The organism is Nonomuraea fuscirosea (assembly GCF_003001935.1).
Taxonomy (GTDB): domain Bacteria; phylum Actinomycetota; class Actinomycetes; order Streptosporangiales; family Streptosporangiaceae; genus Nonomuraea; species Nonomuraea fuscirosea.
The window spans coordinates 1-230686 of sequence record NZ_PVNG01000002.1 but is presented as its reverse complement, the minus strand read 5'-3'; the positions used below and the strand labels follow the sequence as shown (position 1 = coordinate 230686).

Sequence of the window (230686 nt, the reverse complement as noted above, 5' to 3'; positions counted from 1 at the left end):
AGCATGGAGCCCCAGCTGGTCAAGTCCGCCGAGCGGACCGTCCGCATCCTGGAAACTCTCGCAGATTCACACGACCACCTGACGCTGTCGGAGCTCCAGCAGCGGACCGGATTCCCGCGCAGCAGCCTGCACGCCCTCATGCGCACCCTGGTCGAGCTCAACTGGGTCGAGACCGACGCGGCCAGGTCGGCGTTCGGGATCGGGCCCCACGCGCTGCTGACCGGCACCGCCTACCTCGACAAGGACCCCGCGCTCCCGTTCGCCCAGGAGAGCCTGGAGGACCTGCGCGACGAGATCGGGCATACCGTGCACTTCGCCCGCCGCGACGGAGCCCACGTGCTCTACCTCGCCACCCGCGACTCCCGCGAGGCCGACCACATCATCCCCCGCGTCGGCCGGCGGCTGCCCGCCCACGTCACCGCGCTCGGCCAGGTGCTGCTCGCCCAGCTCACCGATGACGAGGTCGAGGCGCTGCTGCCCGAGCCGCTGACCGGGCTGACCGACCACACGATCACCGATCTGACCAAGCTCACCGGCGAACTCGACCAGGTCCGCACCCGCGGCTGGTCCTACGAACGCGAGCAGGGCACGCCCGGCGTGGCCTGCGTGGCCGTGGCCGTCGACTACCGCATCCCGGCCACGGACGCGATCAGCTGCTCGATGCCCGCCGGGCTCCCGCCCACCGACGTCGAGCAGATCATCGAAGCGGTGATCAAACACACCCGGAAGCTGGCTGCCACTCTCCGCAGGGAGGGCATCCGCTAGACAGGAGATGTTCTATGCGGCTCGACGGCGTTCTGTTCTTCCCGGTCACCCCGTTCGGCCCCGACGGCCGCCTCGCCGAACCCGTCCTCGCCCGGCACGTGTCCGACGGGGTCGCGGCCGGGGCCGGCGGCGTGTTCACGGCGTGCGGCACCGGCGAGTTCAACGCCCTCGACCTCGACGAGTACACCCGCGTCGTGGCCACCGCGGTCACCGCCACCGCCGGCCGCGCACCCGTGTTCGCCGGCGCCGGCGGCCCCCTCCCCTCCGCCCGCGCCCTCGCCCGCGCGGCCGCCGCCCAGGGCGCCGACGGCCTGCTGCTCATGCCCCCGTACCTGGTCACCGGCCCTGCCGCCGGCCTGACCCGTTACGTCCGCGACGTGGCCGAGGCCGGCGGCCTGCCGTGCGTCATCTACCAGCGCGGCAACGCCCGCTTCACCCCCGCCGCCGTGGCCGAACTGGCCCGCCACCCGCACGTGATCGGCTTCAAGGACGGCCTGGGCGACTTCGACCTGCTGCAACGCATCATCCTGACCGTCCGCGCCAGCGGCGGCGAGGACTTCACCTTCTTCAACGGCCTGCCGACGGCCGAGCTGACCGTGCCCGCCTACCGGGGGATCGGCGTCAACCTCTACTCCAGCGCCGTCTTCGCTTTCGCCCCCGAGATCGCCGTCGCCTTCCACAAGGCCGTGACCGTGGGCGACGAGGTCATGGCGCGGCGGCTGCTCACCGACTTCTACCTGCCGCTGGTGGAGTTGCGCGATCTCGTCCCCGGGTACGCGGTGTCGCTGGTCAAGGCGGGGGTGCGGATGCGGGGGCTGGAGGTGGGCGGGGTACGGGCGCCGTTGACGGACCCGGCTCCCGAGCATCTGCGTGTCCTGGAACGGCTCATCGACGCTGGAATGGGGCTCGTGGGCGGCTGAGCCGGGGTCGTACTGCGCTGGTCACCCCTCGTTCCGCCCAATCAGACGACGGCACCGACCGTGGGGGACGGGGGTTCATGACCACGGGGGGGCAGGGTCGCAGGCCCGTCACCACGGCCTACCGGTCACGGGACCCGTCACCATGGGGCCCTCGGCCTACCGGTTACGCGACTCATCACCGCTGGGCACTCGGCCTGCCGTCACCGGATCTCGGGCCCCGCCACCACGGATCGCGGGACCCGTCACCACAGCCCACTCGACCTACCACCACGGATCACAGGCCCCCGCCATCACGAATCACGGGACCCATCACCACAGGCCACTCGACCTACCACCACGGACCACGGGCCCCCGCCACCAAGCCACGAGGCGCAGGCCCCGTGGCCCATCGTCACCAGTCGCAGCCCCCGTCACCACGGATCACGGACCGCTCGCCACAGACCCGTCGCCACAAATCACGGGCCCTGTCGCCAGAGGTCGCGAGGCCTGCCGCCACCCGCCGCGCAGGGACGACTCAGCCTGGACTCGCTCCAGACGAGGGGTACTCCTAACCCTGCATGCGTCCATCCACCCTGCGCGGGATGGACAGCGGGTTGGCCTCCTTGAGCTCGTCCGGCAGCAGCGCCTCCGGCCAGTCCTGGTAGGCGGTGGGCGCGAGCCACCGCTCGATCGCCGTGGCCCCCACGGACGTGGACGTGGTCGTCGCGGCCGGCCAGGGCCCACCGTGATGCATGGCCCAGCACACGGCGACCCCGGTCGGCCAGCCGTTCCAGATGAGCCGCCCGGCCTTGCGGCCCAGCACGCCGGCGACCTCCGCGGCCTCCTCGGCCTCGGTGCCGTGCACGGTCGCGGTCAGCGACCCTTCGAGCCGCTCCAGCACCGCCGGGAGGTCGGAGACGTCCCGGTACGTCACCACGATCGACGCCGGCCCGAAGCACTCCTCGCCGATGTTCGGCAGCTTGCCGGCGAACGTGTCGAGATCGGCCGTGAAGACCTTGGGCGTGACGGCCAGGCTGCCCTCCCCCGGCTTGCCCTCAGCCAGCAGCCGCAGCTCACCCAGGCGTTCGACGCCGCCGAGGTAGCCGTCCCTGATCCGCTCGGCCAGCATCGGCCCGCCGCTGGTCCCCTCGACGGCCTCGACGATCGCCTGGCGCAGCTCGTCGTTCTCGGGCACGAACAGCAGCCCGGGATTCGTGCAGAACTGCCCCACCCCCAGCGTCAGCGACCCGGCGAACCCCGTGGCCACCTCCTTGACGGGCGCGGAAGGAAGCACGACCACCGGGTTGACGCTGCCGAGCTCGCCGAAGAACGGGATCGGCGTCTCGCGCTCGTCGATCAGCTTCTGGATGGCCTTGCCCCCGGCCACCGACCCGGTGAACCCGGCCGCGACCACACTGGGATGCTGGACGAGGTCGGCGCCGGCCTGCATGCCCTGGACCAGCCCCAGCAGGTCCGGGTTCGGCAGCGCCGCACCGACGATCTTGGCCACCCGCTCGGAGGTGTTGGGGTGCCCGGGATGCGCCTTGACGACGACGGGGCAGCCGGCGGCCAGCGCGGAGGCGGTGTCGCCGCCCGCCACCGAGAACGCGAACGGGAAGTTGCTGGCCGCGAACACGGCCACGACGCCCTGCAGCGCGTTCTTCATCCGCCGCACGTCCGGCCTGGGCGGCGCGAGCGATGAGTCGGCGTGATCGATGATGGCCTCCAGGTAGCCGCCATCCCTGATCACCTCGGCGAAGAGCCTGAACTGCCCCGCCGTCCGCGCCACCTCGCCGCGCAGCCGTACCTCGCCGAGCGCGGTCTCCTGGTCGGCGAGCTGCCACAGTTCGTCCACGTGGGCGGTGAGCGCGTCGGCGACGGCCTCCAGCGCGACGGCCCGCTCGGCCGCCGGAGTCGCGCGCCAGGCCGCGCCGGCCGCCGCCGCGGCAGAGACGATCAAGTCGACCCCGGCGCTGTCGGTCTCGGGCAGCGCGGCGCCCACGGTCTCGCCGGTCCTGGGGTCGTGTCCGTAGATCATCGAATGGCCCTTCGGAGTCTTGACACTTCTTCAGCCTAATTCTTACAGTTGCGGCAACTTGTCCACAAATCTGGCTATTGTTCACATATATGGACGGCGTACGAAATGATCATTAGGCAGATCCATGTCACCCCCGTCGCTTTCCGGGATCCGCCTCTTCTCAACGCCGCCGGAGTCCACGAGCCGTGGGCCCTCCGTACCATTGTCGAGGTCGTCACCGATCAAGGTCTGACCGGGTTGGGCGAGACCTACGGAGACCTCGACCATCTCCGCAAAGTACGCGAATGCGCGCAGGCCCTGATCGGCCTCGACGTCCACGCCACGAACACCATGTACGCCCGCATCTCCGCACTCCTCGGCGCACCAGGCACCGGCCCCAGCGCGACCAGAACTGCCACCAACCCAACCGGTACCCGCACCGAGGCAACCGGGACCGGCACCACTCCGACCGGGACCCGCACCACCACAACCGAGACCGCCACCACCCCGACCGGAACCCGCCTCGAATCAACCGAGACCAGCACCACTCCAACCGGGACCCGCACCAAGACAACCGAGACCGGCGCCCCCACACCCGGACCTGTCACCGAGGCAACCGCGACCGGCGCTCCCGCACCCAGACCTGTCACTAAGGTAACCGCGACCGGTGCCACCACACCCGGGCCTCTCACCACCAACCCCAAGGAGAGGACCGTCGACCGAGTCTTCTCCCCCTTCGACGTCGCCTGCCTGGACATTCGCGGCAAAGCCGCCGGCGTACCGGTCTCGGACCTGCTCGGGGGCAGGGTCAGGGACGCCGTGCCGTACAGCGCGTATCTCTTCTACAAGTGGGCCGGCCACCCGGACGACGAGCCCGACAGGTTCGGCGCCGCACTGGACCCGGCCGGCATCGTCGAGCAGGCGGGGCTGCTCATCGACGAGTACGGCTTCGAGTCCATCAAGCTCAAGGGCGGCGTCTACCCTCCCGACGAGGAGATCGCCGCGATCCGCGCCCTGCATGAGGCGTTCCCCGGCCTACCGCTCCGCCTCGACCCGAACGCCGCCTGGACGGTGGAGACCTCGATCCGCGTCGGCCGCGAACTCGACGGCGTCCTCCAATACCTGGAGGACCCCACGCCCGGCATCCCCGGCATGTCCGAAGTAGCCGCCAAAGTCCCGATGCCCCTGGCTACCAACATGTGCGTGGTCACCCCCGAACACTTCCCACCCGCGATGGCCGCCCGCGCCATCGGCGTCCTCCTCCTGGACCACCACTATTGGGGCGGACTCGTCCGCTCCTCGCACATCGCCGCCATGTGCGACGCCTTCGGCCTGGCCATGTCCATGCACTCCAACTCCCACCTCGGCATCAGCCTGGCCGCCATGACCCATCTGGCCGCCGCCACGCCGAACCTCACCTTCGCCAGCGACACCCACACCCCCTGGCAGAACGGCCAGGACGTGATCCAGCCCGGCGCACTCGAGTTCACGAACGGCGCCGTCCCCGTCCCCACCGCCCCAGGCCTGGGCGTAGACCTCGACCGAGACGCGCTGGCGGTGATGAACGAGCAGTACGAGAAGTGCGGCATCGTCGCCCGCAACGACACCTCATACATGCAACGCTTCACCCCCACCTTCACCGCAGGAAGACCCCGCTGGTAACCACCACCACCTGTGGACCAGCCACATTCACCACATCCAGCCCAGGCTGCCGACCACCCCGACGGCTTGCAGCAAGACTGAGCTGACGGCCATCCACACCCAAGACCACCGCCAAAGAAGACCCGCCGATCAACGGCGGCAAGGAGATGCCTGATGAACCTCGCCTACCTCTACCCATGGGACGTGGTCGGGGACCCGTCGGCTCCAGGCCGCCTGGCGGACCTCGGCGTACAAGCGGTCGCCCTGGCAGCCAGCTATCACTCGACGAGGGCAGCCACGCCGTACCACCCCGCCCACCGGGTGCTCGACGTACCGCGCCCCGCCTTCTACCTCCCGATCCGCCGCTCGTCCTGGGCCCGCCTCGTCCCCGCCGTCCCGACGTGGACCCCCGCCGACGCCTACCTCCAGGCAAGAGACGCCTTGAAGGCCGCCGGTCTCCAAGTTCACGCCTGGACCGTCCTCACCCACAACTCACACCTCGGCACGGCCAACCCCGACCTGGTCGTACGCAACGCCTTCGGCGACCCGTACCCCTATGCCCTGTGCCCGGCCCACGAGGACGTCATCGAGTACTGCGAACGGATGGTCCGGGAAATCCTCGAGGTAGGCGAGCCCGACGGCCTGATCCTGGAGGCCTGCGGCCCGATGGGTTTCGGCCACCAGAGCGTCCACGAGAAGACGTCCGGCGCAGACTGGACCCCAGCAGACGTAGACCTCCTGTCACTCTGCTTCTGCACCAATTGCGCCCCCCGCTACCCCGAAGCAACCGCAGCAGCCGTACGCGCCGCCATAGACCGCACCACCCCAGAGAACCCCGCCACAGAAACCACCGCCACAAACACCACAGCTGGAGAGAGCACCACCACCACTTCATCCACCCCGAACACCATCGAGTCGGCCCTCGGCAGCCTGACCGACGAAGTACGCGCCATCCGCGTCGGCCTCTCCACCACTCTCCGCCAACGCCTGGTGGCCCTCACCCGCACCGTCGCCCCGAACACCCCCATAACCCTGCACGCCAATCCAGACCCCTGGGCCACCGGCGCCTTCGCCCCCCTCCCCGCAGGCGAACCGAACGCCGACGTCCTGGTGGCCAATTGCTGGGGCGACCCGGCCACAGACGCCATCCGCCTGGCCCGCCTGAAGGAACTCACCACACCAGGCCAGCGAGTGGGCGCCTACGTCCTGGCCCTCCCACCCCGCCCCGCCGACCCGAACGTCCTGCTCGACCACCTCAGAACGTACGCCAAAGCAGGAGCCTCAGAGTTCCACCTCTACCACGCAGGTCTGGCCTCCCCCCAACGCCTGACCACCCTCACCCAAGCCCTGCACCTCCACACCTAACAGGTCCGGCAGTGAACACCCCAACCGCTGCCACCAGCACCGCACCGTCGCTCACGGCAACCGGCCCACCCCCAGCGACATCCGCCCCCTCATTCGCCTTGGCTCAAACATCAGCCGAAGCCGGGCACGAAGACGAAGCCCAAGCCAGACACGAAGCCGGGCACGAAGACGAAGCCCAAGCCAGACACGAAGCCGAAACCGGAAACCAAGCCGGAGACGGAGACAAAGTCGAAGCCGGAGACGAGGCTGGGGACGCGAGTACCCCTTCAAGCCCAGGCCAGAATGAAGTCCATGAGCTTCACGACACCCCGGACCGGGCAGGTCCTCCTCCTCAACGGGACGTCCAGCTCAGGCAAATCGAGCATCGCCGAGCAACTCCTGCTCGTCCTGGATCGCCCCTTCTTCCACATGCCCGTCGATGCCATCAACGCGATGCGCGCCCGCCGGCGCACTCTGGAGCTGGCCCCTGACGAACTGGCCGCCACACTGGCCCGGACCCGCGCCGGCTTCCACCGCGCAGTCGCGGGCATGGCCCAGGCAGGCAACGACCTCGTGGTCGATTACGTCCTCAGCGAGCAGTGGCGCCTGCTGGACTGCCTCACCGTCCTCAACGGCCTGGACGTCGTCTTCATCGGCGTCCACTGCTCGGAACAGGAACTGACCCGCCGGGAAAGGGCACGCGGCGACCGGCAACCCGGACAAGCAGCCACTCAACTCCGGCAGGTCCACTCCTACGGCACCTACGACATCGAATGCGACACCACCACGAACAGCCCCCGCGACTGCGCCTGGACCATCAAACAGTCCCTCGCCCAACTCCCCACCCCCCGAGCCTTCGACCGCCTAAGAACCGAATTCCTGTCCCAACCACCACAAACCCCGAATCCCTGAACCCACCGGCCCCCACGACGCGGTGTTTCCCGCGAACGAACATCACGGTCTAGCCCGCCAACTGCGACCAAACTCACGAGTAACTGCACCAACTCTTACGAACAAGCCACCACCCCACCACGCGCCGGATCATCCCTCCCCACCCCCACCCGGAACATCTGGGTGTCTGCGCCGACCAACCTCTCGCGACGAGTTGTCGCGCCCGCAACCGTGACACCTATGACAGGACACACTCGCTGGGGACGAGGGCCAGTTCCAGCCACCACGAGCCACGCCCGCGCAGCCATCAGAAGACCCCGGCCGGCTGCCAGGGCCCACGCCCGTAGTCGGTCACCAGGCGGACGGCCGCAGGAGATCCCGCTGACGGCATCCGTCGCTCAAGTGGCCGGCACCGCCATCGTTCATCTTCCACTCGGCGGAACAGCACCTGCCAGGGGGCAGCCCGTGCAGGGAGCGACCGGCACACGGAGCGGCACACGGAGCGGCCCACGCAAGGAACGGCCGGCACAAGGAGCGCCACTTGTAGGAAGCGGCCGACGCAAGGAACGGCCGACTCAGGGAGCGCAGCTTGTAGGGAGCACACCTTCTGACGTGGAGATCGGCGATCGTGACATGCAGCTCGGAGAGGGCTCCTCAAGCGCGGCACCCAACCTGATCTCGCAGAGAGCGCCTCGTGTGAGCCTTATGCAGCCCGGATAAAACACTCCCTATGACTATTGTGCGAATCGTCTATCGAAAGTACGGCGGCGCATTGCACTGGAACCACCCCGGTCGTGTGCTCGGCGAGGATGAGTACGGCATCTGGGCGACAGTCCCAGGCGGAACGGTCGCTCGCAAGGGCGACGGACCACCTGTCACCTGGGAGACAACCGCGATCATGCTGTTCCCCCGAGACGCCTGGTGGACGGCCTCCTTCAACACCCCGCCCCACAGGTCCGAGGTCTACGTCGACGTCACCACCGTCCCCGAGTGGAGGGACGACGAAGTCACCATGCTCGACCTGGACCTGGACGTGATCCGTCTGCGAGACGGCCGGCTGATCCTCGACGACGAAGACGAATTCGCCGAACATCAGCTCTTGCTGAACTACCCAACCGATCTGATCACACAGGCTGAACGAACTGCACGCTGGCTGCTCGACGCCGTAGGTGAGCGAAAAGGCCCGTTCGGCGGCGCCCATCTGGACTGGCTGTCAAAAGCTGAATGAACCCAAGAAATCACAAATGCTCAGGGCCATCCCCATAGACGTGATATTCGGCGGAAGAGCGTCCTTGTTCTCGATCACCCTGCGGTCGAGACCAAACCGCTTTCGTAGGCTGCGATGACGAGTTGTGCCCGATCTCGGGCCTCCACCTTGGCCAGCAGCCGAGTGATGTGCGTCTTCACCGTAGCCAGGCTCACCTGCAGATGCGCAGCGATCTCATTGTTCGACAGCCCCCGCGCGATCAGGGTCAGCACTTCACGCTCTCGCTCGGTGACCCCGTCCAGGCCCTTGACCCGAGGCACCGCGGGAGTACGCGTGAACTCCTCGATCAGCCGCCTTGTCACCTTCGGAGCCAGCAACGCCTCTCCACTCGCCACCACCCGGATAGCAGCAAGCAGATCCACCGGCGGCGTATCCTTCAACAAAAATCCGCTCGCGCCCGCCCGCAGTGCATCATAAACATAAGAGTCCAGGTCGAACATCGTCACTACCAGCACCCGGCAGACATCTCTAATTCGACGGGTGGCCTCGATCCCATCCATCTCCGGCATGCGTACGTCCATGAGGACCACGTCCGGACGCGCGTTCATCGCGAGGGCGACGGCCTCGCTTCCCGTCGCCGCCTCTCCCACGACCTCCAGATCAGGCTCAGAGTCGACCAGCACCCTGAAACTGCCTCTGAGCAGTGCCTGATCATCAGCCACGACTACGCGAATCATGCGACCTCCCGGTAGGGCAGTCTCGCGAACACCCGAAATCCCCGTCCGGCTACGTTTCCGGCCTCGAACGCGCCACCGTACAGCGTGACCCGCTCCCGCATCCCGATCAGACCGTGGCCAGCACCGTCAGACGGCAAGTCACGCCTCCCCGGGCCGTCATCCACAACCTCGATCCGGACATCCTCGCCATCCGCGACCACCGACACACGGCAACGCGTGGGCGCGGCGTGCTTGACGACGTTGGTGAGGGCCTCCTGCACGATGCGGTAGACCGACAGCCCCACACCGTCGGGCAACCGCTCCCACTCCGCTGCTCGCTCATGCACGTCATCGCCCTCCGACGGGCCGAGCTCGAGATCAACCTCGACTCCGGCCAGCCGAGCCTGCCCCACCAACCCCCGAATGCCTGCCGGACCAGGCGCGGGCACCCGCTCGGGCACCTCCGTCGATCTCAGCACGCCGAGCAGGTGACGCATCTCGACCAGCGCGCTCCTGCTGGCCGTCTCGATCACACGCAGCGCGTCGTGCGCCTCCTCCGGTTTGGTCGCCATGACATGGTTGGCGACCCCCGCCTTGACCGCGATCAGCCCCACGCTGTGCGTGACCACGTCGTGCAGCTCACGCGCGATCCTTAACCGTTCCTCTGTCACCGCCTGCGCCGCCAGCCGCTCCGCATCGCGGGTGGCGAAGGACCTGCGCTCCTGCACGGCCCGGCCGACGGTCCACGCCGCCCCGAGGGCGCCGATACCGAGAAGCGGCTGGTCGAGGTGCAACAGCCAGTCGGGTGCCTGGTCGCGCGGCGCGCCGGCCATCACCAAGCCCAGCACCGTGACCAGGCTGATCACCCCGATGGCCGTCGTCGGAACCACCGTCCCACGTCTGTCGGACAGGGCGACGACGTAGAGAGCATACGCCGGCGCCAGGTACGCGAAACTCATGGCGTCGGCGAGCGCGGCGAAGACCGCGAGAGCGAGCGTGAGGCAGAAGACCGTCAGCGGCCACAGTCTGCGCAGGGCCAGTGGCAGCCCCAGGCCGAGAGGAAGGGCGATCCGCATCCACGGGGGTATCGCCGTGGCATGAACCGTCACCGTCAGAGCAACGAACGCGAAGCACAGCGCCGCCACCGCGTCGAGCACGATCAGCTCGCGACGGCTCCTGCGTCGGGCGAAGAAGGGGTGCGTGTCGTCCACGCGTTGAAACGTAGCCGGTGAAGCGGTGCGCGCACGTCAACCCAGGGGTTGACCTTGAAGTTCGAACCGTGGTCCGACGCGCCGGCGGCCCGCCGTCCCGCATCCTTTACGGCGTGATCGAACTCCAACACCTCACCAAGCGCTACGGCGGCACCCTCGCCGTGGACGATCTGTCCTTCACCGTCGAGCCCGGCCATGTGACCGGGTTCCTCGGTCCCAACGGCGCGGGAAAATCGACCACGATGCGTCTGATCCTCGGGCTGGACGCACCGACCTCCGGCCAGGCCCTGGTCAACGGACGCGGCTACACCTCTCTCCGCAAGCCGATGCGCGAGGTCGGCGCCCTCCTCGACGCCGGCGCCGTCCATGGCGGGCGCAGCGCCTACAACCATCTGCTGTGCCTGGCGCGCACCAACGACATCGGCCCGAAGCGGGTGGTGGAGGTGCTGGAGCAGGTCGGGCTCGCGGGCGTGGCCCGCAAACGGGTCGGCGGGTTCTCCCTGGGAATGAAGCAGCGCCTCGGCATCGCGGTCGCGTTACTCGGAGACCCAGGGATATTGATGTTCGACGAACCGGTCAACGGCCTCGATCCCGACGGGGTGCGCTGGATCCGCGACCTGATGCGCTCGCTGGCCGCCGAGGGCAGGACGATCCTGCTCTCCAGCCATCTCATGAGCGAAATGGCGCTCACCGCGGAGCGCATCGTCATCGTCGGCCGCGGCAAGCTCATCATCGAGGCCACGGTCGCCGAGCTGACGGCGCGCTACCCTTCGCTCGAAGACGCCTACATGGCCTTGACCTCCGACAGCGTTCAATTCGGAGCGGCCCGATGAAGGCGGTCCTCTCCTCCGAATGGGTCAAGCTCCGCTCGGTGGCCTCGACCTTCCACACGATCGGCGCCGCCGCCGCGATGGTGGTCCTCGGCATCGCCTGGACCGTCTACGTGGGCGCCCTCGCCGACGAAAGGGGCATGCTCCGTGCTGCGGCTCCGGAGGAGGGCTTTCTGCCGCTCGTCCAGATGAGCCTCGCGGTGCTCGGCGTGCTCACGATCACCTCCGAGCACGCCACCGGCATGATCCGCACCAGTCTCGTCACCGTCCCCCGACGCAGCACCTTGTTCCTGGCCAAGGCCGGCATCGTCGCGCTGGCCACGTTGGCGACCGCCATGTCGGTTCTCCTGCTGACCTACGTGACGAGCCGCCTCATCGCCGGCGAACGCCACCTCGGCTTCAACGAGTCCGCCTTCACCAACGACCTGCCCATGCTCCTCGCCTCTGGTCTGTCGGTGACCGCACTGGCGCTCGTAGGGCTCGGCCTGGGCGCCGCCATGCGATCGACAGCGGGAGCGCTCGTGTCGGTCGTCTCCTTGCTGTTCGTGCTGCCCGGCGTGATCAACTACCTACCACCTCCGTGGAACACGCGTATCGCCGCACTCCTCCTACCGAATCTCGTTCCGCAGATAGCAAGCGAGCGCATGTCGTCCCGTCTCGGCGACGGTTACCTACCGCCTTGGGCCGCACTGGCCGTGCTCTTCGCCTATCCGCTCATCACCCTCACCATCGGCTATTACGCACTCAAGCGGAAAGACGCATGACCACCCGCACTTCTGTCACCGAACACGGCCGCGACCGCTATTGGCCGTCGTTCCCCCGCCTCGTCAGTCCCTCCGCACCGACCATCACCTCTCACCTGACCAGAACAATCGTCCTCGCTGCCTGTACGCAACTCGGACGCGCGCTTCTCAGCCGCTCAACGGATATGCATAGCGCCAGCTCGACCAACGACACGGCCTCGAGTACGAAAGCCGCCGCACGCCCTTTCACACCCCGAACGAGCGCCGACGCCCAACCGCTCTCGCCAGAGGGCCTGGACGCCATCGGCAGCAGCACAAACACCCACAACAACGGCACCGACGACAGCACCAACGATAGTTCCGGAACCCGAACCGGCAGCGGCAGCGGCAGCGGCAGCGGCAGCGGCAGCGGCAGCGGCAGCGGCAGCGGCAGCGGCAGCGGCAGCGGCAGCGGCAGATCTAACTCCAACAGGCCCAAGAACACCAACGACAACGCGAAGAACTGGCACGACCGCCGACGGAGGAGCGCATGAGTGTCCTCACTTCCGAGTGGCTGAAGGTCCGCTCGCTGCGCTCGACTTATCTAGTGTTGGGGCTCGCACTCAGCGCCATTCTCATGGGCCTCGCACTCGCCGTGATGGCCGCCGGCATGTACGACACGGCGTCTCTCGCCCAACGGTCGCGCGCCAGGATCGCCGACCTGGAGGAGGTGCTCGTCATGGTTCCCCAGCTCTGCATGGGGATTCTGGGCGCACTCACCATCACCTCCGAGTACACGACCGGCTTGATCAGAACCAGCCTGACCCTCGTTCCGGGGCGATGGCCGGTCCTCGCCGCCAAGTCCCTCATCGTCGGCGCGCTGGGCCTGATCGTCGGAGCGCTGACGGTCTTCGGCACCTACTTTCTGTCCCGGGAGGTGCTGGGCGACCGTTTCGCGGGCGCGTACACCACTCCCTTCCAGGACCGTCTGCCGCTTCTGCTCGCGCTCAGTCTCACGGTGCCGGTTTTCGCACTACTCGGGACGGCATTCGGAGCCCTGATCCGCTCCGCCGCGGGCGCGATAGCCGTCATCGTGGGGCTCGTCTACGTGATCCCTATGATCATCGGCAAGATCCCTGAGCCGTGGAGTGAACGCCTCGGATCACTGATGATCGGCGCGTTGCCCCGAGAGATCACCGGAGACACCATCACCACCTCGGTGTACGGCTCTCTCCTGTCCCCTGCCGCTGCCGCCATGGTCATGGTCGCGTACGCGACCCTTCCCTTGATCGCCGCCACATGGCTGGTCCGCCGAAGGGACGCCTGACCATGAACCTTCCCGGGATCTGGCCCCGTTCCGATTTCCTCGACATCGCCACCGGCCTGAGACCTGACCTCTCCGCTGGGATGGCGCATCAGCGCTCCTACATGGGATCCGCCTTCAACCATTTGCCGCCCATCAGCCGATGTTCGAGCAAGGGCATGCGGTTACGAAGAAGGTGACCGACGTCCCGCAGAGCGGCCGATGACGTCCCGGAAGAGCAGAGCATGACATCTCGGGAAAGTGGCCGATGACGTCCCGGAAGAGCGGAGGGTGACATCTCGGAGAGTGGAGGATGGCGTCCCGCACAAGGTCCGGTCCTCCTCACTCGGCCATATCCGCCCAGGCCGGTGATGCGCAGCAAATCGTTGATCCGCCGCTCGAAGGAACAGCGCCCTCGGCGAAGAAGTCGTTGCTCTCGCGGAAGACGACCATGTCCATCGGCCCCGACAGGATCGCTTCCGTTGTAGACAGCCGCACCGCTCCGGCAGCGTCGCCCCCTCAGTGTCAACGACGGCCGAATCCTGACCCTCTGACGACGCTCGCCTGGGGGTCAGTATTCACGCGTCGTCGACACTCAGCAGACAATCCACGCCACACCCGACAACGTCGCTCCCAGCAGACAACCCACACAGCAACTCGCCAACGTCGCACCCAACAGGCAACCTACGCGTCTACGCGGCAGAAAGACCTCCGCAGGAGACGGCCACACCCACCAACACCGGACAGGGCCCCGCCCACAGCATTACTCCTGCAAAGGACGACCCCGCCGTCTCCTAAGTGATCGCACGTCGGAAACGAATCCGCCGTCTCCAAGCGACTGCACGTCGGAGACGACCTCTGGCCTCTACCTAATCAACCGCCCCCTGGGGACCGAAAACCCCACCGATCCAAGAAGGCCACGTTGTCGGGGAACGACCATCTTCACCGAGCCGCGCAGATGGCAGGGCGAGCCCTACACGCAAGAAGCCAAGCATGCTGGCTTTCATCCAGAAGTGGTGCCTGCCAAGTGGTGGGGCAACCATCTGGTCGAACATCGCCAACCTGGGCGAACCAGGCTGAGCAGGCGGGGAAAGTACGCCAGGCCGAGGGACGTCACCGTGCGGATCATGCCGCATCTCTAGCTCCGGTGGGCTCAGCGTGCGGCGCGCTGCCACAGTGCGAGCCAGCCGCCGCAGCGCAGCTGCTCACGACTGCGAGTGGTACGCCGCAGCCGGAGGACGACCTCGTACGCGTACGTCCGCGGGTACGGCAGGCAGTGACACCTGCCGTACCCTCACCAAACTCAGACTTCGAGCACCACGGGGATGATCATGGGCCTGCGGCGATAGGTGTCGCTGACCCAGCGTCCCACCGTTCGACGTACGACCCGGCGGATCTCCTGCATGTCGACCACGCCATCCGCGGCCTTCTCCTCGAGGGCCCTTTGTATCTGCGGAATGAACTCGTCGAACTGCAGCGGATCGATGCCCGATCCTCGCGCGTGGATCTCCGGGCCGGCGGTGAGCTTGCCCGTGTTGGAGTCCACGACCACGACGACGGAGATGAACCCCTCGTCACCGAGGATCCGGCGGTCCTTCAGCGATGTGTCGGTGATCTCACCCACCGACGAGCCGTCCACGTAGACGTATCCGGCGTGAACCGCGCCAACGATCTTGGCGCGGCCGTCGACCAGGTCGACCACGACGCCGTCCTCGGCGATGACGATGTGGTCGTCGGGCACGCCGGTGAGAGCGGCCAGCTTGGCGTGGGCGCGCAGGTGGCGCCACTCACCGTGCACCGGCATGAAGTTCGAAGGACGCGTCAGGTTGAGCACGTACAGGAGCTCGCCCGCGGCCGCGTGGCCGGAGACGTGCACCTTGGCGTTGCCCTTGTGCACCACCCGGGCGCCCCATCGGGTCAGCCCGTTGATGACCTTGTTGACGGCCGTCTCGTTCCCCGGCACCAGCGAGGACGCCAGCAGCACGGTGTCGCCTTCGGCGATCCGGATCGGATGGTCGCGGTTGGCCATCCGAGACAGCGCTGCCATCGGCTCGCCCTGGGATCCGGTGCAGATGAGCACCACGTCCTTGGGCGGCCACTCCTCGATGTCGCGCGAGTCGACGATCAGCTCCGGCGGCACCTTGAGGTACCCGAGGTCGCGGGCCACGCCCATGTTGCGCACCATCGACCGGCCGACCAGGGCCACCTTGCGGCGGTGCTTGGCGGCCGCGTCCATCACCTGCTGGATGCGGTGAACGTGCGAGGCGAAGCTGGCCACGATGACCCGCTGCTCGGATGTCCGGATCACCTCGTCGATGACCGGCCCGATCTCCCGTTCGCTGGTGACGAATCCCGGCACCTCGGCGTTGGTGGAGTCGGACATCAGCAGGTCGACGCCCTCGGTACCGAGCCTGGCGAAACCGCCGAGGTCGGTGAGGCGGCCGTCGCTGGGCAACTGGTCCATGCGGAAGTCGCCGGTGTGCAGGACGATGCCTGCGGGGGTCCTGATGGCGACGGCCAGCGCGTCGGGGATCGAATGGTTGACCGCGAGGAACTCGCAGTCGAACGGCCCGAACGTGTGCCGCTCGCCCTCGACGACCTCGACCTTGGTCGGCTGGATCCTGTGTTCGGTCAGCTTGGCCTCGATCAGGGCAAGCGTGAGTCTGGAGCCGATGAGCGGGATATTGCGTCGCTCGCGCAGGAGGTACGGCACCGCCCCGATATGGTCCTCGTGGGCGTGCGTCAGCACCACGGCTTCGACGTCGTCGAGCCGGTCCCTGATGTACTCGAAGTCGGGCAGGATCAGATCGACACCCGGCTGGTCGGGCTCGGGGAACAGCACCCCGCAGTCAACGACCAGCAGGCGACCGTCATATTCAAAGACGGCCATGTTTCTGCCGATTTCCCCCAACCCACCGAGCGCAACGATGCGCAAGCCGCCTTCGGGCAGCATCGGCGGGGGGCCAAGCTCAGGATGCGGATGGCTCATGCCTGGCCCCCACGGTCAGATCTTGTTCTCAAAACTCCCGGTTCCTCCCCGTTCCTATGCGTCTGTCAACTTCACCCCGCCGGCTACCAGGCAAGCACGCAGCTCGGCGATTTGCTTCTCTGTCGCGTCCACGAGCGGCAGTCGTACCGGACCGGCCGGCACCCCCACCATGCCCAGTGCCGCCTTTGCCATGATCGCGCCGCCGGCGCGCAGCATGATCCCGTCCACCACGGGCGCCACCTGGCCGTGTATGGCCATCGCCTGCTCGACGTCACCGTTCTTGTGCAGGTGGATCATGCGCGCCAGTTCCGCGCCCACCACATGCCCGACAACGCTAACGAACCCGGCCGCGCCGAGGGACAGCCAGGCCAGGTTGAGCAGGTCGTCGCCGGAGTAGAAGGCGAGATCGGTCGAGGTCATCACCTGGCTCGCGGCGAAGAGGTCACCCTTGGCGTCCTTCACTGCCACGATACGGTCGTGCTGCGCCAACCGGATCAAAGTCTCGGTTTTGATCGGTACGCCACTCCGACCGGGAATGTCGTACAGCATCACCGGCAGGTCGGTCGCGTCGGCGACGGCGGTGAAATGCCGGTACAGCCCCTCTTGCGGAGGCTTGTTGTAGTAAGGCGTCACCACCAGCAGACCGTGCGCACCTGCGCGGGCTGCCTGCTTCGCGAGTTCGACGCTGTGGCGCGTGTCGTTGGTGCCGGCCCCCGCCACCACGGTCGCACGATCACCTACCGCCTCGCGGACGGCGCTGACGATGCGCTGCTTTTCCTCATCCGAGGTGGTGGGCGACTCACCGGTCGTCCCGTTGACGATCAAACCGTCGTTGCGCTGCTCATCCACCAGATAAGCGGCAAGACGTCGCACAGCCACATAATCGACCTCGCCGTCGGAGGTGAACGGCGTGACCATCGCGGTCAGCATACGGCCGAAGGGCGCGTCGGTGGTTCCAGTTGGCGATGCCATAGTGCGAACGCTACCTGGATTCAGAAAACCATTGGACGTCGCCACCCCGCTTTGCCTGCCTGGAGCCGCCTTTTGCCCCCTTTCGCCGGACGTCTCCGCCCAGCACCTCAACGGTAAGCGATGGAACCGACTCCCCCGACCATCGCCGTTGAGGCAGGCGATGTGGATCGGCGGCGTATTCGAGGCGAGGGCGCGTCAGGAGAGGTACGCGTTCAAGCACCAGGTCCTCTGGATCATTCGCCCGCGTCAGCCATCCCAGCCGGAGACGCAATCTCCGCTGCTCATGGGCAGGGCGCCCTGACGAGGCAACACGTGAGAGTCGTCGAGCCGGCAGCGGACCGAGTCGCGTCGGCGATGCAGCTCACGACCTGTTCGCCACCAGCCGAAGTGCCCTATCCCCCGGAGTCTCGGCGGCACGAACCGGCGCGCCGACCGGAGCCGACTACGCGACTGGAACACCGACACCACAACCCGATACGCCATGGCGTTGCACCCCACGAGACATCAGGCGTCGCAGCCCTTGAGCTCACTGCCACCGAACCTCAAGCAGTCCAGGACCGATCGCACCCTAGAACCGGACACCATGACCCACCTCACCTGCGCAGCCCGAAAGATCCGGGGCGCCCCGGCCGAAGGATGCTCCGATCTCCAGTCAGGAGCAGTTCGCCAGGTCGCGGCCGCCGATGTGGCATACGGCGGTGCCTGCCTCGAATCTCCCAACCGACGCGACGCTCAGCTACGAAAGTGTCACCGAGTGAACGCACTGGAGCTACAACCTGAAGGGCCACGACAGCTTCGGCTATTCGGGACCTGAGCGACATCCTCCGACAGCGACCCTTTCGTCACCTACGACGACAGTTCGATCTGGTAGCGGATGAAACCCCGGTTCTCGGCGACCTTGTCGTACAAGTGCCGTGCCGCACTGTTCGACTCATGCGTGTTCCAGTACACCCGCGAGCAGCCGCGGCTCCGAGCCCAATCCGCCACGGCTTCGATCAGTGCGCGGCCCACCCCCTTACCACGGACATCTGGAGCCGTGAACAGGTCTTGCAGGTAGCAGACGTCCGTACCGGGCGCCGAGGTGTTTCCATGGGTGAGGAAGTGTGTGATGCCGACCAACCGCCCGTCGATCCTCGCCCCGAGCGCGTGCAGCGTGGCATCGGCTTGGAACGCACTCCAGGCACGGTCGTACACCTCATCTGGCTCGACCCGCTCGTAGAAGTCGATGTACGAACGGAACAAGCCTTCCCACACATCCCGGTCAGACGGGAGCAGCCTGCCGATATCGATCATGATGCACCTTCCGGGCGCGTTGGGGCGCACGTAACCCCGTCAAACCCTGTGCGACGGGGCGAGCCTCGCACGGAGGCTGGGAACGCCTTCGAGGTCGCAACTTAGGAGAAAGGCCGCCTTTCACGTACGGCCACTCAACGGCGGTACCTGAGGACCACTTGTACTCCCTCGCTCGGCGTTCCGTCCAAGAAGGCAGGGGACGTACCGCCAGACGGAGCTCAAGAGGCGCGGACAAGAGCGCCCTGCGTTCACGAAGCGTGAGGGCCACGGCTGAAGAGAGCAGCGCGTCCCAGCAAACCGACTTCGCGGACGAGGAGCGAAGCAGCCGGCGGAGCTCTGGGCCGGCGGAAGCGGAGAGGCCGCCGAACCGGCGTTCGAGCACGTCTTGCCAAGCCCCAAAACCAGGGTCGACCAGGAGTTTTGCGCTCGCCGGGTGACACGGGCCCGGAGACGTACATGGAAGAGGTCGCCGATATGTGCTCGGGGGTACACACATCGACGACCTCTATCGGAGAATCGGCACCCCTTACATCGGCGTTACAGGGTTTCTCGGATAATTTTCCGGCATCGCAAAGTTGGGGCTCCAGCGGTCATCGATGACGGTCGGTTACCTGCCGAATACGGCAACATGGGGCAACGCCTCACACGAACCCCCAGGGATGCACTAGTGGCCACCTCAGATCCGGTCTACCTGCGCGTCGTCGAAGACATCCGGCGACAGATCACCGACGGCACCCTTCCCCCCGGCGCGCCCATTCCTTCGCGGGCGCAGCTGACCCGCAAATACCAGGTCGGCGAGACCGCCGCCCGTCACGCGCTACGTGTGCTCGCGGGCGAAGGCCTCATCATCGGCCGAGTGGGCTCGGGGCATTACGTCAGGGAACGCCCCGATCTAACCCCGCTCTACCGATGGCGCTTTCTCGATCATCCTGCCCCGTTCGCCGCCGACCTGCAGTCCCAGGGCCGGCGCGTGACCTGGGACTGGCACAGCGAGCCGGCCGAAGCAGGCCCCGACATCGCCAGGCGGCTCCGCCTGCCCGAGTCGGCCACGCTGACCAAAACGCACTACGTCTTCCGCGGGGACGGCAAACCGCTCCAACTGGCCACGTCCTACGAGCTGCGGGAGTTCGCCGCTCATTCGGACGAGGAGCGGCGGAGCCTGGTCGCGCGGATGTACGGGCATGGGATAAAGATCACCGAGATCGTCGAAAGCGTGCATACCCGCATTCCTCGCCCCGTGGAGAGCGACGCGCTCGATCTGGCGGCGGGGGTGCACGTCTTGCATGTCGAACGTACGCACTGGGCGGGCGACCGTCCGGTGGAGACGAGCGACATCGTCATCCCGGGAGATCGGTTCCGGGTGATGTACAGCATGCCCGTTTAGGGCGGGATGCTCCGGGCGGGTGGCCCCTTCTCGCCCGGAGCATCCGTTTTGACGAGGTGTTTGAGCCGCCGACGGCCCGTACGCTGGACGTTGGGCCGATTCGGCGGGACTCGCACCGCCTCTCGACATCGCCATACAGGTACGCGTGCGGAGCTGTGTGGCCCGACCGCGACCGAGGAGCAGAGGCTACGACCTCCCGGAACACGATCGCGACAGGGCGTTGGGTCAGGCCGGGACGTGTCACCCGAAACGTGCTGTACGCGCTCACCACGAAGATCGGCGCGGCTGCTTCGTCCTTGAGCCGGGCCCGTGCCGGGTGTCTTCTCGACGATTCGGCTGACCTGATCTCCGGAGCGGCGCCGGCATGAGTGTCGACCGATGGCCAGCACGTCACACAGAACGGCCTTCCCTCTGAGGACGCTTTGCCTCTGCGTCTTCTCCGTCGGCCGCCGGACGCGGAAGTCGGCAGGCGAATTCTCGCGAATGGGATAGTTTCTCACCCCCGTTCGATTCTGTTCGGCCAGGAACACACGCCGAGATCCTTGGTCCGTCACTCGGTGGTACGTCATCACGTCGGGATTTCCCGTACATTGCGCTGATCAGCGGGAAATGCGACCGCAGTCCCGTTCACGGAGTAGACGGAGAAGCGAAAAGCAGTACCCCGCTGCTAGTTACGGATTACGCTTCTGTCGGGCAGGGGCGCCATGCAGAGATCCACCCCCTTCAATTGGCCGCTCCTGCCTCCATGTGTTCGCGCATCCCGAATTCGCCGCGGTCTCTGGCTGTCCGGAACGGCTATCCGAACACGAAACGTATCGACGCTTTTGTGAGCAGCGGCTCAGCCCCTCCCCCGTGAGCCTGTCCGGATATTTCCGGAATTCACGAATCGAGTGCCGTCCTCCTGGAGCGTGACGTACCTCGAAGCCGTGCAGCATCCCGGCTGAGCCTCGTCCCCCAGGTAGACGACGCAGAACGAGATCATTGGCGCCACTCGGCGAGGCCATGCAGTGTCCCGGCTCAGCCTCGTTCCCCCAGGGGGACGACGTGCGGCGAGACACAGCCGCCACGGGCCGCCCCTTCACCAGAGGGAGGGTCGGCCGCCGCTCGCGGCGGCCATGGCTCGCCGCAAGCCGGGCCGCGTCAGCGACGGACGACATCACCACGCCGTCCGCCGAACGCGCCACGTGCCTGCCTGATTCCGCACGTGCATGAGGGCGACAACCCACGCGCCCGCTCCCTCCTAACGGTGGGACGTTGCACGCATATCGTGCGATCGATCCCGGCGAATGCGCAGGTCAGAGATTGTCGGTGCGGGTTGATACAACGGTTGCGGAGGTTGCCGATGCGAGTCAAAGACCTGTCCGAGCGCGACCGACCGCGCGAACGGCTGATGGCTTCTGGTCCCGCCGCACTGGCGGACCGAGAGCTGCTGGCCGTCCTGCTCGGCTCGGGGTTCCGCGGGGCGAGCGCCCTCGACCTGGCCAGCCAAGTGATCGAGCACTGTGGAGATCTCGATGGGCTCGGCCGTTCCGACCCGCACCGGTTACTGGCCCTGCACGGCATCGGGCCGGCCAAAGCCGCGCGGGTGACGGCGGCCTTCCAGCTGGCGCGCCGGGCCGAAGCATGTCCTGAGCGTACGCGGATCACCAGCACGTCCGATCTGGCGTACGCGTGTGAGCCGCTGGTGCGTGACTGCACCCAGGAGAGGCTGGTCCTGGTCGTGTGCGACACCGGCGGACGGGTGTTGAAGCGGGCGGTGATGACGGAGGGCTCGAGCGATCACACCGTGATGCCCGTACGTGAGGTCATCACAGAAGTGCTCACGACCGGCGGGGCGATGTTCGGGCTTGCCCACAATCATCCCGGCGGGTCGCTGGAGCCGAGCTTGGATGACCTGGAGGCGACGGCCAGGCTCATCGAAGCCGCACAGACCGTCGGGCTGCGGTTTCTCGACCACCTCATCATCACGGATGGAGCCTGGAGGCGGATTCCCACCTAAATCAATGGCAGCGCACATCAGGAGGTCGGCGCGCTGCAAAGGGAATGATCCTGGATATAGCGTCGAACCGTGGTTTTCCAAGGGGTGCCCATGAGAATCTAATGGCGCGGGAAGGCCGTTATGGACGTCAGCCGGCCACAACTCGCCATGGCGTGGCACCATGCTCCTGGTAAGCACGGGGTCACGTCCATGGTCTTGCACGATCCGTTGAAACCCATTCTCGCCATATTGGAGGATATGGAGGGTACGGGTGGACACATTTGGCTGGATCAGGCAAGACGCACGGTACGTCAGCGATGACGTCCCGAAACGGGTCATTGCCAACGGTGTCCGGTTCGCTTTATGCGATGGCAATGGCGCGAATGGGGCGCTCGCCCGTACCTGCGCCACCGGCCGGGGACGTGTTTCCCGTCCGGTGGCGCGTGGGGGCGGCAGGTTGTGTTCGTCAGGTTGCACCCGTGGCCTTCACCAAGGGTCGCAACAGAAAGTCGGAGTCACCGGTTAGGGGCCCCTTCACTAAACGGTGCCTCAGGCGGCACACTGTTGTCTGCGGCCATCGCGATGATGTCCCTTGAACTGCGTCTTCAAGGGACCGCGATGGCCGTCACCATTTCCACCCCCTGCTCCAGCGCGGCGTCTCGGCGGGGGATGGGTGATCGGATCGCTCGCGGGCCGCGGGCCACGGGCCAGTGTCCGGTGGTCTATGGGCTGGCGTCCTGCTGTTCATGGACTGGCGCCCGGTGGTCCACGGGCCGAGGCCCCAGCGGTTCGTGAGCCGGCGTCCGGCGGTCAACAGGCTAGGGTCCTGGCTATTCGTGAGCTGCCCTCCGGCCGTTCATGAACCGACGCCCCGTGGTCCCCGGGCCAAGGCCCCAGCGGTTCGTGAGCCGGCGTCCGGCGGTCAACAGGCTGGAGTACTGGCTGTTCGTGAGCTGGCGTCCAGCGGTCTATGGGCTGGGGTCCCGACGCTGCTGGGCTGATGTCGATGGTTCATGAGCTGGCGTCCGGCCGTTCATGGGCTGGCGTCCGGCGGTTGATGGGGCGGCGTCCGCGCGTGCATGCCACATGCCGTGCTACGTCGCACCGGCACCCACCAGGATCAGCCGCCGCAGCTGATGTAGATGCCCGGGCGGTGCGAAATGCTCCGGGTGCTGCCGGCACTGCCGTGGGTGCTGCAGGTGAGTGCTGCCAGGTGTTCTGCGGATGCTCGGTGTTGTTGGCGCTTTCACAACAGGCGCGGGCCCTTCCGCCAGGGTGGCTAACCACGCCTTCCTGCTGGGCGAGGATCTGGTCGTCCGCATCCCGCGGGCCGAGCGCTTCCTCGCGGACCTTGTCCAGGAGGCCGAGGTCATCCCGGTGGCCGTGAGCGCGAGTGCGGACGCCGCGGTTCGTCGCCTTCGACAACACATGCTCGGTGGTGGACGTGCCGTACGGGGACCTGCCGTACGGGGACGTGCCGTACGGGGACCTGCCGTACGGAGACCTGCCGTACGTGGTGCTGGACCAGGAGCACGACGACGATCTCGCACGCCTCGACCTGTCCGTCGACCGCGCCGTCGGAGTCCTGCACCAGATGCGACGAGAACTGGTCCGGCTGCACCGCGCACGCGGGACCGCCGAGCCGGAGCTGACGGCCGTCCCCGTGCAGGACAGCGCCGTAGACGGGCGGGCCCTCACCGAGGACCTTGACGCGGCCGACCGGCCCGACACCGAGGCCGCCTGCTGGCTGACCCGCTGGACCGGCCGCCTGGCGAAGCAGCTCCTCGCTGGCCCGCCCCTCGTCCTGGTGCACGGCACCCACGCGCCGCAGAACCTACCCATCTCCACCCGGAAACGTCCTGTCTCAGCAGGATGTGCTGCAGGCGGTGAGGTGTCTGGGAGGACATCCTCTAATGATCTTCCGTAGAGGGGTGTGGCTTCTTTCCGCTCGGCCTCTCTTGCTCAGATCGGCTATGTGCGCCGATCCGTCGTTCGGCGAGACCCATGAGGACCTTTGGGCGCGTGTGGATCGCTGGCTAGGGCTGTTCTGGGGTGGACGCACGGGACGGCCCCAGGCAGCCTCGCCCTCGGCTTGGGTCTCGGTCGTGTTGGCTGTGGCCGGCATCGGGCTTGATCTCATTCCTTCTTGCCGATGTAGCTCGGCTGGTGTGGCTGGGCCGGGGGCGGCGGTGGGGCGGTGAAATGGACAGTTGAAATGTTTATAATCCGGGCGTGCTCGATCGTATGGATCCCGTGCCGCTCTATCAGCAGGTCGCCGGCCTGATCCGTGGTCAGATCGAACGTGGGGTGCTTCGACCGGGCGATGCCCTTCCGAGTGAGGCCGCGCTCGAGGAGCACTATGGCATCGCTCGGACAACCGCCCGTCGGGTCGCCAGGGAGTTGCGGGAGCGAGGGCTGGCGTACACGGTTCCGGGGGAGGGTACGTACGTCGGTCGGCCGGGCATTCCTCGCATACCAAGGAAGGTGCCTATATATCGGCGTATCGCTGGAGAAGTTGTCGAACGGATCCGGCGAGGTGAGATCCCGCCCAACTGCGCTATTCCCGGCGAGAAAGTGATGATACGGCAATATGGCGTCGCGAAGGTGACGGTGCGGCAGGCCGTCGCGCATCTGCGGGAGCAGGGGTGGGTCTTCACCGTGCCGTATAGAGGTACATTTGTGGCCGAACCGGAAAAGTGGCCCGGGAATCAGGGCTCTTGATTGCCCTGTCTTTGACGGGGGCGTTGGATAACCTTGTAGCGTGCCGAATCGCGAGGGCGAAACGTACCTATATCTCCAGATCAGCGAGGTCATCAAGGCACGCATCGTTGCCGATCTTGCGCCTGGAGATCTTGTGATCAGCGAGGCGGGGATCCAGCAGGAGTTCAAGGTCGCTCGTACGACCGCGCGCAGGGCGATTCGTGTTCTGCGCAACCAAGGGCTGGTGCACACGCGGCAAGGAGAGGGGACATTTGTCAACGCTCCCGGCCAGACCGGACCATCAGGCAGGCAGACGCCGTTCTATCGGTACATCGCCGATGAGCTGAGAAAGCGGATCAGAAGCGGCGACCTGGTGCCGAGTAAGCCGCTTCCGAGCGAGGTCGATCTGGTGCGCGAATTCCGTGCGGCACGTGAGACCGTACGGCGGGCTCTTACGTTGCTCCGGGAGGAGGGGTGGGTGTACAGGATTCCGCATCGTGGCAGTTTCGTCGCCCCAGTGGAGCAGTGGCCGGTATCGGAGTGACGCGGTAACGGCGTCATGAGTGAGGCGCTCTTCTGCCTGCCCGTCCCTTTTATGTGGTTGGCCCGACCCGTTCGTTCTCCTGCGAGCCAGCCCGTCCGTCGGCCTGTTGGTGCTTATGCGTGGGTACGTCTCTCCGCCTGCGCGTCGGTCCGTCGGTCCGCCTGCGCATGCGTCCGTCGGTCCGCCTGCCTGTTCGTCCGGCGGCCACGCTCGGCGGGTTCGACAGCCCCCTCGGGGCGGTCGCCGGCGGGCTCATCATCGGCGTCGCGGACTCCGCTTGCCCGTTGTCCGACCGGACGGTTGATCGCTCGGGTGGTGGAGCGGGCGGACGGCGGAGGGGGCGGACGGCGGGGTATATGTCCGAGTGGGCGCACCTGCCGCCAGGCGGGAGGGCTCACCATCGGCACGGCGGATGGACAAGCGGACAAGCAGGCGTTTCGGGCGGGTAGGCGAACATTCGGGCGCGCGAGCGGGTGACCGAAGAGCGCGTGAGCGGCTGCCTAAGAGCCCGCGAACGGCTGCCTAAGAGCGCGCGAACGGGTGATCAAAGGGCGGGCGAGCGGGTCACCGAAGGGCGGCGAATGGAGGCGGAGGAGGGCAACGGGTGCACGCCGAGGAGGAAGCACTCAGGGCGGCTGTGGCGTCGACGCGGCAGGTGACAGGGGTATCGGTCGGGCACCGTGTGCCTGGCTGATCCACGGTGGGACGTCTCTCTCGAATCGCGAGACGGCGTCGCAGCGGCCCTGAGGCTGGGGCCGCAGACAGTAGAGGGAACGGCCTCAGGCTTGTTCCATGGCGGGGCGTCTCTCAGGAACGGTGGCCCAAGGCTGGGTTCACACTGCCATCCCGGCGGAGCGGTGTCTCGGGCCCGTGAGCGGGGCGGCGTCATGTTTGCTCGGTGGTCGACCTCTCCGACGAGCGTGCGGCGTCGCGGGTCGGGGAGCGAGCGAGAGCGGGGTTATGTAGGTGGGGCTGGATCACTGTTCGGCGATTCGTCCGCGCGCGACACGACCCGGTACCAGAGGCACACAACCGTAGTGTCGTGGCTTACTTCGTACCCCTGCTCCGCCCAGTAGCGGCGATGCGTTTCTCGCCAGTCCTCTGTTGAGCTGTACCCCTCGCCCTCCGCCTGGGCGAACTCCCAGGTCACTTCGGCGAACGGCGTCGGCTCCACTCGTGTGATCTCGATCTCCCCGGCGCGTTTTCCGGAGGAGTCCACCAGGACGAGTCTTTCCCCGACCTGCTCCAGGTCCTCGCCCTCGGCCTCGTAGTCGAGTGGCAGCAGGCCGGCTGTGGCCGTCTTGGCGCCTGACAGGGTCAGGTCGGTGAGCCAGGTGCGGAGTTTGCCTGGAGTGCCCAGTTCGAGGACCCTGAGCCCGTCTATGCGCGGCCACATGAGGTCATCCTAGAAGTCGCCACATGATGGCATGTCATCGTGCGAGCGCCATCCGACAGTCCGTGGAACGCCGCTCGATGTCGTCCCGACTCCCGCCGCCGAAGCCAGCACAGATCTCTGCCGCGAGTGGACTTCCGCGGGCCGGCTGAGCTCATGGAGGTGGTCACTTCTGGACGCCGTGAAGGGCTGCTCTCTTGGGTTCGATCGGCTCTCGCTGCGCATCGGTCAGGTCGGAGGGTTCCGGTGGCGATCAGGTCAGGGGTTCCGGTGGGATTTCAAAAGCATTTGGCCGCTCTGATCGCATTCGCGCCAGTCGTCACGTCGCCGTGCCGGACCTGGATGTGCTCGGACACGTGATGACGGTGGGCTCGCTTGAGCTGATTCCCGTGGGCGTCGGGCGACAGGGTCGCTAGAAGACGGGGATGATGTCCTCCGGGTCGATGAAGTCCACGGGGACTCCTTCCAGGTCCAGCTCGGGAATGGCAGGAAAGGCGATTCCCCACCGTTCGACGATGGCTCGGACGCGGGCCATCGCCACTCGCCAGTTCTCCGCCTGCTCCTCGTACGACAGCACCCCCAGCCCCGCCTGCCGCGCATGATTCATGAGGACGCGATGGTTGGGCAGGAAGTAAGGGGGAAGCTCCCAGAAGCCCTCCGGCGGCTCCCAAAGGATCATGCTGAGAAAGACGAAACCGGCCCGCAGTTGCCGGGTGATCAACGTACGGGTCGCGTCGGTGAGGCCGGGCCATTCGGTTTCGAGAATGGTCATGCAGATCTGCAGATGGCGTGACTCGTCGCGGCCGATCCGCTGGAACATCTCGCCGAACACGGGGTGCCCGGTGCCCGACGCCATGCCTCTGAACAGGGTGGAGGCGGCCATCTCTCCCATCATGAAGCTGGTGAAGAGAACGGGCAGCGAATACCTGCCCACGGCCGAGGTGTAGCCGGTCCAGTAGCGGCCGCCGTTGTGGTAGAGCCAGCCGATGTTGTTGTGCGCGGCCGCTTCGAGGTCGTCCGCCGGTGTCCAGTCGAGCGGGCCGCCCGGCCAGAGTTTGGCGATCGTACGCTGGCAGCATTCCTCGTGGTTCATCTCGTCGCGGGTGATCGAGAAGAAGCACTTCCTGACCGGATCCTCTTCGTGTTTCTCGAAGGCCTGGATGGTGGCGCGGGCGAACACCGCGGGCCCCGAGGCGTCGAAGTTCGCCAGGACCGCGAACCAGTACATGATGCCCAGGCGCTGCTCCCGCGTGAAGTCGTCGGGATTGAGGCCGTCCCAGGGCAGGTCGGCCGGGTTCCAGACCACGCGCTTGGATTTCTCGTATATGGCGGCGAGCTTCTCGGTCTCCACGCGCCATTCCATGGGATAGATATTCGGCTGCGGGATTTCCGGCGCCGGCCAGAATCCGCCTTCCGGGATCGTGAGGTCAGCCATGAGTGTGACACCTCCTCTCCCATCCTGCGGCGCGGCGTCACGGCTTTCAAGTACGGGCGCGCTGGGTGACGGCCACGCAGACCAGCACGGCCACGGCCGCGATCACGGTCGCCGGGCCGAAGCGCTCGCCCATCAGGAACCAGGCCCACAGGAGGGTCAGGAGCGGCTGGGTGAGCTGGGTCTGGCCGGCTCTGGCGATGCCGCCTCTGGCCAGGCCGGCGTACCAGGGGATGAAGCCGAGGAACATCGAGATCGCCGCCACGTACGCGAGCCCGGCGACGGCCTCGGGGGTGATCATGATCGGGGTGGTGAGAGCCAGGACCGCCGTCACGGGAGCCGTCACCGGAAGAGAGAACACGAGGACGTGGGAGATGACCTGCCAGCCAGGGGTCTGCCTGGTCAGGCGCGCGCCTTCGGTGTAGCCGACGGCCGCTGACAGCAGGGCCGCGACCAGGAGCAGGTCGGGCCAGGACGCGCTGCCCTGACCCTGGATGAGGGTGAAGGCCGTGATGGCGACCGCGCCGGCCGCGCAGGCGGCCCAGAACAGCGGGCGGGGACGTTCCGAGGCTCTCAGTACGGCGCAGGCGGCCGTGGCGGCCGGGAGCAGGCCGATGACGACGGCGGAGTGGGCGGTGCCGGCGCCGAGAGCCAGGGCCAGGCCGCTGAAGACGGGGAAGCCGAAGACGACGCCGCCGGAGATCAGCGCGTACGAGGGCCAGTCGGCTCTGCGTGGCAGGAGTGGACGGCCGCCGGCCCGCAGGCAGACCAGGGCCAGCACGCCTGCCAGAGCGGCCCGGCCCACCGCGACGAGCCAGGGGTCGAAGCCTCGCATCGCGTAGACGGTGGCGGGGAAGGAGCCGGAGAACGCCAGCACGCCCAGGAAGGCCAGGGCCGTCCCCCGGCGACGATCACGCCCACGGTCATGGCCCCGGTGGTCCCGCCCATGGTTCGGGTCCAGGTTTCGCCCATGGTCCCGGTCCCGCCCCTGGTCCTGGTCCTGGTCCTGGTCCCGCTCATGGTCACGATCCCGGTCACGGGAGTGGCGCTGGGAACGAGGCTTCCGCTGGGGCATGCGTTGAGGCTGGGGCTGGGAACGGGGTCCCGGCTGGGGACGGGGTTCCGGCCGGAGCTCGCGTTGGGACTGGGAACGGGGGCCCGGCTGGGGTCCGGGCTGCGCCTGCGGCTGAGGACGGGGCTCCGTCTGCGGTTCGCGCTGGGGCTGCGGCCGGGTGTGCGGCTTGAGCTGGGGCTCGGATTCGCTGTCGCGATGGGAGGCGGGCGGGGAGTCGGGCTGGTGGTGGGAGTCGGGTCCGGGGAGCGCTACTGCGCCGGTGTCGATAGCGCTATCATCCGATCTCATGAACAACGATAGCAGTATCGCCCAGATCGCCGCGATACTGCGCGAAGAGGCCGAGCGTCTCGGGCCGGGCGCGCGGTTGCCGTCCAGCCGGGAGATCATGCGCCGGCACAACGTCAGCCCCGTCACCGTCTCCAGGGCGATCGGGCAGCTCGCCGCCGAAGGGCGGGTGGTGACGCGGCCGGGCAGCGGCGCCTTCGTGGCTCAGCCTGTGCATCCGACACGGGACGCGGCCGACCTGTCCTGGCAGACCGTCGCGCTGGGCGATCGGGTGGTGGACGACGGGCCGATCACGGCCCTGCTGGGGACGGCCCCCGAGGGGGTGGTGCCGCTGACGGGCGGCTATCTGCGCCCTGGGCTGAGGCCGGACGAGCAACTGGCGGCCGCGGCGGCGCGGGCCGTACGCAGGCCGGGCGCCTGGGCCAGACCGCCGCTGACGGGGCTGCCGGAGCTGCGGCGCTGGTTCGCCACGCAGGCGGGCGGCGACGTGACGGCGGCCGACGCCTTGATCGTGAGCGGCGGGCAGGCGGCGCTCACGAACGCGTTCAGGGCGCTGGCGGCTCCCGGTACGCCCATCCTCGTCGAGACGCCCACCTATCCGGGGGCGCTGGCCGCGGCCAAGGCGGCGGGGCTGCGGGCCATGGCGGTGCCGATGGACCGGGACGGCGTGCGGCCCGAGCTGCTGGCCGAGGCGTTCGCCATGACAGGGGCACGGGTGTTCTTCTGCCAGCCCACCCTGCACAACCCGACCGGCGCCACCCTGCCCGTCGAACGCCGCGAGCAGGTGCTGCAGGTGGCGCGGGCGGCGGGCGCGTTCGTGGTGGAGGACGACTACGCCCGCTATCTGACTGGGCAGGCGCCCCCGTCGCTGGCGTCGATGGACCGCGACGGCACCGTGGTGCACATCGGCTCGCTGACCAAGATCCTCGCGCCGAGCCTGCGGGTGGCGGCCGTGATCGCCCGGGGGCCCGCCGCGCACCGGCTGCGCGCCGCTCAGCTCGTGGAGTCGTTCTTCGTGGCGCGGCCGTTGCAGGAGACGGCGCTGGAGTTCGTGGGGTCGCCGGCCTGGCGGCGGCACCTCGCGGCCGTGCACGCCGAGATCATGATCCGCCGGGACGCGCTCGCGGCGGCGCTCGCCGAGCACATGCCCACCGCCGAGCCGCATCTGCTGCCGATCGGCGGCATGCATCTGTGGGTACGGCTGCCCGCCGACGTCGACGAGGGCGCCCTGGTGGAGACGGCCAGGCAGAACGGCGTGCTGGTGAGCCCCGGCAGGATGTACTACCCGTCGGAGCCGCCGGGGCCGCGCATCCGGGTCACGCACATGGCCGCCGCCCACCTCGCGGAGCTGCGCGAAGGGGTCAGGCGGCTGGCCGAGGCCCTGATGATCACCGGCGAGCGAGCCGCCCCATAGGTCCAGGTCAGGTCCAGGTGCGGATGGGGATCCGGAGGTCCGGGATCCAGGATCCGGGTGCGGGGTTCGAGTGCGGGCGCAGGCCAAGGTACGGGTTCAGGAACGGGTCCGGGCTCAGTGGATCAGCCCAGTAGAGTGACGGCATGCCGTTGCCCACGGAGCTCGTACGAGACTTCGTGAACACCTTCGACGTCGAAGCCCAGGCGGACGAGCTGTCCTCCCCCGCCGACCTGGCCCTGTGGCTGCGCGAGCGCGGCCTGACGGGCCCGCGTGACCGCGCCTCCGACGACGACCTGCACACCGCCCACGCCCTGCGTGAGGCCCTCAGAGCGGCGCTCGGACGAGGCCCGGCCCAGCACGAGCGCCCGACCGAGCAAGAGCGCCCGGCCGAGCAAGAGCGCCCGGCCGAGCAAAGGCGAGCGACCGAGCAAAGGCGGACAGCCGAGCAAAGGCGGGCAGCCGAACGACAGCGACTGGCCGAACTGCCCCCGCTGCCCCTCCTCGTCACCCTCGGACCCGACGGAGGAGCGCGGCTGATCCCAGCGGACGGCGGCGTGGCAGGCGGGCTGGCACGCATCGCCGCGGCGGTCGTGGCCGCGTCGTGGGACCGGCTCAAGGTGTGCGCGGAGGAGACCTGTCAGTGGGCGTTCATCGACTCGTCGAAGAACCGTTCCCGCTCGTGGTGTTCGATGCGGGTATGCGGCAACCGCACCAAGACGCGGGCTTACCGGGCGAGGAAGCGGGGTTCGCGTCGTCTCCAAGGCTCAAACACCGATACGGTGTAACTCGTGCCTTGTGGCATGGACGGCAGGCGAAGGAGCGGGCCGAGATGGCAGACGTAGGCGTCCGGGCGGCCCGGCGCGAGGATGTTCTCCAGGTTGCGAACACTCAGATCCGCGCCTGGCGCTACGGCTATCGGGACTTCCTCCCGGAGGGCCCACTCGAGCAGATGACCGGCGCGGCGGCGGAGAAGATGTGGCTGCGCCAGTGGGACGAGGCGATCGCCGCCCCGCCCTCCCCCATGCATCGGGTGCTGGTGGCGGTGGAGACGATCCTCGACACCGAGGGCTTTCCCGCGCTGGGCGCGGGCGGCGCGGGAGCCGCCCTCGTGACCCCGCGCGGCGGTGAGCGCGTGGTGGGCCTGGCCTCCCACGCCCCCGCGGAGGACCCCGACCTCGACCCCGGGGTGGCGGCCGAGATGCTGACGTTGCTGGTCGACCCGGACTTCGTCCGCAGGGGCCATGGCAGCCGGCTGCTCAACGCCACGGTCGACTATCTTCGTGACGACGGGTTCCGGCAGATCGTCACCTGGGTGTTCGCCGACAACTACGCGGTGCTCGGCTTCCTGGAGTCGGCCGGCTGGGGTGAGGACATGGCCGAGCGCGTCCTCGACATGGGCCGTCCGATCCGGATGGTCAGGCTCACCACCGACATCAGCTAGAGGTAGAAGCAGCACATGGCAACGCCCTCCCAATGGATCGCCGGCGCCCGCCCACGCACCCTTCCCAACGCCGTCGTGCCCGTCATGGTCGGCACCGGCGTCGCGATCGGCGAAGGCGGCTTCGTGTGGTGGCGGGCGGTGCTGGCCCTGTTCGTGGCGCTGTCGCTGCAGATCGGCGTCAACTACGCCAACGACTACAGCGACGGCGTGCGCGGCACCGACGACCAGCGGGTAGGGCCGATGCGGCTGGTGGGCTCGCGGGCGGCCACCCCGCGCGAGGTGCTGACGGCAGCGCTGGGCTGTTTCGCGCTCGCGGCGGTGCTGGGGCTCGTCCTGGTCGTCGTCACGCAGGCTTGGTGGGTGCTGCTGGTGGGCGCCGCGGCGATCGCCGCCGCCTGGTTCTACACCGGCGGCAAGCACCCGTACGGCTACCGCGGCCTCGGCGAGGTGGCCGTGTTCGTCTTCTTCGGCATCGTCCCCGTGATGGGCACGGCCTACGTGCAGACGGAGCACCTGAGCTGGGCGGCGCTGATCGCCTCGATCCCGGTGGGGCTGCTGTCGTGCTCGATGCTCGTGGTCAACAACCTGCGCGACGTCGGCACCGACGGGCAGGCGGGCAAGCGCACGCTGGCGGTGCTGCTGGGCGCCGAACGCACCCGTACGCTCTACGTGGCCTGCCAGGTCGTGCCGTTCGTCGTGGCGCTGGCGATGATCCCCATCACACCCTGGGCGGCCCTGGTGCTGCTCGCGGCGCCACTGGCGGTCTCCCCCATCAGAGCGGTGCTGAGCAAGGCGGTGGGTCCCGCCCTGATCGCGGTGCTGCAGCAGACGGGCAAACTGCAGATGGCGTACGGGCTCCTCTTCGCCGTGGGCCTGGCGATCATCTTCTAGCCGTCTTCTACAGTGGGACGGTGAAGGATTTCATCGCCGGTCTGCCCAAGTGCGAGCTGCACCTGCACATCGAGGGCACGCTGGAGCCCGAGCTCAAGTTCGAACTGGCCGCCCGCAACGGGCTGGAGCTGCCGTACGCGACCGTCGAGGAGATGCGGGCCGCCTACACCTTCGACAGCCTGTCCTCCTTCCTGACGATCTACTACGAGGGCATGCGGGTGCTGCGCACCGAGCCCGACTTCTACGACCTGGCGATGGCCTACCTGCGTAGGGCCGCCGAGCAGAACGTCCGCTATGCGGAGATCTTCTTCGACCCTCAGGCGCACACCTCGCGCGGCGTGCCGTTCGACGTGGTGATCAGAGGGCTGCGGCGGGCGCTGCTGGACGCGCACGCCCAGCTCGGCGTGCGAGCCCAGCTCATCATGTGCTTCCTGCGGGACTTCCAGGCCGAGTACGCGATGGCGACGCTGCTGGAGTCGCTGCCGTACAAGGAGTGGATCGTCGGCGTCGGGCTCGACTCCGACGAGAAGGGCAACCCGCCGGCCAAGTTCGCGGCGGTCTACGAGCGGGCCAGGCAGGAGGGTTACCTGCTGACCATGCACTGCGACGTGGACCAGGACGACGCGATCGAGCACATCCGCCAGGCCGTCGAGGAGATCGGCGTCGACCGGATCGACCACGGCGTCAACATCCTCGAAGATCAGCGGCTGGTGGAGGTGGTGCTGGCCCGCGGCACAGGGCTGACCTGCTGCCCGGTGTCCAACGGCTACGTCACCGACTCGATGAAGGCCGAGGGCATCCGCAAGCTGATGGACCTGGGCGTGCGGGTGACGGTCAACTCCGACGATCCGGCCTACTTCGCCGCGTACGTACAGGAGAACATCGAGGCCCTGCACGACGCCCTCCAGCTCAGCCGCGAGGAGCTGGCGCGACTGCAGCGCAACGCCTTCGAGATCACCTGGCTGCCGCGCCACGTCAAGGACGCCTACCTGACAGAGATCGACGCCTACCTCTCGTGAGCGTCCCGCCGAACCGCTAGCCTGGAGGTCTCGAAGGCAAGGCCCCAGTGACTTCCGACGCAGCGATCGCGAGGGATCGTGGCAGATCGGCCCAGGGTGTCCACGGACATCGAGGAGTTCGAGCGGGCACTCGCTGAGTGCGTCGCCATCGCCGGACGGGCGATGCCCGGCCCCACCGCGCCCGCCTCCACCACGCCCGGCCCAGCGAGCGCCGGCTCGACGATGCCCGGGGCACCGATGCTGAGCATCGTGCTGTGCTCCGGTGACGGGCCGCGGACCGCGGCCACCTCCCACGCGCGGGCCAGGCTGTTCGACGACCTGCAGACGGCCGTCGGGCAGGGGCCCGTCCTCGACACGATCGACAGTGGGCGGTCCGTGACGACCCGCGACCTGGCCGCCGACTCGCGCTGGCCGAAGTTCGCGCAGCAGGCGCCGGAGATCCGCACGGTGCACTGTGAGCCGCTGGAGTCGGAGGGGGCGCTGCTCGGCGCGTTCACGCTCTACTCAGGAGACGACGGCCCGCCCGATGCCGTCACCCAGCTGAACGCCCGAGGACCCGCCGCCGAACCGGACGTCGCCGGGTTCGCCGCCACGAGGCTCGCCATGCGGGTCAGCGCCGCCCACGTCGGCGTCCTATACCGTACGGCGCTGGAAGCGGCCAGGATGCGCGAGGTGGCCGACCAGCTCAAGGAGGCGCTCACCACCCGCGCGATCATCGACCAGGCCCTCGGCATCGTCATGGCGCAGCGCCGGTGCACCGCGCAGCACGCGTTCGAGCTGCTGCGTCACGTCTCGCAGGACAGGAACGTCAAGCTGCACCAGCTCGCCGCCTCCATCGTGGAGCAGGTGAGCGGCGAGCCGGCCCGGCGTTCCCGCTTCGAGGAGCCGCCCCAGCACGTCACCGGCCGCCCCGTCCGCGGCCGCTGAGGCCGGCGCCGGGCACCGGCATCACGCGAGCGCCCATGCGCCGTGCAAACCGCCCGAGCGGCTAAGGCCGACGGCGCATCACCACGCGCGGCGCGATCTCGATGCCGAGCTCCCGTTCGTGCTCGACCAGCGCCCGCAGTTGCGGCCCCCACTCGGCCTCGGGCACCGGGGTGAAGCCGTGGCGCGCGTACCAGGGCGCGTTCCACGGCACGTCCCGGTACGTCGTCAGCGTCACGCCGGGCGCGCCGGCCGCCCGCGCGTGGTCGACGACGGCCGTCACCAGCCGCCCGCCGATGCCCTGACGCATGCGCTCGGGACGCACGGCGAGCTGATCGAGATGGAGACTCCCGTCGACCCATCCGACCAGCGCGAACCCATCGGGCGGCTCCCCCTCGACCAGGACGGCGCCGGGGCCGGCGGCCTCCTCGATCATGGTGGTGCCGGGCGGGAAGACGATGCCCACCTGCTCGAACAGCCGGTCGGCGGCCAGCTCTATGGAGACCAGCCCGGGAAGTTCGTCCGCTCGCGCCCATCGCACCATGGCGACACGATCTCATTGTTCTGGCCGAGCTCGCCGCTCATATTAGGGTTGAAGATCGTAGGCCTGGCTGTGCGGAGCCGGGACCCTCTCCTCACGACGTGCCCACGGCCGAGTACGGTCGTGGGCACGTCGTGTGTACGTCCATGGAACCCGTCAGAGGTCGAGCAGCGGCTCAAGGCCGATGGTCAGGCCGGGCAGCTCGCGCACCCTGCGCACGCCGAGCAGCACCCCCGGCGTGAACGCCGACCGGCTCATCGTGTCGTGCCTGATGGTGAGGATCTCGCCGTCGCCGCCGAGCAGCACCTCCTGGTGCGCGATCAGCCCCGACAGCCGCACCGCGTGCACGTGCACGCCGCCGACGTCGGCCCCGCGCGCACCGTCGAGGGCGGTGCTGGTCGCGTCGGGCATCGCGCCGGTCCCGGCCTTGGCCCGGGCCTCGGAGATCAGCTCGGCCGTACGCCGGGCCGTGCCGGAGGGCGCGTCGGCCTTGTTGGGATGGTGCAGCTCGACGATCTCGGCCGACTCGAAGTAGCGGGCCGCCTGCGCGGCGAAGTGCATCATGAGCACGGCGGCGATGCCGAAGTTGGGGGCGATGAGGCAGTTGGTGCCGGAGCTCGCGGCCAGCCAGCCGCGCACGGTCTCCAGCCGGCCCTCGTCGAACCCGGTCGTGCCCACCACGGGGTGGACGCCGTGGCCGATCGCCCATTCGAGGTTGCCCATGACCACGTCGGGATGGGTGAAGTCGACCACCACCTCGGCGCCCTGGAGCCCCTCGATGGAGTCGTCCTTGTCGAGCGCGGCCACCAACTCCATGTCGGTGGCCGCCTCGACCGCCTTGCACACCTCGACGCCCACACGCCCCTGGGCGCCGAGCACACCTACCCTGATCACAGGGCGAGCCTATCCCAATCGGCGCGAACGCCCGATCAGGCGATGGCGTCGGAGAAGTCCTTGTCGCCGTACGGGCCGATCACGGCCAGCGTGAGCGGCCGGTTGAGCACGTCGCGGGCGACCTCGGAGATCTCCTCCGGGGTGACGGACTCGATGCGGGCCAGCACTTCGTCGACCGACATCAGCTCGTCGTAGACCAGCTCGTTCTTGCCGATGCGCGACATGCGCGAGCCGGTGTCCTCGAGGCCGAGCACGAGCCCGCCGCGCATCTGGCCCTTGCCGCGCATGATCTCGTCGGCGGTGATGCCCTCGGTGACCACCCTGGACACCTCGTCCCGGCAGATCTTGAGCACGTCGTCGATCTTCGACGGCAGGCAGCCCACGTAGATGCCGAACTGGCCGGTGTCGGCGTAGGCCGAGGTGTAGCTGTAGGCCGAGTAGGCCAGGCCGCGCTTCTCCCGGATCTCCTGGAAGAGCCGGGACGACATGCCGCCGCCGAGCGCCGCGTTGAGCACGCCCAGCGCGAAACGGCGGTCGTCGGTGCGGGACAGGCCGGTCGTGCCGAGCACCAGGTTGGCCTGCTCGGTGGGCCGGTCGAGCACCGCGAGGCCGGAGCCCGACGCGGCGCCGGGCCCGCTGGTGCGCGGCGGCGCGAACTCGGCGGGGCCGGTCAGCGCCCCCGCCCGCTCGTAGGCCCTGGCCACCAGCTCGACGACCTCTTCGTGCCGGATGTTGCCCGCGACGGACACCACGGTGCAACGGGGCCGGTAGTAGCGGTGGTAGTACTCGGAGATCCGCTCGCGGCCGAGGGCGTTGATCGAGTCGACCGTGCCCAGGATGGGCCGGCCGATCGGCGAGTCGCCGTAGAGCGCGGCGGCGAACTGCTCGTGCACCACGTCGGAGGGATCGTCGTCGTGCATGGCGATCTCTTCGAGGATCACGCCCCGCTCGGACTCGACGTCCTCGGCGGTCACCAGCGAGCTGGTCACCACGTCGGCGAGCACGTCGACCGCGACCGGCAGGTCCTCGTCGAGGACCCGCGCGTAGTAGCAGGTGTACTCCTTCGCGGTGAAGGCGTTGATCTCACCGCCGATGCCCTCGATGCTGGCCGAGATCTCCATCGCGTCACGCGTCGGCGTGCCCTTGAACAGCAGGTGTTCGAGGAAGTGCGTGGCCCCCATGTGCTCGGGGGCCTCGTCACGCGAGCCGATGCCGACCCACATGCCGACCGCGACGCTGCGCACGGTCGGCATGGTCTCGGTCACCACGCGCAGCCCACCCGGGAGGACGGTGCGCCTCACCACCCCGGCTCCGTCCTTGCCGGGGTGGAGCGTGGTCGTCGTCACGAGTTCCGGTCGTCTCCATCGGAGCGGGTGTTGCGCACGCGGGTGCGGGTGCGCCGGGGCCGCTCGGACCGCTCCTCGGCGGCCGGGGCCGCGTCGGACGGGGCCGGAGCGTCGGAGGCGTCGCCGTCGGCGCCCCTGGCCTCCTTCTCGGCGGCCTCCTTCTCGATGACCTCGACCGGCACCAGGGAGAGCTTGCCCCGGCCGTCGATCTCGGCGATCTCGACCTGGATCTTCTCGCCGACGCCCATGACGTCCTCGACGTTCTCGATCCGCTTGCCGCCGTGCAGCTTGCGGATCTGCGAGACGTGCAGCAGGCCGTCCTTGCCGGGCATGAGCGAGATGAACGCGCCGAACGCGGCGATCTTCACGACCGTGCCCAGGTAGCGCTCGCCGACCTCCGGCATGTGCGGGTTGGCGATCGCGTTGATCGCCGAACGGGCGGCCTCGGCGGCGGGCCCGTCGGTGGCGCCGATGTAGATCGTGCCGTCGTCCTCGATGGTGATCTCGGCGCCCGTGTCGTCCTGGATCTGGTTGATCATCTTGCCCTTCGGGCCGATGACCTCGCCGATCTTGTCGACCGGGACCTTGATGGTGATGATGCGCGGCGCGGTCGGGTTCATCTCCGCCGGGGAGTCGATCGCCTCCTGCATCACGTCGAGGATCGCCAGGCGGGCGCCCTTGGCCTGCTTGAGCGCGCCGGCCAGCACGCTGGCGGGGATGCCGTCGAGCTTGGTGTCGAGCTGCAGGGCGGTGATGACGTCCTTGGTGCCGGCGACCTTGAAGTCCATGTCGCCCATGGCGTCCTCGGCGCCGAGGATGTCGGTCAGCGTGACGTACTCGTCACCCTCGCCGATCAGGCCCATCGCGATGCCCGCGACCATCTCCTTGAGCGGCACACCGGCGTCGAGCAGCGCCATGGTGGAGGCGCAGACCGAGCCCATCGAGGTGGAGCCGTTGGAGCCGAGCGCCTCGGAGACCTGCCGGATGGCGTAGGGGAACTCCTCGCGCGTGGGCAGCACCGGGATCAGCGCCCGCTCGGCCAGCGCGCCGTGACCGATCTCGCGGCGCTTGGGCGAGCCCACCCGGCCGGTCTCGCCGGTGGAGTAGGGCGGGAAGTTGTAGTTGTGCATGTAGCGCTTGGTCCGCTCGGGGTTGAGCGTGTCGATGACCTGCTCCATGCGCAGCATGTTGAGGGTGGTGATGCCCATGATCTGGGTCTCACCGCGCTCGAACAGGGCCGAGCCGTGCACCCGGGGCACCACGTGGACCTCGGCCGACAGGGCGCGGATGTCCTTGGTGCCGCGGCCGTCGATGCGGATGCCCTCCTTGACGACCCGCTCGCGCATGAGCTTCTTCATCACCGAGCGGAAGGCGCCGGAGATCTCCTTCTCGCGGCCCTCGAACTCGGGCAGGAGCTTCTCGGCGGCCAGCGCCTTGACCTTGTCGAGCTCGTTCTCGCGCTCCTGCTTGCCGGCGATGGTCAGCGCGGCGGCCAGCTCGGTCTTGATCGCGGCTTCGACGGCGTTGAGCACGTCGTCCTGGTATTCCAGGAAGACCGGGTATTCGGCCGTCTCCTTGGCCGCGACCTGCGCGATGCGCGACTGCGCCTCGCAGAGCACCTTGATGAAGGGCTTGGCGGCGTCGAGGCCCTGCGCGACGGTCTCCTCGGTGGGCGCGACCGCGCCCTCGGCGACCAGCTTGAGCGTGTCCTTGGTGGACTCGGCCTCGACCATCATGATCGCGACGTCGCCGTCGTCGAGCACGCGGCCCGCCACGACCATGTCGAACGTGGCCCGCTCCAGCTCGTGGTGCGTCGGGAAGGCCACCCACTGGCCGTCGATCAGCGCGACGCGCACGCCGCCGATCGGGCCGGAGAAGGGCAGGCCGGCCAGCTGCGTCGACAGGGACGCGGCGTTGATCGCGACCACGTCGTAGAGGTGGTCGGGGTTGAGCGCCATGACCGTGGCGACGACCTGGATCTCGTTGCGCAGGCCCTTGACGAACGACGGGCGCAGCGGCCGGTCGATCAGCCGGCAGGTGAGGATGGCGTCCTCGGAGGGACGGCCCTCACGGCGGAAGAACGAGCCGGGGATGCGGCCCGCGGCGTACATGCGCTCTTCGACGTCGACCGTGAGCGGGAAGAAGTCGAACTGTTCCTTCGGTGACTTCGACGCGGTGGTGGCGGACAGCACCATCGTGTCGCTGTCGAGATAGGCGACGGCGGAGCCGGCCGCCTGGCGCGCGAGGCGACCGGTCTCGAACCGGATCGTGCGCGTGCCGAATGAGCCGTTGTCTATGACGGCTTCAGCGGTGTGGACACCCTCCACGGGGGACCTCCTTGTGGTCGGTCTCCCGCGCCCTTTTCTCACCGGCACCCTCGTTAGGTGCAGCGCCGGTCTTCGATCGAAGCGCCCGGTCAAGTGTGTTTGTTACCGGAAGCCACTACCGAGGACCGGCCCGCAGGCGTCGCGGGTCGCATGGTGCTGAGCGGACGCGGGGGCTGTGTGTCTCGGATCTTCAGTTGTACGTCAAGCGCGGGGCGGTTTTCATCTCGCCACGCGTCCTGACCGTATGGGGTCTTACCCCATATGAGAAGGGAGCGGCGCGAACGCCGCTCCCTTTCAGACTATCGGCGCAGGCCGAGCCGCTCGATGAGCGTACGGTAGCGCTGGATGTCGACCTTCTGCAGGTACTTCAGCAGGCGGCGCCGGCGCCCGACGAGCAGCAGCAGACCACGACGGCTGTGGTGGTCGTGCTTGTGCGTCTTCAGGTGCTCGGTCAGCTCGCTGATGCGCTTGCTGAGCAGCGCGATCTGCACCTCGGGCGACCCGGTGTCGCCGTCGGCCGTCGCGTACTCCTCGATGATGGTCTTCTTGGCAGCGGTGTCGAGGGACACGGCTCTCCTTCGATCTACGGACACGCGCGAATGTGATGGAAGCGCGAACGACCGTGCGTGCCTACAGTCGCCGCGTGAAGGCCGTCATGGGCAGCGCGCAGCACCGCCGCTACAGAGCCGACATGCAAGGCTACCACCAAGTGTCCGGTGCTCGGGGCAGCTCGTGGCGCGGCCCCGCGTACGGAGGGCCGGCGCAGGTCAGGGCCTCGGCTCGGATGGGGGCGCGGGTCAGCTCGTCAGGCGGCGGGTGGCCTCCACGTCGGCGTGGATCTGGTCGATCAGCGCCTCGATCGAGTCGAAGCGGGTGTTGCCGCGCAGCCGCGCGGCGAACTCGACGGCCACGTGCACGCCGTAGAGCTCCAGGTCGTCGCGGTCGAGCGCGTACGCCTCCACCGTGCGCGGCACGCCCTCGAACGTCGGGTTGGTGCCGACCGAGATCGCCGCCGGCCAGCGCTCCCCCTCGTAGAGGGCGGGCAGGTTGGCCACCGGGACGCACTCCAGCCAGCCCGCGTAGACCCCGTCGGCCGGGATCGCGGTGTGCTGCGGGGTCTCGACGTTGGCGGTGGGGAAGCCGAGCTGACGCCCGCGCTGGTAGCCGCGGACGACGACGCCCTCCACCCGGTGCGGCCGGCCGAGCTGCCGCGCGGCGGCCTCGACGTCTCCGGTGACGAGCCGCTCGCGGATCGAGGTGGCGGAGACGTCGTCGAGGTGGGGCACGGTCTCAACCTCAAAGTCGTATTTGTCGCCCAGCGTCCTCAATATCTCGACATCGCCGCTCGCGTCCTGGCCGCCGAACGTGAACCGCTCCCCCACCACGACCACCGCCGCCCGCAGCCGCTCGGCCAGAACGCTCTGCGCGAACTCGCCAGGACCCGCGCCCGGCGGACCGGCCCCGAACGGCACCACGTCGACCTCGTCGAAACCCAGCCCGGTGAGCAGCTCCGCCCTGCGCCGCGGGCCGGTCAGCACCTGCGGTCGCGCCCCGGGCCGTACGGCCTCGTCGGGACGCTCGAAGACGACGGCCACGGCGCGCAGCCCGCGCTCACGGGCGACGGCGACGGCCCGCTCGGCCACCCGACGGTGCCCGCGGTGAACCCCGTCGAACACGCCGATGGTGACGACAGACCTCTCCGAACCCTGCACGCCCCGGCCCCATTCGCTCGTTCCCGCATCAACGCGTACAAGCCTGCCATGCGCGTCGGCATTCCCTCCAACCGAGGGGACTATCATCGGGCATCATGCCTCGTTACGCGCTACTGATCCTGCCTGCCTTCAACCGGGTCTACGGAGAGAGCTCCGTCCGGCTGACCCGTAACGAGCTGGCCGTCTTCAGCGCGCGGGCCCTCGCCGCCGAGGTGCTGAGCAGCGAGGAGACGCGGATCGGCGGCGTCCCCTATGTGACGTTCGAGACGGAGAGCCCGCTGAACGAGGCGGACGTGGCGCTGCTGTCCGACCTGTCCTCCGTCTACGCCGTCTTCGGGCTGGAGGGCGAGCTGCTCAGGCCGCTGGCGATGCGTCCGCGCGACCGGCTCAGCAGCGACCTGATCACGATCCAGAAATACGCCGGCAAGACCAACGAGCACTTCACCAAGCTGCTGCTCAACGTCACGGCGCTGGCCCGCGACGAGGGGATGGGCGGGAGGTTGTCGGTGTTCGACCCGATGTGCGGGCGCGGCACCACCCTCAACCAGGCTCTCACGTACGGCTACGACGCCTACGGCATCGACGTGGACGGCAAGGACTTCGAGGCCTACACCGGCTTCGTCAAGACCTGGCTGCGCAACAAGCGGCTCAAGCACACCGCGGAGACCGTGCCGGTGCGGCGCGAGCGCGCCCTGGTCGGCCGCCGGTTCAACGTCACCTTCGGGCTGTCGAAGGAGGCGGTCAAGGCCGGCGACACGCAGCGCCTGACCGTGGTCAACGCCGACACCCTGAAGAGCCGCGACTTCTTCCGGCCGCGCTCGTTCGACATCGTGGCGACCGACGCGCCGTACGGCGTCCAGCACGGCAGCAAGGGCGGGGGCGGGCTGTCACGCAGCCCGCTGGAGCTGCTCGGCCGGGCCGTGCCGGTCTGGGCCGAGCTGCTGCGCCCCGGCGGCGCGATGGGCATCGCCTGGAACACCTACGGCGGCAAGAGCTCCGAGCTGGCCAGGATCCTCACCGACGCGGGCCTCGACGTCATGGACTACCCCGACTTCGAGCACTGGGTGGACCAGGCGATCGTCCGCGACATCATCGTGGCCCGCAAGTCCCGCTGACCGCCGGGCGGCGGAACGTCCGTCAGCGGGCGTCAGCCGACGAAGACGGCGAGCGGCCTGGCCGTCCTGCCCTGCTCCTCCACCAGCGCCAGCAGCTCGCCCTCGGGCCCGAACACCCCGATCGGCCCCGCGCCCAGCCCGGCGGCGGGCAGCCGGCCGCCGTGCCCGATGACGCGGGCCTCCTCGGCCGTGACGTCCCTGCGCGGGAACGCCGCCGTCACCGCCTCGCCGATCGGCAGGATCACGCACTCCTCGGTCAGCTGGTCGATGCTCCTGGCCAGGGACAGGTCGTACGGTCCGACGCGGGTGCGGCGCAGCCGCGTCAGGTGACCGCCGACCCCGAGCCCGGCGCCCAGGTCGCGGGCCAGGGCGCGGATGTAGGTGCCGCTGGAGCAGGTCACGACCGCGTCCACGTCCACCACGTCGCCCTCGGCCCTGATGTCGAGCACGCCGAACTCGCGCACGGTGACGGGCCTGGCGGCCAGCTCGACCTCCTCACCCGCCCGCGCCTTCTTGTAGGCCCGCTGGCCGTTCACCTTGATCGCGCTGACCTGCGGCGGGATCTGCATGATCTCCCCGGTCAGCGCGGCCACGCCCTTGTGGATCTCGCCGGGGGTGACCGCCGCCGCCGAGGCCGTGGCGGTGACCTCGCCCTCGGCGTCGTCGGTGTTGGTGCCGACGCCGAGCCTGATGGTGGCCTCGTAGACCTTCTCGGTCAGCGTCAGGTGCCCGAGCAGCCTGGTCGCCTTCTCCACGCCGACGACCAGCACGCCGGTCGCCATGGGGTCGAGCGTGCCGGCGTGCCCCACCTTGCGGGTGCCGGCCAGGCGCCGCATCTTGGCGACCACGTCGTGGGAGGTCCACTCGCCGGGCTTGTCGACGATGATCAGACCGCTCTCGGCCATCAGGAGACCTTCCTCAGCTCGTGCCGGAACTTGGCCATGGTCTCCTCCACGGTGTCGTGGGAGGTGTAGCCGGCGGCCTTGTGGTGGCCGCCGCCGCCGAGCGCCGCGCACACGGCCGCCACGTCGACGGTGCCCTTGGATCGGGTGGACACCTGCCAGTCGCCCTGGTCGTCCTCTTTGAGCACGACCGCGACCTCGGCCTCGTCGGTGCGGCGGACGATGTCGATGAGCCCCTCCAGTTCGGAGTACGGCAGCCCGTGCGCGGCCCGGTCGACCCGGGTCACGTACGTCCACACCAGGCCACCCGCCGGCCCGTGCTCCAGCGTGACCCGCTCCAGCGCCCCGGCCAGCACCTTGAGATAGCCGAACGGCGAGCGGTCCCACAGCTCGCGGGCGATCTCGTCGGTACGCAGCCCGGTCGCCACGAGCCTGGCCGCCATCTGGTGCACGGCGGGCGTGGTCGAGGAGTAGCGGAAGGAACCGGTGTCGGTCACCAGGCCCGCGTACAGGCAGGTGGCGATGTCACGGTCGAGGCGGCCGCCGAGCCGGTAGACGAGCTGCTCGGCCAGCATGGCCGTGGCCGCCGCCTGGGCGTCGATGAGGCTGAGCGTGCCGAAGCCGGCGTTGGACGGATGGTGGTCAACCACGACGAGCTCGCGCGCCATGGCGGCGTTGGTGCCGAGCAGCCCGAGCCGCTCGAACGTCGAGGAGTCGAAGACGATCATCAGTTCGGGCGCGGCGGGGTAGGCCTCCGGCGGCACCAGCATGTCCTGGCCCGGCAGGAAGCGCAGCAGCCGCGGCACCGCGAACTGCCGGTCGCCGAAGGAGGCCACCACGCGCTTGCCCATCGAGCGCAGCACGAACGCGACGGCCAGCATCGAGCCGAGCGCGTCGCCGTCGGGGGTGACGTGGCAGGCCAGCGCGACCTCGTCGGCCTGCCCGATCAGGTGCAGCGCCCGGTCCCACGACGTGGCGGGGATGGGGCAGTCGTCGCCCTGCCCCGCCTCCACCCGGGCCGGTCGGCCGGCCCGGTCGCGAACGTCGGGCGTCACGCCTGCTCTTCCCTGGCGACGTCGGCGCGCTCCTCCGCTTCCTCTTCCTCGTCCGGCTTCCGGTAGGGGTCGGGCTCGCCGGCGTAGGAAGCGGTCTCGGCCCGCCGCGCCACCTCGGCGTCACGCGCCCTGGCCGCGTTGATCAGGTCGTCCAGGTGCCGCGCGCTGTCGGGCAGCGGGTCGTGCTTGAACGTCAGCGTCGGGGCGAAGCGCACCCCGGTCTGGCGGCCCACCTCGGAACGGATGATCCCCTTGGCGCTTTCGAGGGCGGCGGCGCTGTCGGCCCGCTCGGCGTCGGAGCCGAACACCGTGTAGAACACCGTCGCGTCGCGCAGGTCGGCGGTGACGCGCGTGTCGGTCACGGTCACGAAACCCAGGCGCGGATCCTTGATCCGGCGCTCCAGCATCTCGGCGACGATCTGCTGGATGCGGTCCGCGAGCTTGCGCGCTCGTGCGGCATCCACCATGTTCGCTCCCCCTCACGCACGACCTGGCCGTGCAGTCGTTCAATCTTCGTCGTTGTAGAGCCGGTGCCGGGCCGACAGCAGCTCGATCTCGGGGCGGAATGCCACCATCCGCTCGCAGGCGTCCAGCACCTCTTTGCAGTTACCCGCGGAAGCGGAGACCACCGCGACGCCGACCTCCGCTCTGCGGTGGAGGTCGAGATGGCCGGTTTCAGCCACCGCGATGCTGGGATAACGGCGCTGCAGCTCGGCGATCAGAGGCCGGATGACAGAGCGCTTCTGCTTCAGCGATCTGACGTCGCCGAGCAGGATGTCCAGGGTGAGAGAACCCACATACATCGTTGCTGACCACCGCTTGACCTGGTGAGGTGGACGCACGCCCGGCCTGCTGCGGTGGGGACCAGGCCAGGGCGTGCGAGAGGCGCCCGGCGGATGTCCCGCCGGGCGCCCGGCCGCGTGTCACACGCGCGGCTTCTCCCGCATTTCGAACGTCTCGATCGTGTCGTCGATCCTGATGTCGTTGTAGCCGACACCGATACCGCACTCGAAGCCCTCGCGGACCTCGGTGGCGTCATCCTTGAAGCGACGCAGGGACGAGACGGTCAGGTTGTCCGCGATGACGACGCCGTCGCGGATCACCCTGGCCTTGCTGTTGCGGACGATCACGCCGGAGCGGACCAGCGAACCGGCGACGTTGCCGATCTTCGGCACCTTGAAGACCTCGCGGACTTCGGCGGTGCCCATCTGGACCTCTTCGAACTCGGGCTTGAGCATGCCCTTGAGCGCCGCTTCGATCTCCTCGATCGCCTGGTAGATGACCGAGTAGTAGCGGATGTCGACGCCCTCGCGCTCGGCCAGGTCGCGCGCCCGGGGCTCGGGGCGGACGTTGAAGCCGATGATGACCGCGTTGTCGTCGGCGACGGCCAGGTTGACGTCGTACTCGGTGATCGCGCCGACCGCGCGGTGCAGGACTCGGAGCCTGACCTCGTCGCCGACGTCGATCTTGAGCAGGGCGTCTTCCAGGGCCTCCACCGAACCGGACACGTCACCCTTGATGATGAGCTTGAGCTCGTCGACGCGGCCCTTCTCAAGGTCGCTGAACAGCTCTTCGAGGGTGCGGCGACGGCTCGACTTCGCCATGTCGGCGCTGCGCTTGCGCGCCGCGCGCTGCTGGGCGATCTGCCGGGCCATCCGGTCGTCGGTGACCACGATGAAGTTGTCACCGGCGCTCGGCACGGCCGTCAGACCCATCACCAGGACCGGACGCGACGGCGTGGCCTCCTCGACCGCGTCGCCGTTGTCGTCGAGCATCGCCCGGACGCGGCCGAAGGCCTCGCCACAGACGATCGAGTCGCCGACGCGCAGCGTGCCGCGCTGGACCAGGACGGTCGCGACGGGGCCGCGGCCCTTGTCGAGGTGTGCCTCGATCGCGATGCCCTGGGCGTCCATCGTCGGGTTGGCGCGCAGGTCGAGCTCGGCGTCCGCGGTCAGCAGGATGGCCTCGAGGAGCTGGTCGATGCCCGTGCCGTTCTTCGCCGAGATGTCGACGAACAGCGTCGAGCCGCCGTATTCCTCCGCCACCAGGCCGTACTCGGTGAGCTGGGCCCTGACCTTGTTGGGGTCGGCGCCCTCCTTGTCGACCTTGTTGACCGCGACCACGACCGGCACCTCCGCCGCCTGGGCGTGGTTGAGCGCCTCGATGGTCTGCGGCTTCACACCGTCGTCGGCCGCGACCACCAGCACCGCGATGTCGGTGGACTTGGCGCCTCGGGCACGCATGGCGGTGAACGCCTCGTGACCCGGGGTGTCGATGAAGGTGATCCTGCGGTCTTCGCCCTCGTGCTCGGCCGAGACCTGGTAAGCGCCGATGTGCTGGGTGATGCCACCCGCCTCGCGCGCCACCACGTTGGTCTTGCGGATGGCGTCGAGCAGCTTGGTCTTACCGTGGTCGACGTGACCCATGACGGTCACGACCGGCGGACGCGCGGCCAGGTCGGCCTCGTCGCCCTCGTCCTCGCCGAACTCGATGTCGAAGGCCTCGAGAAGCTCGCGGTCCTCCTCCTCCGGGCTGACGACCTGGATGTTGTAGTCGAGCTCCTGGCCGAGGAGCTGCAGCGTCTCCTCGTTGACCGACTGCGTGGCGGTCACCATCTCGCCCAGGTGCAGCATGATCTGCACCAGCGAGGCGGGATTGGCGCCGATGCGGTCGGCGAAGTCGGACAGCGACGCCCCGCGCGGCAGCCGGATCGTCGCGCCGTTGCCGCGAGCGACCTGGACGCCGCCGATCGCCGGCGCCGACATGTTGTCGAACTCCTGGCGCCTCTGCCGCTTGGACTTACGGCCACGCGCGGGACGGCCGCCGGGACGCCCGAAGGCTCCCGCGGTGCCGCCGCCACGACCGCGGCCACCGCCGCCGGGACGACCGCCGAAGCCGCCGCCACCACCGGGACCACCGGTGCCGGTGCGCTGGCCGGTGCCGCCGCCACCCGGGCGACCGGCGAAACCGCCGCCGCCACCGGGACGACCGCCGCCGCCCCCACCGGGACGACCGCCGCCACCACCGCCGGGACGGCCACCGCCGCCACCGCCGCCGGGACGACCGCCACCGCCGCCGCCACCTCCGGGACCGGAGGGACGACCCTGCGGCATCATCATCGGGTTGGGCCGCGGGCCACCAGGACGGGGACCACCGGCACCAGGACCGGGACGCGGGCCGCCGGGGGGCGGTCCAGGACGCGGACCGGCGCCGCCGGGCCTGCCCTCGCCGCCGCCACGACCCTGCGGCGGACGCGGCATCGCGCCGTCGCGCGGCGGACCGTCACGACGCTCACGCTGGCCGGGGCCGCCACCGCCCTCGCGGTTGCCGCCAGGACGCGGCGGCCGGGACTGGCCCATGCCGCTGGCGTTGGACGAGAACGGGTTGTTGCCGGGACGCGGACCACGCGGGCCGGGCTTGGGACCCGGTCCCGGACGCGGGCCACCGCCGCCGCCGGGACGCGGAGCCTGCTGCTGGCCACCGCCGCCGCCCTGGGCCCCGGAACGGGGCGCGGGGCCGGGCCTGGGGCCCGGACGAGGAGCGGGACCGGGCCGCGGGCCCGGAGCGGGACGAGCGGACTGGCCGCCCTCCTGACGAGCGGGCGCGCCGCTCTCGAAACGCGCCTGCGGAGCCCCCGACGTCTCGCCGCGGGCGGCCTCAGGCTCCTGCTGGGGCTGGTGCGGCATCGCCACCGGCGGGCGCTGCTGCGCGCCGCCACCGGCGGGGCCCCCTGCGGGGGCGGGACGCGGACCGGGCTTCGGGCCCGGACGCGGGGGGGCGGGAACCGGCGCCTGACCGGCGCCGTTGGCGGCCTGGCCATCGGCCGGCCGCGGCGCAGCCCTTGGCGGCTGCGGCTTGTTGGACGGCTGACCGCCGCCTCTGGAGGGGCCGCCCTTGGACGCCCCCAACGCTTCGGTGAGCCTGCGGACCACCGGCGCCTCGATGGTGGAGGACGCCGAACGGACGAACTCCCCCATCTCCTGGAGCTTGGCCATGACGACCTTGCTCTCTACGCCGAACTCCTTAGCGAGCTCGTATACCCGGACCTTCGCCACTGCACTCCCTTACTCGGCCCGGGAGGCTGGCTATGCCGTCCGGACCGTCGCTACCTTGACGTCTTCATCGCCGCGTGCTCATCAGGCGCTCATAGCAATCTGACTCCGCCCATCAACTCGGCGTCCTACATGACATTTCGTGGTTCTCCTTCTAGTTGCGCCCGTACGGGCGACACGTCAAGCGGCCCCGGCACGCGGAACGCGCGCGGAAACGCTCGACGCCGCTCGGCGAGCTCCAGACAACTCAAGGACGGATGCAGCGATGCACCGCGGCCTGGAAGCCGTCCTCGCAGGTCGGGGACCACTTGATCCTCGACCCGCACCAGTCGGAGCAGCTCGGACTTAGCCGTGCGAACCCTGCAGCCCACACAGGTGCGCTGTGGGACCGCGTGGCCACCATATTCCAGCTTACCGTGTTGACGCATCTACGGAACCGGCGGCGTCCTCGGCTTGGGTGTCGGGCCGGATGTCGATCCGCCATCCCGTCAGTCGCGCGGCGAGCCGGGCGTTCTGCCCCTCTTTGCCGATGGCCAGCGAGAGCTGGTAGTCGGGCACGGTCACCCGCGCGACGCGTCCGTCGAGATCGAGAACCTCGACATGCGAAACACGTGCGGGCGACAGGGCATTCCCCACGAACTCGCCGGGATCCTCCGACCAGTCGATGATGTCGATCTTCTCGCCGTGCAGCTCGGTCATCACGTTGCGGACCCGCGAGCCCATCGGCCCGATGCAGGCGCCCTTGGCGTTGACGCCGGGCTTGCGCGACCTGACCGCGATCTTCGTCCGGTGGCCGGCCTCGCGGGCGACCGCGGCGATCTCCACGGTGCCGTCGGCGATCTCCGGCACCTCCAGCGCGAACAGCTTCTTCACCAGCCCGGGGTGGGTGCGCGACAGAGTGACCGACGGGCCCTTGTGGCCCTTCTTCACCTGCACCACGTAGGCGCGGATGCGCTCGCCGTGCGCGTATTCCTCACCCGGGACCTGCTCGGCGTGCGGCAGCACGGCCTCGATCTTGCCGAGGTCGACCAGCACCACCCGCGGATCCTTGCCCTGCTGGATCACGCCGGAGACCAGCTCGCCCTCGCGGCTGGCGAACTCGCCGAAGTTGATCTCGTCCTCGGCGTCGCGCAGCTGCTGCAGGATGACCTGCTTGGCGGTGGTCGCGGCGATCCGGCTGAAGTTGCCCGGTGTGTCGTCGAACTCCCTGACGACCTCGCCCTCGTCGTCCAGCTCCGCCGCCCAGATCGTGACGTGACCGCTGCTGCGGTCGAGCTCGGCCCGCGCCTTGGGGGCCGCGCCCTCGGTCCGGAAGTACGCGATCAGCAGCGCGTCCTCGATCGCCTTGACGACCAGGTCGAAGGAGATGTCCTTCTCCCGCTCCAGGCTGCGCAGGACGCTCATGTCGATGTCCACGACGGCTCCCCCTTAGCCTTCGTCGCCGTCGACGTCGTCGAAGCGGCGGAACTCCACCTGCACCCGTCCGCGGGTCAGGTCCTCGTAGTCAATCCTGCGCGCCGCGCCCTCGACGTCGAGGTCGACGCCGGCGTCGTCGGCGGTCATGATGCGGCCCTCCACCACGGTGCCGTCTCGCAGCTCGGCCTTCACCAGCCGTTTCGCCGCGCGGCGCCAGTGGCGCGGCTCGGTGAGCGGGCGGTCGACGCCGGGCGAGGAGACCTCGAGTGTGTAGGCGGCCTGGCCCATCGCGTCGGTGTCGTCGAGGGCCGTGGAGACGGCCTGGCTGACGTCGGCCACGTCGTCGAGGCTGACACCGCCGTCGCGATCGACGATCACCCGCAGCAGCCGTCTCTTGCCTGCCTGGGTGACCGTGATGTCCTCCAGATCGAGGCCCTCCGCGCTGACCACGGGCTCCAGGAGCTTCATCAGGTGGTCGCGGGGTGATGCGCTGCCCATATCGACCTCCCCTATTGTCATGTCTCAGCCGGGCGGACCTCGCCACTGGCTCTCCGCCGTCTGGCCGCTCAGCCAGCGACGACAGTTGACACCCTATCCGTATGAGGGCACAGAAAGAGCGCCACTCGTCACGGTCGAATGGCGGAGCGTCGCCGGACGGCGATCCCGGGCACTGGCCGTACGATGCTAGCGAGGTCCGCGACAGGGGTCAGAGACAAGTGGAGGTTCGAGTCCGTGCGCCCGGTTCAGCTCTCCAGGCGAGCCTTGCTGGCGGGCGGGGCGGCCGCCCTCACCGCATGCAGCGCCTCCGGCCCCGATCGGCCGGCCGCGCCGGCTCCCGACTCGCCCGAGACGGTCATGCTGAAGGGCCTCATCGCGGAGAAGGAGCGCACGATCGCGCTCTACTCGTCCCTGATCTCGGGCGGGGCCGACAAGCTGGTGCCGTTCCGTGACCGGCACCAGGCGCATCTCGACGAGCTGCGCAGACACGTGACCGTCCCGTCTCCGCCGGTCGCCGCGCCGGGGTCGGCCGCGCCGTCCCCCACCGCCACCCCCGCTGCCACCGCCACCGCGAAGGCCCGTAAGCCGTCGCTGGCGCGGCTGCGCGAACTGGAGCGCAAGGCCGCGGCCGGGCGGGCGCGGGCGCTCGGCGGGCTGTCGCCCGGGGTGGCCCAGCTCGTCGCCAGCATCGGGGCCTGCGAGGCCGCCCATGTCGTCGCCCTGCCGAGGTCGCTGTGAGCGGCGCGCGGGCCACGGTGAGAGCCCCGGGGCCGCCGTGCCCGGCACGGAGGTCGCTGTGAGCGGCGACCCGGCCGACATCGACAAGTTGCGCAAGGCGCTGGCGGCGGAGCACGCGGTGCTGTTCGCCTACGGGCTGCTCGGGGCGCGCACCTCGGGCTCGCTGCGGTCCAGGATGAGCGCGGCCTACGAGGCCCACCGGTCCAGGCGCGACCAGTTGCGCGCGCTGATCACGGCGCGGGGCGGCCGGCCGGTCGAGCCCGACGCGTCGTACGCGCTGCCGTTCTTCCCCTCCAACGCCACGCTGGCCGCGAACCTCGCGGTGCACCTGGAGGGCGGGATCACGGCCGCCTACCTGGAGCTGGCCGCGGCCTCCGAGGAGCCGCTGCGCCGCCACGCCGCGCTGGCCATGCAGGAGGCGGTGGCCCGCTCCTACGCCTTCCGCCCGGCCCAGCCCGCGGCCTTTCCCGGCATGCCCGCGAAAGCGGCGCCGGCCGCCACCCCCACGACCTCGGCCGGGGAGTAGCACCGTCCGTCAGCGGTACAGGACGGACAGCAGGTCGGGGCCGAGGCGTTCGACGGCGTCGGCGTCGAGCTGGTAGTAGACGACCGAGCCGCGCCGGTGCGTGTGGACGAGCTGGGCCTCCCTGAGCCGGCGCAGATGCCTGGAGACCTGGGGCGCGGTCATGCCGAGCTGGGTGGCCAGCTCGGCGGTGGCGACCGGGTTGCGCAGGATCGCGTAGCACAGGCGCAGCCGGGTGGGGTCCTGGAGGGCGGCGAGCCGGCGCCTGGCGGTCTCCAGCGTGGGCGTGCCGGCCCCGTCGGCGCTGTACTGGATGACGACCGGATAGCCCGGATAGTGCTTGATCACGAAGTGGGGGCGGCCGTGCACGGTCGGGACGAGCAGGCAGGGGCGGTCGTCGTCCACCCGGGCGGTGGCGTTGTAGAGCTTGTCGAACACGACGCTCAGCCGCCGGCCCGACGGCTGGGCGGCTGACGCGGTCGGGAAGTCGGCCAGCGACAGTGCGCCCTTCTTGCGCAGGTCGCGCTCACGCAGCGCGCCGTCGCGGTCGAGGACGCGGCGCAGGGCGGGCCATTCGGCGTCGAACGCGGCCGCTGCGAAGGCGGCCAGGAAGCCGAGCAGCTCGGCGCGCACCCCCTCGGGGTCGGCCAGCAACCGGGCGCCGATCTCCATGCGGCTGGAGGAGATCAGCCGCAGCCGGTGCAGCACCTCCTCGCTGAGCTCGGGCGCCAGCCCGGTGTCGTTCTTGCCGATCAGCGCCTGCACGGTCATGGCCGTGAAGTCGCCGATGGGCAGCCCCGCCACCTCCTCCAGCTCGTCGTCCAGCGTGCGCCGCGCGTCGGCCGACAGCGGCAGCAGGTAGCGGGCGCGGAAGGCGCCCCAGAGCGGCGCCCAGACGGCTGCCGTGGCGAGCAGCGCGGTGTCGAGCTCGGCGTGGGCCCTGGCCACCCAGCCGGCGCTCGCGGGGTGGTGACCGGGCTCGTCGAAGGCGTGGAGACAGGCGCACAGCTCGGCCAGGGGCGACTGGCGCACGACGACGGATCCGGCGGCGGGCGGGTCGAGGAGGAGCGTGACGGCCACCCTGCAGATTACCGCGTTGGAGGCAATCTCCTTGTGATCGCGTCCGCGTTTGCGCAGGCTGTCGCCTCATGGCTGAGGCACTGCATGTGGTCAAACATCCGACGGGCTTCTATTCGGCGGGCGCGACGACCGTCTTCGCGTCCAGATACGACCAGAGATTCTCCTACTGCCTGTACGTGCCGTCCGCCCACGACCCGGACGGCGCTCCCCTGCCGATGGCCGTCCTGCAGCACGGGACGGGGCGGCGCGGACCGCAGTACCGCGACAACTTCGCCGAGTGGGCCGAGGAGCACGACTGCCTGGTGCTGGCGCCGCTCTTCCCCGCCGGCATCGGCGAGGACCCCCAGGACCTGCACAACTTCAAGTTCCTCCGGTACGACGGCATCCGCTTCGACCTGGCGCTGCTCGCCATGGTCGAGGAGGTGGGCGAGCGCTTCAACGTACGGACCGGGCGGTTCCTGCTGCACGGCTTCTCCGGTGGCGGGCAGTTCGTGCACCGGTTCGCCTACCTGCACCCCGACCGCCTGGCCGGATTGTCCATCGGGGCGCCGGGGCGGATAACGTACATCGATCCCAGCAGTCCGTGGTGGATCGGGCTGAAGGGGTTCGAGGAGGAGTTCGGCCGCGCCCCGAGGATCGGGGAGCTGCGTGACGTGCCGGTCCAGATGGTCGTGGGCAGCGCCGACGTGGAGACCTGGGAGATCAACAACCAGGGCGACTCCAACTGGATGGACGGCGCCGACGCCCACGGCGTGACACGTCTCGAACGGCTGACGGCGTTGCGCGACAACTTCGAGGCCCACGGCATCGGCGTGCGGTTCGACGTCGTGCCGGGCGTGGGGCACGAGCCGATGCAGGTGCTCGGCCCCGTCAAGGACTTCTTCGCATCGATCCTCACCCCCCGGGAGTCATCATGAAGATCAGACTGGCCGCCGCCGTCGCGGCGGCCGTGACGCTCACCGGCGGCTGCGCCGTGGGCGAGAGCACCGACGCGGGCGGCGCCTACCCGAGCAAGGCCCTGTCGATCATGGCGCCGGGCAGTCCCGGCGGCGGCTGGGACACCCGGGCGCGCGGCATCGCCGGCGCGCTCGGCGAGTGCAAGGTGGCCGACGTGGACGCGACCGTCACGAACGTGCCGGGCGCGGGCGGGACCATCGGGCTGGCCCAGTTCGCCAAGCGGACCGGCGACCCCTACCAGCTCATGGTCATGGACAGCGTCACCATGCTGGGCGGCATCGTGAACAACAAGTCGCCGGTCGACCTGTCCACGCTGACGCCGGTGGCCGGGCTGAGCCGGGGGCCGAGCGCCGTCGTGGTGGCCGAGAAGTCCCCGTACGAGGACCTGAAGGCGCTGCTGGACGCGATGGAGGCCAAGCCGCACAGCGTCAAGTGGACCGGCGGCTCGCTCGGCGGGCCGGGCCAGATGACCGTGGCCGGGCTGGCCAAGGGCCGCGACATCGCCGCCAAGGAGATCAACTTCGTGCCCACCGCCGGTGGCGGCGAGTCGATGAACCTGCTGCTCAGCGGAGCCGCCACGGTCGGCATCGACACCGTGGCCGAGCTGCGGCCGCAGATCGAGGCGGGCGAGCTGCGGGTGCTCTCGGTCGACTCCGAGCAGCGGGTCCCCGGCATCGACGCGCCCACCATGAAGGAGCTGGGCCTGGGCGGCGAGGCGGTCTCCACGCTGGCCGGCGTGCTGGCTCCGGCCGGGCTGTCGAAGGAGCAGCAGCAGGACGTGATCGGGCTGATCGACAAGGTCCGCCGGTCGTCGTGCTGGAAGCAGGTGCTCGAGCGCAACAACTGGACCGAGGACTGGAAGCCGGGCGACGAGTTCGGCAAGGTGCTGGCCGAGCAGCGTACGCAGGTCACCGCCATCCTGGGCGAGCTGGGGCTCGGCAAGTGACGCAGCGGATCGTCTCACTCGGCTTCCTGGCGGCGGCCGTGGTCGTGCTGGCCCAGGCCTTCTCCATCCCGCAGGGCAACGGTTACCAGGCGGTCGGGCCGCGGGCGTTCCCGCTGCTGGTGGGGGTGGGGCTGGCCGTGGTGTCGGTGATCGGGGTGGTCCAGGCGTTCCGGCCCGGCGCCGCCCCGGGCGCGGCGCCGGCGGTCGTGTCCGGTGCGGACGCGCCGGGCGAGGACACGTCGGGAGAGGGCGCGTCCGGCGGGGGCGCGCCGGGCGAGGACGGGGAGACGCACTGGCCGTCGGTGCTGATGTTGCTGGGGGCGCTGGCCGCGTACGCGCTGCTGCTCGTCCCGGCGGGCTACTGGCAGGCCACGACCGTGTTCTTCGTGGCCGTGGCCAGGGTCCTCGGCAGCCGGCGGCTGGTGCGCGACGTGCTCGCCGGGCTGGTGCTGGCGCTGGCCACGTACTTCCTGTTCGACCGGCTCCTCGGCATCACACTGCCGCCGGGCCTGATCAGATTGGCGTTCTGAGATGGACGTGCTGGGCAACCTGCTCGACGGGTTCGGCCACGCGCTGAGCCTGCAGAACCTGCTGCTGGCCATGCTCGGCGTCACCGTCGGCACGCTCGTGGGCGTGCTGCCGGGGCTCGGGCCGGCCACCACGATCGCGTTGCTGCTGCCGCTGACGTTCGTGTTCGACCCCGTCGGGGCGTTCGTGATGTTCGCCGGGATCTACTACGGCGGAATGTACGGCGGCTCGACCACCGCGATCCTGCTCAACATCCCGGGCGAGACGGCCTCGATCCCGACCACGCTGGAGGGCTATCCGATGGCCCGGCGCGGCCGGGCGGGGGCGGCGCTGGCGACGGCGGCCATCGGCTCGTTCGTGGCCGGCACGATCTCCACGGTCGTCATCACGTTCCTCGCCCCCGGCATGTCGAACATCGCCAAGCTGATCCAGCCGGCCGAGTACTTCTCGATCATGGTACTCGCGTTCGTGACGGTCACCTCGCTGATGGGGGACTCGATCGTCCGGGGGTTGTCGAGCCTGTTCATCGGGCTGACGATCGGCATGGTCGGCATCGACCGGATGACCGGCCAGCCGCGCTTCGCCTTCGGGGTGCCCGAGCTGTACGAGGGCCTGTCGGTGGTGGCGGTCGCGGTGGGGCTGTTCGCGGTGGCCGAGGCCGTCTCCACGGCCGCCGCGCGGCACCGGCCCGCGCAACCGCCCGTCACCGTGGCCGGGAGGGTCGGCATGACGCGGGAGGACTGGCGGCGGTCGTGGCGGCCGTGGCTGCGCGGGACGCTGTTCGGACTGCCCATCGGCTCGCTGCCGGCGGGCGGGGCCGAGCTGCCCACGTTCCTGAGCTACAACGTGGAGAAGCGGCTGTCGAAGCACAAGGAGGAGTTCGGGCAGGGGGCCATCGAGGGCGTGGCCGGGCCCGAGGCGGCCAACAACGCGGCGTTCTCCGGGGTGCTGGTGCCGCTGCTCACGCTGGGCATCCCGACCTCGGCGACGGCCAGCATGCTGCTGATCGCGTTCCAGATCTACAACGTGCAGCCGGGGCCGCAGCTCTTCGACCAGCAGCCGGTGCTGGTGTGGACGCTGATCGCCAGCCTCTACATCGGCAACGTGATGCTGCTGGTGCTGAACCTGCCGCTGATCCGGGTCTGGGTGAAGCTGCTGAGCGTCCCGCCGGCGCTGCTGACGGCGGCGATCCTGACGTTCGCCACGCTGGGCGTCTACTCGATCTCGCAGAGCGTGTTCGAGGTGCTGATCGCGTACGGGTTCGGGCTGCTCGGGTGGGTGTTGCACCGGGCCGGGTATCCGGTGGCGCCGCTGATCCTGGGGGCGGTGCTGGGGCCGTTGATGGAGGTGCAGTTCCGGCGGGCGCTGGCCTTCAGCGAAGGGGACCCGACGGTGTTCGTGACCCGGCCGGTGTCGCTGGTGATCCTGCTCATCGCGGTGGCGTGCCTGGTCGGGCCGGTGGTCGTACGGCGGCGGACGAAGCCCGCCCTGCCCGCCGGCTGACCCGCCCCGGCCCGCCCTGGCGAGCCCCACGCGGTGAACCTTGTTCGGCGGGCAGGCGCGCCGAAGGCCGGGGCCGGCGTGACTGCCGGCCCCGGCCGAGGCGGTGGTGGCTCAGGCGGTGGCGGCGGCCATGACGCGGTCGGCGGCCTCGGCGAGCGGGATCTCCGACTTCTCGCCGGTCACCCGGTCGCGCAGCTCCACCACGCCCTGCGAGAGCCCGCGCCCGACGACCACGATCGTGGGCAGGCCGAGCAGCTCTGCGTCCTTGAACTTCACGCCGGGCGAGACCTGCGCCCGGTCGTCGACCAGGACCCGCAGGCCGCGCGACTCCAGCTCGGCCCCCAGCTCCAGGGCGGCCTCCACCTGGTTCTCCTTGCCGGTGCCGACGATGTGCACGTCGGCGGGCGCGACCTCGCGCGGCCACACCAGCCCGAGCCGGTCGTGGGCCTGCTCGGCGATGACCGCCACCGCGCGGGAGACGCCGATGCCGTAGGAGCCCATGGTGACGCGGATGGGCTTGCCGTCGGGGCCGAGCGCGTCGAGGCCGGCCGCGTCGGCGTATTTGCGGCCGAGCTGGAAGATGTGGCCGATCTCGATGCCCCGGTCGATGGACAGCTCGGCGCCGCAGCGGGGGCACGGGTCGCCGGCGCGCACCTCGGCGGCCTCGATGGTGCCGTCAGGAGTGAAGTCACGGCCGGCGACCACGTCGACGGCGTGCTTGCCGGGCTCGTTGGCGCCGGTCACCCAGGCCGTGCCGGTGACGACGCGGGGGTCGACGAGGTAACGGATGCCGAGCTCACGCAGGACCTGCGGGCCGATGTAGCCGCGGACGAGGCCGGGGTGCCTGGCGAAGTCGGCGGCCTCGAAGATGGCCGGCTCGCCGGGCGCCAGCGCCGCCTCAAGGCGCTTGAAGTCCACCTCGCGGTCGCCGGGCACGCCGACGACCAGCGTCTCGAACTTGTCGGAGCCGGGCGTGACGACCTTGACGACGACGTTCTTGAGCGTGTCGGCGGCGGTGACGGACAGGCCGTGGTGCTCGTTGACGTAGTCGACCAGCGTCTCGATGGTCGGGGTGCCGGGGGTGTCGAGGACCCGCAGCGGCGCGGCGTCCTCGACGGGACGGGCGGCGGGCGCGGTGGTGACGACGGCCTCGGCGTTGGCCGCGTAGCCGCAGGAGTGGCAGGCCACGAACGTGTCCTCGCCGGTGGGCGTGGGCGCCAGGAACTCCTCGGAGGCCGAGCCGCCCATGGCGCCCGACGTGGCGAAGACGATCTTGTAGGTGATGCCGAGGCGGTCGAACGTGCGGATGTAGGTCTCGCGGTGCTGCTCGTAGGAGCGCTTGAGCCCGTCGTCGTCGAGGTCGAAGGAGTAGGAGTCCTTCATCAGGAACTCGCGGCCGCGCAGGATGCCCGCCCTGGGCCGCGCTTCGTCCCGATATTTGGTCTGAATCTGGTAAAGGGTGACCGGATAGTCCTTGTAGGAGGAGTATTCGCTCTTGACCATGTCGGCGAAGAGCTCCTCGTGCGTGGGACCGAGAAGATAGTCGGCGCCCTTACGGTCCTTGAGGCGGAAGAGCGTGTCGCCGTATTCGGTCCAGCGGCCGGTCGCCTCGTAGTATTCGCGGGGCAGCAGCGCGGGGAAGAGCACTTCCTGGCCGCCCATGCGGTTCATTTCCTCGCGGACGATCCTCGCGACGTTCTCCAGCACCATCTTGCCGAGAGGGAGCCAGGAGTAGATGCCGGGGGCCACGCGGCGGACATAGCCGGCGCGGACCAGGAGCTTGTGGCTCGGGACTTCCGCGTCTGCCGGGTCGTCCCGCAGGGTGCGAAGAAACAACGACGACATGCGCAGCAACACGGCTACTCCTTGCTCGAACCTGGATGTGAAGGACTACAGGCTATCGAGTCGGAGGAGCGCCGCGCTCGGGCTTATCGAGTGCGGCGTCAGACCACGCGGCAGGCCGCGACGCCGGGAGATCAGGCGGCCAGGGGGAACCAGCCCGCCACGAAGGCGGCCAGGCAGAACGTGAACAGGGCCGCGAACACCGCCGACATCGCCAGCGCGCGTACCCGTCCGCCCGCGTTCCTGCGCAGGAAGAGCACCAGGCCCACGGCGAGCACCCCGGCGGCCACCGCGGGGCCGGGCCAGAACGACTGGTCGCTGTCGATGAAGCCGGGGGTGGCCCGGTCCACCACGTCGGTGATCAGCGCGGCGCCGACCGCGCCCGCGGCCACGTCGCCCCAGCCGTCGTCCCTGCGGGTGACGTACGCCAGCAGGCCCAGCAGCACGAGCAGGCCGAGCGTCCAGTTGAGCCCGACGGCGCTGCCGCCGATGACGTCGAAGGCCTCGCCGCCGCGCAGGGCGGTCGCGCCGATCGCCGCGACCAGCGTGGAGACCGCCGCGAGGAACGTGGTCACCAGCGCCCAGCCGAATCCGGAGGCGCTCACGCCCACGGCGAGGGAGAGGGCAAGGTAGGCGTAAGGGTCGTAGAGCTGCCCGAACCAGCGGGGACCGATCCCGGAAAGCAGCATGCCCAGCAGTCCGACGGCCAGTCCGCCGAGGAAGGCCGCCAGCAGATGACGTTCGATGGCACGTTGACGCCGGTCGTACTCGGCGAAGTCGGCGTAGTCGATGGTCGTGTCGTTCATCTCCGATTCCCTGGTCAACCCCTCACCTGGTAAATCTGGGGACAACCGCATTCAGACTATGTATCCATCCAGAAAAGGCAAATTTCGGTCATCCGCAATCCAAAACAAGCAATCGCTTGGTTATGGTGGATCGCGTGACGCTCGCCGACGATCTCCGCGCCGTGGTCCGCGACTATCTCGACGCCCGTCCCGCCGCCTCGTGGCGGACGTTCGCGAACGCCGTGGGGATCGCCGGGCTGCTCGTCCCCGAGCGGTACGGCGGCGCGGGCTGCGGCCCGGCGGAGACGGCCGCGGTGGCCGAGGAGCTGGGACGCGCGCTGTCCCCGCATCCCTTCCTGCAGTCGGCGGTCATGGCCGTCGAGGCGGCCAGGGCGTGCGGGGACGAGCGGGTGCTGACGGCGCTGGCCGGCGGGGAGACGACGGCGACCGTGGTGCTGCCGGGCGACGGCGAGCTGCGGCTGGAGGGCGACCTGCTCACCGGGGTGGTGCCGTACGCGCTGGAGGGCGAACTGGTGCTCCTGTACGCCGCGGGGTCGCTGGTCGAGGCCGTGCCCGCGGAGCGGGAGACGTACCGGACGATGGACGAGAGCCGGCCGCTGCAGCGGCTGTCCTTCCGCGACACCCCGGTACGCCGGCTGGGCGACGACACCGCCTGGGCGCGCGTACGCGACCTCGGGATCGCCGCCCTGGCGGCCGAGCAGGTGGGCGGGGCGCAGCGGTGCCTGGACATGGCGGTCGAGCACGCCCTGCGCCGGCACCAGTTCGGGCGGCCGATCGGGTCGTTCCAGGCGATCAAGCACAAGCTGGCCGACCTGCTGCTCCTGGTGGAGTCGGCCAGGTCGGCGGCGGGGGCGGCGGCCGAGGACGAGGTGTCGGCGGCGGTGGCGGGGTCGTACTGCACGGAGGCGTATCTGACGGCGGCGGGAGAGAACATCCAGGTGCACGGCGGGATCGGGATCACCTGGGAGCATCCCGCGCATCGCTACTTCAAGCGGGCCACGTCGGACGCGCAGCTGTTCGGCCCGCCGCAGGCGCATCGCGCCCGGCTCGCCGCGCACGTCTTCGACGGCGGCGCCTGAGCCGGAAGCCCCGATAGCGGCTCGGGGCCGGGTCAGCCGCCGAGGAGCTCTTCCCAGGGGTGGCGGGTGTTGGTGCGGCGGGTGGTGTCGAGAGCCTCGGTCAGGCGCCAGAAGCCGGGACGGGCGCGGACGCCGGCCCGCCCCATCGGGTCGATCGCGCGCAGCTCGAACCGCACGCCCATCACGTCGAGCACGGCCGAGCCGGCGCCGGCCGGACCCGCCCCCGCGACCAGCGAGCCGTCGTGGGCTGGGTCGCGGATCTGCTCGGCGAGCAGATCGGCCACCTCGGACGCGAAGGGGCCGTCGCGCCACTCGATGTGCCAGCTGTGGTCGGCGCCGCGCCACCAGGTCAGATCGCGGCACGACTCGATGAACTCGGCCTCGGCCGCCAGCGCGGCCATCACCCTGCCGAAGGCCTCGTAGTACCGGCGGGCGCCGGTGAGCGAGAGCCCGTCGCCGTGCTCGGAAGGCGTGCCGCTCTTCGGCCGCCGCAACGCGTGCTTTCGCTTCACGAGCATCACTCTGATCGCCGCCGCGCCCTTCCCGCAAGTCTTTGCCGCTGATACGCTCTACCAAGCGAGCGCTTGGTTTCCTATAACGCCGGAGGCGCGATGACGTCCCTACGGATCAGCCTGGGGTACGAACTGGAGGTCCGCGGCCGCACCCGCGAGGTCGAGCAGCGGGCGTTCCAGAACGTGATCGACCAGGTCGTCCTGGGCGACAGGCTGGGCTTCGAGGCTGCCTGGTTCGTGGAGCATCACTTCACCAGGGGCTTCTCCCACTCCTCCGCCCCCGACCTGGTCCTGGCCGCCATCTCCCAGCGCACCGAGCGGATCAGGCTCGGGCTCGGGGTGGTGCTGCTGCCGTTCCAGTCCCCGATCCGCACGGCCGAGCGTGTCGCCACGCTGGACGTGCTGAGCGGCGGGCGGGTGGACTTCGGCACCGGCCGCGGGGCCTCCCCGCTGGAGTACCAGGCGTTCCAGCGGCCGTTCGAGAAGTCGCGGCAGATCTGGGAGGACTCCCTGGAGGCCACGCTCGCCATCTGGGAGGCCGACGGCGAGCCGGTCAGCCGGTCGAACGAGTTCTTCGAGATCCCGGACGTGGCCGTCTATCCCCGCCCGGCCCAGCAGCCTCATCCGCCGGTCTGGGTGGCCTCGACCTCCCTGGAGGGCTACCTGGCCGCCGCCCGGCGCGGGTACAACCTGCTCGGCATGACGATGCTCAAGGGCATCGACGACGTCGCCGCCGACATCGCGAGATATCGGGAGTGTCTGGCGGAGCACGGCTTCGACCCCTCCGAGCGCCGGGTCGCGCTCATGATCCCCTGGTTCGTGGCCCCCACCAGGGACGAGGCCACCGCCACGGCCGCCGACGCCGTCCTGTGGTACATCCGGCGCCAGGTCAACCTCGTCACCCCGCCCGACTACTACGACGCCCGCCACGCCACGCACCGCGTGCTCGGGCAACTGGCGGCCGGGATGCCGCCGGAGGAGTCCATGGCCACGCTGCGCGAGCACCTGATGGTGGTGGTGGACGACGTGGCCGGCTCGCGCAAGGCGCTGGCCAGGATCGCCGAGGCGGGCGCGACCGATCTGATCATCCAGGCGCAGGTGGGCGGGCTGGCGCACGAGCGGGTGTGCGACTCGATCACCCTGTTCATGAAGGACGTGATGCGCTGATGGCGCGCTGGCTGACCCGCGACGACCTCGGGGCCGCCGCGGGATCCGCCACCGGCCTGCTGCTGGTCTCCCCCGACGTGTCGAGCGTGCTCCCCCTCGGTCCCGGCGACCGGGCGGCCGCGGCCGAGCTGACCGGGGCGGCGCTGCGGGAGGCGGGGGTGGGTGCCCGCGACCGGGTGGTGGTGGCGCTGGCCGAGCCGGCCGGGGCGCTGTGGACGGCCGCGGCGGCGGACGTGGCCGCGGCGGCCGCGTCCGTGGGCCCGCGCGGGCGGATGCGGCTGCACCACGCCCTGTCGGCGCTGAAGGCGACCACGCTCGTCGCCACCCCGACGGGCGCGATGGACCTGCTGGCCCGCCTGCATCTGGAGTTCCTGCTGGATCCGCTGGACCTCGGCCTCGGCACCATCGTCCTGACCGGGGAGATCGCCTCCAAGCGCACGCTGGGGCACCTGGCGGGCGAGTTCGGGGCCACGGTCACGGAGGTGCTGGCCAGCCCGTTCGGCGGCGGCGCGCTGGCGTGGCGGACGGCCGAGGAGGATCCGCTCAAACCGCTCGTGGACGGCCTGCTCGGGACCGCGGCCCTCGATCGGGACGACGCGGCCGACCCCGCCGCCGGGCTGGCGGAGCTGGTCGTCACCCCGCACGCGCACTCCACGCTCGGCGACGCCGTGCTGCGGACCGGTCTGGTGGCCGGGACGTCCGGCTCGGCCATCCCCGCGCCGGCGCACACCGTGGGCGAGCACGTGCTGGTCAGAGGCGTGTGGCTGGCGCTGCCGCGCATCGACGGGGCGCTGTCGAAGATCGACGGGGTGACCGGGTGGGAGCTGGCCGTCAACCGGCGGGGAACGCTGGACACGGCCGTGCTGACGGTGACGTTCGGCCGGGAGAGCCTGGTCGGCAACCCCATGTGGAAGGCGCGGATCGAGCAGTCCGTCCGCGCGCTCACGCCCGTCTCGATCGCCGTGGAGATCGCCCCCGAGATCTCCGAGGCCGCCACGCCCGGCACCGTCGCCGACGCACGCGGCCACCACCTCGGAAGGGACCGGACCGCGCTCGCCTGAGAAGGGGCAGCCGATGGGATCGATGCCGGACTGGGGGACGCTCCCCCGCATGCTCCGTGACCAGGCCGAACGGCATCCCGGCGACGTCGTGGTCGCCGAGCGGGACGGCCCCCGGCTGACGCTGGCCGAGCTGAGGGAGCGGGCGTCCGGCGTGGCCCGCCGCCTGATGGCGCTCGGCGTGGCCCCCGGTGACCGGGTGGCGATGTGGGGGGTGAACTCGGCGGCCTGGGTGACGCACGCGTTCGGGATCTGGGACGCGGGCGCGGTGATCGTGCCGCTGTCGGCGCGTTACAAGGGGATCGAGGCCGCCCAGCTGATCGCGAAGACGGGCGCGGAGGTGCTGATCGCGGGAGCGGGGCCGGCGGATCCGCGGCCGGCGGAGCTGCTGCCGCCGTTGCCGGGCCTGCGGCACGTCATCACCTCCGGCGACCCGCTCGCGGAGCGGGTTCCCGCCGGAACGGAGCCGGTTTCCTCCGGAGCGGAGCCGGTTTCCTTCGCGGCGGCCGAGGAGCGGGCGCTGGCCGTCCGGCCCGGCGACCTGTGCGAGATCATGTCCACCTCCGGCACCACCGGCACCCCCAAGGGCGTCATGATCGACCACTCCCAGGTCCTGCGCGGCTACTGGGACTGGTCGGAGATCGTCACGCTGGACGAGAACGACCGCTATCCGGTGATCGCCCCGTTCAGCCACGGATTCGGGCTCAACGCCGGGCTCGTGGCCTGTGTGCTGCGCCGGGCCACGATGGTCCCGATCCCGGTGTTCGCCCCGGAGTCGCTGATGTCGCTCGTCTCCTCCCAGCGGGTCACGGTGCTGGCCGGGCCGCCCACGCTGTTCCACCGGGTGCTGGACGAGCTGGACCGGGGCTCCTGGGACGTGTCGTCGCTGCGGGTGGCCATCTGCGGGGCCGCCGCCGTGCCGGCCAGCCTGATCACGCGGCTGGTCGAGCGGGTCGGGCTGGAACGCATGATCAACGCGTACGGGCTGATGGAGGGCACGGTCGTCTCCATGACCAGGGCCGGCGACCCCATCGAGGTGGTCGCCGCGACGACCGGCAGGCCCGTGCCGGGCATCGAGGTGAAGATCGTGGACGACGACGGCAAGGAGGTCGCGGCCGGCGAACGCGGCGAGATCCTCCAGCGCGGTTACGGCGTGATGCGCGGCTACTGGGACGAACCGGAAAGGACGGCCGAGGTCGTCGACGCCGGCGGCTGGCTGCACACCGGTGACGTCGGCGTCCTGGACGAGGCGGGCAACCTCGCGATCGTGGACCGCAAGAAGGAGCTCTACATCGTCAACGGGTTCAACGTCTCCCCCGCCGAGGTCGAGTCGCTGCTGCTGCGCGAGGGCTCGCTCGCGCAGGCCGCGGTCGTCGGCGTGCCCGACCCGGTCTCGGGCGAGGCCGGGCTGGCCTACGTCGTCCCCCGGCCCGGCGCGGACCCCGATCCCGACGCGCTGCTCGCGTGGGCGGAGGCCAACATGGCCGGCTACAAGGTGCCCAAGACGATCACCGTGCTGGACGCCCTGCCCACGAACCCGAACGGAAAGGTGGACAAGCTGGCGTTACGCCGCCGATAAACCCCTATGAGACCCGCCTGTGGACACGCTCCGGCTGCGAGGTGAGGTGCTTCTCCCTTCCGGCGCGGTGATGAGCGGCTACGTTGGCAGAAGCCCCGATCATGCGGTAATCGCCGGGGACGGGTTCATCCGCACCGGCGACCGGGGATACATCGATCACACTGGCCGGTTGTATCTGGTGGGACGCACGTCCCGTGGTGCACGATCACCGGCATAGGGAGGCGACGTGGCGTTGCGCGTGGCGGTCATCGGATCGGGCCCAGCCGGCATCTACACGGCCGAGGCGCTGGTCAAGCAGTCGGCGGAACCGGTCGAGGTGGATGTCCTGGAGCGGCTGCCGACCCCGTACGGGCTGGTCAGATACGGCGTGGCGCCCGACCACACCTCGATCAAGTCGATCGCCAACTACCTGCGCAGGGTGCTGGAGCTGCCCCAGGTGCGCTTCCTCGGCGGCGTCACGCTCGGCGCGCACCTGTCGGTGGAGGACCTGCTCGGCGCCTACGACGCGGTGGTCTACTGCACGGGCGCGATGGTCGACCGGAGGCTCGGCATCCCCGGCGAGGACCTGCCGGGCAGCGTGGCGGCGACCGACTTCGTCAACTGGTACTGCGGGCACCCCGACGTCGATCCCGACCGGTTCACGCTCGACACCTCCGAGGTCGCGGTGATCGGGGTCGGCAACGTGGCGGTCGACGTCGTCCGCGTGCTGGCCAAGACGTCAGAGGAGCTGCGCGCCACGGACGTGCCGCACGAGGTGCTCGAACGTCTGGAGGCGAGCCAGGTCAAGGCCATCCACATGATCGGCCGCCGCGGCCCCGAGCACGCCAAGTTCACCCTGAAGGAGCTGCGCGAGCTGGGCGAGCTGGCCAACGCCGACGTCTGCGTGCGCCCCGAGGAGGCCGTCGTCCTGGGCGCCGACTTCCCGCGCCAGGTGCAGGGCAACATCAAGATTTTGCAGGAGTGGGCCGGCCGCGAGCCCGTGGGCCGGCCGCGCCGGCTCGACGTGCGTTTCTGGATGCGCCCGGTCGAGATCCTCGGCGCCGAACGGGTCGAGGGCATCAAGCTGGAGCGCACCCGGCTGTCGGAGGAGGGACGCGTGGTCGGGACCGGCGTGTACGAGACGCTGCCGGTCGGCATGGTGCTGCGCTCGGTCGGCTACCAGAGTGTGCCGCTGCCCGGGGTGCCGTTCTCCGAGGCGACCATGACCGTCCCGAACGAGGCCGGGCGTGTGCGCGAGCGCGAATACGTGGCGGGCTGGCTGAAACGCGGGCCCACCGGGGTGATCGGCACCAACAAGTCGGACGCGGCCGAGACGGTCCGCACGCTCCTGGCCGACTCTGCGGGCGGGGTGCGGGCCGGCGGGCCCGGCATCGACGCGGTGCTGGCCGAGCGGGGGGTGCGGCCGGTGACGTACGAGGAATGGCAGGCGATCGAGGCCGCCGAGGCCGCGCTCGCCCTGTCGCTCAACCGGGGCGAGCGCGTCAAGCTCGTCGGCCTGGAGGCCATGCTCCGTGCGTGCCGTCCCTGAGGGCTTCGCCGGGACCTACCGGCTGCAGCAGGCCCGATATCCCATGGCCGCGCCCGGCTGGCAGCCGGTGCACACCGTCTACGTGCCCGCCGACCGGTTCTCCGCGGGCACGGTCCAGGAGTGGGGCGATCACGCGCTCGGCCTGGTCAAGGCGCATCTGTCCGGTCCCGACGAGCTGACCGAGGTCTTCGGGGTGCCGGGCGCGCTGGGGGCCGCCGTACACGAGCGGGTGGTGCGCAAGCTGTCCACCGAGCCGGTGGAGGACCTGCGCGTCGACTTCGAGGACGGCTACGGCGTGCGTCCCGGACCCGTCGAGGACGAGCACGCGGAGCGGGCCGCCGAGGCCGTCGCCTCGATGTACGCGGCCGGGACGCTGCCGCGGCGCTGGGGTCCCCGGGTGAAGTCGTTCGCCGACGGCGATCCGGAACGGTCGGTGCGCACGTTGCGCACGCTGCTGGCCGGGGTGATCACGCGGGCGGGAGAGCTTCCGGGCGGCTTCACCGTGACCTTTCCCAAGGTCCTGATGGAGGCATATCTCGGACAATTTGTGGCAGTGCTGGCTGAACTGGAGGCCGAGTTCGGGGTGCGGCTGCGGTTCGAGATGCAGGTGGAGGCGCCGCAGACGCTGCCGTTCCTGCGCGGCGACCTGAACGAGTCGCTGGGCGGGCGGCTGGCGGCGGCGCACTTCGGCGTCTTCGACTACACCGCCGCGATCGGGCTGCCGCCGCACGAGCAGCGGCTCGACCATCCGGCCTGCGACCACGCGCGCCACGTGATGCAGACGGCGTTCGCGGGGACGGGGGTGGAGCTGTCGGACGGGTCGCTGGCGGCCTCACCCGCCTCGGAGCTGACCCGCGACGTGCACGCCCTGTGGCGGCGGCACGCCGAGCTGGTCAGGCATTCCCTGCGGTACGGGTTCTACCAGGGCTGGGACATGCACCCGTCGCATCTGGTGAGCCGCTTCGCCACCGTCTACGCCTTCCATCTGGCCCGGTACGACGCCTACCAGGAGCGGGTGCGGGCCTGGGAGGAGCGGCGCTCGGCCGGGGGCGGCGTGATGGACGAGCCCGCCACGATCCGCACGCTGACCGCGGCCCTGCGCCGCGCGGACGCGGCACTCCCCTGAGCGCCCCGAGCCACCGCCGTGCCCTGAGCCGCGCGGCCCCGGCACGCCCCTGAGCCCCGTTACTTTTGGCGGGTCGGCCCTGGTTCAGTACTTCTGGCGGGCCGGCCCTGGTTCAGTCGCGTTCGACCAGGGCCCGCCACTGGCGTACCAGGCGCCATTCGACGGGGTCCGACCAGCTCGCCCGTACCGCCGATCCGACGTGGAAGGCGCGGATGCCGTAGTCGAGCAGGGCCGGCACGTGGACCGGCTTCAGGCCGCCGCCGGCCAGCACGATGGAGGCGTCACCGGCGTCGGCGCGCGTCTTCAGGATCCTCAGCCCGTCCCCCACGCCGCTGGGCGAGCCCGAGGTGAGCACGGTGGCCAGGTTCGGCAGCAGCCGCACGGCCCGCCAGGCGGCCTGGACGTCGGCGGCGTGGTCCACGGCGCGGTGGAACGTCCACGGCAGCGGGGAGACCGCGTGGATGAGCGCCTCGGTGGCCGCCAGGTCGACCACGCCCCCGCCGTCGAGGAACCCGAACACGAATCCCGCCGCACCGGCCTGCGCCAGAGCCTTGGCGTCGCGGCTGAGCCTGGCCAGCACGTCGGGGTCGGCGGCGAAGCCGGCGTCGCAGCGGAGCATCACCATCTGGGGCAGGGGGCATTCCGCGGCGATCGCGGCGACCGTCTCAGGGGAGGGGGTCAACCCGTCGGCCGCCATGTCGGCGACGACCTCCAGCCGGTCGGCTCCGCCCTGTTCGGCGGCCACGGCGTCGCGCACGTTGAGCGCGATCACCTCGAGCAGGGATCCGGTCATGGAGGAGAGGTTATAGGGTGCTTTGCGCACTTGTGCCACTGATTGCCGTCTGACCTCGGATGGAGCGCGTACGGGGTCCGCCGGAAAGAGAATCGGAACGCGTACCGAAGCCGTTACGGAACGCACGGGGAACCGCTGACGCGGAGGGGCGAGCGACCACCGGCTCAGGGACCGCTGACGCGGAGGGCACGGGCCTGACTCGGAGGGCACAGGCCGCTGAGGCGGAGAGCGTGCGGGAGCCCTCGGTGGCGACGTTCCGGCGGGCCCGCGGCTGCGTCCTCGCCTCGCTTTTGTCGGTGGCGTACGGCAACGTGCTGTCCCATGACCGCGTCCCTCACGCTCTCCCCCGAGGCCCAGCGGGTGCTGCCCCACCTGACCGGGCGAGACCTCGCCTACCCCGCCCCGTGGCCCGACGGCTCCCGCCTGACCGCTCGCGATCTGGGCCACCTGCTGCCCCTCGCCTACCGGACGCCGGGCAGGGGGAGCGCGGCGTTCTCGATGCGCTGCCTCGTGGAGGACGAGGTGCGGCAGCGGCAGCCGGAGTTCACCCCCGCCTCCTGCCTGGCGCTGTACGAAGCGCTGGTGGACGGCCTGGAGAAGCGCAAGTGGGCCGATCTGAGTCTCGCGGCGGGCGCGTTGCTGCGGTGTCCCGACGGTGTGCCCGCGGCCGAGCTGGCCGGGCCCGCGCGGGTCCTGATCGAGTTCATGATCGCCAAAGGGCGGCTGGAGTCACCGTGGGCCCTGCTGTCCGTGGCGGCGGTGGCCGGGATGGAAGAGGTGACGATCATGCCGGAGGAGCCGACGACGTCGCTGGCGGCGGCCGAGCGCGACCTGGTGCTGAGCTTCGGCCCGGCGGGCCGGGCGCTGCTGGCCGAGACCGGCCCCGGCTCGTACGGCGCGCCGCCCGAGTCGCCCGAAACCTGGGAACGGCTGGCGGAGCTGCCCGCCTACATGGCCTTCGCCCGGTCCGCCCTGGACAGCGCCGGGGAGAGACTGACCGCGATCCACGCCGGCGAGCTGCCCTTCCATGCCGACAAGGCGTTCACCCGGGCCGAGGTGGCGACGCTCGGCCGGGCCGCGCGGCTGGCCCTGTTCCGCGACGAGCCATGGCTGCCCGACTCGCTCGGCACGCTGCTGTCCTTGGTCGCGGTCGCGCCCACGCAGGCGAAGACGCCGCCGTCGCAGGCGCTGCTCTTCGAGATCGCCAGGGCCGCCGAGCGGTTCCCGACCCCCGAGGTGATCGCGGCGCTGCGCGCGGCCCGGACGGCGACACGGCACGCGGGAGTGGTCAAGCAGCTCGACCGCATGATCAAGCGGGCCGAGCCGGGGCTGGCCGACCGCGTCGAGGTCGCCCTCCGCATGCCGTCCCTGGGGTTCGGCCCCGGCGGGCGGATGGAGGTGACGCTGGGCACGCACCAGGCCGTGATCGCGCCGGGTTCAAGCGGCGAGTTCGCGCTGACCTGGCGTCAGGGCGAGCGGCCGGTCAAGAGCGTTCCCGCGGCGGTGCGCAAGGAGCATCCCGAGGAGGTCAAGCGGCTGCGCGAGCTGGTCAAGCAGGTCAACCGGCAGGTGAGCACGATGACCAGGGCGCTGGAGGCCGGGTTCGCGGCGGACAGCACGCTGCCGTACGCGACGTGGCTCGCGCAGGTTGCCCGGCATCCCGTCGCCGCCTCGGTCGCGGCCCGGCTGATCTGGGAGATCGAGCACGCCCCCGGCGAGTGGCGGGCCACACTGGGCGCGCCGGAGGAGCCCGGCCTGCCGGAGGACGCGCCGGTCCGGTTGTGGCACCCGGCCCGCGCGAGGACGGACGAGGTGTTCCGCTGGCGCGAGCGGATCACCGAAGAACGGATCAGGCAGCCGTTCAAGCAGGCCTTCCGCGAGGTCTACCTGCTGACTCCGGCCGAGGAGGGCACGACCCGCTCCGAGCGCTTCGCCGGCCACATCGTCGACTACCGCCGCCTCTACGCCCTGTTCAGGACCCGCGCCTGGCAGACCCCGATGCTCGGCCCCTGGGACGGCGGCGGCGACGGCGAGGCCACCCGCACGATCAGCACCCGAGGCAGCCGCGACGCCCGCGAACCCACGCGGCCACTCTCCACCCGGAACGTGGGCGACGCCCGCGAGACCACCGGGACGCCCAGCTCAGGAGACGGTGGTGAGGGCACGCGGGCGGCGGCTGATCGGTGGCGGGTGGCGTTGCACCATGACTACCTGCACGACGAGCCGGGCGAATACGCACTCACCGGCCGGATCCGCTTCGACCGGCGCGACGGCGGCGGCTGGCGGGAGGTGCCGCCGGCGGAGGTGCCGCCGCTGGTGTTCAGCGAGGCGATGCGGGACGTGGACCTGTTCGTGGCGGTGACCTCGATCGCCACCGACCCCGAGTGGGCCGAGCGGGGGCAGGGCCGTCATCTCGACTACTGGCGCGAGACCTCTTTCGGCACGCTCGCGGCCTCGGGCGAGGTGCGCCGCGACGCGCTGGCCCGCATCCTGCCGCGCCTGGCCGACGCCGATCGCTGCACCCTCGACGGGCGGTTCCTGGTCGTCCGCGGCGACCTGCGCACGTACAAGATCCATCTGGGCAGCGGCAACGTCCTGATGGATCCGGGAGACGTCTACCTGTGCGTCGTGCCCGGGCGGAAGACCGACGCACGGTTGTTCCTGCCGTTCGAGGACGACAGCCGGTTGGCGCTCATCCTCAGCAAGGCGCTGCTGCTGGCCAGGGACACCGAGATCACCGACGAGAGCATCCTGAGACAGATCAAGGGCTGACCCGCCCGATCCACGGCCGGGCCATGTCCGGCCGGGATCATACCGGCCGGACACCGACCAGGTGCTCCACGAGCACGGCGGGAACACCCGGGGTGGAGGGAGGGCCGGCCCCTGGACGGGATGCCGGCCCTCGGCGGGCGAGGTGCACTCACATGGTCGCTCCCACGGGCACCCGCTCCAGCCACGCCTCCTTCCAGGTGTTCTCGTCGATCTCGCCGGTCACCGGCAGGCCCTTGAACTCCTGCAGTTCCTTGCAGATCTTCTCCGTCTGGGGCCCGAAGTCGCCGTCGACCTTGAGCTCCGGCCAGCCGCGGTTGTTGACCTGCCGCTGCCACTTGCGAACGTGCTGGTTGTTCATGTCACCCTTGCGCAGGGTGTGGCCGGGCGACGGCGGCGCCTTCGTGCTCGGTGCCTCCCACGTGGCGGTCCACGTGTTCGGGCCGACGATGCCATCGACCTTCAGTCCGTGTTCCATCTGGAAGTTGGCGCACAGACGCTTGCTCTCCTCGCGGTAGTCGCCGTCGACGACGATGTGCCAGCCGCGGTCCCTCAGCTGCTGCTGCCACTGCCTGACCTTGTCGGTGTCCTCGGGTGGCGGTGGGAAGGACAGCGGCGGTGGGCGGAATTGTGGTGCCGTCATGGCTACCTCCTCGGTGCCGGATGATGGCGGCCCCGCGGACTGCCTCGCGACGCCCGCGAACGGTGGGCCTCCATTTCCGCGAGCTCCGAAGCGGGGCTCACAGCTCCAGCAAATCACAGAAAAGCCGGAAAGACCCCGATCATCAGCGGTTTTGAGTATTCGTTAACACTCAGAGCGGATCCGGAGGAAGAATCACCTAAGTCACGATTGATACCGCTTTCCGGCACAACCAATCTTTAATGATTTCTCCACTCCGGGCCCGCCAGTTCTCACGCTGGGCGAACCGACGTTCGCCCAGCGTCCCTACATGAAGTAGTAGACGTCCACGGAGCCGTCGCTCCGGCTGGAGAAGGCGGCCTCACCTGCGCCTTGTGCCGGTTCCAGGTTGACCCAGCCGGCGGCCTCATCCGAATTGGATACGTTGATGGTGTTCCATACCTTGGTGGATTCATCCAGCCCTTGCGCTCTTTTTGCGCTGGACGCGTGCTGGCGCTTGTCGATGCCAACGGTTTGACTCATGCGTGTAACACCTCCGGAAAAGACCTCTACGGTCTTCGTTGAGAGAATGAACTCCGGCTTTTCGTCGGCCGGAGTGGTGCGGCCGAGACTGTGCCGACCGCACCGTTCCACCGCTTCTCCGTCACGGCCGCCCGCGAAGGGTCGCGCCTGACGTGGCGCGACCACTGCCGCGTGGCGCCGGCGGAGAGCAGGTCTACGGGGAGCGGACCAGGCCGACGCCTCGGTCGGCGATGTCGACGCCGGAGGCCAGGGGGCTGACTGCGGCGTTGGAGAGGAGGCGGGCGAGGACCGTGGACGACGTGGCCGGCAGCGGCGACTTCATCACTTCCTCCCACCACAGCGCCGCCACGCCGGCGACGTGCGGCGTGGCCATGCTGGTGCCGCTCAGTGAGCGCAGGCCGCCGCCGACCCGGGCGGAGACCACCCCGACCCCGGGCGCGCTGATCTGCGGGAACGTGTTGGAGAAGGGCGCGACGACCAGGCCGTTGCCGGTCGGCGACTGCGCCAGCGCGCCCACCGCGATGACGCCCTCGGCGGCGGCGGGCAGCGACACGGCGATCTCGAAGTCAGGCCCGGTCTGGCGCTCGCTCTCGTTCCCCGCCGCGGCCACGACCAGCGCGCCGGGGCTCACGGCCTCCCGGGCGGCGACCATCCGCATGAGCGCGTCGAAGAGCCGCAGGTTGGCCCGGTACGCCTCCAGCGCCATCGACGTGGCGAACTTGGGCTGCCGGCCGCGGTCGACCAGGCGCTGCACCATGCCGGGGAAGTCGAACCCCAGGGACATGGAGATCACCTGCGCGCCCTGGCGCAGCGCCCACTCCATCCCCCGCAGCAGCCCTTCGGTGTCGCCGCTCCCGTCGTCGGCGAGCACCTTGCCGATCACGGCCCGGGTGACGCCGGGCGCGACCCCGATCCTGGTGCCGTCCACGGCCCGGCCGAAGATCGTGCCGGCGCAGTGGGTGCCGTGCCCCTGCTTGTCACCCACGCCGGAGCCGCTGAAGTCCTCCTGGATGAGGGTGACGCCGGTGAACGCGGGGTGGTTGCCGTCGATGCCGGTGTCGAGGACGGCCACGATCACGTCCGCGCCCGTCCGCGTCGAGACGTCGGCGCCCACCGCCTTGACGCCCCAGGTGGCCGCGGCGGCCGCCGCCTCGGCCGTGGCCCGCTCGTCGGAACCGTCCTCGAACGGCTGGATGAGCGTGGTCGGCATGACCGGCGCCACCGCCCGTACCTCCGGGTCGCGGGAGATCTCGCGCAGCTCGTGCTTGGCCAGTTCGAGCACCTCGACGTGCGGCTCGCCGCCGGCGAGGACGCGGGCGGACTCCGGCCCCGGCGGCCGGGCCGACTCGAAAGGACTCGCCGTGCTGACGCCGCTCATGTCGCGCAGCACGCTGTATCTCTCACCCACGGAACTTCTCCCCCTCGCACCCGTCTTCCAGGACGGGGGCCGGAACTGCCCGGCTCCACCCGGATCAGTTCCCAGCACCGGTTCGGCTCGCGCTCAAGGCACGTCCGGAATACCGCCAAAGGCGAGCACAGGATTCACCAGGGTGGTACCGGCTCGAACGCCTTGTCCGCGCCCTTCTCCTGGAGTTCACGGGTGAGGTGCTGCTGCAGCTCGATGTGCCGGAACTGGTAGTACGGCCCTTCGGTACGCAGCAGGCCCAGCCGGTGGGCGTCGTCCAGGAAGTCCATCGCCCGCATGGGCAGGCTGCCCTTGGCGGCCAGGCGGGGCACCGTCAGGTTGTAGGCCAGCCAGGCGTGGTGCCGGCCGACGACGAGGCCGAACAGCAGGCCGAGCAGCAGCCCGCCGACGATCGCCACGGTCGTGGGGAGCTTGGCCTCCTTGGCGATGAACCCGGCCATGAGGCCGACCAGGAGCCCGCTGATCATCCGGATGACGGTCAGGGTGCGGTCCGCCCGCCAGGTCGAGCGCGGTGATCGCGCGGTCGCCGTGACGGTTGGATGCTCGACCCAGTAGATCAGGTTGAGGGCGATGACGAAGCCGACGCCCGCCAGCCCGGTGTTCCGCGCGGAACTCCAGGCGGCATCGATCGACTGCTTCCCGAACAACCAGCCCATCAAGAAGCCGAGGCTCGCCACGACAAGGATGATGATCAATGCGGTCATGACCACGCGGGCCAGTTCGGCGAGCCGGCCGCGCAACTGGAGCTCGGCGTGACCGGGGGTCTCGGTGAACCAGGAATCGGTCATGAGGATGACCACGGAAGCCGTCAGCAGCCCGGCCACCACGCCTACCTGCTCCATCCCCTTGGTCAGCATGAAGAACACCAGCCCGGTCACGACGCCCATGCCGACGCCGCACCAGATGCGTACCCTGCGATTGGGCATCCGGCCCGCCAGGTGCCACCAGGCCATGTCGCGGGTGTCGTCCTCGCTCACGGTGAGCTGCCGGCACACGTACGTGAGCCAGCGGCCGACCTGCTCCGGAGTCCACGCGTGCCGGGGCCTGAAGGGTTGCGGCGGGCCGTCGGCTGGCGTTCTAGCGCTCACCAGGGCGGGGATGAGCTGGTCGCAGAGGTGGTCCTGCAGTTCGGTCGCGCTGCCATGCGCGTACCGCAGCAGCGGTGACGGATCCACGCGCGGGGCGATGTAGGTGGCACGGACCAGCCACAGGCCCAGCGAGGTCGAAGTGACTTCCGCCAGGGCAGGTGCCGCGCCTGTGCGCAAAGCCTCGATGACCGTAGGCCAGGCCGGATGCGGCACCGGCGGAAGGCATGCCTGCAGGTAGTCCGCGGCCACCTCGGGTCCCATGGGCTGCGGCTCAATGACCGCGGCCGCCGTCAGGACGTCGCCGATCTCCTCGACCGACTCGGCGAACTGCTCCGTCCGGCAGGTGAGAATGAGCTGGTCGTTCCCGCACATCGACCGGTTGAGTGCGGCCAGCAGGTCCGCGCGGGCATGGTCGGGCAGCTCGTCCAGGCCATCGACGACAGGCAGGATCTCTCCCCTCGCCACCAGCGTCTCGGGAATGTCGGTGCCCAGTTCCGCCGCATGCAGCGCGGGATAGTCCATGGCCAGGCTCGCGGCCAGCCAGTCCTGCAACCGGGGATGCGCGCGATCGTCCCAGCGAGCGGCCGACAGCAGCACCGGCACCGGCTCGTCCGGCTCGCGCGTGCGCAGGAGTTCGAGCACGAGTTGCACGGCGAGCGTCGTCTTGCCGGTGCCTGGGCCGCCGAGGATGACCAGCCGCCTGCAGCGCAGGGCGCGGAAGTTTCGCACCATGGCCTCGATGTGCACGTCCAGGCCGGAGAAGGCGACGGTCCCATCGGCGATGATCTCGGAGCGATCGGCGAGTTCACGGCGCTCGGTCGAGCGCCAGGCCAGCGGCATCGGCGCGGGGTCGCACAACGAGCGCAGGGCGGTCTCGTCCCGCCATTGCTGGGTCACCAGGCCCGCAAGTACATCCTTCGCGGTGGTGATCTCTGTGGAGGTCGGGGCGGGCAGAGGTGCGCGGCTGCGCCGCCACGAGGACACGAACTGCAACACTTGATGGCACACGCCGACCAAGGCACCCGCGCCGGCGATTACCTGGGTGGCCGCAACCACTAGCCCCAGTTGCCCCAGCTGGTTCTTGTACTGCCAGACGATCAAGAACGTAACCACGGCTACGACTGTGGCCCCGGCCGACATCATTCCCAGGCGATTATGTTGCCGCCAATATCGAGCAGTCATAAACTCAGTATGCGCAGCTTCACGCGAAAACAGTGCTCGAAATCATCCGCACCAGGTTGATTATCGGAAAATCGGACGGCGACTTCCAAAAATCCGTCAAAGACGTGGCAGCGATACGTTCTCGGAGGCAGAAAGCGCGGCCGCCCTGCCGCGGCGGCCGGGAATCACGAGGTTCCCGTCGGTCACCAGCATGAAACGCTCCAGCCCAGGAACGAACACGTGCACGGCGGTGACGCCGGAAGGAAGGGTGTGCACCGTTCGGCCATAAGCGGTGAAGCCTCGCGCCGCCAGCGCCGCGACGACCGTCCGCACCTGATCACCAGGCGTCCCGGCAGGTGCGTCGGATGAGAGGGGCACCACGCGGGCCTCGCGCAGGGCTCGGCCGAGGTCGAACCGCGAGCACGCGCGCAGCCCGGGATGCGCCGCCGGCGCGGCGGGGCCCCGGTGAGTGCCGCCCGGCAGCCGTTCGCCGAGCGTGGTCTGGACGAGCTCGGTGAGGGCGCGCCAGGCGGCGTGGGACGGGCTCAGCGAGGTGCCGGTGCCGCGCCGGTGCGGGTGGCGGGAGGTGGGCAGCGTGTACGCCAGCATGGTCGGCACCCCGAGGTCGCTGGTGATGTCCAGCAGGTGCACCGGTGATCCGGTCAGCTTCCCGGCCACCGCGTACGCCCGCGCGGGACCGTCCGGCAGCGTCCCAGGATCGATCAGCCGGGGCCGGAACCCGGGCCCGCCCAGGAAGGCCCGTACTAGGAGCAGGGACAGCGCGTCCCGCTCGATCGCCTCGTTGAGTGCGTGCAGCAGCGCCTCGGCCACCGTGACGCCGACCGCGGAGCCGCTGTTGCAGCTGTAGCGCATGAGGTCGGCGTAGTCGCAGCGGTCGTCCAGCAGCTCGCGCAGCGGCGCGGAGCCCGCCTCGAGGTACCAGGGGGCCGACAGGAAGAGAGGCACCAGCACCCCGCCTTCCCCGACGGCGCCGCTCTCCGCGTCGAGCACGCCCCCGCCCAGGCTGTCGTCGGCGAGGTCGCCACCGCTGAAACCGTCCCGGTTGAGGCCGTCCCCACCGACACCGTCCGAGTTGAGGCCGTCCCCACCGAAGCCGTCTCCACTGAGACCGTCCCCGCTGAGACGGCCTTCGGCGAGGGGGCGCCCGCTGAGGCCGTCCCTGGGATGCTTTCCGCCGCCGATGGCTCGGTAGCGTGCGCAGGCCATCCCGCGGCCGCTCATACGGGTCAGCAGGGCCGCACAGACGTCTTCGCACAGCGGCCCGGCGGCGAGCTCGGCCGGGGCGGCCAGTGCGACGGTGCCGGGGTCGAAACCCGCCGGGCCGGTCAGGTAGTGCTCGACGGCCTCGAAGAGGGCGCCCGTGCGGGCCTCCTCCCGGCTCCCCTTGCCCATTCCGCAGGCCACCGACTCCGCATCCCCCTCGCCCAGCAGGTCGCACCACCAGGCACAAGGGTCGTGGCCAGGGCCCGCGTCCACGAGCCGAGCGCGCAGGCCGAGCGCGGACAGCGTGGCGCGCACCCGCCGGGTGGCGACGGGCAGCGCCACTTCGCGCTCAGCCGGGCAGCGCGGCGGCGGGTGATGACCTCGGCTACTGCTCGTCATCCTGGGACGGCAGCTCCTCCAGCAGGTCGAGCTCCGGCTGGGTGAGCTGCTGGGCCCGCCGGTCCAGCGATTCCACTTTCACGAAGTCGACGACGTTTCCCATGGGACCGCCCCCTTTCTCACCTCGCTTCATCATAGTCGCGTCGTCACCCCGAGAACTGAAAGGCATTTTGATGACAAGTTTAATGAGTTGACTTGACTCACGATGACAAGAGCGGGCGGGCAGCTTACGCAGAAATGTCGGTCAACGTGCGGCCAATTACCGTACCGCTCTCTGGACGCCGCGCCGCCACGACCCGCACGTTCGAAGGGAGACGCCTTTTGAGTGAAGTGGCGGGCTGCCATGGATATCGCGACCGAAGTCCGTGAAAACCGGGTTGGACACAGCAAGGCCGCCGCGAAGCGGTATCGCTGGAGCGGCACCGACCGCGACGCCACCGCCCACCGGCAGCGGCGGGGAGAGGCGTTTCCCGACACGCCGGAGATGCTCGCCGCCCGCACCGCCCGCCTCGTCCAGCGCAACGGGCTTCCGGTCGAGGCGGCGCTGGAGGCCACCAGGACCGAGGCGCTCGACCGGCCCAAGATGTACGAGCGCATCCTGGGCGTGGCGAAAGACCTCCAGGCCTGGAGTTTCCTGCCCCGTGGCGTACGGGCCGCGCGTACGGTCGCCCGGATCTCGGTCCGCGAGAACGGCCGCGAGATTCCCATCGGCACCGGCTTCCTGGTCTCTCCCAGGCTGCTGCTCACCAACCATCACGTGTTCCCCGACGCCGGCGTGGCCCGCTCGGCGGTCGTGGAGTTCGACGCGCAGGTCACCGTGGACAACACCCCTGAGGTGTCGCAGCGGTTCGTGCTGGCTCCCGACGCCTTCTTCGTCGCCGACGAGGCTCTCGACTTCGCCCTCGTCCCGGTCGTCCCCGACGCCACCGGCCTGCCGGTCGGGGAGACGTTCGGCTGGAACAGGCTCAGCGTCCAGACCGGCAAACTCGTCATCGGGGAGCCGGTGAACATCATCGGGCATCCCAGCGGCAGGCTGAAGGAGATCTCGATCCGCGAGAACCGGCTGGAGGCACGGCTGGACGACTTCCTGCAGTACCAGACCGACACCGAACCCGGCAGTTCCGGCTCTCCCGTCTTCAACGACCAGTGGGAGGTGACGGCGCTCCATCACAGCGGCGTGCCCAGGACGGACGACCGCGGCCGGATCCTGCGGCGCGACGGGCAGGTGTGGCGGGAGGGCGACGGCGACGACGCCGTCGACTGGATCTCCAACGAGGGCGTGCGTGTCAGCGTCATCCTCAAGCACCTGGCCGGGCTGCCGCTCGACGATGCCCGGCTGGCGTTCCTGACCGAAATGGGCCTGGAGTCCGGCCTCCAGGACCTCACCACCGTACGAAGCGCCGCCGCCCCCTCGCCCTCGGCAGACGGGCGACCCTTCTCGCTTCCGGCGGACGAGGGAACGACCCCGCCCATGGGGGACGGACGAGCGATCCCGCCGTCGGAGGATGCGCAATCCGGCCCGCCGCCGGAATCATGGCGATCGGTCGTGCCGGCCCAGGCCGGGCCGCCCGTCGAGGCGGGCGTACGTGCCGCGCCCCTGCGGACCGGCGCGGGGCTGCCCGCCGCGCCGGGCGCGTTCGGTGGGGCTAAGCACCTGGTCTTCCTGCACGGCCGCGGCCACGAGGAGTGCGATCCCGAGGAGGTGCGCCGCAACTGGGCCGCCGGGCTGAACTGCGGGCTCACCCGGGCGGGCCTGCCCACCATCGTGCCCGCCGACGCCTGCTTCCCGTTCTACGGGCGGCGGCTCGTCGACGCCATGCGACCGCTGGAGGCGCTGCACCGTTCGCCGCGGGTGGCCGTCGGGGATCCCGTCGAGGCGGCGGCGCCGGCGACCGGGTCGACACGGCGGCTGTACGAGCAGCTGATCGTCGAGGCGGCGGCCAAGGCCGGGCTGCCCCCGGCGCGGGCTGCGAGTCTGGAAGGGATCGGTGACGCCGTCCACCACGGGCTGAGCTGGCTCGCCGACACCACCGACCTGGACCGCCTGACCATCGCCGCCGTCTTCGGGGACGTGGCCGCCTATCTCGACGACCGGCGGGTGCGGGAGGCGGTGCTGGACTGCGTGCTTCAGGAGATGCCGCGCTCCGGCCGCCTGGTGCTGGTCAGCCACAGTCTGGGCACGGTGGTCGCGATGGATCTGCTCACCCGGCTCGACCCGGCGGTGGAGGTGGACCTGCTGGTGACCGCGGGCAGCCCGCTCGGCCTGGACAGCGTGTTCGAGCGGCTGATCAGCGGCGGGCCGTACCGTCCCGACCGCGTCGCCCGCTGGTTCAACGCCTGGTGCCCGATCGACCCGGTCGCCATCGGCTGCCCGCTGGGCGACCGCTGGCAGGACGGGCCGGACGAGGCTCCCGTGGTCAACGCGACGGGCCGGGCTCATGACATCGACGAGTACCTCGCCCACGCCGAGGTGGCCCAGGAGATCGGCGTCTCCCTGTGCTCCCCGGCACAGACGGCACCGCACGCCTGAGCAAGCCGCCCCAGGGGGCCCGGTCCCGGGAGGTCGGGGCCGGGCCGCGTGGGGAGGCCGGGTCAGGCGCTGATCAGTTCGGCGATGGTCAGGTCACGGAAGACCGTGATCGGCACGTCCTCCGACGAGCGCTGGAAGAGCGCCCCCGAGGAGCGGTGCGGCAGGTCCACGGTGCGGACGTGACGGAAGCCGCGCCTGCGGTAGTAGCTCTGCAGCCCGGGGTTGTTCTTGGCGCAGTCGAGGCGCAGCCACGGCAGGCCGGCCCCGTAGGCCGTGGCGCCCGCCCAGTCGAGCAGGGCGTCCCCGAGGCCGGAGCCAGACCAGGGACGGGCGACGGCCAGTTTGTGGACGTAGAGCGCGGCCCCCGGGTCGTCCCCCGGCCGCCAGAACTCCGGGTCGGCGTGCTCGTCGAGGGCGATGGTGGCGACCGGCGGGGCGGATTCGTCGGGGTCGAGGTATCTGAGCTCGTCGTCCAGCAGGAACAGCACCCGCTCCTCGATGAGCGGCTCGATCCTTTCCGGACCGAACCCCCCTCGGGGCCATTGCCGCAGTCCTCGCCGCCACAGCCACTCGGAGGTGTCGGCGAGGAGGGTGAGGATGCCGGAAAGGTCCGCAGGTTCCGCTCTACGGAGGGAGAGAGGGTGAAGCAGGGTGTGCGTGTGCATAGTGAATCCTTCACTGCGTTGGGTGTCCGCCCCAGCGCACAGCGTGATGACGCAACGGTGCGTTAGGGCGAAATAGGGCCTTATCCCGATATATATGGATAAATGGCGATTTAGGGGAGTATGCACGACTCCCCTAGGCCAGCGAGGCGGCTATTTCTCGCTGCGCCCGGCCGGCGGGATCACCCCTTCACCCACGAGCTCGTCAGCGGCGATCGAGCTCGTATCTGATCAGATGTTTGTCGGCTGGCAACACCGACACGGCGACACGCACAGGCATGTCCGCCCCGTCGTAACCCACTCGGACATAGACCATCACTGGCGTGCCGAGCTCAAGCTGGAGGCGTTCGGCCTCCTCTTGGTTGGGCATGCGGGCCCAGATGTCGTCGACGACGCGCACCTGCGCATGACCCAACTCTTCCAGCACCCGGTTCGCCCCTCGCGCGATGTCCCCGGGCCTGGCGATCTCGGAATCGGCGACCATGTCACGGGGGAAGTAGGAATCGTTGGTGTTGTACGGCTGCCCGTCCACGAACCGCAGACGGCGTCTCACCACGGCCAACTCCCCGTCGGCCAGCTCCAGCCTGCTGGCGATCTCCTCTACTGGAGACACCGTCAGGACCTCTATGTACTGGCTTGGCGCGCGGCCTTCCTGCGCGACGGCATAGGCGAAGGCCTCCCGCAGTTCCCCACTGGGCTGTGGCTCCAGCTCCCGCTGCGGATAGATCAGCAGCGGTCTGCGGTCTCTGACCACTGTTCCACGCCGTGGCGTGCGAGTGACGAGTCCCTCATTGACCAGCTCCCCAAGGGCCAGCCTCACAGTGTTCCTGCTCACGCCATGGTCTTCCATGAGCTGAGCCTCGGTCGGCAGCTGCGACCCGGGGCCGAGGACACCCGAGTAGATGGCTCGTCGCAGTTCCGAAGCCACCTGCTGATACAGCACCGACCTTGCCACTTTCACCCCTTTTGTTCCAACAATTTAGACGATCTGGTTCTAGCAGGCCACAACCCCTTGACCAAACCCGGTCCACCGGCCCATCATCCATTCGTTGGTACAAATCCATCTAAAGGCCGGTGAGGGGGTGAAGGCCAGTGTCGCCGGTCCGCACGGGTACGCCATACCTGCCCTGGCATGACCCTCGCGAAGCAACTCGTTTACTGCGTTACGCGTTGCCCCGCCAGGTGATCACCCACACCTGCCAGTGCAGTGGCACATCCGTGCCATCGCCATCGGTGCTGACTGAGCTGACCGCGTGGTGCGAAGACGGATCCTTTGTCGGAGACAAGGAGGGTGGCGCCCCCGTCACGTACCACATCGATGACCCGGTCGGTCCAGCTCGAAGCATCGCCGCACGTTGCCGACGACAGGGACCTTCACGTTCCCCCATCGACTCCGTGTGCGGCTCAACGGTCTAGGACTCCATCCCTCGCCGGAGTCCTGGGCCGTCGCACACGGGGAAGGAAGCGCGTCCTGGCGGGTCCCCCACGCCCGCCAGGACGCGTTCTCCTCCAGGGAACCGCACGACAGCCGCCTCCATCTCCCGATGGGGGCCTTTTCGGTTCCGGGGGCGCACGGGCCGCCCCGCTCCGGAACCCGGGGCGGCTGGCCCGGGTTCCGGAGCGGGAGGGCCGGGTGTCGCGGCGGCAGGCGGGCAGGATCGCCTCACGTGACCTCGTGGCCACGCTCGTCACCCAGCACGCACGAATCACATCTGCCGCCAAGTCCCGGGCCGTCCGCATCGACGACGCCTACAGCCACATCATCAACCCTGGAGGCCGAACGTGGGGGCACCTTTCGTGATGGTGGGACTGGTGGGATTCAGCGGTACCAATGCAATTTCCGAGGCAAGGTCATCTACTGCAAGGACGTGCGCCCGGATGGATGACCATGCACGCCTCCGGCGGCGGCCGGCGCCCAGTCGAGCACCGTCAGATCCTCTGTGACCTCGGTGAACGTCCCCACGACCCGCTCCCCGTGCTCCGGCGGACGCTCCGATCGCCAATTTCCGTACACCAGACAGCCGGAAACCGCCTCCAGCCGGACCATTACCACTAGGTATGGATCGAGCCGTCCCGGCACGAACGGCTGGTGGTTGACGATCCAGCTCTCCACCGTCCCCACGGGGGCGACCTCACGCCAGCGACACCCTTCCGTACGGCAGAGCGGGCAGAAGGCCCGCGGCGGGAAGCGCGGCGTGCCGCAGGAGGCACATTCCTGTACCGCGAACTCTCTCCTGGCGATCCGCTCCCACCACGGACGGGAGTCCCGGTCGGGTTCCGGACGGTAGGCCATCACGCCCTCCTCAGGATCAGGGCGGACGTGGCGGGCAGGATGTAGCCGGGCTGGGACGTCGAGAGCGCCACCTCCGCACCCGGCACCTGCCGGTCCCCGGCGTCCCCTCTGAGCTGGGAGACCGCCTCGGCGACGTGGTTGAGGCCGTGGACGTACCCCTCGGACAGGAAGCCGCCGTGCGTGTTGACCGGAAGCGGGCCGTCCAGGGCGGTCGCGCCCGACTCCACGTAAGGGCCGCCCTCGCCCTTGGCGCAGAACCCGTAGTCCTCCAGTTGGACGATCACCGAGTAGGTGAAGCAGTCGTACAGCTCGGCCACGTCCACCTCCCCTGGGCCGAGCCCGGCCTGCGCGTACAGGCGGGGGGCCAGCGCGGCGGCCGCGGTGACCGTGGGGTCGGCGCCGGCTCCCGACAGGTGCGAGGTGCCGCCGCCCCAGGCCGCGCCGGAGATGAGGACGGGCGGGCGGCGCAGCGAGCGGGCGCGCTCGGCCGTGGTGACGACCACGGCGCAGGCCCCGTCGGTCTCCAGGCAGCAGTCCAGCAGCCGGAACGGCTCGGCGATCCACCGGCTGGACAGGTAGTCGTCGAGGGTGATGGGCGTGCGCATGAGAGCGCGCGGGTTCTTGACGGCCTTGGCGCGCTGGGTGACGGCCAGGCGGCCGAAGTGCTCGGCCCTGGTTCCGTAGCGGAGCATGTGGGCGCGGGCGTACATGGCGAACTGCTGCGGCGGGGCCACGTACCCGTACGGGGCCTGGTACTGCACCTCCGGGCTCACCGGGACACCCCGGCCGGTGCCGCCCATGCGGAACTCCGAGCGGGCGTTGATGGCCCGGTAGCAGACGACGGTCTCGGCCAGGCCCGCGGCCACCGCCAGCGCGGCCTGGCCGACGACGGCGTGGGAGACGCTGCCCCCGCCGAACTGGTCCAGGTGCCAGGCCAGGTCGCTCAGCCCCAAGGCGGGGCCGACCAGGGTGGGCGGCGCGGAGTCGCCCACGCGGTGCGTGGCCAGGCCGTCCACCTCGTCCGCGGTCAGGCCGGCGTCCTCCAGGGCGGCCAGCACGGCGCGGCAGGCCAGGGTCAGCGTGCTGACGCCGGAGTCCTTGGTGAAGGGCGTGTAGCCGACCCCCGCGATGGCGGTCACGTTCCTGAATTCAAGCAAGCGCTTGGGCACGTACGTCACGTTATGCATCCGTTTTCGCCCGTGTCAACGCAGGTGAGCCGGTACGACTTGACACCTTTCTCCGCTTCCCCCTAGCGTCCAAGCAAGCGCTTGGTAAGATGAGCGCAGTCGGCGTACGAGGAGGCGGACCATGAGCACACACGCTGCCCGGCTCATCGCGCCGGACGGCTGTCGCGGCCTTCCGACGCCCCACCAGCGCAGGACTCGCAACGGAGCCGCCATGCCGACGGGCCCATCCCAGCACAGCCCGAACGGCCACCTCGACAGCCGCCGTTTCCGGCAGGTGCTGGGCAGGTTCGCGACCGGCGTGGTGGCGATCACGGCCGTCGACCCGCTGAGCGGCCGTCCGTGCGGCCTGGCCGCCAACTCCTTCACCTCGGTCTCGCTGGACCCGCCCCTGGTGGCCTTCTGCGTCGCGCACACCAGCACGAGCTGGCCCAAGGTGCGCGCCGCCAAGACCGTCACGGTCAACGTGCTGGCCGAGACCCAGCAGGACGTGTGCAAGCAGATGGCGAGCAAGGGCGGCGACAAGTTCGCCGGCCTCGACTGGACCGGCTCCCCCGGCGGCAACCCGGTGCTCGACGGCGCGCTCGCCTGGCTCGACTGCGTGGTCGAGGCCGAGCACGTGGCCGGCGACCACATGATCGTGGTGGCCCGGGTGCTCCAGCTCGACACGCTCGCGGAGTGCGGCCCGCTGCTGTTCTTCCGCGGCGGGTACGGCTCGTTCAACGGCGGGTTCCTTGAGCCGTCCTGAGCGGACGGCGGGCTCCACGTTCGTCCTGAGCGGCCGGCAGCGGCCGTGAGCCTTCGCGAGCAGGCCAGGGCCTGGCTGGAGGAGAACCTGCGCGGCGAGTTCGCCGGCGCCAGAGGGCTCGGCGGCCCCGGGCGCGAGCACGAGGGCCACGAACTGCGCCAGGCCTGGGAACGTCACCTCGGCCGGCACGGCTGGACCTGCCTCGGCTGGCCCGAGCGGTACGGCGGCCGCGCCGCCTCCCTCGCCGACCAGGTCGCCTTCCACGAGGAGTACGCCAGAGCCGGCGCCCCCGCCCGGGTGGGCCTCATCGGCGAGGGGCTGGTCGGCCCGACCATCCTGGAGTTCGGCACCGACGAGCAGAAGGACCGTTTCCTGCCCCCGATCCGGCGCGGCGAGGAGCTGTGGTGCCAGGGCTACTCCGAGCCGGAGGCCGGCTCCGACCTGGCCAACGTCCAGACGCGGGCCCGGCTCGAAGGGGGCGAGTGGGTGATCACCGGACAGAAGGTGTGGACGTCGCTGGCGCACGTGGCCGACTGGTGCTTCGTCCTCTGCCGTACGGAGGAGGGCTCCCGGCGTCATCGCGGGCTGTCGTACCTGCTGGTGCCGATGAACCGCCCCGGCGTCGAGGTCCGCCCGATCGTGCAGCTCACCGGCACCTCCGAGTTCAACGAGGTGTTCTTCGACGGCGCGCGGACGGCGGCGGGCAACATCCTCGGCGCGCCGGGCGACGGCTGGCGGGTGGCCATGGCCACGCTCGGCCACGAGCGCGGGGCGTCCACGCTCGGCCAGCAGCTCGGGTTCGCGCGGGAGCTGGACGCGGTGATCGCCACGGCCCGGCGCACGGGCGCCGCCACGGACCCCGTGCTGCGCGACCGGCTCGTCCGCGCCTGGCTGGAGCTGCGGATCATGCGGCTGAACGCGCTCAGGACGATGCGCCCCGACCCGGGACCCGAGGTGTCGATCGCCAAGCTGTACTGGTCGGAGTGGCACCGCAGGCTGGGCGAGCTGGCCCAGGCCGTCCAGGGCCGGGCGGGGCTCGCCTGCGACCCCGATGGGCTGAACGAGCTGCAGCGGCTCTACCTGTTCAGCCGGGCCGACACCATCTATGCCGGTTCCAGCGAGATCCAGCGCAACATCATCGCCGAGCGCACCCTGGGACTTCCCCGCTGATCGACCTGCTGATCGACCCGCTGATCGGAGCCGCCGATGTCATCGTCCCCGCCGAAACCACCGGCCCAGCCGAAGCCACCGCCCCAGCCGAAGGCGCACGGCCTGCTGGACGGCAAGGTCACGCTCGTCACGGCCGCCGCGGGCGCCGGCATCGGCTACGCCACCGCCCGGCGCTGCGCCGAGGAGGGCGCCACGATCGTCGTCTCCGACCGGCACGAGCGCCGCCTGTCGGCCGCCGCCGACGCGCTGACCGAGCTGACCGGGGTCAAGCCGCTGGCCGTCCCGTGCGACGTGACCTCGGAGGCGCAGGTGCTGGCGCTGTTCGACGCGGTCGTGGAGGCGCACGGGCGGCTCGACGTGGTGGTCAACAACGCCGGGCTCGGCGGGACCGCGCCGCTGGCCGAGATGACCGACGAGCAGTGGCACGCGGTCATCGACGTCACGCTGCACGGCACCATGCGCTGCACCAGGGCGGCCCTGCGGCAGATGATCGCTCAGGGCTCCGGGGTCATCGTGAACAACGCCTCCGTGGTCGGCTGGCGGGCCCAGCGGGGGCAGGCGCACTACGCTGCGGCCAAGGCAGGTGTGATGGCGCTGACCAGGTGCGTCGCGATGGAGGCGGCCGAGCACGGCGTGCGGGTCAACGCCGTGGCGCCGTCGCTGGCGGTGCATCCGTTCCTGGCGAAGGTGACCAGCGAGGAGCTGCTGGCGGAGCTGGCGGCCAAGGAGGCGTTCGGGCGGTCGGCGGAGCCGTGGGAGGTGGCGAACGTGATCGTCTTCCTGGCCAGCGACTACTCCTCGTACATGACGGGCGAGGTCGTCTCGGTCTCCTCCCAGCACCCCTGACCGGCCCGGATCGTCCCTGTCAGGGAAAGACCAGGGTGGCCGGACGGGCGATCCGGATCTAGTGTCCGGACCATGGGCACACGCTCTTCGTTCCTGCTCGATGTCCTCATGACGGAGTTCGGCGAGTCGATCAAGCGAGACCCCGCCGCTTTCAGGCGGAAGTTCAGGAAGATGGCGGCCTCCCCCTTCGCGTTCTACCGGGGCAGCGCCTGCCTGTTCTACGCGGACATGACCGGATCCTTCGCCGACGAGTCCTACCTCGACGGGCCGACCAGCCGGGTGTGGATCCACGGCGACCTGCACGCGGAGAACTTCGGCACGTACATGAACGCCTCCGGCGTCCTCGTCTTCAACGTCAACGACTTCGACGAGGCGTACGTGGGCCCCTACGTCTGGGACCTCAAGCGGTTCGCGGCCAGCGTGGCCCTGCTCGGGTACGCCAAGGCGCTGTCCGACGACTCGATCAGCGTGCTGGTGACCGACTTCGCCGGGGCGTACCTGGTCGAACTGGGCGCCATCGCGGCCGGTGGCGACGACGCGATCGGCTCGCTCACGCTCGACAGCACCACCGGCGTGCTGCACCGGGTCCTGCAGCGGGCCCGGCTGAGCACCAGGGTGGCGCTGCTCGACGTCGAGACCGTGATCGACGACTACGACCGGCGCTTCGCGCTCATGGAGGGGCGCGAGCCGGTGGACGCGGCGACCCGGCTGACGGTGGTGGCGGCCTTCGAGGAATACCTGGCCACGCTGCCGGCGCCCCTCGCGCCGCACGAGCAGGCGGTCAAGGACGTGGCGCTGCGCAAGGGCGTGGGCATCGGGTCGGCGGGGCTGCCGTCGTACAACCTGCTGCTCGAAGGGCGCTCGCAGGCGCTGGAGAACGACGTCATCCTCTACATGAAGCAGGCGGCGGCCCCCGCCGTGGCGCGGTACATCTCCGACGAGAAGGTCAGCTCCTACTTCCTGCACCAGGGCCACCGCACGGCCGAGTCGCAGCGCGCGCTGCAGGCCTACGCCGATCCGTGGCTGGGGTACACCGCGCTCAGCGGGGTGGGGCAGCTGGTGGCCGAGGTGTCCCCGTACTCGGCCGACCTCGACTGGGACGACGTCAACGAGCCGGCGGAGCTGCGCTCGATCGTGCAGGACCTGGGGCGGGCGGTGGCGCGCATGCACTCGGTGGCCGACGACGAGTCCAGTCACGACCTGGTGGACTTCTCGACGGAGGAGGCGATCGTGGCGGTGATCGGCGACGACAGGTCCGGGTTCGTCGCGGCGCTGGTGGACTTCGCCCACCGGTACGGGGCGCGGGCCAGGGACGATCACCAGCGGTTCGTCGACCTGTTCCGCAACGGCCGCCTGCCCGGGGTGTGAGCGTCCCAGCCCTGACAGCCGACCGGTCGGTATGGCATGCTCCCAGAACATGACTCTGTTCTCAGTGGAAGGCAAGAACGTCGTCGTCACCGGCGGTTCGCGCGGCATCGGGCGCATGATCGCCGCCGGGTTCGTCGAGGCGGGCGCGACCGTGTACATCTCCGCCCGTAAGACGGCCGAGGTGGAGAAGACGGCCGCCGAGCTCGGCTGCTCCGCCGTGCCGGCCGACCTGTCCACGCCCGAGGGGCTGGAACGGCTGGTGTCGGCGGTGGACGGGCCGCTGCACGTGCTGGTGAACAACGCGGGGGCGACCTGGGGCGCGCCGCTGGAGGAGTATCCCGAGAGCGCCTTCGACAAGCTCTGGAACATCAACGTCAAGGGGGTGTTCCAGCTGACCCAGCGGTTCCTGCCGCAGTTGCGCCAGACGGCCGGCGCCGACGACCCGGCCCGGGTGATCAACGTCGGCTCGATCGACGGGCTCAGGGTGCCGGCCCTGGAGAGTTACGCCTACTCCTCGACGAAGTCGGCCGTCCACATGCTCACCCGCCACCTGGCCAAGCGCCTGGCCGGCGAGCACATCACGGTCAACGCCATCGCGCCGGGGCCGTTCGACTCGAAGATGATGGCGTTCGCGCTCGACGACCCCGCCACCCGCGCGAGCATCGCCGCGAGCGTCCCGCTGGGGCGCATCGGGCGGCCGGAGGACATGGCGGGCGCGGCCATCTTCCTGGCCTCGCGGGCGGGGGCGTACCTCACCGGCGCGGTCATCCCGGTGGACGGCGGAATCTCCTGCTGATCAGAGCAGCTCGCGCAGCGCCCTGGCGAAGCTCGCCGCCGCCGACGGCTCGTGGTGCAGGTAGAGGGAGGGCTCGGTCAGCTCGAGCTCGATGACGGCGGGCGCGCCGCCGGGTAGCCGGACCAGATCGACCCTGGCATAGAGAAGGACATGGGGTACGGCGGTGAGCACCTTCTCGGCGAGGTCGACCTGGTCCGGAGCTGGGGTGCGGAGCCCGGCCCCGGAGATGTCGCCGGAACCCGCTCCGCGGGCGAGCATCGGCTTCCTGCGGACGGCGTGACTGAGGCGGCGGTTGAAGAACAGCAGCGAGGTCTCGCCCTCCGACTCCACCATGTCGAGGTACGGCTGCACCATCGGCGCGCGCCCCGCGGCCTCCAGCGCCGCGGCCAGCGCCTCGGCCTCGGCGCGGTCTGCGGTCCTGACGGTGTCGCGGGCCCCGCCGGAGACGGTCGGCTTGACCACGTATTCCGGCCAGTCGGGCAGCCCCCGCGACGACCAGTGCGTGGGCACGATCGGCACACCCAGGTCGCGCAGGTAGGTCTTGTCGGTGTTGGACTCCAGCACCGCGTACGGGTTCAGCAGCCGCGTGACGGACTCCACGCCGCGCGCCCACGCCAGGAACTCCTCCCGCCGCAGGATGTAGTCCCAGACGGAACGGACGACGACCGCGTCGTAGACGCTCCAGTCGACGGCCGGATCGTCCCAGCGCTCGGCGCGCCCGTCGATCCCGGCCTCCTTCCAGGCGGTCAGGACCAAGTCGAGCTCGTCGTCCTCAGAGAAGTTCTCAAACGTGGCATAGGCGCAGAGAGTCACGCAAAGATGCTAATACGGCGCGAGCCGGGCCTTTTCCGACCCGGCCCGCCCCTCCCGCACGGACGCGCCACGTTCCGTCAGGTCCGCGGCGCGGGGGGCCGGACTAGTCGACCACGTCGTCGACGACCACGTCACTGCCGTTGGTCCCCGTCACGGCGTTGCCGTTGACGTTGTTGATCGCGGTGGCGCCGAGGCCGTTCACGTTGGAGTTGACGACGTTGCCGAAGTTGTTGCCCGACTGCGAGGAGCCGCGGTTGGAGCTGGTGTTGCCGGCGTTCGTGTCGGCCTGGGCGGGGGCCGACAGCAGGGTCACGCCGGCCGCGGCGGCGATGAGACCGGTCACGCAGAGCTTCTTCATCATGGTGCTTGCCCTTTCGTAGTGCTGTTCTGGGACGTCAGCGGGATCAGTAGAAGATGTACGTCACCGTGATGCCGCCGTTGCTGGCGGTCGGCGCGATGCCGTTGACGTTGTTGACGTTGGTCGAGCGTCCCGAGCCGTGGTTGCCGGCCAGGACGTCCCCGAAGTTGTTGCCCGACTGGGACGAATCGCTGTTGCCGCTCCGGTTCGCGGACCAGTTGGCACCGGTCCACGGGCCGATCCAGTCGTCGTCAGCGTGAGCGGGGACTGCCAGTAGTGTGCCGCCGGCGACCGCTGCCAGCACGGCCGCGGCGGCGCACACCCTTCTGATCACTTCTGCTCCTTCGCCAGTTGGAGAAGAGCTCGGAGACGGCGCTCGCCAGGGCCCTGGGACGCACACCATCTCCTTGACCTTCCTTGGACCTCAGGGGATCAAGGTCAGTGCGAGCATATAGCGTTACGTGGTCGATTAGTAGCTGTGAGTGATCAGAATATTGTTCGAACCATACGCTGACACGGGATGTCAGTGACCCGGCCTTACCGTCCGGCGCATGATCTACGAACTACGGCGCTACCAGATGCGCCCGGGGCGGCGCGACGACCTCATCGACTTGTTCGAACGGAAGTTCATCGAGACGCAGGAGGCCGCCGGCATGCGCGTGGCCGCGTCCTTCCGCGAGGACGGCGAGCCGGACACCTTCCCCTGGTTGCGCGCCTTTCCCGACATGGAGACGCGGCGGGCGGCGCTGACCGACTTCTACAGCGGCCCCGTCTGGCAGGCCAACCGCGACGCGGCCAACGCCACGCTGATCGACTCCGACGACGTGCTGCTGCTGCGTCCGGCCGGACCCGAACTGCCGTTCGGGGAACGGCCCCCGGTCGGGGCGACGGACCTGCCGTCGTCACTCTACGTAGTCACCATCCATCACGTGGTCGGGGACGGCTTCGCCGGCGTCTTCGCCCGGGAGGCGGTGCCGGTGCTGGCCGGGGCGGGGGTGCGGCCGGTGGCCTGCCTGGAGAGCAAGCACGCGGAGAACACCTATCCGCGACTGCCCGTCCGGACGGGGGTGAACGTGTTCGTGTGGTTCGCCCGGTTCGAGACGGCGGAGGAGGAGCGGGTGGTGGACCTGCCGATGCTGAAGCCGTACCTGACCGCGCCCACGGAACGGCTGCGCCTGCGCCCCACCGCCCGGTCGTCCCTGCGCTGATCCCGCGCCGCCCCCGGTCGTCCCTGCCCTGACCCCGTGCCTCAGCCGGCCGTCCCCGAGCCGCCTCCGGCCGCCTCCGCGCCGGTCGGCGGGCCGGCTTTCCACGCGAGGGCCCGCGTCGGCTCCCGGGCCGGTCGCCGGTCAGTCCGAGACGAGGTGGCGCCAGGCGGGGATCTCGCCGCCGCCGTCCACCCGTACCTCCGCGCCGGTCACGTAGCCGGGGGCGGCCAGCCAGAGGCAGACCTGGGCCACGTCGGCGGGCGTGGCCATCCGACCGGCCGGAATGGCCCGGCCGTCGAGGTCCGTTCGGCCGCCGTAGTGGTCCGCCGCGCCGTGGGCGCCGGCGTCCCGGGTGGGGGTGTCCTGGGAGTTGGGGTCCTGGGAGTTGGGGTCCTGGGAGTTGGGGTCCTGGGAGTTGGGGTCCTGGGAGTTGGGGTCCTGGGTGGCGGGGTCCTGGGTGGCGGGGTCCTGGACGGTGGGATCCCGGGAGCCGGGGTTCTCGGTGGCGGGATCCTGGGCGGCGGGATCCCGGGAGCCGGGGTTCTGGGTGTTGGCCAGGCCCACGACGACCGTGTTGACGCGGACCCGGGGGGCCCACTCGGCGGCCAGGCAGCGGGCCAGGTGGTGCAGGCCGGCCTTGGCGGCGCCGTACGCGGAGGTGCCGGGTGAAGGGCGGGCGCCGCTCGCGCTGCCGATCATCACCACGGCACCGCCCACGGCGGCGAGCAGCGGGTACGCGCGCTGCGAGACCAGCAGCGGGGCCGTCAGGTTGAGCTCGATGACGCGGGCGTGCAGGCGGGGCGACGTGCCCTCCAGGGGCGCGGGAGGCGAGCCGCCCGCGTTGTTGACCACGACGTCGAGCCGGTCGAACCCCGAGATCAGCCGCTCGACGTCCGCGGGATCGCGCACATCGGCCTGGACGAAACGGATCCCCCCGGCCGTGACGAAACCCGACCCGCCCGCGCCGGATGCGGTCTCGCCGGAGTGGCGGTCGTGGGTGGTGGGTGGGGTTCTGGCGCAGACGGTTACCTCGGCGCCGGCCGCGGCGAAGGCGGCGGCGATGCCGGCGCCGATGCCCTTCGTACCGCCGGTCACCAGGACGTGCTTGCCCGCGTAGTCGTAAGTCACGGTCACGAGTGCTACCGTACCAAGCAAGCGTTAGGTAAGGGGGGAGATGGGCATCACGTTGCTGGGCGGAGCGGTCGCCGAGGTGGTCGTGGACCTGCCGCCGGTGAACGCGCTGGCCGTGCGGGACTGGGAGAAGCTGGCCCGCCTCGTGCGGGCGGCCGGCGAGGACCCCGCGACCCGGGTGGTCGTGCTGCGGGCCGAGGGACGCGGGTTCAACGCCGGAGTGGACATCAAGGAGATGCGCGACAGCGAGGGGCACGCGGCGCTGGTCGGGGCCAACCGGGCGTGCTACGAGGCGTTCGCCGCCGTGTACGAGTGCGCGGTGCCGGTGATCGCGGCCGTGCACGGGCACTGCCTGGGCGGCGGCGTCGGGCTGGCCGGGAACGCGGACGTGGTGGTGGCCGGGGATGACGCCTACTTCGGCCTGCCCGAGGTGGACCGGGGCGCGCTGGGCGCCGCCACGCACCTGTCCAGGCTGGTGCCGCAGCATCTCGTCCGGGCCATGGTCTACACGTGCAGAAACGTCACCGCCGCCGAGCTGCACGCCTTCGGGTCGGTCCTGGAGGTGGTGCCGCGCGACAAGCTGCGTGAGACGGCGATGGAGGTGGCGGGGCAGATCGCGGCCAAGGACCCGTACGTGATCCGGCGCGCGAAGGAGTCGCTCAACGGCATCGACCCGATGGACGTCAACCGCAGCTACCGCTTCGAGCAGGGCTTCACCTTCGAGCTCAACCTGCTGGGCATCGGCGAGCGGCACAGGGAGCGGTTCGAGTGAGCGCGTCGGCGAGCGACCCGGCGGCCAGCCCGGCGGCCAGCCCGGCGGCCAGTCCGGCGGCCAGTCCGGGGGCACGTAAGGGGAGCAAGGTGATGACGGCCGAGCAGGTGGCCGCGTCCGTGGAGAGCGGCATGGCGGTCGGGATCGGCGGCTGGGGCTCGCGCCGCAAGCCCATGACCCTGGTCCGCGCCCTGCTCCGCTCCCCCGTCCGCGACCTCACGCTCATCTCGTACGGCGGCCCCGACGTCGGCATGTTGTGCGCGGCCGGAAAAGTGCGCAGGGTCGTGGCCCCGTTCGTGACGCTCGACTCCATCGCCCTCGAACCGCACTTCAGGAGGGCCCGCCAGACGGGGGCGATCGAGTTCACCGAGTACGACGAGGGCATGTTCATGTTCGGCCTGCTGGCCGGGGCGCACCGGCTGCCGTTCCTGCCGACGCGGGCGGGGCTGGGCTCGGACGTGATGCGGGTCAATCCGGAGCTGCGTACCGTGCGCTCGCCGTACGGGGACGGGGAGGAGCTGGTCGCGGTGCCGGCGCTGACGCCCGACGTGGCGCTCGTGCACGTGAACCGGGCCGACGCGCGGGGCAACGCCCAGTACCTGGGTCCAGACCCGTACTTCGACGACCTCTACGCCAAGGCCGCCGGGCGCTGCTACGTCTCGTGCGAGCGGCTGGTGGACCCGGCGGACCTGCTGAAGGAGGGGCCGGTGCAGTCGTTGCTGATCAGCCGCTCGATGGTGGCGGGCGTGGTGGAGGCGCCGGGCGGCGCCGGGTTCACCTCGTGCGAGCCCGACTACGGCCGCGACGAGGCCGAGCAGCGACGGTACGTGGAGACCCCGTGGGAGGACTTCCGTGAGCAGGGCTGACGTGTGCGTGGTGGCCTGCGCGGAGGCGTTCAGAGGTGACGGGGAGATCCTCGCGGCCGGGATCGGCGGGGCGGTCACAGTGCTGGCCGCGCGGCTGGCCCGGCTGACGTTCGAGCCGGACCTGCTCACCCACGACGGCGTCTGCCTGCTCACCGGCGACGTGCCCGCGCTCGGCGAGGCGCCGCAGGTGGTGGAGGGGTGGCTGCCCTTCCGTGAGCACCTGTGGCTGGTGCTGAACGGGCGGCGGCACGTCATGCTCGGGGCCAGCCAGATCGACCGGCACGGCAACACGAACATCTCCTGCGTCGGCGACTGGGCCAGGCCGAAGGCGCAGTTGCTCGGCGTGCGCGGCGCCCCGGGGAACACGCGCTGCGACCCGACGAGTTACTGGATCCCCAAGCACTCGGCCAGGGTGTTCGTGCCCGAGGTGGACATGGTCAGCGGGCTCGGCACCGACAGGGGCGCGTACGAGCTGCGCCGGGTGGTGACGAACCTGGCCGTGCTCGACTTCGGCGGGCCCGGCGGGGCGATGCGGCTGGTGTCGGTGCATCCGGGGGTCAGCGTGGCCGACGTGGTGGCCGCGACCGGGTTCGAGCTGGCCGGCGCCGGCGACGACGTCCCCCGTACGCGGGAGCCGACCGAGGAGGAGCTGCGCGTGCTCGACCGCCTCGACCCCGGCCGCCTGCGCGAGCGGGAGGTGGCCGGTTGAGGACCGCGCTGACGTCGCTGGTCGGCTGCCGGCATCCGATCGTGCAGACCGGCATGGGGTACGTCGCCGGGGCCCGGCTGGCCGCGGCCACGTCGGCGGCGGGCGGCCTGGGCATCATCGGGTCGGCCACCATGTCGGTGCCGGAGATGACCACGGCGATCAGGCGGGTCAAGGAGCGGACGGACGCCCCCTTCGGGGTGAACCTGCGCGCCGACGCCGACGACGCGGCCGCCAGGATCGAGGTGCTGATCAGGGAGGGCGTGCAGGTGGCGTCGTTCGCCCTGGCGCCGCGCCGTGAGCTGATCGCCCGGCTCAAGGACGCGGGCGTGCTGACGATCCCGTCGGTGGGGGCGCGCCGGCACGCGGAGAAGGTGGCGGAGTGGGGCGCCGACGCGGTGATCGTGCAGGGCGGGGAGGGCGGAGGGCACACCGGGCCGGTGGCGACCACCCTGCTGCTGCCGCAGGTCGTGGACGCGGTGGACATCCCGGTGATCGCGGCGGGCGGCTTCTTCGACGGGCGGGGGCTGGTGGCGGCGCTGGCCTACGGGGCCTGCGGGATCGCCATGGGCACCCGGTTCCTGCTGACCGCCGACTCGCCCGTGCCCGACGAGGTGAAGCGGTTCTACCTGGCGGCGCGGGAGACCGTGGTGACCCGCGACGTGGACGGGGTGCCGCACCGGGTGCTCAACACGCCGTTCGTGGCCTCGCTCGAACGCTCCCGCCTGGTCAGGGCGGTGGTGAACGGGGCCAGGTTCAAGCGGCTGTCGGGGCTGTCCTGGCGGTCGATGCTGCGCGAGGGACGGCGGATGCGGCGGGGCCGCGAGCTGACGTGGGCGCAGGTGCTGCAGGCGGCGAACACGCCGGTGCTGCTGCGGGCGGCCATGGTGGAGGGCCGGGTGGACCTGGGGGTGATGGCCTCGGGGCAGGTGGTCACGGTGATCGACGACCTGCCGTCCTGCCGCGAGCTGATCGAACGCGTCATGACGGAGGCGGAGGCGACCCTGTCCCGCCTGCCCGCGCACGCGCCCCGGCAGGACGAGACGCCGCACCGTGCGGCACGGCCGGACGAGGCGGCTGCAGGACGGTGATGCCGTACGACGCGGCGGCTACAGGACGGTGATGCCGCGGGCGGCGAGGATGGCGTTGGCCTGCGTCTGGTTGATGACGGCTCCGGCGAACGCGCGCAGCCTGTCGTCGTCCGGCTGCCCCAGGTCGGCCCCGCGCAGGTCGGCCTGCTTGAACTTGGTCAGCAGCAGCCGCGCGCCGATGAGCCGGCAGTCGCTCAGCGTGGCCTGGGTGAAGTCGCAGCCGGACAGGTCGGCGTCGTCGAAGCGCACGCCCTCGATCACCTCGCCGCGCAGCGAGCAGCCGCCGAGGTTGGCCAGGGTCAGGTTGGAGCGCGCGACCTTGAAGCCCGTGCCCCTGGAGCCGGTCAGCGAGGCGCCGATCATGCGGCAGCCGGTGAAGGAGACGTCGGTCAGCAGCGCGCCGCCGAACTGGGCCGAGGACAGGTCCACGTCGGTGAAGGCCGCGTCGATGAGGTCGGCGTCGCTGAACCTGATCCGCATCCCGCCGCCGCCCTTGAACACCGCCCCGTCGAGGTCGGCCTTGCGGAAGTCGGTCTGCTCCAGCACGCACGACTCGAACCGCGCCCCGGCCAGCGAGGCGCCCCACAGGTCGGTCTCCGTCAGGTCGCACTCGCGGAAGACGTGCGTCTCCCCCTGGGGCAGCCGGTCGCCCAGCGCCTTGTGCGAGAGGTCCTCGCCGTCGAAGTTCACGATCTCAGAGACTACCGGTCAGCGCCTCCGCCGCGGCCTGGCCGCAGACCCGCGCCGAACCGTACGTGGCGATGTGCACGGCGCCCAGGTCGGACCTGGCGGGCAGCCCCATCTCCACGACCACGGTATCGGGGCGGGCGCTGAGCAGGTGTCTCAGGGCCTCGGACTGCCAGCGGTGACGGTGCACGTCCCTGACCACCACGACCAGCGGGCGGCCGGCCGCCTGGCCGAGCACCCGTTCCAGCTCGGGGCCGGTGCTCCGGCCCGCCGTCAGGCGGACGGTGGAGGTGCCGGGACGCAGGCGGCTCAGCGGCTCGCCGACGCCCCACGGGGTCTTCCTGTCGATGGCCAGGTTCATCTCCGGCGCCAGCTCCACCACGCAGGGCTCGGGGCCGAGCGGGAGCACGGCCGCGGTGGAACGGCGGGTGACGCGGATCGCCCGGCGGGCCGCGGCCAGGCCGACCTGGCCGTCGGCGGGGTCCTGACTGCCCGAGGAGGCGGCCCACGTGGCCAGCTCGCGGACCCTGCGAGCGGCCTGCGCCAGTCGCTCCTCGGGCAGCAGCCCGGTGGTCACCGCCGCCGCGATCGCGTCGCGGATCCCGGCCGCGGTGGCCTCGTCGGCGTGCTCGCCGCCGACGCAGATGGCATCGGCGCCGGCGGCCAGGGCGCGGGCGGAGGCGCCCCCGATCCCGTACGTGCCCGCCACGGCGGCCATCTCGATGCCGTCAGTGATGATCATCCCGTCGAAGCCGAGCTCCTCCCGCAGCAGCCCGGTGAGCACCTTGGGGCTGAGCGTGGCGGGCAGTTCGGCGTCGTACGACGGCACCAGGAGGTGGCCGGTCATGACCGCCTTGACCCCTTCGGCGATGGCCTCGCGAAAAGGGAACAGCGCGTCCTCGATCCCGCTCTCGGCGACGACCGGCATCCCGTGGTGCGAGTCCACGGAGGTGTCCCCGTGCCCGGGGAAGTGCTTGGCGCAGGCGGCCACCCCGGCCGACTGCAGCCCGCGGACGAACGCCCTGGTGTGCCGGGCGACCAGCGCCGGGTCCGCGCCGAAGGCCCTGAGCCCGATGACCGGGTTGTCCGGGTTGGAGTTGACGTCGGCGGAGGGGGCGAAGTCGAGCGAGATGCCCGCCCTGGACAGGTCCGCGCCGAGGCCGGCGGCCAGCGACTCGGTGAGGTCCACGTCGTCCACGACGCCGAGCGCGTATCCGCCGGGGCGGCTGCTGCCGGTGTCCGCCTCCAGCCTGGTGACCTCGCCGGACTCCTCGTCGGTGCCGACGAGCACCTCGGGGTTCTCCGCGCGCAGGGCGGCGGTGAGCCGGGCCACCTGGGCGGGATCGGCGATGTTGCGCGAGAACAGAACCACTCCGGCCAGCCCCGCGCCGAGCCGGCGGCGGATCCAGTCGGGAGGGGCGTGTCCGGTGAAACCGGGGAAGAGGACGGCGTCGGCGAGGCGAAGCAGGTCACCGCTCAGGGGCATGGTCTGCAATCTAATAGGAAAGTTTCCTATTTGCTAGAGGCATTTTCTGACGTCAGCCCGTTTCCTATGATGACAGACCCGGCTCATGACGAGCCCGGCTCATGACCCGCCCGGCTAGTGATTCGCCCGGCTCAGGCCGGACTCGGCGATCCCCCGCTTCCGCGCCCCGGCCCGTCAGGGCACTTCGGGACCGGGGATGGAGAGGCGCTCGATCACCGTGACGTTCGCCTGGCCGCCGCCCTCGCACATGGTGAGCAGGCCGTACCTGCCGCCGGTCCGCTCCAGCTCGTGCAGCAGCTTGACCGCCAGCACGGCGCCGGTCGCGCCGAGCGGGTGGCCGAGCGCGATGGAGCCGCCGTTCGGGTTGACCTTGGCGGGGTCGGCGCCGGTCTCCTGGATCCAGGCCAGCACGACGGAGGCGAACGCCTCGTTGATCTCGATCGCGTCGAAGTCCCCGATGGACAGGCCGGTCATCCCGAGCGCGTGCACGGTGGCGGGGATGGGGGCGGAGAGCATCATGATCGGGTCATCGCCGCGCGCCGACAGGTGGTGCACGCGGGCGCGCGGCGTCAGGCCGTGCTCGCGCACCGCGCGCGGCGAGGCGACGAGCAGGGCGGCGGCGCCGTCGGAGATCTGGGAGGCGAGGGCGGCGGTCAGGCGGCCGCCGTCCGTCAGGGGCTTGAGCGCGGCCATCCGCTCGCGGGTGGTGTCCCTGCGCGGGCCCTCGTCCACGGCGACGCCCTCGAAGGGGGCGATCTCGCGGCCGAAGTGCCCCGCGTCGATGGCGTGCAGGGCCCTGCGGTGCGACTCGTGCGCGTACCGTTCCATCTCCTCGCGTGAGATGCCCCAGCGCGCGGCGATCATCTCGGCGCCGGTGAACTGGGAGACCTCCTGGGTGCCGTACCGCTCCGTCCAGCCCTTGGAGCCGGAGAACGGCGTCTCGTGCCCGAGCGGCCGGCCGGCGAGCATCGCGGAGGAGATGGGGATCATGCTCATGTTCTGCACGCCGCCGGCCACCACCAGGTCGTTCGTGCCGGACAGCACGGCCTGGGCGGCGAAGTGCAGCGCCTGCTGGGAGGAGCCGCACTGGCGGTCGATGGTGACGCCCGGCACCTCCTCCGGCAGGCCCGCCGCGAGCCAGCAGGTGCGGGCGACGTCGCCGGCCTGGGGGCCGATCGTGTCCACGCAGCCGAAGATCACGTCTTCCACGGCGGACGGGTCGGCGTCGGCGCGGTACATCAGCTCCCTGAGCACGTGCGCGCCGAGGTCGGCGGGGTGGGCTCCGGCCAGCCCGCCGTTCCTGCGCCCGACGGGCGTGCGGACGGCGCCGACGATGTACGCCTCACTCATCCCGATATCGTAGCAAGCGCTTGGTATGTCCGGGAATGCCGCATGAGCTGGGCCGGTAAGGTGAACAAGCGATTGTCCGATGGCTCATAATGGTGTCGTGACCACGCGAAAGAACTCCGGCACCACCGCCGCCCCGGCCAAGCGCCAGCGCGCGACCTCATCGGGGCCCGCGTCCGAGCGTCGCGACCACCTCGTCAAGCTCGCTGCGGAGCTCTTCGCGCGCAAGGGCTTCCAGGCCACGACCGTACGCGAGATCGCCGACGAGGCGGGCATCCTGTCGGGAAGTCTCTACCACCACTTCGACTCCAAGGAGACGATCGTCGACGAGGTGCTCTCCACCTTCCTCGACGACCTGATCGCCCGCTACCGCGCCGCCCTCGACACCAAGGCCGACCCCCGCACCGTGCTGTCGGAGATGGTCCGCATCGGCTTCGGCACGCTGGAGCCCCACCGCGCCGCCATCACGGTGATGCAGAACGACTGGAACTACCTGCGTCAGTTCGAGCGCTTCAACTACCTGGTCAAGGCCGAGGACGAGGTCGAGCAGATCTGGGTGTCGCAGATCAAGGCGGGGCAGGCGGCCGGGCTGTTCCGGGCCGACGTCGACCCCAAGCTGACCTACCGGATGATCAGGGACACGATCTGGGTGGCGGTGCGCTGGTTCCGACCCGGCGGCCGGCTCAACACGACCGGCCTGGCGGAGCACTACATCACCGTGCTCTTCGACGGGCTCGCCACGGGCGAGCGCACCACCCAAAAGGGATGAGCCTCGGCAAGGCGGTGCGCCTGGCGCTGGAGGAGGCGGCCGAGCCCGCCAAGGCCGAGACCATGCGCGCCTACATGAAGTCCACCATGCCCTTCCTCGGCGTCCAGGCGGTCCCCCGGCGGGCGGTGCTGCGGAGGGTGTTCGCCGAGCACCGGCTGGACAGCGCGCCCGAGTGGCGGCGCGCGGTGCTGTCGCTGTGGCGCGAGGCCGAATACCGCGAGGAGCGCTACGCCGCCGTCGAGCTGTCCGGCTACCACCTCTACCGGGAGTACCAGACCCTCTACACCGTGCCGATGTACGAGGAGATGATCGTCTCCGGGGCGTGGTGGGACCTGGTCGACGAGCTGGCCACCCACCGCGTCGGCGCGCTGCTGACGGTCTACCCCGACTCGATGCGGCCGCTCATGCTGGAGTGGGCGCACGACGACGACCTGTGGAAGCGGCGCACGGCCATCCTGTGCCAGAACCGGTTCAAGTCCCGTACGGACACGGCCCTGCTGTACGCGTGCATCGAGCCCAGCCTTTCGGACAACGACTTCTTCGCCCGCAAGGCGATCGGCTGGGCCTTACGCGAGTTCGCCAAGACCAACCCCGGCGAGGTGATCCGCTACGTGAGGGCCAAGGGCATCTCGGGGCTCAGCCGCCGCGAGGCGCTCAAGAACCTGCCGGCCCACTAGCTCAGGCCCCGGTGGGCTGTGTCCGCAGGGAGAGCACCGCTTCGGCGACGCGCTCGGGCTGCTCGGCGACCATGTTGTGACTGGCGTCCAGTTCGAGCACACGCAGGTGCGGCCGGTCGGCGGTGAGCGCCGCCAGGTCGCGGCGGATGCCCGCGCGCAATGCCGGCATGAGGTCGCCGACCCGGCCGGGCAGCCCCGGCAGGTTCCTGGTGGCCAGCACGAACAGGGCCGGGCAGCGCAGGTCCGCCACCGCGGGGACGCTGTCCTGGAAGTGCGGGTCGTACCTGATCCGCGCGGCCAGCTCGGCGTCGGGGCGGGCGTAGACGCCGTCTGCCGTGTGACGCAGTGCCCGCTCGGGGAACATCGCGACGTGCGCCTCGGGCAGCGGCTGGGCCATCGCCGCCGCCTGGGCGTCGAAGACGGCCTTCATCTCCCCCAGCAGCGCGGTCAGCTCCTCCTCCGCCAGGCCGGCGTAGTGGCGCGGCGCGGTCTCGGCCGAGCGCAGGCCGTCGAGGTTGACGATCCCCGGGCCGTCCGGATGGCGCAGGCCCCAGCGGATCGCGATCATGCCGCCGAGTGAGTGTCCGGCCACCAGGGGCGTGTCCAGGCCGAGGTGGTCGACGACCGCCTGTACGTCGTCGAGGGCGGCCTCCCAGTCCCACGGGCCGTCGCCCGAGCGGCCGTGGCCGCGCAGATCCGTCGCGACGACGCGGCAGGAGCCGGTGAGCAGCGGCGCGACGGCGTCCCAGTGCAGCAGGGTGCCGCCGAGGCCGTGCAGCAGCAGCACGGGAGGCCCGTCGCCGCCGTGGTCGCGGACGGCCAGGTGGACGGGGCGGTCGTCGATGATCAGGTCGTGCGGTGCCACGGGATGCTCTCCTGAGGTCGGTTGAGCCGGTCGCGGATGGAGGAGGTGGTGACGCCGCCGTCGGGGTGCCGGTCGAGCTTGCCCCGTTTGACCAGGTCGTGGACGCCCTGCCGGGTGATGCCGAGCATCGCGCCCGCCGTGGCGTACGGCACCGCCGCCGCCGTGGGGTGCCCGGCCGTGCGGGCCACGACCCGGCCCAGCGCGCTGCGCCACCACGACTCGGGCGGGTCGAAGGGCCCGTCGCCGGGGAAGAGCACGCCGATGAGCCTGGCCGCGGTCGCGGTGGCCCGCCCCTGGTCGGGGCCCAGCAGCTGCGCGGCCCACACCTCGGCCTCCACGCGCAGCCGCGCCCTGATCGGGCTCAGCAGCTCGTCGGAGGTCAGCAGGATCTCCAGCGGGTCGAGAATGCGCGTCTCCAGCAGCCGCACCAGCTCGGCCACCAGCTCGACGTGGTCTTCCGTGGTCGTCACTTGACACAAGATAGCAAGTACTTGCGCTGTGGCGTCAAGTAGCGCTCATCTCGTCCAGAGGGCGTCCTGGACGGCCTGGACCAGGGCCATCAGTTCTGGGGTGACCCGTTCCTTCGACCAGGCCAGTGCGTACGTGATCCGCAGGTCGCCCGCCTCCAGCGGGACGAAGCGGACGTCGTCCCGTCTGATCGTTCTGACCATGAGCTGCGGGATGGGCAGCAGGCCCGCCCCGGCGGCCACCAGGTCGAGGGCGGCGGCGAAGTCGTCGGGCACCAGGCGGGAACGACCGGGCAGCCCCTGCCACGGGCGGCTGCCGGGAGTCATGAGCACCTGGCCGGCCAGTTCGGCCGGGCCCACCTTCAGCGCGGAGGCCAGGCGGTGGCCGGCGGGGACGGCCAGATGGTCGACGGTGACGTGGAATCGGGCCGCCGTGACGAACCGGGCGGGCGCCGGGGTGGCCAGGATGGCCGCCGAGACCTCGCCGTCCGCCAGCGCCCGCGCCGCCTCGTCACGCCCGGCGGCGCGCAGCTCGACCCCGACCGCCGGGGTGCGCGTCGCCAGCCGCCTGACGATCCGGGCGGCCAGCGTTCCGACGAGAGGTGGATAAGCCAGGTGAATGGTCGGCCGGGCCAGCCGGGCCGCCTCCGCGCCGAACGCCTGGACCAAGTCGATCACCTGCTCCGCGTACGCCAGCAGTGCCTTGCCTTCGGCGGTGAGCCGCACCTCGCGGGCGCTCCGCTCGAAGAGCCTGACCCCGGTGGCCCGTTCGAGCCGGGTGATGGCCTGGCTCATGGCGGGCTGGGACATCCCCACGTCGGCGGCGGCGGCCGAGAAGCTGAGCCGCTCCGCGACACGCGCGAAGCACTGGATCTCCCTGAGCATAAGCAGCACCTATTCATGGTGCACGACGTTCCGGCAGTCGGCAGCATTCCAGCGACCTGAACGATCTCGAAGGAGCAAGCGAACATGTCCGCATTTATCCAGCAATTTCCCGCGTCCACGGTGCTCGGCTACCCGCGGATCGGCCCGCGACGGGAGCTGAAGCGGGCGCTGGAGGCGTACTGGGACGGGCGGGCGACCCGGGCGGAGCTCGACCAGGCAGGCGCCGAGATCAGGGAGCACACGTGGCGCCGGCTGGCCGAGCTCGGCCTGGAAGGACTCCCGTCGAACACGTTCTCGCTGTACGACCAGGTGCTGGACACGGCGGTGCTGCTCGGCGCGGTGCCGGCCCGCTACCGCGACGCGGCCGACCCCTACTTCGCGATGGCCAGGGGCACCGACGGGCTGGCGCCGCTGCGGATGACGAAGTGGTTCGACACGAACTACCACTACATCGTGCCGGAGATCGGTCCGGAGACCGTGTTCAAGCTGGACGCCGCCAAGCCGCTGGCCGAGGTGCGGCAGGCTCGGGCGCTCGGGTACGAGACCCGGCCAGTGGTGGTGGGCCCGGTGACGTTCCTGCTGCTCGGCTCGGCCCTGGACCGGCTGGACGAGGCGCTGGCCTGCTACGAGGAGCTGCTGTCCGCGCTGGCGACCGAGGGGGTCGCGTGGGTGCAGCTCGACGAGCCCGCGCTGGTGGGCGACAGGACGCCGGAGGAGCTGGCCGCCGTCAGGACCGCCTACGAACGGCTGGGCGCCCTGGGTCCGCGGCCCGCCCTGTTCGTGGCGTCGTACTTCGGCGACCTCGGGGAGTCGCTGCCGGCGCTGGCCGCCACGCCCGTCGAGGCCGTCGGGATCGACCTGGTCAGGGGCGGGGTGCCCGGGGTCGATCTGAGCGGCAAGACCGTGGTCGCGGGCGTGGTGTCCGGGCGGGACGTGTGGCGCACCTCGCCGGAGCGCGCGCTGGCCGCCCTGGGCGCCGTACGCGCCGGGCAGGTCGTGGTGTCCACCTCGTGCTCGCTCCAGCACGTGCCCTACTCGGTCGCGGACGAGCCGGACCTGGCGCCTGAGCTGAGGGAGCGGCTGGCGTTCGCGGAGGAGAAGGTGGCCGAGGTCGTCGCGCTGGCGCGGGCCGACTTCCGCGGCTCGGTGCCGGCCGGGCCGTCCGTGGCGCTGCCGGCGCCCGTGGTGGCCGAGGAGCGCGCCCCGTACGCGGTGCGTGCCGCCGCCCAGGCCGCGCACCTGCGGCTGCCCACGCTGCCGACCACCACGATCGGCTCGTTCCCGCAGACCGGCGAGCTGCGCGCGGCCCGCGCGGCGGTGACGGCGGGCACGCTGACCCGGGAGGAGTACGAGCACCGGGTCGAGGCGGAGATCGAGCGGGCGATCCGGCTCCAGGAGCGGCTCGGCCTCGACGTCCTCGTGCACGGGGAGCCCGAGCGCAACGACATGGTCCAGTACTTCGCCGAGCACCTCGACGGGTTCGCGGTCACCAGGAACGGCTGGGTGCAGTCGTACGGCTCGCGCTGCACCCGCCCGCCGATCCTGCACGGCGACGTGAGCCGCCCCGGGCCGATCACCGTGCGCTGGTCCACCTACGCCCAGTCGCTCACGGACCGGCCGGTCAAGGGCATGCTCACCGGGCCGGTCACGATCGTGGCCTGGTCCTTCGTCCGGGACGACCTGCCGCTGCGCGACGTGGTGTTCCAGGTGGCCGACGCCGTCAGGGAGGAGGTCCGCGACCTGGAGGCGGCCGGGCTGTCGATCGTCCAGGTGGACGAGCCGGCGCTGCGCGAGCTGCTGCCGCTGCGGCGGGCGGCGCAGGACGACTACCTGGAGTGGGCGGTGGCGGCCTACCGGCGGGCCACGTCGGGGGCGAGCGACCGCACGCAGATCCATACGCACCTGTGCTATTCGGACGCCGATCAGATCCTGGCCGCCATCGACGGCCTGGACGCCGACGTCACCACGATCGAGTCCGCCCGGTCGGGGGCGCGGATCCTGGGGACGGTGCAGGCGTTCGGGCGCGGGCTCGGCCCTGGGGTCTACGACATCCACTCGCCCCGGGTGCCCGGCGTCGAGGAGGTCGAGGAGTTGCTGCGCGGGGCCGTGGCGGCGCTGCCGGCGGAGCGGGTCTGGGTCAACCCGGACTGCGGGCTGAAGACCCGTACGTACGAGCAGGTCGAGGCCGCGCTGGCCAACGTGGTGAGCGCCACCCGGCGGATCAGGGCCGAGCTGGACGCCTGAGCCCCGGGCGGCGGGCGGCGGGAGCCCATGCTCAGGCGTAACGCTCGGTGTACTCCTCGATCGTCATGCCGAACAGGACCTCGTCGTGATAGCGGCCGTCGGCGTAGTGACTCCTGCGCCGGCGGCCCTCCTCGACGAAGCCCAGCCGGCGGTGGAGGGCGAGCGAGGCGTCGTTGTAGCCGTAGACCCAGGCCTCCGCCTTCTGGAAGCGGCGCTCGAAGAACATGTAGCGCAGGGTCAGCACGATGGCCTCGCTCGCGTAACCCTTGCGGTGGTGCGGGGTGCCGACGGCGATGCCGTAGGAGAAGGTGCCGTGGACGCGGTCGATCGCGTGGGTGTTGATCGACCCGACCGGCGCGTTGTCCGTTCTGGTGGCGATGACCAGGGAGAACTCGTCGAGGTCGAGCTCCTCCTCGGCGTGCTCGATCGCCGTCTTCTTCGCCCGTGCGACGGAGGCGGGCGGGGTGAGCCGCCAGCCGCTGCGTACGGCGTCGGAGTCCTCGTCGAAGGCGTGGAAGGCCTCCCAGTCCTCGGGCTCCTTGGCACGCAGCCGGACCCGCTCGCCCACCCAGGCCGACGATGTCATGCCAGAAAGCCAAGCAGATCAGGTCACGGTCCGGCGAACGGTTTTTCGAGCAGCGGTTCAGGGCGACGCGAACGTCCTGGGCAGGTGGGCCAGGGCGGCCTCGGCGTAGTGGCGAGGGCCGATGCTCAGCCCGTACGCCAGGTCCTCGATCAGCGCGCACCTGGCGTGGAACAGGATCCGCGCCCGGTCCTCCTCCGTCACCTCGAACTCGTAATGCGCCACCGTCAGCTCGAAGACCTCCGGCCCCAGGTCCCGGTAGATGAGCGCGAAGTCGTGGGCCGGGTCGGTGATCGCGGCGTCCGTCCAGTCGATGACGCCCGTGATCGTGACGCCGTCCGCGTCCACCAGCAGGTGCTCCGCGCCCAGGTCGTTGTGGCAGAAGCGCGGCGGGCCCGGCTCGACTGGCGGATGCTGCCGCAGGAAACGCTCGACCAGCGGGCGCTGGTGTTCGGGGACGTGCCGCTCCACGTCCCGGTAGTCGAGCTCGGCGTCCTGGAGCAGTGTCGGGAGCGGATAGGCGTCCGGCGGCGCCAGCTCCTCCATCCGGGCGGGCTCGGCTCCGTGGATCGCGCTGAGGAAGCCGCCCAGCGGCCCGGCCAGCTCCCGGGGCCGCAGGCCGGGGTCGCCCTCCAGGAGGTTGAGCGGGGTGCCGGCGAGCTTGCGGTAGGCGATCGTGCCGGACTCCTCGTCGGAGAAGACGACCTCGGGCACGGGCAGCGGGGACAGCTCCCTGACGGCCGCCAGGCGGGCGACCTCCTGCCGGGTCTTGCGCGGCTCGCTCACCGCGCTCCGCCGTACCAGCAGCTCGCCGTTGACCTCGGACACGTAGTTGTCGAGGCCGGTGCCGAGCCGCCGGACGGAACGCACCCGGTAGCCGGGCAGGTGCCGAGCCAGCAGCGCGTGAATGTCGCCGGTCACACCCGCACCCTAAGCCGGATATATCCGGCGTGCGCGTTATTTCAGGGCACCCGAGGTCAGGCCGGACTGGATCTGCCGCTGGAACACCGTGTACACGATCAGCATCGGCAGGATGGCCAGGGTGAGCGCGGCGAACATGGCCGACCAGTCCTGGTCGTAGCCGGCGGCCGTGGAGATGTCGGCGATGCCCATGGTGAGCACCCACTTCTCCCGGTCCTGGAGCAGGATCAGCGGCAGCTGGTACTGGTTCCACTGGCCCAGGATGTTGAAGATCGTGATGCTGATGATGCCCGGCCTGGCCATCGGCAGCATGATCTGGAAGAAGACCCTCGTGTGCGAGGCGCCGTCCACCATCGCGGCCTCCCCCACCGCCGTCGGCAGCGTGCGGAAGAAGGCCGACAGGAAGAAGACGGTGAACGGCATCGAGTACGCGATGTAGACCAGCACCAGCCCCGCGTGCGTGTTCAGGCCGATGAACGGCCCGATCAGCGGCAGGTTGCCCATGTTCTGCACGACGAAGAACAGCGGCGTCAGCGCCAGGTAGACGGGGAAGGCCAGGCCGGAGACGAACAGGAAGTAGATCGCCCGGTTGCCCTTGAAGGGATAGCGGGCCAGCACGTACGCCGCCATCGACCCGACGAGCATCGTCCCGAACGTGCTGAAGGCCACCACGACGATGCTGTTGAGCATGTACTGGCCGATGTGCACCTGGTCCCAGGCCCTGGCGAAGTTGTCCCAGCGCAGCGCGGCCGGCAGCGACCAGGCGTCGCTGAAGATCTCGTCCTCGCTCTTGACCGAGGCCAGGAACGTCCACAGGATCGGGATCATCACGAGCAGGGTCCAGATCAGCAGCGCCAGGTGGGTCAAGATGCCCAGGGGGCCGAGCCGGCGCTTGCGCTCGGAACGGGCGAGCTTGCGCGAGTTCGCCACCGTCCACGAGATCATCGTTGTCATCAGTACTCGATTCGTTCGCGCCGGGACAGGCGAAGCGAGAGGATCGCGAAGCCGACGGTGAAGAAGAACATCACCACGCCCATCGCCGAGGCGTAGCCGAAGCGGAAGTGGCCGAAGGCGCTGCGGTAGATCTCGGCGGCCATGACCGTGGTCGCGCTGTCGGGGCCGCCCTGCTGCAGGGTCATCACCCAGACGATCGCGAACACGTCGAGGGCCAGGATGCCCAGGTAGACCCAGGCCACCTGGACGGTGTCCCAGAGCAGCGGCAGCGTGATGCGGAAGAACAGGCTCAGCCGGCCCGCTCCGTCGATCTGCGCGGCCTCGAACATGTCCTTCGGGATGCTGGCCAGGCCGGCCGAGAACAGCACGACGTAGAAGCCGACCGCCTGCCAGACCATGACCGCCAGCACCGACCAGAACGCCACGCCCCGGTCGGACAGGAACCCGATGGGGTCCGCCCCGAGCGCCATCAGCGGGCCGTTCAGCATGCCGCTGCCGTCCGGCCGGAACACCTGCTGGAACAGCACCGCGACCACGGCCACGGCCAGCACCTGCGGGAAGAAGAACACCACCCGGTAGAACTTCGAGCCGCGGATGCCGCTCACGCCCGAGGGGCCGCCCACGTTCAGCAGGAACGCGAAGAACAGCGCGATCACGATCGTGATCAGCGGCAGCAGCACCAGCAGGGCGCCGTTGTGCGTGACGGCCTGCCAGAACTTGCTGTCGCCGAAGAGCCGCTGGAAGTTCTCCAGGCCGATGAACCTCGGCGTGGCCGTGACCCCGCGCCAGTCCGTCAGCGCGATGTAGAACGCCTGGAGGTACGGCGCGATCACGTAGATCAGATAGAGGATCACCGGGGCTGCCAGGAACGAGGTGATGAACAGCCCGCGGCGATACCTGTTGAACAACATCAGCGCTTGTACTTCTTGATCGAGGAGTCGTTCTTGATCTCGTCGGCCTTCTTCTGGATGCGCTCCAGGTACTTGTCCGGGGTCAGGCCGCCGGACATCAGCTCGCCGGTGGCGGCGATGGCCTCGTCCTTGAGCGGGCCGTACCAGTTGAACCAGCGGTAGTAGACGGTGTTCTCGCCCGCGGCGGCGACCGCGGCGGAGGCGCTGGTGACGCCGGGCGAGATGTCGCGGCCCTCGGTGGCGCCCTTGACCACGGTCATCGTCCGGACGAGCGCGCTGAAGTCACCGGCCGCCTTCTTCGACAGCATGGCCCGCAGGTACTCCATGCCGGCCTGCGGGTGCGGGCTCCTGGCCGAGACGATGAAGTTCTCGCCGGGCTGGGTGTGCAGGGTGCCGTAGGGCATCTTGTCGGAGCCGGTCACGTCGGGGATGGGGAACATCCCGTACGCGAAGTCCTCCGGCGTGGTCGTCTTCTGCTCGTTCTCCAGCCAGGAGCCGGAGGGCAGCATGGCCACCTTGTACTTGTTCTGGGCGGTCTGCGTCTGCACGTGGTCGAGGCCGGTGGTGCCCTGCATGAGGTATTTGGCGCCCACCTCCGCCCACGCCGTGGCCGCGGTCTTCATCGCCTCGGTGGTCCAGGCGCCGTCCTCCAGGTTGTCGATGTTGACCAGCACCTCGTTGCCGCCGACCTTGGCGGCCATGGTGAGCAGCGGCTCGTAGAGGTACTGCGGGAACTTGCCCGCGTAGGTGAACGGCGCCATCTTGCCGGACTTCTTGATGGTCTCGCAGAGCGCCAGGAACGCGTCCCAGGTCTTCGGGATCTCCCAGCCGTTGTCCTTGAACGCCTTCTGCGAGTACCAGATGCCGTGGATGTAGTTGACGTAGCCGAGGACGCTGAACTTGCCGTCGTAGGTGCCGATGTCGATCACGGACTGGTCGATGGTGTCCCTGACCTTGACGTTCGGGTCGTCCCACGAGGGCGCGTCGAGCAGGGCGGTGAGGTCCTGCAGCTGGGAGTCCTGGGAGAGCGCGCCGAAGTCGATGAAGTTGGCGCCCGAGTTGTCGATCACCTCGGGCGGGTTGCCGCCGGCGAAGCGCGGCTGCAGCACCTTGGTGATCTCCTTGGTCGAGTTGTGCTTGATCTCGACCTTGGGGTATTTGGAGGCGAACAGCGGCTGGTGGATGTTCTTGGCGTAGTCCTGGCCGAAGCCGCCGTCGAAGATCCAGACCTCCAGCGGCTTGCCGTCGGCCACGCCGAACGGGTTGGCCGCGCTCGTCGCCGCCGGAGCCGCCGAGCTGGAGGCCGCGGGAGGCGCCGCGGGCGTGGCACACGCGGCCAGCGCCCCCGCCACGGGGACGAGCGCGGCGCCGCGCAGCAGCTCACGCCTGGAGATATGGGGGGTGTTAGGCATTTCTGTACTCCTGATCTTCATGATCCGCGTCTGATGCGCCCTGCGTAGCGGCTCTCCAGGGCCTGGTTGTGCTCGTCGCCGCCGGTCACGTTGGCCGACAGGTAGATGGGAGGCGTCTCGCCCAGCGCGACGAGCCTGTCCACCGCCTCGGTGACCACCATCTGCGCGAGCAACGCCGAGGTGATCGTGGAAACCGCGCCGTAGCTGCCGCCGCCGGGCAGGTCGAGAACGGCGTCCCCGTACGGCGCGCCGTTGTCGAGCACGACGTCGGCCAGGTCGAGCAGCTTGCGGCCCGACGGGTGGCGCGAGGTCATGCGGGTGCTGTGCTGGACCGAGGTGATCGCGATCAGCGGATGACCCCGGTCCTTGACGATCGTGGCCAGCTCCACGACCGTGCCGTTGACGCCCGAGCTGGACACCAGCACGAACACGTCCGCGGGCTCGACCGGCGCCAGGTCGAAGATCCGCTGGGCGACGGCCGGGTCGCGCTCCAGCTCGGGAGTGAGCACGCTGGGCGGCTCCCCGCCGTAGAGCACCAGGTCGCGCGGGGTGAGGCGGTTGCTCGGCACCAGGCCGCCGGCCCGCCCGGCGATCTCCATGGCGATGGCCTCGGAATGGCCCGAGCCGAAGGCGTTGACCACACCGCCGGCCATGATCGAGGTCACGAACAGCGCCGCCGCGCGGCTCACCGGCTCGGACTGGCTCTCGGCGACCCGCTGGGCCAGGCCGAGGACCTCGGATGCGTACGTCATTGGCCTCTTTCCACGCGGTGGCTCTCCACGGCGCTGATCGTGCGTTCGAACGCCTCGTTCGTACGTTCGTAGGTGAGCTGGGCGACCGCCACGTACACGGCGTCCAGGACGAAGAGCTGCGAATGGACGGCGGCCAGCCCGCCGAGCCGCCATGTGGTCTCCCTGCTGGCCGTGGTCAGCACCAGGTCGGCCAGCTCCGCCAGCGGGGAGCGGGCGAACGAGGTGACGGCGACGGTGGTGGCGCCGTGGCTGCCCGCCTCCGCCAGCGCCTCCATGACCTCCCGCGTACGGCCCCGATGGCTGATGCCGATGGCCACGTCGCCGGTCTTCATCAACGCCGCCTCCGACAGGGCCACGTGGGCGTCGCCCGCGCTCCAGCCGGGGATGCCGATGCGGCGCAGTCGTCCTTCGAGCATGCTGGCGACGTTCCCGCTGGTGGAGACGCCGACGAGAAGCACTCTCGGCGCGGCCACGATGGCCTCGGCCACGCGGGCGACGATGTCGAGGCCGAGCTGGGCGGCGGTGTCCTGGATGAGCCTGGTGTCGGCGGCGGCCATCACCTCGATGGCGGCGTCGAGCGGGTCGTCGGGGCCGATCTCGTGGCCCACGCCCGCACCCCAGCCCGCCTGGGCGGCCCGGCCGGTCTCGGTCGCCAGCGCCACGCGCAGCTCCGCGTAGCCGGAGAAGCCGAAGGCCCGGCAGAATCTGGTCACGGTGGCGGGCGAGCTGCCCGCCCGTTCGGCCAGCGCGATGATGGTCGACCGCGCGGCCTCGGCGGGGTCGCCGAGAATCACCTCACCGACCCTGCGCAACGCCTCCGGCAAACCGGGTAGTTCTGTTTCGACGCGCCCGAGCGCTCCTGAAGTCACGAATATTCCTTCCGAATACCCGGTCTTCTGGCGAAAATTATTCTTGCTTACCGGTCACGTCAACCCCCAGACTCGGACCGTGACTGAATCGCTAGTGGTCGGCGTCGATGCCGGGGCCACCTCCAGCCGGGTCGCCGTCCACACGCTCGACGGCACGCGGGTCGGTTACGCGCGGGCCGGGGCGGGCAATCCGAGCGCCCACGGCCTGGACAAGGCGGTGGCGGCGATCGGGAACGCACTGGAATCCGCCCTGAAGTCGGTGCTGCCGACCGGCGGCGGGGCGCGCGTGGTCGCCTCCCTGGCCGGGGTGGCCGGGCTGGTCCAGGAGATGGAGCCCGAGCTGGCCAAGCTCTGGAGCCGCCATGGCATCGCCGAGGGCCCGCGGTGCATGGGCGACCTGGCCATCGCCTACGCCGCCGGCTCCGCCGAGCCCGACGGCTCGCTGCTGCTGTCCGGCACGGGCGCGGCGGCGGCCCGGCTGTCCGGGTTCGAGCTGGACGCGGTCGCCGACGCGATGGGCTGGCTGCTGGGCGACGAGGGCTCCGGCTTCTGGATCGGCCGCCAGGCGGCCAAGGCGGTGATCGAGGCCCTCGACCGGGGCCTGCCCGTGGCGTCCCTGCTGCCGGGCTCGGGCCACGAGCTGGTGCGCCTCGTGGGCGAGCGGTTCCTGGGCGAGGAGCGGCCGGACACGCCGCGCGCCGCCGCCTCCCGCATCGTCCGGCTGGCCCAGGCCGACCACATGCGGCTGGCCGCCCTGGCGCCGCTGGTCAGCCAGGCCGCCGAGGCAGGCGACCCGGTGGCGGCGGGCATCGTGCGGGAGGCCGCCGATCATCTGGTGGCGACCCTGCGCCGGGTGCACGTGTCGGGGCCGGTGGTGTTCGCGGGCAGCGTACTGACGAACGACGGGCCGGTGCGGCGGGCGGTGGTGGAGCTGCTCGCGGGCGAGCGGGTGGCGACGGCGGGTGACGCGGCGGGGGCGGCGGCCTGGCTAGCGGCCCGCGACCTGCTGCGGAACGCCGACGCCAGTCCCCTGCACGCCGCCTTCACCGCCGCTTCCTGAAGCTTACACGTACGGTCGTCTCTTCTCGTCTGTATGAGCAATGTGCTTTGTCTGCAGAGACCGAACGATATGAGAGCACTCGCCCGGCTTGGCCTATGTTGCTCACGTGCTCGACTACGAAGGGGACACCCACGTCTACATACAGATCGCCGACATCCTGCGGGAGCGGCTCTCCTCGCTCGCGGCGGGCAGCCCGGCGCCGAGCGAGGCCGAGATCCAGCAGGAGTTCGGCGTCGCCAGGACCACCGCGAGGCGGGCGGTCCACCTGTTGCGGGAGGAGGGGGTCCTCTACACCGTGCAAGGGGAGGGCGCCTTCGTCGGCCCGCCGACGGGAGGACCGCGGCAGAAGCGAAAAACGCCGCTCTACCAGCAGATCGCGACAAGGATCAGCGATCAGATCAAGGCCGGAAAAATCTCGCCGCGACGTCCCATACCCGGCGAATCCGCTCTGGTGAAGGAGCACGGGGTGGCGCGCGAGACGGTCCGCCGGGCCATGGCGCTGCTGCGGGAGCAGGGCTGGATCTACACCGTCGCGCAGCGCGGCAGTTACGTCTCGCCGAAAGAGTCCTGGCCGGAAGACTGACTTCGCCTACCTGCCTGTATCGACACGTCTAGGCTATGAGCATGCTCGACCGTGATGGCCCGACGCCTCTGTACGTCCAGGTCGCCGAGATGCTCTGCGAGCGGATCAGCCACGGCCTGCTGCGCACCGGTGAGCCCGTCCCGAGCGAGGCGGCCCTGGAGGCGGAGTTCGGCATCGGGCGCACCACCGCGCGCAACGTGGCCAGGGAGCTGCGCCGGCGCAGGCTCGTGCACACCGTGCCCGGCGAGGGCACGTTCGTCGGGCCGCCCGGCGTGCCGCGGGTCAAGCCCGCGCGCGGCCTGCACGCGCTCATCGCCGCCGACCTGGCCGGCCGGATCAGGCGCGGCGAGCTGCGGCCGAACCGGGTGATCCCCAGCCAGCAGATCCTCATGCTGCAGTACGGGGTCGCCAGGGTCACGGCGCGACGGGCCGTCTCCCGGCTGCGGGAGCAGCGCTGGGTCTTCACCGTGCCCCGGCGCGGCACGTACGTGTCGGACCCGGCCGAATGGCCGAAGGACGCGCCCGGCGTCAGGGTCGGCCCGTGACCGCTCCCGCTGTCAGGGACGGCCCTTGACCGCCCACGCCGTCGGGGTCAGCCCTTGACCGCTCCCGCCGTCATCCCGGTGCCTACCCGGCGTTGCAGGAAGAGGAAGAGCAGCAGCGCGGGCAGCGCGAACAGGCTGGCCGCGGCCATCGTGGCGCCCCAGTCCGTGCCGAACACGTCCCTGAACGACGACAGCCACACCGGCAGCGTGCGCCTGTCCTGATCCTTGATGATCAGCACGTTGACGAACGCGAACTCGTTCCAGGCCGTGATGAACCCGAACAGGGAGGTCGCCATCAGCCCGGGAGCGAGCAGCGGGAAGACCACCCGGCGGAACGCGGTCAGCCGGCTGCAGCCGTCCACCTGCGCCGCCTCCTCCAGCTCCACCGGGATGGCGGCCAGGAACCCGCGCAGCGTCACGATCGTGAACGGCAGCGTGATCATGAAGTACACGCCGGTCAGCATGGCCAGCGAGTCCAGCAGTTGAGTGTCGCGGGCGATGATGAACACCGGCACCAGCAGCGCCTCCCACGGCGCCATCTGCGCCGCGAACACCGCCACCACGAACGCGCCCTTGCCCCGCCACGACATCCTGGTCACCGCGAACGCCGCCAGCATCGCCACCACCAGCGCGATCAGCACCGCCCCGACCGTGACGAGCAGGCTGTTGCGCCAGTAGGTCCAGAAGCCCGGCGCGTTGATCGCGGTGACGAAGTGGTCGAGGGTGGGATGGGCGGGCCAGAACGTCGGGGTGTCCGACTGGATGTCCCTGGTCGGCTTGAACGCGGTCAGGAACATCCAGTAGACCGGGAAGATCGTCGTCACCAGCACGGCGACCGCCGCCGCGTTGAGCATGAACCGCTTCACGAGCGCACCATCCGACGCAGATTGCTGATCAGGGCGACGGCGAGGATGAGCACCGTCAGCATGGCCACCGCCGAGCCGAGGTCGTAGCGGTGCAGGACCCGGGCGACCTTGAACGCGTAGACGGGCAGAGTGGTCGTGGCGCCGTCGGGGCCGCCCTGGCTGAGCACCCAGATCTGCGGGAAGCACTTGGCCACCCAGATCACCTCGAGCGCGGCGATCAGCGCGAAGAGCTGCCGCAGCATGGGGAAGGTGACCTTCCAGAACACCTGCCAGCCGGTGCCGCCGTCGATCCTGGCCGACTCGAACAGCTCCACCGGGATCGTGGTGAGCCCGGCGTACAGGGTGAGCGCGGCGAACGGGACCGACTGCCACACGACCAGGATGACGAGCACGGCGAACGTGGCCGTGCCGTCGGCGAACCAGGTGTAACCCTGGAACTGGTCCAGGCCGAGCGTGACCAGCACCCAGTTGACCACGCCCAGCTCCGACTGGAACAGCCACTGGAAGACCGTGGTGGCCGCGATGATCGGCGTGGCCCAGGCCAGCGCCAGCGCGCTCATCAGGGCCAGCCGCAGGCCGCGGCGCAGGCGCGGGAGCATGAGGGCGATGCCCGTGCCGAGGACCACGATGAGCACCACGTTGATCGCGGTCCACACGACCGTGCGCAGCAGCACCTGCCAGAACTCGGCGCCGGTCAGCAGCTCCGTGTAGTTCTCCAGGCCGGCGAACACCGCCCCGCCTCTGATCAGCTCCCCCATGCGGAAGTGCTGGAACGAGATCACCGCCGCCTTGAGCAGCGGATAGAGCAGGAGGAAGGCCCCGCCCGCCACCGTGGGCGCGATGAGCAGGTAGGGCCAGAGTGAGCGGTTCCTGGCGGGCATTCAGGATCCGCTGTTCAGCGTGGTCGTGATCGACTCCGACACCTTCTTGCCCTCCGCGGCCGGGTCTCCTCCGGTGAGCACGGCGGTCATGTACTGCTTGATCACCGAGGTGGCCTCGACCGCGGCCCAGTTGGGGGTGTTCGGGGTGGCCCGGCCGTTGGCGGCGCCGACGGCCATGGCGGCGGTGCCCTCGTCGCCCGCGAGCACGCCGGCCAGCGAGGTACGGTTCGGCACGAAGCTCATCGCCTTGGCCAGCTCCGTCTGGAACTGCTCGCCGGCCAGCGCCTTGACCACCTCGTACGCCTGCTCCTGCCGCTGCGAGGCGACCGGGATGATCAGGTCGGAGCCGCCGGTGAAGACGGTGCCCGGCTTGTCGGCCGTCTTGCCCGGGATGGGGAAGAAGCCCATCTTGTCCTTGAGCTTGTCGTCCACCTCCAGGACGCGGGCGGCGATGCCCGGCACGGCGATGATCTGGCCGACCTTGCCCTGCGCGAACACCTCGTGTTGCGGCGGGTTGGCCTCGTCGGCGTCCTTGGGGCCCTTGCCGAGGGCCTGGAGGCGCTGGTAGTAGTCCATGCCGGCCAGTGCCTGGGGCGTGTCGAGCGCGCCCTTCCACTTGCCGCCCTCCTGGACCGCCAGGTCGCCGCCCTCGTCCCAGACGAAGCCGGCCAGGGCGTACCAGGTCTGACCGGTCAGATAGATGCCCTGGTTACCACCTTTATTGAGTTTTTCTGTGACTTCTATCCATTCGTCCCGGGTCTTCGGTGGCTCCGTGATGCCGGCCGCCTTGAACAGGTCCTTGTTGTAGACCACGACGCGGTTCGCGGCGTACCACGGGATGCCGTACTGCTTGCCGTCGATCTTGCCCGGCTGGGCCAGTCCCGGCAGCCAGTCCTCGCCCTTCAGGTCCGCCACCTTGGCGCTCAGGTCGCTGACGCCGCCGCTGGCGGAGTACTGGGCGACCTGGGTGTTGCCCACCTCGATCACGTCGGGGGCGTCGGTGCTGGCCAGCGCGGCGGTGACGCGCTCGCCGATGCCGTCCCACGCCTGGATCTGGATGTCCAGGTCGACGCCCTGGTGGGCGGCCTCGTACTCGGTCTCGAACTTCTTCAGCAGTTCCTGCGTGACGCTGCCGTCCATGATCCAGACGGTCAGCTTCACGGGGCCCGCGGCCTGCTGCTGCCCGGGCTCCTCGGCGGCTCCGCAGGCGGCCAGCGCGAACACGGCGGCCAGGGCCAGGATGCGGTTTCTCATGGCGATCCTTCGGTGGGGGTGCCCGACGGGAGGCGCCCGCGCCCGCACGGAAGGCGGGCGCGGGACGGTGCCGGGAGGCGGGTCACGGGTTGGGGACGGTGTCCTTGAAGGCGGTGCCGGCCGCGCGCAGGGCGTTGATCCTGCTGGTCACGACGGAGGGCGCGACGACCTCGTTCTTGCTGTGGTAGAGGTAGTCCACCTGCTGCCGGTACGTACGGGTCCCCGAGGCTCCCTGCAGATCGATGAACCACTGGTTGAACATGATCCACATCGGCGTCTCGGGATAGTAGATGTCACCGTGGTCGGCAAAAAGGCGGCCGTCCACGTAATACTTCATCCGCCCGCCCGACACCTGGATGACCAGGTCGTGCCAGCCGGCGAAGCTCGCGCGCTCCTCGGTGTGGGTGTTCACCGCCTGCCAGGGCTCGGCCTGGTAGGTCTCCCAGCTCGTGGCGTAGAGGATGTTGCCGGGCTCGCCCCAGCCGCCGTTCGGGAGGTACTCGAAGTCGAGCTCGCCGTAGTCGGGGTCCAGGTTGTAGCGCAGCGGGGTGATGGTGAAGAACGTCTGCACCACGTGCTCGCCGTCGGGGCCGCTGGTGGGGGCGTCGCTGAAGCGCACGCGGGCGGCGTACGTACCCTCACGGAACTTGCGGCTCGCGGTGGACAGCTCGGTCTGCACGGTGCCCGCGGCGGTGCCGTTCGTCGAGGAGTCGAGCGTCAGCAGGCCGCCGGGGAACGAGACGCCCGCCGGCGACCAGGTCGCGCCGGGCACGCCCGGCCCTCCTGAGCTGGAGCGGACCGTCCAGCCGCGCTGGGTCAGCCGCGGGTCGCTGGAGCCCGTGTAGGTGAAGTCGTCGAACAGCTCACCCGCGCCGCCGGGAGGATCGGTCGGGTCCGGATCGGGATCGGGGTCGGGGTCGGGCTCGGTGCCCGTCGGCTTGCCCCAGGCGAGCTGACCGTTCACGTAGACGGCGATCTTGTCCCAGTCGGCGTAGGACGTCTGGGAGCCGTAGGAGTAGTCGTCGCTCTGGGTGAACGTCTGCCAGTCCGCGCGGTAGAAGCGCAGCTGCATGTCGCTGGTGTTCTGGCCCGATGCCAGGCTGCCCGAGCTGAAGCCCACCTCCAGGTACTGGTCGTTGCCCTGCTGGCGGACGAACTGACCGTTGATCGTGGCGCATCCGATCACGGCCCAGGAGCAGGCGAACCGGTAGGTCTCGGCGCCGGTGAGGTAGTAGCGGATCTTGACCTGGTTGAGCGGGATCGTGGTGGTGCCGTCGTTGTGCAGCCGCAGCCAGGGCTCGGCCTGGGCGGTGGTGGCGCCGGGCGCGCTGGTGCGGTACTGCAGGCGGACCGCCTGGGCGGCGGCGGCCGGCGTGGCGACCAGGGTGGCGCCGACCAGGACGGAGGAGAGTCCTAAGGACAGCAGAAGTTTTCCGAAATTTCGGGACATGGGCGGGGTTCTCCCTTGCGGTTTGTACGGCCCCCGAATTTCGTGCATGCCGAGCAGAGGTGATGACGTGCTGAGGAGCTGACGCGGAGAGGCCGTGATGAGGGGTGATGGCCGGGGGGTGATGGCGGGTGAGGGGGCGGCCAGGGCTGGGAAGCGTCAGGTGTGAGGTGTCAGGCGCCGCGGCGGATGCGGCCCGCGTAGCGCGCCTCCAGGCCGAGGTTGTGCGCGTCGCCCTCGGGGACGTTGGCCGACAGGTAGACGGGCGGCACCTCGCCGGCTTCGAGCAGGTTCCGCACCGTGCGGGTGACGACCAGCTGGGCCAGCAGGGCGGAGGTGATGGTGGAGACGGCTCCGGTCGCGCCCCCGCCTGGCAGGGGCAGGATCGCGTCGCCGTACGGGGCGTGGTTGTCCAGGACGACGTCCGCCAGGTCGGTGAGCTTGCGCCCCGACGGGTGACGGGACGTGGAGGCGTCGCCGTGGGCCCGCGAGGTGATCGCGATCAGGTCGTGACCGCGTTCCTTGACGAGGGTGGCGAGCTCGACGACGACGCCGTTCACGCCGGAGTTGGAGATGATCACGAACAGGTCGTGCGGCTGGACGGGGGCCAGGTCGAGGATGGTGCGGGCGATCGAGGGGTCACGTTCGAGGTCGTAGCGGTCGAGCTCGGAGCGGGGCGCGTCGCCGTACCGGACGATGTCGCGCAGGGCGAGCCGGTTGGTGGGGACGAGCCCGCCGGCCCGGCCGGCGATCTCCATGGCGACCGCCTCGGAGTGGCCCGAGCCGAACGCCTGGATGATGCCGCCCGCGGTGAGCGACTTGGTGAAGAGGTCGGCGGCACGGGTGATCTCCGGATCTTCCGGGATCGTCCGTACGAGGCGAGCGATGTGCTCGACGAACTCTTGCGGCTCTATCGTCATATATCCCCTTCTGGTAGGCGGTGTCCCGCCACGGCGCGGACGGTGACGTCGAACGCCTGCTTCGTCCGCTCGTACGTCTGCTGAGCCACGGACACGTACACGACGTCGAGCACCAGCAGCTGCGAGTGGATCGCGGCGAACCCCTCGGAGCGGAAGCTCGTCGCCCTGCTGGCGGTGGTCAGCACCAGCTCGGCCACCTCCGCGAGCGGCGATCTCGGCTGCGAGGTGACCGCCACGGTGATCGCGCCGTGGCTGCCCGCCTCCGCGAGCACCTCGATGACCTCGCGGGTCCTGCCGCTGTGGGAGATCCCGATCGCCACGTCGCCCTGGCCGAGCAGCGCCGCGTCGGTGAGCGCGCTGTGTGCGTCGGACCGGCTCCACGTCGGCACCCGCATGCGTTGCAGCCGGTACTCCATCTCGCTGGCCACGGCCGCGCTGCTCGACACCCCGAAAAGCAGCACCCGCCCCGCCCTGGCCACGGCCTGCGCGGCCTTCTCGACCACGGCCAAGTCGAGCTGGTCGCGGGTCTCCTGGATCAGGCGGATGTCGTTGCCGGACACGACGCCCAGCACGCGTTCGAGGCTGTCGTCGGGCAGGATCTCCTGGCCGATGTCGGTCTCCCAGGTCTGCTGCGCCACCCGGCCCGTGTCGGTGGCCAGCGCCACGCGCAGCTCGGCGTAGCCCGTGAAACCCAGGGCGCGGCAGAAACGGGTGATGGTGGCGGTGGACGTCCCGCTCCGCTCGGCCAGGTCGACGATGGTCAGCCGGGCCGCATCGGCGGGCGCGCCGAGGATGGCGTCGGCGACCTTGCGCAGGGCCTCCGGCATGTCGTGCTGTTCGGCCCTGATGCGGTTGAGGAGTTCCACGCGGTGATAATTATGCTCAGCAGGTGGTGCCGTCAAGGCTTATCGGCAATAATTTTTGACATGCGACTGGTGCTGGGCGTCGACGCCGGAGGCACGTCCTCCCGCGCGGCGCTGTTCACGATGGAGGGCGCGCCGGTGCGGCGCGGGCGCGCGGGCGGGGCCAATCCCGGGGCGCTGGGCCTGGACCAGGCGGCCGCCAACCTGACCGCCGCCATCGGCTCGGCCCTGGCGGGAGCCGATCCGTCGCAGGTGGCGGCCGTGGTCGTGGGGCTGGCGGGGCATCCGGAGTCGTGCGCGAAGCTGGTGGAACGCGTCGTCGGCGACCTGCTGCCCGGCACCCCCGCCGCGGCCGTCGGCGACATCGTGACCGCCTTCGCGGCCGGCACGGCGGAGGACTCGGGGACCGTGCTCATTTCGGGAACGGGGGCCATCGCGGCAAAAATTACCGGCCATCGCGCGACCGCGACCGCCGACGGGTACGGCTGGCAGCTGGGCGACGAGGGCTCCGCCTTCTGGCTCGGCCGCGCCGCCGCCCGCACCACGATCCGCGCCCTCGACGCCACCGGTCCCACGGCGAGCGGCCCTCCGAGCACCTGGACGACGGCGAACGGCGCTCCGAACGCCGGGGCAGCGGGCTGCACGGGTGGCGGTGGGCTCGTGGGGATGGTCGTGCGGCACCTGGTGCCCGAGGGGCTGGGCGAGGATCCGGTGGCGCGGTTGGCGGCGGCGGTGTACGCACGCCCGCCACTCGCACTGGCCGAACTGGCCCCGCTGGTGAGCCGGGCGGCCGGCGACGGCGACCCACTGGCCCTCTCCATCGTCACGGCGGCGGCCTCCCGGCTGGCCGGAACCGTGGCCGAGGTCTACGAGCCCGGCCTGCCGATCGTCCTGGCTGGCAGCGTACTCACCACCGGCGGCCCGATCCGCGAGGCGGTACGCCAGGCCATACGGGAAACCCTGCGGGCACTCCCCGAACCCACCGCCGCCACGCCGGCGGCGCATGCGAATGCGGCGGGCGTGACGGTGCGGGATGTGGTGACCCCGGACGTGGCAACGCCGGATGTGGCGGCACCGGTCGGGGCGGTGCCCGGCGTGGCGACGCGGGGCGTGGCAACACCAGACGGGGCGGCCCCGGTCGGGGCAGCGCCTGGCGTGGCGAGGCCGGATGGAGTGGCGCTGGTCGTGGCGGATGATGTGGCGGGGGCGGCGGCGTGGCTGGCCGCGCGGCCGTTCCTCAGCCGGAGGGAGGCGCGGGCGCGCCATCCCCGCTTCGTCCACCCCTCCGGCTGAGGTGTCCATCCGGGCCGAGATGCCTGCCGCTGACACCCCTTCCAGCCCGCGGTCCCCTCCGGCTGAGGTGCGGCGCCGACGTAGGTCAGCTGTCGAAGGTGGATGGCTTCGGGCCGCCGTAGATCGGGTTCTTCGGCAGGCGTTCCTCGGTGACCTGCAGCCGCACCACGCCCGGCTGCTCCGATCGGGCCTCCCACACGATCCAGTCGTCGCCCACCTCGGCCGTCTGCTCGGCCGGGTCGACGCGCCACCCGTCGCCGCCGGGCACGGGCGTGATGACCTCGTAGACCGCCTTCAGCCCGCGCCGGTCGACCTCGGCGCGCACCTCGCCGACGGTCTTCTCGTCGACGCGGAAGCCTTCGAGCATCTCGCCCTCGGCGGTGGCCGGCCGCATGTTCTGGTACTTCTCCCCCGCCCTGGCCGGCCGGCCCAGCTTGACCACGCCGTCGCCCTGGTAGTCGCGGCGTACCAGCACGGTCATCGAGCAGCCGCTGGTCGCGAGGTCGCAGCCGGCCGGGGAGGTGCCGGTGCCGATCCTGCGGTCCTCGTTCGGGTGCGAAACAGCGATGCCGGGGCCGGCGGTCACGCCGGTGACCTCGCCGACCTGGCCGGGCGAGGACGGCACCGGCTGCAACCGTACGTTCAGGCCGACCGCCTTGAAGCCCTCGGTGAACTCGGCGTAGTCGGCCAGCGGATTCTTGATCACGGCCACGTAGTAGTCGCCCTCGAGCCGGATGTCCATGGCCGAGTTGGCATAGGAGGTGGCGATGCCCTCCGTACCCAGGACGGCCGGGCCGACGACGGCCGCGGCGGCGAGCGCACCGGCCGCCAGCGCGCCGGCGAGGACGCGGCGGGTGCGGCGCGTCCTGGCCGCCGGGCGGAGTCCCGGCTCCGGGCGGGACTCCGGCTCCTCGGCGGTGACGGCGGCGAGCAGCGCCCGCGCCCCCGCGCCGGACGCCTGGCCGGCGAGGTCCTCGTCGCGGACCCGGGCGAGGTTCTTCAACTGGTTCATGCTGACTCCATGACGAAACGGGGGACGGCCACTCCGGCCACGGTCAATGCCTTGGTCAGGCGCTTGCGCGCCCGGTAGAGCCTGATGCGGACGGCGTTGCGCGAGCAGCCGAGCACCTTGGCGATCTCCCCGTGATCCAGCCCTTCCCAGGCGACCAGGGAGATCAGCTCCCTGTCGGCCTCGGGCAGGTCGCGGAGCGCGCGGGCGATGGCGCCGAGTTCGACGCTGCCCTCGGGTGAGGAGGAGTACAGGTCGGCGACGTCGGCGTCGAGCTCCACGCTTCTGAGCCGGTGCCTGGCCACGCCGCGCCGGTGGTTGGCCAGCACGTTCCTGGCCACCCCGTACAGCCAGAGCCTGGCCTCGCCGCCGGGCGGCAGCGCGTCGGCGCGGCGCCAGGCGACGGCGAACGTCTCCGCCACCACGTCGGCCGCGTCCTCGGGTGAGTCGCAGCGGCGCAGGGCGTAGCCGAGGATCTGCTCGTACGTCTGTCTGTAGACGGCTTCGAACCGGCTTCTCCGGTCATCCACGGGCGAACCCCATGGTCAATCTCCTTGCTTGCGGGATCGGAACATCCCGTACATGTCTCGCCAAGGGTCAGCATTTCCGATGAAATGTCACCGGGTGAGCAGGGCCGCGCTTCCGTAGCTGCCGCCGAACCCGGTCACCAGCGCCACCTCGCGCCCGGCCCGCAGCTCGCGCACGGCCTGGGCCACGTTGTTCAGCCCGTGCACGTAACCCTCCGAGAGCAGCCCGCCGTGCGGGTTGACCCAGGCGTGCCGGCGCTCCAGCAGGTACGCCCCCAGCTCCGCGCGCCCGGCCAGCCCGAAGTCCTCCAACTGCCGGGGGACCAGCCATGAGTAGGCGTCGTAGAGCAGCGCCACGTCCACGTCGGAGGGCCGCAGCCCGGACGCCTCCCAGAGCATGGGCGCCACGTACGCCGAGAAGACGGCGGTGACGTCCGGCGCGCGGTCCATCGAGGAGCAACCCGGCCCGCCGCCGCGCACCACCGCCCGCACGCGCGGCCCGTCGAGCACGCCGCTGACCAGCAGGGCGCAGGCTCCGTCGGTCTCCTGGCAGCAGTCCGCCGTGCGCAAGGGGGTGCACACGTACGGCCTGGACAGGTAGTCGGCCAGGGTCAGCGGCTCGCGGCGCAGCGCGCGAGGGTTGGTCGCGGCGTTCTCCCTGGACTGGGCGACGACGGCGTGCAGATGTTCGGCCGTGAGCCCGGTGTCGTGCAGGTAGCGGGTGGCGGCCAGGGCGAACATCGGGATGGGCCCGGCGAGCCCGTACGTGAAGCGTTCCTGCGGCCCGGTGGAGACGGCGTTCATGCGCCTGCCGGAGCGCCCGTTGAGCGCCCGGTAGACGAGGACGTTGCGGGCCAGCCCCGCGTGGATGAGCATGGCCGCGTCGCCGAGAATCGAGGCCGTCTGCGTGCCGCCGCCGGCGATGTCGTTGTGCCAGCCGAGCCGCTCGATCCCGAGGGCCCTGGCGACCTGGACGACGGGGGCGGAGTCGTTCATGTGGTAGCTGAGCACGCAGTCGACCTCGCGGGGGGCGATGCCGGCGTCGGCGCACGCCGCCCGGCCCGCCTCGGCCGCCAGCTCCAGCTCGGTGCGCCCGGAGTTCCTGGTCAGGGGCGTCATCCCGATCCCCGCCACGGACGCCCGGCCCGCGAAAGGCTGCATGCCACCTCCTCCGGGCCCGTACGGGCGTCCTGCCGCCACGCTAACCGGCCCGCATCGTCCCGCACAAGCGCTTGCTCAGGACACTGAAGCCCTTCATTCCCCGGGTTACGGACGGCCGCAATCGCGATTTCCCACGCCGTCAACCGTCCGCGGCGCACCTCGGGTCAGGCTGCGGACCCGATCTCACCAGCACGTTTCACCATTTTGCCCGGAAATATCACTATTCGAAGGTAACTGGAACCTTCACGGGAGCTACCGCCTCTTGTAATACGGAGGTGTGATCTACCGATAGCCCATCATCATCAGGCCGAGGTGGGGCGATGGATCTACGCTATGTCCGGTACGCCATGGCGATCGCGCGCGCGGGCAGCCTGCGCCGGGCCGCCGCCGCGCTGCACATCGCGCAGCCGACGCTGTCGGAGCAGCTGAGAGCCCTGGAGAAGGAGATCGGCGTCGAGCTGTTCAGCCGCTCGTCGAGCGGGGTGCAGCTCACCGAGGCGGGCGAGGCGTTCCTGGCCCAGGCCACCGTGGCGGTGGACGCCTTCGAGCGCGCGGTGGCGGCGGCCAGGAGCAAGGGGGAGACCGCCCGCCTGGGCGTGGCCGACGGGCTGGCCGACGTGGTGGCCCGCCTGTTGTCGCAGGTGCACGGCGGCCGCCTGCGCGTGGCGCCCATGGGGACGGCCGAGCAGATCGTCTCGATCGCCGACGGCACCTTGCAGGCGGGACTCGGCTACGCGCCCGGCTCGCTGCCCAGAGGCGTGGCCCGCATGCTCATCCACCGCTTCCCCGTGCACGCGCTGCTGCACCGGGAGCACCACCTGGCCGCGCACGAGACGGTGTCGCTGGCCGACCTGGCCGCCGAGCCGCTGGTCATGCCGGAGTCGGACGCGGTGGCCGGGGCGCGCAGGTTCCTGGAGGGTTTCGTCCGGCACCGCCTCCATCCCCGCCTGGGCCCGTCGGCGGCCACCCACGACCTGGTGATCAGCATGGTGCGGGAGGGCGCCGGCTACGCCCTGTGTGTACGAGAAGGCACGACAATTCCCGACACGCTAGTCTTTACCCCCATAAAAGAGGATGTTCCGCCCCTCGAAGTGGTCTTCCTCTGGAACCGCCAGTCCGAGGTGCAGGAGCTGGTGAGCGCGGCGCGGCACCTGGCACGCTCTGGATAGCGTTAATATCTAACGATGCGCATCTCCGAGCTCAGTGCCAGGTCAGGCGTGGCCATCCCGACGATCAAGTACTACCTGCGCGAGGGCATGCTCCACCAGGGCGAGCAGACCGCCGCGACCAGGGCCGAGTACGACGGGACGCACCTGCGCAGGCTACGCATGATCCGCGCCCTGCTGGAGGTCGGCCGGCTGTCGGTGGCCTCGATCAAGAAGGTCATCGAGTCCGTCGAGGACGAGTCGCTGCCCACGCACGAGATGCTGGGCACCGCCCACTACGCGCTCAGCCCCGCCGTCGAGCCCGAGCCCGACGAGGAGTGGCAGGCCGCCCGCGCCGACGTGGACGCCCTGGTCGAGGAGCTGGGCTGGGACGTCCACTCCGACGCGCCCACCCGAGACGAGCTGGCCCAGACCATCGTCAGGATGCGCCAGCTCGGCGTGTCGATCGACCTGGCCCCGTACGCCGAGGCCGCGCGGAAGCTGGTCGCCGAGGTGGAGATGGGCACCATCCCGTTCGACGGGCCGCGCGACGCCGCCGTCGAGGCCCTGGTGCTCGGCACGGTCCTGTACGGCCGGGCCTTCGACGCGCTGCGCCGGATGGCCCAGGAGTCGGAGTCGGCCCGCCGCATGACCCACTGAAACCCGCCACCCGGCACGCCGAGCCCGACCCGCTGAGCCCGACCCTTTGGGCCCGACCCGCCGCCCGGAACACGCTGGTGAGCGGCTCAGAGGAGGCCGTTCTCGCGCAGGATCCGCACGGCGCCGACCGTGACGGCCCCGCGCCATTCGAGCGACCCGGCCGGCGAGAAGCGCGCGTAGTCCACCGTCCACCCGCCGTCGTCCTGCTGCTCCCCCGCCAGCCGGACCAGGTCGGCCGCGATCACGTCGGGCTCGAACAACTCACGGACGGGCCGGCCGGGAAGCGGGGCGAAGTCCAGGGGCCGCAGGGACTCGTTCTCGGTGCCGCCCTCGACCGGCACCCTGCCGTCCTCGGGGACGTAGGCGCCGAGCCGCTTGAGCAGGTCGGCCGCTCGGGGCTGGGTGTCGTACACGGAGTCGAGGAAGTGCAGGGCGAAGGACAGCACGTACGCGTGCGGCATGCCCTCCAGGTTCTGGATCGTGTCGAGGCAGTAGCGGGTGGCCCGCTCCAGCCACGCATGCCCGGCCACGGCGGGGTCGTGCGCCGCGACGCGGTGCGCGGCCGCCGCCGACACGGCGGTGATCTGCAGGGAGGAGGTTCCGGGGTCACCGCTCGCCCACCAGGTCGCGGTGGCGGCAGGCACCCTGACCGGAAGGGCGAACGGCAGCCCGCCGTCGGGCAGCGTCATCTCCTCCAGCCAGTCGCACAGCGCCGCGGCGTGCGGCGAGGTGACCGGGGCGACCTCGGCGAACGCCTCGAAGGCGTGCAGGGCCGCGCCGGGCTGGCTCTCGGGGGTGCGCAGGTCGGGCTCCAGGCCCCAGCCGTAGCCGCCGTCCGGGTTGCGGTAGCCGTCCAGCGCCGCGAGGACGCCCTGCGCGCTGCCCTCCCCCATGAACAGGTCGTAGCGGCGGCGGTCGAGGACGCGCGCGTGCCCGGCCATGAAGCCGGGGATCGCGGCAAGGTTCACGTTCATGCGGTCATCGTGCCCAGATCGCCGCCGCTCGGTCTTGCAGGTTCCGGACACACCCCAGCGAGAGCGGGGGACACCCCCGCCGGGTGCGGGCCACGTACGCCGGACACGCCCGACTGAAAGCGGCCCCGTACAGTGGGATCATGACCGAGCCGGCGGCCTGGCGGGCCAGGTTCGGCGCGCAGCCGGTGGCCCGCCTGGCCAGGATGGCGCGCGACGGGACGCCGCGTGTGGTGCCCGTGACGTTCGCGCTGATGGGCGAGCAGGTGGTGACGGCCGTCGACCACAAGCCGAAGACGACCATGGATCTCGCGCGGCTGCGCGACATCGCCGCGAACCCCGCCGTCAGCCTGCTCGCCGACCACTACGAGGACGACTGGACGCGCCTGTGGTGGGTGCGCGCCGACGGCCTGGCCTCGGTCATGGCGGACGGCGGGCCCAGGGAACGGGCGCTCGACGCGCTGGCGGCCAGGTACGCCCCCTACCGCGAACGCCGCCCCGAGGGGCCCGTCATCCTCGTCGAGGTGACCAGGTGGAGCGGCTGGTCGGCTAGTCCATGATCGTCACCGGCCGCTTCAGCAGCCACATGGCGGCCCGCTGCAACATCGTCCGGTGGATCTCGTTGTCGTACGACCGCGTGTCGTGCCCTAGAGCGTCGTAGAACACCCGGCCCCTGCGCACGGGCCGGGCCCAGACCAGCGGCTGGCCGTTGGCCGAGGCCAGCGGCTCGACGTCGGGCAGCACGTCGAGGTCGCTGTAGACCTCGTCCACCACGTCGAAGTCGCGCAGCCCCTCCACCACCGGATGCGTGCCGTGCACGCGCACGCCCGTCCAGCCCAGCGGCGGATGGTGCGACTTCGGCCACGTCCAGCAGCCGCCCAGCACGCGCGGCCAGCCCTGCCAGTCGTCGAAGCAGATCGCCGCCGCGTGCATGCACAGCAGCCCGCCGCCCCGGTCGAGGTGGTCGAGGAGGGTGGTGCGCGCCTGCGCGGGTAAGGCGAAGCGCCACTCGTCGCGCAGGTCGGCGAAGCGGTCCTGGTCCATCTGCCAGCGCAGCGCGTTGACCGTGATGAGCTGGACCTCGGACGGCTCGCTCAGCGCACCCGCGATGTCCTCGGTGATCTCCGACTCGACCCCAACCTCGGCCAGCACTTCGGCCAGCGCGGCCGACGTGGCGGCGAAGTCGTGGAACAGGCCTCCTGACAGGATCAGATTTCTCGCCACTCGCCAAGCTCATCACGGTTACCGCGGCATTTCCACCCGTGCGCCGACAAGCGCGCACGCGTGTGCCTGGGCCGGATCCACCGGGCACACGATCTATAGTCGCCCGTATGGATCTCGGCATCTCGGGCAAGGTCGCCCTCGTCACCGGTGGCAGCGCGGGTCTCGGACTCGCCGCGGCCAAGAGCCTCGCACGCGAGGGCTGCGACGTCTGCGTCAGCGCCCGCGACCCGGAGAAGCTCGCCGACGCGGTCGTGGAGCTGCAGGAGTTCGGCAAGGTCGTGCACGCCGTGCTGGCCGACGTGGAGGATCCGGCCGCCGCCAGGCGGGTGGTCGAGGAGACGCGCGAGGTGCTCGGGCCGATCGACATTCTCGTCGCCAACGCGGGCGGGCCGCCCGCCGGGCGCTTCGACGAGGTGGGGCTCGACGGCTGGGACGTGGCCGTCCAGCGCAACCTGCTCGGCACCGTACGCCTGGCGCACGCCGTGCTGCCGGAGATGCGTTCGCGCGGCTGGGGGCGGATCGTCACGATCACCGGCCGGGCGGCCCGCGAGGCGCTCGACGGGCTGGCGCTGTCGAACGCGCTGCGCCCGGCCGTGGCCGGCCTCGTCCGCACGCTGGCCCGCGAGGTGGGCCGCGACGGCGTGCTGGTCAACAACGTGATGCCGGGACCCATCGAGACCGAGCGGCTGCGCGCCCTGGCCGGCGACGCCGACGCGCTGCGTCAGCGCGGCGAGGACATTCCGGTCGGGCGGGTCGGGCAGCCCGAGGAGGTCGGGGACGTGGTGGCGTTCCTGGCCAGTGACAGGGCCTCGTTCGTGAACGGGGTCTCGCTCCTGGTGGACGGCGGCGAGGCCCACGTCATCGCCTGACGGGAGCTGTCTGACGGGAGCTGTCTGACGGGAGCTGTCTGACGGGAGCTGTCTGACGGGGGCTACCTGACGGGGGCTACCTGACGGGGGCTACCTGACGAGCGTGCCGACGATCGCGGCCGCCCAGGTCTCGTCGTCGTCGGGCAGGTCCACGAAGTTCGCCAGGTTGGCCCGGTGGAAGCAGGCGCCCATCAGCATCGCCGCGGCCGCCCCCGCGTCGACGGCCGGGTCGATCCGCCCGGCCCGCTGCTCGGCCCGCAGGATCTCGGCCAGCGCCTCGATCGGCACGTGCGGGCCGGAGCCGGCCTCGGCCAGCATCTTCCTGAACCCGGTCAGCAGCGGCGGATCGGCCAGCACTCCCCCGGCGATGGCCGCCGCCCTGGTGTAGAACTCCAGGGCCATCGCCGTGAACGCGGTCAGGTTGGCGCTCACGTCGCCCTCCCCGACGCTCAGCCGCAGCCGCGACAGGGCGGGGCCGAGCGCGGGCATCCGCTCCAGCAGCACGGCCAGGAAGAGCTCCTCCTTGCTGGCGAAGTGCTTGTAGAGCAGCGCCTCGGAACAACCGGCCTGGCCGGCGACCCGCCGGGTGGTGGCGCCCGCGATGCCGAACTCGTGAATCGCCTGCTCAGCGGCGTCGATGATGCGATCGCGTGTGCCCATCCGCCCATGATATGAGCGTGTGCTCACCCACACCGGCGTACATGACATCCTTCAACTGAGGGAGACCACGGAAAGGGCGTACGGGAGATGGACAAGCCGGTCATCGTGACGGTGGACGACGACCCAGGCGTCTCGCGGGCGGTCGCCCGTGACCTGAGACGCCGCTACGGGCAGGAATACCGCATCGTCCGCGCGGAGACGGCCAGAGACGGCATTGACGCGGTGAAGGAGATGCGGCTGCGGGGTGACGAGGTGGCGGCGATCCTGGCCGACTACCGCATGCCGCAGATGAACGGGGTGCAGTTCCTTGAGGCCGCCATGGATCTGTACCCGTACGCGCGCCGGGTGCTGCTGACTGCCTATGCCGACACCGACGCGGCGATTCAGGCCATCAATGTGGTGGATTTGGACCATTATTTGCTCAAACCTTGGGATCCGCCCGAGGAGAAGTTCTATCCGGTGATCGACGGCCAGCTCGACGCCTGGTTGCGCACGGAGCGGATCGAGCGGACCGAGCTGCGGGTGGTGGGTGACCGATGGTCGGCGCAGTCGTACAAGGTGCGTGACTTCCTGGCCCGCAACCACGTCCCGTACCAGTGGATGCTGGCCGAGGACCCCGAGGGCGCGCAGCTGGTGAAGGCGGCGGGCGAGGGCTGCCATCTGCCGCTGGTGGTGACCTCCGACGGCGAGACGCTGGAGTCGCCCGACCAGGCCACGCTGGCCACGGCGGTGGGCCTGTCCACGACGCCGGCCACCGACTTCTACGACCTGATCGTGGTGGGCGGCGGCCCGGCCGGGCTCGGCGCCGCCGTCTACGGAGCCTCGGAAGGGCTCAAGACCGTGCTGGTGGAGGCCTACTCCTCGGGCGGGCAGGCAGGACAGAGCTCCAGGATCGAGAACTACCTGGGCTTCCCCGACGGCGTGTCCGGTCAGCAGCTGGCCGACCGGGCGCGCAGGCAGGCGCAGAAGTTCGGGGCCGAGCTGCTGACCGCGCGCAAGGTGATCAGCCTGGAGCCGCGCGGGCAGGCGCGCGTGGTCGGGTTCAAGGACGGCGGGGAGATCGCGGCGCACGCGGTGATCCTGGCCACCGGCGTGACCTACCGGCGGCTGGACGCGCCCGGCCTCGACGAGTTCGTCGGCCGGGGCGTCTTCTACGGCGCCGCCCTGACCGAGGCGCCCGCGTGCAAGGACACCGAGGTGTACATCGTGGGGGCGGCCAACTCGGCCGGCCAGGCCGCCGTCTACCTGTCGGGATTCGCGAGCAAGGTTCATTTGTTGGTGAGGAGTGATGGATTGGAGAAGTCCATGTCTCACTACCTCATCGAGCAGATCGCCGCGATCCCCAACATCGAGGTGCACTGTGAGACCCAGGTCGTCGGCGGCGCCGGCGGCGGTCACCTGGAGCGGCTGACGCTGTCCACCCGAGGTGAGCAGCGCACGGTGGACGCGCAGTGGCTGTTCGTCTTCATCGGGGCCGAGCCGTACACGTCCTGGCTGGGCGAGACGGTCGAGCGCGACGCGCGCGGCTTCGTGCTGACGGGTCCTGACCTGGTACAGGGAGGGCGGCGGCCGCGCAACTGGCCGCTGCGGCGTGAGCCGTACTACCTGGAGACCAACGTGCCCGGGGTGCTGGCCGCCGGCGACGTGCGCGCCGAGTCGATCAAGCGGGTGGCCTCCGCCGTCGGGGAAGGCGCGATGGCCGTCGCGCTCGTGCACCGTTACCTGGAGAAGCAATGAGCGACACCGATTACGGCTGCGGCGCCGAGACCGCCGCCGCCCCCACCCAGCCCGGCATCGACATCGACGAGTTGCGCAAGCTCTTCCTGTTCGAGCGGCTCACCGACGAGCAGCTCACCAAGCTCGCGCTGAGCGGCCGGGTGCAGACCTACGGCCAGGACGAGGACGTCCTGCGGCAGGGCGAGCCGGCCGAGTGCTTCGCGGTGCTGCTGGACGGCGAGATCCAGATGATCAGCGAGACGGTCAGCGCCGGGACCGTCGCGATGCCGCGTACCTCCCAGCCCGGCGTCTACGGCGGCGCCACCTCGGCCTACCTGGGCGACCGGGCGCCGCAGACCTACCAGCACACGCTGCGCGCCACCGCGCCGTCGCGCATCTTCATGCTGCCGGCCAGGAAGTTCGCCTACATCGTGGCCGAGTGGTTCCCCATGGCGATGCACCTGCTCGACGGGCTGATGTCCGGCGGGCGGATGCAGCGGGAGATCATCGACCGGCGGCAGCGGCTGACCGCGCTCGGCACGATCACGGCCGGGCTCACGCACGAGCTGAACAACCCGGCCGCGGCCGCCGTGCGCGCGGTGAGCGAGCTGCGTACGCTGATCAAGAACTCGCGCATGCAGCTGGCCAACCTGGCCGAGGCCGGCATCGCGCCCGACAAGCTGCGCGCGCTGATCGAGGCGCAGGAGGCGTGCACGAGCAACCTGGGCAACCAGCCGCAGCGCTCGCCGATGGAGATGTCCGACGCCGAGGACGAGCTGGGCGAGGCGCTGGAGGAGCTGGGCGTCGAGGACGCATGGGAGCTGACCCCGGCGCTGGTCAACGCCGGCTTCAACAACGCCTACCTGCAGAAGATCCGCGCCAAGGTGGGCGAGGAGCACACCCCGTCGGCGCTGCACTGGCTGGCCGAGGCCATCGAGATCTCGCAGATGCTCAACGAGGTGACCGAGGCGACCGAGCGCATCACCACGCTCATCCGCTCGGCCAAGCAGTACTCCCAGATGGACCGGGCGCCGTTCCAGCAGGTGGACGTGCACGAGCTGCTCGACAGCACCATCGCGATCTTCCGCGGCAAGATCCCGCCCGGCATCAGCGTGGTCACCGACTACGACCGCACGCTGCCCGAGATCCCCTGCTACGCGGGCGAGCTCAACCAGGTCTGGACCAACCTGGTCCACAACGCGCTCGACGCGATGGGGGATGAGGGCACGCTCACCATCCGCACCGCACACGACGAGGACGAGGCGATCGTCGAGATCGGCGACACCGGTCACGGCGTGGAGGAGGCGATCAAGGACCGGATCTTCGAGCCGTTCTTCACCACCAAGACCGTGGGCGAGGGCACGGGGCTCGGCCTCGACATCTCCTACCGCATCGTGGCCGGTCGGCACGGCGGTGAGATCAAGGTCCGCTCGGTGCCGGGTGACACCTGGTTCGAGGTACGCCTGCCGCTGCGTGAGCCCGCGAACACTGACTGATTCCCGACCCTGACTTGTCAGAACGCTTACTGACCGCATGTAATGGGTGACCGAAATGCGGGAAGGAGGCGGGCCGGTGAGCACGTCGGAGGCCTTGGCGGGTTCGCGTGGACTGAACACGCTCCTCAGAGTGCTCGGCGGCATCGAACGCCTGGGCAACAGGCTGCCCCACCCGTTCTGGCTGTTCGTCATCCTGAGCGGGCTGCTCGGCCTGGTGAGCTGGGGGCTGGCGGCGGCCGGGGTCTCCGCCGTCAACCCGGCCTCGGGCAAGACCGTCGCGGCCAGGAACCTGCTGTCCGTCGAGGGCGTGCGGATGATGGTCGGCGACGCGATCGAGAACTACACCTCGTTCCCGCCGCTCGGCACCATCCTCGTCGTCATGCTCGGCGTCGCGGTCGCCGAGCGGTCGGGGCTGCTGGCCGCGGTGCTGCGCGGCGGGGTGGCGAAGGTGTCGCCGAAGTGGGTGACGTTCGCGCTGGCGTTCACCGGGATGATCGCCCACGTGGCCACCGACGCCGCGTACGTGGTGCTCATCCCGCTCGGCGCGCTCGCCTTCCGCGCCGTGGGCCGCAGCCCGATCCTGGGCATCGTGGTGGCGTTCGTGTCGATCTCGGCGGGCTACGACGCCAGCCCGCTCGTCACGCCGGTGGACGCGATCCTGTCGGGGCTGACCACGGCCGCCGCCCACACCGTCGACCCGGCCTACCTGGTCACGCCGCTGGCCAACTACTACTTCTCCATCGTCTCGTCGCTGCTGCTGGCGGCGGCCATCACGGTGGTGACCGAGCGGATCCTGGCCCGCCGGGTCGAGTCGCTGCCCGTCGATCCCGACGCCGAGCAGGACGATCTCGGCTCGCTGACGCTCAGCCCTCAGGAACGCCGGGGCCTGCGCAACGCCCTGATCACGCTCGTGGTGTTCCTGGCCGCGACGGTGGCGGCCGTCCTGCCGGCCGGCTCACCGTTGCGCGGCGAGGGCGGCGGCATCGTGCAGTCGCCGCTGCTCACCTCGATCGCCGTCTTCCTGGGTCTCGCGTTCCTGGCCGTCGGCTGGGCGTACGGCAGGGCCGCGGGCACCGTCACCAGCAGCAGGGACATCCCGGGCTTCATGGCCCACGGGCTGCGCGAGATGGCGCCCATCCTGGTGCTGTTCTTCGCGATCTCGCAGTTCCTCGCCTACTTCAAGTGGACCGGCATCGGCGAGATCATCGCCGTCGACGGGGCCGACCTGCTGCGCACCGCCGGGGTGAGCGGGCCCGTCGTCTTCCTCGGCATCCTGCTCGTGGTCACCGTGATCAACCTGGTGGTGACCAGCGGCTCCGCCCAGTGGGCGCTGGTCGGGCCGGTGTTCGTGCCGATGCTGATGCTGCTCGACATCCCGCCCGAATACACCCAGGCCCTCTACCGGATCGCCGACTCGTGCACCAACGCGATCACGCCGATGAGCCCGTACTTCGTGATGGCGCTCGGCTTCCTGCAGCGCTACCGCCGCTCGGCCGGGATCGGCACGCTGGCCTCCATGACGATCCCGCTCGCGTTCACCCTGCTCGTCGTCTGGACGCTGCTGTTCTTCGTGTTCTGGTGGCTCGGCATCCCGCTCGGCCCTGGAGCGCCCGTTCCCTCGTGAAAGGAATCTCGTGCTGATCACCGACTGGACCCGGCAGGCCCTGCCGGCCATGCTCGACGACCTCAGGGCCGTGGTCGAGCTGGAGACCCACAGCTACGACAAGGCGATGCTGGTCAAAGGGCTACGGGAGATCCGTTCCCGGACGGTCGGTCACCTCGGCACGCCGGACGACGAGATCCTGCACGAGGGCGGCCAGCACGGCGACATCCTGGAGCTGACCTACCAGGGCACCGCCCCCGGCACCGTGCTCATGCTCAGCCACTACGACACCGTCTGGCCGATCGGCACGCTGAGCGGCTGGCCGTTCGCGGTCGTGGACGGCAAGGCGACCGGGCCGGGCGTGTTCGACATGAAGACCGGGCTCGTGCAGTCCGTCTGGGCGCTGCGCGGCCTGCGCGAGCTGGGGCTGCCGCATCCGAGCGTGCGGTTCCTGTTCACCGGCGACGAGGAGATCGGCAGCCCGTCCTCGCGCGAGCACATCGAGGCGGCCAGCGAGGACGCCCTGGCCACGCTGGTGTTCGAGGCGTCCATGGACGGGGCGCTCAAGACGGCGCGCAAGGGCGTGGGGCTGTTCAACGTGAGCGTGACCGGGATCGAGGCGCACGCCGGGCTCGACCCGTACGCGGGGGCGAGCGCGATCCACGCCCTGGCCGAGATCGTCACCACGCTGGCCCGGGCCGGCTCCCGCGAGCGCGGCACCACCGTGAACGTCGGCCTGATCAGCGGCGGCACCGGCCGCAACGTCTCGGCCGGGCGGGCGACGTGTGGCGTGGACGTGCGGGTGACCGATCCGGCGGAGATGGGCCGCATCGACGACCTCTTCGCCGACCTGCGGGTCTCCGACCCCCGCGTCACCATCTCGGCCACCGGCGAGTGGAACCGCCCGCCGATGACGCCCAACCCCGCCTCGCAGCGGCTGTTCAAGGAGACCCAGGAGGTGGCGGCCGGGTTCGGCTGGCTGGTGGACGAGGTCGCCGTCGGCGGGGCCAGTGACGGGAACTTCGTCTCCGCGCTCGGCCGCCCGGTCCTCGACGGCATGGGCGCCGTGGGCGACGGCGCGCACGCCCGGCACGAGCACGTGCTGGTGGAGCACATCCCGGAACGTACGGCCCTGACCATCGGCCTGCTCTCGGCCTTGGCGTGAGTCGAACATGTGATCCAATTTCTCTAGGATCATGGCGCCTCCCGGGTTACGATCTTGCCGTCCACCTGGGGCCACTGATCCGCGGCCCCCGATTCGACGGGAGATCCGATTTGAGGCGTGCACTGATCGCGTTAGGCGTCGGTCTGGCCACTCTGAGTAGCGGCGTCGTCACCGCACCGGCCTGGGCGGCCGTGGAGGTGGCCACGGTGAAGCTGGCCGACACCTCCGAGACGGCGCGGCAGGTCGCGCAGTTCTGGCTCGCCGACGACGGCGCCAACCTGCGCGCCGCCACCCCGTACACCGTGCACACCGAGATGGCCGCGGAGCGCTCGACCGCGGAGATCGTCCCCGACGGGAAGCCGGGCTCCTTCCCTCCGGTGGCGGCGGGCGGGCCCGCGGCCCCTGACGGGACGGCGCCCACGCCCTCGGGCAAGGTGTACTTCATCGGCAGCGACAACGAGCCCCACTGGTGCACCGGCACGGCCGTGCAGGGCCAGTACCGCAACCTCGTCGCGACCGCCGGCCACTGCGTGTTCGACGTCGAGGCGCCGATGGGCGCGCTCGGCAAGTGGGTCTTCGTCCCCGGCCACGCCGCCGGCACGGCCCCCTTCGGCCTGTACGTGGGCAAGCTGGGCACCGCCCCCTACCCCTTCGACGACGTCCGCGACTACGACCGCGACTACGCCTTCGCCAACGTGTACCAGGGCGTCGTCTCCTCCTCGCCCGGCGCGTTCACGAACGTCGGCCGGCTGCTCGACGTCGTGGGCGGGCAGGGCTTCGCCTACAACCAGCCGGTCGGGCCGCCGGTCGACGTCCTCGGCTTCCCCGCCGGGGCTCATCCCGACGGCACCCGTCCGTACTCGGGCGCGACCCTCGAACGGTCGGCGGGGGCCACGTTCGCGGCGTCGGTGGGCCTTCCGCGGATGGACCAGCCAGTCGGCGCGGAGTCCCCGTTCACCGGTGGGGGCTCGATCGGGTCGGCGTGGCTGACCGGCTACGCGGCGGACAGCGGCCTCGGTCTGCTGAGCGGCGTCACGATCAGCGTCTCCGACACCGACGGCGACGGCCGGTACGACACCGGGGTGTCGCCGTACTTCGGCACGGAGGCGGCTCAGGTCTGGCGGCGCGCCACCCTGAACTGGACCGGCGTCATCACCCGATAGGGCCTTAACCAGCGGAAAAGGAGTTGCCGGTGGCATGTGCCCGGCTTCTAGGGTGGGGCGGTGACTGTTCAAGTGATCGTGCTCAACGGCGGCTCCAGTTCCGGCAAGTCGGGCATCACCCGCTGTCTCCAGGCGATCCTGCCGGAGCCGTGGCTGGCCGCCGGCGTCGACTCCTTCGTCGAGTCGATGCCGGCGTCCATGGAGGGCTCGGCGGCGGGCATCGAATTCGCCCCTGACGGCGGGGTGAGCGTCGGGCCGGAGTTCATGCGGCTGGAGGCGGCCTGGCGGGCGGGCATCGCCGCGATGGCCCGCGCGGGCGCCCGGATCGTCATCGACGACGTCTTCCTCGGCGGGCCGTCCTCCCAGCAGCGGTGGGAGGACGTCCTCACCGGGCTGGAGGTGCTGTGGGTGGGTGTCCGGTGCGACGTCGCGGTCGCGGCGGGCCGGGAGATCGCGCGTGGTGACCGGGTCCGCGGGATGGCCGCGCAGCAGGCCGAGGTGGTGCACGAGGGCGTGCACTACGACTTGGAGGTGGACACCAGCCGCACCGAGGCTCTGGAGTGCGCGCGGGCCATCGCCGCCAGGACCCGGTAGAGGATCCCCGGCCCAGGCCGTTCGCGCCGCCGCCGCTCCGCCCGTTCCCGCGACGCCGCTCCGCCTGTTCACGCGACACCGCGCCGTCACGGGCCTGACAGCGGGAGCCGTCAGGCGGGAGCCGTCAGGCGGAGACGCCGAAGACGCGGTCGCGGGTCAGGTCGAGGGCCGTCAGCACGGCGCCCTGGAGCACCGGATCGCCCGCGACCGTGCTGGCGCGCACCTCGGTCGGAGCGGGCGCCAGGTCGCGCAGCCGGGCGGCCACCTCCTCGGCCAGTTCCTCGCCCCCGTCACGCCCGCACTCGCCGCCGAGCACGACGAGCCCGGGGTCGAGCAGCGAGACGAAGGCGGCGGCGCCCTTGGCGATGCGGGCCGCGAACTCCGTACGGGCCAGGCCGCGCGCGACGGCCGAGGTCACCAGGTTGCAGAACGCGGTCCCGTCCACCTCCAGGTACCCGATCTCGCCCGCCCCTCCCGACGCCCCCCGGCGCAACCGCCCGCCGAGCACGACCGCCGCCCCGACCCCGTCGCCCAGCCAGAGCAGCACGAAGTCCTCGGCGTTCTGCGCCACCCCGCCCCGCGCTTCGGCCACGGCGGCCAGGTTGACCTCGTTCTCCAGCACCACCGGGACGCCGAGCCGCTCCCGCCAGGACGCCACCAGCCCTGATCGCCACCCCGGCACGTCGTTGGACGACACCAGCTCGCCCTCGCGCGGCGCGACCAGGCCCGGCGCCCCGACCACGACGGTGTCGAGGCTCCGCCGCCCCGCCGCCTCGCCCAGGACGCCTTCGACGAGATCCACGAGATCACCGCCGATCGGCCGGCCGGCCGAGCCGACGGTGCGGCCGGTGAGGTCGGCGACGGTGACGTGGACGGTGTCGCGCCGCAGGTCCACCCCCGCGACGTGGGCCCGGCCGGCCACCAGCCCGTAGATCCGCGCGTTGGGCCCGCGCCTGTCCTCCCCCGACTCCCCCGCGACCTCGACCAGGCCGCTGTCGATGAGCCGCTCGATCAGGTCGGACACGGTGGGCCTGGACAGCCCCGTCAGTGAGCGGAGCTGGGGAGCGCTCAGCGGGCCCCGCTCCAGCAGCAGGTCGAGCGCCAGCCGGTCATTGATGGCCCGGGCCGTGGAAGGGGTCGCGGTCTTCATGCTTCCCATAATAATCAGGAACCCTGCCTGAAAGCTCTTTTCATCAGGAACCCTGCCTGATAGTTTTCAGCGCATGAGCCCTCATCGCGCCATCGCCTCGGTCTTCCTCGTCCACGGAGCCGTGGCCGGCAGCCTGTCCACCCGCATCCCCTGGCTGCAGGAGCACTTCGGCCTCGACCCCCGCGTCCTCGGCCTGGTGCTCCTGTGCACGCCGATCGGCGCCTTCGTCGGCATGCCCATGGCCGGCCGTCTGGCGTACCGGATCGGCTCCCGCACCGCGACCCGCTTACTCATCGCCCTGTGGTGCGCGGCCCTCGCACTGCCCGCCCTCTCCCCCTCGACCCCCGGCCTGTTCGTCGCCTTCCTGCTGTTCGGCGCCGCGGCGGGCATGTCGGACGTCACCATGAACGCCCACGCCGTCGTCCTCGAACGCCGCCTCGGCCGGCCGATCATGTCCGGACTGCACGGCATGTGGGCCGTCGGCAGCCTGGCCGCGGCCGGTCTCGGCGCCTTGGCCGCGCAGGCCGGCGTCGACGCCCGCGCGCACCTCGCGGCGATCGCCGCCGTCCTGGTCCTGATCGGCGCCCGTACCGGCCGCGGCCTGCTCGCCGACGAGCGCGGCCCGGCCACCGGCCCCGCGCCGCGCCGCTTCGCGCTGCCCGCCCGCGCGATCGCCCTCATCGGCGTCGTCGGCTTCTGCGCCACCTTCGCCGAAGGAGCCAGCGCGAACTGGTCGGCCGTCTACATCACCGCCGTCACGGACGCGGGGCCCGGAGTGGGCGCCGCCGGCTACACGGTCTTCATGTTCTGCATGGCCGGCACCCGCCTGCTCGGCGACCGCGTCATCCGCCTGCTCGGCCCGGTGCGGACCGTGCGGGTCAGCGGGGCGGTGGCGGCGCTCGGGGGCCTGATCGTGGTCCTGTCCCGCACGCCCGCCCTCGCCGTCACCGGCTTCGCGCTGCTCGGCCTCGGCGTCGCGGTGATCGTGCCGCTGGCGATCGCGGCGGCGGGCAACAAGAGCGCGACGCCGGGCGAGGGGGTGGCGGGGGTGGCCACGATCACGTACCTCTCGGGGCTCGTCGCCCCCGCGGTGACGGGGTGGGTGGCGGGCGGGCTGTCCTATCCCGCGGCCTTCGCCGTGATCACCGGCGTGGTGGTGCTGCTGACGCTGCTGGCCCCGGCCGTGCGGCCCTCCTCTTCCACCACTGCCCCGGCGCCCGTCCGTGACGAGCAATTCGCGGGCGCGCGGGACTGATCAGAACCGTCGCGTGGTACGCTCCCAAGCGAGCGCTTGGTTTAGCGAGAGGCCGCCGCATGAAGTTCTCGACCTTCCACCTCTTCCACCGCTTCGACGGACAGAGCTTCAAGGACGTCTACGACTACCACCTGGAGCTCATCGAGCTGGCCGAGGAGCTGGGGTTCGACGGGGTACGGCTGGCCGAGCACCACTTTCGCGACTACGGCGTCGTCCCCAACCTGTTCACCATGCTCGCCCACGCCGCCGCCCGCACCACCGACCTGCGGCTCGGCACCGGCATCGTGGTCCTGCCGCTGCACGATCCGGTCCACGTCGCCGAGGAGGCCGCGCTGGTGGACGTGCTGTCCGGCGGGCGGTTGGAGCTGGGGATCGGGCGGGGATACCAGAGCTTCGAGTTCGAGGGGTTCGGCATCGACCTGGCCGAGGCGCGGGACCGGTTCAACGAGGCGCTGGAGGTGATCGTCGGGCTCTGGACGCAGGACTCGTACCAGCACGAGGGGAAGTTCTACAAGACCGGGGCCGAGGTGTCGCTGGTGCCCAGGCCGCTGCAGAGCCCGCATCCGCCGCTGCACGTGGCGGCCGTCTCGCCCGAGACCGTCACCATGTACGCCGAGCGCGGCCTGCCCATCCTGGCCGACCCAGCGGCGCCGTTCAGGAAGGTCGTCAAGGCGGCCGAGACCTGGCGGGAGACGGCCGCGCGGGCGGGACACCAGGAGCGGGCCGACCTCGTGGTGGCCCGCAGCGTGTACGTCGCCCCCACCCTCGAACAGGCCCGCGCCGACCAGGAGCGGTTCGAGGCGTCGTTCGACCGCTCGCGCATCTTCAACGAGCGCAGCGCCCCGATAGACCCGAGGACCGGCCGGGCCGCGCAGGGCTTCGAGTACTACCAGGACCGCTACCTCAAGGGCGGCTCGGTCTCGACCGAGTTCCGCTGGGAGCAGTTGGAGGTGATCGGCGACCCGGCACGGGTGATCGAGCAGATCTCGCTGCTCAGGGACGCCGGGTTCAGCAACCTCCTGTGCGACTTCGGCAGCACCAGGCCGATGCCGCTGGAGGAGATGAAGCGGGTTATGCGCTTCTTCGCGACCGAAGTCATGCCGGCTTTTGGAGACCGACGATGATCCACAGCCTGTCGCTGTCCGACGTCCTCGCCGACCACGCCCGCAGCCGCCCCGGCGTGACCGCCACCGTGGACGGCGAGCTCCGCCACACTTACGCCGAGCTGGACCTGCGGGTGACCCGGCTGGCGGCGGCGCTGGCCGGCGCCGGCGTCTCGACCGGCGACCGGGTGGTGTGGCTGGGACAGAACGCGCACGCCGTGCTGGAGCTGCTGCTGGCCTGCTCGCGGCTGGGCGCCGTGTTCTGCCCGGCCAACTGGCGGCAGTCGCCGGACGAGCTGCGTTTCGTGCTCGACGACCTGACCCCGGCCGTCGTCGTGTTCGAGCCGTCGGAGGCCACCACGTCCCTGCGCGCCGCCGGCGCGGGGACGTGGCTCCAGGCGGGCGATGAGTACGAGCGGGCCGTCGCGGAGGCGCCCGTGCGCGAGTTCGGCCCGGTGGACGACGCCGAGCCCGTCCTCGCCCTCTACACCGCCGCCTTCGCCGGCCGGCCCAGCGCCGCCCTGCTGAGCAGCGCCGCGCTCGTCGCGCACGCCACGTCCCTGCTGGTCGTCCGGCGGATGGAGCCAGGCTTCACCTTCCTCAACGACGGGCCGCTCTTCCACGTCGGCACGATGATGTTCTGCCTGGCCACGTTCCAGATCGGCGGCACGAACGTTTTCACCCCCGCCTTCGACCCCGAGGAGGTCTGCCGGCTGATCGACGCGGAGCGGGTGACGCAGGCGTTCCTGTTCGGGCCGATGATCGACGCGGTGGCGAAGGCGAACGCGGGCGGCAAGTACGACCTGTCCTCGCTGCGCTTCGTCTCCCACTCCGCCGAGTGGGACGACATGATCACCGTGGACGACTCGCCGTGGTGCCGCTCCAAGATGGGCGGGTACGGGCAGACCGAGGTGGGCGGCATGCTCACGTTTTTGGGGCTGGCGGAGGGCGGGGCCGGGTTCGCGGGGCGGCCGTCGCCGCTGGTGCAGGTGCGGCTGCTGGCTCCGGACGGCACGGAGGTGCCGGCGGGGGAGGTCGGGGAGATCTGCGCCCGCGGCAAGACCCTCTTTTCCGGATATTTCGCCCGGCCAGACTTAAATGCAGAAAAGACGGCGTACGGCTGGCATCACACCGGCGACCTCGGCCGCCGCGAACCCGACGGCACCCTCACCTTCATCGGCCCCAAGCTGCGCATGATCAAGTCGGGCGCCGAGAACGTCTACCCGGCCGAGGTGGAACGGGCGCTCAAGACGCACCCGGCCGTCGCCGACGCCGCCGTCATCGGCGTCCCCGACCCCGGCTGGCAGCAGGCGGTCAAGGCCGTCGTCGCCCTGCGCCCGGACGCCGCGGGCGGGGTCACGGGCGGGGTCACCGCCGACGACCTGATCGAGCACGTACGCACGCTGCTGGCGTCGTACAAGAAGCCCAGGCACGTGACCTTTGTGGACAGCATCCCCAAACGCGGCTTCACCCCCGACTACGACGCCCTGGACGCGGCCCACGGCGGCGGTGGCTATCCGGGAAACGCCTGATCAGCCCCTGGGCAGCGGCAGCCCCGCCTCCAGGTGCCGCAGCGCCCGGTCGAGCTGGGCCGGCGCGTCCGTCTCGGGGTCCTTCACCCACTCGAACCAGAGGGCGAGCATCACCCCGATGATCGCCCCGGTCACGTTGCGCAGCTCCGGATCGTCCGGGTCGCGCCCCTCGCGGGCCGCCAGCCGTTCCCGCAGCGTGTTGATCACGCCGGTGACGTTCTCCATGCTCGACGCCCACAGCTCGGGCACCGAGAACATCAGCCGCTCCCGTTCCAGGCTGTCGGCGCGCTCCTGCGGCGTCTGCGCCTCGATCACCGCCGCCATCGCCATCCGCACGGCCGCGACGGGACCGGCGCCGGGCGGCACCGCGTCGAGCGCCTCCATGAGCGGCGGGAACTGGTCGACCATCACCAGATCCTCTTTCGTGGCGAAATAGCGGAAGACGGTGCTGGGCGCCACCTCCGCCGCGTCCGCGATCTGCTCGACCGTCGTGGCGGCGTATCCCTGCTCGCGGAAGAGCCGCAGCGCCTCCTTCTGGATCAACGCCCTGGTCTTGGCCTTCTTACGTTCGCGCAGGCCCGGTCGGTCGCTCATGGTCCCGCATTCTCCGGGGCGGGGCCCCGCACGTCCACTTCCGCCGGCGATCAGAGGATGGCGAGCGGGGTGAGCGGGCTGCCCGTGCCGCCCTCGATCCGCAGCGGCGCCGCCACGAACACGAACGTGGTGCGCCCCGCCGCGGCCAGCTCCTCCAGCCAGAGCATCTCGATCAGATGGATGCCGTGCCGGTGCAGCAGGATCAGGTGCAGGTCGTCCTCGATCGGCTCGTCGGCCAGGCCGCGCGCGTTCAGCCCGCCGATGGCGGCGTTGTCGGAGGCGACCGCCGCGACGTCGTGCGCCGCCAGCCAGCGGCCCGCGTCCGCCGACAGTCCCGGCTGACCCGACCAGTACTCCTCGCGCGAGCGCTGCCACACCACCGGCCATCCGGTACGGACGACCGCCACGTCCCCCGGCGCCGGCGTGGCGATCTCCGCCAGCAGGTCCGCCTCGACCCGGTAGCCCACGGGCAGGTGGTCGAGGCCGAGCCTGCCGGGCAGGTCGTACAGCACTCCCCTGGCCACTACCCCGCCCACGTGCTCGATGCCGCACCGGGTGGCGCCGTAGGAGCGGACCCTGGCCGCCGGATGACCGTTGTAGAGCTCGTCGCCGGACCACATGTGGCACAGCGCGTCCATATGAGTCGTCGTGCCGTGTCCGGTGACGACCAGGGCGTCGTCGGCCACCCGCAGGCCCGCGCCGATCGGCCGGGCGCCGGCCGCGTAGTCGCCGCCGTCCACGGACATGAAGTGCTGCGGCAGGGGGCGGCCCGGCAGGTGCGGGACGCTCTGCGGGGCCGGTGAGGAGGTGGCGCCCCTGATCGGCATGGCCAGGCTCAGCACCTCGCCGGTGGTGGCGCTGCGCAGGGCGTCCAGGACGACGGCCGGAGTGAGGAGGTTGAGGGTCCCCCGCTGATCGTCTGGGCCGAATCGTCCCCAGTTGTTAGGCTCGGCAGCCAAGTAAGCACTTCCTTCCTGGCGGAGGTCTGATGCACTGCGATCCTCGGTTCTCCCGCGTACGCGAGGTCTTCGAGCGGAACTTCGCCGACGGCGAGGAGCTGGGCGCCGCCTTCGCCGTCTATCTGAACGGCGAGCCGGTCGTGGACCTGTGGGACGGCGTGGCCGACCGGCACACCGGCCGGGCCTGGGAGCGGGACACCCCCGCCTTCGCCTACTCCTGCACCAAGGCGCTCACCGCCGCCGTGCTGCTCCGGCTGGTGGAGCAGGGGCTGGTGGACGTACGGGCGCCGGTGGCCGCGTACTGGCCGGAGTTCGCGGCGGGCGGCAAGGAGGCGGTCACCGTCGAGCACCTGCTCAGCCACCAGGCCGGGCTGCCGGTGGTGGCGGAGCCGGTGCCGGTGGAGGAGTTCGAGGACCAGCCGGCCATCGCGGCCCGGCTGGCCGGCCAGGAGCCGCTGTGGGAGCCGGGCTCGGCGCACGGGTACCACGCGCTGACGTACGGGTTCCTGGTGGGCGAGGTGATCAGGCGGGTGACGGGCAAGTCGGTGGGCGAGCTGGTCGCCGCCGAGATCGCCGGCCCCCTGGACCTGGAGCTGTGGGTGGGGGCGCCGGAGGAGGTGATCGCCCGCACGGCGCGGCTCAAGGCCCGCGAACGCCCCGACGTCACGGAGACCCCGGCGGGCGAACGGACCAGCGCTGCGGACAACCCGGCGGGCGAACGGCCCGGCGCTGCCGAGACCCCGGCGGGCGAACGGCCCGGCACCACGGGAGCCCCGTCGGGCGCGGGAACCGGCGCCACGGAAGGCCAGGCCGGCGGGCGGCCGGACGACGTGCTGGCGCGGATGGTGCAGGCGGCGCTGGACCCGCACAGCCTGATGAACCGGGCGCTCGGCAACCCCGGCATGCACCTGCTCAAGGGCGGCGCGAACAACCCGGTGATCCTGCGCGCCGGCTGGCCCGCGGCCGGCGTCGTGACCACCGCCAGAGGGCTGGCCGGGTTCTACCGCGCGCTGATCTCCGGCGACCTGCTGCGCCAGGAGACGCTGACCGAGGCCCTGCGGCCGCGGGTGAACGGCCCCGACCGGGTGCTGCTGCTGGACACCTCGTTCGGGCTCGGCTTCATGCGGCCGTCGCTCACGTTCCCGACGCCGTCGCCGACCGCGTTCGGGCATTCGGGGATGGGCGGCTCCATCGGCTGGGGCGATCCCGGGCGCGGCCTGGCCATCGGGTACGTGATGAACCGGATGGCCGACGCGGTCTCCGGCAACCTGCGCGCCCTGCGCCTGGTGCAGTCGGTCTACGACTCGTTGTGAGCGCATGGACGTTCAGTGCATGGTCACGCCGCCGCTCACCGACAGGGTCTGCCCGGTGATGTACGCGGCGCGTTCCGTACAGAGGTAGGCGACCAGGCCCGCCACGTCGGCGGGAGCGCCGAGGCGGCGCAGCGGGATGCCCCTGGCGATCTTGTCGACCAGTCCCGGCTCGGTCTCTGACACCCGGCGCAGCATGGGGGTGTCGGTCGGGCCGGGGCAGACCACGTTCGCGGTGACGTGGGCTCTGGCGGCCTCGCGGGCCAGCGTCTTGGCCAGGCCGAAGAGGCCGGCCTTGGTCGCCGCGTACGCGCCCTCCCCGCCCGAGCCGGCCCTGGCCCCGTCGGAGGAGATGAACACCAGCCGTCCCCATCCCCGCTCCAGCATGCCGGGCAGCAGCAGCTTGGTCAGCAGCATCGGCCCGCGCAGGTTGACCTGCCACATGAGGTCCCAGCCCGCCGGATCGCTCTCGACGAACGGCTGCACGATCGACACCCCGGCGTTGTGCACCAGGATGTCCGCCCGCCCCACCGCGCCGGCGAACTCCGTCACCGCCGCCGCCGACGCCAGGTCCACCGGCAGCGCCTCGGCGCCGGGGAGGGTGGCCGCGACCTTCGCGGCGCCGGGCAGGTCCACGTCCGCCACGACGACCCGCGCCCCGAGCGCGGCCAGGTCGGTCGCGATGGCCGCGCCGATCGCGCCCGCCGCCCCGGTCACCACCGCCGTACGCCCGTCCAGGCGCAGCCCGTCCATCACCGCCACGCCTCCACCAGGCCGGCGGCGGTGGCGCGGGTGGCGAGCAGGCTGACCGTGTGCTTCAGCACGGCCCGCGCGTAGTCGTCGGGGATGCCCGCGACCGCGTCGGTGACCACCGTCACCCGGTAGCCCAGGTTGACCGCCTCCAGCGCCAGCCCGGGGATGCCCAGGTTGAGCGAGACGCCGAGCGCGACCACGGACGAGACGCCGAGGGAGCGCAGCGTCATGTCGAGCGAGGTGCCAGTGAACGGGGAGAAGCCGTGGTGCCGGCGGTTCTCCAGGTCGCCGGTCTCGCGCAGCTCGGGCAGGACCTCGACGGCGCCCGTACCCTCCAGCATGTGCTCGGGATCCTTGAGCAGGGCGACGATGAACGGGCAGTTGGCGGTGTGGGAGCCGGCCCGGTCGGGCCGGAAGGCGGCGGTGCAGTGGATCACCGGGATCTCGGCCCGCCTGGCCGCCCGGAGGACGAGGGCCGCGTTGGCGATCACGTCGCGGCGCGCGCACGCCTCCACCAGATCCGGAAATTTCGTCAGATCGCCGACGACGCCTCGTTGCATCTCCATCACCAGCACCGCCACGCGCCCCACCGGCGACCTCCACCTGTTCTTAGCCGAGCGCTTGCTTGGGAAGCATAACACCGGCACTCAGCGTCATCTCCCATCCACGTGGGGCGAAATATCTCCGGTCGTGACAACCCGCACCCCGGGTGAGACCGTCGAATCGAAGACGGCTGCCTTGGGGGTAGGACTTGGTTCCTGGTTACCGTGAAGTACGCCAGCTCGGCTCCGGCCGCACCGGCCGCGTGTTCCTCGCCACCTACCAGGCCACGGGCGCGTACGTGGCGATCAAGTACCTGAACGCCACCCTTCGCAGGGACACCGAGTTCATGGACCGCTTCCGGTCGGACACCCACCAGCTCGTCGAGATCGACGACCCCAACGTGGTGCGGCTGTACGAGTACGTCGAGACCGCCACCAGGGCGGCCGTGGTCATGGAACTGGTGGACGGCGTCTCACTGCGTACCCTGCTGGCCGAGCACGGCCGGACCAGCCCCGAGGCGGCGCTGGCCGTGCTCAAGAGCACGCTGCTGGCCCTGGCCGCCGCGCACGAGAGGGGCGTGCCGCACCGGGACGTCAGCCCGGACAACGTCCTGGTCCAGGCCGACGGCACCAGCAAGCTGAGCGACTTCGGCGTCGTGGTGCACGCCGAGGAGCCGGGCGTGCCGGCCGGGACTCCCGCGTACATGGCGCCCGAGCTGTGGACCCAGGAGCGGGCGGGGCCGCCGGCCGACGTGTACGCGGCGGCGTGCGTGCTGTTCGAGGCGGTCAGGGGGCGGCCTCCCTACCGGGCGGAGAAGGACGGGGAAGAAGGGGCGCAGGACGTCCCGGCACTGCGGGACAAGCACCTGGTGGAGCCGGTGCCGCTGGAGGTGGTGCCGGACGCGCTGCGCGACCTGCTCAGGCGGGGGCTGGCCAAGGACCCGGCGGTCAGGTACGCCTCCGCCAGGCAGTTCGCGGCGGAGCTCGAACAGGACGCGGTCGCGAACTACGGCCCCGACTGGGAGAAGCGCGGGCGACGTCACCTGGCGGAGCTGGCCACGCTGCTCGCCTTACGCTTCCCGCTGGCCAGGACCGATCACGCCGCCCCCGCCGCGAGCGGCCTGCGCGACCGGCTGCTGCGCCTGCCCAGGCTACCGCCGCAGCTGTGGGTGGCGGGCGCGGCCGTGGTGACGACGGTGATCGCGATCATGCTGTCCGGCGGCGGGCTGCCCGCGGGGCCGGGGACCATCCTGATGCCGCCGCCCAAGGTCAGGACCGAGGCCGCCCCCGCAACCCCCTCCCGCAGCCGCGCCCCCGCCCCCGCCCCCTCCACGAGCGTTCCCACCCGCGCGCCCACGCGCACGGCCACCACACCGCCGCTCCCCACCGGCGCCACCTCCCCGCCCGCGCCGCCGACCCGCGACCAGGGGACCGGGGCCTCGGGGTCGGCCGCCACGGTGCGCGCCGCGACCATCCTCAGCTGGAGCGGCACGACGGGCTCGATCTCGGTCGCGGCGGCCGGGACGGGGACGGTGCGGCTGCGGATCTCGTACACGCGGCGCGACGGGGACGGCGAGGCGGCCCGGACCGTCCGGCAGGAGACCCGCACCCTGCGCGGCGGCACCGCCTACACCAGCGCGGTCAGGCACGAGCCCGGCGAGGTGGCGTGCGGCGGCCGGGCGTACCTGGGCATCCTGGTCATGACGGAGCCGGCGGCGGGGAACGGGCCGCAGGTGAGCGAGGTGGCGGTGAACGGTCCCGCCTGCCCGGTCCCGAGCACCAGCACGTCCGCGAGCGCTTCTCCGTCCGCGAGCCGCCCGCCCGTCCCCACCCCTGACCCCACCTCCGGCCCCACGTCCGGCCCCACGTCGGGCCGCAGCACACCCGACGCCGGCACGCGCGGCACCGATGCGCCGGGCGTCGGCACCCGCGGCACCGACGTGCCCGACTCGTCCGGCCCGGACGGCTCCTCGGGCGCGTCGAACTCGTCGGGCGCGTCGAACTCGTCGGGCGCGTCGGACTCATCGGGTTCGTCCGGCTCGTCGGGTTCGTCCGGCTCGTCGGGTTCGTCCGGCTCTTCGCTCTCGGAGGCTCCGGGCGCGCTGCCCGCGCCCACCCCACCGGAGACGTCCCCGCGCGACGACGACGAGCCGTCCGAGGGGGAATCGGAGGCGTTCGTCGGGTCCGTGACGGAGGAGCCGTTCCCGGAGGAGTGACCGCTTCGGGCGGGTCTTGTCGGCCAACCAAGCGTGCGCTAGCTTGGCTAGCACGATGAGCGGTGACACCTCTGCCTACTGGGCCGCCTGCGTGCGCGGCGAGCTGGTCATCCAGCGCTGTACGGCCTGCGACCGCCGCATCCACCTCCCCGAGCCCGCCTGCCCCTGGTGCGGCGGTGACAGCCTGGTGTTCGAGCCGGCCTCGGGCGACGGCGTGGTGCACACCTACACCGTCGTGCACCGCTCGTTCGCCCCCGGCTACCAGGGCCGCGAACCGTACGTCATGGCCTGGGTGGACCTGCCGGAAGGGGTGCGGGCGTTCGGCCACGTGGTGGAGTGCCCGCCCGAGCGGGTGCGCGTCGGGCTTCCGGTACGCGTGACGTTCCTCGACGACCTGCCCCATTGGAGGCCAGCGTGAAGCTCGGCAACGTCCTGATCCCCGTGACCGACCTGGACGAGGCGATCGCCTTCTACGGGCTGCCGGTGAAGTTCCGCGACGGCGACCGGTTCGCCGCGCTCGACGGCGGCGGGGTGACCGTGGCACTGGCCGGGCCCCAGGAGCACGTGACCGCTTCGGCGGCGCCGTCGTACAAGGTGGACGACGTCGCCGCGACCGTGAAGGAGATGGCGGCGCGCGGAGCCGAGGTGGTGCGGGCTCCCGAGGCGGGGCCGCACGAGACGCGGGCCGTGCTGCGCGATCCCTCGGGCAACGTCTTCGTGCTTTATTCGCCCCTCTGATGTGGAGGCTCCCCCCATGGCGCGATCACCCTACGGCAACTACGGCCACGCGATCCTGACCGCCGGAGCGATGCGCACGCCCGACCGGGTGGCGCTGACGTACTGCGGCGAGCGGCGCTTCACCTACGACGAGCTCAACCGTGACGTCAACCGCCGCGCCAACGCCCTGCTCGCCGCCGGGATCACGCCGGGCACGCGGGTCGCGGCGCTGCTCAACGAGACGCTGCGGGTGGCCGAGAGCTACCTGGCGCACGCCAAGATCGGCGCCGTCACGGCGGCGCTGAACCCGTTCTGGCCGGAGCAGACGCTGCGTGACGTGGTGGCGGCGTCGGGGTGCACGGCCTTCGTGTACGACGCCACCGTGGAGTCGGTCGTGGCCCGGATCAGGCCGTCGCTGCCGGACGTGACCACCTGGATCGACGTACGGGAGCTGGCCGACGGCTCGGACGAGGAGCCGCCGCTGGCCGGGTTCGGCGACGACCCGCTCGCGCTCTACTACACCTCGGGCACGACCGGGCTGCCCAAGGCGGTCGTGCACACGCACGCGTCGTCGCTGGCCACGGCGCAGATCTGGCTCGACGTGCCGCGCGGCCCCGACTCGGTGTTCGGGACGGGCGCGATCATCTGGGGCATCGGCTTCCCCGCCATCGTGGGGCCCGCGCTGTACGCGGGGATGCGGCTGGTGCTGGAGCAGGACTGGGGGCCGGCGAACTTCCTGCGGGTCGTCCCGCGCGAACGGGTCACGCACGTGTCGCAGATCCCCTCCTTCTACTCGGCGCTGCTGGCCTCGCCCGAGCACGAGGACGTGGACCTGTCCTCGATCCAGGTGATCATGCTGGGCGGCGAGCCGCTGACCGCGACCATGCTGGACCGGATCAAGGACCGGCTGCCCGGGGCCGGGGTGTACTCCTACTACGGGCAGACCGAGGCGCCGTACACGTGCATGGGCCGGGTGGACGACGGCTCGACGCCGCTCGGCTCCTCGGGACGGGCCCGTACGGGCAACGCGGTGCGCGTCACCGACCACCGGGGCAACCGGGTGATCGACGAGGTCGGCGAGATCAACCTGGCCGGGCCGCACCGGATGGCCGGCTACGACGGCCTGCCCGACCGGACGGCGGAGGTGCTGCGCGGCGAGTGGTACGTGGGCGGCGACCTCGGCTCCGTCTCTGCGGACGGCGTCCTGCGCGTGCTCGGCCGCAAGGAGGACGCCATACTCAAGGGCGGCGTCTGGACCCAGCCGGCCGCGATCGAGGAGGCCGCCTCGGCGCTGGACGGGGTGGCCGAGGCCGGGGCGGTCGGGGTGCCCGAGGGGGCGCAGGAGCAGCGGGTGCTGCTGGCCGTCGTACCGCGCGCCGGGCACACCCTGGACCCGTCCAAGCTGGCGCTGGCCCTGGCCGACAGGCTGCCCGAGCACCAGCGGCCCGATCACATCGTGGTCGCCGACGAGCTGCCGCACTCCCAGGACGCCTCGGGCGGGCCGGGCAAGCTGCTGCGCAGGAAGATCCGCGAGCTGCACGGGTGAGCGGGTACGAGCACGAGGTCAAGGCGCTGATCGGCGCGGCGGGGGTGCCGGTGCCGCGCGGCGTCGTGGTCTCCCTCAGCCCCGCCGTCAGGTCCGGCGCCGACGCCGACGTGGGCCCCCCTGCGGGCTCCCCTGCGGGCTCCCCTGTGGGCTTCGCTGCCGACTTCGGTGTCGGCTTCGCGGCGGCGGCCGGGCTGGCCGAGCCGCTGGTGCTGAAGGCGTTCGGGCCTGGGCTGCTGCACAAGTCGGAGGCCGGCGCGGTCCGGCTGGGCCTGCGGTTCGACGAGCTCGGGCCGGCCGCGGCCGAGCTGGCGGCCCGGCTGCGGCCGGCCGGCTTCCTGGTGGAGGAGCAGGCCGAGCCCGGGGTCGAGCTGATCGTCGGGCTGGTACGGGATCCCGCGTTCGGCCCGGTGCTGCTCGCCGGCCTGGGCGGGGTGTGGACGGAGGCGCTACGCGACACGGCGCTACGGCTCTGCCCGATCGCGGAAGAGGACGCGCGGCGCATGCTGGCCTCGCTGCGCGGGGCCGACCTGCTGCGCGGCTGGCGCGGCGGCCCGCCCGTGGACGTGGACGCGGTGGTCAAGCTGCTCATGACGGTCGGCGGGCCGGGCGGGCTGTGGGAACGGCTGGAGCTGGGCGAATTCGAGCTGAACCCGGTCATCGCCGGCCCGTCGGGCGTGATCGCGGTCGACGCCAGGTACGTTCCGGACCCGGAACACCCCATACGCGACTCCCCTGCGTACGCGGCAGGCGACTCCCCCGGCCCGGCGGACGAGCCGGTCATCGACTTCCTGCCGCTGTTCGAGCCCGGCGCGGTCGCCGTGGTCGGCGCGTCCACGTCGCGGCCGAACTTCGGGAACATGTTCCTCGGCTTCTACCGGGCCGCCGGCGTGCCGCTGGTGGCCGTGCATCCCACGGCGGACGAGGTGAGCGGGGTGCCGGCCGTGCCCTCCCTGGCCGCGGCCGAGGTGGACTACGCGCTGGTCGCCGTACCCGCCGAGCGTTGTGCCGAGGTGGTGCGGCAGGCGCGCGGAGTGCCGTTCGTCCAGGTGATGAGCGGCGGCTTCGGCGAGGCGGGAAGGCCGGAGCTGGAGGCCGAGCTGGTCGCGGCGGCACGGGAGGCGGGCACGCGCCTGCTCGGGCCGAACTGCATGGGCGTCTACTGCCCGCGCGGCCGGCAGACGTTCGTCGGCGGCGGCCTGGGACCGGCCGGAACGGTGGCGCTGATCTCGCAGAGCGGCGGGCTGGCCGGCGAGGTGATCAAGGTCGGCGAGCGGCGCGGGCTGGCGTTCAGCCGGGTCGCCACCGTCGGGAACGCGGCCGACGTCACCCCCGCCGAGCTGCTGCGCTGGCTCGCCCGCGACCCCGAGACGCGGGCCGTCGGCCTGTACCTGGAGGACCCGAGGAACGGACGCGAGCTGTACGCGGCCCTGCGCGACGCACCCGTGCCCGTGGTGCTGCTGGTCGGCGGGCGCAGCGGACAGGGGCGGCGGGCGGCGGCCTCGCACACGGGCGGGCTGGTGAGCGACCTGCGGATCTGGGAGGCGGTGGCCGGGCAGTCGGGGGCCGCGCTGGTGACGAGCCAGGACGACCTGATCGGCGTGCTCGCCTACTTCCAGGCCCACGGCACCCGCCCGGCGCACGGGGACGGCGTGCTGGTGGTGGGGCCGAGCGGCGGCGCGAGCGTGCTGGCCGCGGACGCGTTCGACCGGGCCGGGGTCCGGCTCGGCCCGCTGCCGGACGACCGCCTGGACGCGCTGCGCGAGCTCGGCGTGGTGGCGACCGGCAACCCGCTGGAGATCCCCGTGGGGCCGATGGGCCGGGCCGGGCTGGTGGCCGACGTGCTCGACGCGCTCGGGGTCCCGTACGCGGACGTGGTGGCGCACGTGAACGTCCAGGCCTTCTTCGCGTACGCGAGGGCGCACGGAGATCCGGGCGAGCCCCTGTACGCCTACACGCGGGCTCTGGCCGCGGCCCAGGCCGGCCGGCCCGGCACCAGGATCAGCCTGGTCACCAGGAACGGCGACTGCGCGCCCGCGGGCGTCGAGGACGAGGTCGGGCGGATCGCGGCGGCGGCGGGGATCCCCGTCTACCGCACCATGGAGGCGGCCGCCGTGGCCGTCGCGGCAGGAGGATGTCATGGGGTTGCTTGACGGCAAGGTGGCGCTGATCACCGGCGGGGCGCGCGGCATGGGGGCGGCGCACGTGCGGCTGTTCCTGGAGGAGGGGGCGCGCGTGGTGTTCGGGGACGTGCTGGAGGAGGAGGGCAAGGCGCTGGCGGAGGAGACGGGGGCCACGTACGTGCGGCACGACGTGACGAGCGGCGCGGAGTGGGAGCGGGCGGTGGGGACGGCGGTGGAGGTGTACGGCCGTCTCGACGTGCTGGTCAACAACGCCGGGATCCTGAAATTTCGGCGTATCGCCGACATGTCGCCCGAGGACTTCGACCGGGTGATCGGCGTCAACCTCAAGGGCACCTGGCTGGGCGTCAAGTCCGCCATCGAGCCCATGAAGGCGGCCGGGCGCGGCTCCATCGTGAACGTCTCCTCGATCGAGGGGTACGTCGGGGCCGAGGGGCTGTCGGCGTACTCGGCGTCGAAGTTCGGCATCCGCGGCGTGACCAAGTCGGCGGCGCGGGAGCTGGCCAGGTTCAAGATCCGGGTGAACTCGGTGCATCCCGGCGCGATCAACACCCCGATGGCCCTGGACCCGGACATCATGGGCGAGGTTGACGCCGAGGCGTTCCTCAAGTCGATGGTGATCAAGCGCTTCGCCAAGCCCGTGGAGGTGTCGCACGTGGTGGCGTTCCTGGCCTCCGACAAGGCCAGCTACTGCACGGGCACCGAGGTCACGGTGGACGGAGGCCTGCTGACGGGCGCAGGATACTAAGATCTCACCACAAGGTAGATCTTTAACGGTTAAACCACTTAGGCGAGGACAATTCTGGCAGCATCGCTGACCTGCGGTTACCACCATGGGAGAGACATGGGTCTCTCTTGGAACGTGCTTGACCTGGGGTTACCAAGCGATAACCTCACACAGCACGGAAGACGACAGGTCTCCGGTTTCGTCACACCAGTCACTGGGCCCTCCCCCTACCCAGCGCTGCATGGCCGAAGCCGGACTTGCCCGGAAGGTTTCCCCACACTTCCATGACGCCAGAGATCCAGAAGTACATCGAACTGCTCGAAAGTCAGCTCGGATACTCCGAGAAGTCGGGCTCTTACACCAAGTTCGGCCACTGGTACGGCAAGAACGTCGAGTTCGACGCCGACTACACCTCAGCGCCGTGGTGCGACATGTACCTCTCCTGGGCCGCGCACAAGCTCGGCTACGAGGACTGGATGGGACAGTTCGCCTGGACGGTGGCGCACGCGGAGTGGTTCAAGGAGCAGGGCGCGTGGGGCAAGAAGCCCCAGGTCGGGGCGTTCGTCTTCTACGACTGGAGCGGCAGCAGAAGCATCGACCACATCGACCACGTCGGCGTGGTGACGAAGGTCAGGGGCGACCGCATCTCGACCATCGAGGGCAACATCGACGGCGGCGTCGCCAAGCGCAAAGAACGCGACACGAGCAAGGTGGTCGGGTACGGCTACCCGCAGCGCATCAAGGCCCGCCTCGACCGGGCCGAGGCGAAGCGGAAGAAGGCCGAGCAGCAGGCGTCGGAACCGGGCGAGGAGGCCGGCACGCTGCCCCCGGACGAGCTGAGCGCCATGATCCCTCGTTCCGACGCGGCCCACGCCGGACGGATCCCGCTCGACCGCCTCCAGTCCCAGACTCCCACCGGGGACGAGGCGCAGGCCAAGGGCCAGACCGAGGGCCAGACACCGGCGGAGGCCCAGGGCCGCGTTCAGCCCGCCACCCCGAACTCCGACGCGGCCTCGCCCGCGCCCACGCACAAGACGGGCGACTCGCCCTCCGCCGACGCCTCGCCCGGCTCCGCCTCCCCTTCCTCTGCCGATGCCACGTCCGGCGCCGTCTCCGACTCGGCCGCCGCGAAGAAGAGCCCGCAGAGCGGGGCGGCTCCGTCCCCCACGACGGTCAAGAAGGGCAAGCACGCCAAACCCACCACGGCGGACACGGAGGCGGCGACCTCGGACCCGCTCCCCTCGCACACCGACGCCTCGGCCACCGGGCCGCTGCCCGCCATCGACTCCCCGACGCTGATCGGCTCGGCGCTGGTGGCCGCGCTGGCGCTGCTGGCCGTGGCCAAGACCCGCCGCCTGCGCCTCAGCGCCGCCACCGCCACCGCTTCCGGCACCGCCGCCGGCACCGCCGCTGGGACCGCTCCGGCCACCGCGAAGGCCGCCATCGACTCGGACAAGTCGGTGCGCCCGTCCCGCGTGAAGGGCCGCCGTCGTCGGCGCAGGACGACGTTCCTGCCGGTGACCGCGACGCGGCGCGTGGAGACGGCGGAGAGCCTGGCCGCGGCGGAACTCCAGGAGAGCGCCGACCGCCTCGCCACGTCGGCAGCGCTCGCCTCGCTGAAGGCCTCGGACGCCCTCCAGCCCACCGCCTCGGACGTCTTCGCCGCCTTCCAGGACGACACCCTCCAACCCACCGCCTCGGACGTCTTCGCCGCCTTCCAGGACGACACCCTCCAACCCACCGCTTCGGACGTCTTCGCCGCTTACCGGGGCGCCACCTTCCAGCCCGCCGCCTCCGACCTCTTCGCCGCCTTCCAGGACGACACCCTCCAACCCACGGCCTCGGACGTCTTCGCCGCCTACCAGGACGGCACCCGCCGGCCCACCGCCGGCGACATCTTCGCGGCCCACCACGACGGCACCCTCGGCTCCGCCTTCCAGGACGGCACCGGCCGGCCCACCACCCACCGGGCCGGCTCCCGGAACGACGCCTTCCACCGCCACACCGTCGAGTCCGGCATGGCCGACTCCAGTGCCGTCGTCCGAGCCACCGGCCGGGGCGCCGCCGCACGGGGTGCCAGGCACCGGAAGTTCCCCATGGAGACCAGGCCGTTCGACCTGTCCACGGATGCGGCCTCCCACCACCCGTCCGCCTCCCATCACGCCTCCGGCTCCCACCGCCACGCCGCCCACCACCACTCCTCCGGTACGGGCTCCCACCGCCACGGCTCCCAGCACCACGGCACCGGCCCGTCCCCGTACACGCCGGCCTTCGACGCCGACCCGTACGAGCCGGACTTCGATCGCGACCGCTACACCTTCACCGACGACACGGGCCCGCTGGAGGTCGTCCTCGACACGGGCCCGCTGCAGCGCGTGGTCGACACCGGCTCGTTCGAACGCGTCGTCATCCCCGGCGCGACCAGCGCGTTCGACGCCTTCGCCCCGCCGACGGGCAGAGGCGGCGGCGACATGTTCACCCCACCCACCACCAGGCGAGGCCGGACTCCCGACGCCTTCACTCCGCCCGCCACCAGGCACAGGGACGCCTTCTCTCCGCCCGCCGGCAGGCGCGGCAGTGACTCCCCCGACGTGCCCGGCGCGACGTACCGTGGTCGGCGGCGACGCCACGCCGCCGACGAGCCGCTCGCCTTCTCCCCCGACCTCCCGCCCAGAGGCCGCCGCCACCGCCGCTCGGCGGACCACCACCGTCCCGCCGACGCGCCGCCGAGAGGCCGCCGCCGCCCCCTCGACGACGACCGCCAACTGACCAGCGGAGGCCGCCACCGCGCCTGATCAGCCGTGCGATCCCGGGCGGAGCGCACCCTCCGAACACCTGAGCAGCCTCAGCAACCCTCCGAGCGGTCTCGACGACCCCGTCCATCACCCACCCCCGGAGACGAGCGCGGGCCCTGCGAGGCAGCAGAAGCGAAGACCCGCCGCGACAGGCTCGCCCACGACCCGATCAGACGCCTCCGTCTCCCTCCCCCACGCCGTACTCGGCGGCGAAGGCGGACAACCGGGACACCGCGTCCCTGCTGCGCGTCCACGGCCGTACGATCAGCCGCTCCACCCCGAGCGCCGCCCAGCCGTCCACCTCGTCCGGCCCGGCCAGCGCGTACGCGTGCGCCGTCACCGGCACCCCGGCCCCCAGCCGCTCGATCTGCGGCCTGATCGACTCCAGCGTGTGCGGCATGCTGATCCACCCGTCGCACAGCCGCGCGGCCCGGCGCAGCGCGGCGGGCGACTCGCCGCCCGCGAGCACCGGCAGCCGCGCCTGCACCGGCTTCGGCTCGAAGGCGACCTCGCCGAAGGAGTAGAACCGCCCGCTGTGGGCCACGACGGGCTCGCTCCAGAGCCGCCTGACCACCTCGATCGCCTCGTCCAGCCGCGCTCCCCTGGTGCCGAACGGCACTCCGGCCGCGTCCCACTCCCCCCGGTACCAGCCGGCCCCGACCCCGCAGATGGCCCGGCCGGAGGAGAGCACGTCCAGGGTGGCGAACGCGCGGGCCGACACGAACGGATGCCGCAGCGCGAGCAGCTGCACCGCCGTGCCGAGCCGGACACGGGTGGTGTGGGCGGCCAGCCAGCACAGGTACGCGGGCGCGTCGAACAGCGGCGTCTGCGGTTTGATCCCCGGATCGGACGTGCCCGGGTAGACGGCCATGGACAGGTCGGTGGCGAAGACGAGGTGCTCGGGCAGCCACACCGACTCGAACCCCAGCTCGTCGGCCGCCACCGCCACGTCCTTCCAGGCGGCGGGGTGCAGCAGTCCGAGCGGGACGCCGAACTTCACGGATACCTCCGGGGGTGCTCGCCGCCGGTGATCGCGGTACGCAGACGTTCGCGGTGAAAGGCGGTGGTCCCGTACGCGGCCGACAGGGACCAGGCACGAGCGAGCCAGAACCGCAGATCCAGCTCCTCCGTATACCCGATCGCACCATGCACCTGCAGCGCCACCCGCGCCGCCAGCGTGGCCGCCTCGCCCGCAGCGGCCTTGGCCGCACTCGCATCCCGCCCCGAAGCCGGCACACCCCCACCTTTGTCCAGAGACAGGCCCGCCCGCCACACCAACGGCGCCGCGAACTCCACCGCCACGGCCACATCGGCCAGCTGATGCTTCACCGCCTGAAACGACCCGATCGCCGCCCCGAACTGCGTACGCACACGAGCATGCCGGACACTCACATCAAGCAACTGCCTCGCGACCCCGACCAGCTGCGCCGCCGTCGCCACCGCGCCCCGGGCCAAGAGGTGCTCGGCCGAGCCGTCCAGCGCCTCGGACTCCTCCGCCTCCACCCCGAACAACGGCCGGCCCGGATCCACGCCGTCCCTGCGTACCAACCGGGCCGACTTCCCCCGTACCAGCCGCAACCCCTGCGGCCCGGCCAGCACCAGCAGATCGGCCAGGTCGGCATCGGCGACGTAAGCCTGCCCAGGAGCTAGCACCGCCACCCGAACCTCACCCGAGGCCAGCCCGGGAAAGCCGGCCAGCAGCGGCCCGGCCACCACCGCCGTGTCGGCGAACGGCCCCGGCAGGCAGGCCCGCCCGGTCTCTTCCAGCGCGGGCAGCACGTCGGCCAGCCCGAGGCCCAGCCCGTCGGCCTCGGGCGGCAGCATCAATCCGAAGAACCCCAGCTCGGCGAGCTGCTCCCAGGCGGGCCGCCGCTCGGAGCGCAGCGCGGCGGGCGGGCAGTGGGCGCGCAGCACGTCGCGTACGGTCGCGCCCAGGGCGAGCTGTTCATCGGTGAATCCGAAGTTCATCGTGGCAGCCCCAGGACCCGCTCGGCGACGATGTTGCGCTGGATCTCGTTCGTGCCCGCGTAGATGGGCCCGGCCAGCGAGAACAGGAACCCGTCCAGCCACTCCTCGGCCCGGTCCCCCAGCAGGTCGAGGGCCAGCGCGTGCATGCGCAGGTCCAGCTCGGACCAGAAGATCTTGCCCATGCTGGCCGCGGGCCCCAGCTCCTGTCCCGCCATGATCCGCCGCACCGTCCCGAACGTGTGCAGCCGGTACGCCTCCGCCTCCACCCAGCACCTGGCGGCCCGGTCGACCAGCACGGGATCGGCGTCACGCGCCAGCGCGACGAGCCGATCGGCGGTGGCCAGAAACCGGCCAGGGCTGCGCAGGGTCAGACCTCGCTCCGACGAGGTGGTCGCCATCGCGATCCGCCACCCGTCACCCACCTCCCCCAGCACCATCGAGTCGGGAACGCACACACCGTCGAAACGCAACTCGGCGAAGCCCGGCAGGCCGTCGAGCTGCGCGATCGGCCGCACCTCCACCTCGTCCATGGGAAACAGGAAGTACGTCAACCCGCGGTGCCGCGTCCCGGAAGTACGAAACAGCCCGAAGCCGTACCCGGCGAAGGCGGCGCGCGAACTCCACGTCTTGTGCCCGTACAACCGCCAGCCACCACCCGGCACCGGCTCGGCCCGCGAGGTCAGCGCCGCCAGATCACTCCCGGCCTCCGGCTCCGACCACGCCTGCGCCCACACATCGTCCCCCCGGGCCATCCTGGGCAACCACCGCGCGCGCTGCTCAGGCGTCCCGAACCTCATCAGAGAGGGAGCCAGCAGAAAAATCCCATTCTGGGTAACACGCGCGGGAGCACCGGCAGCCCAGTACTCCTCCTCAAAAATCAGCCACTCGACCAGCGAAGCCCCCCGCCCGCCATACTCCTCAGGCCAGGACACAACAGCCAACCGTGCCTCAGCCAGCCGCGCCTCCCACCCCCGATGCGCCTCGAACCCTTCCGGGGTGTCCATGGACGGCAGCGACCCGGGCACGTGCTCCCGCAGCCATCCGCGAACCTCCTCACGAAAGCCCTGCTCAACCAACGAAAAGTCGAGATCCACAAATCCCAACCTAGCGCATGCTTGGTAAGCTGACCAGGCCTCTTGGCTTGCCATAAAAAGGCACACTCATGCCCATTTTGGAACAAAGAGCCAGCTTGTAACCATGGAGCCCCGGGCAAGGGTTCGACACAACCGTGTTTCTATCCGAATGCGGTGACAAGGCGCCCTGGGTAGGGGACTATGCTGTGCGCAGGTGTCGCTGCGCACAGTACCACCCACCCACCTGATCATCAGAGGGTGTTACTCCGTGCGCCAGCCTCTTCACCTAGACTGACACATCCACATCTCCGCGAATAGGTCAAGCCATGGACAACTCTGTCTTTCGGTCGAACGTCATCGACTGCACCACCATGACGCTAGCCCATCTTGCTGAGCCCACCGAGGAGGCAGAGCGCTTCGAGGTCTCATTCAACTCTTCCATATGAGTTGAACCAATTCTAGCATGAGTGCCTCCATTGTTCCGTTCCGACAATTCGTACTGAAGATCGCGAGCAGATGCGATCTGGCGTGCGACCATTGCTATGTCTTTGAAGCCGCAGACCAATCGTGGCGGTCAAAGCCGGTGGTGATGTCTGACGAGACGATCGGCCAGGTCGCGCGCCGCATCGCCGAGCACGCGCGCACGCATGCTATAGAACGTCTGCACGTGATTCTGCACGGCGGTGAGCCTTTGCTCGCCGGTGTGTCCAGAATAGAGCGGATGGCCGCGGAATTGCGTCGGCAACTCGACGAGGTGACCGATCTCGATCTGCGAATCCATACGAATGGCGTTCTCCTCACTGATACATTCTGTCGTATTTTTCGGCGCTATGGCATCAAGGTCGGCGTTTCGCTCGATGGCGACAAAGCAGCGAACGACCGGCATCGGAAATATCTGAATGGGCGCAGCAGCCACGACAAGGTGGTCAGAGCGATCAATCTGCTGCGGCGCTCATATCCGGAAATCTATGCGGGAATCCTCTGCACGATCGACATTCGAAACGATCCGCAGGCGGTGTATCACGCTCTGAAAGAGCTCGATCCGCCCCGCATAGACTTTCTCCTACCGCATGCGACCTGGGACGATCCCCCATTGCGGACCCCCGGGCAGGAAACTGAATATGCCGACTGGCTGCGCGTCGTCCATGATATTTGGCGGACGGACGACCGGCCGTTCTCGATCAGGATGTTCGACTCCCTCGCCCTCATGGCCGCCGGTGGATCGAGCAGGACCGAGTCCCTGGGGCTGACACCGAGCGATCTCGTCACCATCGAGACCGACGGCTCCTACGAGCAGGCCGATTCACTCAAGATCGCCTTTGACGGCGCTCCGGCGACCGGCCTCGACGCCGCCGGCCACTCTCTTGACGACGTCGCGGAGCATCAAGGGGTACAGGCCAGGCAGCAAGGACTGCACTCGCTGAGCGCCACGTGCCGGAGCTGCTCGATCGTCGAAAGTTGCGGCGGCGGCCTCTTCGCCCATCGCTACCGCGCCGGCAACGGCTTCGACAATCCCTCCGTGTTCTGCTCCGATCTACGCGTCCTCATCCCCCACATTCAGCACAGCGCCCGACCGACCCACGAGCTGACGCAGGCGACGTTCAAACGATTCGCCGCTGCGACCGCCGATCCGGCCGACCTGTCCCAACTGTCCGCCGCCCAGCGGAGTCTGACCCGGATGCGGGTGTCCAAGGCCGGCGCGGACCGTACGAGCAGCGCCGAATGGAAACTGCTGAGCCGGCTGGACCAGGAGCACCGCGTCGCCGTCGACCGGATCTTCGACTATCCCTACGTCCGCACCTGGGCGCGCCAGGCGGCCGACGACGAGCGCCACCGGCCCTACCTCGCCTCGGTCGCGATGGCGGTGGCCCTGTTCGCCGGTGTCACGGCCGAAATGGCCGTTCCGGCCCGTGATGGGTTCGTCCATCTTCCCGGCGTGGGCAGGATGAGGGTGAGGACCGACGGCCCGGTCACGGTCGTCACCGCGGGCGAGAAGTCCCTGGCGATACGCCGGGAAGACGGACGCTGGCTCGACACCGAGGCACCCGAGTGGGAACCGGTGCGCTCGATCGCGATGCCGGACACCGAGCTCGTGTTCGACGACGTGGACCCGTACCGTGACTGCTTCGGCGCGACACCCCGGCAACGGTTGCGGCAGGACGAGTTCCGCTCCTGGCGGTGGACGTTCGAGCTGATGGGAGAGCTGCTGCGGGCGCATCCGCGGCAGGCCTCCATGCTCACGGCGGGAGTGCGGGTCATCACGCCGCTGTCGGGCGCGCGGGACACGTCGCATTTCAGCCGTCAGGCCTTCGGCGCGGTGGGAGTCTCCGCGCCCGCCGACCCTGCCACGCTCGCCGCGACGGCGACCCGAAGCTGCTACGGCGCCCAACTCGGCGCGCTCTTCGACATGTTCGACGTCACCATCGATGATCCGGGCGTGGAGAGTCGGCTCTACGAAATCTACGGCGCGCTGGCGACCCTCGGCTGGCACGGCGAGCCCGCCGACCCTGGCGAGCTGATCACGTCACTCGACACCTTGAGCTCCCACAGCCTGCCGGACCTGGCGAAGCTGCTGGTCGAGACGGCGCGCGACAGCCTGGCCACACGGTGACGGGGCCGACCATGACCGGCCAACCGCTGCCGCGCGAGCTCACGCCGCGAACTGAAGACCGCCGGTTCAGGCTCGCCCTTCCTACCGCGGCCCGATCTTTCCTTCGGCCGCGCCCGCCCACCGCCGACTCGAACCGCCGCACGCCATCCCATACCACTGCCTCTCTGATCGCCCAGCTTCGCGGACTGGGGCTGGAGGAGGGGCAGACGATCCTGGTGCACACCTCGCTCAGAGCGATCGGCCGGATGGAATCGGGGCCGGCCACACTGGTGGACGCACTCCTCACCGCCCTCAATCCCCGCAAGGGCACGGTGGTGGTGCCCACGTTCACGTCCAGCAACTCCACCACCTCCCACGCCTACCGGGAGGCGATCCGCGACCTGTCGGGCGAGGAGGTCGATCGTCACCACGACGACATGCCCGCGTTCGAGGCTCGCACTACCCCGTCCGTCGAATGCGGCCGGTTCTCCGAAGAGGTGCGTACGCATCGCGGTTCGGTGCGCAGCGACCATCCGCAGACGTCGTTCGCCGCGCTGGGCGCCCACGCCCGCCGGCTGATGGCGGATCATCCCCGGGATCACCATCTGGGCATGCTCTCCCCCCTCGGGAAGATGGTCGAGAGCAAGGCCATGGTCCTGCTCCTCGGCGTCGGTTACGACCGGTGCTCCGCCTTCCACCTGGCCGAGTACAGCTACACGGAGCAACCGCCGACAATGCTCTACCGATGCAAGGTGAGTGACGCCGGAAAAGCTGCGTGGTTTCAGTACAGCGACGTGCTTCTTGACGATTCGGACTTCGCCAGGTGTGGCTCCGATATGGTGCGTGACGTAAAGGTGGTTTCGGGCCTGGTGGGTGACGCGGACAGCCGGGCCTTCCCCATGGCCGATGCCGTCCAATTTGCGGAGCAATGGTTTCGCGAGAAGCGTCGACGGATAGAGAAGGGTTAGACTCAACCGCCTAGGGAGCAACTCGATTCGTACGGCCCGGCGTGCCGGCGCAATGTGCGTGTGGAGGCGCGGGTGGCCGATATCTCCGGCTCGGACGAGCACCACCAGCCATACTTCTTCCTCAGCTATGCGCGCACGCCGCGGATCTCCGACAAGGACCCCGACCCCAACTTGTGGGTCACCAAGTTCTATCGGGCACTGTGCCAGGAGATCATGCAGATCAGCCGGCTGCCGGCCGGGGTCTCTCCTGGATTCATGGATCAGGAGTTGCGTGTCGGGGCGGCCTGGAACGAGCGGCTGGCCAAGGAACTGGCCAGCTGTCGTGTTTTCGTCCCGCTTTACTCGCCACGTTATTTCGGCAGTGAGCCGTGCGGTAAAGAATGGGCAGCGTTCGACCTGCGCCGTAAACGCTATATGGGCCAGGGCCCGGATCTGCCCGAGGTCATGGTGCCTGCCTTCTGGGTTCCCGTCAAGCCCGCCGAGTTACCCGAGATGGCTCATCCGATGCAGTTTCACGACCCCGCCCTGGGCACGCATTACCAGGAGCGCGGCGTCTACGGTCTGATCAAATTAAATCGATATCGCGACCATTACAAATCCGTCGTCGACGCTTTGGCCCGGCGTATCGTGGATCTGGCGGAGAACGTCGGGCTACCTCCGGGAAAGCCCTGCGACTTCACCTCGCTGAAAAGCGCGTTCGTGCCCGACCGGGGCCGCCGGTTCCAGATAGTGGTGCTGGCACCGACCAGGGACGCGCTTCCTCCGCACCGCAGTCAGCGGCAGTACGGCGCCCACGCGACCGACTGGAATCCGTACTATCCGCAGTGCGACCAGCCGATCGCCTCCCTGGCCGCGGACATCGTCCGGGATCTCGGCTTCGAGCCGGAGCTCTGGTCGTACGCCGATCAGGGCGAGGACCTGCTGAAGGAGGACGGGCCCGCGTCCCCGGGCGTCGTTCTTCTCGATCCCTGGGTGGTGCTCATGCCCGGGTACCAGGCGGCTCTGTCGTACCTGCGCCGCAGCAGCCATCCGTGGGTGGGGCTGGTGATCCCGTGGCACGAGGACGACGAGCAGCTCGCCGCGGCCACGGACCAGATCAGAGCCGGGCTGCATGCCCTGGCTCCCACCTGGATCGAGCGGGGGCGCCTGCTGGCCAGGGAGGCCGCCAAGGGGACGCTGGCGTTCGGTCAGTTCGCGCCGGCTCTGCGGCAGGTGGTCTTCACGGTCTCCCGGCCGTACCTGCGTGACACTCCGGCCTTTCCGCCGCGATCGGAGCCGGGAGACGCTCCGCTCAGACGCCGAGACCGACTCACATGGCAGCCACCAGAGAATCCGGGGGAACGTGATGACGGAAGCGCGTAACGGGCGGATCATCACCTTCTACTCCTACAAGGGCGGCACGGGACGCACGATGGCCCTGTCGAACGTGGCCTGGATCCTCGCCGCGAACGGCCACCGGGTGCTGACCGTGGACTGGGACCTGGAGTCGCCGGGGTTGCACAAGTTCTTCCGCCCGTTCCTCGACAGCGACAAGATCGTCAGCACTCCGGGCGTCATCGAGCTGATCACCGAGTACGCCTGGGCCGCCCGCAGGAACGAGTCGCGCCCGGACGACTGGCACCGCGACTACGCGCGGGTCCGGCAGCACGTGGTGTCGATCGACTGGGACGACTTCCCCGGCGACGGCTCGATCGACTTCCTGTCGGCCGGGCGGCAGAATCGCGACTACTCCTCCCTGGTGGCCCGCTTCGACTGGGACACCTTCTACGACAGCTACGGCGGCGGGCAGTTCCTCGACGCCATGCGCGACGACATGAGCGCCGAGTACGACTACGTCCTCATCGACAGCAGGACCGGCGTCAGCGACATCTCCGACATCACCACGGAGCATTTCCCGCATATCCTCGTCACCTGCTTCACCCTGTCCGACCAGAGCATCGAGGGCGCGTCCGACGTGGCCACCCAGGTCGCCGACCGGTTCCGAGCCAGGGGCATTCGCATCCTGCCGGTGCCGATGCGAGTGGACGACGCGGAGAAGGAGAAACTGGACGCGGGACGGGCGTTCGCCAGGAGCAAGTTCGCGCGCTTCCCCACGGGCATGAGCCGCGACGAGGCGATCACCTACTGGGGCGCGGTGGAGATCCCCTACAAGCCGTTCTACGCGTACGAGGAGACGCTGGCGACCTTCGGCGACGCGCCCGGCTCGCCCGCCTCATTGCTGGCCGCCTACGAGCGCCTCGCCGACGTGATCACCGACGGTGAGGTGCCCAGTCTGCCCGCCATGCCGGAAGAGCTCCGGATGAGCTACCGCGACCTGTTCCGTCGCAGGCGCCCGGCGACCTTCATGGATGTCTACATCAGCTATGTGCCGGAGGACCGGCTTTGGTACGACTGGATCAAAGCGGTCCTCAGCGGCGTCGGCCTGCGGGTTCATCCGCACAACCCGACGGACCAGGACAATGAAGGGGCCCCGGGTTCGGGCCCCATCGATGACTCCGCGCGCATCCTGGCGCTCCTGTCGCCCGCCTACCTCCGTTCGGCGCAGGCCCGTGAGATCTGGCAGTCCATGTCGGGCCTCCAGCTCACCGAGTCGCGCGGTCAGCTCATCCCCGTCCGCATCGCCGACGTCCGGCTGTCCGTGCCGTACGCCGACCCGACGCCGCTCGACCTGGTCCGTCTGGAGGAGGAGCAGGCGATGGCCGCACTGCTGCGCACCCTCGACCGGCCGGGGCAGCCGACGGAGGCCGGCGGCGCCGTGACCGGCCCCCGGTATCCCGGGCGTCAGCCGACGGTGCTCGACCTGCCGACCAGGAACGCGACGTTCACCGGGCGCGGCGAGGTGCTGCAGCGCCTGCGTGAGCAACTCGTCGGCGGCGCCCAGACGGTCGTGACGCAGACGGTCGTGACGCAGGCCGCCCTCTACGGCCTCGGCGGCGTCGGGAAGACGCAGCTCGCGATCGAGTACGCCCACCGCTACATGGCCGACTACGACGTGGTGTGGTGGATCTCCGCGGAGCAGTCCGAGCTGCTGAACGGCGCGATGGCGAACCTGGCGGTCAGGCTGGGCCTGCGCGTCGGCGACAACGTGGCCGAGGCGGCCCAGGCCGCCCGCGACGCACTGCGCCGGGGCGAGCCCTACAAACGCTGGCTGCTGATCTTCGACAACGCCGACAACCCGGAAGAGTTGCAGGACTACCTCCCGGGAGGGACGTCCGGCCACGTGCTGATCACGTCCCGGCACCGGGCCTGGGAGCAGGCCGCGGTGCCGCTCCCGATCGACGTCTTCACTCGCGAGGAGAGCCTGGAGCACCTGCGGCGGCGGGTTCCGAGCATGAACGACGACGAGGCGGGCCGGGTCGCGGAGGCGCTGGGCGATCTGCCGCTGGCCATCGAGCAGGCCGGCGCGTGGCTGCAGGAGACGGGGATGGACGTCGACGAGTACGTCGAGACCCTGAACGACCAGCCCGCGGCGACGCTGGCACTCGGCGAGACGCTCAACTACCCGAGGCCGGTGGTCCTGACCTGGAACGTCTCGTTCGACCGGCTCAGGGAGCGCTCCCCGGCGGCGGTCCGCCTGCTCGAACTGTTGTCTTACTTCGCGCCTGAGCCCGTGTCCCTGTCCATGTTGTACGGCGACGAGACGGTCAAGTGCCTGCTCAAGTACGACGACACCTTACGCGACAAGATCATGATCGGCCGCCTGGTCCGCGAGCTGAGCCGGTTCGCCCTGGCCAAGGTCGACCAGCGGGACAACTCCGTCCAGGTGCACCGGCTGGTCCAGGCCGTGCTCCGTGACCGCATGACGGAATCGGAGCAGGAGGACACCATGCACGACGTGCACCGGATCCTGCTCGGAGCCCGCCCGCGCGAAGGTGACACGGACGACCCCGAGAACTGGAGGCGGTTCGACGAGATCTGGCCGCATCTCACGCCGTCCCAGGCGGACGACTGCGACGAGGAGGAGACGCGCCAACTCCTCATCGACCGGGTCCGCTACTGGTGGAAGCGCGGCGAGTTCGAGCGCGCCCTGGAGATGGGGCGGCGTCTTGAGGAGCGGTGGATCAACAAGCTCGGCAACGTGGACCGGCAGACCCTCTTCCTGCGCTTCCAGATGGCGAACGTGCTGCGTCAGCAGGGCAAGTACCAGGAGGCATGCGACCTGGACCGGGCCATCATGGAGGACCAGCTCAACGTACTGCCGAAGCCGCACCCGCACACGCTGATGACGGCCGCGGGGCTGGCGGCGGACCTGCGGGCGCTCGGGCAGTTGCAGGAGTCGCTGCAGATGGAGCAGGAGTCCTACGACCAGACCAGGGATCTCTTCGTGGACGACCATCCACGGACCCTGACCGCGGCCAACAACCTCGCAGTGGCGTTGCGGCACGTGGGCCAGATCAACGAGGCCAGACGGCTCGACCAGGAGACGCTCGACCGCCGACGGGCCGTCATCGGGATCGATCACCCGTACACGTTGTCGTCCCAGCTGAGCCTCGCCCTGGACATCCGTGAGGCGGGCGAGTACCAGAAGGCGGCGGAGCTGTTACGGGACGTTCTGAGCCGGTACCAGCGCGTCCTCGGCAGCGACTTCGTCGACACGCTGCGCGCCGCACGCAACCTGGCGGTCGCGCTGCGTAAGGCGGGCGCCCTGACGGAGGCCAGACAGCTCACCGAGGCGACGCTCGAACGGTACGTCCAGCACTACGGGCCGGACTATCCCGACACGGTGATCTGCCGCCTCAACCTCGCGGGCGACCTGGGTGACGCCGGCGACTGGGAGGCCGCGCGCCGGCTGGCCGAACAGGTCCTGGACACCTTCGAGACCACGCTCGGGCCGGCGAAGCCGTACACCCTCATCGCGGCGAACAACCTGCTCATCTACCAGCGCGAGACCGGCGACGTCGCGAGCGCCTACTCGCTCGGAACGCAGACCCTGAACCGGTTCACCGAGACGCTGGGCAAGGAGCACCCCTTCCGGCTCGTCTGCACCATTAATGTGGCCAACTGCCTGGCCGACCTCGGCAAGTACGACCAGGCCGAGACCATGGAACGCGAATTGCTGACGGCGCTGCGCGATGCTCCGGGACGAGGCCCCCTCCACCCGGACACCCTCGTGTGCGAGGCGAACCTGGCGGTCACCCTGCGCGACCTGCGCCGCGCCGACGAGGCACGTGAGCTGCGCGAAGCGGTGCTGGTCCACCTGCGCCGAGTGCTCGGGGAAGCCCACCCTCTGATCAACGCCGTCCTCGACTGGCGGCGGGTGAGTCGGGACCTGGACCCGCTGCCTTGGTGACAAACGCTCAGCCGCCGGCGGGGGCCGGGCCCGCCAGCCACGGGAGCAGGTCGGGCAGCACCTGTAAGGCGTGGAAGTGCGCGACGCCGCGCTGAATGGCGACGCTGGCGGTCGGGATGCGTTCGGCCAGCCAGCGTGAATGGCTGGCGGGTGAGAACACGTCCTCCGCGCCGTGCCACAGACGTGTCGGCACGGTGATGTCGGCCGGATCGAAGCCCCAGGGCGAGCAGAACGCGATGGCGTCGTCGATCCAGCCGTAAGGCGACCTGCGCAGCGCCTCGGCGTAGTTCTGCACCAGCATCAGCCGGATGGCCGTGTCGGCCACCACCTCCCGATCGGCCTCCGTCAGGTCGTCGTAGATGGCGTTCACCAGTTCCACGGGGTCGTTCTTGATCTTCTCCGCGGCCACGACGAGCCGCGCCGTGAGCTGCGCCAGTCCCTCCATCGCCGTGAGGTATTCCTCGATGTTGCTCTCGGCCATGCCGTCGAACCAGTCGAGCCCCTCCGCGCCGTGCGGAGCCAGGCCCACCAGCACGGCCGCCCGGGTCACCCGGTCGCCCAGCAGCGCCGCGCAGGCCAGCGCGTGCGGCCCGCCGCCCGAGCGGCCGACGACGGCGAAGCGGTCGAGGCCAAGCCGGTCGGCGATGGTGGCCACGTCGGACGCCACGTCGCCCACCTGACGCCCGACCTGCCGGTCGGAGTCCCCGTATCCCGGGCGGTCGTAGGTGATGAGGCGAATGCCGAGCCGATACAGCAGGCCGTGTTTCGGCAGTGGCCCTATCCTGCTGCCCGGAGTGCCGTGGAGATAGAACACCGGCCTGCCGCGCGGAATGAGGCCCCGTTGCGCGACCGCGAGCCTACGACTGCCGTCGGCAGAATGCATCACGATCAAGATGCGCCCCTCCAGCCGAGGCTCCCCTGCCCCTGCCCCTGCCTTCAGTATGAGGAGTCGCCGACGCGCTGCAAGAGCGAACCGCGCCCGGTGACGCCGGGTGGTCGCCCACCCAGCGTCGACCGGCTCCGATCAGAGGCCGAGCGCCCTCCTGAGGGCCGCCTCGCGGGCCTCACGGGTTCGTACGCTGATCGTCGCGTCCGGCACCATCATCTCCGAGCCGTGGAACGCCCCCGGGTTGAGGTGGAACTCGGTGGAGACCCCCGCTCGCACCAGCCGCAGGGCGTAGTCGAAGCACTCGTCCCTGAACACCTCCAGCTCCCCCACGTCCACGAACGCCGGCGGGAGGCCGGAAAGGTCGGTGGCGCGGGCGGGGGCCGCGTACGGCGGGACGTCGTCGGTGCCCATGCGGTCGCCGAGCAGCGCCGTCCAGCCGAAGAGGTTGGCGCCCCTGTCCCAGATCACGGCGTCGGTGAACTCCTGGCTGGACGGCGTGCTGTTGCGGTCGTCCAGCATGGGGTAGACGAGCAGCTGGAAGAGGATCTCGGGCCCGCCCCTGTCCCTGGCCAGCAGGACGGTGGCGGCCGCGAGCCCGCCGCCGGCGCTGGCGCCGCCGACGATCACCCGTGCCGGGTCGATGCCGAGTTCGGCCGCGTTCTTGGCGGTCCAGGCGAGGCCGGCGTAGCAGTCCTCGACGGGGGCGGGATGGGGATGGTCGGGGGCCAGGCGGTAGTCCACGGAGACGCCGACGACGCCGAGCCGTTCGACGTAGCCGATCATCATGGCGTCGTCCATCTCGGGCGCTCCGATGATCATGCCGCCGCCGTGGATCCAGTAGAGGGCCGGCCTGTCCTCGCCCGGCTCCGGCGGCTGGTAGATCCGCAGCCGCACGTCCGGCTGCCCCTCGGGCCCGGGTACGGTGCGGTCCTCGACCGTCACCCGCGTCTCTGGCAGGGGCGCCGCGGCCATCATCGCGGTGATCTGGGCTCGCTGGTCGGCGAGCTCCTGGTAGGTCATCGCGGACCAGTCAAACGATTCCAGCGGCGCCTGCTCGAGTGCGGCACGGAGCTCAGGGTCGAGGTTGGGGTGGAACGCCATGGGGATTCCTTCCACGTGAGTTACTCCCCCGATGGTAGGTCCGTGGCCTGCGGAACGGCCGCGCCTACCCCAGGTAGGCGGCCCTGACGACCGGATCGGCCCGGATCGCGGCGGGGGCGCCGGTGGCGATGACCTTGCCGAGGTCCAGCACGACGATGCGGTCGCAGGTGCCCATGACGAACCCCATGTCGTGCTCGACCAGCAGCACGGTCGTGTCCAGTCCGCTCACCACCTCGGCCAGGCGCTCGCTCTGGCCGGCGTCCAGCCCCGAGGTGGGCTCGTCGAGCAGCAGCAGCCGGGGCCGGTCGGCCAAGGCCCTGGCCAGCTCGACCAGGCGGCGCCGGCCGACGGGCAGCGCGGCGGCGTACGCGTCGCGCAGCGAGGTGAGCCCGCACAGCTCCAGCACCTCGTCCACCCGCTCCTGGCGCTCGCGTTCGAGCCGCCGCCTGGCGGGCAGGCCGACCAGGTCGGCGGCGAGCCCGCCACCGCCGCCGCGCCAGTCGAGCGCGGTCAGCACGTTCCCGGCCACGGTGAGCCGGCCGAAGACCTGGGTGCGCTGGAACGTCCGGCGCAGCCCCGCCCTGGCCCGCCGGACCGGCGACATCCCGGTCAGGTCGCGCCCGGCGAGCAGCACCCGTCCCTCGTCGGGCCGGCGCAGCCCGGACACCACGTCGAACAGCGTGGTCTTGCCGGCGCCGTTCGGGCCGATCACGCCGCAGACCTGCCCCTCGCCGACCTCGAAGGCGACCTGGTCCAGCGCCCTGATCCCGCCGAAGGACACCGACACGCCCCGTACGTCGAGCACGTTCACCTCACCCCCAGGTAGGCGGCGGTCAGCCGTTCGCCGTCCACCTCGGAGCGCGGCCCCGTCCAGGTGACGCGGCCGAGCCGCATGAACACCACCCGGTCGGCGATGGCCAGCGCCTCCGTGGCCTTCTCCTCGACCAGCAGCAGCGCGACGCCGCGGGCGCGCAGCTCGGCGAAGACGTCGAACACCTGCCGCACCACCATCGGCGCGAGCCCGAGTGACGGCTCGTCGGCGATCAGCACTCTTGGCGGGCGTACGAGGGCGGGAGCGAGGGTGAGCAGTTGCTGCTCGCCGCCCGACAGGGCGCCGGCCGGGACGGTACGGCGCTCGGCGAGCTGGGGCAGGCGCTCGAAGACCGGTTCGGGGTCGGCCAGCCAGGTACGCAGGTTCTCCTCGACGGTGAGGCCGGGGAAGACGCCCCTGCCCTCGGGCGCCAGCAGGATGCCGGCCCGGGCCCTGCGGTGGGCGGGCCAGGCGGTGACGTCCACGCCGTCCAGCAGGATCCGGCCGGAGGTGACCGGCAGGTCCCCGGCGGCGACGGCGCAGGCGGTGGACTTGCCCGCGCCGTTCGCGCCGAGCAGGGCGACGACCTCGCCGGGGTGGACGGTCAGGTCCACCCCGCGCAGGACGGTGGTGTCGTCGTATCCGGCGACGACGCCTTCCATGGTGAAGAAGCCATGAGCTCGTACCGGCTGCTCCCCGACGGCCGGCGCGTCCTCAGGAGGCTTGCGGTGACGCAGTTCGGCGAGCTGGGTGAGCACGCCGTCCGGATGTCTGGCCAGGATCATCCCGCCGGCTCCGAACAGGATGGCCCCGACGTGCGCGGAGACGTCCCACGTGGCGAGCAGTTCGGGCACGGCGACCGCGACGAGCCCGCCCAGCACGGCCCCGCCGACCCGCCGCACGCCCTGCAGCACCACCACGGCCAGCCAGACGAACCCGGCGAAGGCCGGCAGGTCGGTCGCGGTGATCGAGCCCTTGGAGATGGCGAACAGCACCCCGCCCAGGCCGGCGATGGCCGACGCCAGCGCGAACAGCACGATCTTGGTCCGGGGTGCGGACAGCCCGGACGTCGTGGCCGCCGCCGGGGCGGAGCGCACGGCCAGGATCGCGCGGCCCGAGGCCGAGCGTTCCAGGTTGCGGATCAGCAGCGCCACGAGGGCGATCAGGACGAGCAGCACGATCACCCGCACCCGCGGGTCGGAGGTGTCGGCGAAGCCGAACCCGAGCGCGGGCAGCGGCCAGCCGATGGTCCCGTTGCTGAACGCGTCCACCTGGAACAGCACCTGGTCGGCCAGCAGCGCCATGGCCAGCGTGGCCAGCGTCAGCACCCGCCCGCCCAGCCGCAGCGCGGGCAGCGCCACCAGCATCCCCACGGCCGCCGCCGCGAGCACGCCGAGCAGGATAGCCACGACGAACGGCAGCCCGGACGCGAACGCCCACCCGCAGGTCAGCGCGGCCATCGAGGCGAAGGCGGCCTGGGCCAGGTTCACCATGCCGCCGATCCCGGTCACCACGACGAACGAGCAGAAGATCAACGCCAGGACGAGCCCCTGCGCCGCGACCCCCACGTAGTAGTCGGAGCCCGCGAAGGCGAAGGCCACCAGCGCGGCCACACCCACGGCCCACGGCAGCCGCCGGCGCCACGGCGGCAGCCCGGCCAGGTGGTCGGGCGGCGGCGCGTCCTCGGCCGCGCTGCCGGCGACCCGATCGCGCGACCTGTTCAGCAGCACGAGCCCGGCGAACAGCAGGATCACCGGGACGGCCGTGCGCAGCCCGGTCACCTCTTCGAGGAAGTCGGTGTATCCGGCGACCAGGTTCTGCACGACGCCGAGCGCCAGCCCGGCCGCGAACGTCCAGGGGATCGAGCGCAGCCGCCCGAACACCGCCGCCGTGGCCGAGGCGAACAGCAGCACCGTGTACGCGGTCGCGTCCAGCCCCAGCACCGACACGGCCAGCACCCCGGCCAGCCCAGCGAGGCCGGAGCCGAGCATCCAGGCCAGCGCGGAGGTGGCGTCGGCGTCGATGCCGCGCAGCGTGGCCAGCCGGCGGCGGTCGACGGAGGCACGCATGCGCAGCCCGTACGGGGTGTGCCGCATGAACGCCCACAGCCCGGCCGCCGCTACCGCCGAGACGGCGAACGTGATGACCTGGTCGCTGTCCAGCCGCACGCCGAGCAGGTCGAACGGCCGCGCCGGATGCGGCCCGACGCCGCGTGGCAGCGCGGTCGCGTCGGCGGGCGGCAGCCCCGCCACGTCCACGATCAGCAGGCCGAGCGCGGGCAGCGCGATCGTGAGCCCGATGGTGGCCACGATCTGCGCGGTCTCGCCCGCCTGGGAGAGCCCCCTGAACATGACCTTGTGCAGCACGTAGCCGACGGCGGGCGCGAACAGGGCGACGGAGACGAGCGCCGACAGCCAGGCGGGCAGGCCGGCCTCGTTCAGCTGGTGGAACAGCAGGGCGGTGAGGAAGCCGATGGCGCCGTGGGCGAAGTTGAACACCCCGGTGGCCGCGTACGAGAGCGTCAGGCCCGATCCCATGACCGCGAAGACGGCGCCGGTGACCAGGCCGCTGAGCACGTAGTCCAGGATCATTTCAGCGGCACGTTGTCGAAGCACTTCATGCTCTTGGCCACCTGGAAGGCGCCGTCGACCAGCTTGACCAGGGCGCCGCAGCCGTTCGGCTCGGTGTGGTCCTTCGGATACTCGATCCGGCCGAAGCCGGCGTTCTCGTAGACGTAGGAGCCGTTGGCCGTCTGGAGGAACCTCTCCCTGGTCAGGTCCTTGCCGGTGCGGTTCAGCAGGTCGAGGAAGATGTCGGCGGCCCAGTAGCCGATGGCCAGGTGCTGGGTGAGCGCGGTGCCGGGGGCGGCCCGCTCGACGTCCTGTCTGAGCTGGGCGATCTCGGGGGCGGTGGACTCGAACGGCTCGAACATCGGGGCCGCGACCACGCCTTCGAGCGCCTGGGCGCTGGCCCGGTCCTTGAGGATGGCGGCGTCGTAGCTGGTGGCGTCGGTGAGCACGCCCCGGTAGCCGGCCCGCTTGAGCGCCGCGTACAGGCCGACGTTGAACTTCGTGCCGGCGATGACGGAGACGACGACGTCCGGCGGCTGCCCGCCGTCCGAGGTCATGATCTTGCTGACGTACGGGAGCCAGTCGGGTGGCGGCGCGGCGGCGGGCAGCCCGGAGTTCACCCCGGCCAGGGTGAAACCGGCGGCGGTGAACGACTGGGAGATGGTGGTGCCGCCGTACTTGCTGCCGCTGGAGTCGGAGGTCTGGACGTAGACGCTCTTGCCCTCGGCGCCGCCGAGCAGGTCGGCCATCTGCCGGCCCCACCACGTCTGGGAGCCCGCGCCCTGCTTGGGGGCCAGGCAGCCGTTGTAGCCGAAGCCGGTCTTCGTGCCGCACCACTGCGGTCCCGTGGCCCAGCCGAACCAGGGCACGCCCTGCTGTTCGAGGAAGGCGGCGCCGCCGAAGTTGGGGGCGTGCACGGGCAGGAGCGCGAACACACCGTCCTTCTGCACGAGCTTCTTGGCCGCCGCGTCGCCCTTGGCCGCGTCCTGGCCGTCGTCCTCGGCGCCGAGGAACTCGATCTTCCTGCCGTGCACGCCGCCGGCGGCGTTGGCACGCTCGAACCTGGCCCTGGCGCCGATCTCGGCGTCCTTGGTGGAGTAGCCGCTGGCGCTGGTCTTGGTCAGCACGCCGCCGACCTTGATCGTGGTGGCGGTGACGCCGGCCGTGTCCTGGCCGGTCGTCCCCTGTCGCTGGGCCGCGCATCCGGCGGCGGCCAGCGTGACCACCAGTGCCGCGACCGACATACCCCGCACCATGACGGCCTCCCGCACATTTGGCCTAGCGCTCGCTTGGTTTCGTCCGAGCGTAAATTCGCCCGCGAGGGCCGTCAACGGTCATTCGCCCCGCACGCTACAACCGAGCAACCGCTTGCTCGCGATAGGCGGCCCGGCTAGCGTGTGGCACATGCTCATGCGCGCGGCCGTGCTCACCGCCTTCCACGCCCCCCTGGAACTGCGCGAGGTCGAGATCGCGGACCCGGCCGCCGGCGAGGTCCGCGTTCAGATCAAGGCGTCGGGCGTGTGCGGCTCCGACCTCAAGGCCATCGACGGCAAGAGCCCCGTGGTGAGCCGGCCGCCGTTCATCCTCGGCCACGAGAGCGCCGGAGTGATCGAGAGCGTCGGCACGGGAGTCACCTCGGTCAAGCCGGGCGACCACGTCATCATCGCCATGAACGGCCCCTGCGGCCGCTGCCGGTCCTGCGGCGCGGGCCGGTTCCACCTCTGCACGGGCCCGTCCCGGCTGCCCACGATCATGGGCGGCGCCCCCAGGGTCACGCTGGACGGCGCGGAGACGCGCCGCTTCATCGGCATCGGCTCGTTCGCCGAGTACGCCGTCGTCCCCGAGCCCATGTGCGTAAAAATCGGGAAATCCGCCCCCTTTGACGCCATGTGCCTCCTGGCCTGCGGCGTCGTCACCGGCGTGGGCGCGGTGCTCAACGTCGCCCGGGTCCCGCCGGGCGCCTCGGTCCTCGTGGTCGGCTGCGGCGGCGTCGGGCTCAACGTGATCCAGGGCGCCGTGCTCGCGGGCGCGACCACGATCGTCGCCGCCGACGTGGCCGAGCGGAAGCTCAAGCTGGCCGAGCAGTTCGGCGCCACCTGCGCGGTGCTCGCCTCCGACCTCCCGCGCCAGGTGAACGAGCTGGTCAGGGGCGGCGTGGACTACGCCTTCGACGCGACCGGCGTGCCCGGCGTGCTGGCCCAGGCGTTCGCCGCCACCCAGCCGGGCGGCACCACCGTCATGGTCGGCAGCCCGCCCCAGGGTCATCCCCTGGAACTGGACACCGGCCTGCTGTTCGCCTCCCGCCGCCTCATGGGCACCCAGGGCGGCGACGCGGCCCCCCACCGCGATCTGCCGATGCTGGCCGCCCAGTACGCGCGCGGCCACCTCGACCTCAACGCCCTGATCTCGGAACGCCTCCCCCTGGACCAGGTGAACGACGCCGTCGCCCACGTCCGGCAGGGCACGGTCGCCCGTACGGTCATCACGTTCTGACATTCGGGGCCTTCCCGAGCCGCTTCCTCCTCGCTATTCTAAAATTCGTTAGAATGATGGAGGAGACGAGACATGTCCTACCCCGACGCCCGCTACTTCGGTGAGCACGGCGAGCACAGCGGCACCTTCACGATGGCCGGCCGGACGCCCGACCTGTCGATCGGGGAGGGCGGCACCCAGGTGCACTACCTCGCCACGGGCGGCTCCACGAACGGCGCGTTCGGCCTGTACCGCTGGGAGATGGGCCCGCGCCCGTCCGGCCCCGGGCCGCACTTCCACCGCACCATGACGGAGTCGTTCTACGTGCTGTCCGGCACGATCCGGCTCTTCAACGGCGCGAAGTGGGCCGACGGCAAGCCGGGCGACTTCCTGTACCTGCCGGAGGGCGGCGTGCACGCCTTCCGCAACGAGTCGGGCGAGCCGGCCACGATGCTGATCCTGTTCACGCCGGGGGCGCCGCGCGAGGCGTACTTCGAGGAGCTGGCCGAGATCGCCAACACCGGCCGGCAGCTCTCCCCCGAGGAGTGGAGCGACGTGTACCTGCGCCACGACCAGTACATGGTCTGAGGGCGACGATGGCGACGTTCCCCGAGGAGCCGATCTACGCCCAGCTCGCCCGTATCGGCAAGGCCCTCGCCAGCCCGGTGCGGCTGCGCCTGCTGGACGTGCTCGACCAACGCGAGCGCACGGTCGAGGAGCTGGCGCAGGCGGCGGGGATCCCGCTCAAGAACACCTCCGCCCAGCTCCAGCAGCTGCGCGCGGCGCACCTGGTGATCGGCAGGCGCGAGGGCGCGCACGTCCGCTACCGGCTGGCCGGCGAGGAGGTCTCGCGCTTCCTCGGCGGCTTCCAGTCGTTCGCGGACGGGCGGCTGGCGGACCTGCGCGACGCCGTACGGCACCGGCTGGGCTCCCTGGAGGCCGTGAGCGCAGACGAGCTGGCGGCCCGGCTGGAGGATCCGGGCACGGTGGTGATCGACGTGCGATCGGCGGACGAGTACGCCGCCGGGCACGTGCCGGGGGCGGTCTCCGTGCCCATGGCCGAGCTGCCCGGCCGGCTGCGCGACCTGGCCGGGGAGGCGGAGATCGTGGCGTACTGCGGAGGGCCGTACTGCGTGGTCTCCCCCGAGGCGGTACGCCTGCTGCGCGCGCACGGCCAGGACGCCCGCCCCCTGGACGGCGGCTTCCTCGGCTGGCGCCGCGCCGGAAAACCACTGGAACACTGAGCCACCTTGTCCCTACGCTGAGCAACAAGGCTCATGCGGCGGGGAGGCACGGTGCACGTCAGACAGGTCGTCTCGCTCGCCCTGCTCGCGGCCGTCGCGCTGGCCGGCGGCCGGGCCAGGATGTTGTACGACTTCGGCGACGACGACGTGATCATCTGGAGCCTGCCCGAGCCCGGCGCCGGCCAGGCCGGGATCGGCCGGCTGGGGCAGCAGTTCGAGGCCGACCGATCCGAGCAGCACGACCTCTACCGCTGCGACGAGAACTTCGCCAGCACCCTGTGGCACCACGGCCGCAACACGACCACCGGCGACGTCGGCTGGGTCGCCGCCTGCGACGTCACCGACCCGGACTGACCGGGGCGTCACACCCCGGCCGTGACCGGCTCGCGCCGCTCCGCCACGGGCTCGTCGTCCTCCTCGTGCCCCTCCACCGACAGGTTCGGCAGGATCCGGTCCAGCCAGCGCGGGCACCACCAGTTGAGCCGCCCCAGCAGCACCATCGTGGCCGGCACCAGGAACCCTCTGATGATCGTGGCGTCGACCGCGATGGCCACCGCCAGCCCCACCCCGAACGTCTTCACCATGGCGTCCGGATAGGCGATGAACGCCACGAAGACGGCCACCATGATCAGCGCGGCCGAGGTGATGACCCGGCCGGTGGACCCCAGCCCCTCGGCCACCGCCCGCGCGTTGCCGCCGTGCCGCTGGTACGACTGCCGCACCGCGGTCAGCAGGAACACCTCGTAGTCCATGGACAGCCCGAACAGCACCGCGAACAACATCAGCGGCACGTAACTCTCGATCGGCACCGAGAAGAAGATCTGCTGCACGTACGAGGAGTTGACCGGCGGGTCCATGCCCACCAGCCCGCTGCCGAGCCCGATCGAGAACACCATCGCCAGCGCCCCGAACGCCGCCCCCAGCGAGACGAGGTTCATCACCGCCGCCTTGATCGCCACGATCGGCGCGCGGAAGGCCAGCAACAGCAGCAGCGCGCTGAGCAGTACCACGACCCCGATGACCAGCGGGGTGCGCTCGGCCATCCGGTCACCGGCGTCGGTCAGCCCGGCGACCTTGCCGCCCACGTGCATCCGCACGCCGGGCACGGAGATGTCCCTGACGTCCCTGACCACCTGGGCGGAGCGCTCGTCGCTGGGGGCGTACTCGGGAACGGCCTGCAGCAGCACCGACCGGCCCGAGGTGTTGACCTTGGGCTCGCCCACGTGCGCCACGCCGTCGACGTCCTTCACCTCGCGGACGAGGTTGTCCACGACGGGATCGCCGGCGTCCGCCACCTTCGCGGGCAGTTCGGCGACCACGATCAGCGGGCCGTTCGCGCCGGGGCCGAAGCCGGTGGCCATGAGCTCGTACGCGCGCCGCGGCTCGGAGCCCCGCGTGCCGTACCCCTCGTCGAGCGCCCCGAGCTTGAGCGCCAGCGCGGGCGCGGCGAGGGCGCCGAGGACGAGGGCGCTGGCCAGCAGGACCCGCCACGGGCGGCGGGCCACCCACGAGCCCAGGCCCGCCCAGCCGGTGCCGGCGGTGTGCGCGCCCGAGCCGGCGCCGCGCAGGAGGGGCACCTTGAGCGCGTTGATGCGGTGGCCGAGCAGGCCGAGCAGGGCGGGGACGAGCGTGACGGAGGTGAGCACGGCGGCCACGACCGAGATGCCGGTCACCCAGCCGAGCGTGGCCAGCAGCGGGAACCCGGCCAGCATCAGCGCGCTCAGGGCGATGATCACGGTGCCGCCCGCGAACACGACCGCCCCGCCCGAGCTGGCCACGGTCCGCCGGACGGACTCCACCACCGGCACCCCGTCGGCCAGCAGCCGGCGGTGGCGCGACAGCAGGAACAGCGCGTAGTCGATGCCGACGCCGAGCCCGATCATCGTGGCCATGATGCCGGCCTGCTTGGGCATGTCCACGACCCAGCCGAGCAGGCCGATCACGCCGAGCCCCGAGGCGACGCTGACGAGCGCGACGAAGATCGGGATCATCGCCGCCACCAGCGTCCCGAACGCGAACACCAGCACCAGCAGTGCGCAGACCACGCCGATGATCTCGCTCGGCCCGGTCTTGATCTCCTTGTCGGCCGGCGTCGAGCTGTCGGCCGGCACCACTTCGAGCCCGGCCTCCCTGGCCGGCTCCGCGGCCTTCGACAGCGCCTGCGTGGTCTCGCCGATCTTCTGCGGGTCGTTGCCCTCCAGGCGGACGGTGATGAGGCCGATCTGCAAGTTGGAGGAGATGCCGCCCCTGCGGAAGGGGGTGTCCACGGCCTTGACGTGCGGCATGTCGCGCAGCCGGTCGATGGACTGCTCCACCGCCTCCTTGCGCGCGTCCTCGATGAGGGGGCCGTCGGCGGAGTAGAGCAGGAGTTGCACCGTTCCGCCGGTGGCGTAGCCGGAGCCGAAGCCCTTCTTCATCAGGTCGTGCGCGCGCTGCGCGTCGGTGCCGGGGATGCTGGCGTCGCTGGTGGTCGGGGCGGTGAACACCAGGCTGGAGCCCATGAGCGCGGCGGCCGCGATCACCCATGACACCAGCACGATCCAGCCGTGCCGCGCGCACCAGCCGCCCAGCCGTCCCAGCAACCGCGTCATCGCTCAGCTCCCACTCGACGGCCGTCCTGTACGGTCGTACAGGACATACGATAAAACGGGATATATACGGAAGGCCGTCTCCCATAGGGAAATGAGACGATGACCACACCCGACGACACCCGCAGCCGGATCCTGGCCGCCGCCAGAGAGCTGTTCGCCGAGCGCGGTTACGCGGCCACCTCCCTCGCCGACATCGCCGCCGCCGTCGGCCTGACCAAGACCGCGGTCGCCTACCACTTCCACCCGAAGGACCGGCTGGCGCTCGAACTGCTGTCGCCGGTGCTGGGCGACATGCTGGCGCTGCTGGACACCACGTACGACAGCCGCGCCGACTTCATCGAGGCCCTGGTCGGCTTCGCCGTCCGCTACCGGTCGGTGATCCGGCTGTTCATGGAGGACCTGGCGGCGGACGACTCGACCGCCGAGCCCGGCTCGGAGCGGGCCACGATCAAGTCCTTCAGGGACGAGATCTACGCCAAGCTGGCCGGCGACGACCCCACCCCGGAGGCCAGACTCCGCAGCTGGGCCCTGCTCGGGGCGCTGCAGTGGGGCGCGGTCAAGACGATGGACCTGCCGGAGGACCAGGTCCACGCGGCCCTGCTGAAGGCGGCCCGCGCCTACTGACGACGCCTACCGGCTCAGCGAGTCAGAGGCCGAGCATCTCCCGTTCCACGTGGTCCAGCGCCAGCCGTACGGCGCCCATCGCCACGCCTTCGTCCCCGAACGTCGAGGCCGCCACCTCCGGCGCGTTCACGCACAGTTCGGCCAGGTGCCGGCGCAGGGGGTCGAGCAGCACGTCGCCCGCCCGCGCGTGCCCCCCGCCGAGCACCAGCAGGTCGGGGTCGACGGCCAGGGCGAGGGCCGAGGCGCCGACGGCGAGCTGCTCGGCGTAGCGGTCCACCCGGCGCACGGCGGCGCGGTCGCCGGCCAGCGCGGCCGCGAAGACCTCGGCCGCCGAGCCGCCCTCGACCAGTTCGCGGACGGCCCGCTCCCAGCCGACCTGCCGCAGCGTGCCGATCTCGCCGGCCGCCCCGCGGCGTCCCTGGTGCAGCCGGCCGCCGATCAGGATGCCCGCGCCCGCCCGGTGACCGAGCAGCACGTACACCAGGTCGGAGACGTGGCGCGCGCTGCCGCGCCAGTGCTCGGCGAGCGCGGCGAGGTTGGCGTCGTTGGCGGCCAGCGCGGTGCAGCCGAACCAGCGCCCGGCCAGCCCGGCCAGGTCCACGCCGGTCCAGCCGGGCAGCGTGAGCGACAGCGAGACCCGCCCGGTGCGGTCGACGATGCCGGGCGTCCCCGCCGCCACGGCCCAGATCCGCCTGCGGGCCAGGCCCGCCCCGTCGACGCACTTCAGCGCCGTACGCCCGGCCGCCTCCAACCGCTCGTGGGCCGCCGCGTCGCCGGAGACCGCGGCCCGCTCCCAGGCGATCACCTCGCCGTCGAGATCGGCCAGCGCGGCGACGACGGCGTCGCCCCCGACCTCCACGCCCACGACGTGACCGGCGTCCGCCCTGAAGGCGAAGCGCCGCGCCGGCCGTCCCATCACGCCCTCGTCCGGCGGCAGCTCGCGGACGTAGCCGCGCTCGCCCAGCTCGTCGAGGACGGCCTCCACGGTCTGCCTGGACAGCCCGGTGACGCGGCCGAGCCGGGTCAGCGTGGTCACGCCCTCGCGGCGCAGCGCCCGCAGCGTGACCTGGGTGTTCACCTTACGCAGCAGGGACGCGTCACCCGGCCGGAGCTCAGTCACTTATGAGACCCTTTCCCGTAAGTCCCCTATTGACGGCTACCAGCCAGGATCCTAGCATCGATCGACATAAGTAAGCTTGTAGCATAAGTGGAGGATTGCCATGGTCACGCTCGCTGTCGTCGGCGCGGGCTCGCGGGGGACCGCCTACGCCCGTCACGCCACGGAGTCCGGCCGGGCGCGGGTGGTGGCGGTGGCCGATCCGCTGGACTCCCGCCGTGACCGCTTCCCCGGCGCCGAGCAGTACGCGGACTGGCGCGAGCTGGCGGCCCTGCCCCGCCGCGCGGACGCGGTGATCATCTCTACCCAGGACCGCGACCACGTCGAACCCGCGGTGCGCTTCGCCGAACTGGGCTACGACATCCTGCTGGAGAAGCCGATGGCGGTCTCCGAGGACGACTGCCGGGCGATCGTGGCCGCGTCGGAGCGTTCCGGCGCGGTGTTCGCGGTGTGCCACGTGTTGCGCTACACCCCGTACACGCGGGCGTTGAAGGCGCTGCTCGACTCCGGCCGGATCGGCGAGATCGTCAGCATCCAGCACCTGGAACCGGTGGGCTGGTGGCACCAGGCGCACTCGTTCGTGCGGGGCAACTGGCGGCGTACCGACGAGTCCACGTTCATGCTGCTCGCGAAGTCCTGTCACGACCTCGACTGGCTGGTCCATCTGACCGGCAAGCGGGTCACGCGCGTGTCGTCGTTCGGCGGGCTCGCGCACTTCCGCCCCGAGAACCGGCCCGAGGGGGCGGCCGACCGCTGCCTGGACTGCGCGGTCGAGGACACCTGCCCGTACTCCGCCAAGCGCATCTACCTGCCCCTCGCCGGCCAGGACACCTGGCCGGTGTCGGTCCTCACCGACGACGTCTCCGAGCAGGGCCTGCTGGAGGCGCTGCGCACCGGCCCCTACGGCAGATGCGTGTACGCCTGCGACAACGACGTCGTCGACCACCAGGTGGTGAACCTGGAGTTCGAGGGCGGCACGACGGCGTCGTTCACGATGACGGCCTTCACCCCCTCGCTGCACCGGCAGACGCGGATCTTCGGCACCCGCGGCTCCATCGACGGCGACGGCGACCGCCTGACCGTCACCGACTTCGTCACCGGCCGCGCCGAGGTCGTCGACACCCGGGCCGACGGCGACGCGACCGCGCGCGGCGGTCACGGGGGCGGTGACGAGGGCCTGGTGGAGGCGTTCCTGGACGCGGTGGCCAGCCGCGACCACTCCTCGGTCCTGTCCTCACCGGCCGAGAGCCTGCACAGCCACCTCATCGCCTGGGCGGCCGAGCGGTCGAGGCTCGAAGGCGAGACCGTTCCCCTGTGACACGGCGGGGAAACGGAAGGTAAGCACATACGATCCTGACGGGAAGGAGAAGTCCGCACACTCCGGACCCCGAGCGGCAATACTGGGCAGCCCAGGGTTCTCCCCCTGACTCCCCCCACTGGCCGGCAGAAGGTCACGGTTGTGCGTACCTGGTTCGCGCCCGACGAGGCCGCGGAGTTCGCGGCGGCCAAGGCCGTGCTGCTGCGCCGCTGCCTGGTCTGGGCCGGCGAGCGTGGCCGCCCCGCCGACGAGCTGCTGATCTCCGCCGCGGTGGACTCCCGTCACCACAGCCGCGACGGCCGGCTCGCCTACTGGGACGACGCGCAGATCAGGCGCTTCCTGCTGGCGTGGGTGCCGAAGCAGGTCGTCGCTCCGCGCGAGGTCCTCGACCTGGCTCCTGACGTTCTCCGTACGTACGTGCGCTACCTGGCCGCGACCGGGCTGCGTGACCCGCGCGGCTGCACCCCCGAGCAGGCCGACGCGGCGATCGCCCGGGCCGCCGTGCCGTTCCGCAGGACCCTCGACGCGGGCCGGACCGACGCCGACCACCACGTCCTCGAAGAGCTTCTCGAAGCCCGCTTCACCGAGCCGGCCCTGAGCCTCGACGAGACCCGCGCCGCCGCGCGCCCGCCGATCGCCCTGCCCCCGCCCGCCGACCTGACGGCCGCCGCCGGCAGCGTCACCGTCCAGCACCTGACCGCCCTGGCCGTCGGAACGGGCGACGTCTCCGCCGCCCCCGACCTCCCCCTGCTCCGGGCCTGGGCCGACGCCCTGGGGCCCTGCGCCGCCGACCTGATCGAAGACCCGGAGGCGTTGTGGCGGCGCGCCTTCGACGTGCTCCCGGAGCTGAGTCGGGGGGCCGCCACCGCGCTCCCCCGCCTCTTCGGCCGGCTCCTCCCGGTCGTCCTCGACACGCTGTACGGCATGGACGACGTCCCGCTGACCCGCCTGGAGCAGATCGCCCGGCCGGCCTGCCGGCAGGGCTTCGACGAGAACCTCGCCCGCGAGACCCGCCGCCACTGCCTGGCCCGCGACCTGGCCCGCACCCTGGAGGTCCTGTCCGATCTGGGCGCGGTGAAACTGACCCGCGGCCCGATCCTCCCCCTCCACACCGATGCCGGCCTTCTCCGTGAGGACGACTACCCGGAGTCGCCGGAGCCGGCTCCGCTGGCCCGGCTGACCCCGCTGGCCCTGCGCGCCGTACGCGAGCGGCTTCTGGCGGACGGTCACGACGCTCCACTGCTGGGCGAGCTGGCCACCGCCGAGCCCGCCGAACTCCTCGGCGTCCTCACCCAGCACTACCCGCCCAGGGAGGCCGCCGCCGAGCTCAACGGCTGGCTGTCCCGGCCGGGTCAGGACGTCGAGTGCCTGCTGCGGGCCATCAGCGCCTGCCCCTTCCGCTCCCGCGCGACCGCCATGCTCGGCGTCCTGGTGGACGCCCTCCCCCAGGGCGACGTCCTGCTCCGCGAACTGCGCCACGACCTGATCCTCGGCCCGACGGCGCTGACGCTGCTCATGGACGTGGGCGAAGTCGAGCCGATGGGGCTGGGGCAGCGCGAACACCTGCTGCTGGGGGCCGAGAACTTTCTCACCATGCTGGAGGTCGGCGGGCCGCAGGCGCTGATCGCGCAGCTCCGGGGGCTGGCGGGCCGGGAGGCGTACCGGTTCGTGGAGTCGGTGCTGGCGTCGGGGCACCACGACGACGAGGGGATGGAGGACCTGCGCGACCTGGTCGCCGAGCCTCTGCGTCTCACGTACTCGCCGGGGCCCGCCTAGCCGCTGCACGCGCCCTCACGGCCCGCGTCGTCAACGGCACCCCGCCACGCACCGGCCTCGTCAACGGCGTCCGCTGCGCACCGGCCGCCTGGAGGGCGTCGCTCGCCGTGGCATCGGCGCGTTCTCCCGCTCCGCCCGCCGCCGCTTGTGCCGCCGGCCCAGGAACCAGCCGATCCCGAGCACGACCAGCCCGAACGGGGTCTTGGACAGGTAGCGGGCCACCACCAGCTTGAGGAACTTCTTCATGCCGCCCCAACTGCCCACGAACCCGCCCGTCAGTCGCCGGCTGCCGCTCCCCCGCCCGTGACTCACTCGCCGTCGGTCGGTTCGCCCGGTTCTGAGGGTTCGGGGGTGGTCTCGCCGGGATCGGGGCCCGGGCCCGACTGACCGGCCACGCCGACCGTGAGCACGATCCGGCTGCCGGCCTCGGCGCAGGTGTTCGCGGAGATGCTCTGCCCGAGCACCAGCCCGGCCCGCGACTCCTCCTCCACCAGCTGCTCCCTCGTCCGCACCGCGAAGCCCGCCGCGGCCAGGGCGGCGCGGCCCGCCTCCGCCGACTGGCCGACGACCGACGGGACCGTGGCGCCGTTGCGTGAGAGCGTGAGGGCGACCGGAGAACCTCCGGCGAGGCGGCGGCCCGCCTGCGGAGTGGTGGAGAGCACCTGGCCGGTCGGCTCGCGCGAGCAGGAGGAGGTCACCGCGCCGACACGAAGACCCGCGCCGGTGAGGGCCGACTCGGCCGCCTTGCGCCGCAGGCCGGCCACGGACGGTACGGCGATCCCCTTCGACACCCGCAGCGTCACCGTCGCGCCCTTGTCCACCATGGCCCCCGGGCCGGGCTTGCTGCTCAGCACCCGGCCGATCTTCTGCGGCGAGTCGACCTGGGTCACGGCGCCGAGGACGAGCCCGGCCTTCTTCAGCGCCTTCCCGGCCGCGCCCTTGTCCAGGCCGGTCAGCGCCGGTACGGCGATCATGGGCGGGCGGGCCGGCGGCGGATCGGCGGACGATTCGCGCGGGCCCCGCGTCTCCCGCGTCCTGGTGGGCGCCGGCTCGCCGGACGTAGAGCGGTCGGTGGCCGGTCGTGTACGCGGCGGGGGCGAGGGCGCGGCGGCCTGGGAACCCGGAGGGATCGGATCGTCGCCACCCCGGCTGAGCGCGGGAACGACGATCGTGAGCAGCACGGCGGCGGTCACCAGAAGCGCGGCACAGACCGCCACGGCCGCCCTGGGCCAGCCCCGCGCCCTCCCCGCCGCCGGCGTCGGCTCGGTGGCGGCCGGGGATAAGGAGCCACCGGCCGGAGACCCGTGATCGCCGCCATGGCGGACGGGTGACGGCGGCACACCGACGCCGGGAGAGGAGCCGGCGAGCCGGTACTCACCGCCCGCCGCCCCCGTCGCCTCTGGCTCGGCCATCGGGTACGGCGCCGAGCCGGACGACCACCGCTCCCCGAAGCCCTCGGCCTCCTCCGCGTCCTGCGGCTCCTGCGGTGGAGTGCTCGGTGGGCGTTGTCCCGGCACCAGCGGCGGCGCCCGCAGGATGTGCGGCGGCGGTGACCGCAGCACCTCGGCCGGCACCTCGTCCCCCGTCGCCTCCCCCAGCAGCTCGAACAGCAGCTCCCGGCTGCTCGGCCGGTTGCGCGCGTCCTTGTCCAGGCAGGCCGCCACCAGCGTGCGCAGGCGTCCGTCCAGCAGCCCCAGCTCGGGCGGCGCGGTCAGGATGCGGTGCAGCACCGGCGCGACGGAGTCCTGCCCGAACGGCGCCGTGGCGTTGGCCGCGAAGCACATCGTCGCGCCCCACGAGAAGACGTCCGCCGCCCCGGTGACGGCCGAGGCCGTGATCTGCTCGGGCGCCATGTACGCGGGCGTCCCGACCCCCCGCCCACTCACGGTGGCCGCCGCGTCCAGCGCCCTGGCCAGGCCGAAGTCGATGACGCGCGGCCCGTCGGACCCGAGCAGCACGTTCTGCGGCTTGAAGTCCCGGTGCACGATGCCCGCCCGGTGGATGGCGGTCAGCGCCGTGGCCGTGCTGACCGCGAGCCGTTCCAGCGCGCCGCCCCGCCGGGGCCCGGTGAGCGCGACCTCCCGGTGCAGCGAGGGCCCGTCGACGTATTCGCTCACGATGTACGGCCGCCCGTAGTCGAACCCGGCGTCGATCACCTGCGCGGTGCAGAACCTGGCCACGTGCTTGGCCAGCTCCACCTCTCGCAGGAACGCCGCCTGCTCGTCCCCCACGGGCCCGTGCAGCAGCTTGACCGCGTACGTCTCGCCGTTCCTCGACCCGAGGAACACCGCACCTTGACCGCCCTCGCCGAGGCGCCCGGAAAGCTCGTACTCCCCGAGTCTGTGGGGGTCCCCCGTTCTGAGCGGCTGTGCCGTGGGCACGAGGCCGCCTCCCCTCGCCGCGATCCCTTTCTGCCTTCCACTGAAGGCAACCGAGCGCGAACAGTCAACGGTGCGCACGGCAATCGCGGCCTGACCGTGACACACCCGGTCAGAGGCGGGGTCAGGGGGTGCGGGCCACCTTACCCGAATACGTCACTTCATCCTCACCGGAACGGGTCACCTTGATGTCCAACTGGTTGACATCGGCGGTGGGGAACATCCGGAGCGTGCCCGGATAGCACTCCTCGCCGGCGACCCCGTGGAGGGTGAAGACCATCCCGCTGCCGTCCCGTCCGAGCCGTCCCGAGCAGTGCAGGTCGGCTCCCCAGCGCAGCGATCCCGCGCCGTCGCCGCCGAGGCGCACCTCCACGGGGAAGATCCGGTCGGCGGTGAAGTGCCGGGCCGAGCCGGTCCACGTTCCCTCGAAGCCGGGGCCCTGCGCGCCGCGCAGCCAGAACACGAAGCCGGCCGCGGCCATCAGCAGCACCGCCGTGGCGAGCGCCAGGTGCCAGAGGCGCGGCCGCCGCCAGGCGGGAGCGGTGGCGCGCCGCGCGGAGGCGGCGCGGGCGGCCGCCACCTGGGGGGCGGTGATCGCGGGGAAGCTGGTGGTGGGGTCGGGGTCGGTGATCACGCCGGGCTCGGCCTCGGCCGCCCCGAGCCCGACGACCTTGGCGGGAACGATGGCGAGCGAGCCCAGCCCGGCCGCCTGACGGCCTGCGCCACGACGAGCCGCACGACCGGCCGGCCCGGCGACCTCGCCGGAAGCGGCGGCTCCGGAGGCGTGGTCTCCAGAGCCGGAGGCGTCGGCTCCGGCGGGACCGGTGCCGGCGGGTGCGGCGGGACCGACGGCGGCCATCGCGCCGGTGGACAGCAGGTCTCTCTCGCCCGCCTGCTGCCCCAGCAGCCGGCGCAGCACCTCTTCGGCGTCCGGCCGCTCGCCCGGCTCCGTGGCCAGGCACGCCTCGACGATCTCGCGCAGCGGCCCGTCCAGCGGGCCCAGGTCCGGCTTGCCGTAGAGCACCCTGGCCAGAATCTCCTGATGGGTGTCGGCGGTGTACGCGGGCCGCCCGGAAGCGGTGTAGGCGACGGTCAGCGCCCAGGCCCACATGTCGGCGGGCGGTCCGGCCGGTTCGCCCTTCATCCGTTCCGGCGCCATGTAGGCGGGCGTGCCCATCGGCGTGTGGGCGGTGGCGGCGGCGTCGACCAGCCGCGACACGCCGAAGTCGATCACCCGGGGCCCGTCGAGGCCGAGCAGCACGTTGCCCGGCTTGAAGTCCCTGTGCACCACCCCGGCCCGGTGGATGGCTCCGAGCGCGGTGGCGGTGCCGATGGCCAGGCGCTCCAGCGAGCCGCCCCGCCGGGGCCCTTCGGCGATCACGTGCTCGCGCAGCGACGGCCCATCGACGTATTCGCTCACCAGGTAGGGGCGGTCGCCTTCGAGGTCGGCGTCGAGCAGCTGGGCCGTGCAGAACGCCGCCACCCTGCGGACGGCCTCGACCTCGCCGAGGAAGCGGCGCCGCCCGTCGGGATCGCCCGACAGGCTCGCGTGCAGCAGCTTGACCGCGACCGGAGTCCGCTGGGGAGACTGGCCGAGGTAGACGACTCCCTGGCCACCCTGACCGAGCCTGCGGGTCAGCCGGTACGCCCCGAGCTGTCGGGGATCATCGGCACGGAGCTCGGACATATCGTTCCATTATGCCCGCTGGCATAGGTAGACGGCGTACTGATCGGACAGCGGCGGCCTCGAATCAGGCCACGCCGGAGACCTTCCCCGCGTGGGTGACCTCGCTTCGCGTCCCGCGCGTCACCTTGATAACGATCCGCACGCGGTGCCGCTCGCACGCCGTCGCGGCGCACCCGCCCAGCAGCCGATCTCACACCATCGCGGCGTACTCGTCCAGCACCGGCAGCACCACGTCGGCGGGCCCGCTGGGCAGGCCGGCCACCGTCTCGGTGATGCCGAGCCCGGCGTAGTAGTCCAGCTTCTCCTTGCTGGGCAGCACGGCGAACGGGATCACTTCGGCCATCGGCCGCCCGGCCCGCTCGCACGCCTCACGCAGCGCCGGCAGCGCCGCCTTGACGCCGCGCCCGCCGATCGGCATCCATCCGTCGGCGTACTCGGCCACGTGCGCGAACAACTTGGGCCCCGCCGCGCCGCCCACGTACACCGGAGGCGTCCGAGTGGGCTTCGGCCAGGACCAGGACGGCTCGAAGCCGTCGAACGAGGCCACCTCGTCGCGCCACAGCGCCCGCATGGCCAGCATGTGGCGCCGCGCGACCTCCCGGCGCTCGCCGTACGGCACCCCGTGCGCCTCGATCTCCTCCACGTTCCAGCCGAACCCGATCCCGACCGTCAGCCGCCCGCCCGACAGCCGCTCCAGCGTGGCCAGGGCCTTGGCCGTGACGATGGGGTCGCGCTGGGCGGCGAGCAGGATGCCGGTGCCGACGCGCAGCCGTTCGGTCGCGGCGGCGGCGAAGGACAGGGCGACGAGCGGGTCGAACGTGCGCCTGTACTCCTCGGGCAGCTCTCCCCCCGCCGGGTACGGCGTGCGCCGCGAGACGGGGATGTGGGTGTGCTCGGGCAGGTAGAGCGAGCTGAGGCCGCGCTCCTCCGCCGCCCTGGCCAGGTCCTGGACCGGCATGGCCAGATCCGTCGCGAACATCGTGACCCCGAGCCTCATCCGGCCTCCCGACAAGCGAACCAAGCGATTGCTCGGTTAAGATTTCCAGAGTACCTTGCAGAAGACCATCCCGCGGAAAGAGGTCCCCGGTGAAGTTTTCTATCTTCCTGAATCCGCAAATTCCAGGCTCTGGGTACGCAGCCGAGGAGAACGCCAGGGCCAAGCGCCCGATCGGGCGCGACACGGAGTCGTACCAGAGGCTGCTGCACGAGGTACGGGAGATAGCCGTCCACGCCGACCAGATCGGGTTCGACGCGCTCATGATGACCGAGCACCATTTCCACTCCGAGGGGATGGAGTTCTCGGTCAACCCGTTGATGTTCCTCACCGACCTGGCGGCCAGGACCGAGCGCATCCTGCTCGCGCCGCTCGGACTCGTGCTGCCCGCCTGGGACCCCATCAGGGCGGCCGAGGACGTGGCCCTGCTGGACCAGTTCAGCAAGGGACGGCTGCGACTGGGCGTGGCGCGTGGCTACCAGAACCGCTGGATGAACGTCCTGGGCCAGCGCTGGCAGGCCGCCGCCGCCCGCTCCGACGGCTCGGCCAGCGACACCCGCAACTTCGACGTCTTCGGCGAAGTGCTGAAGATCATGAAGCTGGCGTGGACCGAGGAGACGCTCCGCTACAAGTCGGACGTGCTCGACTACCAGGTGCCCTATCCGTACGACGGCATCGAGGGCTGGCCCGCCCAGGAGTGGACCAGGACCTTCGGCGCCCCGGGCGAGCTCGACGAGGACGGCAAGGTCCAGGCGGTGTCGGTCTGCCCGCGGCCGTACCAGAACCCCCACCCCGAGCTGTGGCAGCCGTTCACGATCTCGGACCGGTCGGTCATCAGGGCGGCGCAGGAGGACATCCTGCCGTGGATGTTCACCCCCAACCCCGACGACCACGCCGCCAAGGCCAAGCTCTACCAGGAGGAGTCGGCCAAGCAGGGCCGCCACTACCGGCTGGGCGAGCACACCGGCATCCTGAAGATCGTCGGGATCGCGGACACCACCGAGGAGGCCATCAACACCTTCGGCCGCAGCATCCCGAAGGACTTCGCCGCCTTCTTCGGCCCGTTCGGCTACCTGGAGGTGCTGCGCAAGAAGGAGGACGAGAAGCACAAGCCCATCTCCCCGGAGAAGGGCGACGCCAAGCGCATGAACGACGTCGAGATGGCCCTGTTTGGCACCCCCGACGACGTCAAACGCGGCATCCAGCGCATGCTGGACCGGATGCCGGACCTGGAGTGGTTCGGCCTCTACATGCAGGGCCAGCAGGGCGTGCTCCCCCTCGACACCGTCAAGCGCAACCTGGAACTGTTCGCCACCAAGGTCGCCCCGGAGTTCCGATGAGATTCTGGCTGGGCGCCTCCTTCGCCGACAGCGACCAGTTCGTCGAGCTGGCGCGGGCCGCGGAGCGGTGCGGGTTCGACACGCTGACGCTCTCCGACCACCTCTTCTACGCCGACTTCGCCTCACCGTACCCCTACTCGAAGTCCGGCCGGCCGCGCTGGGACGCGCGTACGCACTGGCCGGACGTCTGGGTCACGATCGGCGCCATGGCGGCGGTCACCAGCACCCTGCGCTTCTCCCCCAACGTCTACATCGCCCCCGCCCGCGACCTGTTCACCGTGGCCAAGCTGGTCTCCACGGCGGCGGTGCTGTCGCGCGACCGGGTGACGTTCGGCGTCGGCGTGGGCTGGTGCAAGGAGGAGTTCGTCGGCACCGGCCAGGACTTCCACACGCGCGGCAAGCGCCTGGACGCGATGCTGCCGGTCCTGCGCTCGCTCTGGTCGGGCGAGACGGTCACCGTGGACGGCCTGCCGCCGCTGTCGATCTCGCCCACCCCCGCCGCCCCCATCCCCGTGTACGTGGGCGGCGACAGCGAGGCGGCGCTGCGGCGCGCGGCCCGGCTCGGCGACGGCTGGATCGGCAACCGCATCTACACCGAGGAGCAGTTCGACACCGTCCTCGCGGACCTGCGCGGCCGGCTCGAAGCCAACGGCAGGAGCCTGGAGGGCTTCGAGATCATCGCGCCGCTGGCGGTGCTGCCGGAGGCGGAGACCTACCGCCGCTTCGCCGACAAGGGCGTGACGGGGACGATGGCCGCGCCGTGGTGGCTGGCCACCCCGGAGGAGAAGGCGCGGTACGGCGAGGGCACGCTCGAACTCAAGATCGCCACCATGGAGCGCTTCGCCGAGGAGGTCATCGCGAAGATGTGAACCCCAGGGCGGTGACGACTTTCCCATGAGGAAAGCAGATGGTACTTTCCTCATAGGAAAGTAGTACTGCCGACCCCGAGGGGTGCCCCTTGAACCCGCACGACGCCCGGACCGCGCTCGCCGACATCAACCGGCTCCAGGACGCCACCAGAGACGAGATCGTCCGCCGCGCCTACGCGACGCCCCGCGTGCTCGGCGTCGCGCTCGGGCTCTTCCTCGCCCTCGCGGTGATCGACCTCGGCCGGCCGTGGACGTTCGCCGGCCTCGCGCTCGGCTTCGTCCTGTACGCGGGCGTCGGCGTGCTCTACGAGTACCGCGCCTCGGTCCAGCGGCGGCCGACCACGCGTGAGCTGACCTACCACACGGCGGTGCTGGCCGTGATGATGGTGGTCTTCTCCGTCGGGCGGATCCTCGGCTTCGCCATCCTCGGCCTGCCGGCGCACGGCCTGTGGTCGCAGGCCATGGCGGGCGCGGTGCTGGCCGCCGTCGCCTACGTCGCCGCCACCCCCCTGAACCGGTGGGTCATGCGCTCGATCGTGCGGCAGGACGGCGGGCGCCGCTGATGGACCCTCAGTTCGACGAGTTCCTGCACGTGCCGGCCAGGCTGGCGGTCGTGGCGGCGCTGGCCCCGGCCGACTGGGTGGACTTCGGCTTCCTGCGCGACTCCGTCGGCACCAGCGACTCGGCCCTGTCCAAGCAGGTCTCCGCCCTGGCCGGCGCCGGTTACGTGGTGGTGCGCAAGGGTCAGGACAGGCGCGCACGGCGTACGTACGTGCGGCTCACCCCCGAGGGGCGGGAGGCGTTCCGCCGGCACGCGGCGGCCCTGGAGCGGATCGTGGCACTGGCCCGCGCGTTCGACGACGAGCCCGCCCGCGAAGAGACGGCCGCTCCGGACGGCCCCGGCCACCGGGCGTAGTGCCGCTCAAGGGGCGATAGCCTCGTCTCGTGCTGGAAAAGATCACAGCCACCCGTTACGTGACTCCGCTGCGGGAGGGCGGGTCGCTGCCCGGCGTCGTCGAGGCCGACGACCTCGGCACGTACGTGGTGAAGTTCCGCGAGGCCGGCCAGGGCCGCAGGGTGCTCGTCGCCGAGATCATCGCCGCCGAGCTGGGCCGCCGGCTGGGGCTGCGCACGCCCGAGCTCAAGCTCATCGACCTCGATCCGCAACTGGGCGCCAGGGAGCCGGACGAGGAGGTCCAGGACCTGCTCAAGGCCAGCACCGGGCTCAACCTGGCGGTGGACTTCCTGCCCGGCGCGCTCGGGTTCGAGCCGCTGGGCTGGGTGGCCGATCCGGTGTTCGCGGCCAGGGTGATCTGGTTCGACGGCCTGATCCACAACATCGACCGCAGCTGGCGCAACCCCAACCTGCTCGTCTGGCACCACGAGATTTGGCTGATCGACCATGGCGCCGCGCTGTGGTTCCACCACAACTGGCGCACCGCCGACCCCCAGCGGCCGTTCGACGCGGGCGATCACGTGCTCGCCCCCTTCGCGGGCGACGTGGGCGCGGCGGGCGCCGAGCTGGCCGGGAAGATCACCCGCGAGCTGCTGTCGGAGGTGACGGCGCTGGTGCCGGACGAGTGGCTGGCCGGCGAGCCGGGTTTCGGCTCCCCGGACGAGGTACGCGCGGCGTACGTCGACCATCTGCTGCTGCGGGCCCACGGTCCTGGCGGCTGGCTGGTCACCGGCGGGCAGGAGCGGGGCCGCCAGGCCGGCCCTGGATCGGTCGGCGAGTTCTGGCGGGGAGGCGGCGACCGGTGAGCAGGGACGTCTACGAGTACGCGGTGATCCGCGTGATGCCCAAGGTCGAGCGGGGCGAGCTGATCAACGCCGGCGTGCTGCTCTACTGCCAGCCGCGCGGTTACCTGTGCGCCCGGGTGGCGCTGGACCCGGCGCGGCTGCGGGCCCTCGACCCCCATGCCGACGTCGAGGGGGTGCGCCGGGCGCTCAGCGCGTACGAGCTGGCCTGCGGCGAGGAGGCGGGCGCCCTGGCCGCCGAGTCGCCCGGGGGCAGGTTCCGCTGGCTGACCGCCCCGCGCAGCACGATCGTCCAGGCCGGCCCGGTGCACGCGGGGCTGACCGCCGACCCGGACACCGAGCTGGCCCGCCTGTTCGACAAACTTGTCCGGGTCTGACGCCGTACCATCACTCCCTGGGTGAACACCGGTGGAACCACCCCACCTGCGGTGACAAGGGAGATCATTGGGTAGAAGGCGCAAAGGGGGGAAGGGAGAGCCGGTCATGAGCGTGCCGTCCGGAGACGCCGAACGGCCCCTCACCATGGGCGGCAAACGCTCCTTCGAGCTGCGTGACCTCGTCGACGCGGGGGCCTACGTGGTGGACGACGGCGGCCGCATCACGCAGGTCAATCCGCGGGCCGAGCAGCTGCTCCGGCGCGGCGCGGACGAGCTGCTGGGCCGCGACGCCCACGACCTGCTGCACCGCGGCGAGCGCGGCGAGCCGCTGCCCCGCAGCCGCTGCGAGATGCGCGGCCCTCTCCTCACGGGCGGCAACGCGCAGGGCGCGGAGCAGTGGCTGGAGCGCGGAGACGGCACGCTGATGAGGATCTCCTGGCTGGTCACCCCGTGCAAGGGCGACGCCGACTCCCTGACCAGCGCCCTGGTGATCTTCCACGAGACCGGCTCGGACACGACCGAGCAGTGGCAGCCGGCCCCCGTCCATGAGCCGATGTCGGAGCGCGACCGGCTGGCCCTGCTCGCCGAGACGACCACGACGCTGACCTCCAGCCTCGACGTCGACGAGACCCTGCGCCAGCTCGTGCGGCTGGTGGTGCCGCTGCTGGCGGACTGGGTGGTGATCGACCTGTTCACCGAGGAGGGATCGGTCTCCCGCGCGGTCGTGGTCCACTACGAGAACGGCACCCTGACCCACCGGGCCGAGCTGGAGGAGCTGCTGCCGCCCCTGGCGCAGGAGTCGCCGATGCCGCTGGCGCGGGCGCTGCGCGGGGTCGCCGCCGCGCTGGTGGGCCCCGAGGACTACGAGGGCCGCCCCGACTCCGCCATCACCGCCGCCCAGCAGCACCTGATGGCGGTCACCGGCATCCGGTCCGCGTGCATCGCCCCGATCCGCGGCGTGCGCGAGGTGGTCGGCGCGGTCACCCTCGGCCGCTCCGAGCGGGCCGAGCCGTTCACCACCGACGACATGCTGCTGACCGAGGACATCGCCCGCCGGGCGGGGCTGGCGCTGGACAACGCCCGCCTGTACGAGCGGCAGCGGCGGGTCGCCGAGACCATGCAGCGTCACCTGCTGCCCCAGCTGCCCACCGTGCCCGGACTGGAGATGCGCGCCTGCTACGTGCCCGCCCCTGACGCCTCGCAGGTCGGCGGCGACTGGTACGACGCCTTCGTCATGTCCGACGGCACCGCGGGCCTGGTGATCGGCGACGTGGTCGGCCACGACCTCGACGCCGCCGCGGGCATGGCGCAGGTCTGCAACATGCTGCGCGCGTACGCGGGAGAGCTGGAGGAGCCGCCCAGCATGGTCCTCGACCGGCTCGACCAGGCGGTGGCCCGCATGGCGGAGCCGACGATGGCCACCGTCGTCTTCGCCCGCGTGGAGCACGCGAACGGAGGCTGGCAGCTGCGCTGGACGAACGCCGGCCATCCGCCGCCGCTGCTGGTCGAGAGCGACGGGCGGGCCTTCTTCCTGGAGGCCGCGAGCGGGCTGCTGCTGGGCACCGGCCACCGCCTCCCCCGCGAGGACGCCGTGGTCCCGCTGGCGCCGGGCTCCACCGTGCTCTTCTACACCGACGGCCTGATCGAGTCGCCCAGCCATGCGCTCGACGACGGCCTGGACCGGTTGAGCAGGCACGCCGCGGGCCTGATCGGGCAGCCGCTGACCGCCTTCTGCGACCGGTTCCTGGCGAGTGTCCGCCCGGCCGACAACGACGACGACGTGGCCCTGCTCGTCCTGCGCGTCCCCGGCTGACCGCGTACCTCCGGGGGCGTCTAGAAGAGCACGGACATGAAGGTGTCGACCTCGCGGAAGCCCACCCTGCGGTAGACCGAGCGCGCCGCGTGGTTGTAGTCGTTGACGTAGAGCGTGACGATGGGCGCGAAGCAGCTCATCGCGGCGTCGACCACGGCGGCCATGCCGGCCACCGCGTGGCCCTTGCCCCGCAGTTCGGGCGCCACCCAGACCCCTTGGATCTGGCAGGCGTGCGGCGTGACCGCCCCCACCTCGGCCTTGAACACGACCCGACCGTCCTCGACGCGCGCGTAGGAGCGCCCGATCCTGATCAGCTCGGCCACCCGCGTGCGGTAGAGCGCGCCGCCGTCACCGAGGTTGGGCGAGACCCCGACTTCCTCCGTGAACATGGCCACGCAGGCCGGCAGCAGGATGTCGAACTCGTCCGGCCGCACCCTGCGCACCAGCGGGTCGGGCGGCACCGGCGACCGGTGCGAGATCGCCATGACCGGTTGTGCCCAGCGGATCGCCCGCGCCCGCCCCCAGTGCGGCTCCAGCCGCTCCCAGAGCAGCGAGACGGCGTCGGCGGGGCCCACGATCGACGAGCACCGCCGGCCCTGTTTGCGCGCGCGGTCGGCGAAGGCGTGCACGGCTTCGGGACCGGCGTTGACCGGCACCATGTTGGCCCCGGCGTAACAGAGCGACACGAGGCCACCGCGCGGCCCGAATCCCCACATCTGTCCGCCGAGTCTCGCCGGGTTGAGTCCGACGGCCCGCACTCGGGAGGAGACGAAGACGTTGGCGACCGGGTCGGAGTCCAGCAGCGCGAGAACTTCGTCCCGGTCGTTGTCGTCGAGCACGCGCGACGCCGATGTACGCAGCATCACACGGTCAGACTACGCGAAGGGTCACCGAATGGCTCATCTGGAACTGCCGACGGTAACCCTTTCTTGACGTCAGGCTCCGCCCAGCTTGTCCAGCGCGCCCAGGATGCCCAGCAACGCGTGCCTCCTCGGCTCCTCAGACGTCATGCGCTCGGCCGGACGGGGCTCGGCGGACGCGGCGCACCGCGCGCCCCTCGCCGGCAGGGTGCCGTCCCTCAGGTACGCCGCCAGGTGCCCGTCCACGCACGCGTTGCCCGACAGCGAGACGCCGTGGTTGCCGCCGCCCTCCAGCACCATGCGTGAGCGCGGGAAGAGCGCCGCCATCCGCTGCGCGCCCCGGTACGGGGTGGCCGCGTCGTGCCTGGACTGCAGCATCAGGATCGGCGGCAGCTTCGGCGAGTCGTGCACCTGCACCGGCGTGCCGCCCCTGACCGGCCAGAACGCGCACGGGGCGTTGAACCAGGCGTTCGGCCAGGTCAGGAACGGCGCCTGCTGGTGCAGCGCGGCCATGTCGGTCCGCCAGGTCGCCCACTGGCGCGGCCACTGCGCGTCGCGGCACTGGACGCCCAGGTAGACGGCGTAGCCGTTCTCGTCGGAGGCGTCGTTCCTGCCGTGCCGCTCGTAGATCTCGGTCAGGCCCTTGACCTCGCCCCTGCGCACGTACGCGGACCAGGCCTGGGCGAACACGGGCCACACCTTGTCGCTGTAGCCGGCCACCGTGAACGTGTCGTCGAGCTCGCTCGGCCCCACGACCCCGCCGGCGGGCCGGGAGCGGAGCCGGTCGCGCATGGCGTAGTAGGCGAACGCGGTCTGCTTCGCGGTGACGCCCAGCCTGTAGACGCCGTGATGCTTGGCGGTCCAGGCCAGGAACTGGCGGTGGCGGTGCTCGAAGGAGCGGTCCTGCCTGAGGTTGGACTCGTACCAGACGGCCGTGGGGTCGACGATGCTGTCCATCACCAGGCGCTTGACCCGGTTCGGGAAGAGGGTGGCGTAGACGCCGCCCAGGTAGGTGCCGTACGAGTAGCCGAGGTAGCTGATCTTCTCCTCGCCCAGGGCGGCCCTGATGACGTCCATGTCCCTGGCGGAGTTCTCGGTGGTCAGGTGGGGCAGCAGCCAGGACCACCGGTTGCCGCACGCGGTGGCGTACTCGGCGGCCCGGCGCAGCAGCGCCCGCTCCTCGGCCTGCCCGTGCGGCACCGCGTCGGGCCTCGGGGCCTTGTAGTACGTGTCCGGGTCCACGCAGTGCACGGCCGGCTCGCTGCCGCCGACGCCGCGCGGGTCGAACCCGACGACGTCGTACCGTTCGGCCACGTCGGCGGGCAGGGACGTCGCCACGAACTCGGTCAGCTCCCGCCCAGGAGAGCCGGGCCCGCCCGGGTTGATCAGCAGCGTGCCCAGGTGGTTGGCGTCCCGCGCCACCTTGGCCTTGATCCGGTTGACGGCGATCTTGATCGACTGGCCCCTGGGCTGGCGGTGGTCGAGCGGCACGCGTACGGTGCCGCATTCGAGCTCCGCCGACGCCGTCTTGCCGGCCACCTTGGGACAGGCCCCCCACACCACCGCCGCCACCGGCCGGCCGGCCACCGCCGCCGCTCCCCCTTCGGCCACCGCCGCACCGTCCGCGCCGGCCATCCCGGCCATCAGCACCGCCATCCCGGCGACAACCCCAGCTACCCGCTTCACCCGGCCCCCTCCCTTGTCATAGGCCTTGCGATGCTCCCGCGAGCGGCCTGGAACGGTTCCGGGTATGGCGAAAAGCTTGCCAATCTGTAATCGATCAATGACAAGGAGTGACGTCGGGGAATGTCGGTGCCCACTGCCAGACTCACCCCATGACCATGCAGACCGTCCTTCTCACCGGGGCCGCCGGCGCGGTCGGGTCCGTGCTACGCGAGCCGCTACGCCGCCGCCTGCGCCGGCTGATCTCGGTCGACCGCGTGCCGCTGTCCGCCGCGGGCGCCAACGAGGAGGTCCATCAGGCCGAGCTGACCGGACCCGGCGACGTGGCGGCCCTGCTGCCCGGAGCCGACGCGATCGTCCACCTGTCCGGCGTGCCCGACGAGGCCCCGCTGCCCGACCTGCTCGACGCCAACGTGACGGGCACCCACCACGTGCTGGAGGCGGCACGCCGCACCGGCGTCAGGCGTGTGGTGCTGGCCAGTAGCAACCGCCTGACCGGCTGCTACCCGGCGAGTGTGACCGTCTCCCCCGGCATGCCGCCGCGCCCCGACGGCCTCTACGGGGTGAGCAAGGTCGCGATGGAGGCACTGGGCCGCCTCTACGCCGACAAGTTCGGCCTGGAGGTGGTGTGCCTGCGCATCGGCAGCCTGGAGCCGGAGCCCGGCGAGCCCCGCCATCTGGCCACCTGGCTCAGCCCGCGCGACTGCGCCGGCTTCGTCTGGGCCGCGCTGACCACGCCGGGCCTCACCTTCGCCACCCCCTACGCGGTGTCGGCCAACACGCGCCGCTACTGGGAGCTGGACGACCGCCTCGGCTACCACCCCCGTGACGACGCCGAAGCCTTCGCCGACCGCATCCCGGGAGCGGCCGCCCACTTCACCGGCGACCCGCCCCAGGGCGGCGCGTTCGCCGACCCCGCCTACACCCTCCCCCACCTCTGACCCGGAGCCGAGGCAGCTACGCTCAGCCGACGGTGACCGTGGGGCCGAGTCGGGGACCAGCCGGCGGTGACGGCCGGGCCGGGGATCAGCCGACGGTGACCGTGGGGCCGGAGTCGTCGTCGAGGTCGACCTCGACGCCCATCTCGTCGGCCAGGCGCAGTGCCTCCTCGATCAGCGTCTCCACGATCTGCGACTCCGGCACCGTCTTGATGACCTCGCCCTTGACGAAGATCTGGCCCTTGCCGTTGCCGGAGGCCACCCCGAGGTCGGCCTCACGGGCCTCGCCCGGGCCGTTGACGACGCAGCCCATGACGGCCACCCGCAGCGGCACCTTCAGGCCCTCAAGGCCCGCCTGGACCTGGTCGGCGAGGGTGTAGACGTCGACCTGCGCCCGCCCGCACGACGGGCAGGAGACGATCTCCAGGCCGCGCTCGCGCAGCCCGAGCGACTCCAGGATCTGGTTGCCGACCTTGACCTCCTCCACCGGAGGGGCCGAGAGGGAGACCCGGATGGTGTCGCCGATGCCCTCGGCGAGCAGGGCGCCGAACGCGACGGCCGACTTGATGGTGCCCTGGAAGGCCGGGCCGGCCTCGGTGACGCCGAGGTGGAGCGGGTAGTCGCACTCGGCGGCCAGCAGGCGGTAGGCGTTGATCATCACGACCGGGTCGTTGTGCTTGACCGAGATCTTGATGTCGCGGAAGCCGTGCTCCTCGAACAGCGAGCACTCCCACAGCGCCGACTCCACCAGCGCCTCGGGCGTGGCCTTGCCGTACTTCTGCAGCAGGCGCGGGTCTAGGGAGCCGGCGTTGACGCCGATGCGGATCGGGACGCCGGCGTCGGACGCCGCGCGGGCGATCTCGCCGACCTTGTCGTCGAACTTCTTGATGTTGCCCGGGTTGACCCGGACGGCCGCGCAGCCCGCGTCGATGGCGGCGAAGACGTACTTCGGCTGGAAGTGGATGTCGGCGATCACGGGGATCTGCGACTTCTTGGCGATGATGGGCAGCGCGTCGGCGTCGTCCTGGGACGGCACGGCGACGCGGACGATCTGGCAGCCGGACGCGGTGAGCTCGGCGATCTGCTGCAGGGTGGCGTTGACGTCGGCGGTCACCGTCGTCGTCATCGACTGCACCGACACGGGGGCGTCGCCGCCCACGGGCACGCTGCCGACCATGATCTGCCGGGAGTGGCGGCGTTCGGCGAGCGGCTTGGGGCGCACCGTCGGGATGCCGAGAGCTACAGAAGTCATTTCAACCCTTACTGTGACGACGCTTTCCAGTTTAGGTAGCTAGCGGGACTGCCCGGTTGTGAGTTCGGCCGCACGGGCGCGAGCCCAGGCGTCGGCCGCCAGCACCTCTTCGACGGAGTCGGCGGGGGTCACCTCGTGCTCCTCGACGACCTTGGCCACGGTGTCGACGATGGCCAGGAACGGCAGCCCGCCGCGCATGAACGCGTCGAGGCAGGCCTCGTTGGCGGCGTTGTAGACGGCGGGCGCGGTGCCGCCCGCGCCGCCGACGTGCCGGGCGAGCGCGACCGAGGGGAAGGCCACGTCGTCGAGGGGCTCGAAGGTCCAGGTGTGGGCCTTGGTCCAGTCGATGGGCCGCGCGGCGCCCGGGATGCGCCTGGGGTGGCCGAGCGCGAGCGCGATCGGCAGCCGCATGTCGGGCGGGCTGGCCTGGGCCATGGTCGAGCCGTCGACGTATTCGACCATGGAGTGGATCACCGACTGCGGGTGCACGACCACCTCGATGCGATCGAAGCCGAGGTCGAACAGCAGGTGCGCCTCGATCACCTCCAGCCCCTTGTTGACCAGGGTGGCGGAGTTGATCGTGATGGCCGGCCCCATGGACCAGGTGGGGTGCGCCAGCGCCATCTCGGGCGTGACGTCGGCCATCTCCTCGCGCCGCATGCCCCTGAACGGCCCGCCGCTGGCGGTGATCACGAGCTGCTTGACGGCCGAGGAGTCGTAGCCGGAAGGCCCCGCGGCCCACAGGGACTGCTGCAGGGCCGAGTGCTCGGAGTCGACCGGGAGGATCTGACCGGGTTTGGCCAGCCGCTTCACCAGCGGCCCGCCGATGATCAGCGACTCCTTGTTGGCCAGCGCGAGCGTGCGGCCGGCTTCGAGTGCGACGAGGGTGGAGGTCAGCCCGAGCGCGCCGGTGATGCCGTTGAGCACCATGTCGCACGGCCAGCCCGCGACCTGCGCGACCCCCTCGTGGCCGCCGAGCACGACCGGCCGGGCGCCGAGGGCGGTCAGCGCCTCCTTCAGCGCGGGCACGGCCGCGGGGTCGGCCACCGCCACGGCCTCGACCCCGAACTCCGCCGCCTGGCGCGCCAGCAGCTCGACCTTTCCGCCACCGGCCGCCAGCGCGGCGACCTTGAAGCCGCCGGGGTTGGCGGCGATGACGTCGAGGGCCTGGGTGCCGACAGAACCGGTGGAGCCGAGCACGACCACGGAGCGGAGGGTCTCTTCATGCACGTGTCCATTGTCCCCGCTGTTCGGCGTACTCGGGCACGCGGGACCCCAGGCCCCAGAAATGACCTCCTTATGTGACACGTGATAAGGGAGTTCATTTGTGCCGGAATATAGCTATATCGGTATGAGCAAATCTTGAGAAATCTGGATATTGAGCCCGCTACCTTCCTAGGCCCAGGTCCGGTTTAGGGAGGTTACGTAATGCAACGCAAATTCCGCCTGCTTTCCGCCGCCACGCTCAGCGCCGCCGCCATCACCGCCGCCACCGCCACGGCCCCGCTCCCCGCGAGCGCGAGCCCGGCGCAGGGGCATGGGCAGGCGCAGGTGCCGGCGGGGCCGAAGCCCGCCCAGCGGGCCGCCGCCGACACGGCCACCGAGCGGCGGCAGGTCATGACGTACTGGACGGAGCGGCGGATGGAGGCGGCCAAGCCGTTGGACGCGCCTAAGCCCAAGGCCGGGCTGACGGCCGACGCGCCCGAGCAGGGCAGTTCTTGGACCGCTCCACCCACCCGCGGCCGGTCGGGCGGCGACGTGGACCTCCAGGCGGCGCGCAGCGGCGGCGCGGCGTGGACCCGCGGCGGCGCCGTCGCCCGCACCACCGGCCGGATCTTCTTCACCACCCAGGGCCGCAACGCCTCCTGCTCAGGAACGGCGGTGACCAGCGCCAACAAGAGCGTGGTGCTGACCGCGGGCCACTGCGTGAAGATGAACGGCGCCTTCCACACCAACTGGGTCTTCGTCCCGGGTTACGCGGCCGGCAACCGCCCCTTCGGCACCTGGCCCGCCACCAGGCTGCTGACCACGCAGCAGTGGAACGCGAGCGAGGACATCAACTTCGACGTCGCCGCCGCCGTGGTCGCGCCGCTGGAGGGCAAGACACTGGTGGACGCCGTGGGCGGCCAGGGCGTGGCCTTCAACCAGCAAAGACGCCGGCAGATGTACGCCTTCGGCTACCCCGCGGCGGCCCCGTACGACGGCTCGAAGCTCGTCTACTGCTCGGGCCGCACCTTCGACGACTTCCTCGCCTCCAAGGACATGGGCCTGACCTGCGACATGACCGGCGGATCCAGCGGCGGCCCCTGGATGCTGAATTTCAACGAGTCGACCGGTCTCGGCACCCAGAATTCCGTCAACAGCTTCAAATACAACTTCGCCACCAACTGGATGTTCGGCCCCTATTTCGGGAACGAGGCCCAAGCCGTCTACCAAGCAGCACAAAGCACCAACGCACTCTAAGGAATTTACCGAAAGTAGTCACAAGAACACATCTCGTAGTGCACACTCGGGGGCCATGACCTTGAGCACCCCCCTGCTTGCGGCGGCCCCGCTTCTGGCAGGGCTGATCGGCCCCGCGCTCATCGGCGCGGCTCCCGCCGCCCAGCAGGCCGACCGGCCGGCCGTCGCGCCGGCCCAGGCGCCCGCCCATACGGGCGGGCGCACGACCGGGCACGCCACCGGGCGCGCGGCCCAAAACGCGGCCGCGCCCGGCGACATCGTCGAGCACGTCGCCGCCAGAACCGCCGCCGACCAGCGGCGCGTGCTCGACTACTGGACGCCCGAGCGGATGGCCAAGGCCCTGCCGATCGGGCTGCTGGACATCGTGACCGACGACGGCCTGCTGAGCGGGCTCACCGGTGACGCGGACCTGCGTACCACCCCCGAGCTGACCGGCCGCAGGGCGGACCTGACCGTCCCGCGCGAGCTCGTCGGCACGCACCGGATGGCCGCGGCCCGCCCCGACACCAGCACGATCGGCGCCCGCTGGATGACCGGCGGCCTGGTCTCCAGGACCACGGGCCGGGTGTTCCTGACCGTGGCAGGAGCCGACTTCGTCTGCTCGGCCAGCACCGTCAGGAGCGCCAACAGGGACGTCGTGGTCACGGCCGGCCACTGCGTCAAGGACGGCGCGGGCGCGTGGGCGGCGAACTGGACGTTCGTCCCCGGGTACGGGACGCGCGGGACGCACCCGTACGGCCAGTACACCGCCCGCCGCATGTTCGTCGCCGGCCCCTGGTCACGCGGCGGCGACGACGACTACGACGTGGGCATGGTGGCGCTGGCCACCTCGCACGGCAGGCACGTGGCCGACGTCGTGGGCACGCAGGAGATCGCGTTCGACGCGGGGCGCGGCGGCCAGGCGTTCGGCTTCGGCTACCCGGCAGACCCCCCGTACGACGGCGGTCACCTCGTCTACTGCGCGGGCCGGCTCAAGGACGACCCGTACGGCCAGAGCCGCGACCAGGGCCTCGGCTGCGACATGACCGCGGGCTCCAGCGGCGGCCCCTGGATGACGAAGTTCGACCCGGCCACCGGCAAGGGCACGATCATGTCGCTGAGCAGCTTCAAGTACAGCGACGACCGGCGCACGATGTACGGCCCGTACTTCGGCCAGACGATCAAGGCCCTCTACGGCACGGCCCAGAACGCATGACCGGGGGGCCGTCACCCGGCCGGGTGACGGCCCCCCGCGCCTTCACGTCGGGAGCTTCGTCAGAGGCTCAGCCCGGTCAGCACCATGACCTTCTCGTAGGTGTAGTCCTCCATCGCCGAGTGCAGCCCCTCGCGCCCGACCCCCGAGTCCTTCACCCCGCCGTAGGGCATCTGGTCGGCCCGGTACGACGGCACGTCCCCGACGATCACGCCGCCCACCTCCAGCTCCCGGTTCGCCCGGAAGGCCGCGTCCAGCGACCGGGTGAAGACTCCGGCCTGCAGCCCGTACCTGGAGTCGTTGACCATCGCGTACGCCTCGTCGATCGAGGCGGCCGGCTGGAGGATCATGACGGGCCCGAAGACCTCCTCGCAGGCGACCTTGGCGTCGTGCGGCACGTCGGCCAGGACCGTCGGGGCGACGGTGGCGCCCTCGCGGGTGCCGCCCGCCAGCACCTTGGCGCCGGCCGAGACCGCCTCCTGGACCCACTGCTCGACCCGCGCCGCGGCGGCCTCGGAGACCAGCGGCCCCACCTGCGTCTTCTCGTCGGCGGGGTCACCGGTGACGAGGCCGGCGACGGCGGGGACCAGGCGCTCGACGAACGCGTCGTAGACCGGGCGCTCGACGATCACCCGCTGCACCGCGATGCAGCTCTGGCCTGCCTGGTAGTTGGAGTAGAGCGCGATGCGCTGGGCCGCCCAGTCGAGGTCGGCGTCGGCCAGCACCACCGCGGCGGCGTTGCCGCCCAGCTCCAGCGTCACGTGCTTGCGCGGCACCTGGTCGGCGATGGCGTAGCCGACCGGGGCCGAGCCGGTGAACGACACCACCGGCAGCCTGGGGTCCTGGACGAGGGCGGAGGCGCGCTCGTTCTCGATCGGCAGCACCGAGAACATGCCGGCGGGCAGGTCGGTCTCGGCCAGGATCTCGCCGAGCAGGAGCGAGGACAGCGGCGTCGCAGGGGCAGGCTTGACGATGACGGGCGCGCCGACCGCGATGGCCGGGGCGACCTTGTGCGCGACGAGGTTGAGCGGGAAGTTGAACGGGGTGATCGCCAGCACGGGGCCGTGGGGCACGCGCGAGACGTAGGCCAGCCGGCCGGCCGCCGCCGGTTCGGTGTCGAGCCGCTGCACGCCGCCCGACCAGCGCCGGGTCTCCTCGGCGGCGAACCGGAACGTGGCCACGGCCCGGCCGACCTCGCCGCGGGCCCAGACGATGGGCTTGCCGTTCTCGGCGGTGATCAGCTGGGCGATCTCCTCGGCCCGTTCGGCGATCCGGCGCGAGACGTGGGCCAGGGCTTCGGCCCGTACGTGCACGGGCAGCGCGGCGGCCTCCTTGGCCACCGCGTGGGCCGCGGCGACGGCCTCCTCCACCTGGGCGTCGGTCGGCACCGAGTGCCGGGCGACCTCGCGGCCGTCATGGGGGTTGGTGACAGTGAGCTCGGTGTCCCCGGTCGCGGCGCGGCCGGCCAGCCAGAAGGTACGCACGTCCATACCTCGACGTTATGCCAAGCTGTGAGCCGGGGATTTACACCACGTTGCACAAGAGCCTCACGAGGGCTCACCGTTAAGTACAAGCTCCGTTGTATACCCACGATGTAACAGAAGTAGACCTAATTCGGGATGTTTACCATGCGGAGTGGTTTGAGCGATCTCCGCCTTGGCTAAGTCATCGGGTGCGGGTCTCCAGCGCGGTGGGCCCCCGATCAGAAAGGCGTGGGCCCCGTGACCGAACAACGTGAGGTCACAAGGACGCAGAGCCGGTCCTTGGGCCGGTCCTCGGGCACGAGGGGGGTCTCATGACCTCGGTGCCGCTGGGGCTGCAGGGCGCTTACCTCCTTGGTGAGCGCGCCACTCACGACGAGCTTCGCTCCCGCCTCCTCGACGTGGCGGTCAACCTGCTCAACACCGACGGGCCCGAGAGCCTGACCATGCGCAGGATCGCCGCCGAGGCGGGCTGCACGACCACCGTCATCTACACGATGTTCGGCAACAGGGAGGGCCTGGCCGAGGCGCTCTACCTGGAGGGGTTCGAGCGGTTCCGCCGCTTCATGGAGGCCGTGCCGCAGCGGCGCGACCCGCTGGAGCAGCTGTACGCGCTCGGGCCCGCCTACCGGCAGGCGTGCCTGTCCGAGCCCGGCTACTACAGCCTGATGTTCGAGCGGGCGATCCCCGGCTTTGAGCCGAGCGAGCGCGCCAGGACCCTGGCCAGGGCGGCGCTCAACATGCTCGACCGGGTGATCGCCGACTGCATCTCGGCCGGCCACCTGATCCCGACGCAGCCGCGCAAGATCGCCGACGCGCTGTGGGCCGCGGCACAGGGGGCGATCAGCCTGGAGCGGGCGGGGCACCTGCGGGACGGCCGCACGTACGAGGCCGTGACCATGGCGACTATCTGCTGCTATCTGGTGGAGAAGCCGAAATAGCCGGGTGGCCGGCCGCCTCCAGGGCGAGCCACAGCTCGGCGCGCACGCCCGGGTCGTCGAGGTCGCGGCCGAGCAGGTCCGACACCCGTCTCATGCGGTAGCGCAGGGTGTGCCGGTGCACGCCCAGCCGCTGCGCCGCCGTCTCCCAGTGACCGTTGCCTTCCAGGTACGCGCGCAGCGACGCCACGAGGTCGGCCCTGGAGCCGTACGCGGTGAGCGGGGCCAGGACGGCGGCCGAGAACGCCTGGGCGGCGGCCGGATCGAGCAGCCCCAGCAGCCCCTGACCCGCCAGCTCATCGAACCCGACCACTGAACCGGCCCCCTGCCCCGCGCCACCCCTTCCCCCGCGCCCTGCCCCGCCTTGAGACCCGCCTTGAGACCCGCCTTTCGCCCTGTCTCCGGCCCCGCCCGCTCCAGGCCCTTCCGCCTCACGGGCCGCGGCGTCACGGCTCCTGGCGGCCTCCAGGGCGCGCCTGGCCTGTTCGAGCGCGGTGCTCAGGCTGGTGACCGCGTATCCGGCCGGCCGGCTCAGCCCGACCGGCACCTCCGCACCGCCCGCCACCTCCTGCGCCACCCCATGAGCCACCTCATGCGCGACCAACGCCACCACCACCTGCCCCGCCTGACCCGCCGTCCGACCCGCTGCCCCAGCCGATGCCCGCCCCGGCGCTCCACCCGGCGTCTCGGCCGATGCCCCGGCCGACGCTCGGCCGCGTTCCGGCACGGGGGGCGGACCGTCGTGCATGGCCGTGAAACCGTGCGGTTCCAGGGCCTCCACGGCCTCCGGGGGCGCCGCCAGCACCACGAAGGGCTCTTCGGGCAGGCGTCCGCCGAGCGGCTCCAGCACCACGCGGGCCCGCTCGCGATCCCCCGCCAGCAGCAGCTCCAGCACGGCCGCACGGACTCGCCGCTCGGCCGTCAGCCGGGTCCTGCCCTGCTCCATGGCCAGCGTCAGCAGCGAGCCCGCGGCGTTGATCACCGTGTGCGCGACCGGCGTGAAGGTGTGCCGGGCCCCGACGGCGAAGAAGCCACGCGGCCGGCCCCCGCCGCCCAGCGGCAGCACCACGATGTGCTGGCCGGGCGCGGACAACGCGAGACTCGACGGCACCCGTTCACCACCCCGCCCGCCCGGCTCACCACGGCGCGCCTCGACGGGCCGCGCCACCGTCTCGCCACGGCGACCGGACGGCCCGACACGGGGGCCGGTCATCTCCGCGCGGCGACCGGACGGCTCGGCGGGCCGGCCGCCCCGGAGCCGGATCAGTTCGTGGGTGACCGCCTCCGGTCGGGCGCCCCGGGTGGCGTGGCGGACCTCGCCCGACTCGTCCAGCAGCGCGGCCCAGCCGTCGACCTCCCTGGCCAGCCGGTCGATGACCGCGTGCATGCCCTCCGGCCGCAGCGCGGCCCGCGTCAGCCGGCCCTGGGCGGCGAAGGCCCGGCTGATCTCCTCGTACTGCTCGGCGGCCAGCAGCTCGCTGACGGCCTTGCCGACCGCGATGAACGGCGTCTCGCGCGGCACCTCCAGCAGCGGCAGCCCGGCCCGCTCCGCGGCCGTCACGAGCGCCGGCGGCGTCTCCTCGTGCGAGACCCCGACGCCGAAGCCGAGCCCCGCCACTCCACGCGCGACGAGGCGGGCGACATAGTGGGACTGGTCGCCTTCCATCCGCATCCCGGTGGTCAGCAGCAGCTCCCCGCCCTCCAGGTACGGCGTCGGGTCCGCGAGCTCGCTGACCGCCACCCAGCGCACCGCGGCCTCCAGCACCCCGGGCGCCGAGGTTCCGGCCAGCGGCCGGAGGTTCATGCGGCGCACGACGGTCCGCAGCGTAGGCGGCATAGAAGTTTTGTCCATTCCGGCTAAGACGAGACTCCTCAGTGTGCCATATCGACGTATCGGCCCAGATGAGAGCCCGCCGTAGCGTCGAAGCCATGAGCATTCCCCAGGAGCGGCGCGTCGTGACCGCGATCCCAGGTCCCAAGTCGCAGGAGTTGCTGGCCCGCAAGCTGGCCGCCGTCCCGCCCGGGATCGGCACCACCCTGCCGGTCTTCGTCACCCGCGCCGGCGGCGGCGTGGTGCAGGACGCCGACGGGAACTCGCTGATCGACTTCGGCTCCGGCATCGCGGTGACGAACGTCGGCAACGCCGCCCCCAAGGTCGTCGAGCGCGTGCAGCGGCAGGTGGCCGAGTTCACCCACACCTGCTTCATGGTCACGCCGTACGAGTCGTACGTGCAGGTGTGCGAGAAGCTCAACGAGCTGACCCCCGGCGACCACGACAAGCGCACCTTCCTGGTGAACTCGGGCGCCGAGGCCGTGGAGAACGCGGTCAAGATCGCCCGGCACGCCACCGGCCGGCCCGGCGTCGTGGTGTTCGACCACGGCTACCACGGCCGCACGCTGCTCACGATGACGCTCACGGCCAAGAACATGCCGTACAAGCAGGGCTTCGGCCCGTTCGCCCCCGAGGTGTACCGGGTGCCGCTGGCCTACCCGTTCCGCTGGCCCGGCGGGCCGGAGAACTGCGCCGAGGAGGCCGCCGAGCAGGCCATCGACCTGATCACCAAGCAGATCGGCGCGGGCAACGTGGCCGCCGTGGTGATCGAGCCGATCGCGGGCGAGGGCGGGTTCATCGTGCCGGCCAGGGGGTTCCTGCCGCGGATCGCGGAGTTCTGCCGGGCGAACGGGATCGTGTTCGTGGCGGACGAGGTGCAGACGGGCTTCGCGCGTACCGGAACGTTGTTCGCCTGCGAGGACGAAGGCGTCGTACCGGACATCATCACCACCGCCAAGGGCATCGCGGGCGGCCTGCCGCTGGCCGCGGTCACCGGGCGGGCGGAGATCATGGACAAGGTGCACGCCGGCGGGCTGGGCGGCACGTACGGCGGCAACCCGCTCGCCTGCGAGGCCGCGCTCGGCGTGCTGGAGACCATCGAGGCCGAGGACCTGGTCGCCAGGGCGCGGCGGATCGGCGAGATCATGCTGCCCCGGCTGGAGGCGCTCAAGGCGCGCTTCGACGTGATCGGGGACGTGCGCGGACGCGGCGCGATGATCGCGATCGAGCTGGTCGAGCCCGGCACCAAGGAACCGAACCCGGCCGCCGTCCAGGAGATCGTCAAGCGCTGCCACGCGGAGGGGCTGCTGGTGCTGACGGCGGGCACGTACGGCAACGTGCTGCGTTTCCTGCCGCCGCTCGTCATCCCCGAGCATCTCCTGGAGGAGGGACTCGGGATCCTGGAGAAGGCCGTCGCCGCGCTCTAGCGCCGACGAAACCCAACGAAACGGGCACCCAGCTTGCGGCTGGATGCCCGTTTTTGTGGTGTAACCGCCCCTACTCGGGTAGAGAATTCACCCTGACTTGACGCGCAGCAGGACGCTCATGGCCTCGGTCAGGGTTATAACGGTTCCGACATACGGAGGGGCGATGGCTGCTGGGAGCGTGATGAACTGGGGTCCGACCAGAACGGCGCGAGGTATGTTGACGTTCGACCCTGAGGGCCTGTCCGCGGCCCAGCGCGACGGCGACGCCTGCGTCGTCTGTCACAAGCGGTGGCCTCGGCCCCGCGTGCGCGTGGGCTGCCTGCCCGACGACTCGGCCGTCCTGGCCTGCGGCGACTGCGCGGAGGCGCTGCTGCCGGCCCCCATGGCCACCGTCGTGGCCTTCCCTTCCCGCTGACCGCCCTCCCGACCGTCTCGGCCTGAGCACGGTCTCGGTGCGGAACACCGTCTCGGCCTGAGCACCGTCTCGGTGCGGAACGCCGAGACGCCCCGGGACGGGGGGAAGGCCCGGGGCGCCTCTTGACGGGCCTCGCCCAGCGGGGGACAGGGCGGGTCCGCGGCCCGGTCATCGTGGGGGATCGATGCCCTCACTCACTTGGCCAGCAGCTCCTGCCAGCGCTTGGCCCAGGCGGCATAATCAGTGCATTCCCCGTCATCCGCCGCGCAACCCCCGGGCGGCCGGACGGCGAAGGCCACCCGGTCGAGCCGCTTGTCCTCCCCCACCCCGTACGTCTCGCACATCAGCCTGGCCCGCCCCTTGCACGCCTTGTCGTTGGCCGGCGCCATCCCGGCCCAGGCCGCCGCGTCGCGTTGGGCGTTGGCCGCGGTCATCCAGTTGAGCCACCGGTAGGCGCAGGTGGTGTCGGGCAGGTTGGCGCCCAGCATCCAGGAGTCGACCCAGCCGGTCGTCCGGCGCTGGGGCAGCACCGAGATCGGCTTGCCCGCCTGCTGCAGCAGCAGGCGGTAGTAGGGGGTGACCTGGGCGTAGTCGAGCCGTCCCGTGGCGAAGCCCTTGATCAGGTCGAGCGGGTTGCGCCAGTAGGTGCGCTCCTTGTTGCGTTCGAGCAGCGCCATGGCCCGGTCGAGCTCGCTCGCGCTCAGCTCGTACGGATCCTTCGCCGACCCCTCGGCCAGCGCCGCGTCCGCGATCGTCATGGGGCTGTCGCGCAGCGCCGTCCGCCCGGACGAGAACACCTGCTCCGGCGTGCCGCCCCCGACCTTGGACCGGTCGTAGACGAGCTCGTGGTACGCCCACAGGTAGGGCACCCCGTAGACCTTGCCCGACACCGTGGTCATGTCGCGGAAGCGCTTGTCGAGGTCCTGGTAGCCGCTCACCTTGGCCGGATCGATGGCCTGCACCAGCTTGCGCTGGATCAGGTCGCCCGCCAGCGCCGGCCCGGCGGTGATCACGTCGTAGGGGCGGTCGCCGACCCTGGCGGCCAGTTCCTCGGCGGTCTGCGCGGTGTCGAGCCGGGCGATCCGGCAGCCCGTCTCCTTCTCGAACGAGCCCACCCAGTTGACCTTGGAGGTGACCCCGCCGTACTCGGCGTAGCCGCGGTAGGTGAGGATCTGCAGGGTGCCGTCGAGCTGCGTGGCGCTGGGCGTCGGAGTGGGCGTGTGTGTGGCGGTACGGGTGGGAGCGGGCTTGGCGGCGGTGCCGCCCTGCGACGGGGTGGGCCGGGCCGCGCCCACACCGGCGACCAGCGCCGTCGCGACGACCGCCATGGCACACGTCATGGCGTGAGTACGACGACGATTCACGATGCCCCCTAGTCCGTCTGCAGGAGCTTACCGGGGACGGCGCTGAAGCGCCGCCGGGCCGGGAGGGGACGGGCGCCGGGCTGAAGCGCCGCTGTGCTGTGCGGGACCGGTGCCGGGCTGAACAGGAGCAGCGCCCGCACCACGGGCGGGAGCGGCGTCGCTCGCTCCCGCCCGTGACCGCCGCTCACCCGTTCGTGGGGAAGCCCAGGTTCACGCCGCCGTGCGAGGGGTCCAGCCAGCGGGAGGTGACGACCTTGCCACGGGTGTAGAAGTGCACGCCCTCGGTGCCGTGCACGTGCGTGTCACCGAACAGCGAGGACTTCCAGCCGCCGAAGCTGTAGAAGGCCATCGGCACGGGGATCGGCACGTTGATGCCGATCATGCCGACCTCGACCTCGTTCTGGAAGCGCCTGGCCGCGCCGCCGTCGTTGGTGAAGATCGCGGTGCCGTTGCCGTACAGGCCGTCGTTGATGACCTTCAGGCCCTCCTCGTACGAGGAGACCCGCACGATCGACAGCACGGGGCCGAAGATCTCGTCCGTGTGCGTCCGCGACCCGGCGGGCACGTGGTCGAGCACGGTGGGGCCGAGCCAGAAGCCGGCGGTCTCGGAGGCCTTGCCGCCGCCGGTGACCGTGGTCTCGCGGCCGTCCACGACCAGCTTGGCGCCCTCCTCGACGCCCAGGTCCAGGTAGGAGGCCACCTTGTCGCGGTGCGGCCCGGTGACCAGCGGCCCCATCTGGGACGCGGGGTCGTCGCCTGGGCCGACCACCAGGTGCTCCACCCGCTCGACGATCTTCTGCACCAGCTCGTCACCGATCGGGTCCACGGCCAGCACGACGGAGATCGCCATGCAGCGCTCCCCCGCCGAGCCGAAGCCCGCCGACACCGCCGAGTCGGCCACCAGGTCGAGATCCGCGTCGGGCAGCACGAGCATGTGGTTCTTGGCGCCGCCGAGCGCCTGGACCCGCTTGCCGTGCGCGGTGCCGGTCTCGTAGACGTACCGGGCGATCGGGGTGGAGCCGACGAACGACACCGCGCGCACGTCCGGGTGCTCCAGCAGCCGGTCCACGCTGACCTTGTCGCCCTGCACCACGGAGAAGACGCCGTCGGGCAGTCCCGCCTCCTGCCAGAGCCGGGCCATGAGCAGCGAGGCCGACGGGTCCTTCTCCGACGGCTTGAGCACGAACGCGTTCCCGCAGGCGATGGCGATCGGGTACATCCACATCGGCACCATGGCCGGGAAGTTGAACGGCGTGATGCCGGCCACCACGCCCAGCGGCTGGCGGATCGAGTAGGAGTCCACCCGGGTCGAGACCCCCTCGGAGTAGCCGCCCTTGAGCAGGTGCGGGATCCCGCAGGCGAACTCCACCACCTCCAGGCCGCGGGCCACCTCGCCGAGCGCGTCGGAGTGCACCTTGCCGTGCTCGGAGGAGATGAGCGCGGCCAGCTCGTCGCGGTGGGCGTACATGAGCTCGCGGAAGCGGAACAGCACCTGCGCCCGCTTCGTCAGGGAGGCGTCCCGCCAGGCGGGGAAGGCGGCCACGGCCGCCGCGACGGCCGCGTCCACGTCGGCGGCGGAGGCCAGCGCGACGTGGCCGCTCACCTCGCCGGTGGCGGGGTTGTAGAGCTCCGCGGTACGCGCGGGGTCGCCGTCGGCGAGGGCTCCGTTGATCCAGTGCTTGACCGACTTCACTGAGCTGCCGCCTCCGCGTCGATGGTCTCCAGGGCCGTGACGATGATGCCCAGGCCCTCGGTGGCCTCTTCCACCGTGAGGGTGAGGGGCGGGGCCATCCTGATGGCGGTGCCGTACAGGCCGCCCTTGCCCGCCAGCAGGCCCGCCCGCTTGGTCAGCTCCATGAAGCGGCCCGCCTGCGCGGGCGTCTCCAGTTCGACCGCGAACATCAGCCCCTTGCCGCGCACGCCCTTGACCACGGACAGGCGCTCGGCCGCGGCCTTGAGCCCGCTGATGATGATCTCGCCGGTACGCGCGGCGTTGGCCTGGAGGTCGTGGTCGAGCACGTAGTCGAGGGTGGCGTTGGCCGCGGCCATGGAGATCGGGTTGCCGCCGAAGGTGGACAGGCCCACGGCGTGCGGGGCGTCCATGAGGTCGCCGCGCGCCACCACGCCGCCGACCGCGAAGCCGTTGCCCAGGCCCTTGGCGAAGGTGATCATGTCGGGGGTCACGCCGTGGTTCCCGATGCCGAAGAACGAGCTGCCGGTCCGTCCCCACCCGGTCTGCACCTCGTCGGAGATGAACAGGATGCCCTGCTCGTCGAGGACCTCCTTGTAGGCGGCGAACAGCCCGTCGGGGGCCATGGTGAAGCCGCCCACGCCCTGCACCGGCTCGGCGATCAGCGCGGCCACGTCGTCGGAGACGCTCGTGGCCAGCACGTGACGCAGGTCGTCCACGCAGGCCTTGATGTAGTCCGCGTCCGACAGGCCCTCGAACTGGACGAGGTGCCGGTCGGCGCCGTGCAGGAAGTGCACGTTGAGCGGGGAGAGCGAGTTGTTCTTCCACGAGCGGTTCGAGGTGACGCTGATCGCGCCGAAGCTGCGCCCGTGGTAGCTCTGGCGCATGGCCAGGACCTGGTCGCTCTTGCGCGCGTACGTGGCCAGCAGCAGCGCGGTCTCGTTGGCCTCGGTGCCGGAGTTGGTGAAGAACACCTTGGCGTCGGGGATGCCGGACACCCGGGCGATCTTCTCGGCCAGCTCGACCTGGCCGCGCAGCAGATAGACGGTGCTGGTGTGCACCACCCCGGTGGCGAGCTGGCGCTCGACGGCCGCGCGCACCTCGGGCACGTCGTAGCCGATCATGTTGGTCAGGATCCCGGCGAAGAAGTCGAGGTAGCTCTTGCCGTCCGCGTCGATGACGCGGTTGCCTTTGCCACTGACGATCTCGATGGGGTCGTGATAGTTGAGGGCCAGCCAATTGGGCATCACTGCCCGGTGGCGCGCGAGAAGCTCCGACATGTTACCGAGTATCCCTTTTTCTGGGACCGACCTGCTCCTGCAACATGTCGGAGGGGAGAAGTCTTGCCTTACACCCTGCAAACCCGTGAGCGGGCTCAGACCTGGGCCGGCTCCGGAGCGGCGGCGGCCGGCGCGGCCGGGCGCAGCACGCTGAACGCGAGCAGCGCGGCGGCCACGCAGAACGCGCCGCCCACCCACGCGCCGAGGTGCATGGCCGAGGTGAAGGCCTGGTCGGCGACCTCGCCGAGGCCGGCCGCGTGCGCGCCGCCGATCGACTCGCGCGCCACCGCGGGCAGGCCGGCGGGCATCTCCGCGGTGTAACGGCCGGCCAGGACACTGCCCAGGACCGCGATGCTGAGCGCCATGCCGACCTGCTGGACGGTGTCGTTCAGCGCCGAGCCGACGCCGGCGTGCTCGATCGGGATGGCGCCCATGAGCGAGGCGTAGGCCGAGGGCCCGGCCAGGCCGCCGCCCATGCCCATGATCACCAGGCCGGTGAGCAGCGCCGGATACCCGGTGGTCAGCGCCATGACGGCGAAGCCGCCGGCCATCAGCAGCAGCCCGGCCGCGACCAGCACCCGGTTGCCGAGCCGCTTCCCGAGCCCGGCGCCCACCCCGTTGAAGATCGCGGCGGCCACGGCGTAGGGCAGCAGGGCCAGCCCCGCCTGCATCTCTCCGTACCCCAGCACGAACTGCAGGTACTGGGTGAGCATCAGCATGACCGCGCCGGCGCCGAACGACATCAGCAGGATCGAGAACGACGCGCCGCTGAAGTTGCGGTTGGCGAACAGGTGCAGCGGCAGCATGGGCTCCTCCCTGCGTCGCTCCCAGAGCACGAAGGCGCCCAGGGCGACGACCGCGAGCGCGATGACCGGGATGTTCCACTCGCGCTCGATGATCACGTAGACGGCCGCGGTCAGGCCCGCGATCGACAGCAACGCGCCCACGGGGTCGATCGTGCGCCCGGCGCTGCGGCTCTCGGGCATCAGCACCACCGCGGCCACGATGGCGACGGCGGCGATCGGGACGTTCAGCAGGAAGACCGAGCCCCACCAGTAGTGCTCCAGCAGGAAGCCGCCCAGGGTCGGGCCCGACACCATGCCGACCAGCGCCACGGCGCTCCAGGCGGCCATGGCCTTGCGCCGCTCGCCGTCGTCGAAGACGGTCATCAGGATCGACAGCGTGGACGGCATGACCAGCGAGCCGCCGACGCCCATCAGGAAGCGGGCGGCGATGAGCTGCCAGGGCTCGGTGACGAGCACGGCGAGCAGGGACGCGCCGCCGAAGAAGGCCAGGCCGATGATGAGGAAGCGGCGGCGGCCGTACTTGTCGGACAGGCTGCCCGCGGTGAGCAGCAGCCCCGCGAAGGCCAGCACGTACGCGTCGATGATCCACTGGATGTCGGACGGGGTCGCGCCCATCTCCTGGTTCAGCGACGGGATGGCCAGGTTGAGCACCATGTTGTCGATGACCAGGACCAGCAGGGCGAGACACAAGGCGGCGAGGATCCACCAGCGACGGGGGTCTCGTACAGTGTTCGAGTTCACTCGCACACTGTACGACAGTCCTCGTACAGTGTGCGAGTGGATTTAGGCTGGACGTATGACAGGCAAGGCGTACTCCTCCGTGTGGCTCCGCGAGCCGCGTAAGGCCACCAGCCCCGGCCGCAGCCGGGAGGAGATCGTCAGAGCCGCGCTCGAACTGCTCGACGAGGAGGGGATCGACGGGCTGAGCATGCGCAAGCTCGGCGCCAAGCTGAGCGCGGGCGCCACCAGCCTCTACTGGTACGTCGCCAACAAGGACGAGCTCCTCGAACTGGCCTACGACGAGACGTGGGGCGCGATCACCGTCCCCGACCCCGAGGAGGTGGGCTGGCGCGAGGCGGCCTCCGTGACGGCCCACAGCGTGCGCCAGGTGATGCTGCGCCATCCGTGGCTCGCCCACCTGCTCGGCCGGCTGCCCGCGCTCGGGCCCAACGCCATGCGGGTCGCCGACCGGATGCGGCAGACGTTCAAGCTGGCCGGCTTCACCGGCTACGAGGTCGACTACGCCGTGGCCACGTTCACCGCCTACATCTACGGCATGACGCTGCCCGAGATCGCCTGGAACGCCACGATGGTCGACGGCGAGTACGACGCCGACGCCATGCGCGCGCAGGTGATGAAGGCCGCCGCCGACTTTCCCGACATGCTGGAACGCATCGACATGGACACCTACGAGGATCCACGGGTGATGCGGGCGGTCGCCTTCGACTTCGGTCTGCTGTCGGTGCTCGACGGCCTTGAGCGGCGGCTGGTCACGTAGCAGGATCCGGGACATGAGCGATTTCCGTGCCGCCCGCGACTTCCTTCTCGGCGCCGACCCCGACACCGCCCGCCGCGACTTCCGATGGCCGGAGACGGCCGAGTTCAACTGGGCGCTCGACTGGTTCGACGGGGTGCTGGCCGCCGAGAACCCCGACGCCGTCGCTCTCAAGATCGTCGGAGAGAGCGGCGCCGAGTACACCTTCGCCGGGCTGTCGGCCCGCTCCAACCAGGTCGCCAACTGGCTCGCCGAGCAGGGCGTGCGCCGGGGCGACCGGATCCTGCTCATGCTCGGCAACCAGGCCGAACTGTGGGAGTCGCTGCTGGCCGCGATGAAGCTGGGCGCGGTCGTCATCCCGGCCACCACGCTGCTGACCGGCAAGGACATCGCGGAGCGGATCGAGCGCGGGCGGGTCTCCCACGTCATCGCCAACGCCGCCGACGCTGGCCGGTTCGGGCCGGGCGAGTACACCAGGATCGCGGTCGGCGATGCCTACACGTGGCTGCCGTACCACGAGGCGTACGAGGCGCCCGAGACCTTCACCCCCGACGCGCCGACCCGCGCGGACGACACGCTGCTGCTCTACTTCACCTCCGGCACGACCTCGCAGCCGAAGCTGGTCGAGCACACCCACGCCTCGTATCCGACCGGGCACCTGTCCACGATGTTCTGGATCGGGATCAGGCCGGGTGACGTGCACCTCAACGTGTCCTCGCCGGGATGGGCCAAGCACGCGTGGAGCAACGTCTTCGCCCCCTGGAACGCCGGGGCCACCGTGCTCGTCCACGACTATCAGCGCTTCTCCGCGCCCGCGCTGCTGGAGGTGCTGCGCGACGAGCGGGTCACCACGTTCTGCGCGCCGCCGACCGTGTGGCGGATGCTCATCCAGCAGGACCTGACGGCGTGGAAGCTGCCGCTGCGCACGGCCGTGGCCGCGGGCGAGCCGCTCAACCCCGAGATCATCGACCAGGTGGCCAAGGCGTGGGGCCTGACCATCAGGGACGGTTACGGGCAGACCGAGACCACCGCGCAGATCGGCAACGCGCCCGACGAGCCGGTCAGGCCCGGGTCCATGGGCCGGCCGCTGCCCGGTTACCAGGTCGTGCTGATCGATCCGGTCTCGGGCGAGCAGGGCGACGACGGTGAGATCTGCCTGCCGCTGGACGACCGCCGCCCCCTCGGCCTCATGTCCGGATATATCGGTGGATCGGGCGAAGCAATGCGTGACGGCTACTACCACACGGGCGACGTCGCCACCCGCGACGCCGACGGCTACATCACCTACGTGGGCAGGACCGACGACGTCTTCAAGGCCTCCGACTACCGCATCTCGCCGTTCGAGCTGGAGAGCGTGCTGCTGGAGCACCCGGCGGTGACCGAGGCCGCCGTGGTGCCGGCCCCCGATCCGGTACGCCTGGCCGTGCCCAAGGCGTACGTGACGCTGGCCCCCGGCCACGAACCGGACGAGGCCACCGCCCGGTCGATCTTCGAGCACTGCCGCAGGGAGCTGGCGCCGTACAAGCGGGTGCGGCGGCTGGAGTTCGACGAGCTGCCGAAGACGATCTCCGGCAAGATCCGCCGCGTCGAGCTGCGGGTCCGCGAGCCCCGCCGCGAATACCGCGAAGAGGATCTTCAGTCGTGACCGGGTTGGCAGACTGTCAATCGGCCTCCCACCGTTCTTACAGGCTGATCGGATAGGCTCGGCCCGTGCTCCCCACCATCGCCGACGTCCTCGCTCTGGAGACCGTGCGCCGGGGCAGCCCGCGCGTGGTCGCGGGCGCCGACCGGCTCGACACCAAGGTGCGGTGGGTGCACGTCGGCGAGATCGCCGACATCGCCCAGCTGCTCCGCGGCGGCGAGCTGGTCCTCACCACGGGCGTGGCCCTGCCTGAGGACCCCGACAAGCTCGCCGACTACATCGGCGAGCTCTCCTCGGTCGGCGCCTCGGGGCTGATCGTGGAGCTGGGCCGCCGGTTCGTGGGTGAGCTGCCGCAGGTCGTGGTCCAGGCGGCGGAGGCGCACGGGCTGCCGGTCGTCGTGCTCACCCGCGAGACGCCGTTCGTGCAGATCACCGAGTCGGTGCACGCCCGCATCATCGACATCCAGCTGGAGGAGTTGCGCGCCTCCGAGCAGTTGCACGAGGTCTTCACCGAGCTGTCGGTCGAGGGCGCCTCGCCGGCCGAGGTGCTGGCCCAGGTGGCCCGGCTGTCGGGCCGGCCGGTGCTGCTGGAGAACCTCGCCCACCAGGTCCTGGCCGCCGAGTCGGCGGGGCGCGACGCGGGCGCCCTGCTGGCGGGCTGGGAGACCAGGTCGAGGGCCGTCGCTCCGGCCGAGCGCACCGCGTACGATCCGGCCTCCGGCTGGCTGGTCACCACGGTCGGCGCGCGCGGGCAGGACTGGGGACGGCTGATCCTGCTCTGCGACGCGCAGCCGTCGCCGCGTGACATGGTGCTGGCCGAGCGGGCCGCCACCACGCTCGCCCTCGGCCGCCTGCTGGAGCGCCACCAGGAGTCGCTGGAGCGCCAGGCGCACGGCACCATCATCACCGGCATCCTCACCCACGCCTACGCCGACCCCGACGAGGCCGCCGCCCGCGCCCGCGCGGTGGGCGTGCCACTCACCGGCCGCAAGCTGATCAGCGTCGTCATCAGGCCGACCGAGCCCATCGACCAGGCGCTCGACGGGCAGGCGCAGCTCGGCGAGCTGGCCGAGGCCACCGCCGCCGCCTGCCGCGACGCCCGCCTGCCGGCCCTGGTCGGCGCGCTCGACCAGGAGCGGGTGGGGGTGCTGATGCCGCTGCCGCCGCGCACGCAGGCCGAGCCCGCGCTGACCTCGCTCTCCGAACGGCTGCGCGTGCTGTGGCGGCCCGGCTCGTCGTTCGTGCTGGCGGCCGGCTCGGTGGTGGAGTCGATCAGAGACGTACGCCGCAGCTTCCTCGAAGCCGAGCAGGTGGCCGACGTCGCGGTCCGCCAGCCCGACGGCCGCGCCTACTACCGGCTGCCCGACCTGCGCCTGCGCGGCCTGCTCCACCTGCTGCGCGACGACGCCAGGCTGCAGACGTTCGCCGAGCGGGAGCTGGGCCCGCTGCTGGCCCACGACGCGCAGCGGGGCGGCGACCTGACCCGGATCCTGCGCGTCTACCTCGACTGCGGGCGCAACAAGGCCGTCGCCGCGCAGAAGGCCCACCTGTCCAGGCCCGCCTTCTACGACCGGCTGCGCCGCCTGGAGCGCATCCTCGACACCGACCTCGACGACGTCGAGTCCTGCCTCTCCCTGCACGTGGCGCTGCTGGCCCTGGAGTCGTTCCGAAGAGACAGCCGCTGACGCCGTAGCGTGCCGACCGTCAAGACACCCACCACTCCGCCTTGCACTCCGACGCCGTGGAGTCGACCGAGACGCGCTCCTCGTACAGCACGAGCCCGTTCACCCTGATCCGGCAGACGAGGCTGCCCTGCTCACGACTCCGGCCGGCGATCAGCCACATGCTCAGCGGCGCCTGGTCGAGCTCCACCTTCCGCCGGTAGGGAAGCTCCGCGTAGCCGTCGTCCACCGTGCCCGCCTTCCGCGAGGGGCCGTCGATCCGGTACGCCACGGCGGCGACGTCGACCCCGTAACCGTCGACCTCGAACTCCACCTCGGCCGGCCCCGTCAGTGTGGTGGCTTTACGGGACGGCTCGGCCGAGCTCACCGACAGGGGCGGGACGATCGCGGCCGGCTTCCCGAGCTGCTGGAGGAGGAGCAGCACCGCGATCGGCACCGAGGCCAGCCCCAGGGCGAACCCGCCGGCCGCGAGCAGCTTGCCGCCCAGCGACTTGACGGCCACGGTCACCAAGCCGAGCCCGGCGCCGATCAGACCGAGCAGCACCCCCGGCAGCCGCAGCAGCGGGAAGAACGCCGCCGCCGCGCCGATCCCGCCCATGAGCAGGGAGATGATGCCGAGGGCTGGAGTGGGCGGCGTGACAGGCAGCGACGGCCCGGGCCGCCACCGCTCGTCTCCCGGCACCGGCGGCGGCTGACGGTGCTGCCGCTGATCGAGCGGTCGCTGGTCGCGCTCGAACCGGTCGGACGGTCGCTGGTCGGACGGATGCTGGTCGGACGGATGCTGGTCGGGCGGTTGCCAGGCGCCGGTCATGACGTTTTCCGGACGGCGAGGTCAGGGGCGAACGCGAATCGGCTTTGTGGCCAGAATGGGGATCGACGCACGACTTACACGATAATCTCTGGCGCTCTTCCGCTTTCTGACCTCGCCAAATGTCCGGGAAATGTCCTCCCCCGCATGACCGCGTTCTCCGAAACGCACGCCGCCCGGCCCCCTTCGAAAGGGCGCCGCCGGGAAAGGCATGACTTCCCACCGGCGCCGTTCCGAAAATGACCGCCCTGCCGTCGCGCCGTTCAGAAGCCCATCGCGACCCGCACCTCCTCCAGCGTGCGGACCGCCCGTTCCCTGGCCTGCTCGTTGCCCTCGACCAGGATCCGCCGGACGTCGTCCGCGCCCAGCTCGGCGCGGCGCTTCCTGATGGGCCGCAGGAACTCGTTGACCGCCTCGGTCGTCACCCGCTTGAGCGTGGCCGCGCCGCCGTCGCCGATCTCCTCGGCGAGCTCGCCCGGCGACCGGCCCAGGCACAGGCCCGCCAGCGTGAGCAGCCCGGCCACCCCGGGACGCCGCTCCTCGTCGTAGGTGATCATCCGATCCGGGTCGGTGACGGCCTTGCGGATGAGGGCGGCGGTCTCGTCCTCGGTGGCCGACAGGGGGATCGCGTTGCCCCGGCTCTTGCTCATCTTGCCGCCGTCCAGCCCTCTGAGCAGCGGCTGCTCGCCCATCAGCGCCTCCGGCAGCGGAAACACCTCGCCGTAACGCTCGTTGAAGCGCCGCGCCACCAGCCGCGTCACCTCCACGTGCGGGAGCTGGTCCCGGCCCACCGGCACCAGCGTGCCCTTGCAGAACAGGATGTCGGCCGCCTGGTGCACCGGATAGGTGAACATCAGGCCGCTCACGGCCGCCTGCGAGCTGTGCGCGATCTCGTCCTTGACGGTCGGGTTGCGCCGCAGCTCGGCCACGGACACCAGGCTCAGAAACGGCAGCAGGAGCTGGTTCAGCTCGGGGATCGCACTGTGCTGGAAGATGGTCACCTTGGCCGGGTCGATCCCCACCGCGAGATAGTCGAGGAGCAGGTCGGTGGTGTGCTTGCGGATCTCGCCCGGCACGTCGCGGTCGGTGATCACCTGGTAGTCGGCGATCAGCACGTACATCGGATAGCGATCCTGCAACTGCACCCGATTGGCCAGTGAGCCGAAGTAATGGCCCAGATGCAGCGGGCCGGTCGGGCGGTCGCCCGTGAGCACGAGGTCGTTCATCAGGTCTTTTCTCCTCCGGAATCGTGCCGTCCCGGAGAGAAGCCGCCCGCGTCGGTGGGCCGTCCCAGGGACGGCCCTTGCATGCGAATGTCAGCGGCCGTCTGTCGGCCGCCACCACATGCAGTTGCGAGTCATATCCAAATCATATCCACATGTGGTGTCAATCTCGTAACCTCTTTACTCGTTTCGCGTGTTCTCCTGAACTGAAGACCATGATCTCGCCACTATGGTGCGGTCCCTTTTCCGCCCTCTGGAGAGTTCATGTCTCGACGTACCCTCGCCGCCGGCTTGGCCATGGCCGCGGCGCTCCCCCTCACCGCGCAGCCCGCGACCGCGGAGCTGAGCTCGGTGAGGTTCCCGTCGGCCAGGTTCCCGCTGGGCGCACGTGTTGTGCCGACCAAGACGATGACCACCGTGACGCAGGGCATCGACCTGTACGACGTGAAGGCCGGCTCGTCCACCGACGGCTACACGGTGACGGTCCTCATGCCGAGCGGCCGTGACTACGGGATGCTCCCGACCGCCGAGGCCAGGGTCGCCGAGGTGGAGGCGGCCGGCGAGACCGCCAGCCTGCAGAAGGTCGTCCGCCCCGGCGTCGCCGACGCCCCCTCCCAGACCGTCTACATGGTCCGCGTCGGCCTGTGGTCGCTCAAGGACAAGAAGAAGGCCGAGAAGAGCGCCAAGAAACTCAAAGAGGCCGGGCTGAAGGTCAAGGTCGACTACCTCGGCGACGACGGGCTCAAGACCACCGGCCCCTGGGACGTCAAGGTCGTCATGATCGACGCGCGGACGTTCCGCGGCTCGTACGCCGCCACGCTCGGCACCAGCGTGGCCAAGCGGGAGACCGTCTCCTCGATGGCCAAGGCCGGCAAGGCCGTGGTCGCCGTCAACGGCGGCTTCTTCAACATCCACACCGACAAGGCGCTGCGCGGCGAGCCCGTCGGCGCGTCCGTCGTCGGCGGCAGGCTGCTGAGCGAGGCCGTGCCCGGCCGCTCGGCCGTGGTGCTCAGAGGCCGTACCGCCAAGATCACCGAACTGAAGACCGACGTGACCGCGATCTCCCAGGACGGCGAGCGGGTCGAGGTCAACGGCATCAACCGGGCCGCGACGACCGATGAGCTGGTCCTCTACACCGAGGAGTACGGGGCCAAGACCCCTACCGGCGGCACCGACGCCGTCCTCGACGCCACCGGCCGCGTCACCGGCCTGCGCGCCTCGGGCGCCGCGGTGGCCAAGGGCACGCGGGTGCTGCACGGCAACGGCGTGGGCTCCGACTGGCTCAACGAGCACGCCTGGCAGGAGTGGAAGGTCGACGTGGTGAGCAAGGTCGTGGACCTGCGCACCAAGAAGGCCCTCAAGCTCACCCCCGACCTGAACGTCATCGCCGGCGGCGTCGGCCTCGTCCGCAACGGCAAGACGAAGATCACCGCCAAGCGGGACGGGCACGACTCGATGAACATGATCCTGCGCCGCCACCCGCGCACCCTCCTCGGCACCACCAGGAACGGCAGCCTCATCCTGGCCACCATCGACGGGCGCCAGCCGGGGGTGACGGTGGGGGCGAACTTCGTCGAGGCGGCCCAGTTCATGCGCTGGCTGGGCGCCACGCAGGCGATCAACCTTGACGGCGGCGGCTCGACCGCCCTGTTCGTGGACAAGAAGGTGGTCAACCGGCCCTCCGACGGCGCCGAACGCGGCGTCGGCGACGCCCTCCTGGTCCTGCCCCAGTAGTCCCCTCGGCCTCAGGGACCCGCATGCCACGTGCGGGTCCCTTCTCGTGTCGTACGGAACCCCCGATGTGGGGGTCAGCGTGCTCGATGGTCGGTGACCGGGAGGCCGACGTCCGCTTTGATGGCCTTCATCGCCAGATGTGAGGTGGCCTGCGCCACCCCCGGCAGCCCGGACAGCGTCTCCGAGTAGAACCGCTCATAGGCCCGCACGTCCGCCACCGCCACCCGCAGCAGGAAGTCCGGATCCCCGAACAGCCGATGGGCCTCGACCACCTCCGGCATCTCCGCCACCCGCCGCTCGAACTCCGCGACGGTGTCGTGGTCCTCGTACCGCATCACCACCGTCACGAACGCCTGGAATCCGCGCCCGATCGCGTCCCCGTCGAGCAGCGCCCGGTAGCCGCGGATGACGCCCGTCCGCTCCAGATGGCGCACCCGGCGCAGGCACGGCGACGGCGTGAGCCCCACCCGATCGGCCAGCTCGGTGTTGCTGAGCCGCCCGTCCCGCTGCAGCTCCTGGAGGATCCTGCGGTCGATGGCGTCCATGGCGCAATATCCTGCCACGAGCGCCCCTGCACGGGCACGGATCCACCATCGTGTGCCAGCCCCTTTCGGCTAGCGTCGCTGCTATGGACACCCACCTCCTGCTGCTGTTCCTGGGGATGGACCTCCTGCTGATCTGCACCCCGGGGCCCGACATGCTGTATGTGATGGCGCGCTCGCTCGGCCAGGGCCGCAGGACCGGGCTGACCGCGGTGGCCGGCATCTGCGGCGGTTACGCCGTGCACACCGCCCTGGCCGCCGCCGGGCTGGCCGCCGCACTGCGCGCCGTGCCCGCCGCGCTGCCCGCGATGAAGTACGCCGGCGCCGCCTACCTCGTCTTCCTCGCCGTCAGAACCCTGATGGCGCTACGGAACCGCGGCGGCCACGCGCTCGCCGCCCCCACCGCCGAACCGTCCGGCAAGGTGCTGCGGCAGAGCCTGCTCACGGCGCTGCTCAACCCGAAGGGCCTGCTGCTGTACCTGTCGCTGATGCCGCAGTTCATCTCGACCGGGACGGGGGTGCCGCTCGGCTTCCAGCTCACCGCGCTCGGCCTGCTGCACATCGTGAACTGCGCCCTGCTCTACGGCCTGGTCGCCACCCTCACCGCCCGAGCCGGCCGCGCCCTGACCGGCACCCCGAAGGCGGCCCGCCGCGTCTCGGCCGTGTCGGGCACCCTGCTCCTCGTCGTCGCGGCGGCCACCCTCGGCACCCACTGAGCAGGACCACGTCCACGCGGCGACCATCAAGCGCGGTCCGTCCACGCAGAGCCACCAAGCGCGGCCCGTCCCTGCGCGAACGCGACGCCCACGCGGCGCTCCGCTCAAGCGCGAGCCGTCCATTCGCGGACATGACGCCCACGCGGCGTTCCGTTCAAGCGCGAGCCGTCCATTCGCGGACGCGACGCTCACCCGGCGCTCCGCTCAAGCGCGAGCCGTCCAGTAAGCCAGTTGCTCCCGGGTCGTGCGACTGCTGGGATGCCCTGGACCCAGCAGCCGTTCCCTGACCCGCAGCAACGCCGCGTACTGATCGCGGGCCGACCTCGCGTCTCCCGCCTTGCCGGTCCAGTACGCGAGGTTCGCCCTGGCGGTCAGCGTGTCGGGGTGGTCGGGGCCCTGCACCCGTTCCCTGACCGGCAGCAGCTCCGCGTACAGGTCCCTGGCGGCCACCGGATCCCCTAGCTCACCCGTCCACCGGGCCAGCTCATGCCTGACCGTCAGCGTGTCGGGATGCTCGGGGCCCGACACGCGCTCCCTGACCGGCAGCAGCGCCGCGTATTCGGCCCGCGCCGCCGCCGTGTCGCCGGCCTGCCCGTGCCAGTACGCGAGGTTGTGCCGGGTGATCAGGGTGTCCGGATGCTCAGGACCGAGAACACGTTCCCGTACGGGCAGCAGCGCCGCGCACTGATCCCTGGCCGCGCCCGCGTCGCCCGCCCGGCCGGTCCAGTACGCCAGATTGTGCCGGGTCGTCAGAGTGTCCGGATGCTCAGGACCGGACCGGCGCTCGCGGCGGACGAGCAGGTCGGCGTACTGGTCGCGGGCCGAGGCGGCGTCCCCCAGCTCGCCCGTCCATCGAGCCAGCTCGTGCCGGGTGAGCAGGGTCGAGGGGTGCTGTGGGCCGAGAACACGTTCCCTGACGGGCAGCAGCGCCGCGCACTGGTCGCGAGCCGACCCGGGATCTCCCGCCTTGCCGGTCCACTGCGCCAGGTTCGCCCTGGCGGTGAGCGTGTCGGGGTGGTCGGGGCCCTGCACCCGTTCCCTTACGGGCACCAGCTCCGCGTACAGGTCCCTGGCCGCCACCGGGTCCCCCAGCTCACCCGTCCACCGGGCCAGCTCATGCCTGACCGTCAGCGTGTCGGGATGCTCGGGGCCCGACACCCGCTCGCGGACGACGAGGAGCTCCGCGTACTGATCGCGGGCCGCCGTCGCGTCGCCCAGCTCGCCCGTCCAGCGCGCCAGCTCGTGCCGGTTGATCAGTGTGGACGGGTGTTCGGGCCCCTGCACACGTTCTCTGATCGGCAGCAGGGCCGCGTATTGCTCCCTGGCCGCCGCCGGGTCACCCGCCTGGCCGGTCCACTGGGCCAGGTTCGCCCGAATGACGAGGGTGTCGGGATGCTCGGAACCGGACACCCGACTGCGTACCGGGAGGAGTGCCGCGTACTGGTCACGCGCGGCCACCGGATCGCCCGCGTTACCGGTCCACTGCGCCAGGTTCGCCCTGGCGGTGAGCGTGTCGGGGTGGTCGGGGCCCTGCACCCGTTCCCTGACGGGCACCAGCTCCGCGTACAGGTCCCTGGCCGCCGCCGCGTCGCCCAGCTCGCCCGTCCACCGGGCCAGCTCATGCCTGACCGTCAGCGTGTCGGGATGCTCCGCGCCCTGCACCCGCTCCCGTACCGGCAGCAGGTCCGCGTACTGCCCGCGCGCCGAAGCCGCGTCCCCCAGCTCCCCCGCCCACCGCGCCAGCTCGTGCCGGACGCTCAGCGTGAGCGGATGCTCAGGACCCGCCTGTCGTACCCGAACCGGCAGCAACCCGGCATACTGCCTGCGTGCCGACGCCGCGTCCCCCAGCTCGCCCGTCCAGCGCGCCAGCTCGTGGCGGGCGGTCAGCGTGGACGGATGCTCGGGCCCCAGCCGCGCGGTCAGCGCGTCGCAGATCTCCTGGAACACCGACCGCGCCGTACGGTAGTCGCCGCTCGCCCCCAGGTACTGCCCGGTCTTGTCCATGCCGGGCGAGACCGGGGTGAGCACCGCCATGATGTGCGGCAGCAGGTGGTCGTACCGGGGCCAGGAGCCGGCCTGCCAGGGATCGTCGGGCAGCACCGACTCCAGCAGCACGGCGGCGGCGTCACGCCAGCGCTGCTGCTCAGGGGGTGCCAACTGGTCCAGGGTGACCGCCTGCACCAGCCGGTGCACCGACACCATGCCGTCCACCGGCTGGGTGATCAGGCTGTGCCGGCGCAGCGCGCTGACGGCCGCGTTGATCGTCAGCGCGTCACGCGGCAGCTCCCGCAGCACCGCCAGCGCGCTGAGCCAGGGATGGAAGTCCCGCAGCAGGCGCACCGTCGATCGCGGCGTCCGCCCGTACGCGCGCTGCCGCCGCATGTCGGCCGCGAAGAGCTCCCGCGGCGTCCGCTCCTCCAGCGGTGACAGCAGCAGGTGGTACGGGATGGCTTCGTGCGAGCAGCATGCCAGCACCCGCAGCAGCGCGATCGCCTGCGGGCTGGTCCGGCTCAGGTTCTGGAACGACAGCCGCCACGTGGTGGTGACCCGCTCCCGATACCCCCACGCCTTCCCCTGGGCGAGCAGCTCCGTTCGTCGGCCGTCGAGCAGGTCGAGGTACTCGGCCGGGGTGAGCCCCGTCTCCGCCATGAACGCCGCCGCCTGCTCCAGCGCCAGCGGCAGCGCCCCCAGTTCGGCGACCACCGCCGCAGCCGCCGCGCCATCCTCCTGGCCCGACCGCGCCAGCACCAGCTCCACCCCCGGCTCCGGCTCCAGCACCGGCAGCTCCAGCCCCTGCTCCCTGGGCCAGTTCCCCGACCTGCTCGTGATCAGCACATGCCCCGGCCCCGCCGGCGGTAGGAAAGGGCGCAGCGCGTCCGCCTCGGGCGCGTTGTCGAAGATCAACAACCAGGGTTCGGTACGCGCGGCCAGCGCCGCATGCACCTGATCCACCGGATCGGCGGCATCGACCGTCTCCCGCAACCCCAGCAGCGCGGCCAGCCGGGCGAACGCGGCCGACAGCACCGCCGGATCCGCGGCAGGCAGCTGCCAGATGAGCTGATACTCCTGCTGATGCCGATGCGCGTACTCCAGAGTCAGACTCGTCTTCCCAACCCCGCCCAGCCCGTACACGGCGACAACCCCCGGCTGCGCACACCCCGACCCCAGCCGCGCCCGAACCTCGGCCACCACCTCATCCCGCCCGAGCAACCGCGGCGGCCGCGGCGGCAACTGAACGGGCCGCGTAGGCACCGGCGGCCGAGGCGGCAACCGCACATCCCCGGCGACATCCACATGCCCCACAGTCACCGCCGTGGCCTGATCCCCCGTCATCGCCACCCCCGGATTATCACCTCCCACTGCAATGGAACGTTCCACAACCCCAGCCCCACCGCTGCTCGCGTCCCCGCCACCCGGTCCGCCTGGCCCATCCGAACGAGAGTCGGCACCACTCGGGTCGCTCCCCGCGCCAACGCCCTTGACGGCTGGATCGGTCGTGTCCGTCGCTAGTAGGTGTGGGTTGGAAGCAGCTGCCGGGTCGGGGCCGCTTGCGTGGCCAAGGTGTCGTTCCGACGTGGGCGCCTCCACCTCCCCGGCCGGGTCACCCGCCTTGTGACGATGCCGTACCACCTCCAGCACAACCGCCGTCAGCAGACCGGCGACTCCCAGCACGATGCTGATCAGGCTGTCCTGCTCGTCCAAGAAGACCAGCAAAGGGCCGCGCATCCCGAAGGCGTCGGCGAAGACGTCGATCACCCCTGCCGCCACCAGAGTGAGCGACACCGGCGTAACCGCCCAGGCGATCAAGCGCCGGCGATGACGCCGCGCTGACCTGGAAGTTCGCCCCGAAGGTGAAGAACGCTTCACACTTCCAGAGTGACGCCCTCCCGTGAGGGCCGCCACCGGAAAGCCGTCATGCCCGGAATACGCCCCATACACGCGGAAATGCAAGAAGAGGGCCCCGACGCTGTGAAGCGTCGGAACCCTCTCCATGAAAGATTGTCCGGCGGTGACCTACTCTCCCACACCCTCCCGAGTGCAGTACCATCGGCGCAGAGAAGCTTAACTTCCGGGTTCGGAATGTAACC

The 230686-nt window shown here is 71.0% G+C and carries 202 protein-coding genes, 1 rRNA gene and 2 pseudogenes (1 of these 205 cut by a window edge); 104 read left to right on the top strand and 101 right to left on the bottom strand.

Annotated elements, in window-relative coordinates; translation table 11 throughout:
- Both B0I32_RS04650 and B0I32_RS04645 read left to right on the top strand, forming a co-directional pair.
- On the top strand, positions 1-765 hold the 3' portion of the coding sequence (locus B0I32_RS04650; RefSeq protein WP_245955582.1) for an IclR family transcriptional regulator. Its footprint begins 3 nt before the window's first position; only the last 765 of its 768 coding nucleotides appear in the window; the start codon falls outside the window, past its left edge; the stop codon is at positions 763-765.
- A gap of 14 nt (positions 766-779) precedes the next feature.
- Entirely contained in the window at positions 780-1685 is a 906-nt protein-coding gene (locus B0I32_RS04645; protein WP_106235237.1) for a 5-dehydro-4-deoxyglucarate dehydratase, read from the top strand.
- A 547-nt stretch (positions 1686-2232) separates the two neighbouring features.
- Here the strand turns inward: B0I32_RS04645 and B0I32_RS04640 are convergent.
- A complete protein-coding gene (locus tag B0I32_RS04640) occupies positions 2233-3702 on the bottom strand; it encodes an aldehyde dehydrogenase (NADP(+)) (RefSeq protein ID WP_106235235.1) in 1470 nt (489 codons plus the stop codon).
- A 237-nt stretch (positions 3703-3939) separates the two neighbouring features.
- Here B0I32_RS04640 and B0I32_RS04625 point away from each other — a divergent pair, with 237 nt between their 5' ends.
- The 4 genes from B0I32_RS04625 to B0I32_RS04610 all read left to right on the top strand — a co-directional run bounded on the left by B0I32_RS04625 (position 3940) and on the right by B0I32_RS04610 (position 8785).
- Positions 3940-5343, top strand: coding sequence for an enolase C-terminal domain-like protein (locus B0I32_RS04625; RefSeq protein ID WP_245955580.1), 1404 nt, complete (start codon positions 3940-3942; stop codon positions 5341-5343).
- Positions 5344-5496: 153 nt separating this feature from the next.
- Entirely contained in the window at positions 5497-6687 is a 1191-nt protein-coding gene (locus B0I32_RS04620; protein WP_106235233.1) for a hypothetical protein, read from the top strand.
- A 291-nt stretch (positions 6688-6978) separates the two neighbouring features.
- A complete protein-coding gene (locus B0I32_RS04615; protein WP_106235231.1) occupies positions 6979-7578 on the top strand; it encodes a chloramphenicol phosphotransferase CPT family protein in 600 nt (199 codons plus the stop codon).
- A 709-nt stretch (positions 7579-8287) separates the two neighbouring features.
- Positions 8288-8785, top strand: a complete 498-nt coding sequence (locus tag B0I32_RS04610) for a DUF402 domain-containing protein (RefSeq protein WP_106235229.1) — start codon at positions 8288-8290, stop codon at positions 8783-8785.
- A gap of 74 nt (positions 8786-8859) precedes the next feature.
- Here the strand turns inward: B0I32_RS04610 and B0I32_RS04605 are convergent, their stop codons facing one another.
- Together B0I32_RS04605 and B0I32_RS04600 are read right to left on the bottom strand one after the other, a co-directional pair.
- Complete coding sequence (locus B0I32_RS04605) at positions 8860-9501, bottom strand: response regulator (RefSeq protein WP_106235228.1); 642 nt, start codon at positions 9499-9501, stop codon at positions 8860-8862.
- On the bottom strand, positions 9498-10691 hold the full coding sequence (locus B0I32_RS04600) for a sensor histidine kinase (RefSeq protein WP_106235226.1): 1194 nt from the start codon (positions 10689-10691) through the stop codon (positions 9498-9500). Before B0I32_RS04600 ends, B0I32_RS04605 begins: the two co-directional genes overlap by 4 nt.
- Positions 10692-10804: 113 nt before the next feature.
- On the opposite strand from B0I32_RS04600, the pseudogene B0I32_RS04595 reads away from it, so the two are divergent.
- From B0I32_RS04595 to B0I32_RS04580, 4 genes and pseudogenes are all read left to right on the top strand, one after another.
- Positions 10805-11458: pseudogene (locus B0I32_RS04595) on the top strand (ABC transporter ATP-binding protein); the annotation flags it as partial.
- 62 nt (positions 11459-11520) lie between these two features.
- Positions 11521-12285 (top strand): ABC transporter permease, encoded by a 765-nt coding sequence (locus B0I32_RS04590; RefSeq protein ID WP_106235224.1) that lies wholly within the window; start codon positions 11521-11523, stop codon positions 12283-12285.
- Entirely contained in the window at positions 12282-12797 is a 516-nt protein-coding gene (locus tag B0I32_RS57440; RefSeq protein WP_181307005.1) for a hypothetical protein, read from the top strand. The genes B0I32_RS04590 and B0I32_RS57440 overlap by 4 nt, the downstream gene beginning before the upstream one ends.
- Before the next feature lie 104 nt (positions 12798-12901).
- Positions 12902-13570 carry an ABC-2 transporter permease gene (locus B0I32_RS04580; RefSeq protein ID WP_181307003.1) on the top strand — a complete coding sequence of 223 codons (669 nt, stop codon included), beginning with the start codon at positions 12902-12904 and terminating at the stop codon, positions 13568-13570.
- Between the two features lie 1279 nt (positions 13571-14849).
- Here the strand turns inward: B0I32_RS04580 and B0I32_RS04575 are convergent.
- The 3 genes from B0I32_RS04575 to B0I32_RS04565 form a co-directional block, all read right to left on the bottom strand.
- Positions 14850-16535, bottom strand: a complete 1686-nt coding sequence (locus B0I32_RS04575) for a ribonuclease J (RefSeq protein ID WP_106235221.1) — start codon at positions 16533-16535, stop codon at positions 14850-14852.
- 54 nt (positions 16536-16589) lie between these two features.
- Positions 16590-17507, bottom strand: coding sequence for a 4-hydroxy-tetrahydrodipicolinate synthase (dapA, locus tag B0I32_RS04570; RefSeq protein WP_106235220.1), 918 nt, complete (start codon positions 17505-17507; stop codon positions 16590-16592).
- Positions 17508-18353: 846 nt separating this feature from the next.
- On the bottom strand, positions 18354-18800 hold the full coding sequence (locus B0I32_RS04565) for a GNAT family N-acetyltransferase (RefSeq protein WP_106235218.1): 447 nt from the start codon (positions 18798-18800) through the stop codon (positions 18354-18356).
- Between the two features lie 667 nt (positions 18801-19467).
- Between B0I32_RS04565 and B0I32_RS04560 the strand changes: the two genes are divergently transcribed.
- The 5 genes from B0I32_RS04560 (at position 19468) to B0I32_RS04540 (ending at position 25406) form a co-directional block, all read left to right on the top strand.
- The gene (locus B0I32_RS04560; RefSeq protein ID WP_106235216.1) at positions 19468-20184 is read left to right on the top strand and encodes a GntR family transcriptional regulator; all 717 of its coding nucleotides are present in this window, start codon (positions 19468-19470) and stop codon (positions 20182-20184) included.
- 1342 nt (positions 20185-21526) lie between these two features.
- On the top strand, positions 21527-22183 hold the full coding sequence (locus B0I32_RS04555) for a JAB domain-containing protein (RefSeq protein WP_106235214.1): 657 nt from the start codon (positions 21527-21529) through the stop codon (positions 22181-22183).
- Positions 22184-23555: 1372 nt separating this feature from the next.
- On the top strand, positions 23556-24089 hold the full coding sequence (locus tag B0I32_RS04550) for a hypothetical protein (protein ID WP_106235212.1): 534 nt from the start codon (positions 23556-23558) through the stop codon (positions 24087-24089).
- Positions 24090-24394: 305 nt separating this feature from the next.
- Positions 24395-24883, top strand: a complete 489-nt coding sequence (locus tag B0I32_RS04545; protein WP_245955579.1) for a GntR family transcriptional regulator — start codon at positions 24395-24397, stop codon at positions 24881-24883.
- 40 nt (positions 24884-24923) lie between these two features.
- Complete coding sequence (locus B0I32_RS04540; RefSeq protein ID WP_106235210.1) at positions 24924-25406, top strand: GntR family transcriptional regulator; 483 nt, start codon at positions 24924-24926, stop codon at positions 25404-25406.
- Between the two features lie 958 nt (positions 25407-26364).
- Here B0I32_RS04540 and B0I32_RS04530 read toward each other — a convergent pair.
- The 3 genes from B0I32_RS04530 to B0I32_RS04520 all read right to left on the bottom strand — a co-directional run bounded on the left by B0I32_RS04530 (position 26365) and on the right by B0I32_RS04520 (position 29108).
- On the bottom strand, positions 26365-26802 hold the full coding sequence (locus B0I32_RS04530; protein ID WP_106235207.1) for an ASCH domain-containing protein: 438 nt from the start codon (positions 26800-26802) through the stop codon (positions 26365-26367).
- A 409-nt stretch (positions 26803-27211) separates the two neighbouring features.
- The gene (locus B0I32_RS04525) at positions 27212-28162 is read right to left on the bottom strand and encodes a hypothetical protein (protein ID WP_245955578.1); all 951 of its coding nucleotides are present in this window, start codon (positions 28160-28162) and stop codon (positions 27212-27214) included.
- Positions 28163-28280: 118 nt separating this feature from the next.
- Entirely contained in the window at positions 28281-29108 is an 828-nt protein-coding gene (locus B0I32_RS04520; RefSeq protein WP_106235203.1) for a DMT family transporter, read from the bottom strand.
- Between the two features lie 484 nt (positions 29109-29592).
- Here B0I32_RS04520 and B0I32_RS04510 point away from each other — a divergent pair, with 484 nt between their 5' ends.
- From B0I32_RS04510 to B0I32_RS04485, 6 genes are all read left to right on the top strand, one after another.
- On the top strand, positions 29593-31005 hold the full coding sequence (locus tag B0I32_RS04510; RefSeq protein ID WP_106235200.1) for an aminotransferase-like domain-containing protein: 1413 nt from the start codon (positions 29593-29595) through the stop codon (positions 31003-31005).
- Positions 31006-31148: 143 nt separating this feature from the next.
- On the top strand, positions 31149-31790 hold the full coding sequence (locus tag B0I32_RS04505; protein WP_106235198.1) for a CGNR zinc finger domain-containing protein: 642 nt from the start codon (positions 31149-31151) through the stop codon (positions 31788-31790).
- Between the two features lie 44 nt (positions 31791-31834).
- Positions 31835-32446, top strand: coding sequence for a GNAT family N-acetyltransferase (locus tag B0I32_RS04500; RefSeq protein WP_181307001.1), 612 nt, complete (start codon positions 31835-31837; stop codon positions 32444-32446).
- Between the two features lie 15 nt (positions 32447-32461).
- The gene (locus B0I32_RS04495) at positions 32462-33337 is read left to right on the top strand and encodes a 1,4-dihydroxy-2-naphthoate polyprenyltransferase (protein ID WP_106235196.1); all 876 of its coding nucleotides are present in this window, start codon (positions 32462-32464) and stop codon (positions 33335-33337) included.
- A 20-nt stretch (positions 33338-33357) separates the two neighbouring features.
- Positions 33358-34356: an adenosine deaminase gene (locus tag B0I32_RS04490; RefSeq protein WP_106235194.1), complete on the top strand. Its 999-nt coding sequence runs from the start codon at positions 33358-33360 to the stop codon at positions 34354-34356.
- 78 nt (positions 34357-34434) lie between these two features.
- The gene (locus B0I32_RS04485; protein WP_181306999.1) at positions 34435-35283 is read left to right on the top strand and encodes a GAF and ANTAR domain-containing protein; all 849 of its coding nucleotides are present in this window, start codon (positions 34435-34437) and stop codon (positions 35281-35283) included.
- 61 nt (positions 35284-35344) lie between these two features.
- On the opposite strand, the gene B0I32_RS04480 is transcribed toward B0I32_RS04485, so the two are convergent.
- The 6 genes from B0I32_RS04480 to B0I32_RS04455 all read right to left on the bottom strand — a co-directional run bounded on the left by B0I32_RS04480 (position 35345) and on the right by B0I32_RS04455 (position 42100).
- On the bottom strand, positions 35345-35824 hold the full coding sequence (locus B0I32_RS04480) for a GNAT family N-acetyltransferase (RefSeq protein ID WP_106235189.1): 480 nt from the start codon (positions 35822-35824) through the stop codon (positions 35345-35347).
- 153 nt (positions 35825-35977) lie between these two features.
- Positions 35978-36715 (bottom strand): 4-hydroxy-tetrahydrodipicolinate reductase, encoded by a 738-nt coding sequence (dapB, locus tag B0I32_RS04475; protein WP_106235187.1) that lies wholly within the window; start codon positions 36713-36715, stop codon positions 35978-35980.
- Positions 36716-36750: 35 nt separating this feature from the next.
- A complete protein-coding gene (locus B0I32_RS04470; RefSeq protein WP_106235185.1) occupies positions 36751-38061 on the bottom strand; it encodes a M16 family metallopeptidase in 1311 nt (436 codons plus the stop codon).
- Entirely contained in the window at positions 38058-40388 is a 2331-nt protein-coding gene (locus B0I32_RS04465) for a polyribonucleotide nucleotidyltransferase (protein WP_106235183.1), read from the bottom strand. Before B0I32_RS04465 ends, B0I32_RS04470 begins: the two co-directional genes overlap by 4 nt.
- 299 nt (positions 40389-40687) lie before the next feature.
- Positions 40688-40957: a 30S ribosomal protein S15 gene (gene rpsO / locus B0I32_RS04460; RefSeq protein WP_106235181.1), complete on the bottom strand. Its 270-nt coding sequence runs from the start codon at positions 40955-40957 to the stop codon at positions 40688-40690.
- A 228-nt stretch (positions 40958-41185) separates the two neighbouring features.
- Entirely contained in the window at positions 41186-42100 is a 915-nt protein-coding gene (locus B0I32_RS04455; RefSeq protein WP_245955576.1) for a bifunctional riboflavin kinase/FAD synthetase, read from the bottom strand.
- A 95-nt stretch (positions 42101-42195) separates the two neighbouring features.
- On the opposite strand from B0I32_RS04455, the gene B0I32_RS04450 reads away from it, so the two are divergent.
- Positions 42196-43215 carry a TRM11 family SAM-dependent methyltransferase gene (locus B0I32_RS04450; RefSeq protein ID WP_106235178.1) on the top strand — a complete coding sequence of 340 codons (1020 nt, stop codon included), beginning with the start codon at positions 42196-42198 and terminating at the stop codon, positions 43213-43215.
- Between the two features lie 32 nt (positions 43216-43247).
- On the opposite strand, the gene truB is transcribed toward B0I32_RS04450, so the two are convergent.
- The 8 genes from truB to rimP form a co-directional block, all read right to left on the bottom strand.
- Entirely contained in the window at positions 43248-44120 is an 873-nt protein-coding gene (gene truB, locus B0I32_RS04445; RefSeq protein WP_106235176.1) for a tRNA pseudouridine(55) synthase TruB, read from the bottom strand.
- Entirely contained in the window at positions 44120-45172 is a 1053-nt protein-coding gene (locus tag B0I32_RS04440; RefSeq protein ID WP_106235175.1) for a DHH family phosphoesterase, read from the bottom strand. The genes truB and B0I32_RS04440 overlap by 1 nt, the downstream gene beginning before the upstream one ends.
- The gene (gene rbfA / locus B0I32_RS04435; RefSeq protein ID WP_106235173.1) at positions 45169-45639 is read right to left on the bottom strand and encodes a 30S ribosome-binding factor RbfA; all 471 of its coding nucleotides are present in this window, start codon (positions 45637-45639) and stop codon (positions 45169-45171) included. Before rbfA ends, B0I32_RS04440 begins: the two co-directional genes overlap by 4 nt.
- Before the next feature lie 39 nt (positions 45640-45678).
- Positions 45679-45975 (bottom strand): DUF503 domain-containing protein, encoded by a 297-nt coding sequence (locus tag B0I32_RS04430; RefSeq protein ID WP_106235171.1) that lies wholly within the window; start codon positions 45973-45975, stop codon positions 45679-45681.
- Between the two features lie 120 nt (positions 45976-46095).
- Positions 46096-49227 (bottom strand): translation initiation factor IF-2, encoded by a 3132-nt coding sequence (infB, locus tag B0I32_RS04425; RefSeq protein ID WP_106235170.1) that lies wholly within the window; start codon positions 49225-49227, stop codon positions 46096-46098.
- Between the two features lie 125 nt (positions 49228-49352).
- Complete coding sequence (locus tag B0I32_RS04420; protein ID WP_106235168.1) at positions 49353-49652, bottom strand: YlxR family protein; 300 nt, start codon at positions 49650-49652, stop codon at positions 49353-49355.
- On the bottom strand, positions 49636-50640 hold the full coding sequence (gene nusA, locus B0I32_RS04415; protein ID WP_245955575.1) for a transcription termination factor NusA: 1005 nt from the start codon (positions 50638-50640) through the stop codon (positions 49636-49638). Before nusA ends, B0I32_RS04420 begins: the two co-directional genes overlap by 17 nt.
- Before the next feature lie 12 nt (positions 50641-50652).
- On the bottom strand, positions 50653-51138 hold the full coding sequence (rimP, locus tag B0I32_RS04410) for a ribosome maturation factor RimP (protein WP_106235166.1): 486 nt from the start codon (positions 51136-51138) through the stop codon (positions 50653-50655).
- A 234-nt stretch (positions 51139-51372) separates the two neighbouring features.
- On the opposite strand from rimP, the gene B0I32_RS04405 reads away from it, so the two are divergent.
- Both B0I32_RS04405 and B0I32_RS04400 read left to right on the top strand, forming a co-directional pair.
- The gene (locus tag B0I32_RS04405) at positions 51373-51876 is read left to right on the top strand and encodes a hypothetical protein (protein ID WP_146178038.1); all 504 of its coding nucleotides are present in this window, start codon (positions 51373-51375) and stop codon (positions 51874-51876) included.
- A gap of 58 nt (positions 51877-51934) precedes the next feature.
- On the top strand, positions 51935-52402 hold the full coding sequence (locus B0I32_RS04400; RefSeq protein ID WP_245955574.1) for a ferritin-like domain-containing protein: 468 nt from the start codon (positions 51935-51937) through the stop codon (positions 52400-52402).
- 9 nt (positions 52403-52411) lie between these two features.
- Here B0I32_RS04400 and B0I32_RS04395 read toward each other — a convergent pair whose 3' ends face one another.
- The gene (locus B0I32_RS04395; protein ID WP_106235161.1) at positions 52412-53479 is read right to left on the bottom strand and encodes an ArsR/SmtB family transcription factor; all 1068 of its coding nucleotides are present in this window, start codon (positions 53477-53479) and stop codon (positions 52412-52414) included.
- 68 nt (positions 53480-53547) lie between these two features.
- Between B0I32_RS04395 and B0I32_RS04390 the strand changes: the two genes are divergently transcribed.
- From B0I32_RS04390 to B0I32_RS04375, 4 genes are read left to right on the top strand one after another with little or no spacing between them, the layout of a single operon-like run.
- Complete coding sequence (locus B0I32_RS04390) at positions 53548-54396, top strand: alpha/beta hydrolase family protein (protein ID WP_106235160.1); 849 nt, start codon at positions 53548-53550, stop codon at positions 54394-54396.
- Positions 54393-55382 (top strand): Bug family tripartite tricarboxylate transporter substrate binding protein, encoded by a 990-nt coding sequence (locus B0I32_RS04385; protein WP_106235158.1) that lies wholly within the window; start codon positions 54393-54395, stop codon positions 55380-55382. Before B0I32_RS04390 ends, B0I32_RS04385 begins: the two co-directional genes overlap by 4 nt.
- Positions 55379-55912, top strand: coding sequence for a tripartite tricarboxylate transporter TctB family protein (locus tag B0I32_RS04380; RefSeq protein WP_219911653.1), 534 nt, complete (start codon positions 55379-55381; stop codon positions 55910-55912). The genes B0I32_RS04385 and B0I32_RS04380 overlap by 4 nt, the downstream gene beginning before the upstream one ends.
- A gap of 1 nt (position 55913) precedes the next feature.
- Positions 55914-57413 (top strand): tripartite tricarboxylate transporter permease, encoded by a 1500-nt coding sequence (locus B0I32_RS04375; protein ID WP_106235156.1) that lies wholly within the window; start codon positions 55914-55916, stop codon positions 57411-57413.
- A gap of 111 nt (positions 57414-57524) precedes the next feature.
- Here B0I32_RS04375 and B0I32_RS04370 read toward each other — a convergent pair whose 3' ends face one another.
- Positions 57525-59270: a proline--tRNA ligase gene (locus tag B0I32_RS04370; protein ID WP_106235154.1), complete on the bottom strand. Its 1746-nt coding sequence runs from the start codon at positions 59268-59270 to the stop codon at positions 57525-57527.
- Positions 59271-59389: 119 nt separating this feature from the next.
- Positions 59390-60061 (bottom strand): hypothetical protein, encoded by a 672-nt coding sequence (locus B0I32_RS04365; RefSeq protein WP_106235152.1) that lies wholly within the window; start codon positions 60059-60061, stop codon positions 59390-59392.
- 134 nt (positions 60062-60195) lie between these two features.
- On the opposite strand from B0I32_RS04365, the gene B0I32_RS04360 reads away from it, so the two are divergent.
- On the top strand, positions 60196-61140 hold the full coding sequence (locus tag B0I32_RS04360; RefSeq protein ID WP_181306996.1) for an acyl-CoA dehydrogenase family protein: 945 nt from the start codon (positions 60196-60198) through the stop codon (positions 61138-61140).
- 32 nt (positions 61141-61172) lie between these two features.
- Here B0I32_RS04360 and B0I32_RS04355 read toward each other — a convergent pair whose 3' ends face one another.
- Positions 61173-61658: a hypothetical protein gene (locus B0I32_RS04355; protein ID WP_106235149.1), complete on the bottom strand. Its 486-nt coding sequence runs from the start codon at positions 61656-61658 to the stop codon at positions 61173-61175.
- Positions 61659-61751: 93 nt separating this feature from the next.
- Here B0I32_RS04355 and B0I32_RS04350 point away from each other — a divergent pair, with 93 nt between their 5' ends.
- From B0I32_RS04350 to B0I32_RS04330, 5 genes are all read left to right on the top strand, one after another.
- Entirely contained in the window at positions 61752-62819 is a 1068-nt protein-coding gene (locus tag B0I32_RS04350) for an LLM class flavin-dependent oxidoreductase (RefSeq protein WP_106235147.1), read from the top strand.
- Positions 62819-63880 carry a hypothetical protein gene (locus B0I32_RS04345; RefSeq protein ID WP_106235146.1) on the top strand — a complete coding sequence of 354 codons (1062 nt, stop codon included), beginning with the start codon at positions 62819-62821 and terminating at the stop codon, positions 63878-63880. Before B0I32_RS04350 ends, B0I32_RS04345 begins: the two co-directional genes overlap by 1 nt.
- A 49-nt stretch (positions 63881-63929) precedes the next feature.
- Positions 63930-65456, top strand: coding sequence for an AMP-binding protein (locus B0I32_RS04340; protein ID WP_106236011.1), 1527 nt, complete (start codon positions 63930-63932; stop codon positions 65454-65456).
- Between the two features lie 226 nt (positions 65457-65682).
- Positions 65683-66984, top strand: coding sequence for an FAD-dependent oxidoreductase (locus tag B0I32_RS04335; protein WP_245955573.1), 1302 nt, complete (start codon positions 65683-65685; stop codon positions 66982-66984).
- Complete coding sequence (locus B0I32_RS04330) at positions 66968-68110, top strand: DUF6986 family protein (protein WP_106235143.1); 1143 nt, start codon at positions 66968-66970, stop codon at positions 68108-68110. The genes B0I32_RS04335 and B0I32_RS04330 overlap by 17 nt, the downstream gene beginning before the upstream one ends.
- A gap of 112 nt (positions 68111-68222) precedes the next feature.
- On the opposite strand, the gene B0I32_RS04325 is transcribed toward B0I32_RS04330, so the two are convergent.
- The gene (locus B0I32_RS04325) at positions 68223-68903 is read right to left on the bottom strand and encodes a copper homeostasis protein CutC (protein WP_106235141.1); all 681 of its coding nucleotides are present in this window, start codon (positions 68901-68903) and stop codon (positions 68223-68225) included.
- Between the two features lie 321 nt (positions 68904-69224).
- Between B0I32_RS04325 and B0I32_RS04320 the strand changes: the two genes are divergently transcribed.
- A complete protein-coding gene (locus B0I32_RS04320; protein WP_106235140.1) occupies positions 69225-71675 on the top strand; it encodes a DUF4132 domain-containing protein in 2451 nt (816 codons plus the stop codon).
- A 148-nt stretch (positions 71676-71823) separates the two neighbouring features.
- Here the strand turns inward: B0I32_RS04320 and B0I32_RS56310 are convergent, their stop codons facing one another.
- The 5 genes from B0I32_RS56310 to B0I32_RS04300 form a co-directional block, all read right to left on the bottom strand.
- Positions 71824-72315, bottom strand: coding sequence for a peptidoglycan-binding domain-containing protein (locus B0I32_RS56310; protein WP_146178036.1), 492 nt, complete (start codon positions 72313-72315; stop codon positions 71824-71826).
- Positions 72316-72618: 303 nt separating this feature from the next.
- Positions 72619-72834 carry a hypothetical protein gene (locus tag B0I32_RS56305; protein WP_146178035.1) on the bottom strand — a complete coding sequence of 72 codons (216 nt, stop codon included), beginning with the start codon at positions 72832-72834 and terminating at the stop codon, positions 72619-72621.
- Positions 72835-73027: 193 nt separating this feature from the next.
- Positions 73028-74242, bottom strand: coding sequence for a S8 family peptidase (locus B0I32_RS04310; protein WP_245955572.1), 1215 nt, complete (start codon positions 74240-74242; stop codon positions 73028-73030).
- A 134-nt stretch (positions 74243-74376) separates the two neighbouring features.
- Positions 74377-76530 carry an NACHT domain-containing protein gene (locus B0I32_RS04305; protein WP_106235138.1) on the bottom strand — a complete coding sequence of 718 codons (2154 nt, stop codon included), beginning with the start codon at positions 76528-76530 and terminating at the stop codon, positions 74377-74379.
- A 96-nt stretch (positions 76531-76626) separates the two neighbouring features.
- Positions 76627-78132 carry a YcaO-like family protein gene (locus tag B0I32_RS04300; protein WP_146178034.1) on the bottom strand — a complete coding sequence of 502 codons (1506 nt, stop codon included), beginning with the start codon at positions 78130-78132 and terminating at the stop codon, positions 76627-76629.
- A 343-nt stretch (positions 78133-78475) separates the two neighbouring features.
- On the opposite strand from B0I32_RS04300, the gene B0I32_RS04295 reads away from it, so the two are divergent.
- Complete coding sequence (locus B0I32_RS04295) at positions 78476-80662, top strand: trypsin-like serine peptidase (RefSeq protein ID WP_106235135.1); 2187 nt, start codon at positions 78476-78478, stop codon at positions 80660-80662.
- A 62-nt stretch (positions 80663-80724) separates the two neighbouring features.
- Here the strand turns inward: B0I32_RS04295 and B0I32_RS04290 are convergent, their stop codons facing one another.
- The 5 genes and pseudogenes from B0I32_RS04290 to B0I32_RS04275 all read right to left on the bottom strand — a co-directional run bounded on the left by B0I32_RS04290 (position 80725) and on the right by B0I32_RS04275 (position 84804).
- The gene (locus tag B0I32_RS04290) at positions 80725-81327 is read right to left on the bottom strand and encodes a GNAT family N-acetyltransferase (protein ID WP_106235133.1); all 603 of its coding nucleotides are present in this window, start codon (positions 81325-81327) and stop codon (positions 80725-80727) included.
- Positions 81328-81529: 202 nt separating this feature from the next.
- Positions 81530-82267, bottom strand: a complete 738-nt coding sequence (locus tag B0I32_RS04285; RefSeq protein ID WP_106235132.1) for a GntR family transcriptional regulator — start codon at positions 82265-82267, stop codon at positions 81530-81532.
- A gap of 912 nt (positions 82268-83179) precedes the next feature.
- A complete protein-coding gene (locus B0I32_RS61580; protein WP_245955648.1) occupies positions 83180-83446 on the bottom strand; it encodes a PhlB family protein in 267 nt (88 codons plus the stop codon).
- A 45-nt stretch (positions 83447-83491) separates the two neighbouring features.
- Positions 83492-83617 (bottom strand): annotated as a pseudogene (locus B0I32_RS61575) (zinc ribbon domain-containing protein); the annotation flags it as partial.
- Entirely contained in the window at positions 83617-84804 is a 1188-nt protein-coding gene (locus B0I32_RS04275) for a thiolase C-terminal domain-containing protein (RefSeq protein ID WP_106235128.1), read from the bottom strand. The gene B0I32_RS04275 and the pseudogene B0I32_RS61575, both read right to left, overlap by 1 nt.
- A gap of 211 nt (positions 84805-85015) precedes the next feature.
- Here B0I32_RS04275 and B0I32_RS04270 point away from each other — a divergent pair, with 211 nt between their 5' ends.
- The 5 genes from B0I32_RS04270 to B0I32_RS04250 all read left to right on the top strand — a co-directional run bounded on the left by B0I32_RS04270 (position 85016) and on the right by B0I32_RS04250 (position 89729).
- The gene (locus B0I32_RS04270; protein ID WP_106235127.1) at positions 85016-85549 is read left to right on the top strand and encodes a flavin reductase family protein; all 534 of its coding nucleotides are present in this window, start codon (positions 85016-85018) and stop codon (positions 85547-85549) included.
- 45 nt (positions 85550-85594) lie between these two features.
- The gene (locus B0I32_RS04265; protein WP_106235125.1) at positions 85595-86719 is read left to right on the top strand and encodes an acyl-CoA dehydrogenase family protein; all 1125 of its coding nucleotides are present in this window, start codon (positions 85595-85597) and stop codon (positions 86717-86719) included.
- A 36-nt stretch (positions 86720-86755) separates the two neighbouring features.
- The gene (locus B0I32_RS04260) at positions 86756-87565 is read left to right on the top strand and encodes an SDR family oxidoreductase (RefSeq protein WP_106235124.1); all 810 of its coding nucleotides are present in this window, start codon (positions 86756-86758) and stop codon (positions 87563-87565) included.
- Between the two features lie 72 nt (positions 87566-87637).
- Positions 87638-88933, top strand: a complete 1296-nt coding sequence (locus tag B0I32_RS04255) for a DUF2252 domain-containing protein (protein ID WP_106235122.1) — start codon at positions 87638-87640, stop codon at positions 88931-88933.
- Between the two features lie 49 nt (positions 88934-88982).
- Positions 88983-89729 (top strand): SDR family oxidoreductase, encoded by a 747-nt coding sequence (locus B0I32_RS04250; protein ID WP_106235120.1) that lies wholly within the window; start codon positions 88983-88985, stop codon positions 89727-89729.
- Here the strand turns inward: B0I32_RS04250 and B0I32_RS04245 are convergent, their stop codons facing one another.
- The 3 genes from B0I32_RS04245 to B0I32_RS04235 form a co-directional block, all read right to left on the bottom strand.
- Positions 89730-90542, bottom strand: coding sequence for an ATP-grasp domain-containing protein (locus B0I32_RS04245; RefSeq protein WP_106235118.1), 813 nt, complete (start codon positions 90540-90542; stop codon positions 89730-89732).
- Between the two features lie 103 nt (positions 90543-90645).
- Entirely contained in the window at positions 90646-90903 is a 258-nt protein-coding gene (locus B0I32_RS04240) for a hypothetical protein (RefSeq protein WP_106235117.1), read from the bottom strand.
- A 43-nt stretch (positions 90904-90946) separates the two neighbouring features.
- Positions 90947-91234 (bottom strand): hypothetical protein, encoded by a 288-nt coding sequence (locus tag B0I32_RS04235; protein WP_106235115.1) that lies wholly within the window; start codon positions 91232-91234, stop codon positions 90947-90949.
- Between the two features lie 217 nt (positions 91235-91451).
- Between B0I32_RS04235 and B0I32_RS04230 the strand changes: the two genes are divergently transcribed.
- Positions 91452-92108, top strand: coding sequence for an NIPSNAP family protein (locus tag B0I32_RS04230; protein ID WP_106235113.1), 657 nt, complete (start codon positions 91452-91454; stop codon positions 92106-92108).
- Positions 92109-92249: 141 nt separating this feature from the next.
- Here B0I32_RS04230 and B0I32_RS59600 read toward each other — a convergent pair whose 3' ends face one another.
- Positions 92250-93242, bottom strand: coding sequence for an SDR family oxidoreductase (locus B0I32_RS59600; RefSeq protein ID WP_245955571.1), 993 nt, complete (start codon positions 93240-93242; stop codon positions 92250-92252).
- Positions 93243-93282: 40 nt separating this feature from the next.
- Between B0I32_RS59600 and B0I32_RS04215 the strand changes: the two genes are divergently transcribed.
- From B0I32_RS04215 to B0I32_RS04200, 4 genes are all read left to right on the top strand, one after another.
- Positions 93283-94011 carry an enoyl-CoA hydratase family protein gene (locus B0I32_RS04215; protein ID WP_106235112.1) on the top strand — a complete coding sequence of 243 codons (729 nt, stop codon included), beginning with the start codon at positions 93283-93285 and terminating at the stop codon, positions 94009-94011.
- Between the two features lie 92 nt (positions 94012-94103).
- A complete protein-coding gene (locus B0I32_RS04210; protein ID WP_106235110.1) occupies positions 94104-94877 on the top strand; it encodes a CoA transferase subunit A in 774 nt (257 codons plus the stop codon).
- Positions 94864-95586 carry a CoA-transferase subunit beta gene (locus tag B0I32_RS04205; RefSeq protein ID WP_106235108.1) on the top strand — a complete coding sequence of 241 codons (723 nt, stop codon included), beginning with the start codon at positions 94864-94866 and terminating at the stop codon, positions 95584-95586. The genes B0I32_RS04210 and B0I32_RS04205 overlap by 14 nt, the downstream gene beginning before the upstream one ends.
- On the top strand, positions 95583-96674 hold the full coding sequence (locus B0I32_RS04200) for an NAD(P)H-dependent flavin oxidoreductase (protein ID WP_106235106.1): 1092 nt from the start codon (positions 95583-95585) through the stop codon (positions 96672-96674). The genes B0I32_RS04205 and B0I32_RS04200 overlap by 4 nt, the downstream gene beginning before the upstream one ends.
- An 18-nt stretch (positions 96675-96692) precedes the next feature.
- On the opposite strand, the gene B0I32_RS04195 is transcribed toward B0I32_RS04200, so the two are convergent.
- The 3 genes from B0I32_RS04195 to B0I32_RS04185 form a co-directional block, all read right to left on the bottom strand.
- Positions 96693-97364, bottom strand: coding sequence for a pentapeptide repeat-containing protein (locus B0I32_RS04195; protein ID WP_106235105.1), 672 nt, complete (start codon positions 97362-97364; stop codon positions 96693-96695).
- 4 nt (positions 97365-97368) lie between these two features.
- Positions 97369-98847, bottom strand: a complete 1479-nt coding sequence (locus B0I32_RS04190) for a glycoside hydrolase family 3 protein (RefSeq protein WP_106235103.1) — start codon at positions 98845-98847, stop codon at positions 97369-97371.
- A 174-nt stretch (positions 98848-99021) separates the two neighbouring features.
- Positions 99022-100197: an acetyl-CoA C-acetyltransferase gene (locus B0I32_RS04185; protein WP_106235101.1), complete on the bottom strand. Its 1176-nt coding sequence runs from the start codon at positions 100195-100197 to the stop codon at positions 99022-99024.
- 97 nt (positions 100198-100294) lie between these two features.
- Between B0I32_RS04185 and B0I32_RS04180 the strand changes: the two genes are divergently transcribed.
- Together B0I32_RS04180 and B0I32_RS04175 are read left to right on the top strand one after the other, a co-directional pair.
- Positions 100295-100963 carry a TetR/AcrR family transcriptional regulator gene (locus tag B0I32_RS04180; protein ID WP_106235100.1) on the top strand — a complete coding sequence of 223 codons (669 nt, stop codon included), beginning with the start codon at positions 100295-100297 and terminating at the stop codon, positions 100961-100963.
- The gene (locus B0I32_RS04175) at positions 100960-101640 is read left to right on the top strand and encodes a DNA alkylation repair protein (RefSeq protein ID WP_106235098.1); all 681 of its coding nucleotides are present in this window, start codon (positions 100960-100962) and stop codon (positions 101638-101640) included. The genes B0I32_RS04180 and B0I32_RS04175 overlap by 4 nt, the downstream gene beginning before the upstream one ends.
- 1 nt (position 101641) lies before the next feature.
- Here the strand turns inward: B0I32_RS04175 and B0I32_RS04170 are convergent, their stop codons facing one another.
- From B0I32_RS04170 to B0I32_RS04160, 3 genes are read right to left on the bottom strand one after another with little or no spacing between them, the layout of a single operon-like run.
- Positions 101642-102505 (bottom strand): alpha/beta fold hydrolase, encoded by an 864-nt coding sequence (locus tag B0I32_RS04170; protein ID WP_106235096.1) that lies wholly within the window; start codon positions 102503-102505, stop codon positions 101642-101644.
- Positions 102487-102975: a hypothetical protein gene (locus tag B0I32_RS04165; protein ID WP_106235095.1), complete on the bottom strand. Its 489-nt coding sequence runs from the start codon at positions 102973-102975 to the stop codon at positions 102487-102489. Before B0I32_RS04165 ends, B0I32_RS04170 begins: the two co-directional genes overlap by 19 nt.
- A gap of 45 nt (positions 102976-103020) precedes the next feature.
- A complete protein-coding gene (locus tag B0I32_RS04160; protein WP_106235093.1) occupies positions 103021-103857 on the bottom strand; it encodes a LysR family transcriptional regulator in 837 nt (278 codons plus the stop codon).
- A gap of 84 nt (positions 103858-103941) precedes the next feature.
- On the opposite strand from B0I32_RS04160, the gene metE reads away from it, so the two are divergent.
- Positions 103942-106101 carry a 5-methyltetrahydropteroyltriglutamate--homocysteine S-methyltransferase gene (metE, locus tag B0I32_RS04155; protein WP_106235091.1) on the top strand — a complete coding sequence of 720 codons (2160 nt, stop codon included), beginning with the start codon at positions 103942-103944 and terminating at the stop codon, positions 106099-106101.
- 31 nt (positions 106102-106132) lie between these two features.
- Here the strand turns inward: metE and B0I32_RS04150 are convergent, their stop codons facing one another.
- Genes B0I32_RS04150 through B0I32_RS04120 form a run of 7 tightly spaced genes read right to left on the bottom strand, consistent with a single transcriptional unit; the run spans position 106133 to position 112503 of the window.
- Positions 106133-106687 (bottom strand): GNAT family N-acetyltransferase, encoded by a 555-nt coding sequence (locus B0I32_RS04150; RefSeq protein ID WP_106235090.1) that lies wholly within the window; start codon positions 106685-106687, stop codon positions 106133-106135.
- Positions 106688-106744: 57 nt separating this feature from the next.
- Positions 106745-107605, bottom strand: coding sequence for a phosphotransferase family protein (locus B0I32_RS04145; protein WP_106235088.1), 861 nt, complete (start codon positions 107603-107605; stop codon positions 106745-106747).
- 36 nt (positions 107606-107641) lie between these two features.
- A complete protein-coding gene (locus tag B0I32_RS04140; protein ID WP_106235086.1) occupies positions 107642-108559 on the bottom strand; it encodes a carbohydrate ABC transporter permease in 918 nt (305 codons plus the stop codon).
- Positions 108559-109470, bottom strand: a complete 912-nt coding sequence (locus B0I32_RS04135; RefSeq protein ID WP_106235085.1) for a carbohydrate ABC transporter permease — start codon at positions 109468-109470, stop codon at positions 108559-108561. The genes B0I32_RS04140 and B0I32_RS04135 overlap by 1 nt, the downstream gene beginning before the upstream one ends.
- Positions 109470-110882: an N-acetylglucosamine/diacetylchitobiose ABC transporter substrate-binding protein gene (gene ngcE / locus B0I32_RS04130; RefSeq protein ID WP_106235083.1), complete on the bottom strand. Its 1413-nt coding sequence runs from the start codon at positions 110880-110882 to the stop codon at positions 109470-109472. The genes B0I32_RS04135 and ngcE overlap by 1 nt, the downstream gene beginning before the upstream one ends.
- Before the next feature lie 17 nt (positions 110883-110899).
- Complete coding sequence (locus tag B0I32_RS04125) at positions 110900-111634, bottom strand: sugar isomerase domain-containing protein (RefSeq protein WP_106235082.1); 735 nt, start codon at positions 111632-111634, stop codon at positions 110900-110902.
- Complete coding sequence (locus tag B0I32_RS04120) at positions 111631-112503, bottom strand: MurR/RpiR family transcriptional regulator (RefSeq protein WP_106235080.1); 873 nt, start codon at positions 112501-112503, stop codon at positions 111631-111633. The genes B0I32_RS04125 and B0I32_RS04120 overlap by 4 nt, the downstream gene beginning before the upstream one ends.
- Positions 112504-112582: 79 nt before the next feature.
- Here B0I32_RS04120 and B0I32_RS04115 point away from each other — a divergent pair, with 79 nt between their 5' ends.
- From B0I32_RS04115 to B0I32_RS04105, 3 genes are all read left to right on the top strand, one after another.
- Positions 112583-113563: an N-acetylglucosamine kinase gene (locus B0I32_RS04115; RefSeq protein ID WP_181306990.1), complete on the top strand. Its 981-nt coding sequence runs from the start codon at positions 112583-112585 to the stop codon at positions 113561-113563.
- Between the two features lie 106 nt (positions 113564-113669).
- Entirely contained in the window at positions 113670-114146 is a 477-nt protein-coding gene (locus B0I32_RS04110) for a GntR family transcriptional regulator (protein ID WP_106235077.1), read from the top strand.
- 41 nt (positions 114147-114187) lie between these two features.
- Positions 114188-114691: a winged helix-turn-helix domain-containing protein gene (locus B0I32_RS04105; RefSeq protein WP_106235075.1), complete on the top strand. Its 504-nt coding sequence runs from the start codon at positions 114188-114190 to the stop codon at positions 114689-114691.
- A 47-nt stretch (positions 114692-114738) separates the two neighbouring features.
- On the opposite strand, the gene B0I32_RS04100 is transcribed toward B0I32_RS04105, so the two are convergent.
- From B0I32_RS04100 to B0I32_RS04075, 6 genes are all read right to left on the bottom strand, one after another.
- Complete coding sequence (locus B0I32_RS04100) at positions 114739-115557, bottom strand: carbohydrate ABC transporter permease (protein ID WP_245955570.1); 819 nt, start codon at positions 115555-115557, stop codon at positions 114739-114741.
- Entirely contained in the window at positions 115554-116438 is an 885-nt protein-coding gene (locus B0I32_RS04095) for a carbohydrate ABC transporter permease (RefSeq protein ID WP_106235073.1), read from the bottom strand. The genes B0I32_RS04100 and B0I32_RS04095 overlap by 4 nt, the downstream gene beginning before the upstream one ends.
- Entirely contained in the window at positions 116439-117692 is a 1254-nt protein-coding gene (locus B0I32_RS04090) for an extracellular solute-binding protein (RefSeq protein ID WP_106235071.1), read from the bottom strand. It abuts the gene before it with no gap.
- 82 nt (positions 117693-117774) lie between these two features.
- Positions 117775-119142, bottom strand: a complete 1368-nt coding sequence (locus tag B0I32_RS04085) for a cellulose binding domain-containing protein (RefSeq protein WP_106235069.1) — start codon at positions 119140-119142, stop codon at positions 117775-117777.
- Between the two features lie 170 nt (positions 119143-119312).
- Positions 119313-120059 carry a sugar isomerase domain-containing protein gene (locus tag B0I32_RS04080; protein WP_106235068.1) on the bottom strand — a complete coding sequence of 249 codons (747 nt, stop codon included), beginning with the start codon at positions 120057-120059 and terminating at the stop codon, positions 119313-119315.
- Positions 120056-120925: a MurR/RpiR family transcriptional regulator gene (locus B0I32_RS04075; RefSeq protein WP_245955569.1), complete on the bottom strand. Its 870-nt coding sequence runs from the start codon at positions 120923-120925 to the stop codon at positions 120056-120058. Before B0I32_RS04075 ends, B0I32_RS04080 begins: the two co-directional genes overlap by 4 nt.
- 60 nt (positions 120926-120985) lie before the next feature.
- Between B0I32_RS04075 and B0I32_RS04070 the strand changes: the two genes are divergently transcribed.
- On the top strand, positions 120986-122215 hold the full coding sequence (locus B0I32_RS04070) for an N-acetylglucosamine kinase (protein WP_181306988.1): 1230 nt from the start codon (positions 120986-120988) through the stop codon (positions 122213-122215).
- A gap of 85 nt (positions 122216-122300) precedes the next feature.
- Here the strand turns inward: B0I32_RS04070 and B0I32_RS04065 are convergent, their stop codons facing one another.
- The 3 genes from B0I32_RS04065 to B0I32_RS04055 all read right to left on the bottom strand — a co-directional run bounded on the left by B0I32_RS04065 (position 122301) and on the right by B0I32_RS04055 (position 124912).
- On the bottom strand, positions 122301-123227 hold the full coding sequence (locus B0I32_RS04065) for a hypothetical protein (protein WP_106235064.1): 927 nt from the start codon (positions 123225-123227) through the stop codon (positions 122301-122303).
- On the bottom strand, positions 123224-123754 hold the full coding sequence (locus B0I32_RS04060; RefSeq protein ID WP_106235063.1) for an RNA polymerase sigma factor: 531 nt from the start codon (positions 123752-123754) through the stop codon (positions 123224-123226). Before B0I32_RS04060 ends, B0I32_RS04065 begins: the two co-directional genes overlap by 4 nt.
- A gap of 87 nt (positions 123755-123841) precedes the next feature.
- Positions 123842-124912 carry a thiolase C-terminal domain-containing protein gene (locus tag B0I32_RS04055; protein WP_106235061.1) on the bottom strand — a complete coding sequence of 357 codons (1071 nt, stop codon included), beginning with the start codon at positions 124910-124912 and terminating at the stop codon, positions 123842-123844.
- A 320-nt stretch (positions 124913-125232) separates the two neighbouring features.
- Between B0I32_RS04055 and B0I32_RS04050 the strand changes: the two genes are divergently transcribed.
- Entirely contained in the window at positions 125233-126081 is an 849-nt protein-coding gene (locus tag B0I32_RS04050; RefSeq protein ID WP_106235059.1) for a LysR family transcriptional regulator, read from the top strand.
- 15 nt (positions 126082-126096) lie between these two features.
- Entirely contained in the window at positions 126097-126717 is a 621-nt protein-coding gene (locus B0I32_RS04045) for a MerR family transcriptional regulator (RefSeq protein ID WP_106235057.1), read from the top strand.
- Between the two features lie 86 nt (positions 126718-126803).
- Here B0I32_RS04045 and B0I32_RS04040 read toward each other — a convergent pair whose 3' ends face one another.
- A complete protein-coding gene (locus B0I32_RS04040) occupies positions 126804-127691 on the bottom strand; it encodes a hypothetical protein (RefSeq protein WP_106235056.1) in 888 nt (295 codons plus the stop codon).
- 140 nt (positions 127692-127831) lie between these two features.
- Between B0I32_RS04040 and B0I32_RS04035 the strand changes: the two genes are divergently transcribed.
- Positions 127832-128248 carry a TIGR03668 family PPOX class F420-dependent oxidoreductase gene (locus B0I32_RS04035; protein WP_106235054.1) on the top strand — a complete coding sequence of 139 codons (417 nt, stop codon included), beginning with the start codon at positions 127832-127834 and terminating at the stop codon, positions 128246-128248.
- Here B0I32_RS04035 and B0I32_RS04030 read toward each other — a convergent pair.
- Positions 128238-128912, bottom strand: coding sequence for a ThuA domain-containing protein (locus B0I32_RS04030; RefSeq protein ID WP_106235053.1), 675 nt, complete (start codon positions 128910-128912; stop codon positions 128238-128240). The genes B0I32_RS04035 and B0I32_RS04030 overlap by 11 nt on opposite strands.
- 107 nt (positions 128913-129019) lie before the next feature.
- Here B0I32_RS04030 and B0I32_RS04025 point away from each other — a divergent pair, with 107 nt between their 5' ends.
- The gene (locus tag B0I32_RS04025) at positions 129020-129781 is read left to right on the top strand and encodes an SDR family NAD(P)-dependent oxidoreductase (RefSeq protein ID WP_106235051.1); all 762 of its coding nucleotides are present in this window, start codon (positions 129020-129022) and stop codon (positions 129779-129781) included.
- A gap of 90 nt (positions 129782-129871) precedes the next feature.
- Here B0I32_RS04025 and B0I32_RS04020 read toward each other — a convergent pair whose 3' ends face one another.
- Positions 129872-130441 (bottom strand): TetR/AcrR family transcriptional regulator, encoded by a 570-nt coding sequence (locus B0I32_RS04020; RefSeq protein ID WP_181306986.1) that lies wholly within the window; start codon positions 130439-130441, stop codon positions 129872-129874.
- A gap of 87 nt (positions 130442-130528) precedes the next feature.
- Here B0I32_RS04020 and B0I32_RS04015 point away from each other — a divergent pair, with 87 nt between their 5' ends.
- From B0I32_RS04015 to cpt, 6 genes are all read left to right on the top strand, one after another.
- Complete coding sequence (locus B0I32_RS04015) at positions 130529-132178, top strand: NAD(P)/FAD-dependent oxidoreductase (RefSeq protein ID WP_106235047.1); 1650 nt, start codon at positions 130529-130531, stop codon at positions 132176-132178.
- Complete coding sequence (locus B0I32_RS04010; protein WP_106235045.1) at positions 132175-133653, top strand: ATP-binding protein; 1479 nt, start codon at positions 132175-132177, stop codon at positions 133651-133653. The genes B0I32_RS04015 and B0I32_RS04010 overlap by 4 nt, the downstream gene beginning before the upstream one ends.
- A 76-nt stretch (positions 133654-133729) precedes the next feature.
- Entirely contained in the window at positions 133730-135277 is a 1548-nt protein-coding gene (locus B0I32_RS04005; protein WP_245955568.1) for an AbgT family transporter, read from the top strand.
- A 10-nt stretch (positions 135278-135287) separates the two neighbouring features.
- Complete coding sequence (locus tag B0I32_RS04000; RefSeq protein WP_342751709.1) at positions 135288-136421, top strand: M20 family metallopeptidase; 1134 nt, start codon at positions 135288-135290, stop codon at positions 136419-136421.
- A 110-nt stretch (positions 136422-136531) separates the two neighbouring features.
- The gene (locus tag B0I32_RS03995; protein WP_245955567.1) at positions 136532-137584 is read left to right on the top strand and encodes a trypsin-like serine peptidase; all 1053 of its coding nucleotides are present in this window, start codon (positions 136532-136534) and stop codon (positions 137582-137584) included.
- Between the two features lie 60 nt (positions 137585-137644).
- Positions 137645-138178, top strand: coding sequence for a chloramphenicol phosphotransferase CPT (gene cpt, locus B0I32_RS03990; protein WP_106235042.1), 534 nt, complete (start codon positions 137645-137647; stop codon positions 138176-138178).
- A 124-nt stretch (positions 138179-138302) separates the two neighbouring features.
- Here cpt and B0I32_RS03985 read toward each other — a convergent pair whose 3' ends face one another.
- Positions 138303-139328: an ROK family transcriptional regulator gene (locus B0I32_RS03985; protein WP_219911652.1), complete on the bottom strand. Its 1026-nt coding sequence runs from the start codon at positions 139326-139328 to the stop codon at positions 138303-138305.
- A 73-nt stretch (positions 139329-139401) separates the two neighbouring features.
- On the opposite strand from B0I32_RS03985, the gene B0I32_RS03980 reads away from it, so the two are divergent.
- From B0I32_RS03980 to B0I32_RS03970, 3 genes are read left to right on the top strand one after another with little or no spacing between them, the layout of a single operon-like run.
- Positions 139402-140583 carry an MFS transporter gene (locus B0I32_RS03980; RefSeq protein WP_106235039.1) on the top strand — a complete coding sequence of 394 codons (1182 nt, stop codon included), beginning with the start codon at positions 139402-139404 and terminating at the stop codon, positions 140581-140583.
- A gap of 59 nt (positions 140584-140642) precedes the next feature.
- Positions 140643-141707 carry an LLM class flavin-dependent oxidoreductase gene (locus B0I32_RS03975; RefSeq protein ID WP_106235037.1) on the top strand — a complete coding sequence of 355 codons (1065 nt, stop codon included), beginning with the start codon at positions 140643-140645 and terminating at the stop codon, positions 141705-141707.
- Complete coding sequence (locus B0I32_RS03970; protein ID WP_106235035.1) at positions 141704-143218, top strand: AMP-binding protein; 1515 nt, start codon at positions 141704-141706, stop codon at positions 143216-143218. The genes B0I32_RS03975 and B0I32_RS03970 overlap by 4 nt, the downstream gene beginning before the upstream one ends.
- Here B0I32_RS03970 and B0I32_RS03965 read toward each other — a convergent pair whose 3' ends face one another.
- Positions 143219-143812: a TetR/AcrR family transcriptional regulator gene (locus B0I32_RS03965; protein WP_106235033.1), complete on the bottom strand. Its 594-nt coding sequence runs from the start codon at positions 143810-143812 to the stop codon at positions 143219-143221.
- A gap of 50 nt (positions 143813-143862) precedes the next feature.
- Entirely contained in the window at positions 143863-144771 is a 909-nt protein-coding gene (locus tag B0I32_RS03960; RefSeq protein ID WP_106235032.1) for a cyclase family protein, read from the bottom strand.
- 29 nt (positions 144772-144800) lie between these two features.
- Here B0I32_RS03960 and B0I32_RS03955 point away from each other — a divergent pair, with 29 nt between their 5' ends.
- Complete coding sequence (locus B0I32_RS03955; RefSeq protein WP_106235030.1) at positions 144801-146084, top strand: serine hydrolase domain-containing protein; 1284 nt, start codon at positions 144801-144803, stop codon at positions 146082-146084.
- Positions 146085-146096: 12 nt separating this feature from the next.
- Here B0I32_RS03955 and B0I32_RS03950 read toward each other — a convergent pair whose 3' ends face one another.
- Positions 146097-146834 (bottom strand): SDR family NAD(P)-dependent oxidoreductase, encoded by a 738-nt coding sequence (locus tag B0I32_RS03950; protein ID WP_106235999.1) that lies wholly within the window; start codon positions 146832-146834, stop codon positions 146097-146099.
- The gene (locus B0I32_RS03945; RefSeq protein WP_245955564.1) at positions 146834-147424 is read right to left on the bottom strand and encodes a cysteine hydrolase family protein; all 591 of its coding nucleotides are present in this window, start codon (positions 147422-147424) and stop codon (positions 146834-146836) included. Before B0I32_RS03945 ends, B0I32_RS03950 begins: the two co-directional genes overlap by 1 nt.
- Before the next feature lie 161 nt (positions 147425-147585).
- On the opposite strand from B0I32_RS03945, the gene B0I32_RS03940 reads away from it, so the two are divergent.
- The 7 genes from B0I32_RS03940 to B0I32_RS03910 all read left to right on the top strand — a co-directional run bounded on the left by B0I32_RS03940 (position 147586) and on the right by B0I32_RS03910 (position 157518).
- On the top strand, positions 147586-149592 hold the full coding sequence (locus tag B0I32_RS03940; protein ID WP_106235028.1) for a serine/threonine protein kinase: 2007 nt from the start codon (positions 147586-147588) through the stop codon (positions 149590-149592).
- 55 nt (positions 149593-149647) lie between these two features.
- The gene (locus tag B0I32_RS03935; protein ID WP_106235027.1) at positions 149648-150010 is read left to right on the top strand and encodes a Zn-ribbon domain-containing OB-fold protein; all 363 of its coding nucleotides are present in this window, start codon (positions 149648-149650) and stop codon (positions 150008-150010) included.
- Positions 150007-150330, top strand: a complete 324-nt coding sequence (locus tag B0I32_RS03930; protein WP_245955563.1) for a VOC family protein — start codon at positions 150007-150009, stop codon at positions 150328-150330. Before B0I32_RS03935 ends, B0I32_RS03930 begins: the two co-directional genes overlap by 4 nt.
- Positions 150331-150346: 16 nt before the next feature.
- Positions 150347-151855 carry a class I adenylate-forming enzyme family protein gene (locus B0I32_RS03925; RefSeq protein WP_106235024.1) on the top strand — a complete coding sequence of 503 codons (1509 nt, stop codon included), beginning with the start codon at positions 150347-150349 and terminating at the stop codon, positions 151853-151855.
- Positions 151852-154008, top strand: coding sequence for an acetate--CoA ligase family protein (locus tag B0I32_RS03920; protein ID WP_106235022.1), 2157 nt, complete (start codon positions 151852-151854; stop codon positions 154006-154008). Before B0I32_RS03925 ends, B0I32_RS03920 begins: the two co-directional genes overlap by 4 nt.
- Positions 153995-154744: a glucose 1-dehydrogenase gene (locus tag B0I32_RS03915; protein WP_106235020.1), complete on the top strand. Its 750-nt coding sequence runs from the start codon at positions 153995-153997 to the stop codon at positions 154742-154744. Before B0I32_RS03920 ends, B0I32_RS03915 begins: the two co-directional genes overlap by 14 nt.
- Positions 154745-155007: 263 nt before the next feature.
- The gene (locus B0I32_RS03910; protein ID WP_106235018.1) at positions 155008-157518 is read left to right on the top strand and encodes a CHAP domain-containing protein; all 2511 of its coding nucleotides are present in this window, start codon (positions 155008-155010) and stop codon (positions 157516-157518) included.
- A 169-nt stretch (positions 157519-157687) separates the two neighbouring features.
- Here B0I32_RS03910 and B0I32_RS03905 read toward each other — a convergent pair whose 3' ends face one another.
- Genes B0I32_RS03905 through B0I32_RS03895 form a run of 3 tightly spaced genes read right to left on the bottom strand, consistent with a single transcriptional unit; the run spans position 157688 to position 160580 of the window.
- Positions 157688-158518: a TIGR03619 family F420-dependent LLM class oxidoreductase gene (locus tag B0I32_RS03905; RefSeq protein WP_106235016.1), complete on the bottom strand. Its 831-nt coding sequence runs from the start codon at positions 158516-158518 to the stop codon at positions 157688-157690.
- Positions 158515-159486: an acyl-CoA dehydrogenase family protein gene (locus B0I32_RS03900; protein ID WP_106235014.1), complete on the bottom strand. Its 972-nt coding sequence runs from the start codon at positions 159484-159486 to the stop codon at positions 158515-158517. Before B0I32_RS03900 ends, B0I32_RS03905 begins: the two co-directional genes overlap by 4 nt.
- A complete protein-coding gene (locus B0I32_RS03895) occupies positions 159483-160580 on the bottom strand; it encodes an acyl-CoA dehydrogenase family protein (protein ID WP_106235013.1) in 1098 nt (365 codons plus the stop codon). The genes B0I32_RS03900 and B0I32_RS03895 overlap by 4 nt, the downstream gene beginning before the upstream one ends.
- Before the next feature lie 442 nt (positions 160581-161022).
- Between B0I32_RS03895 and B0I32_RS03890 the strand changes: the two genes are divergently transcribed.
- From B0I32_RS03890 to fxsT, 4 genes are all read left to right on the top strand, one after another.
- Positions 161023-163170, top strand: coding sequence for an FxsB family cyclophane-forming radical SAM/SPASM peptide maturase (locus B0I32_RS03890; RefSeq protein ID WP_106235011.1), 2148 nt, complete (start codon positions 161023-161025; stop codon positions 163168-163170).
- 11 nt (positions 163171-163181) lie between these two features.
- Positions 163182-164117, top strand: coding sequence for an AAC(3) family N-acetyltransferase (locus B0I32_RS03885; protein WP_106235010.1), 936 nt, complete (start codon positions 163182-163184; stop codon positions 164115-164117).
- Positions 164118-164189: 72 nt separating this feature from the next.
- Positions 164190-165479, top strand: coding sequence for a TIR-like protein FxsC (locus B0I32_RS03880; RefSeq protein WP_146178031.1), 1290 nt, complete (start codon positions 164190-164192; stop codon positions 165477-165479).
- A complete protein-coding gene (gene fxsT, locus B0I32_RS03875) occupies positions 165463-169407 on the top strand; it encodes an FxSxx-COOH system tetratricopeptide repeat protein (protein WP_106235007.1) in 3945 nt (1314 codons plus the stop codon). Before B0I32_RS03880 ends, fxsT begins: the two co-directional genes overlap by 17 nt.
- Before the next feature lie 7 nt (positions 169408-169414).
- Here the strand turns inward: fxsT and B0I32_RS03870 are convergent, their stop codons facing one another.
- The 5 genes from B0I32_RS03870 to B0I32_RS03850 all read right to left on the bottom strand — a co-directional run bounded on the left by B0I32_RS03870 (position 169415) and on the right by B0I32_RS03850 (position 176022).
- Positions 169415-170290: an alpha/beta fold hydrolase gene (locus B0I32_RS03870; RefSeq protein WP_181306984.1), complete on the bottom strand. Its 876-nt coding sequence runs from the start codon at positions 170288-170290 to the stop codon at positions 169415-169417.
- Positions 170291-170431: 141 nt separating this feature from the next.
- Positions 170432-171397, bottom strand: a complete 966-nt coding sequence (locus tag B0I32_RS03865; RefSeq protein WP_106235004.1) for an alpha/beta hydrolase — start codon at positions 171395-171397, stop codon at positions 170432-170434.
- 64 nt (positions 171398-171461) lie between these two features.
- The gene (locus B0I32_RS03860) at positions 171462-172208 is read right to left on the bottom strand and encodes an ABC transporter ATP-binding protein (protein WP_106235002.1); all 747 of its coding nucleotides are present in this window, start codon (positions 172206-172208) and stop codon (positions 171462-171464) included.
- On the bottom strand, positions 172205-174799 hold the full coding sequence (locus tag B0I32_RS03855; protein ID WP_106235001.1) for an ABC transporter permease subunit: 2595 nt from the start codon (positions 174797-174799) through the stop codon (positions 172205-172207). The genes B0I32_RS03860 and B0I32_RS03855 overlap by 4 nt, the downstream gene beginning before the upstream one ends.
- Positions 174796-176022 (bottom strand): ABC transporter substrate-binding protein, encoded by a 1227-nt coding sequence (locus B0I32_RS03850; RefSeq protein WP_181306982.1) that lies wholly within the window; start codon positions 176020-176022, stop codon positions 174796-174798. The genes B0I32_RS03855 and B0I32_RS03850 overlap by 4 nt, the downstream gene beginning before the upstream one ends.
- 160 nt (positions 176023-176182) lie before the next feature.
- On the opposite strand from B0I32_RS03850, the gene B0I32_RS03845 reads away from it, so the two are divergent.
- From B0I32_RS03845 to B0I32_RS03830, 4 genes are all read left to right on the top strand, one after another.
- Positions 176183-177271, top strand: a complete 1089-nt coding sequence (locus B0I32_RS03845) for an alcohol dehydrogenase catalytic domain-containing protein (protein WP_106234998.1) — start codon at positions 176183-176185, stop codon at positions 177269-177271.
- Positions 177272-177343: 72 nt separating this feature from the next.
- The gene (locus tag B0I32_RS03840) at positions 177344-177838 is read left to right on the top strand and encodes a cupin domain-containing protein (protein ID WP_106234996.1); all 495 of its coding nucleotides are present in this window, start codon (positions 177344-177346) and stop codon (positions 177836-177838) included.
- 8 nt (positions 177839-177846) lie between these two features.
- Positions 177847-178494: an ArsR/SmtB family transcription factor gene (locus tag B0I32_RS03835; RefSeq protein WP_106234994.1), complete on the top strand. Its 648-nt coding sequence runs from the start codon at positions 177847-177849 to the stop codon at positions 178492-178494.
- 51 nt (positions 178495-178545) lie between these two features.
- Positions 178546-178848, top strand: coding sequence for a hypothetical protein (locus B0I32_RS03830; RefSeq protein WP_146178029.1), 303 nt, complete (start codon positions 178546-178548; stop codon positions 178846-178848).
- A gap of 8 nt (positions 178849-178856) precedes the next feature.
- Here the strand turns inward: B0I32_RS03830 and B0I32_RS03825 are convergent, their stop codons facing one another.
- Entirely contained in the window at positions 178857-181085 is a 2229-nt protein-coding gene (locus B0I32_RS03825) for an MMPL family transporter (protein ID WP_106234991.1), read from the bottom strand.
- 99 nt (positions 181086-181184) lie between these two features.
- Here B0I32_RS03825 and B0I32_RS03820 point away from each other — a divergent pair, with 99 nt between their 5' ends.
- Positions 181185-181709, top strand: coding sequence for a TetR/AcrR family transcriptional regulator (locus B0I32_RS03820; RefSeq protein WP_106234989.1), 525 nt, complete (start codon positions 181185-181187; stop codon positions 181707-181709).
- Positions 181710-181731: 22 nt separating this feature from the next.
- Here B0I32_RS03820 and B0I32_RS03815 read toward each other — a convergent pair whose 3' ends face one another.
- Positions 181732-182829, bottom strand: coding sequence for an ROK family transcriptional regulator (locus B0I32_RS03815; RefSeq protein ID WP_106234988.1), 1098 nt, complete (start codon positions 182827-182829; stop codon positions 181732-181734).
- A gap of 100 nt (positions 182830-182929) precedes the next feature.
- On the opposite strand from B0I32_RS03815, the gene B0I32_RS03810 reads away from it, so the two are divergent.
- Both B0I32_RS03810 and B0I32_RS03805 read left to right on the top strand, forming a co-directional pair.
- A complete protein-coding gene (locus B0I32_RS03810) occupies positions 182930-184144 on the top strand; it encodes a Gfo/Idh/MocA family protein (RefSeq protein WP_106234986.1) in 1215 nt (404 codons plus the stop codon).
- A gap of 141 nt (positions 184145-184285) precedes the next feature.
- Complete coding sequence (locus B0I32_RS03805; RefSeq protein ID WP_106234984.1) at positions 184286-185920, top strand: hypothetical protein; 1635 nt, start codon at positions 184286-184288, stop codon at positions 185918-185920.
- Between the two features lie 60 nt (positions 185921-185980).
- On the opposite strand, the gene B0I32_RS03800 is transcribed toward B0I32_RS03805, so the two are convergent.
- The 4 genes from B0I32_RS03800 to B0I32_RS03785 all read right to left on the bottom strand — a co-directional run bounded on the left by B0I32_RS03800 (position 185981) and on the right by B0I32_RS03785 (position 190982).
- Positions 185981-186166, bottom strand: a complete 186-nt coding sequence (locus B0I32_RS03800; protein ID WP_106234983.1) for a DUF6203 family protein — start codon at positions 186164-186166, stop codon at positions 185981-185983.
- Positions 186167-186228: 62 nt separating this feature from the next.
- The gene (locus B0I32_RS03795) at positions 186229-188301 is read right to left on the bottom strand and encodes a serine/threonine-protein kinase (RefSeq protein ID WP_106234981.1); all 2073 of its coding nucleotides are present in this window, start codon (positions 188299-188301) and stop codon (positions 186229-186231) included.
- A gap of 121 nt (positions 188302-188422) precedes the next feature.
- On the bottom strand, positions 188423-189985 hold the full coding sequence (locus B0I32_RS60820) for a serine/threonine-protein kinase (protein ID WP_106234980.1): 1563 nt from the start codon (positions 189983-189985) through the stop codon (positions 188423-188425).
- Between the two features lie 190 nt (positions 189986-190175).
- On the bottom strand, positions 190176-190982 hold the full coding sequence (locus B0I32_RS03785) for a TIGR03619 family F420-dependent LLM class oxidoreductase (protein ID WP_106234978.1): 807 nt from the start codon (positions 190980-190982) through the stop codon (positions 190176-190178).
- Between the two features lie 89 nt (positions 190983-191071).
- On the opposite strand from B0I32_RS03785, the gene B0I32_RS03780 reads away from it, so the two are divergent.
- The 7 genes from B0I32_RS03780 to B0I32_RS03745 all read left to right on the top strand — a co-directional run bounded on the left by B0I32_RS03780 (position 191072) and on the right by B0I32_RS03745 (position 197136).
- Positions 191072-192319, top strand: a complete 1248-nt coding sequence (locus tag B0I32_RS03780) for an LLM class flavin-dependent oxidoreductase (RefSeq protein WP_106234976.1) — start codon at positions 191072-191074, stop codon at positions 192317-192319.
- Positions 192316-193188: a TIGR03619 family F420-dependent LLM class oxidoreductase gene (locus B0I32_RS03775; protein WP_106234974.1), complete on the top strand. Its 873-nt coding sequence runs from the start codon at positions 192316-192318 to the stop codon at positions 193186-193188. Before B0I32_RS03780 ends, B0I32_RS03775 begins: the two co-directional genes overlap by 4 nt.
- An 89-nt stretch (positions 193189-193277) precedes the next feature.
- Positions 193278-193751: a hypothetical protein gene (locus B0I32_RS57435; protein WP_181306980.1), complete on the top strand. Its 474-nt coding sequence runs from the start codon at positions 193278-193280 to the stop codon at positions 193749-193751.
- Positions 193751-194104 (top strand): winged helix-turn-helix domain-containing protein, encoded by a 354-nt coding sequence (locus B0I32_RS03760; RefSeq protein WP_106234969.1) that lies wholly within the window; start codon positions 193751-193753, stop codon positions 194102-194104. Before B0I32_RS57435 ends, B0I32_RS03760 begins: the two co-directional genes overlap by 1 nt.
- 29 nt (positions 194105-194133) lie before the next feature.
- On the top strand, positions 194134-194949 hold the full coding sequence (locus B0I32_RS03755; protein ID WP_106234968.1) for a HipA family kinase: 816 nt from the start codon (positions 194134-194136) through the stop codon (positions 194947-194949).
- Positions 194946-195323 carry a DUF3037 domain-containing protein gene (locus tag B0I32_RS03750; RefSeq protein ID WP_106234966.1) on the top strand — a complete coding sequence of 126 codons (378 nt, stop codon included), beginning with the start codon at positions 194946-194948 and terminating at the stop codon, positions 195321-195323. Before B0I32_RS03755 ends, B0I32_RS03750 begins: the two co-directional genes overlap by 4 nt.
- A gap of 106 nt (positions 195324-195429) precedes the next feature.
- A complete protein-coding gene (locus B0I32_RS03745; protein WP_106234964.1) occupies positions 195430-197136 on the top strand; it encodes a SpoIIE family protein phosphatase in 1707 nt (568 codons plus the stop codon).
- A gap of 20 nt (positions 197137-197156) precedes the next feature.
- On the opposite strand, the gene B0I32_RS03740 is transcribed toward B0I32_RS03745, so the two are convergent.
- Positions 197157-197999, bottom strand: a complete 843-nt coding sequence (locus tag B0I32_RS03740; protein WP_106235997.1) for a GNAT family N-acetyltransferase — start codon at positions 197997-197999, stop codon at positions 197157-197159.
- 72 nt (positions 198000-198071) lie between these two features.
- The gene (locus B0I32_RS03735; protein WP_245955559.1) at positions 198072-199682 is read right to left on the bottom strand and encodes an alpha/beta hydrolase; all 1611 of its coding nucleotides are present in this window, start codon (positions 199680-199682) and stop codon (positions 198072-198074) included.
- A 149-nt stretch (positions 199683-199831) separates the two neighbouring features.
- Between B0I32_RS03735 and B0I32_RS03730 the strand changes: the two genes are divergently transcribed.
- On the top strand, positions 199832-200620 hold the full coding sequence (locus B0I32_RS03730) for an NAD-dependent epimerase/dehydratase family protein (protein WP_106234961.1): 789 nt from the start codon (positions 199832-199834) through the stop codon (positions 200618-200620).
- An 85-nt stretch (positions 200621-200705) separates the two neighbouring features.
- Here B0I32_RS03730 and ispG read toward each other — a convergent pair whose 3' ends face one another.
- Together ispG and dxr are read right to left on the bottom strand one after the other, a co-directional pair.
- The gene (gene ispG, locus B0I32_RS03725) at positions 200706-201869 is read right to left on the bottom strand and encodes a flavodoxin-dependent (E)-4-hydroxy-3-methylbut-2-enyl-diphosphate synthase (protein WP_106234960.1); all 1164 of its coding nucleotides are present in this window, start codon (positions 201867-201869) and stop codon (positions 200706-200708) included.
- Between the two features lie 39 nt (positions 201870-201908).
- Complete coding sequence (dxr, locus tag B0I32_RS03720; protein WP_106234958.1) at positions 201909-203099, bottom strand: 1-deoxy-D-xylulose-5-phosphate reductoisomerase; 1191 nt, start codon at positions 203097-203099, stop codon at positions 201909-201911.
- Between the two features lie 198 nt (positions 203100-203297).
- Here dxr and B0I32_RS03715 point away from each other — a divergent pair, with 198 nt between their 5' ends.
- On the top strand, positions 203298-204332 hold the full coding sequence (locus tag B0I32_RS03715) for a trypsin-like serine peptidase (RefSeq protein WP_106234956.1): 1035 nt from the start codon (positions 203298-203300) through the stop codon (positions 204330-204332).
- Between the two features lie 55 nt (positions 204333-204387).
- Positions 204388-205527 carry a trypsin-like serine peptidase gene (locus tag B0I32_RS03710; RefSeq protein ID WP_181306978.1) on the top strand — a complete coding sequence of 380 codons (1140 nt, stop codon included), beginning with the start codon at positions 204388-204390 and terminating at the stop codon, positions 205525-205527.
- A gap of 59 nt (positions 205528-205586) precedes the next feature.
- Here the strand turns inward: B0I32_RS03710 and B0I32_RS03705 are convergent, their stop codons facing one another.
- Positions 205587-207014: an aldehyde dehydrogenase family protein gene (locus B0I32_RS03705; RefSeq protein ID WP_106234955.1), complete on the bottom strand. Its 1428-nt coding sequence runs from the start codon at positions 207012-207014 to the stop codon at positions 205587-205589.
- Between the two features lie 305 nt (positions 207015-207319).
- Between B0I32_RS03705 and B0I32_RS03700 the strand changes: the two genes are divergently transcribed.
- Complete coding sequence (locus B0I32_RS03700) at positions 207320-207946, top strand: TetR/AcrR family transcriptional regulator (protein WP_106234953.1); 627 nt, start codon at positions 207320-207322, stop codon at positions 207944-207946.
- Here the strand turns inward: B0I32_RS03700 and B0I32_RS03695 are convergent.
- Complete coding sequence (locus B0I32_RS03695) at positions 207912-209780, bottom strand: PucR family transcriptional regulator (protein WP_106234951.1); 1869 nt, start codon at positions 209778-209780, stop codon at positions 207912-207914. The genes B0I32_RS03700 and B0I32_RS03695 overlap by 35 nt on opposite strands.
- 92 nt (positions 209781-209872) lie before the next feature.
- On the opposite strand from B0I32_RS03695, the gene gabT reads away from it, so the two are divergent.
- Positions 209873-211201, top strand: a complete 1329-nt coding sequence (gene gabT, locus B0I32_RS03690) for a 4-aminobutyrate--2-oxoglutarate transaminase (protein WP_106234950.1) — start codon at positions 209873-209875, stop codon at positions 211199-211201.
- 214 nt (positions 211202-211415) lie between these two features.
- On the top strand, positions 211416-211616 hold the full coding sequence (locus B0I32_RS03685) for a hypothetical protein (protein ID WP_106234948.1): 201 nt from the start codon (positions 211416-211418) through the stop codon (positions 211614-211616).
- Between the two features lie 194 nt (positions 211617-211810).
- Here B0I32_RS03685 and B0I32_RS03680 read toward each other — a convergent pair whose 3' ends face one another.
- From B0I32_RS03680 to B0I32_RS03665, 4 genes are all read right to left on the bottom strand, one after another.
- Positions 211811-212944 carry an extracellular solute-binding protein gene (locus B0I32_RS03680; RefSeq protein WP_106234946.1) on the bottom strand — a complete coding sequence of 378 codons (1134 nt, stop codon included), beginning with the start codon at positions 212942-212944 and terminating at the stop codon, positions 211811-211813.
- 220 nt (positions 212945-213164) lie between these two features.
- Positions 213165-214673 carry a CoA-acylating methylmalonate-semialdehyde dehydrogenase gene (locus B0I32_RS03675; protein WP_106234945.1) on the bottom strand — a complete coding sequence of 503 codons (1509 nt, stop codon included), beginning with the start codon at positions 214671-214673 and terminating at the stop codon, positions 213165-213167.
- On the bottom strand, positions 214670-215950 hold the full coding sequence (locus B0I32_RS03670) for an aspartate aminotransferase family protein (RefSeq protein WP_106234943.1): 1281 nt from the start codon (positions 215948-215950) through the stop codon (positions 214670-214672). The genes B0I32_RS03675 and B0I32_RS03670 overlap by 4 nt, the downstream gene beginning before the upstream one ends.
- Positions 215951-216045: 95 nt before the next feature.
- Positions 216046-217497: an MFS transporter gene (locus B0I32_RS03665; RefSeq protein WP_106234942.1), complete on the bottom strand. Its 1452-nt coding sequence runs from the start codon at positions 217495-217497 to the stop codon at positions 216046-216048.
- Between the two features lie 55 nt (positions 217498-217552).
- Between B0I32_RS03665 and B0I32_RS03660 the strand changes: the two genes are divergently transcribed.
- The 3 genes from B0I32_RS03660 (at position 217553) to B0I32_RS03650 (ending at position 221578) form a co-directional block, all read left to right on the top strand.
- Positions 217553-218254: a TetR/AcrR family transcriptional regulator gene (locus B0I32_RS03660; protein WP_106234940.1), complete on the top strand. Its 702-nt coding sequence runs from the start codon at positions 217553-217555 to the stop codon at positions 218252-218254.
- Between the two features lie 13 nt (positions 218255-218267).
- Positions 218268-219896 carry an AMP-binding protein gene (locus B0I32_RS03655; RefSeq protein ID WP_106234938.1) on the top strand — a complete coding sequence of 543 codons (1629 nt, stop codon included), beginning with the start codon at positions 218268-218270 and terminating at the stop codon, positions 219894-219896.
- Between the two features lie 65 nt (positions 219897-219961).
- Positions 219962-221578 (top strand): PucR family transcriptional regulator, encoded by a 1617-nt coding sequence (locus B0I32_RS03650; RefSeq protein WP_106234937.1) that lies wholly within the window; start codon positions 219962-219964, stop codon positions 221576-221578.
- A 19-nt stretch (positions 221579-221597) separates the two neighbouring features.
- Here the strand turns inward: B0I32_RS03650 and B0I32_RS03645 are convergent, their stop codons facing one another.
- Positions 221598-222386 (bottom strand): hypothetical protein, encoded by a 789-nt coding sequence (locus B0I32_RS03645; RefSeq protein ID WP_106234935.1) that lies wholly within the window; start codon positions 222384-222386, stop codon positions 221598-221600.
- 260 nt (positions 222387-222646) lie between these two features.
- Positions 222647-223609 carry a tryptophan--tRNA ligase gene (gene trpS, locus B0I32_RS03640; RefSeq protein ID WP_106234933.1) on the bottom strand — a complete coding sequence of 321 codons (963 nt, stop codon included), beginning with the start codon at positions 223607-223609 and terminating at the stop codon, positions 222647-222649.
- Positions 223610-223870: 261 nt separating this feature from the next.
- Here trpS and B0I32_RS03635 point away from each other — a divergent pair, with 261 nt between their 5' ends.
- Positions 223871-225340 carry a phosphodiester glycosidase family protein gene (locus B0I32_RS03635; protein ID WP_106234932.1) on the top strand — a complete coding sequence of 490 codons (1470 nt, stop codon included), beginning with the start codon at positions 223871-223873 and terminating at the stop codon, positions 225338-225340.
- A 74-nt stretch (positions 225341-225414) separates the two neighbouring features.
- Here the strand turns inward: B0I32_RS03635 and B0I32_RS03630 are convergent, their stop codons facing one another.
- Positions 225415-225885, bottom strand: a complete 471-nt coding sequence (locus tag B0I32_RS03630) for an Lrp/AsnC family transcriptional regulator (protein ID WP_106234930.1) — start codon at positions 225883-225885, stop codon at positions 225415-225417.
- A gap of 83 nt (positions 225886-225968) precedes the next feature.
- On the opposite strand from B0I32_RS03630, the gene B0I32_RS03625 reads away from it, so the two are divergent.
- Positions 225969-226598, top strand: a complete 630-nt coding sequence (locus B0I32_RS03625) for a LysE family translocator (RefSeq protein WP_106234928.1) — start codon at positions 225969-225971, stop codon at positions 226596-226598.
- Positions 226599-226802: 204 nt separating this feature from the next.
- Here the strand turns inward: B0I32_RS03625 and B0I32_RS03620 are convergent, their stop codons facing one another.
- Positions 226803-229931, bottom strand: a complete 3129-nt coding sequence (locus B0I32_RS03620) for a tetratricopeptide repeat protein (protein ID WP_483870139.1) — start codon at positions 229929-229931, stop codon at positions 226803-226805.
- A gap of 340 nt (positions 229932-230271) precedes the next feature.
- On the opposite strand from B0I32_RS03620, the gene B0I32_RS57430 reads away from it, so the two are divergent.
- Complete coding sequence (locus tag B0I32_RS57430) at positions 230272-230418, top strand: hypothetical protein (protein ID WP_181306974.1); 147 nt, start codon at positions 230272-230274, stop codon at positions 230416-230418.
- Positions 230419-230599: 181 nt separating this feature from the next.
- Here the strand turns inward: B0I32_RS57430 and rrf are convergent.
- Positions 230600-230686 (bottom strand): 5S ribosomal RNA (gene rrf, locus B0I32_RS03615); the annotation flags it as partial.

Coding starts and splice junctions, on each gene's coding strand:
- B0I32_RS04645 (WP_106235237.1), top strand. CDS start 780: ATGCGGCTCGACGGCGTTCTGTTCTTCCCGGTCACCCCGTTCGGCCCC.
- B0I32_RS04640 (WP_106235235.1), bottom strand. CDS start 3,702: ATGATCTACGGACACGACCCCAGGACCGGCGAGACCGTGGGCGCCGCG.
- B0I32_RS04620 (WP_106235233.1), top strand. CDS start 5,497: ATGAACCTCGCCTACCTCTACCCATGGGACGTGGTCGGGGACCCGTCG.
- B0I32_RS04615 (WP_106235231.1), top strand. CDS start 6,979: ATGAGCTTCACGACACCCCGGACCGGGCAGGTCCTCCTCCTCAACGGG.
- B0I32_RS04610 (WP_106235229.1), top strand. CDS start 8,288: ATGACTATTGTGCGAATCGTCTATCGAAAGTACGGCGGCGCATTGCAC.
- B0I32_RS04605 (WP_106235228.1), bottom strand. CDS start 9,501: ATGATTCGCGTAGTCGTGGCTGATGATCAGGCACTGCTCAGAGGCAGT.
- B0I32_RS04590 (WP_106235224.1), top strand. CDS start 11,521: ATGAAGGCGGTCCTCTCCTCCGAATGGGTCAAGCTCCGCTCGGTGGCC.
- B0I32_RS57440 (WP_181307005.1), top strand. CDS start 12,282: ATGACCACCCGCACTTCTGTCACCGAACACGGCCGCGACCGCTATTGG.
- B0I32_RS04580 (WP_181307003.1), top strand. CDS start 12,902: ATGGCCGCCGGCATGTACGACACGGCGTCTCTCGCCCAACGGTCGCGC.
- B0I32_RS04575 (WP_106235221.1), bottom strand. CDS start 16,535: ATGAGCCATCCGCATCCTGAGCTTGGCCCCCCGCCGATGCTGCCCGAA.
- dapA (WP_106235220.1), bottom strand. CDS start 17,507: ATGGCATCGCCAACTGGAACCACCGACGCGCCCTTCGGCCGTATGCTG.
- B0I32_RS04565 (WP_106235218.1), bottom strand. CDS start 18,800: ATGATCGATATCGGCAGGCTGCTCCCGTCTGACCGGGATGTGTGGGAA.
- B0I32_RS04555 (WP_106235214.1), top strand. CDS start 21,527: ATGCGAGTCAAAGACCTGTCCGAGCGCGACCGACCGCGCGAACGGCTG.
- B0I32_RS04530 (WP_106235207.1), bottom strand. CDS start 26,802: ATGTGGCCGCGCATAGACGGGCTCAGGGTCCTCGAACTGGGCACTCCA.
- B0I32_RS04525 (WP_245955578.1), bottom strand. CDS start 28,162: ATGGAATGGCGCGTGGAGACCGAGAAGCTCGCCGCCATATACGAGAAA.
- B0I32_RS04510 (WP_106235200.1), top strand. CDS start 29,593: ATGAACAACGATAGCAGTATCGCCCAGATCGCCGCGATACTGCGCGAA.
- B0I32_RS04505 (WP_106235198.1), top strand. CDS start 31,149: ATGCCGTTGCCCACGGAGCTCGTACGAGACTTCGTGAACACCTTCGAC.
- B0I32_RS04500 (WP_181307001.1), top strand. CDS start 31,835: ATGGCAGACGTAGGCGTCCGGGCGGCCCGGCGCGAGGATGTTCTCCAG.
- B0I32_RS04495 (WP_106235196.1), top strand. CDS start 32,462: ATGGCAACGCCCTCCCAATGGATCGCCGGCGCCCGCCCACGCACCCTT.
- B0I32_RS04480 (WP_106235189.1), bottom strand. CDS start 35,824: ATGGTGCGATGGGCGCGAGCGGACGAACTTCCCGGGCTGGTCTCCATA.
- B0I32_RS04450 (WP_106235178.1), top strand. CDS start 42,196: ATGCCTCGTTACGCGCTACTGATCCTGCCTGCCTTCAACCGGGTCTAC.
- truB (WP_106235176.1), bottom strand. CDS start 44,120: ATGGCCGAGAGCGGTCTGATCATCGTCGACAAGCCCGGCGAGTGGACC.
- rbfA (WP_106235173.1), bottom strand. CDS start 45,639: ATGGTGGATGCCGCACGAGCGCGCAAGCTCGCGGACCGCATCCAGCAG.
- B0I32_RS04430 (WP_106235171.1), bottom strand. CDS start 45,975: ATGTATGTGGGTTCTCTCACCCTGGACATCCTGCTCGGCGACGTCAGA.
- B0I32_RS04420 (WP_106235168.1), bottom strand. CDS start 49,652: ATGCGTCAACACGGTAAGCTGGAATATGGTGGCCACGCGGTCCCACAG.
- rimP (WP_106235166.1), bottom strand. CDS start 51,138: ATGGGCAGCGCATCACCCCGCGACCACCTGATGAAGCTCCTGGAGCCC.
- B0I32_RS04390 (WP_106235160.1), top strand. CDS start 53,548: ATGGCTGAGGCACTGCATGTGGTCAAACATCCGACGGGCTTCTATTCG.
- B0I32_RS04385 (WP_106235158.1), top strand. CDS start 54,393: ATGAAGATCAGACTGGCCGCCGCCGTCGCGGCGGCCGTGACGCTCACC.
- B0I32_RS04375 (WP_106235156.1), top strand. CDS start 55,914: ATGGACGTGCTGGGCAACCTGCTCGACGGGTTCGGCCACGCGCTGAGC.
- B0I32_RS04365 (WP_106235152.1), bottom strand. CDS start 60,061: ATGAACGACACGACCATCGACTACGCCGACTTCGCCGAGTACGACCGG.
- B0I32_RS04355 (WP_106235149.1), bottom strand. CDS start 61,658: ATGCTCGTGAAGCGAAAGCACGCGTTGCGGCGGCCGAAGAGCGGCACG.
- B0I32_RS04350 (WP_106235147.1), top strand. CDS start 61,752: ATGACGTCCCTACGGATCAGCCTGGGGTACGAACTGGAGGTCCGCGGC.
- B0I32_RS04345 (WP_106235146.1), top strand. CDS start 62,819: ATGGCGCGCTGGCTGACCCGCGACGACCTCGGGGCCGCCGCGGGATCC.
- B0I32_RS04340 (WP_106236011.1), top strand. CDS start 63,930: ATGCTCCGTGACCAGGCCGAACGGCATCCCGGCGACGTCGTGGTCGCC.
- B0I32_RS04325 (WP_106235141.1), bottom strand. CDS start 68,903: ATGACCGGATCCCTGCTCGAGGTGATCGCGCTCAACGTGCGCGACGCC.
- B0I32_RS04320 (WP_106235140.1), top strand. CDS start 69,225: ATGACCGCGTCCCTCACGCTCTCCCCCGAGGCCCAGCGGGTGCTGCCC.
- B0I32_RS56310 (WP_146178036.1), bottom strand. CDS start 72,315: ATGACGGCACCACAATTCCGCCCACCGCCGCTGTCCTTCCCACCGCCA.
- B0I32_RS56305 (WP_146178035.1), bottom strand. CDS start 72,834: ATGAGTCAAACCGTTGGCATCGACAAGCGCCAGCACGCGTCCAGCGCA.
- B0I32_RS04305 (WP_106235138.1), bottom strand. CDS start 76,530: ATGACTGCTCGATATTGGCGGCAACATAATCGCCTGGGAATGATGTCG.
- B0I32_RS04300 (WP_146178034.1), bottom strand. CDS start 78,132: ATGACGAGCAGTAGCCGAGGTCATCACCCGCCGCCGCGCTGCCCGGCT.
- B0I32_RS04295 (WP_106235135.1), top strand. CDS start 78,476: ATGGATATCGCGACCGAAGTCCGTGAAAACCGGGTTGGACACAGCAAG.
- B0I32_RS04290 (WP_106235133.1), bottom strand. CDS start 81,327: ATGCACACGCACACCCTGCTTCACCCTCTCTCCCTCCGTAGAGCGGAA.
- B0I32_RS04275 (WP_106235128.1), bottom strand. CDS start 84,804: ATGCATAACGTGACGTACGTGCCCAAGCGCTTGCTTGAATTCAGGAAC.
- B0I32_RS04270 (WP_106235127.1), top strand. CDS start 85,016: ATGCCGACGGGCCCATCCCAGCACAGCCCGAACGGCCACCTCGACAGC.
- B0I32_RS04260 (WP_106235124.1), top strand. CDS start 86,756: ATGTCATCGTCCCCGCCGAAACCACCGGCCCAGCCGAAGCCACCGCCC.
- B0I32_RS04255 (WP_106235122.1), top strand. CDS start 87,638: ATGGGCACACGCTCTTCGTTCCTGCTCGATGTCCTCATGACGGAGTTC.
- B0I32_RS04250 (WP_106235120.1), top strand. CDS start 88,983: ATGACTCTGTTCTCAGTGGAAGGCAAGAACGTCGTCGTCACCGGCGGT.
- B0I32_RS04240 (WP_106235117.1), bottom strand. CDS start 90,903: ATGATGAAGAAGCTCTGCGTGACCGGTCTCATCGCCGCCGCGGCCGGC.
- B0I32_RS04230 (WP_106235113.1), top strand. CDS start 91,452: ATGATCTACGAACTACGGCGCTACCAGATGCGCCCGGGGCGGCGCGAC.
- B0I32_RS04215 (WP_106235112.1), top strand. CDS start 93,283: ATGGGCATCACGTTGCTGGGCGGAGCGGTCGCCGAGGTGGTCGTGGAC.
- B0I32_RS04210 (WP_106235110.1), top strand. CDS start 94,104: ATGACGGCCGAGCAGGTGGCCGCGTCCGTGGAGAGCGGCATGGCGGTC.
- B0I32_RS04190 (WP_106235103.1), bottom strand. CDS start 98,847: ATGCCCCTGAGCGGTGACCTGCTTCGCCTCGCCGACGCCGTCCTCTTC.
- B0I32_RS04185 (WP_106235101.1), bottom strand. CDS start 100,197: ATGAGTGAGGCGTACATCGTCGGCGCCGTCCGCACGCCCGTCGGGCGC.
- B0I32_RS04175 (WP_106235098.1), top strand. CDS start 100,960: ATGAGCCTCGGCAAGGCGGTGCGCCTGGCGCTGGAGGAGGCGGCCGAG.
- B0I32_RS04160 (WP_106235093.1), bottom strand. CDS start 103,857: ATGCTCAGGGAGATCCAGTGCTTCGCGCGTGTCGCGGAGCGGCTCAGC.
- metE (WP_106235091.1), top strand. CDS start 103,942: ATGTCCGCATTTATCCAGCAATTTCCCGCGTCCACGGTGCTCGGCTAC.
- B0I32_RS04150 (WP_106235090.1), bottom strand. CDS start 106,687: ATGACATCGTCGGCCTGGGTGGGCGAGCGGGTCCGGCTGCGTGCCAAG.
- B0I32_RS04140 (WP_106235086.1), bottom strand. CDS start 108,559: ATGACAACGATGATCTCGTGGACGGTGGCGAACTCGCGCAAGCTCGCC.
- B0I32_RS04135 (WP_106235085.1), bottom strand. CDS start 109,470: ATGTTGTTCAACAGGTATCGCCGCGGGCTGTTCATCACCTCGTTCCTG.
- ngcE (WP_106235083.1), bottom strand. CDS start 110,882: ATGCCTAACACCCCCCATATCTCCAGGCGTGAGCTGCTGCGCGGCGCC.
- B0I32_RS04125 (WP_106235082.1), bottom strand. CDS start 111,634: ATGACGTACGCATCCGAGGTCCTCGGCCTGGCCCAGCGGGTCGCCGAG.
- B0I32_RS04105 (WP_106235075.1), top strand. CDS start 114,188: ATGCTCGACCGTGATGGCCCGACGCCTCTGTACGTCCAGGTCGCCGAG.
- B0I32_RS04095 (WP_106235073.1), bottom strand. CDS start 116,438: ATGCCCGCCAGGAACCGCTCACTCTGGCCCTACCTGCTCATCGCGCCC.
- B0I32_RS04090 (WP_106235071.1), bottom strand. CDS start 117,692: ATGAGAAACCGCATCCTGGCCCTGGCCGCCGTGTTCGCGCTGGCCGCC.
- B0I32_RS04085 (WP_106235069.1), bottom strand. CDS start 119,142: ATGTCCCGAAATTTCGGAAAACTTCTGCTGTCCTTAGGACTCTCCTCC.
- B0I32_RS04080 (WP_106235068.1), bottom strand. CDS start 120,059: ATGACGATAGAGCCGCAAGAGTTCGTCGAGCACATCGCTCGCCTCGTA.
- B0I32_RS04070 (WP_181306988.1), top strand. CDS start 120,986: ATGCGACTGGTGCTGGGCGTCGACGCCGGAGGCACGTCCTCCCGCGCG.
- B0I32_RS04065 (WP_106235064.1), bottom strand. CDS start 123,227: ATGAACCAGTTGAAGAACCTCGCCCGGGTCCGCGACGAGGACCTCGCC.
- B0I32_RS04055 (WP_106235061.1), bottom strand. CDS start 124,912: ATGCAGCCTTTCGCGGGCCGGGCGTCCGTGGCGGGGATCGGGATGACG.
- B0I32_RS04050 (WP_106235059.1), top strand. CDS start 125,233: ATGGATCTACGCTATGTCCGGTACGCCATGGCGATCGCGCGCGCGGGC.
- B0I32_RS04045 (WP_106235057.1), top strand. CDS start 126,097: ATGCGCATCTCCGAGCTCAGTGCCAGGTCAGGCGTGGCCATCCCGACG.
- B0I32_RS04040 (WP_106235056.1), bottom strand. CDS start 127,691: ATGAACGTGAACCTTGCCGCGATCCCCGGCTTCATGGCCGGGCACGCG.
- B0I32_RS04035 (WP_106235054.1), top strand. CDS start 127,832: ATGACCGAGCCGGCGGCCTGGCGGGCCAGGTTCGGCGCGCAGCCGGTG.
- B0I32_RS04025 (WP_106235051.1), top strand. CDS start 129,020: ATGGATCTCGGCATCTCGGGCAAGGTCGCCCTCGTCACCGGTGGCAGC.
- B0I32_RS04020 (WP_181306986.1), bottom strand. CDS start 130,441: ATGGGCACACGCGATCGCATCATCGACGCCGCTGAGCAGGCGATTCAC.
- B0I32_RS04015 (WP_106235047.1), top strand. CDS start 130,529: ATGGACAAGCCGGTCATCGTGACGGTGGACGACGACCCAGGCGTCTCG.
- B0I32_RS04010 (WP_106235045.1), top strand. CDS start 132,175: ATGAGCGACACCGATTACGGCTGCGGCGCCGAGACCGCCGCCGCCCCC.
- B0I32_RS03985 (WP_219911652.1), bottom strand. CDS start 139,328: ATGAAGACCGCGACCCCTTCCACGGCCCGGGCCATCAATGACCGGCTG.
- B0I32_RS03980 (WP_106235039.1), top strand. CDS start 139,402: ATGAGCCCTCATCGCGCCATCGCCTCGGTCTTCCTCGTCCACGGAGCC.
- B0I32_RS03975 (WP_106235037.1), top strand. CDS start 140,643: ATGAAGTTCTCGACCTTCCACCTCTTCCACCGCTTCGACGGACAGAGC.
- B0I32_RS03970 (WP_106235035.1), top strand. CDS start 141,704: ATGATCCACAGCCTGTCGCTGTCCGACGTCCTCGCCGACCACGCCCGC.
- B0I32_RS03965 (WP_106235033.1), bottom strand. CDS start 143,812: ATGAGCGACCGACCGGGCCTGCGCGAACGTAAGAAGGCCAAGACCAGG.
- B0I32_RS03955 (WP_106235030.1), top strand. CDS start 144,801: ATGCACTGCGATCCTCGGTTCTCCCGCGTACGCGAGGTCTTCGAGCGG.
- B0I32_RS03950 (WP_106235999.1), bottom strand. CDS start 146,834: ATGGACGGGCTGCGCCTGGACGGGCGTACGGCGGTGGTGACCGGGGCG.
- B0I32_RS03935 (WP_106235027.1), top strand. CDS start 149,648: ATGAGCGGTGACACCTCTGCCTACTGGGCCGCCTGCGTGCGCGGCGAG.
- B0I32_RS03925 (WP_106235024.1), top strand. CDS start 150,347: ATGGCGCGATCACCCTACGGCAACTACGGCCACGCGATCCTGACCGCC.
- B0I32_RS03915 (WP_106235020.1), top strand. CDS start 153,995: ATGGGGTTGCTTGACGGCAAGGTGGCGCTGATCACCGGCGGGGCGCGC.
- B0I32_RS03910 (WP_106235018.1), top strand. CDS start 155,008: ATGACGCCAGAGATCCAGAAGTACATCGAACTGCTCGAAAGTCAGCTC.
- B0I32_RS03900 (WP_106235014.1), bottom strand. CDS start 159,486: ATGAACTTCGGATTCACCGATGAACAGCTCGCCCTGGGCGCGACCGTA.
- B0I32_RS03890 (WP_106235011.1), top strand. CDS start 161,023: ATGAGTGCCTCCATTGTTCCGTTCCGACAATTCGTACTGAAGATCGCG.
- B0I32_RS03885 (WP_106235010.1), top strand. CDS start 163,182: ATGACCGGCCAACCGCTGCCGCGCGAGCTCACGCCGCGAACTGAAGAC.
- fxsT (WP_106235007.1), top strand. CDS start 165,463: ATGACGGAAGCGCGTAACGGGCGGATCATCACCTTCTACTCCTACAAG.
- B0I32_RS03870 (WP_181306984.1), bottom strand. CDS start 170,290: ATGCATTCTGCCGACGGCAGTCGTAGGCTCGCGGTCGCGCAACGGGGC.
- B0I32_RS03865 (WP_106235004.1), bottom strand. CDS start 171,397: ATGGCGTTCCACCCCAACCTCGACCCTGAGCTCCGTGCCGCACTCGAG.
- B0I32_RS03855 (WP_106235001.1), bottom strand. CDS start 174,799: ATGATCCTGGACTACGTGCTCAGCGGCCTGGTCACCGGCGCCGTCTTC.
- B0I32_RS03850 (WP_181306982.1), bottom strand. CDS start 176,022: ATGTCGGTCGCGGCACTGGTGGTCACGCTGGCCGCCGCCGGATGCGCG.
- B0I32_RS03845 (WP_106234998.1), top strand. CDS start 176,183: ATGCTCATGCGCGCGGCCGTGCTCACCGCCTTCCACGCCCCCCTGGAA.
- B0I32_RS03840 (WP_106234996.1), top strand. CDS start 177,344: ATGTCCTACCCCGACGCCCGCTACTTCGGTGAGCACGGCGAGCACAGC.
- B0I32_RS03835 (WP_106234994.1), top strand. CDS start 177,847: ATGGCGACGTTCCCCGAGGAGCCGATCTACGCCCAGCTCGCCCGTATC.
- B0I32_RS03825 (WP_106234991.1), bottom strand. CDS start 181,085: ATGACGCGGTTGCTGGGACGGCTGGGCGGCTGGTGCGCGCGGCACGGC.
- B0I32_RS03820 (WP_106234989.1), top strand. CDS start 181,185: ATGACCACACCCGACGACACCCGCAGCCGGATCCTGGCCGCCGCCAGA.
- B0I32_RS03810 (WP_106234986.1), top strand. CDS start 182,930: ATGGTCACGCTCGCTGTCGTCGGCGCGGGCTCGCGGGGGACCGCCTAC.
- B0I32_RS03800 (WP_106234983.1), bottom strand. CDS start 186,166: ATGAAGAAGTTCCTCAAGCTGGTGGTGGCCCGCTACCTGTCCAAGACC.
- B0I32_RS60820 (WP_106234980.1), bottom strand. CDS start 189,985: ATGTCCGAGCTCCGTGCCGATGATCCCCGACAGCTCGGGGCGTACCGG.
- B0I32_RS03785 (WP_106234978.1), bottom strand. CDS start 190,982: ATGAGGCTCGGGGTCACGATGTTCGCGACGGATCTGGCCATGCCGGTC.
- B0I32_RS03775 (WP_106234974.1), top strand. CDS start 192,316: ATGAGATTCTGGCTGGGCGCCTCCTTCGCCGACAGCGACCAGTTCGTC.
- B0I32_RS03760 (WP_106234969.1), top strand. CDS start 193,751: ATGGACCCTCAGTTCGACGAGTTCCTGCACGTGCCGGCCAGGCTGGCG.
- B0I32_RS03745 (WP_106234964.1), top strand. CDS start 195,430: ATGAGCGTGCCGTCCGGAGACGCCGAACGGCCCCTCACCATGGGCGGC.
- B0I32_RS03740 (WP_106235997.1), bottom strand. CDS start 197,999: ATGCTGCGTACATCGGCGTCGCGCGTGCTCGACGACAACGACCGGGAC.
- B0I32_RS03730 (WP_106234961.1), top strand. CDS start 199,832: ATGACCATGCAGACCGTCCTTCTCACCGGGGCCGCCGGCGCGGTCGGG.
- ispG (WP_106234960.1), bottom strand. CDS start 201,869: ATGACTTCTGTAGCTCTCGGCATCCCGACGGTGCGCCCCAAGCCGCTC.
- B0I32_RS03715 (WP_106234956.1), top strand. CDS start 203,298: ATGCAACGCAAATTCCGCCTGCTTTCCGCCGCCACGCTCAGCGCCGCC.
- B0I32_RS03710 (WP_181306978.1), top strand. CDS start 204,388: ATGACCTTGAGCACCCCCCTGCTTGCGGCGGCCCCGCTTCTGGCAGGG.
- B0I32_RS03705 (WP_106234955.1), bottom strand. CDS start 207,014: ATGGACGTGCGTACCTTCTGGCTGGCCGGCCGCGCCGCGACCGGGGAC.
- B0I32_RS03700 (WP_106234953.1), top strand. CDS start 207,320: ATGACCTCGGTGCCGCTGGGGCTGCAGGGCGCTTACCTCCTTGGTGAG.
- B0I32_RS03695 (WP_106234951.1), bottom strand. CDS start 209,780: ATGCCGCCTACGCTGCGGACCGTCGTGCGCCGCATGAACCTCCGGCCG.
- gabT (WP_106234950.1), top strand. CDS start 209,873: ATGAGCATTCCCCAGGAGCGGCGCGTCGTGACCGCGATCCCAGGTCCC.
- B0I32_RS03685 (WP_106234948.1), top strand. CDS start 211,416: ATGTTGACGTTCGACCCTGAGGGCCTGTCCGCGGCCCAGCGCGACGGC.
- B0I32_RS03680 (WP_106234946.1), bottom strand. CDS start 212,944: ATGGCGGTCGTCGCGACGGCGCTGGTCGCCGGTGTGGGCGCGGCCCGG.
- B0I32_RS03670 (WP_106234943.1), bottom strand. CDS start 215,950: ATGTCGGAGCTTCTCGCGCGCCACCGGGCAGTGATGCCCAATTGGCTG.
- B0I32_RS03660 (WP_106234940.1), top strand. CDS start 217,553: ATGACAGGCAAGGCGTACTCCTCCGTGTGGCTCCGCGAGCCGCGTAAG.
- B0I32_RS03655 (WP_106234938.1), top strand. CDS start 218,268: ATGAGCGATTTCCGTGCCGCCCGCGACTTCCTTCTCGGCGCCGACCCC.
- B0I32_RS03645 (WP_106234935.1), bottom strand. CDS start 222,386: ATGACCGGCGCCTGGCAACCGCCCGACCAGCATCCGTCCGACCAGCAT.
- trpS (WP_106234933.1), bottom strand. CDS start 223,609: ATGAACGACCTCGTGCTCACGGGCGACCGCCCGACCGGCCCGCTGCAT.
- B0I32_RS03635 (WP_106234932.1), top strand. CDS start 223,871: ATGTCTCGACGTACCCTCGCCGCCGGCTTGGCCATGGCCGCGGCGCTC.
- B0I32_RS03630 (WP_106234930.1), bottom strand. CDS start 225,885: ATGGACGCCATCGACCGCAGGATCCTCCAGGAGCTGCAGCGGGACGGG.
- B0I32_RS03625 (WP_106234928.1), top strand. CDS start 225,969: ATGGACACCCACCTCCTGCTGCTGTTCCTGGGGATGGACCTCCTGCTG.
- B0I32_RS03620 (WP_483870139.1), bottom strand. CDS start 229,931: ATGACGGGGGATCAGGCCACGGCGGTGACTGTGGGGCATGTGGATGTC.
- B0I32_RS57430 (WP_181306974.1), top strand. CDS start 230,272: ATGCTGATCAGGCTGTCCTGCTCGTCCAAGAAGACCAGCAAAGGGCCG.